The organism is Ruegeria sp. HKCCD6157, assembly GCF_013110685.1.
GTDB lineage: Bacteria > Pseudomonadota > Alphaproteobacteria > Rhodobacterales > Rhodobacteraceae > Ruegeria.
In genome coordinates this window covers 1,477,283-1,701,006 of sequence record NZ_WVRB01000001.1, presented here as the reverse complement: position 1 = coordinate 1,701,006, position 223,724 = coordinate 1,477,283, and the positions used below count along the sequence as shown (strand labels likewise).

The 223,724-nt window shown below is 57.7% G+C and carries 226 protein-coding genes, 5 tRNA genes and 1 other RNA gene (2 of these 232 running past the window's edge); 133 read left to right on the top strand and 99 right to left on the bottom strand.

The genetic code is table 11. The features are described from left to right. Positions 1-699: the 3' portion of an MBL fold metallo-hydrolase gene (locus GS612_RS08180; protein ID WP_171639630.1), read on the top strand. Its footprint begins 288 nt before the window's first position; the window shows 699 of its 987 coding nt (coding positions 289-987); the start codon falls outside the window, past its left edge; its stop codon occupies positions 697-699. A 120-nt stretch (positions 700-819) separates the two neighbouring features. On the opposite strand, the gene GS612_RS08175 is transcribed toward GS612_RS08180, so the two are convergent. The 5 genes from GS612_RS08175 to miaA all read right to left on the bottom strand — a co-directional run bounded on the left by GS612_RS08175 (position 820) and on the right by miaA (position 8,582). Continuing rightward, entirely contained in the window at positions 820-2,907 is a 2,088-nt protein-coding gene (locus GS612_RS08175; RefSeq protein ID WP_152457768.1) for an ABC transporter ATP-binding protein, read from the bottom strand. A 93-nt stretch (positions 2,908-3,000) separates the two neighbouring features. Next, complete coding sequence (locus tag GS612_RS08170; protein ID WP_171639629.1) at positions 3,001-4,464, bottom strand: ABC transporter permease; 1,464 nt, start codon at positions 4,462-4,464, stop codon at positions 3,001-3,003. A 13-nt stretch (positions 4,465-4,477) separates the two neighbouring features. Further along, a complete protein-coding gene (locus tag GS612_RS08165; RefSeq protein WP_152457770.1) occupies positions 4,478-5,524 on the bottom strand; it encodes an ABC transporter permease in 1,047 nt (348 codons plus the stop codon). Positions 5,525-5,660: 136 nt separating this feature from the next. Continuing rightward, positions 5,661-7,325 carry an ABC transporter substrate-binding protein gene (locus tag GS612_RS08160; RefSeq protein ID WP_171639628.1) on the bottom strand — a complete coding sequence of 555 codons (1,665 nt, stop codon included), beginning with the start codon at positions 7,323-7,325 and terminating at the stop codon, positions 5,661-5,663. A gap of 363 nt (positions 7,326-7,688) precedes the next feature. Further along, on the bottom strand, positions 7,689-8,582 hold the full coding sequence (gene miaA, locus GS612_RS08155; RefSeq protein ID WP_171639627.1) for a tRNA (adenosine(37)-N6)-dimethylallyltransferase MiaA: 894 nt from the start codon (positions 8,580-8,582) through the stop codon (positions 7,689-7,691). Between the two features lie 97 nt (positions 8,583-8,679). Between miaA and pyrH the strand changes: the two genes are divergently transcribed. The 9 genes from pyrH (at position 8,680) to GS612_RS08110 (ending at position 19,028) form a co-directional block, all read left to right on the top strand. Next, on the top strand, positions 8,680-9,432 hold the full coding sequence (gene pyrH, locus GS612_RS08150) for a UMP kinase (protein ID WP_152457773.1): 753 nt from the start codon (positions 8,680-8,682) through the stop codon (positions 9,430-9,432). 264 nt (positions 9,433-9,696) lie between these two features. Next, positions 9,697-10,923, top strand: a complete 1,227-nt coding sequence (locus tag GS612_RS08145; RefSeq protein WP_171639626.1) for an aminotransferase class V-fold PLP-dependent enzyme — start codon at positions 9,697-9,699, stop codon at positions 10,921-10,923. A 50-nt stretch (positions 10,924-10,973) separates the two neighbouring features. After that, a complete protein-coding gene (locus tag GS612_RS08140; RefSeq protein WP_171639625.1) occupies positions 10,974-12,398 on the top strand; it encodes a deoxyribodipyrimidine photo-lyase in 1,425 nt (474 codons plus the stop codon). Between the two features lie 69 nt (positions 12,399-12,467). Then, positions 12,468-13,676: a cyclopropane-fatty-acyl-phospholipid synthase family protein gene (locus GS612_RS08135; protein ID WP_171639624.1), complete on the top strand. Its 1,209-nt coding sequence runs from the start codon at positions 12,468-12,470 to the stop codon at positions 13,674-13,676. A 15-nt stretch (positions 13,677-13,691) separates the two neighbouring features. Next, on the top strand, positions 13,692-14,132 hold the full coding sequence (locus GS612_RS08130; RefSeq protein WP_171639623.1) for a TrgA family protein: 441 nt from the start codon (positions 13,692-13,694) through the stop codon (positions 14,130-14,132). Positions 14,133-14,159: 27 nt separating this feature from the next. Continuing rightward, positions 14,160-15,275, top strand: coding sequence for an NUDIX domain-containing protein (locus GS612_RS08125; protein ID WP_152457778.1), 1,116 nt, complete (start codon positions 14,160-14,162; stop codon positions 15,273-15,275). 68 nt (positions 15,276-15,343) lie between these two features. After that, on the top strand, positions 15,344-16,378 hold the full coding sequence (locus GS612_RS08120; protein WP_171639622.1) for a cysteine synthase A: 1,035 nt from the start codon (positions 15,344-15,346) through the stop codon (positions 16,376-16,378). Continuing rightward, positions 16,378-18,804 (top strand): DUF3772 domain-containing protein, encoded by a 2,427-nt coding sequence (locus tag GS612_RS08115; protein WP_171639621.1) that lies wholly within the window; start codon positions 16,378-16,380, stop codon positions 18,802-18,804. Before GS612_RS08120 ends, GS612_RS08115 begins: the two co-directional genes overlap by 1 nt. Before the next feature lie 134 nt (positions 18,805-18,938). Beyond that, positions 18,939-19,028: transfer RNA gene (locus GS612_RS08110), tRNA-Ser, on the top strand. A 52-nt stretch (positions 19,029-19,080) separates the two neighbouring features. Here the strand turns inward: GS612_RS08110 and GS612_RS08105 are convergent. Continuing rightward, a complete protein-coding gene (locus tag GS612_RS08105; RefSeq protein ID WP_171639620.1) occupies positions 19,081-20,010 on the bottom strand; it encodes a LysR family transcriptional regulator in 930 nt (309 codons plus the stop codon). A 111-nt stretch (positions 20,011-20,121) separates the two neighbouring features. On the opposite strand from GS612_RS08105, the gene GS612_RS08100 reads away from it, so the two are divergent. From GS612_RS08100 to GS612_RS08080, 5 genes are read left to right on the top strand one after another with little or no spacing between them, the layout of a single operon-like run. Then, complete coding sequence (locus GS612_RS08100) at positions 20,122-20,829, top strand: NAD(P)H-dependent oxidoreductase (protein ID WP_171639619.1); 708 nt, start codon at positions 20,122-20,124, stop codon at positions 20,827-20,829. Positions 20,830-20,847: 18 nt separating this feature from the next. After that, on the top strand, positions 20,848-21,150 hold the full coding sequence (locus GS612_RS08095; RefSeq protein WP_171639618.1) for a DUF1330 domain-containing protein: 303 nt from the start codon (positions 20,848-20,850) through the stop codon (positions 21,148-21,150). Positions 21,151-21,199: 49 nt separating this feature from the next. Beyond that, positions 21,200-21,976: a CmcJ/NvfI family oxidoreductase gene (locus tag GS612_RS08090; protein ID WP_171639617.1), complete on the top strand. Its 777-nt coding sequence runs from the start codon at positions 21,200-21,202 to the stop codon at positions 21,974-21,976. A 12-nt stretch (positions 21,977-21,988) separates the two neighbouring features. Further along, positions 21,989-22,957 carry an LLM class oxidoreductase gene (locus tag GS612_RS08085; protein WP_171639616.1) on the top strand — a complete coding sequence of 323 codons (969 nt, stop codon included), beginning with the start codon at positions 21,989-21,991 and terminating at the stop codon, positions 22,955-22,957. 22 nt (positions 22,958-22,979) lie between these two features. Beyond that, the gene (locus GS612_RS08080; RefSeq protein ID WP_171639615.1) at positions 22,980-23,768 is read left to right on the top strand and encodes an SDR family NAD(P)-dependent oxidoreductase; all 789 of its coding nucleotides are present in this window, start codon (positions 22,980-22,982) and stop codon (positions 23,766-23,768) included. Between the two features lie 424 nt (positions 23,769-24,192). On the opposite strand, the gene GS612_RS08075 is transcribed toward GS612_RS08080, so the two are convergent. Genes GS612_RS08075 through GS612_RS08055 form a run of 5 tightly spaced genes read right to left on the bottom strand, consistent with a single transcriptional unit; the run spans position 24,193 to position 28,992 of the window. Then, a complete protein-coding gene (locus GS612_RS08075; protein WP_171639614.1) occupies positions 24,193-25,671 on the bottom strand; it encodes an aldehyde dehydrogenase in 1,479 nt (492 codons plus the stop codon). Between the two features lie 9 nt (positions 25,672-25,680). Beyond that, entirely contained in the window at positions 25,681-26,715 is a 1,035-nt protein-coding gene (locus tag GS612_RS08070; protein ID WP_171639613.1) for an LLM class flavin-dependent oxidoreductase, read from the bottom strand. A gap of 3 nt (positions 26,716-26,718) precedes the next feature. Further along, positions 26,719-27,636, bottom strand: coding sequence for a flavin reductase family protein (locus GS612_RS08065; RefSeq protein WP_171639612.1), 918 nt, complete (start codon positions 27,634-27,636; stop codon positions 26,719-26,721). Next, positions 27,633-28,421, bottom strand: coding sequence for an alpha/beta fold hydrolase (locus GS612_RS08060; RefSeq protein ID WP_171639611.1), 789 nt, complete (start codon positions 28,419-28,421; stop codon positions 27,633-27,635). The genes GS612_RS08065 and GS612_RS08060 overlap by 4 nt, the downstream gene beginning before the upstream one ends. Next, positions 28,393-28,992: an amino acid synthesis family protein gene (locus GS612_RS08055; protein WP_171639610.1), complete on the bottom strand. Its 600-nt coding sequence runs from the start codon at positions 28,990-28,992 to the stop codon at positions 28,393-28,395. The genes GS612_RS08060 and GS612_RS08055 overlap by 29 nt, the downstream gene beginning before the upstream one ends. A gap of 106 nt (positions 28,993-29,098) precedes the next feature. Here GS612_RS08055 and GS612_RS08050 point away from each other — a divergent pair, with 106 nt between their 5' ends. Continuing rightward, positions 29,099-29,941, top strand: coding sequence for a LysR family transcriptional regulator (locus GS612_RS08050; RefSeq protein WP_171639609.1), 843 nt, complete (start codon positions 29,099-29,101; stop codon positions 29,939-29,941). A 33-nt stretch (positions 29,942-29,974) separates the two neighbouring features. Here GS612_RS08050 and GS612_RS08045 read toward each other — a convergent pair whose 3' ends face one another. After that, a complete protein-coding gene (locus GS612_RS08045) occupies positions 29,975-31,159 on the bottom strand; it encodes a M24 family metallopeptidase (RefSeq protein ID WP_171639608.1) in 1,185 nt (394 codons plus the stop codon). 195 nt (positions 31,160-31,354) lie between these two features. Here GS612_RS08045 and GS612_RS08040 point away from each other — a divergent pair, with 195 nt between their 5' ends. The 7 genes from GS612_RS08040 (at position 31,355) to GS612_RS08010 (ending at position 39,587) form a co-directional block, all read left to right on the top strand. Next, positions 31,355-32,500 carry a Xaa-Pro peptidase family protein gene (locus GS612_RS08040; RefSeq protein WP_171639607.1) on the top strand — a complete coding sequence of 382 codons (1,146 nt, stop codon included), beginning with the start codon at positions 31,355-31,357 and terminating at the stop codon, positions 32,498-32,500. Beyond that, positions 32,497-33,207, top strand: coding sequence for an aspartate/glutamate racemase family protein (locus GS612_RS08035; protein ID WP_171639606.1), 711 nt, complete (start codon positions 32,497-32,499; stop codon positions 33,205-33,207). The genes GS612_RS08040 and GS612_RS08035 overlap by 4 nt, the downstream gene beginning before the upstream one ends. Positions 33,208-33,344: 137 nt before the next feature. Further along, entirely contained in the window at positions 33,345-34,445 is a 1,101-nt protein-coding gene (locus GS612_RS08030) for an ABC transporter ATP-binding protein (protein ID WP_152457796.1), read from the top strand. 103 nt (positions 34,446-34,548) lie between these two features. Further along, the gene (locus tag GS612_RS08025; RefSeq protein WP_152457797.1) at positions 34,549-35,640 is read left to right on the top strand and encodes an extracellular solute-binding protein; all 1,092 of its coding nucleotides are present in this window, start codon (positions 34,549-34,551) and stop codon (positions 35,638-35,640) included. A 72-nt stretch (positions 35,641-35,712) separates the two neighbouring features. Continuing rightward, on the top strand, positions 35,713-36,987 hold the full coding sequence (locus GS612_RS08020) for an ABC transporter permease (RefSeq protein ID WP_171639605.1): 1,275 nt from the start codon (positions 35,713-35,715) through the stop codon (positions 36,985-36,987). Between the two features lie 5 nt (positions 36,988-36,992). Beyond that, a complete protein-coding gene (locus GS612_RS08015; protein WP_171639604.1) occupies positions 36,993-38,204 on the top strand; it encodes an ABC transporter permease in 1,212 nt (403 codons plus the stop codon). A gap of 162 nt (positions 38,205-38,366) precedes the next feature. Next, positions 38,367-39,587: an aminopeptidase P family protein gene (locus GS612_RS08010; RefSeq protein ID WP_171639603.1), complete on the top strand. Its 1,221-nt coding sequence runs from the start codon at positions 38,367-38,369 to the stop codon at positions 39,585-39,587. 33 nt (positions 39,588-39,620) lie between these two features. Here the strand turns inward: GS612_RS08010 and speB are convergent, their stop codons facing one another. After that, positions 39,621-40,595, bottom strand: a complete 975-nt coding sequence (speB, locus tag GS612_RS08005) for an agmatinase (protein ID WP_171639602.1) — start codon at positions 40,593-40,595, stop codon at positions 39,621-39,623. 398 nt (positions 40,596-40,993) lie between these two features. On the opposite strand from speB, the gene GS612_RS08000 reads away from it, so the two are divergent. After that, entirely contained in the window at positions 40,994-41,362 is a 369-nt protein-coding gene (locus tag GS612_RS08000) for a group 1 truncated hemoglobin (RefSeq protein ID WP_152457802.1), read from the top strand. Beyond that, the gene (locus tag GS612_RS07995; protein ID WP_171116220.1) at positions 41,359-42,417 is read left to right on the top strand and encodes an adenylate/guanylate cyclase domain-containing protein; all 1,059 of its coding nucleotides are present in this window, start codon (positions 41,359-41,361) and stop codon (positions 42,415-42,417) included. Before GS612_RS08000 ends, GS612_RS07995 begins: the two co-directional genes overlap by 4 nt. A 5-nt stretch (positions 42,418-42,422) precedes the next feature. Here the strand turns inward: GS612_RS07995 and GS612_RS07990 are convergent, their stop codons facing one another. From GS612_RS07990 to guaA, 9 genes are all read right to left on the bottom strand, one after another. Then, a complete protein-coding gene (locus tag GS612_RS07990) occupies positions 42,423-43,037 on the bottom strand; it encodes a TetR/AcrR family transcriptional regulator (RefSeq protein WP_171640000.1) in 615 nt (204 codons plus the stop codon). Between the two features lie 113 nt (positions 43,038-43,150). Continuing rightward, the gene (ppk2, locus tag GS612_RS07985) at positions 43,151-44,020 is read right to left on the bottom strand and encodes a polyphosphate kinase 2 (protein WP_171639601.1); all 870 of its coding nucleotides are present in this window, start codon (positions 44,018-44,020) and stop codon (positions 43,151-43,153) included. A gap of 49 nt (positions 44,021-44,069) precedes the next feature. Next, positions 44,070-45,023, bottom strand: coding sequence for an alpha/beta fold hydrolase (locus GS612_RS07980; protein ID WP_171639600.1), 954 nt, complete (start codon positions 45,021-45,023; stop codon positions 44,070-44,072). Further along, on the bottom strand, positions 45,013-45,930 hold the full coding sequence (gene metA / locus GS612_RS07975; protein ID WP_171639599.1) for a homoserine O-succinyltransferase: 918 nt from the start codon (positions 45,928-45,930) through the stop codon (positions 45,013-45,015). Before metA ends, GS612_RS07980 begins: the two co-directional genes overlap by 11 nt. Before the next feature lie 36 nt (positions 45,931-45,966). Then, on the bottom strand, positions 45,967-46,839 hold the full coding sequence (locus tag GS612_RS07970) for an ATPase (RefSeq protein WP_171613846.1): 873 nt from the start codon (positions 46,837-46,839) through the stop codon (positions 45,967-45,969). A 48-nt stretch (positions 46,840-46,887) separates the two neighbouring features. Further along, complete coding sequence (locus tag GS612_RS07965; RefSeq protein WP_171639598.1) at positions 46,888-47,784, bottom strand: DMT family transporter; 897 nt, start codon at positions 47,782-47,784, stop codon at positions 46,888-46,890. A 101-nt stretch (positions 47,785-47,885) separates the two neighbouring features. Next, on the bottom strand, positions 47,886-49,046 hold the full coding sequence (locus tag GS612_RS07960; RefSeq protein ID WP_152457810.1) for an OmpP1/FadL family transporter: 1,161 nt from the start codon (positions 49,044-49,046) through the stop codon (positions 47,886-47,888). Positions 49,047-49,172: 126 nt separating this feature from the next. After that, positions 49,173-50,072: a DMT family transporter gene (locus tag GS612_RS07955; protein WP_256367758.1), complete on the bottom strand. Its 900-nt coding sequence runs from the start codon at positions 50,070-50,072 to the stop codon at positions 49,173-49,175. 210 nt (positions 50,073-50,282) lie between these two features. Continuing rightward, positions 50,283-51,842, bottom strand: coding sequence for a glutamine-hydrolyzing GMP synthase (guaA, locus tag GS612_RS07950; protein ID WP_171639596.1), 1,560 nt, complete (start codon positions 51,840-51,842; stop codon positions 50,283-50,285). 93 nt (positions 51,843-51,935) lie between these two features. Here guaA and GS612_RS07945 point away from each other — a divergent pair, with 93 nt between their 5' ends. Both GS612_RS07945 and GS612_RS07940 read left to right on the top strand, forming a co-directional pair. Next, positions 51,936-52,385: a GNAT family N-acetyltransferase gene (locus GS612_RS07945; RefSeq protein WP_171231733.1), complete on the top strand. Its 450-nt coding sequence runs from the start codon at positions 51,936-51,938 to the stop codon at positions 52,383-52,385. Between the two features lie 123 nt (positions 52,386-52,508). Beyond that, positions 52,509-54,053, top strand: coding sequence for a trimethylamine methyltransferase family protein (locus GS612_RS07940; protein WP_171328606.1), 1,545 nt, complete (start codon positions 52,509-52,511; stop codon positions 54,051-54,053). Here the strand turns inward: GS612_RS07940 and GS612_RS07935 are convergent, their stop codons facing one another. Next, on the bottom strand, positions 54,054-54,353 hold the full coding sequence (locus GS612_RS07935; RefSeq protein WP_171639595.1) for a DUF6477 family protein: 300 nt from the start codon (positions 54,351-54,353) through the stop codon (positions 54,054-54,056). Between the two features lie 241 nt (positions 54,354-54,594). On the opposite strand from GS612_RS07935, the gene GS612_RS07930 reads away from it, so the two are divergent. Further along, positions 54,595-55,674, top strand: coding sequence for a DUF6456 domain-containing protein (locus tag GS612_RS07930; protein WP_171639594.1), 1,080 nt, complete (start codon positions 54,595-54,597; stop codon positions 55,672-55,674). Positions 55,675-55,723: 49 nt separating this feature from the next. Here GS612_RS07930 and GS612_RS07925 read toward each other — a convergent pair whose 3' ends face one another. After that, a complete protein-coding gene (locus tag GS612_RS07925) occupies positions 55,724-56,272 on the bottom strand; it encodes a peroxiredoxin (RefSeq protein WP_171639593.1) in 549 nt (182 codons plus the stop codon). A gap of 263 nt (positions 56,273-56,535) precedes the next feature. Here GS612_RS07925 and lipA point away from each other — a divergent pair, with 263 nt between their 5' ends. Next, on the top strand, positions 56,536-57,486 hold the full coding sequence (lipA, locus tag GS612_RS07920; RefSeq protein ID WP_171228645.1) for a lipoyl synthase: 951 nt from the start codon (positions 56,536-56,538) through the stop codon (positions 57,484-57,486). Beyond that, positions 57,483-58,634: an amidohydrolase gene (locus tag GS612_RS07915; protein WP_171639592.1), complete on the top strand. Its 1,152-nt coding sequence runs from the start codon at positions 57,483-57,485 to the stop codon at positions 58,632-58,634. The genes lipA and GS612_RS07915 overlap by 4 nt, the downstream gene beginning before the upstream one ends. Before the next feature lie 11 nt (positions 58,635-58,645). On the opposite strand, the gene GS612_RS07910 is transcribed toward GS612_RS07915, so the two are convergent. Both GS612_RS07910 and hpt read right to left on the bottom strand, forming a co-directional pair. Next, positions 58,646-59,002, bottom strand: a complete 357-nt coding sequence (locus GS612_RS07910; RefSeq protein ID WP_171639591.1) for a hypothetical protein — start codon at positions 59,000-59,002, stop codon at positions 58,646-58,648. Positions 59,003-59,122: 120 nt separating this feature from the next. Beyond that, positions 59,123-59,665 carry a hypoxanthine phosphoribosyltransferase gene (hpt, locus tag GS612_RS07905; protein ID WP_152457820.1) on the bottom strand — a complete coding sequence of 181 codons (543 nt, stop codon included), beginning with the start codon at positions 59,663-59,665 and terminating at the stop codon, positions 59,123-59,125. Between the two features lie 72 nt (positions 59,666-59,737). On the opposite strand from hpt, the gene GS612_RS07900 reads away from it, so the two are divergent. Beyond that, positions 59,738-60,184: a type II toxin-antitoxin system RatA family toxin gene (locus GS612_RS07900; RefSeq protein WP_171639590.1), complete on the top strand. Its 447-nt coding sequence runs from the start codon at positions 59,738-59,740 to the stop codon at positions 60,182-60,184. A 37-nt stretch (positions 60,185-60,221) separates the two neighbouring features. Beyond that, positions 60,222-61,514 (top strand): MmgE/PrpD family protein, encoded by a 1,293-nt coding sequence (locus GS612_RS07895; RefSeq protein WP_171639589.1) that lies wholly within the window; start codon positions 60,222-60,224, stop codon positions 61,512-61,514. Here GS612_RS07895 and pyrC read toward each other — a convergent pair. Then, on the bottom strand, positions 61,511-62,548 hold the full coding sequence (gene pyrC / locus GS612_RS07890) for a dihydroorotase (RefSeq protein WP_171639588.1): 1,038 nt from the start codon (positions 62,546-62,548) through the stop codon (positions 61,511-61,513). The two genes, GS612_RS07895 and pyrC, sit on opposite strands and share 4 nt — an antisense overlap. Before the next feature lie 162 nt (positions 62,549-62,710). On the opposite strand from pyrC, the gene GS612_RS07885 reads away from it, so the two are divergent. Beyond that, entirely contained in the window at positions 62,711-63,619 is a 909-nt protein-coding gene (locus GS612_RS07885; protein ID WP_152457823.1) for a MoxR family ATPase, read from the top strand. A gap of 6 nt (positions 63,620-63,625) precedes the next feature. Next, positions 63,626-64,885 carry a VWA domain-containing protein gene (locus GS612_RS07880; RefSeq protein WP_171639587.1) on the top strand — a complete coding sequence of 420 codons (1,260 nt, stop codon included), beginning with the start codon at positions 63,626-63,628 and terminating at the stop codon, positions 64,883-64,885. A gap of 4 nt (positions 64,886-64,889) precedes the next feature. Here GS612_RS07880 and GS612_RS07875 read toward each other — a convergent pair whose 3' ends face one another. Then, entirely contained in the window at positions 64,890-65,390 is a 501-nt protein-coding gene (locus tag GS612_RS07875; protein WP_152457825.1) for a hypothetical protein, read from the bottom strand. A 228-nt stretch (positions 65,391-65,618) separates the two neighbouring features. On the opposite strand from GS612_RS07875, the gene GS612_RS07870 reads away from it, so the two are divergent. Beyond that, positions 65,619-66,587 (top strand): XdhC family protein, encoded by a 969-nt coding sequence (locus tag GS612_RS07870; protein WP_152457826.1) that lies wholly within the window; start codon positions 65,619-65,621, stop codon positions 66,585-66,587. Beyond that, positions 66,584-67,585, top strand: coding sequence for a molybdopterin-binding protein (locus tag GS612_RS07865; protein ID WP_171639586.1), 1,002 nt, complete (start codon positions 66,584-66,586; stop codon positions 67,583-67,585). The genes GS612_RS07870 and GS612_RS07865 overlap by 4 nt, the downstream gene beginning before the upstream one ends. A gap of 65 nt (positions 67,586-67,650) precedes the next feature. Here the strand turns inward: GS612_RS07865 and GS612_RS07860 are convergent, their stop codons facing one another. Then, positions 67,651-68,550: a MurR/RpiR family transcriptional regulator gene (locus GS612_RS07860; protein WP_171639585.1), complete on the bottom strand. Its 900-nt coding sequence runs from the start codon at positions 68,548-68,550 to the stop codon at positions 67,651-67,653. An 88-nt stretch (positions 68,551-68,638) separates the two neighbouring features. Here GS612_RS07860 and GS612_RS07855 point away from each other — a divergent pair, with 88 nt between their 5' ends. Genes GS612_RS07855 through GS612_RS07845 form a run of 3 tightly spaced genes read left to right on the top strand, consistent with a single transcriptional unit; the run spans position 68,639 to position 71,193 of the window. Continuing rightward, positions 68,639-69,412 carry a 3-keto-5-aminohexanoate cleavage protein gene (locus GS612_RS07855; RefSeq protein WP_171639584.1) on the top strand — a complete coding sequence of 258 codons (774 nt, stop codon included), beginning with the start codon at positions 68,639-68,641 and terminating at the stop codon, positions 69,410-69,412. Beyond that, on the top strand, positions 69,409-70,725 hold the full coding sequence (locus GS612_RS07850; RefSeq protein WP_171639583.1) for an aspartate aminotransferase family protein: 1,317 nt from the start codon (positions 69,409-69,411) through the stop codon (positions 70,723-70,725). Before GS612_RS07855 ends, GS612_RS07850 begins: the two co-directional genes overlap by 4 nt. 54 nt (positions 70,726-70,779) lie before the next feature. Further along, positions 70,780-71,193, top strand: a complete 414-nt coding sequence (locus GS612_RS07845; RefSeq protein ID WP_171639582.1) for a hypothetical protein — start codon at positions 70,780-70,782, stop codon at positions 71,191-71,193. Positions 71,194-71,247: 54 nt separating this feature from the next. On the opposite strand, the gene infC is transcribed toward GS612_RS07845, so the two are convergent. From infC to cobA, 7 genes are all read right to left on the bottom strand, one after another. Next, complete coding sequence (infC, locus tag GS612_RS07840) at positions 71,248-71,796, bottom strand: translation initiation factor IF-3 (RefSeq protein WP_170344745.1); 549 nt, start codon at positions 71,794-71,796, stop codon at positions 71,248-71,250. A 158-nt stretch (positions 71,797-71,954) separates the two neighbouring features. Continuing rightward, positions 71,955-72,788, bottom strand: a complete 834-nt coding sequence (locus GS612_RS07835; protein WP_171639581.1) for a ferredoxin--NADP reductase — start codon at positions 72,786-72,788, stop codon at positions 71,955-71,957. A 109-nt stretch (positions 72,789-72,897) separates the two neighbouring features. Next, positions 72,898-73,305 (bottom strand): DUF934 domain-containing protein, encoded by a 408-nt coding sequence (locus GS612_RS07830; RefSeq protein ID WP_171639580.1) that lies wholly within the window; start codon positions 73,303-73,305, stop codon positions 72,898-72,900. After that, a complete protein-coding gene (locus GS612_RS07825) occupies positions 73,302-74,063 on the bottom strand; it encodes a phosphoadenylyl-sulfate reductase (protein ID WP_171116163.1) in 762 nt (253 codons plus the stop codon). The genes GS612_RS07830 and GS612_RS07825 overlap by 4 nt, the downstream gene beginning before the upstream one ends. Next, entirely contained in the window at positions 74,053-75,717 is a 1,665-nt protein-coding gene (locus tag GS612_RS07820) for a nitrite/sulfite reductase (RefSeq protein ID WP_171362938.1), read from the bottom strand. Before GS612_RS07820 ends, GS612_RS07825 begins: the two co-directional genes overlap by 11 nt. 65 nt (positions 75,718-75,782) lie before the next feature. After that, positions 75,783-76,097 carry a DUF2849 domain-containing protein gene (locus GS612_RS07815; RefSeq protein ID WP_152457837.1) on the bottom strand — a complete coding sequence of 105 codons (315 nt, stop codon included), beginning with the start codon at positions 76,095-76,097 and terminating at the stop codon, positions 75,783-75,785. After that, on the bottom strand, positions 76,097-76,873 hold the full coding sequence (gene cobA, locus GS612_RS07810) for a uroporphyrinogen-III C-methyltransferase (protein ID WP_152457838.1): 777 nt from the start codon (positions 76,871-76,873) through the stop codon (positions 76,097-76,099). Before cobA ends, GS612_RS07815 begins: the two co-directional genes overlap by 1 nt. Positions 76,874-77,017: 144 nt before the next feature. Here cobA and GS612_RS07805 point away from each other — a divergent pair, with 144 nt between their 5' ends. Next, positions 77,018-77,500, top strand: coding sequence for an Lrp/AsnC family transcriptional regulator (locus tag GS612_RS07805; protein ID WP_171639579.1), 483 nt, complete (start codon positions 77,018-77,020; stop codon positions 77,498-77,500). 127 nt (positions 77,501-77,627) lie between these two features. On the opposite strand, the gene GS612_RS07800 is transcribed toward GS612_RS07805, so the two are convergent. After that, positions 77,628-78,809, bottom strand: a complete 1,182-nt coding sequence (locus GS612_RS07800) for a cytochrome P450 (RefSeq protein WP_171639578.1) — start codon at positions 78,807-78,809, stop codon at positions 77,628-77,630. Here GS612_RS07800 and GS612_RS07795 point away from each other — a divergent pair. The 7 genes from GS612_RS07795 (at position 78,808) to GS612_RS07765 (ending at position 86,261) form a co-directional block, all read left to right on the top strand. Then, a complete protein-coding gene (locus tag GS612_RS07795) occupies positions 78,808-80,589 on the top strand; it encodes an ATP-binding protein (protein ID WP_171639577.1) in 1,782 nt (593 codons plus the stop codon). The genes GS612_RS07800 and GS612_RS07795 overlap by 2 nt on opposite strands. Further along, positions 80,586-81,815, top strand: a complete 1,230-nt coding sequence (locus GS612_RS07790; RefSeq protein ID WP_171116154.1) for a sigma-54 dependent transcriptional regulator — start codon at positions 80,586-80,588, stop codon at positions 81,813-81,815. Before GS612_RS07795 ends, GS612_RS07790 begins: the two co-directional genes overlap by 4 nt. A gap of 362 nt (positions 81,816-82,177) precedes the next feature. After that, positions 82,178-83,179 carry a DctP family TRAP transporter solute-binding subunit gene (locus tag GS612_RS07785; protein WP_171228666.1) on the top strand — a complete coding sequence of 334 codons (1,002 nt, stop codon included), beginning with the start codon at positions 82,178-82,180 and terminating at the stop codon, positions 83,177-83,179. 113 nt (positions 83,180-83,292) lie between these two features. Then, entirely contained in the window at positions 83,293-83,970 is a 678-nt protein-coding gene (locus tag GS612_RS07780) for a TRAP transporter small permease (RefSeq protein ID WP_152457843.1), read from the top strand. Then, positions 83,970-85,346, top strand: a complete 1,377-nt coding sequence (locus GS612_RS07775) for a TRAP transporter large permease (RefSeq protein WP_171228667.1) — start codon at positions 83,970-83,972, stop codon at positions 85,344-85,346. Before GS612_RS07780 ends, GS612_RS07775 begins: the two co-directional genes overlap by 1 nt. A 154-nt stretch (positions 85,347-85,500) precedes the next feature. Then, positions 85,501-85,812 (top strand): multidrug efflux SMR transporter, encoded by a 312-nt coding sequence (locus GS612_RS07770; protein ID WP_171639576.1) that lies wholly within the window; start codon positions 85,501-85,503, stop codon positions 85,810-85,812. Positions 85,813-85,904: 92 nt separating this feature from the next. Continuing rightward, complete coding sequence (locus GS612_RS07765; RefSeq protein ID WP_253286108.1) at positions 85,905-86,261, top strand: nucleoside deaminase; 357 nt, start codon at positions 85,905-85,907, stop codon at positions 86,259-86,261. Positions 86,262-86,302: 41 nt separating this feature from the next. Here the strand turns inward: GS612_RS07765 and tpiA are convergent, their stop codons facing one another. Both tpiA and GS612_RS07755 read right to left on the bottom strand, forming a co-directional pair. Then, on the bottom strand, positions 86,303-87,052 hold the full coding sequence (tpiA, locus tag GS612_RS07760) for a triose-phosphate isomerase (protein ID WP_171639575.1): 750 nt from the start codon (positions 87,050-87,052) through the stop codon (positions 86,303-86,305). A 148-nt stretch (positions 87,053-87,200) separates the two neighbouring features. Then, a complete protein-coding gene (locus tag GS612_RS07755; protein ID WP_152457847.1) occupies positions 87,201-87,566 on the bottom strand; it encodes an iron-sulfur cluster assembly accessory protein in 366 nt (121 codons plus the stop codon). Positions 87,567-87,855: 289 nt separating this feature from the next. On the opposite strand from GS612_RS07755, the gene GS612_RS07750 reads away from it, so the two are divergent. Beyond that, the gene (locus tag GS612_RS07750) at positions 87,856-88,125 is read left to right on the top strand and encodes a hypothetical protein (RefSeq protein ID WP_171639574.1); all 270 of its coding nucleotides are present in this window, start codon (positions 87,856-87,858) and stop codon (positions 88,123-88,125) included. A 221-nt stretch (positions 88,126-88,346) separates the two neighbouring features. On the opposite strand, the gene GS612_RS07745 is transcribed toward GS612_RS07750, so the two are convergent. The 3 genes from GS612_RS07745 to GS612_RS07735 form a co-directional block, all read right to left on the bottom strand. Further along, positions 88,347-88,709: an SUF system Fe-S cluster assembly protein gene (locus tag GS612_RS07745; protein ID WP_152457849.1), complete on the bottom strand. Its 363-nt coding sequence runs from the start codon at positions 88,707-88,709 to the stop codon at positions 88,347-88,349. Positions 88,710-88,803: 94 nt separating this feature from the next. Further along, positions 88,804-89,082: an NfeD family protein gene (locus GS612_RS07740; protein ID WP_171639573.1), complete on the bottom strand. Its 279-nt coding sequence runs from the start codon at positions 89,080-89,082 to the stop codon at positions 88,804-88,806. Beyond that, complete coding sequence (locus GS612_RS07735) at positions 89,082-89,972, bottom strand: SPFH domain-containing protein (RefSeq protein ID WP_171168338.1); 891 nt, start codon at positions 89,970-89,972, stop codon at positions 89,082-89,084. The genes GS612_RS07740 and GS612_RS07735 overlap by 1 nt, the downstream gene beginning before the upstream one ends. 175 nt (positions 89,973-90,147) lie before the next feature. On the opposite strand from GS612_RS07735, the gene GS612_RS07730 reads away from it, so the two are divergent. The 4 genes from GS612_RS07730 (at position 90,148) to lon (ending at position 95,384) form a co-directional block, all read left to right on the top strand. Then, the gene (locus tag GS612_RS07730; protein WP_171639572.1) at positions 90,148-91,059 is read left to right on the top strand and encodes a nucleoside hydrolase; all 912 of its coding nucleotides are present in this window, start codon (positions 90,148-90,150) and stop codon (positions 91,057-91,059) included. A 63-nt stretch (positions 91,060-91,122) separates the two neighbouring features. After that, positions 91,123-92,253, top strand: coding sequence for a tRNA guanosine(34) transglycosylase Tgt (gene tgt / locus GS612_RS07725; RefSeq protein ID WP_171639571.1), 1,131 nt, complete (start codon positions 91,123-91,125; stop codon positions 92,251-92,253). Positions 92,254-92,344: 91 nt separating this feature from the next. Next, positions 92,345-92,752, top strand: a complete 408-nt coding sequence (locus GS612_RS07720) for a DUF6636 domain-containing protein (protein WP_171639570.1) — start codon at positions 92,345-92,347, stop codon at positions 92,750-92,752. A gap of 223 nt (positions 92,753-92,975) precedes the next feature. Next, a complete protein-coding gene (gene lon / locus GS612_RS07715; RefSeq protein WP_171639569.1) occupies positions 92,976-95,384 on the top strand; it encodes an endopeptidase La in 2,409 nt (802 codons plus the stop codon). A gap of 45 nt (positions 95,385-95,429) precedes the next feature. On the opposite strand, the gene GS612_RS07710 is transcribed toward lon, so the two are convergent. Both GS612_RS07710 and GS612_RS07705 read right to left on the bottom strand, forming a co-directional pair. Beyond that, complete coding sequence (locus GS612_RS07710; RefSeq protein ID WP_171639568.1) at positions 95,430-97,016, bottom strand: APC family permease; 1,587 nt, start codon at positions 97,014-97,016, stop codon at positions 95,430-95,432. Between the two features lie 112 nt (positions 97,017-97,128). Next, a tRNA-Val gene (locus GS612_RS07705) sits at positions 97,129-97,203 on the bottom strand. Positions 97,204-97,383: 180 nt separating this feature from the next. Between GS612_RS07705 and GS612_RS07700 the strand changes: the two genes are divergently transcribed. The 3 genes from GS612_RS07700 to uvrA all read left to right on the top strand — a co-directional run bounded on the left by GS612_RS07700 (position 97,384) and on the right by uvrA (position 100,617). Continuing rightward, positions 97,384-97,460 (top strand) — tRNA-Asp (locus tag GS612_RS07700). 44 nt (positions 97,461-97,504) lie between these two features. Further along, a tRNA-Asp gene (locus GS612_RS07695) sits at positions 97,505-97,581 on the top strand. Between the two features lie 177 nt (positions 97,582-97,758). Beyond that, the gene (gene uvrA / locus GS612_RS07690; RefSeq protein ID WP_152457857.1) at positions 97,759-100,617 is read left to right on the top strand and encodes an excinuclease ABC subunit UvrA; all 2,859 of its coding nucleotides are present in this window, start codon (positions 97,759-97,761) and stop codon (positions 100,615-100,617) included. A 37-nt stretch (positions 100,618-100,654) separates the two neighbouring features. Here uvrA and GS612_RS07685 read toward each other — a convergent pair whose 3' ends face one another. The 5 genes from GS612_RS07685 to GS612_RS07665 all read right to left on the bottom strand — a co-directional run bounded on the left by GS612_RS07685 (position 100,655) and on the right by GS612_RS07665 (position 105,213). Then, positions 100,655-100,846, bottom strand: coding sequence for a DUF2892 domain-containing protein (locus tag GS612_RS07685; protein WP_152457858.1), 192 nt, complete (start codon positions 100,844-100,846; stop codon positions 100,655-100,657). Positions 100,847-100,918: 72 nt separating this feature from the next. Next, a complete protein-coding gene (gene mmsB / locus GS612_RS07680) occupies positions 100,919-101,791 on the bottom strand; it encodes a 3-hydroxyisobutyrate dehydrogenase (protein WP_171639567.1) in 873 nt (290 codons plus the stop codon). Between the two features lie 3 nt (positions 101,792-101,794). Then, positions 101,795-102,835 carry an enoyl-CoA hydratase/isomerase family protein gene (locus tag GS612_RS07675; protein ID WP_171639566.1) on the bottom strand — a complete coding sequence of 347 codons (1,041 nt, stop codon included), beginning with the start codon at positions 102,833-102,835 and terminating at the stop codon, positions 101,795-101,797. A gap of 7 nt (positions 102,836-102,842) precedes the next feature. Further along, positions 102,843-103,985, bottom strand: coding sequence for an acyl-CoA dehydrogenase family protein (locus tag GS612_RS07670; RefSeq protein WP_171639565.1), 1,143 nt, complete (start codon positions 103,983-103,985; stop codon positions 102,843-102,845). A 112-nt stretch (positions 103,986-104,097) separates the two neighbouring features. Continuing rightward, a complete protein-coding gene (locus GS612_RS07665; RefSeq protein ID WP_152457862.1) occupies positions 104,098-105,213 on the bottom strand; it encodes a carboxylate-amine ligase in 1,116 nt (371 codons plus the stop codon). A 137-nt stretch (positions 105,214-105,350) separates the two neighbouring features. Between GS612_RS07665 and GS612_RS07660 the strand changes: the two genes are divergently transcribed. Both GS612_RS07660 and GS612_RS07655 read left to right on the top strand, forming a co-directional pair. Then, complete coding sequence (locus tag GS612_RS07660; protein WP_171639564.1) at positions 105,351-106,202, top strand: class I SAM-dependent methyltransferase; 852 nt, start codon at positions 105,351-105,353, stop codon at positions 106,200-106,202. A 71-nt stretch (positions 106,203-106,273) separates the two neighbouring features. Further along, positions 106,274-106,750, top strand: a complete 477-nt coding sequence (locus GS612_RS07655; protein ID WP_170344465.1) for a fasciclin domain-containing protein — start codon at positions 106,274-106,276, stop codon at positions 106,748-106,750. Positions 106,751-106,818: 68 nt separating this feature from the next. Here GS612_RS07655 and GS612_RS07650 read toward each other — a convergent pair whose 3' ends face one another. Further along, the gene (locus GS612_RS07650; RefSeq protein ID WP_171639997.1) at positions 106,819-107,403 is read right to left on the bottom strand and encodes a L,D-transpeptidase; all 585 of its coding nucleotides are present in this window, start codon (positions 107,401-107,403) and stop codon (positions 106,819-106,821) included. 203 nt (positions 107,404-107,606) lie between these two features. Then, a complete protein-coding gene (locus GS612_RS07645) occupies positions 107,607-109,106 on the bottom strand; it encodes a CoA-acylating methylmalonate-semialdehyde dehydrogenase (protein WP_152457866.1) in 1,500 nt (499 codons plus the stop codon). Positions 109,107-109,210: 104 nt separating this feature from the next. Here GS612_RS07645 and GS612_RS07640 point away from each other — a divergent pair, with 104 nt between their 5' ends. The 3 genes from GS612_RS07640 (at position 109,211) to coaD (ending at position 111,188) form a co-directional block, all read left to right on the top strand. Then, entirely contained in the window at positions 109,211-110,113 is a 903-nt protein-coding gene (locus GS612_RS07640; protein WP_171168314.1) for a LysR family transcriptional regulator, read from the top strand. A gap of 60 nt (positions 110,114-110,173) precedes the next feature. Then, entirely contained in the window at positions 110,174-110,611 is a 438-nt protein-coding gene (locus GS612_RS07635) for a CBS domain-containing protein (RefSeq protein WP_171168312.1), read from the top strand. Positions 110,612-110,696: 85 nt separating this feature from the next. Beyond that, positions 110,697-111,188 carry a pantetheine-phosphate adenylyltransferase gene (gene coaD, locus GS612_RS07630; protein WP_171116110.1) on the top strand — a complete coding sequence of 164 codons (492 nt, stop codon included), beginning with the start codon at positions 110,697-110,699 and terminating at the stop codon, positions 111,186-111,188. Here the strand turns inward: coaD and gap (GS612_RS07625) are convergent. The 3 genes from gap (GS612_RS07625) to gap (GS612_RS07615) all read right to left on the bottom strand — a co-directional run bounded on the left by gap (GS612_RS07625) (position 111,180) and on the right by gap (GS612_RS07615) (position 113,484). Next, entirely contained in the window at positions 111,180-112,184 is a 1,005-nt protein-coding gene (gene gap / locus GS612_RS07625; RefSeq protein WP_171639563.1) for a type I glyceraldehyde-3-phosphate dehydrogenase, read from the bottom strand. The two genes, coaD and gap (GS612_RS07625), sit on opposite strands and share 9 nt — an antisense overlap. Positions 112,185-112,266: 82 nt before the next feature. Further along, positions 112,267-112,410, bottom strand: coding sequence for a hypothetical protein (locus tag GS612_RS07620; RefSeq protein ID WP_171116107.1), 144 nt, complete (start codon positions 112,408-112,410; stop codon positions 112,267-112,269). A gap of 72 nt (positions 112,411-112,482) precedes the next feature. Further along, positions 112,483-113,484, bottom strand: coding sequence for a type I glyceraldehyde-3-phosphate dehydrogenase (gene gap / locus GS612_RS07615; protein ID WP_171639562.1), 1,002 nt, complete (start codon positions 113,482-113,484; stop codon positions 112,483-112,485). 181 nt (positions 113,485-113,665) lie between these two features. Between gap (GS612_RS07615) and GS612_RS07610 the strand changes: the two genes are divergently transcribed. Beyond that, positions 113,666-114,625, top strand: coding sequence for a DUF808 domain-containing protein (locus tag GS612_RS07610; RefSeq protein ID WP_171228683.1), 960 nt, complete (start codon positions 113,666-113,668; stop codon positions 114,623-114,625). A gap of 56 nt (positions 114,626-114,681) precedes the next feature. Here GS612_RS07610 and tkt read toward each other — a convergent pair whose 3' ends face one another. Next, positions 114,682-116,706 carry a transketolase gene (gene tkt / locus GS612_RS07605; RefSeq protein ID WP_171639561.1) on the bottom strand — a complete coding sequence of 675 codons (2,025 nt, stop codon included), beginning with the start codon at positions 116,704-116,706 and terminating at the stop codon, positions 114,682-114,684. A gap of 236 nt (positions 116,707-116,942) precedes the next feature. Here tkt and GS612_RS07600 point away from each other — a divergent pair, with 236 nt between their 5' ends. The 3 genes from GS612_RS07600 to GS612_RS07590 are packed head-to-tail and all read left to right on the top strand — an operon-like array spanning position 116,943 to position 118,536. After that, positions 116,943-117,797 carry a hypothetical protein gene (locus tag GS612_RS07600; protein WP_171204700.1) on the top strand — a complete coding sequence of 285 codons (855 nt, stop codon included), beginning with the start codon at positions 116,943-116,945 and terminating at the stop codon, positions 117,795-117,797. Continuing rightward, on the top strand, positions 117,797-118,192 hold the full coding sequence (locus GS612_RS07595; RefSeq protein ID WP_171116096.1) for a cell division protein ZapA: 396 nt from the start codon (positions 117,797-117,799) through the stop codon (positions 118,190-118,192). The genes GS612_RS07600 and GS612_RS07595 overlap by 1 nt, the downstream gene beginning before the upstream one ends. Beyond that, positions 118,189-118,536, top strand: coding sequence for an MliC family protein (locus tag GS612_RS07590; RefSeq protein ID WP_171639560.1), 348 nt, complete (start codon positions 118,189-118,191; stop codon positions 118,534-118,536). The genes GS612_RS07595 and GS612_RS07590 overlap by 4 nt, the downstream gene beginning before the upstream one ends. A gap of 6 nt (positions 118,537-118,542) precedes the next feature. Here the strand turns inward: GS612_RS07590 and grxD are convergent, their stop codons facing one another. The 5 genes from grxD to GS612_RS07565 all read right to left on the bottom strand — a co-directional run bounded on the left by grxD (position 118,543) and on the right by GS612_RS07565 (position 125,110). Beyond that, positions 118,543-118,905 carry a Grx4 family monothiol glutaredoxin gene (gene grxD, locus GS612_RS07585; protein WP_171639559.1) on the bottom strand — a complete coding sequence of 121 codons (363 nt, stop codon included), beginning with the start codon at positions 118,903-118,905 and terminating at the stop codon, positions 118,543-118,545. Between the two features lie 66 nt (positions 118,906-118,971). Beyond that, positions 118,972-119,208, bottom strand: coding sequence for a BolA/IbaG family iron-sulfur metabolism protein (locus GS612_RS07580; RefSeq protein WP_152457878.1), 237 nt, complete (start codon positions 119,206-119,208; stop codon positions 118,972-118,974). A 135-nt stretch (positions 119,209-119,343) separates the two neighbouring features. After that, positions 119,344-121,503, bottom strand: coding sequence for a phosphoribosylformylglycinamidine synthase subunit PurL (purL, locus tag GS612_RS07575; protein ID WP_171639558.1), 2,160 nt, complete (start codon positions 121,501-121,503; stop codon positions 119,344-119,346). Positions 121,504-121,683: 180 nt separating this feature from the next. Beyond that, positions 121,684-123,930: a mechanosensitive ion channel domain-containing protein gene (locus GS612_RS07570; RefSeq protein WP_171362914.1), complete on the bottom strand. Its 2,247-nt coding sequence runs from the start codon at positions 123,928-123,930 to the stop codon at positions 121,684-121,686. Between the two features lie 271 nt (positions 123,931-124,201). Continuing rightward, complete coding sequence (locus tag GS612_RS07565) at positions 124,202-125,110, bottom strand: LysR family transcriptional regulator (RefSeq protein ID WP_171639557.1); 909 nt, start codon at positions 125,108-125,110, stop codon at positions 124,202-124,204. 169 nt (positions 125,111-125,279) lie between these two features. On the opposite strand from GS612_RS07565, the gene GS612_RS07560 reads away from it, so the two are divergent. The 10 genes from GS612_RS07560 to GS612_RS07515 all read left to right on the top strand — a co-directional run bounded on the left by GS612_RS07560 (position 125,280) and on the right by GS612_RS07515 (position 136,694). Further along, positions 125,280-128,699, top strand: a complete 3,420-nt coding sequence (locus GS612_RS07560; protein ID WP_171639556.1) for an indolepyruvate ferredoxin oxidoreductase family protein — start codon at positions 125,280-125,282, stop codon at positions 128,697-128,699. Between the two features lie 78 nt (positions 128,700-128,777). Continuing rightward, the gene (locus GS612_RS07555) at positions 128,778-129,656 is read left to right on the top strand and encodes a lysophospholipid acyltransferase family protein (protein ID WP_171639555.1); all 879 of its coding nucleotides are present in this window, start codon (positions 128,778-128,780) and stop codon (positions 129,654-129,656) included. A gap of 8 nt (positions 129,657-129,664) precedes the next feature. Then, positions 129,665-130,474: a glutamate racemase gene (locus GS612_RS07550; RefSeq protein ID WP_171168294.1), complete on the top strand. Its 810-nt coding sequence runs from the start codon at positions 129,665-129,667 to the stop codon at positions 130,472-130,474. 94 nt (positions 130,475-130,568) lie between these two features. Further along, a complete protein-coding gene (gene argC, locus GS612_RS07545; RefSeq protein WP_171639554.1) occupies positions 130,569-131,597 on the top strand; it encodes an N-acetyl-gamma-glutamyl-phosphate reductase in 1,029 nt (342 codons plus the stop codon). A 7-nt stretch (positions 131,598-131,604) separates the two neighbouring features. Further along, on the top strand, positions 131,605-132,051 hold the full coding sequence (gene ccmE / locus GS612_RS07540) for a cytochrome c maturation protein CcmE (RefSeq protein WP_152457886.1): 447 nt from the start codon (positions 131,605-131,607) through the stop codon (positions 132,049-132,051). Positions 132,052-132,169: 118 nt separating this feature from the next. Further along, positions 132,170-132,781, top strand: a complete 612-nt coding sequence (locus tag GS612_RS07535) for a holin-associated N-acetylmuramidase (protein ID WP_171362911.1) — start codon at positions 132,170-132,172, stop codon at positions 132,779-132,781. Further along, entirely contained in the window at positions 132,772-133,350 is a 579-nt protein-coding gene (locus GS612_RS07530; protein ID WP_171639553.1) for a holin family protein, read from the top strand. The genes GS612_RS07535 and GS612_RS07530 overlap by 10 nt, the downstream gene beginning before the upstream one ends. A gap of 75 nt (positions 133,351-133,425) precedes the next feature. Further along, on the top strand, positions 133,426-135,390 hold the full coding sequence (locus GS612_RS07525; RefSeq protein WP_171639552.1) for a heme lyase CcmF/NrfE family subunit: 1,965 nt from the start codon (positions 133,426-133,428) through the stop codon (positions 135,388-135,390). Continuing rightward, complete coding sequence (locus GS612_RS07520) at positions 135,387-135,842, top strand: cytochrome c-type biogenesis protein (RefSeq protein ID WP_171639551.1); 456 nt, start codon at positions 135,387-135,389, stop codon at positions 135,840-135,842. Before GS612_RS07525 ends, GS612_RS07520 begins: the two co-directional genes overlap by 4 nt. 75 nt (positions 135,843-135,917) lie before the next feature. Continuing rightward, complete coding sequence (locus GS612_RS07515; RefSeq protein WP_171639550.1) at positions 135,918-136,694, top strand: enoyl-CoA hydratase-related protein; 777 nt, start codon at positions 135,918-135,920, stop codon at positions 136,692-136,694. 11 nt (positions 136,695-136,705) lie between these two features. Here the strand turns inward: GS612_RS07515 and bmt are convergent, their stop codons facing one another. After that, positions 136,706-137,719, bottom strand: coding sequence for a betaine--homocysteine S-methyltransferase (bmt, locus tag GS612_RS07510; protein ID WP_171639549.1), 1,014 nt, complete (start codon positions 137,717-137,719; stop codon positions 136,706-136,708). A 121-nt stretch (positions 137,720-137,840) separates the two neighbouring features. Then, positions 137,841-138,158 carry a DUF1476 domain-containing protein gene (locus GS612_RS07505; protein WP_152457893.1) on the bottom strand — a complete coding sequence of 106 codons (318 nt, stop codon included), beginning with the start codon at positions 138,156-138,158 and terminating at the stop codon, positions 137,841-137,843. 187 nt (positions 138,159-138,345) lie between these two features. Between GS612_RS07505 and purC the strand changes: the two genes are divergently transcribed. The 8 genes from purC (at position 138,346) to GS612_RS07465 (ending at position 148,521) form a co-directional block, all read left to right on the top strand. After that, complete coding sequence (gene purC, locus GS612_RS07500; RefSeq protein ID WP_117869044.1) at positions 138,346-139,101, top strand: phosphoribosylaminoimidazolesuccinocarboxamide synthase; 756 nt, start codon at positions 138,346-138,348, stop codon at positions 139,099-139,101. 139 nt (positions 139,102-139,240) lie between these two features. Then, positions 139,241-139,906 carry a MarC family protein gene (locus GS612_RS07495; RefSeq protein ID WP_171639548.1) on the top strand — a complete coding sequence of 222 codons (666 nt, stop codon included), beginning with the start codon at positions 139,241-139,243 and terminating at the stop codon, positions 139,904-139,906. 115 nt (positions 139,907-140,021) lie between these two features. Continuing rightward, positions 140,022-140,252, top strand: coding sequence for a phosphoribosylformylglycinamidine synthase subunit PurS (gene purS, locus GS612_RS07490; protein WP_117872765.1), 231 nt, complete (start codon positions 140,022-140,024; stop codon positions 140,250-140,252). A gap of 4 nt (positions 140,253-140,256) precedes the next feature. Further along, positions 140,257-141,300 (top strand): zinc-dependent alcohol dehydrogenase family protein, encoded by a 1,044-nt coding sequence (locus GS612_RS07485; RefSeq protein WP_171639547.1) that lies wholly within the window; start codon positions 140,257-140,259, stop codon positions 141,298-141,300. An 11-nt stretch (positions 141,301-141,311) separates the two neighbouring features. After that, positions 141,312-141,980, top strand: coding sequence for a phosphoribosylformylglycinamidine synthase subunit PurQ (gene purQ / locus GS612_RS07480; protein ID WP_171639546.1), 669 nt, complete (start codon positions 141,312-141,314; stop codon positions 141,978-141,980). A 132-nt stretch (positions 141,981-142,112) separates the two neighbouring features. Continuing rightward, positions 142,113-143,795, top strand: a complete 1,683-nt coding sequence (locus GS612_RS07475; RefSeq protein ID WP_371809329.1) for an ATP-binding protein — start codon at positions 142,113-142,115, stop codon at positions 143,793-143,795. Positions 143,796-143,807: 12 nt separating this feature from the next. After that, positions 143,808-145,142: a sigma-54 dependent transcriptional regulator gene (locus GS612_RS07470; protein WP_050603452.1), complete on the top strand. Its 1,335-nt coding sequence runs from the start codon at positions 143,808-143,810 to the stop codon at positions 145,140-145,142. Between the two features lie 508 nt (positions 145,143-145,650). Beyond that, positions 145,651-148,521 (top strand): ribonuclease E/G, encoded by a 2,871-nt coding sequence (locus GS612_RS07465; RefSeq protein ID WP_171639545.1) that lies wholly within the window; start codon positions 145,651-145,653, stop codon positions 148,519-148,521. Positions 148,522-148,570: 49 nt separating this feature from the next. On the opposite strand, the gene GS612_RS07460 is transcribed toward GS612_RS07465, so the two are convergent. Then, positions 148,571-148,804, bottom strand: a complete 234-nt coding sequence (locus GS612_RS07460; protein WP_171228703.1) for a sulfurtransferase TusA family protein — start codon at positions 148,802-148,804, stop codon at positions 148,571-148,573. Between the two features lie 106 nt (positions 148,805-148,910). Here GS612_RS07460 and GS612_RS07455 point away from each other — a divergent pair, with 106 nt between their 5' ends. The 4 genes from GS612_RS07455 to GS612_RS07440 all read left to right on the top strand — a co-directional run bounded on the left by GS612_RS07455 (position 148,911) and on the right by GS612_RS07440 (position 153,235). Next, positions 148,911-149,663, top strand: a complete 753-nt coding sequence (locus GS612_RS07455) for a cytochrome c biogenesis CcdA family protein (protein WP_171639544.1) — start codon at positions 148,911-148,913, stop codon at positions 149,661-149,663. Between the two features lie 62 nt (positions 149,664-149,725). Beyond that, positions 149,726-150,928, top strand: coding sequence for a hypothetical protein (locus GS612_RS07450; protein WP_171639543.1), 1,203 nt, complete (start codon positions 149,726-149,728; stop codon positions 150,926-150,928). A 2-nt stretch (positions 150,929-150,930) separates the two neighbouring features. Beyond that, on the top strand, positions 150,931-152,280 hold the full coding sequence (locus GS612_RS07445) for a cytochrome P450 (protein WP_171639995.1): 1,350 nt from the start codon (positions 150,931-150,933) through the stop codon (positions 152,278-152,280). A gap of 73 nt (positions 152,281-152,353) precedes the next feature. After that, positions 152,354-153,235, top strand: coding sequence for a fructose bisphosphate aldolase (locus GS612_RS07440; protein WP_171639542.1), 882 nt, complete (start codon positions 152,354-152,356; stop codon positions 153,233-153,235). A gap of 4 nt (positions 153,236-153,239) precedes the next feature. Here GS612_RS07440 and GS612_RS07435 read toward each other — a convergent pair whose 3' ends face one another. The 4 genes from GS612_RS07435 to fumC are packed head-to-tail and all read right to left on the bottom strand — an operon-like array spanning position 153,240 to position 155,689. Continuing rightward, positions 153,240-153,842, bottom strand: coding sequence for a DNA-3-methyladenine glycosylase I (locus GS612_RS07435; protein WP_171639541.1), 603 nt, complete (start codon positions 153,840-153,842; stop codon positions 153,240-153,242). 58 nt (positions 153,843-153,900) lie between these two features. Further along, complete coding sequence (locus tag GS612_RS07430; RefSeq protein ID WP_152457905.1) at positions 153,901-154,122, bottom strand: ribbon-helix-helix domain-containing protein; 222 nt, start codon at positions 154,120-154,122, stop codon at positions 153,901-153,903. Beyond that, entirely contained in the window at positions 154,119-154,295 is a 177-nt protein-coding gene (locus GS612_RS07425) for a DUF4169 family protein (RefSeq protein WP_171639540.1), read from the bottom strand. Before GS612_RS07425 ends, GS612_RS07430 begins: the two co-directional genes overlap by 4 nt. Continuing rightward, positions 154,295-155,689, bottom strand: coding sequence for a class II fumarate hydratase (fumC, locus tag GS612_RS07420; RefSeq protein WP_171228710.1), 1,395 nt, complete (start codon positions 155,687-155,689; stop codon positions 154,295-154,297). Before fumC ends, GS612_RS07425 begins: the two co-directional genes overlap by 1 nt. A 205-nt stretch (positions 155,690-155,894) precedes the next feature. Here fumC and GS612_RS07415 point away from each other — a divergent pair, with 205 nt between their 5' ends. Beyond that, entirely contained in the window at positions 155,895-156,458 is a 564-nt protein-coding gene (locus GS612_RS07415; protein WP_171168264.1) for a hypothetical protein, read from the top strand. A gap of 27 nt (positions 156,459-156,485) precedes the next feature. Here GS612_RS07415 and GS612_RS07410 read toward each other — a convergent pair whose 3' ends face one another. From GS612_RS07410 to GS612_RS07365, 10 genes are all read right to left on the bottom strand, one after another. After that, positions 156,486-156,944 carry an SspB family protein gene (locus GS612_RS07410; protein ID WP_171168262.1) on the bottom strand — a complete coding sequence of 153 codons (459 nt, stop codon included), beginning with the start codon at positions 156,942-156,944 and terminating at the stop codon, positions 156,486-156,488. Between the two features lie 76 nt (positions 156,945-157,020). After that, on the bottom strand, positions 157,021-158,274 hold the full coding sequence (gene chrA, locus GS612_RS07405; protein WP_171639539.1) for a chromate efflux transporter: 1,254 nt from the start codon (positions 158,272-158,274) through the stop codon (positions 157,021-157,023). Then, positions 158,271-159,086: a sulfurtransferase/chromate resistance protein gene (locus GS612_RS07400; protein ID WP_171639538.1), complete on the bottom strand. Its 816-nt coding sequence runs from the start codon at positions 159,084-159,086 to the stop codon at positions 158,271-158,273. Before GS612_RS07400 ends, chrA begins: the two co-directional genes overlap by 4 nt. A 125-nt stretch (positions 159,087-159,211) precedes the next feature. Then, positions 159,212-159,643: an ester cyclase gene (locus GS612_RS07395; RefSeq protein WP_171639537.1), complete on the bottom strand. Its 432-nt coding sequence runs from the start codon at positions 159,641-159,643 to the stop codon at positions 159,212-159,214. 101 nt (positions 159,644-159,744) lie between these two features. Continuing rightward, positions 159,745-160,092: a transfer-messenger RNA gene (gene ssrA, locus GS612_RS07390) on the bottom strand. A 36-nt stretch (positions 160,093-160,128) separates the two neighbouring features. Continuing rightward, a complete protein-coding gene (locus GS612_RS07385) occupies positions 160,129-160,491 on the bottom strand; it encodes a DUF4345 family protein (protein WP_171228716.1) in 363 nt (120 codons plus the stop codon). A 17-nt stretch (positions 160,492-160,508) separates the two neighbouring features. Beyond that, positions 160,509-161,159 (bottom strand): TenA family protein, encoded by a 651-nt coding sequence (locus GS612_RS07380; RefSeq protein WP_171639536.1) that lies wholly within the window; start codon positions 161,157-161,159, stop codon positions 160,509-160,511. A gap of 58 nt (positions 161,160-161,217) precedes the next feature. Beyond that, positions 161,218-161,871, bottom strand: coding sequence for a hypothetical protein (locus GS612_RS07375; RefSeq protein WP_171639535.1), 654 nt, complete (start codon positions 161,869-161,871; stop codon positions 161,218-161,220). 13 nt (positions 161,872-161,884) lie between these two features. Then, positions 161,885-163,285 (bottom strand): selenium-binding protein SBP56-related protein, encoded by a 1,401-nt coding sequence (locus GS612_RS07370; protein ID WP_152457916.1) that lies wholly within the window; start codon positions 163,283-163,285, stop codon positions 161,885-161,887. A 117-nt stretch (positions 163,286-163,402) separates the two neighbouring features. Then, positions 163,403-164,134: a FadR/GntR family transcriptional regulator gene (locus GS612_RS07365; protein WP_171231673.1), complete on the bottom strand. Its 732-nt coding sequence runs from the start codon at positions 164,132-164,134 to the stop codon at positions 163,403-163,405. 115 nt (positions 164,135-164,249) lie between these two features. Here GS612_RS07365 and GS612_RS07360 point away from each other — a divergent pair, with 115 nt between their 5' ends. The 19 genes from GS612_RS07360 (at position 164,250) to GS612_RS07275 (ending at position 181,021) form a co-directional block, all read left to right on the top strand. Further along, positions 164,250-165,014, top strand: a complete 765-nt coding sequence (locus GS612_RS07360; protein ID WP_171639993.1) for a DUF2182 domain-containing protein — start codon at positions 164,250-164,252, stop codon at positions 165,012-165,014. Between the two features lie 4 nt (positions 165,015-165,018). After that, complete coding sequence (locus GS612_RS07355; RefSeq protein WP_152457918.1) at positions 165,019-165,723, top strand: DUF1326 domain-containing protein; 705 nt, start codon at positions 165,019-165,021, stop codon at positions 165,721-165,723. Further along, the gene (locus tag GS612_RS07350) at positions 165,720-166,250 is read left to right on the top strand and encodes a DinB family protein (protein WP_371419736.1); all 531 of its coding nucleotides are present in this window, start codon (positions 165,720-165,722) and stop codon (positions 166,248-166,250) included. The genes GS612_RS07355 and GS612_RS07350 overlap by 4 nt, the downstream gene beginning before the upstream one ends. Further along, positions 166,251-167,354, top strand: coding sequence for a dimethylsulfoniopropionate demethylase (locus GS612_RS07345; RefSeq protein ID WP_171639534.1), 1,104 nt, complete (start codon positions 166,251-166,253; stop codon positions 167,352-167,354). It begins immediately after the preceding gene. 89 nt (positions 167,355-167,443) lie between these two features. Then, positions 167,444-168,439 carry an acryloyl-CoA reductase gene (gene acuI, locus GS612_RS07340; protein ID WP_171639533.1) on the top strand — a complete coding sequence of 332 codons (996 nt, stop codon included), beginning with the start codon at positions 167,444-167,446 and terminating at the stop codon, positions 168,437-168,439. Positions 168,440-168,621: 182 nt separating this feature from the next. Further along, positions 168,622-169,185, top strand: a complete 564-nt coding sequence (gene frr / locus GS612_RS07335) for a ribosome recycling factor (protein WP_152457921.1) — start codon at positions 168,622-168,624, stop codon at positions 169,183-169,185. 9 nt (positions 169,186-169,194) lie between these two features. Beyond that, on the top strand, positions 169,195-169,926 hold the full coding sequence (locus GS612_RS07330; RefSeq protein ID WP_171116012.1) for an isoprenyl transferase: 732 nt from the start codon (positions 169,195-169,197) through the stop codon (positions 169,924-169,926). Continuing rightward, complete coding sequence (locus GS612_RS07325; RefSeq protein WP_171639532.1) at positions 169,923-170,705, top strand: phosphatidate cytidylyltransferase; 783 nt, start codon at positions 169,923-169,925, stop codon at positions 170,703-170,705. Before GS612_RS07330 ends, GS612_RS07325 begins: the two co-directional genes overlap by 4 nt. Next, complete coding sequence (gene dxr, locus GS612_RS07320) at positions 170,705-171,877, top strand: 1-deoxy-D-xylulose-5-phosphate reductoisomerase (protein ID WP_171639531.1); 1,173 nt, start codon at positions 170,705-170,707, stop codon at positions 171,875-171,877. Before GS612_RS07325 ends, dxr begins: the two co-directional genes overlap by 1 nt. Positions 171,878-171,881: 4 nt before the next feature. Next, a complete protein-coding gene (gene rseP, locus GS612_RS07315; RefSeq protein WP_171639530.1) occupies positions 171,882-173,234 on the top strand; it encodes an RIP metalloprotease RseP in 1,353 nt (450 codons plus the stop codon). Between the two features lie 78 nt (positions 173,235-173,312). Then, positions 173,313-173,441: a hypothetical protein gene (locus GS612_RS20635; RefSeq protein ID WP_256367745.1), complete on the top strand. Its 129-nt coding sequence runs from the start codon at positions 173,313-173,315 to the stop codon at positions 173,439-173,441. A 235-nt stretch (positions 173,442-173,676) separates the two neighbouring features. Then, positions 173,677-175,929, top strand: a complete 2,253-nt coding sequence (gene bamA, locus GS612_RS07310) for an outer membrane protein assembly factor BamA (RefSeq protein WP_371809316.1) — start codon at positions 173,677-173,679, stop codon at positions 175,927-175,929. Positions 175,930-175,935: 6 nt separating this feature from the next. Continuing rightward, entirely contained in the window at positions 175,936-176,514 is a 579-nt protein-coding gene (locus GS612_RS07305) for an OmpH family outer membrane protein (protein WP_171639528.1), read from the top strand. A 73-nt stretch (positions 176,515-176,587) separates the two neighbouring features. Next, positions 176,588-177,061, top strand: coding sequence for a 3-hydroxyacyl-ACP dehydratase FabZ (gene fabZ / locus GS612_RS07300; RefSeq protein WP_117869011.1), 474 nt, complete (start codon positions 176,588-176,590; stop codon positions 177,059-177,061). Next, entirely contained in the window at positions 177,058-177,843 is a 786-nt protein-coding gene (gene lpxA / locus GS612_RS07295; protein ID WP_171168239.1) for an acyl-ACP--UDP-N-acetylglucosamine O-acyltransferase, read from the top strand. Before fabZ ends, lpxA begins: the two co-directional genes overlap by 4 nt. Before the next feature lie 4 nt (positions 177,844-177,847). Continuing rightward, complete coding sequence (locus tag GS612_RS07290) at positions 177,848-178,642, top strand: LpxI family protein (protein ID WP_171639527.1); 795 nt, start codon at positions 177,848-177,850, stop codon at positions 178,640-178,642. Then, on the top strand, positions 178,642-179,808 hold the full coding sequence (gene lpxB, locus GS612_RS07285) for a lipid-A-disaccharide synthase (protein ID WP_171639526.1): 1,167 nt from the start codon (positions 178,642-178,644) through the stop codon (positions 179,806-179,808). Before GS612_RS07290 ends, lpxB begins: the two co-directional genes overlap by 1 nt. Beyond that, positions 179,801-180,376, top strand: coding sequence for a hypothetical protein (locus GS612_RS07280; RefSeq protein WP_171639525.1), 576 nt, complete (start codon positions 179,801-179,803; stop codon positions 180,374-180,376). The genes lpxB and GS612_RS07280 overlap by 8 nt, the downstream gene beginning before the upstream one ends. Positions 180,377-180,475: 99 nt before the next feature. After that, positions 180,476-181,021 (top strand): carboxymuconolactone decarboxylase family protein, encoded by a 546-nt coding sequence (locus tag GS612_RS07275; RefSeq protein ID WP_171639524.1) that lies wholly within the window; start codon positions 180,476-180,478, stop codon positions 181,019-181,021. On the opposite strand, the gene mnmA is transcribed toward GS612_RS07275, so the two are convergent. Beyond that, the gene (mnmA, locus tag GS612_RS07270; protein ID WP_152457934.1) at positions 181,018-182,163 is read right to left on the bottom strand and encodes a tRNA 2-thiouridine(34) synthase MnmA; all 1,146 of its coding nucleotides are present in this window, start codon (positions 182,161-182,163) and stop codon (positions 181,018-181,020) included. The genes GS612_RS07275 and mnmA overlap by 4 nt on opposite strands. A 128-nt stretch (positions 182,164-182,291) precedes the next feature. Here mnmA and GS612_RS07265 point away from each other — a divergent pair, with 128 nt between their 5' ends. The 5 genes from GS612_RS07265 to GS612_RS20630 all read left to right on the top strand — a co-directional run bounded on the left by GS612_RS07265 (position 182,292) and on the right by GS612_RS20630 (position 188,086). After that, entirely contained in the window at positions 182,292-182,585 is a 294-nt protein-coding gene (locus GS612_RS07265) for a DUF1153 domain-containing protein (RefSeq protein ID WP_171168228.1), read from the top strand. An 86-nt stretch (positions 182,586-182,671) separates the two neighbouring features. After that, the gene (ctrA, locus tag GS612_RS07260; protein ID WP_152457936.1) at positions 182,672-183,388 is read left to right on the top strand and encodes a response regulator transcription factor CtrA; all 717 of its coding nucleotides are present in this window, start codon (positions 182,672-182,674) and stop codon (positions 183,386-183,388) included. Positions 183,389-183,511: 123 nt separating this feature from the next. Beyond that, a complete protein-coding gene (gene ligA / locus GS612_RS07255) occupies positions 183,512-185,764 on the top strand; it encodes an NAD-dependent DNA ligase LigA (protein WP_171639523.1) in 2,253 nt (750 codons plus the stop codon). Next, complete coding sequence (recG, locus tag GS612_RS07250; protein ID WP_171639522.1) at positions 185,761-187,851, top strand: ATP-dependent DNA helicase RecG; 2,091 nt, start codon at positions 185,761-185,763, stop codon at positions 187,849-187,851. Before ligA ends, recG begins: the two co-directional genes overlap by 4 nt. Positions 187,852-187,963: 112 nt before the next feature. Then, positions 187,964-188,086 carry a hypothetical protein gene (locus tag GS612_RS20630; protein WP_256367744.1) on the top strand — a complete coding sequence of 41 codons (123 nt, stop codon included), beginning with the start codon at positions 187,964-187,966 and terminating at the stop codon, positions 188,084-188,086. A 183-nt stretch (positions 188,087-188,269) separates the two neighbouring features. Here GS612_RS20630 and GS612_RS07245 read toward each other — a convergent pair whose 3' ends face one another. Continuing rightward, entirely contained in the window at positions 188,270-188,908 is a 639-nt protein-coding gene (locus GS612_RS07245) for a MarC family protein (protein WP_152457939.1), read from the bottom strand. A gap of 59 nt (positions 188,909-188,967) precedes the next feature. Then, positions 188,968-189,420 (bottom strand): iron-sulfur cluster assembly scaffold protein, encoded by a 453-nt coding sequence (locus GS612_RS07240; RefSeq protein WP_171639521.1) that lies wholly within the window; start codon positions 189,418-189,420, stop codon positions 188,968-188,970. 48 nt (positions 189,421-189,468) lie between these two features. Between GS612_RS07240 and hisI the strand changes: the two genes are divergently transcribed. Then, positions 189,469-189,858 carry a phosphoribosyl-AMP cyclohydrolase gene (gene hisI, locus GS612_RS07235; protein WP_171639520.1) on the top strand — a complete coding sequence of 130 codons (390 nt, stop codon included), beginning with the start codon at positions 189,469-189,471 and terminating at the stop codon, positions 189,856-189,858. Positions 189,859-189,868: 10 nt separating this feature from the next. Here hisI and gluQRS read toward each other — a convergent pair whose 3' ends face one another. From gluQRS to GS612_RS07215, 4 genes are all read right to left on the bottom strand, one after another. Then, the gene (gene gluQRS / locus GS612_RS07230; protein ID WP_171639519.1) at positions 189,869-190,750 is read right to left on the bottom strand and encodes a tRNA glutamyl-Q(34) synthetase GluQRS; all 882 of its coding nucleotides are present in this window, start codon (positions 190,748-190,750) and stop codon (positions 189,869-189,871) included. Continuing rightward, entirely contained in the window at positions 190,747-191,361 is a 615-nt protein-coding gene (locus tag GS612_RS07225; protein WP_171639518.1) for a class I SAM-dependent methyltransferase, read from the bottom strand. The genes gluQRS and GS612_RS07225 overlap by 4 nt, the downstream gene beginning before the upstream one ends. Positions 191,362-191,398: 37 nt before the next feature. Then, a complete protein-coding gene (trmFO, locus tag GS612_RS07220) occupies positions 191,399-192,739 on the bottom strand; it encodes a methylenetetrahydrofolate--tRNA-(uracil(54)-C(5))-methyltransferase (FADH(2)-oxidizing) TrmFO (protein WP_171639517.1) in 1,341 nt (446 codons plus the stop codon). A 253-nt stretch (positions 192,740-192,992) separates the two neighbouring features. After that, the gene (locus GS612_RS07215; protein ID WP_171639516.1) at positions 192,993-193,778 is read right to left on the bottom strand and encodes an enoyl-CoA hydratase; all 786 of its coding nucleotides are present in this window, start codon (positions 193,776-193,778) and stop codon (positions 192,993-192,995) included. 58 nt (positions 193,779-193,836) lie between these two features. Between GS612_RS07215 and GS612_RS07210 the strand changes: the two genes are divergently transcribed. Further along, complete coding sequence (locus tag GS612_RS07210) at positions 193,837-194,280, top strand: PaaI family thioesterase (protein ID WP_171228740.1); 444 nt, start codon at positions 193,837-193,839, stop codon at positions 194,278-194,280. A gap of 61 nt (positions 194,281-194,341) precedes the next feature. Here the strand turns inward: GS612_RS07210 and GS612_RS07205 are convergent, their stop codons facing one another. Beyond that, positions 194,342-194,569 (bottom strand): DUF1127 domain-containing protein, encoded by a 228-nt coding sequence (locus tag GS612_RS07205; RefSeq protein ID WP_117868993.1) that lies wholly within the window; start codon positions 194,567-194,569, stop codon positions 194,342-194,344. A gap of 99 nt (positions 194,570-194,668) precedes the next feature. Here GS612_RS07205 and GS612_RS07200 point away from each other — a divergent pair, with 99 nt between their 5' ends. Further along, on the top strand, positions 194,669-196,072 hold the full coding sequence (locus tag GS612_RS07200; protein ID WP_171639515.1) for a PLP-dependent aminotransferase family protein: 1,404 nt from the start codon (positions 194,669-194,671) through the stop codon (positions 196,070-196,072). A 3-nt stretch (positions 196,073-196,075) separates the two neighbouring features. On the opposite strand, the gene GS612_RS07195 is transcribed toward GS612_RS07200, so the two are convergent. After that, a complete protein-coding gene (locus GS612_RS07195) occupies positions 196,076-196,441 on the bottom strand; it encodes a nuclear transport factor 2 family protein (protein ID WP_171639514.1) in 366 nt (121 codons plus the stop codon). Positions 196,442-196,684: 243 nt separating this feature from the next. Between GS612_RS07195 and rplM the strand changes: the two genes are divergently transcribed. Next, complete coding sequence (gene rplM / locus GS612_RS07190; RefSeq protein ID WP_171328443.1) at positions 196,685-197,143, top strand: 50S ribosomal protein L13; 459 nt, start codon at positions 196,685-196,687, stop codon at positions 197,141-197,143. Between the two features lie 6 nt (positions 197,144-197,149). Then, positions 197,150-197,635 (top strand): 30S ribosomal protein S9, encoded by a 486-nt coding sequence (gene rpsI / locus GS612_RS07185; RefSeq protein WP_152457951.1) that lies wholly within the window; start codon positions 197,150-197,152, stop codon positions 197,633-197,635. Between the two features lie 70 nt (positions 197,636-197,705). Here the strand turns inward: rpsI and GS612_RS07180 are convergent, their stop codons facing one another. The 9 genes from GS612_RS07180 to GS612_RS07140 all read right to left on the bottom strand — a co-directional run bounded on the left by GS612_RS07180 (position 197,706) and on the right by GS612_RS07140 (position 206,503). Beyond that, positions 197,706-198,866, bottom strand: coding sequence for an ABC transporter substrate-binding protein (locus GS612_RS07180; protein WP_171639513.1), 1,161 nt, complete (start codon positions 198,864-198,866; stop codon positions 197,706-197,708). Between the two features lie 25 nt (positions 198,867-198,891). After that, positions 198,892-200,778 (bottom strand): long-chain fatty acid--CoA ligase, encoded by a 1,887-nt coding sequence (locus GS612_RS07175; protein ID WP_171639512.1) that lies wholly within the window; start codon positions 200,776-200,778, stop codon positions 198,892-198,894. A gap of 5 nt (positions 200,779-200,783) precedes the next feature. After that, the gene (locus tag GS612_RS07170) at positions 200,784-201,557 is read right to left on the bottom strand and encodes an ABC transporter ATP-binding protein (protein ID WP_171639511.1); all 774 of its coding nucleotides are present in this window, start codon (positions 201,555-201,557) and stop codon (positions 200,784-200,786) included. Beyond that, entirely contained in the window at positions 201,554-202,318 is a 765-nt protein-coding gene (locus tag GS612_RS07165; protein ID WP_171639510.1) for an ABC transporter ATP-binding protein, read from the bottom strand. The genes GS612_RS07170 and GS612_RS07165 overlap by 4 nt, the downstream gene beginning before the upstream one ends. Beyond that, entirely contained in the window at positions 202,315-203,412 is a 1,098-nt protein-coding gene (locus GS612_RS07160; RefSeq protein ID WP_152457956.1) for a branched-chain amino acid ABC transporter permease, read from the bottom strand. Before GS612_RS07160 ends, GS612_RS07165 begins: the two co-directional genes overlap by 4 nt. Before the next feature lie 3 nt (positions 203,413-203,415). Further along, complete coding sequence (locus GS612_RS07155) at positions 203,416-204,291, bottom strand: branched-chain amino acid ABC transporter permease (RefSeq protein WP_171168199.1); 876 nt, start codon at positions 204,289-204,291, stop codon at positions 203,416-203,418. A gap of 75 nt (positions 204,292-204,366) precedes the next feature. Then, positions 204,367-205,395 carry an alcohol dehydrogenase catalytic domain-containing protein gene (locus GS612_RS07150; protein ID WP_171639509.1) on the bottom strand — a complete coding sequence of 343 codons (1,029 nt, stop codon included), beginning with the start codon at positions 205,393-205,395 and terminating at the stop codon, positions 204,367-204,369. Between the two features lie 200 nt (positions 205,396-205,595). Further along, positions 205,596-206,153, bottom strand: a complete 558-nt coding sequence (locus tag GS612_RS07145) for a hypothetical protein (protein WP_171639508.1) — start codon at positions 206,151-206,153, stop codon at positions 205,596-205,598. A gap of 260 nt (positions 206,154-206,413) precedes the next feature. Then, a tRNA-Ser gene (locus GS612_RS07140) sits at positions 206,414-206,503 on the bottom strand. 123 nt (positions 206,504-206,626) lie between these two features. On the opposite strand from GS612_RS07140, the gene GS612_RS07135 reads away from it, so the two are divergent. From GS612_RS07135 to GS612_RS07095, 9 genes are all read left to right on the top strand, one after another. Next, a complete protein-coding gene (locus tag GS612_RS07135; RefSeq protein WP_171639507.1) occupies positions 206,627-207,469 on the top strand; it encodes a DUF2059 domain-containing protein in 843 nt (280 codons plus the stop codon). Beyond that, on the top strand, positions 207,469-208,269 hold the full coding sequence (locus GS612_RS07130; RefSeq protein ID WP_171639506.1) for a DUF2059 domain-containing protein: 801 nt from the start codon (positions 207,469-207,471) through the stop codon (positions 208,267-208,269). Before GS612_RS07135 ends, GS612_RS07130 begins: the two co-directional genes overlap by 1 nt. A 219-nt stretch (positions 208,270-208,488) precedes the next feature. Beyond that, positions 208,489-209,100 (top strand): 50S ribosomal protein L21, encoded by a 612-nt coding sequence (locus GS612_RS07125; RefSeq protein WP_152457962.1) that lies wholly within the window; start codon positions 208,489-208,491, stop codon positions 209,098-209,100. An 11-nt stretch (positions 209,101-209,111) separates the two neighbouring features. Beyond that, entirely contained in the window at positions 209,112-209,381 is a 270-nt protein-coding gene (rpmA, locus tag GS612_RS07120; protein ID WP_039535512.1) for a 50S ribosomal protein L27, read from the top strand. A gap of 95 nt (positions 209,382-209,476) precedes the next feature. Continuing rightward, a complete protein-coding gene (locus GS612_RS07115; RefSeq protein ID WP_152457963.1) occupies positions 209,477-210,085 on the top strand; it encodes a LysE family translocator in 609 nt (202 codons plus the stop codon). Then, positions 210,082-210,618: a GNAT family N-acetyltransferase gene (locus tag GS612_RS07110; RefSeq protein ID WP_152457964.1), complete on the top strand. Its 537-nt coding sequence runs from the start codon at positions 210,082-210,084 to the stop codon at positions 210,616-210,618. Before GS612_RS07115 ends, GS612_RS07110 begins: the two co-directional genes overlap by 4 nt. Positions 210,619-210,656: 38 nt before the next feature. Continuing rightward, the gene (obgE, locus tag GS612_RS07105; protein ID WP_171228752.1) at positions 210,657-211,691 is read left to right on the top strand and encodes a GTPase ObgE; all 1,035 of its coding nucleotides are present in this window, start codon (positions 210,657-210,659) and stop codon (positions 211,689-211,691) included. Further along, positions 211,679-212,785: a glutamate 5-kinase gene (gene proB / locus GS612_RS07100; RefSeq protein WP_171639505.1), complete on the top strand. Its 1,107-nt coding sequence runs from the start codon at positions 211,679-211,681 to the stop codon at positions 212,783-212,785. The genes obgE and proB overlap by 13 nt, the downstream gene beginning before the upstream one ends. Before the next feature lie 33 nt (positions 212,786-212,818). Then, the gene (locus tag GS612_RS07095; protein ID WP_171639504.1) at positions 212,819-214,081 is read left to right on the top strand and encodes a glutamate-5-semialdehyde dehydrogenase; all 1,263 of its coding nucleotides are present in this window, start codon (positions 212,819-212,821) and stop codon (positions 214,079-214,081) included. Here GS612_RS07095 and GS612_RS07090 read toward each other — a convergent pair. After that, positions 214,078-214,674 carry a histidine phosphotransferase family protein gene (locus tag GS612_RS07090; protein WP_171639503.1) on the bottom strand — a complete coding sequence of 199 codons (597 nt, stop codon included), beginning with the start codon at positions 214,672-214,674 and terminating at the stop codon, positions 214,078-214,080. The two genes, GS612_RS07095 and GS612_RS07090, sit on opposite strands and share 4 nt — an antisense overlap. A gap of 43 nt (positions 214,675-214,717) precedes the next feature. On the opposite strand from GS612_RS07090, the gene GS612_RS07085 reads away from it, so the two are divergent. The 5 genes from GS612_RS07085 to tsf all read left to right on the top strand — a co-directional run bounded on the left by GS612_RS07085 (position 214,718) and on the right by tsf (position 218,524). Beyond that, positions 214,718-214,900, top strand: coding sequence for a DUF3553 domain-containing protein (locus GS612_RS07085; RefSeq protein WP_050602459.1), 183 nt, complete (start codon positions 214,718-214,720; stop codon positions 214,898-214,900). Between the two features lie 108 nt (positions 214,901-215,008). Beyond that, positions 215,009-215,764, top strand: a complete 756-nt coding sequence (locus tag GS612_RS07080; protein ID WP_171639502.1) for a GNAT family N-acetyltransferase — start codon at positions 215,009-215,011, stop codon at positions 215,762-215,764. Beyond that, entirely contained in the window at positions 215,751-216,605 is an 855-nt protein-coding gene (locus GS612_RS07075; protein WP_171639501.1) for a 1-acyl-sn-glycerol-3-phosphate acyltransferase, read from the top strand. The genes GS612_RS07080 and GS612_RS07075 overlap by 14 nt, the downstream gene beginning before the upstream one ends. Before the next feature lie 166 nt (positions 216,606-216,771). Continuing rightward, a complete protein-coding gene (gene rpsB, locus GS612_RS07070) occupies positions 216,772-217,572 on the top strand; it encodes a 30S ribosomal protein S2 (RefSeq protein WP_152457971.1) in 801 nt (266 codons plus the stop codon). 76 nt (positions 217,573-217,648) lie between these two features. Beyond that, positions 217,649-218,524, top strand: coding sequence for a translation elongation factor Ts (tsf, locus tag GS612_RS07065; RefSeq protein WP_152457972.1), 876 nt, complete (start codon positions 217,649-217,651; stop codon positions 218,522-218,524). A gap of 366 nt (positions 218,525-218,890) precedes the next feature. Here the strand turns inward: tsf and GS612_RS07060 are convergent, their stop codons facing one another. Together GS612_RS07060 and aroQ are read right to left on the bottom strand one after the other, a co-directional pair. Beyond that, positions 218,891-219,646 (bottom strand): autoinducer binding domain-containing protein, encoded by a 756-nt coding sequence (locus GS612_RS07060; RefSeq protein ID WP_152457973.1) that lies wholly within the window; start codon positions 219,644-219,646, stop codon positions 218,891-218,893. Beyond that, positions 219,643-220,092, bottom strand: a complete 450-nt coding sequence (gene aroQ, locus GS612_RS07055; RefSeq protein WP_152457974.1) for a type II 3-dehydroquinate dehydratase — start codon at positions 220,090-220,092, stop codon at positions 219,643-219,645. The genes GS612_RS07060 and aroQ overlap by 4 nt, the downstream gene beginning before the upstream one ends. Before the next feature lie 456 nt (positions 220,093-220,548). On the opposite strand from aroQ, the gene GS612_RS07050 reads away from it, so the two are divergent. Beyond that, a complete protein-coding gene (locus tag GS612_RS07050; protein WP_152459854.1) occupies positions 220,549-221,367 on the top strand; it encodes an SDR family oxidoreductase in 819 nt (272 codons plus the stop codon). Positions 221,368-221,395: 28 nt separating this feature from the next. Here GS612_RS07050 and GS612_RS07045 read toward each other — a convergent pair whose 3' ends face one another. Beyond that, on the bottom strand, positions 221,396-222,025 hold the full coding sequence (locus GS612_RS07045; RefSeq protein ID WP_171639500.1) for a 2-hydroxychromene-2-carboxylate isomerase: 630 nt from the start codon (positions 222,023-222,025) through the stop codon (positions 221,396-221,398). Between the two features lie 197 nt (positions 222,026-222,222). Between GS612_RS07045 and GS612_RS07040 the strand changes: the two genes are divergently transcribed. Together GS612_RS07040 and GS612_RS07035 are read left to right on the top strand one after the other, a co-directional pair. Further along, positions 222,223-223,455 carry a serine hydrolase gene (locus tag GS612_RS07040; RefSeq protein WP_171639499.1) on the top strand — a complete coding sequence of 411 codons (1,233 nt, stop codon included), beginning with the start codon at positions 222,223-222,225 and terminating at the stop codon, positions 223,453-223,455. Positions 223,456-223,506: 51 nt separating this feature from the next. Beyond that, on the top strand, positions 223,507-223,724 hold the start of the coding sequence (locus GS612_RS07035; RefSeq protein ID WP_171639498.1) for an acyl-CoA thioesterase II. Its footprint extends 652 nt past the window's final position; the window shows 218 of its 870 coding nt (coding positions 1-218); it begins with the start codon at positions 223,507-223,509; the stop codon falls past the right edge of the window.

Here is a 223,724-nt window from a genome sequence, read left to right as displayed (position 1 = left end):
GCAACAGTGCTGTTTGATCCCTGGCGCGATGATCCGTCGGGCGCATGGGGGCTTTGGTTCCGCAACGAATTCCCGCAAGTCCCGGTGGATATCACCCTGTCGACCCATGCCCATTTTGATCACGATGCGATTGAACGCCCAAGTTCGACCATGGTGCTGGACCGCATGGTGGGCAATTTCGAGTTTGCAGACATCAAGATCACCGGTTTTGCCGACAAGCACGCCTGCGTCGCGCCGGGATGGTATGATTGGACCAATGCGCTGGCCGAGTTCGGCGTGGAAGCCTGCCCGCCGAACAACGTGGGCCACATGGATATGGTCGTCTATCTGGTCGAGACCGGCGGCATTCGAACGCTGATCTGGGGCGACAACCGCCACAACCCGCCACAGGAGTTCTGGGACGCGATCGGACGGGTGGATGTTCTGACGCTGCCGGTCGATGGCTCGGAACATATCCTCAGCTTCGATCAGGGCAACGACATCGTATCCAAGCTCAAGCCCAAGGTGATCATCCCCACACATTACCTGAATGAGGTCACATCCTATACGTTGACCACTCTGCAATCTGCCGACGACTGGGTGAAGGGGCAGCAGAGCTACAAGATGCTTGACAGTGCCAGCCTTCAGCTTGAAGCCGGTGACATTGCCGGAATGAACCAGGAATTCATGCATTTTGGCAACAACGTCATGACCGGCTGACGAATTACCGGGGTCGCCACTCACGCCACTCCCAAGCGCCGCCTGTCTCCCCAAGAAACCACGGCGCCAAAAGAAAGGGCCGGTCCCTGACCGGCCCTTTTTCAAGGTTCAGAAACGGGTTTACTCCGCTGCGACTTTGATCACCGGCTCCATCCGGGCCAGAATATCTTCGGCCAGGTGGCATTTGATCTGGTGCCCATCAGCCAGCGTCTGCACCGGCGGCACATGGGATTCGCACCGACCGTCAGGCACCTCGGATTTCCATCGGCAACGCGTCTGGAACGGACAGCCTGGTGGCGGGTTCATGGCCGAAGGAATATCGCCTTCCAGAACGATATGCTGCTTTTCGATCGAGGTATCCGCAATCGGAACCGCGCTCAGCAGCGCCTCGGTATAGGGGTGATAGGGCGGGGCAAAGACCTGATCCGTGGTGCCCAATTCCACGACATGGCCCAGATACATCACCATAACCCGGTCACTGAGGTAACGCACGATGGACAAATCGTGGCTGATGAACAACAGAGTGGTCTTGTGCTGTCGCTGTATCTCCATCAAAAGATCCGTCACGGCAGCTTGAACCGACACATCCAGCGCCGAGACGGGTTCGTCCGCCACAACGATACGCGCATCGCCGGCAAAGGCGCGCGCGATACCCACGCGCTGTTTCTGCCCGCCGGACAGCTGTCGCGGCATCCTGTCTGCAAAGGCGCGCGGCAGCTTCACCAGATCAAGCAGTTCCAGCATCCGCTTCTTTCGCTCGGCTTCAGAGTTTCCGACACCGAAGATTTCAAGCGCCCGGATGATCTGACGGCCAACGGTCATCGATGGATTCAGCGTGTCGAACGGGTTCTGGAAAACCATCTGAACTTCGCCGATCGTCTTGGCATCGCGTTCTTCGATGGGCACCTGTTCGATGTTGCGGTTGTCCAGCAGGATCTGCCCGTCTGTAGCCGTCTCCAATCCCATAAGGACCTTGGCGAAGGTGGACTTGCCGCAGCCGGATTCCCCCACGATGGCCAGTGTCTCGGATTCGTGCGCCTCGAAGCTTAGCGTTTCGTTGGCCTTCACAACCTTCTTCTCACCGCCGCCAAACAAGGCATTTGCCGCAACCTCGTAATATTTCTTGAGGTTGTCCATTTTCAGAACCGTTCGGCCAATCTCACCCTTTTCTTTCTGATCGGCCAGCGCAAGTGGGGCGTTCCAGTCGATTTCCTGGAATTTAAGGCAGCGGGTGTGGTGCCGGTCATTTCCCGGAACGGCCTCCATCAGGATTTCCTTCGCGTCACAGCGCCCCTCTTCGAAATAGTCGCACCGCGGTCCAAAGTTGCAACCCGGAGGCCGCTCGTGGGGCAATGGGAAGTTCCCCGGAATAGCCACCAGCGGACGCGTGTTCTTGTCAGCCCCCGGCAGCGGGATCGAACGGAACAGCGCCTGTGTATAAGGGTGCTGCATCTCGTCGAACACATCCTTGATCGAGCCACGCTCGACCGCTTCACCCGAATACATGACGCAAAGACGGTCGCAGGTTTCCAGAACCAGCCCGAGGTTGTGCGAGATAAACAACATCGAGGTGCCGTATTTCTTGCCCAGATCCTTGACCAGTTCGACCACGGCGGCCTCGACGGTCACGTCCAAAGCCGTTGTCGGCTCGTCCAGGATCAACAGCGCCGGTTTCGACATCAGCGCCATTGCAATCACGATCCGCTGTTGCTGACCACCCGACAGTTGGTGCGGAAACGAATTCAACATCCGCTCGGGGTCTGGCAGGCGAACATCCGTCACCACTTCCAGCGCACGGGAATAAGCCTCTTCCTGACTTACCCCCTCGTGGATCATCGGCACTTCCATTAATTGTTTGCCGATCTTCATCGCCGGATTCAGCGATGCCATCGGTTCCTGATAGATCATCGCGATTTCATTGCCGCGAATGTCGCGCAACTCTTCGGCCGACATCTCTGCCAGATCGCGCCCCTTGAATTTTATCGTGCCTCCGACGATGCGACCGTTCTTGCCAAGATCCTGCATCACGCCCAGTGCCACGGTCGATTTGCCACAACCGGATTCACCAACCAGCCCCACGGCTTCGCCGGGCTCTACGCTGACCGAGAAATCCATCACGGCGGGGATTTCCCGCAGGCGGGTAAAGAATGAGATGGACAGCTTGTCGATCTCCAGGATCGGGCCGTCATAATCCGCCATTTTGCTCATTTTGCTTACTCCTCACCAAATGCGGGGATCCCCTTCATCTGGCCAAAAATATCCCGGGGGGTCCGGGGGGCTGGCCCCCCGGCCTCGATCACATCAGTCCTTCAGGCTTTCCTCGCGAAGACCGTCAGCCAGCAGGTTCAGACCAAGAACCAGCGACAGCAGGGCAAAGGCAGGAGGAAGGGCAGGGTGCAGGTAGATCGACAGCAGCTTGCGCCCCTCGTTGATCGTGGATCCCCAGTCCGGGCTTTCCGGCGGAAGGCCCAGTCCGAAGAAGCCCAAAGTCCCCAGAAGAATGGTGGTGTACCCGATGCGCAGACAGAAATCGACGATCAGAGGGCCACGGGCGTTGGGCAGGATTTCCCAAAGCATGATGTACCACGGCCCTTCGCCGCGTGTCTGGGCCGCAGCCACGTAATCGCGGGTTTTGATGTCCAGCGCCAAGCCGCGCACGATACGGAAGACCGTGGGCGAGTTGACGAACACCACCGAGACGAACACCACCAGAATACCGCCGGGGATATCGAACAGGTCCAGATAGGTCGGCAGACCCCAGATCCGGTAGGCCTCGGTATTGATGATGTAGCCACCGGTCGAAATCAGCGACAGATACAGCCAGATCGCAACACCCAGAACACCGATAAGCAATGGCGTGCGGAAATTCGGGCGCGTGTAATAGCGCGAATTCAGCAATACGCCGATGAACAGGATCGGGAACACGAACAACACGGCCGCCATGTAGTTCGGCACCCCGGTTGCCACGATTTCCGGCGTCACCAGCAGGTAGAACAGCAGGATCACCGGGAAGGCGAGGATCAGGTTGGCGAGGAAGGACAGGAACGTATCAAAACGGCCCCCATAGTAACCGGCGGGAAGCCCCAGCGTAATGCCGACCATAAAGGCGAACATCGTTGCCAGCGGTGCAATCTGCACCACAACCCAGGCCCCCTTGACCATCCGGCTGAATACGTCTCGCGCCAGATTGTCACCGCCCAGAAGATACCAAGCATACTCGCCGTCCTCCAGATTAGGCAGAGGCGTTCCCGGCACTTTGTTCTTCATGCCAGATATCTGTGTCAGCGGGTCATGGGTTACGATCAGATCAAGCGCGCCGAAGATGCCGGTAAAAACCCAGAACATCACAAGGCCAAAGCCGATCATTCCGATGGGACTGTCATACAGTTTGCCGTACAACCCCAACCGTCGTTTGAAGGCGATGGACATGGCGAACATGATGATCAGCGCGACCCATACAGGCAGGAATTGCTGGGAAATGGCGCCGATGATCCCTGCGCCAGTGCCCATCAGGATGCCCAGCACCAGATAAGCCACGGCCAATCCCACGCTGGCAAGGAAACTGTAATGCAGCACAAGCTGGATCAATCCACGGACACCGCCGCCAGAACTGACGGATCCATCCGGATTCACGACAATCTGCTGTTCAGGCAAAAAAATACTGGCGATGATCCAGACCAGGATCGACAGCAAAAGTACTGCCAGTGCAATCATCAGCAGCGGGTTCAGGAAGGCGATAGAGCCGGTCCAGGTTAGTGGTTCCATAATCTCACCCTCCTTATGAAATGCGAATGCGCGGGTTGAGGTAAACGTAGCCGATATCCGAGATCAGCTGCGTTATCAGAACCACGAAGACCGACACGACCGAGATCGCCAGCAGAAGCTGGATGTCGTTGTTGCCAGCGGCCTGAACTAGCGCCCAGCCGAAACCCTTGTAGTTGAACAGGGTTTCAACAATCACCACGCCGTTCAGCAGCCATGGGAACTGCAGCATGATAACCGTGAACGGCGCGATCAACGCGTTGCGCAAGGCGTGTTTCATGACGATGTTCGGGAACGAGACACCCTTCAGCCGTGCGGTCCGAATGTATTGCGCCGTCATCACTTCGGTCATCGAAGCGCGGGTCATCCGGGCGATATAGCCCATACCGTACAGCGCAATGGTGAGAACCGGCAGGAAGAAGTTCTCGAATGTCGGGTTCTCCATCGCTTGCGTCGCGGTTCCCTTGAACCATTTCAGCCCCACGGTGGACGAGGTGAAGATCGCGATGAAGATAACGCCCGATACGTATTCCGGTGTCGCTGTCGTGATGATTGAGAAGGTCGACAATGATCGATCGAGGGCTGATCCCTCTCGCATCCCGGCCAGTACACCAACGATCAGGGCGGAAGGCACCATCAGGACCAAAACCCAGAACATCAGGTAACCTGTGTTGCCCAAGCGCTTGCCAACGATGGTTCCGACTTCTTCCTTGAAAACGGTTGAGTATCCCCAATCGCCCTGAAGAACACCACAATATCTTGCCGTGTCCTCTGCCGTCGAACCGGGTCTTGTGCAGGTTCCCACGAACTGGCCATCTTCCAGTGTATTCTGGAACCCGGGCATCACGCCCAACCATTGGCCGTACTTCACGAGTGTCGGCTGCAAGTAGCCGCGGTTTTCCAACCAGGCTTCGACCTGCTCATCCGACATACGCTGGTTGCCCTGCGTTTTCGCCAGCTTTTCAAGGTTCGGGTATAGGTTGGTCAGGAAAAAGACGACGAATGTCAGACATAATGCCGTAAGCAGCATCACTCCGAACCGTCGTAGGATAAATAGTCCCATGGTGGCCCCTGTTGTTCAGGTATTCCGCAGATCATTGGACCATTTTCTGGCCTCGGACGTCCGACCCCGCGTCGGCAAGTCTGCGGCTGGAAAGGGGCGCCCGTGTCAGGCGCCCCTCGTGTGTGGATTGCAGTGCTTAGGCAGCCCAGCCCCACTTGTAGTGATGGTGTTCGAAGGTCACATGCATATCGGTTCCAACAAGACCCTCTTTCATGTGGCGATAGAGCGAGCGCCAATAGGGCTGAATAGTAACCCCATCTTCCTGAAGCAGTGCTTCGCCACGCGCCATGACTTCGCGACGCTTGTCCGCGTCGGCAATGGCCAGCGCCTCTTCCAGAATGGCGTCAAACTCGGGGCTCGCATAGCCGAACTCGTTCCAGGCTTCGCCCGTACGATAAGCAAGCGCCCAAATCTGAACACCCAACGGACGCGGGTTCCAGTTGGTCGAGCTGAACGGGTACTTGGCCCAGTCGTTCCAGAAGGTATTGCCCGGCAGAACGGTCCGCTTGACCTTGATCCCGGCATCGCGCAGTTGCGCGGCAACGGCATCTGTAGTGTTGCGACGCCAGTCATCGTCGATCGAGATGATCTCGTGCTCGAAATCACCGAAACCGGCTTCGTCCATCAACGCCTTGGCCGCTGCGGGATCAACCTTTTGCGGCGGAAGCTCGGCATATTCCGGATGCAGCGGCGCCACGTGATGGTTTTCCGCCGGCGCTCCGCGACCGCCATAGCCCAGTTCCAGACAAACTGAATTGTCTACGGCCATCTGAAGGGCCTGCCGGACACGTTTGTCCGCATAAGGCTTTTGCCCGTCGATCTCGGCCAGTTGGTTGGGACGAATAACGATGGTCGCGGCGGTCACCACTTCTGACTTCACATAGCCAAGCCCGTCCATCACGTCGATGAATTCACCCACCGATTCATACAGCATGTCGACTTCGTCGGATTCCAGCGCCGCCAACCAGGCAGAAGGGTCGGTTCCGTAGTCGATGTACTCGATACGATCCAGGGCAGGGCGGCCATACACTTCTTCACCCCACCAGTTGTGATCCGGGTTGCGAACCAGAACGGCTTTAACGCCAACCTCAAGTTCGTCCATCAGATAGGGGCCGGTTCCCACATTGTTCAGCAGGTCAGTCTCGCTGAACGAGCTGTGAACAATCGCGCCGGGATAGTCGGCCATGCCCGGAATAAGAGTGATATCCGGCTTTGGCAGGTTCAGTTTGACCGTGGTTGCGTCGACGACTTCGATGACACCCTCACCGGCCTGACCGGTATCCGCGTCGATCAAGGTTGCAAAGCGGCCCGCCATCGAGTTGGTTTCCGAGCTCTTGTCACACCAGCGCGCGATGTTGCGGGCAACGTCGTCAGCCGTGAAATCGTCGCCATTGTTCCACTTGACGCCCGGACGGACATTCAGAGTGTAAACGGTCGCGTCGTCGTTGACTTCCCAGCTTTCCAGCAGCATGCCACGGAACGATCCGTCCGAGTTGTACTCGACCAGATATTCCAGCGTGCCGCGCGTCACGTTTGCGATCTGCGACCAGTCATAGGTTCTGGGATCTTTGAGGGCGCGGACTTCTTGCTGCACACGCAGCGTGCCGCCTTCCTGCTTTGCTGTTTCGGCCAAAGCAGGTGTCGGCAATCCGATCATGCCATAGGCCGCTGCGGCAGTAACCCCAAGACTGGTTGCGCGTGTCATGAATTCCCTTCGGCTTAGCTTGCCGTCGCGGTATTCCTGAGCGTGCATCGCTGCCGCCCAGTGCACCTTGTCTTCGGTGGATACGGTATTCGTCATGGATGTCTCCCTGTGACACTGATTTTGTTGATTGATTATGGCTCTACGCGACCCGGTTTCTTTCGGTCGCCAGAGTGAAGGATTTTGTTTTTTGGACTCTGTTCATCCCCATGTCGTTATTCGGCACCAGATTTCAGATAAGGTCAATGTTCGAAATCGTCATAAGTAGTACAAAAACGACATTCGCGATCAGTTGAAGTCGTGGAGAAGCATTTCTTCTGGCAGCCCAAAGCGATGCCGGTTTCCCCATTGTTTTCTTAGTTTGTTAAGGGAAATCGCAGCAAATCATTAAGTTCTCTTAAGCTTTGAGACTTGGCGGCGCCTTGCTTTTGCTAAGACAAAAGAGCCGATTACTAACGGGTACTAACAAGAGGGATCGACGTGATTCCAGGCCTTCATTCGGGCGCGAAACCAGGTACGCTGACGCTTGGCGAATTGACGCGTCGCTATGGTTGCGCGCTCTCGCGCCTGATCCAAAGTCATCGCGCCGTCCAAATATGCCCTGAGTTCCGGCACGCCTATGGCCTTGCAGGCCGGAAGGGTGGGGTCGAACCGGTCCTGCATGGCACGCACTTCCTCGATCGCGCCCTGTTCCAGCATCTGGTCAAAGCGGCGTTCTATCCTGTTCAGCAGCCATGCTTTGTCAACGTCAAAAACGATCGGCAGGGTCTCGTTCAGCGGAAGTGCCGGTGGGGGCGTTTCGGCCTGCCAGGACAACAGGCTGCGACCTGTGACGCGCTGCACCTCCCATGCGCGTTGCACGCGGGCACGGTTGTGTATGTCCAGCTTTGCAAGCGTGTCTGCATCGACCCCCTCCAGAAGGTCTGCCATGGGCATCTGATCGGCCTCGGCCCGAACTTCGGGTGGCGTCGCAGGGATTTGAGCCATGCCTTCGGTCAGGGCCGAGAAATACAATCCCGTCCCACCGACGATGATCGGGCGTTGATGCCCCGTTAGCAGGGGCAGGACCTCGCGCAGCCAATGGCCGGTAGAATAATCCTGATCATAGGCGACGTGCCCGTACAACAGATGCGGCGCGCGGGCTTCTTCCTGGGCGGATGGCCGGGCCGAGATGACGCGCCAGCAGTCATAAACCTGGCTTGCATCCGCATTGACGATAACCCCGCCATGCCGTTCGGCGATCTCCAGCGCCAGCGCTGATTTCCCGGATGCCGTAGGCCCCGCGATCAGAACCGGCTTGTCGTCCGGAACAGGCGGCAGTTGCCGAAAAAGCAGGTCTGTTGATCGCCGGGTCATGCGCGGTTGCCTCTATCCTCACCAACCGCATTGAACCTGCGGAGCTTTTGCTTCATTTTGCGCCGGAAATTAACCCCGTGCCAGCCCGGAGCGCAACATGAGCCTTTCCCCTTCTTCTGAAACAGCCGAGACCCCGAAAACAAAGTACAATCGGGTCATGTTGAAAATCTCAGGCGAGGCGTTGATGGGGGATCAGGGATTCGGCTTGCACCCGCCAACCGTTCAACGCATCGCGCAAGAAGTGAAATCGGTTCACGATCTGGGCGTTGAGATATGCATGGTCATCGGTGGCGGAAACATTTTTCGCGGCCTGAGCGGTTCAGCCCAGGGCATGGAGCGGACTACGGCGGATTACATGGGCATGTTGGCCACGGTGATGAACGCGCTGGGGATGCAATCCGCACTGGAAGAGATAGGAGTGTTCACCCGCGTGATCTCGGCCATTCGCATGGACGAGGTGTGCGAACCCTATATCCGCCGCCGGGCTGTTCGGCACCTCGAGAAAAAGCGGGTCTGTATTTTCGCCGCCGGTACTGGCAACCCGTATTTCACGACAGACACCGCAGCCACCCTGCGCGCCAACGAAATGGCGTGCGAGGCGATCTTCATGGGCAAGAACGGAGTGGATGGGGTGTATGACAAAGACCCTGCGGAACATGCTGACGCCGTACGCTATGATACCGTGACCTATGATGACGTGCTGGCCAAACGTTTGCGGGTCATGGATGCTTCGGCCATTGCCTTGGCACGCGACAACAATCTGCCCCTGATCGTCTTCGGACTTGATGAGCCCGGCGGCTTCCGAGGAATTCTCGCGGGCGAAGGGACCTATACCAAGGTTCAGGGTTGAGGCGAGAGGAATCGCCGGACAATTCCGCAAGCTTTCAAAGCCCCGGCGTCGAGCCGGGGCTTTTGCGTTTTGCTTTCGCTTGACGGTTGTGGGCGGCCCTGTCTAAGTATCGGTGTCCTTCCAAGGCGAAGGGCTGCCCCGTGTTTCGTCGGCCAAAGGCCCAAGCACAGGCTGGGCTGGAAGACCTGCCATGATTTCTGAGATGTCCGGAAACATGCGCGGGCATCTCATTGATCTGACTGCACAACTAAGGAGCAATGAGGCATGAGCTCTCTGGATATCGATTTCGTTCGGGCGCAGTTCCCGGCCTTTTCAGAACCCAGCCTGCAAGGGCAGGCGTTCTTCGAAAATGCAGGTGGGTCTTACACCTGCAAACCAGTGATCGACCGGCTGACGCGGTTCTACACGCAGCGCAAGGTTCAGCCTTACGCCCCATATGAGGCCAGCCGCCTTGCGGGCGCCGAAATGGACGAGGCGCGTGCGCGTATGGCTGCCATTCTGGGCGTCGACACGGATGAACTGAGTTTTGGTCCTTCAACCACCCAGAACACCTATGTTCTGGCGCAGGCGTTCCGGCAATGGATGAAGCCCGGCGAGGCAATCGTCGTGACCAATCAGGATCACGAAGCCAACTCTGGCCCGTGGCGTCGTCTGGTCGAGGCCGGGATAGAGGTGAGGGAATGGCAAATCGACCCCGAAACCGGGTCGCTGAACCCTCAGGATCTGGAAAACATGCTGGACGAAAAAGTGCGTCTGGTCTGTTTCCCGCATTGCTCAAATGTCGTTGGCGAGATCAATCCGGTCACCGAGATCACTGCCATTGCGCATGCGGCGGGTGCGTTTGTCTGCGTTGATGGCGTATCCTACGCCCCGCACGGATTTCCGAATGTTGGCGATCTGGGGCCGGATATCTATTTGTTTTCTGCGTACAAGACCTATGGCCCGCACCAGGGGTGCATGGTTATCCGCCGCACGTTGGGTGAGCTGTTGCCCAACCAGGCCCATTATTTCAACGGCGACGTCCTGTACAAGCGGTTCACCCCGGCGGGACCCGATCACGCGCAGATTTCGGCCAGTGCAGGTATGGCGGATTATGTTGAGCTGCTTTGCGCCCACCATGGCGGGCCTGAGGCGGGCGCGGCGGAGCAGGGCGTATTTGTCCACGATCTGATGCGATCACACGAAGAGTCGTTGCTGCAACCGGTTCTGGATGCGGTAAAGGATCGAAACGCTGTGCGCCTGATCGGTCCTTCCGATGCCAGCCGGCGCGCGCCCACCGTCGCCCTTTCGTTGAACCGCCCGGCTGAACCGGTTGCGGCGGAACTGGCGCAATACGGTGTCATGGCGGGTGGCGGAGACTTCTATGCGGTGCGTCCCTTGCAGGCGATGGGCGTCGACCCGGCGCAGGGTGTTTTGAGGGTCAGCTTCACCCACTACACCACGAAGCAGGAAATTGATCAGCTTTTAGAGGCTCTTGAGCGCGTTTTGTGATCCACTACTCTTGAGGGCGCGTAGAAATCAAAAAACCTCAAGGGCGTATTGTGAAGCAACAGCAAGCTCCGATCATTTTGTGGTTTCGACGGGACTTGCGTCTGTCGGACCACCCCGCGTTGACTGCAGCGGCCGAAAGTGGCCGTCCGGTCATACCTTTGTTTATTCATGACAACCTCGTCGAACAGATGGGGGCCGCGCCGAAGTGGCGTTTGGGCTTGGGGCTGGAAGCTTTCACAGCGTCACTGGCCAATATGGGCAGCCGACTGATTTTCCGACGCGGCGACGCACTTGAACAGGTGCAGCAGGTCATGGCCGAGACCGGCGCAACCTCCGTCTTCTGGTCTCGCGCTTACGATCCGGCCTCAATCGAACGCGACAAGACGATCAAGTCTGTGCTTACAAAAGTAGGAGTGACGGCAAAGTCATTTGCGGGGCATCTTCTTTTTGAGCCCTGGACTGTCGCTACAAAAACAGGAAATCCGTTTCGGGTCTACACGCCCATGTGGCGTGCGGTTCAGGGGCGGGATGTACAATTTCCCGATGCGCGGGTTGCCGATTTGCAGGCCCCGATGTCGTGGCCCGCTTCTGACAAATTGAGCGATTGGCAGATGGGGGATGCCATGAACAGGGGCGCGGCTGTCGTTCGTCCTCATGTAAAACCCGGCGAACAGGCCGCCTTGGATCACCTCGAGGCGTTTCTTGGGCGACTTTCCCACTATTCCAGTAACCGGGACAGGTTGGATCAGGACGGAACGTCTAACCTGTCGGAATACCTGTCTTTGGGTGAAATCGGGCCGCGTACAGTCTGGCATATGGTCCAAAGGGCTGCGTTGACCGGTACACCCGGTGCCGATGCCTATCTACGTCAACTCGTCTGGCGCGAGTTTGCCTATCACCTGATGTATCACACGCCCCAACTGGTGGCTTCCAACTGGAAGCCGGAATGGGACAGCTTTCCCTGGAATACCGATCCGGACCATCCCGAAGTCACTGCATGGCAGCAGGCCAGAACTGGAATACCTGTCGTCGATGCTGGGCTGCGGCAAATGTATGTCACGGGTCGAATGCACAACCGGGCTCGGATGATTGTCGCAAGCTATCTGACCAAGCATCTTATGACCCACTGGAAAATAGGGATGAAATGGTTTGAGGATTGCCTGATCGACTGGGATCCGGCCTGCAATGCCATGGGTTGGCAATGGGTTGCTGGATCTGGGCCCGATGCATCCCCGTTTTTCCGGATTTTCAACCCCCAGACGCAAGCTGAGAAATTCGATCCCGACGGGAACTATACGCATCGCTGGATTGCCGAAGGTTATTCCGAACCCAGCAAGACCGCCCTGTCGTATTTTGATGCCGTCCCGCGTTCATGGGGGCTGCGTCCGGATGCGGAATACCCCAAACCCATAGTCGAATTGCCCGAAGGGCGGACCCGCGCCTTGCGCGCATATGAAAGCCGAAAATCCCACTAAGGAACTGAAAACTTGCCAGAAACAATTTCGCCGCCTAGCTTTGTACGCGTACCGCAGAGGGGAGAGCGGATGATCCTGACGACGACCGAAGGGCAAAAAGACCTGCCCAGATATTTCGCCCAAGTCTTTAAAATGTTGAACCGGATGGAAACCGGGCGTCTTGATATCAGACTACCCGACGGTCGCACGTTTCGCGCAGAAGGCGCAAAGCCCGGGCCGGTGGCGCAGGTCGATATTCACGACGACGATGTCTTTGCGCGCCTGATCCGCGAAGGTGAACTGGGTTTCTCCGATGCGTATCTGGACGGACATTGGAGCACACCCGATCTGCGGTCTTTCATGGATCTTGTGCATCTTGGAACCGAGACCGTTTATGACGGGTTTACGGGCCAGTTTCTTGTTCAGGCCTATGAACGGCTGCGGTTCTGGCTGCACAGAAACAACAGGGCGCAAGCCAAAAAGAACATCTCGTATCACTACGATCTGGGTAACGAATTTTACAGTTCTTGGCTGGATGACACGATGACCTATTCCAGCGCGATTTTTGAGTCTGGGCAGGAAAGCCTCGAGAAGGCCCAGATCGCCAAATACGCAAGTCTTGTGGATGAGATGGGTGCCAAACCGGGTGACCATGTACTGGAGATCGGATGTGGCTGGGGCGGCTTCGCGGAATATGCCGCAAAGGAACGAGGTTTGCGTGTCACCGGCCTGACCATCAGTGAGGAGCAATTCAAGTACGCCAAGGAACGTATTGAAAAAGCTGGTCTATCAGATCGGGTTGAATTCAAGCTTCAAGACTATCGGGATGAACGCGGGGTCTATGACGGCATCGCATCCATCGAAATGTTTGAGGCCGTGGGTCAGAAATACTGGCCGGTCTATTTCGAAACAGTTCGTGAGCGGTTGAAGCCCGGCGCTCAGGCAACCTTGCAAATCATCACGGTGGGTGATCACCGCTGGGATTTTTACAAGAACGGCGTTGATTTCATTCAGAAATATATCTTTCCCGGCGGGATGCTTCCGTCGCCGACCATCCTGCGTCAGCAGATCGATCAGGCCGGGTTGAAAGTCGTGCGTTCGAAGGAATTCGGGAAAAGCTATGATCTGACTCTGCGTCGCTGGTATGAAACGTTCAACGACAAATGGGATCAGATCTCGGACATGGGGTTTGATGAGCGTTTCCGCCGCATGTGGAATTATTATTTGACTGCGTGCGGTGCGGCCTTTGACACGGGCAATTGCGATGTGACACAGATCACAATAGCAAAACCAAGTTAACTCACGGACCGTCACATGCCCACTGCCTCGCGTCTCGTCGCCGCTGTTTGTCTCGTCGTGCTGGCCTTTCTTGTTTCAGGCATGGTTATCGATAACGGTGAAGAGGGTAAGGACTATGGCTACTTCACCTATGTGAACATGGCTCTTGGTGCGATCTGTGGTTGGAAAATCATGGGCAAGCGCGCTGGGCGTGGTTGGACAGCGGGTATTAATAACGGCCTGACCGGCGTTGCTTCGCTGGTTTTCTGGGCGCTGTTTGTGCAGGGATGCTACCGCATGTTCGACCTTGCGATGCGCAATCGATATGGCGGCCCGTTCGAAGCTGTGATGGCCATTTTTTCGATTGGTATCGATTATGGTAAGCAGCTTATCTATCCCGAAATTCTGGTTGCACTCGCAATTGGCGCCGTTGTCGCCGGTCTGGCCACGGAACAGGCCAGCCGCAAATGGCGCTGAATCGTTTCGTCACAAGAGAGATTAAATTTGTCTGATTTGTTCTTCTATGGAACGTTGCGGTATCTGCCGCTGTTGCAGCGTGTCCTGGGCCGTCCGCTGAGCGAAATAACGTTTCACGCTGCCAAGCTGTGCGATCACGCGGTTCACGCGGTCCAGGGGCAGGATTTCCCGATGATACTTCCCGCCAAGGGTGCCGCTGCCGAAGGTCTGCTGGTGCAGGGCCTGTCCTCCGATGATCTGGCCAGACTGGCTTATTACGAAGGATCCTTCGACTATGACCTGAAATCGTTGAAGGTCATTCTGGAGGACGGGGGCGAAGCACAGGCACAGGTCTTTTTCCCGACCCCGGGCGCGTGGCAACCCGGTGAGTTGTGGTCGTTGCAGGGCTGGGCAGACAAATTGGGCGAGGTTACAGCGCTCGCAGCCGAAGAAGAAATGGCCTATTTCGGCAGAGTCGACCCCAAAACCATGGCGCGCAGCGTCCGCGCCATTCAAACCCGAGCCTGGGCAAAGATCATGGCCAGGCAGCGGCGAACCGGCGATCCGCGGAACATAGCCGAAGACGTAATCGTCCACCGTCATGAACGCGTTTACGTCGACTATTTCGGGATGGAGGAAATAGACCTTCAGCACCGGCAACATGACGGCAGCATGGGCCCCGTGCTGCACCGGGGCGGCTTGATGCAGGGCAGCGCCGTGTCCGTTCTGCCTTATGACCCGATCCGCGACACCGTGCTTTTGGTTGAGCAGTTCAGACCGCCGGTGTTTTTGATCGATGATCCAGAGCCCTGGCTTTGGGAAGCGGTTGCCGGGATGATCGACCCCGGCGAAACGCCGGAACAGACGGCACATCGCGAAGCCATGGAGGAAGCCGGAGTTCAATTTGACAGGCTGGAATATGCGGGCGGGGCGTATTCCTCCAGCGGGTCGTCGACGGGTTTCATGTATCTCTATGTCGGGCTTGGCAACTTGACCCAGACAACCATCACCGGTGGCCTGGACACAGAAGGCGAAGATATTCGCAGTCGGATTCTGCCGTTCGACGAATTCATCGATATGACAGACCGTCATCTTTTCAAGGATTTGCAGCTGGTGTCTCTGGCTTACTGGCTGGCCCGCCATCGGGATCGTTTGCGCGCGTGACTATCGCGCTTGTGGTCCCGGCAGTGCGCCTGTAAATCTTCGAAGATACCAAATGACAAGAGGCGACCATGCGCATTGCACGAGATCTTGCTGACGCAGTAGGAAAAACACCGTTGATCCGGCTGCGCCGCATCAGCGAAGAGACCGGATGCGAGATTCTTGGCAAAGCCGAGTTCATGAACCCGGGACAGTCGGTAAAGGATCGTGCTGCTCTTTTTATCATCAAAGATGCCATCGCACGCGGGGATCTGAAACCGGGCGGCACCATCGTGGAAGGCACCGCCGGCAACACCGGTATTGGTCTGGCTTTGGTAGGTGCGTCGATGGGGTTCAAAACGGTTATCGTTATCCCCGAGACCCAATCGGAAGAAAAGAAGGATATGCTGCGTCTGGCGGGCGCACAGTTGGTTCAGGTACCCGCGGCCCCGTATCGCAACCCCAACAATTTCGTGCACTATTCCCGCCGTCTGGCCGAGGAATTGGCGCAGACAGAACCCAATGGCGCAATCTGGGCCAACCAGTTCGACAATGTGGCGAATCGTCAGGCACATGTGGAAACCACGGGCCCCGAGATCTGGGACCAGACAGACGGCAAAGTTGACGGGTTCGTCAGCGCGGTCGGGTCGGGTGGGACATTGGCAGGCGTTGCAGAAGTTTTGCAACCCAAGGGCGTCAAGATCGGTCTTGCAGATCCTATGGGGGCTGGCCTGTATTCGTATTACACAACAGGCGAGATCGCGATGGAAGGTGGGTCAATCGCCGAAGGTATCGGGCAGGTGCGTATCACCAAAAACCTTGAGGGGTTCACGCCGGATTTTTCTTATCAGATCACCGACAACGAAGCGCTGCCCTACATCTTTGATCTTCTGCGTGACGAAGGCCTGGTCATGGGCGGCTCGACCGCGATCAACATGGCAGGGGCGGTGCGCCTGGCCAAGGAAATGGGGCCCGGCCATACCATTGTGACCATCCTGTGCGATTATGGCACACGCTATCAATCAAAGCTGTTCAACCCCGAGTTCCTGCGTGAAAAAGAGCTTCCGGTTCCGGATTGGATGACCGAGGCACCGCGCAGCATTCCCGGCGTTTTCGAGGACGTGTGATGCTTGGACAGGTCCGCCTGTTTCTGACCCTGCTATTCCTGTGCTTTGTCGGGTTTTCGAATAGCGCTGTTGCACAGCTGACGGATCGTCAAAGTGAGTATTACCAAGGCTGGGTCAAAACCGCGAGCCGGGCCGAAGCCGTCATCGAGGCGAACCGGGCGTCTGACGCTGCGCTGGAGAATTTACGCTCTGAAATAAATGGTTACAGGGACGACTTTAATCGAGCTCGTGGTGCGAATACCGACCGTATAACGACGCTGGAAAGCCAGATAAAAGCGTTGGGGCCCAAACCCGAAGGGGACACGACTGAACCTGAAGACATAGCAAATCTTCGCGTGCACCTTGAGGAACAGCTCAACAGCCTGCGTGTTCCGCGCATTATATCCGAAGAGGCGTATAGCCGTGCGAACGGGCTGATCAGCGAAATTGATCAGATCCTTCGCGCGCGCCAGAAAAAAGAGTTCTTTGAACAGGGCCCTTCGCCGATCAACCCGGCATATTGGGGTCCGGCATGGGTGGATGTCAAAGAGGCCGTTCAAGGCCTGGTAAACGAAACGATAACGAATTTGCGTTCAGATGTCGTGCGCGAGCAAATTCGCGCTCGTGGGCTCGCAATCTTCATACTTCTGGTCATTTCAGCCGTGCTGCTGATCTTTGGCAAACGGTGGTCTGAACTTGGAGGCGACTACCTGAGGTTACTCGGCGGGGCCGGGACAGGGGTTTGGTCGTTCGTAATCTCACTATTGCGAATTCTGTTGCCATGGATCGGTGTGGTGGCTGTGGTCACGGCGATCAGTCTCACAGGCGTTCCGGGTCTGCGGGGCAGCCTTTTGCTTCAGAATGTTCCGTATTGGGCAGCGATCGTGTTTTTCTATGACTGGATTGGTCGCCAGGTATACGTTATCGGCGCGTCGCAAGGGTTCAAACGTCTGTCCGCTGCGCGCATCACTGAACTGCGCGTGTATATCGATCTGCTTGCCCTGATGCTGGTTTTGCACGAATTGGCGTTTTTGTTCGAACGGATCGAAAACATTTCCGACGCGACTCGCGCCGTAGTCAGTTTCCCGGTCATTGTCGCGACGGCTTTGTTGTTGTTGCGAGTACGTCAGATTCGAACAACCGACGGGCCTCCGGATCAAGCTGCCTCGACCCGTTCCGCGGGTTTTAGCCAACTGGTCGAGTTCCTTCGCCGGGCTTTGTTCCTTTTGGGGATCATGTCTCCCTTACTGGCTATTTTCGGATACACCAATGCGGCCGAAGCAATCGTGTTTCCCGCCGTCAAGACATTGGTGCTGATCGGGGCCTTGGTCATCCTGCAACGGTTCATCAGTCAGATTTACGGTTGGGTCACCGGGCAGGGCGAAGCCGCAGGGGATTCGCTTTTTTCCGTACTGGTCGGGTTTGCATTGGCCATCTTGGCGCTTCCCATTCTGGCGATCTATTGGGGCGCGCGGGAAACCGATCTGCTGGAAGCATGGTCGCGCCTGCTGCTTGGTTTTGATATCGGTGGCGTCACAGTTTCGCCCAGCAACTTTCTGACCTTTGTCGCCGTGTTTGCAATCGGTTATACGCTGACGCGTCTGTTGCAAAGCGGGCTGCGCAATTCGCTTTTGCCGAAAACCAACATAGATCCGGGTGGCCAAAACGCGATTGTCGCTGGTTCGGGATACGTTGGCATATTCCTTGCCGCGTTGGTGGCAATCATGGTGGCCGGTTTTGATCTGTCATCGCTGGCGATCGTCGCTGGCGCGCTGTCTGTTGGCATCGGCTTTGGTTTGCAGACAATCGTGTCGAACTTCGTTTCTGGCATCATCCTTTTGGTCGAGCGCCCGATTTCCAAGGGGGATTGGATCGATGTGAATGGCATGATGGGATATGTTAAGGACATTTCCGTTCGTTCGACCCGGGTCGAGACGTTCGACAGAACGGATGTCATCGTTCCTAACTCTGACCTGATCAGCGGTGTTGTAACGAACTATACCCGCGGCAACACGATCGGGCGGGTAATCGTTCCGGTGGGTGTCGCATACGGAACTGATACGCGCCTGGTCGAAACCATTCTGGGCGAAATCGCCAACAGCCATCCGATGGTTTTGGCCAACCCGGCGCCAAGCGTCGTGTTCCAGGGGTTCGGAGCAGATTCCTTGGATTTTGAAATACGGGCGATCCTGCGGGATGTGAATTGGGTTCTGTCGGTGAAATCCGACATGAACCATGAAATCAACCGCAGATTCTCGGAAGCAGGGATCGAGATCCCGTTCGCACAACGTGATGTCTGGTTGCGAAATCCCGAAACCCTGCGGGCATCTGACCCGAGCAAGCAGGAGCCTTCCGCATCTGTGCAGGATGAGCCACGCAAAGTTGCAGAAGCTCCGGCGGATTTGACCGAGGCGGATATGGACCCGGATGCCGGTGATGAGATCTGAGGGGCCAGATCGCGGCACGTGTTGACCTGTGATCACCCCTCGGTGGGTGCATTGATTAAATTGCGCTATTCCCCTGAATTCGTCGAATTGGGGCCTTGCAAATCCGACGGCATTCGTCCAAATATCGCCGGCACGGAGAGGTGGCCGAGTGGTCGAAGGCGCACGCCTGGAAAGTGTGTAGGCGGGAAACCGTCTCCAGGGTTCGAATCCCTGTCTCTCCGCCACCATCACCATTGCGAAACTTGAACTGCACCTGTCCGCGAAGGCGATGCACGATTACAGGCTGTCCTGCTGCGCTTCGACCCAGCCGGTGCCAGACCTGCCGCCGAGTTTTTCGACGAGAAAATCCATGAAGATTCGTGTCTTGGGCGTCAGCACGTTCGAGCGCGGATAGATCAGCCACAGCCCTGCATGATCATTCAGCCGCCAGTCAGGCAATACCTGCCTGAGCCGCCCGGAGCGCAGTTCATGGGCCACGCTCCAGAGTGAGTTGATCGAAAGCCCCGCTCCGGCAAGCGTTGCCTCGCGTTGCGCGGTGCCGTCATCGACGATGGTTCGGCTGATTATCGCGCGCGGGTTCAGGACCGCCTTCTGACCAGCAGGATCAACCAGTTCGCGCCGGTCGAGATTGGCCCACGCGATGAAACGATGCCCCGTCAGATCCTCGGGTGTCGAAGGCACTCCGTGCTGCTTGAGATATTCCGGCGCAGCGCAGAGCAGGCGGATGTCATCTGAAAGTTTGCGCCCCTTGAGGCTGCTATCTGCCAGCGGCGCGTTGCGCAGGGCTAGGTCGAAACTGCCCTCGATGGCGTCGAAGGGCTTGTCCGACAGTCGCAGGTCCAGCGTCAGGTCGGGATAGCGTTGATGAAACTCGGGCAAGAGCGGCATGATGTGCAACTGGGCAAAACTGCTGGGGGCCGCGAAACGCAAGGTGCCTGTGGGGCCGGTATCCGTGCCTCCGAGGGCAGCGCGCGCTGCATCCGTCTGGGCGAGAATTTCACGCGCATAAGGCAGAAACTCCGACCCTTCCAATGACAACGACACCTTGCGCGTGGTGCGGTGCAAAAGCTCGACGCCAAGTTCGTTCTCAAGCTTGGCCAGCCTGGCACTCGAGACCGCCGGTGCAAGACCAAGCTCGCGCCCGGCGGCGCTGATATTGAGCCGTTCGGCCGCCATGACGAACAGGCGCAGGCTGTCGGTATCCATATAGATTATATCCAAAATACGAAAACTGAACTTATTTTTCACCACCTTTTTCTTGTTCTTGCAAGTGATAAGTCAGGTGCACACCGACACACACCCCAAGGGAGACATAAAATGAACGCGATCACCGAGGTGAAGACCGATATCAACGCGCAGATCATTGAGGCCTTCAATTCTCGCCATGCCACCAAGATCTTCGACCCTGAACGCAAGGTGAGCGACGCTGACTTCGAGACGATCCTCGAGGCTGCACGCCTTTCGCCCACTTCGTTCGGGCACGAGCCCTTCCGCATCCTGATGATCCAGTCGCCCGACAAGCGCGAGCTGTTCCGCGAGTTTTCATGGGGTGCCAACGGGATGATGAACGGGTCGACCGGCCAGCTTGGCACCGCCAGCCATTTCGGCATCATCCTTGCGGCGACGGGCGAACTGATGCGCGCCGAATCGGATTATCTGCAAGACCACTACCGGCAAGTGAAGCAGCTGCCCGAGGAAGTGATCGAGATCTTCAACGGCGCATACGGCAAGTTCCAGGCCGAGGATCACAAGATCACCTCTGACCGCGAGATCACCGACTGGTCGGGCAAGCAGGCCTATATCGTGCTGGCCAACATGATGACCGCCGGTGCGCTGATGGGGATCGACAGCTGCCCGATCGAGGGCTTCGACATGGAGCGAACGACGCAGACGGTGGCCGAACATTTCGGCGTCGATACCGCGAAATGGAAACCGGCGGTGATGTTCGCCTTTGGTCATCGCGCGAAAGATCCTGAATTCCCCAAGACCCGCCGCACGATGCAAGACACCGTCGCTTGGTTCTGACCCCGACGGAGATACACGATGACCTATTATTCCGTTCTGGACGTCACCCCCACCGCCGAGGACTGGATCCCCGGCTACCTGCCCACCGCCAACGAACGCGTGGCGGCCCATGGCGGCAAGTATCTTGCGCGTACCGCGACCCACGCGCAGATGGAAGGCGAGGATCAGCCCGCCGGGCTGAGGATCATCATCGAGTGGCCTTCGGAAGAGGCGGCCCGCGCCTTCATGGCGGACTCGGCCTATGCACCGCACCTGGCCGCCCGCACCAAGGGCTCGGTCAGCCGTCACTACCTGATCGCGGGGCAGGACGACCTCGCCTGAATGCAGCACTGGCCCGGTATGCCGGGCCGGCACCCCCAAGGAGGCTTTCATGACCCGGACCGGAACCGTCAATTATCATGTTCACAAGCCCGCGCCGCAGGCATTCGTGCTGGACGCGGACAGCATCGCTGGCAATCTGGTCTCGCCCGAACTGGCCGCGACCGAGGTGGCGCTGACCGATCTGCGTGCCGGGCGGGCAGGGGCCAGCTTTGTCTCTGACGGGTTCGAATTTGGTGTGGCACCGACGCGGGTGACCAGTTTCGAATCCCCCGGCTGGCAGAAGGTCTACGACCGCGAACTGGCCGAGCTGCTGTGCGACCGGATCGGCGCGCGCGAGGTGCTGTTCTTCGACCACACGTTGCGCATTGACGACCCGGCAGCCAACCGCCGCCCCGCGCGCAACGTGCACAGCGACCTGAGCCCGCAAGGTGCGCACCAGCGGCTGGTGGACATCCTCGGGCCCGAGCGGGCGCGCGATTGGGCGGCGGGGCATTACGCCTTCGTTAACCTGTGGCGGCCGGTGGAAAACCCGATCAACACCGCCCCGCTGGGTTTCGTCCGCCCCGCAACCGTGGACGACGCGGACTGGATCGACATCGACTTGATCTATCCCGACCGGCGCGGTCGTATCCTCGGTCTGGCGGCCAATCCGCGTCATGATTGGGTGTATCTGTCGCGCATGACGCCGGACGAGATCGTCTGGTTCAACATCTACGACAATCGCGGCCGTCCAACGGTGGGCCACAGCGCGATTGATCTTGCCGAAGATCCCGATCTGCAAACCATCCGCAAAAGCCTGGAAAGCCGGGCGCTGGTGCGGTTCTGAGAAAGGCAGAAAATGCTGGACAAATCCAACACGCCAAACTTCGCGCCACTCAACCGCGCGTTCAACGCGGTGTTCCGCCCTGGTAGGCTGAGCATTGGGCTTGTGGTCCCGCTCGAGGCAAACCGCAACGATCCGGTACCTACTATGACGCGCCATCTGGAGCGTGCCGTGCTGGCCGACGAACTGGGCTTTGCCGCGCTTTGGCTGCGAGACGTGCCCTTCAACGTGCCCTCGTTCGGCGATGCGGGACAGATGTTCGATCCTTTCGTCTATCTCGGCGCGCTGGGTGTTGCGACGCGCGACATCGCGCTTGGCGTGGCTTCGATCGTGCTGCCATTACGGCACCCGGCCCATGTGGCCAAGGCGGCAGCCTCGGCCGACCAGCTGTCGGGCGGGCGGCTGCTTCTGGGTGTGGCCTCGGGGGATCGTCCCGAGGAATACCCGGCGCTGAACAAGGATTTCTCTGATCGCGGGGCGCGCTTCCGTGACAGCCTCGCCTATATCCGCGCCATGGCGCAGGATTACCCGCGACTGGATAACCCGCAGGGCGACCTCTCTGGCGGTATCGACATGTTGCCTAAGCCTGCTGCCGGGCGCTTGCCGCTGCTCATCACCGGTGGCAGCCAGCAGACGCCAGAGTGGGTGGCGCGCCACGGTGACGGCTGGATGACCTATCCGCGTGGTGCGGCGGCGCAGTCCCGCGTTGTGGCCGACTATCGAGCGCGTGTGGCACAGGCCGGCTTGCCCGACAAACCGGTGATGCAGTCGCTCTATGTTGATCTGGTGGACCAAGCCGACGCTCCGCCGCGCCCGATCCATCTTGGGTTCAGTGCCGGCACCGATTACCTGCGTCGCTACCTGCACGAGATCCGCGATTTGGGCATCAACCACGTGGCACTGAACCTGCGCTTTAACGTGGCCGGGATCGAACCCACCCTGCACCGGCTGGCCGACGAGGTTCTGCCCGAGTTTCACGACTGATTTCATCCCCAAGGAGGCCGCAATGCCCAAGACTATCCTGATCACCGGCGCGACCGACGGCATCGGCCTGTTGACCGCCAAGACACTGGCGGCCGAAGGCCACCGCGTGCTGCTGCACGGACGCAGCTCTGACAAACTGCAGGCCGCCGCGCAGACGGTTGGCGGCAACCCCGAGACCTTCCGCGCCGATCTTTCCGATCTGGACGAAGCCGCCACGCTTGCAGACGCCGTGCGCGCCCGGCACGACCGGCTGGACGTTCTGATCAACAATGCCGGTGTCTACAAGACTCCGCACCCACGCCGGGCCGACGGGATGGATGTTCGGTTCGTGGTAAACGCGCTGACGCCCCATGTGCTGACCCGACGGCTGTTGCCGATCATCCCCGCTGAAGGGCGCGTGGTGAACCTTTCATCGGCCGCGCAGGCGCCGGTGGATGTAGAAGCGATGCGCGGTAAGCGGCAATTAAGTGACATGGAGGCCTATGCGCAAAGCAAGCTGGCGATCACGATCTGGTCACGGGAAATGGCGCGCGCGTACCCAACGGGCCCAGTCTTTGTCGCGGTCAACCCTGGCTCGCTTCTGGCCTCAAAGATGGTCCGAGAGGGTTTTGGAATGGCCGGCAATGACTTGGCGATCGGCGCTGATATCCTGCGACGGGCCGCGCTGTCGGACGAATTTGCTGATGCCTCGGGGCTGTATTTCGACAATGACAGCGGGCATTTTGCTGATCCACACTCGGCGGCGGCCGACCGCGATCACGCGGCGCGGGTCAAGGATGCTATCGCGGCGTTGACCGGCGGCGGAGTTTAGACCTGCGATATGCCCGTTGCTCTTGCGCCGGCTTTGAGGTGGTCGGTCCCGCTTGGGCCAGGCACAGTGCTTCGACCTCAGTGGCCATGCCTCCGGCAAGCCAAAGCGGCAGGTGGGCGTCTGGGACCTGCGATGCGCGCAGTTGGGACTACCGGAACAGGTTTTCGACACCAGACCCACCGCCTTCGTCACTACATCTGATGGGCACCAGATATTATTATCTCTTTGCAGATATTCCCTCGTGCGACCGCAAAACTCTGAGGACGAGATTGGTGAAAAGATGCTGGCTCAAAACTCGGACTTTATTGCGTGTAAGAGATTTGAAGACGCAGCTATTTGGCTGGAACAGTTGCAAGAAGGTTTTGTAGGTGACCCTAAACGCTAAAGTCCGACAGCTTTGACAAAACAATGCAGCAGGATCTTGTTACCGCATGATGAATGGGTTCGACATTGGCTGTTCCGACGTATTCAACCATACGGTTTTGGTCCTTGTGTAATCGTGAATTGCCTCGATCCCGGCTTCTCTGCCATAGCCGGATTGATTGTAGCCACCAAACGGAGCAATCGGGGACACGGCGCGATACGTGTTGATCCAACAAATTCCCGATTTCAGACGGGATGAAACCCGATGGGCGCGGGCGACATTTTCAGTGAAAACGCCGGAGCCAAGCCCGAACAGCGAGTCGTTGGCCAATGCGATCGCTTCTTCTTCCGTATCGAATGGCAGCAGAGACATCACGGGGCCGAACATTTCGACCTTCAGCGTCTCGGTCTCTGGGTTCGAACATTCCACCAGCGTAGGGGCCATGAAGTTGCCCGGCCGGTCCAGAGGTTTCCCCCCGAAGCGGATGCGTGCGCCTTGTTCTGTGGCTTTCGCCAAAGTCGCCTGAATTCTGTCCACCTGAGCTGCGGTGCAGAGCGGGCCAATATGGGTGGCCGTTTCCAACGGGTCGCCGATTGCGACGCCCTTCATCTTCTCTTCGATCTTGTCAACAAGCGCTGCCAGTACCGGGCGATGTATCAACCCGCGCGAACCGGCCACGCAACTTTGACCCGAGGCACCGAAGTTTCCCGCAATCAAACCATTGGCGGCGCCATCCAGATTGGCATCCTCAAAGACGATGATCGGGGATTTCCCGCCCAGTTCCAAAGTGGTCACCGCAAAGTTCTCAGCCGAATTGCGCACGACATGGCGCGCTGTTTCCGGGCCGCCGGTGAATGCGATCCGGTCCACGTCCGGGTGCCGGGTAAGCGGGATGGCGCAGTTTTCGGCATCCCCCGTAATGACAGAGACGACACCGGGCGGAAAACCAGCTTCATCGATCAGCCGCGCGAACTCCAGCATCGGAGCGGGCGCAATTTCAGAGGCCTTCAGCACGACCGAACAGCCTGCTGCTATCGCGGGGCCAAGCTTGGTCGCGGTCAGGAACATCTGTGCGTTCCAGGGGACGATTGCGACCACCACGCCAATCGGTTCGCGTTTGGTGAAGACGTGCATGTCCGGTTTGTCGATCGGCAGAACCGCCCCTTCGATCTTGTCCGCAAGCCCTGCATAATATCGATAATAGTCACCGACATAGGCTGTTTGGCTTGCGGTTTCGGCAAGTAGCTTGCCGCTGTCTGTGGTCTCAAGTTGGCCCAGGTGTCCGGCGTTTTCCTCGATCAGCTGGGCAAGTTTGAACAACAGTTTGCCGCGTGCGGTTTGCGTCATGTCGCGCCACGCGGGATCATCAAGTGACCGACGCGCCGCGGACACGGCGCGGTCAACGTCTTCGGGTGCGGCGCAGGCGAAACTGGACCAGTCCTGGCCCGTCGCCGGGTTTTGCGAATGCATCACTTGCCCGCGTGCCCCTTCGGTCCGCGTGCCGTCGATATAAAGCTGGAAATGTGGTTTCTGATGCATCATCGATCCTCACTGAAACTTCGGCATGACGTCGTCGATGAAACGGGCCAGCGATGCGCGTTTGCGTTCGAAACTCATGCCGCTGTCTATCCAGAACGAATACTCATCATAGCCCAGATCTTCGTATCGCTTCAGACGTTCCGTGACCCCATCCGGGGTTCCGACAGTCAGATCGCGCGCCAGGTTTTCCGGTGCCATCATCGCGTTGGCCGCAATCTCTTCATCCGTCAACGTCTGGATCAAGCCCTGCCGGACCGGCCGCTTGTTTTGAAACCAGGCCCCGAAATAGTTGTAGAAGCGCGACAATTCCCGAGCGGCCTGACCCAGATCATCATCGTCGCTGCCAACGTAAGTGTGATGCAGCAGCATGATCTTGGGGCGCGGCCCCTCATGGTTTGCGCACGCATCTTCAAAGCGGCCCATCAGCGTTTCGATCTCATGCATGCCCTGCCAGAGTGGTGTGACCTGAATGTTGAAGCCGTTCTGCACACCGAATTCATGACTGTTCGGATCCCGCGCTGCGATCCAGATAGGCGGCCCGCCGGGTTGCACCGGTTTGGGGGCCGAGGTGGTGGCAGGGAATTTGAAATATTCTCCATGATGGGCGCAGTCACCCTCCCACAACCGGGGCAAAAGCGGCGCGATTTCCCGCATGCGCTGGCCAGCGTCCCAGGCATCCATTCCCGGCATCATCCGTTCATATTCATACGAATAGGCGCCGCGGGCGATGCCCAGCTCGATACGGCCGCCTGTCATCAGGTCCGCCGCAGCCGTTTCGCCCGCCAGTTTGATCGGATGCCAGAACGGTGCAACAACTGTACCCGTGCCAAGCCGCACGTTCTTGGTGTGATGTGCGATATCGACTAAAGACATCAAAGGGTTGGGCGCGATCGTAAAGTCCATCCCGTGGTGCTCGCCGGTCCAGACGGCGCGCATTCCCGCCTCATCGGCCATTTTACACAGCGCGATGAATTCTTCATACAGCTTCTCATGGGGTTGATTGGGGCTCAGCCGTTCCATGTGTGCGAAAAGGGAAAACTCCATCCATCAGGTCCTTTCAGAAAAGCTGTGCACGTCGCCTTGCTGCGCACTGCCCAGATACAGTGAGAAGTCGCGGGTTCGGCTTTCCAGCGCGAAACGAGAAATCATGGTGGTGATTGGCGTCGTCGAGTAGGCAAGGGTTGCCAGGTCTTCAATCGCGACGGCCTCAAGCTTGCCGTGTTTGGGAGGTTCCGGCGCATTGCCCAATATGTAGACATTATGCGCTGTGGCATCGTCATAGACCGAGTAGACGACGCCAAGACGTGCGTCGATGCCACGATCATGCAGATCCTGCCGAAGGCTGTCGCGCACCTGTCGCGGGTCGGACAATGTGACCTGCGGCGGTCTGAAACCGGCTTCCGTTTTCTCAAGCAGCACGCGGCCTTTGTGTTCGATGATTGCGCCACAGACAATCCTGCGCCCCGTCGGTTCAAGCGCCCCCCGTTCCAGCCCAAGGCTGAAATACTGCCCGTTCGCGTAGCCCAGCGCCGGGCGGTCGTTGTGGGAATAGGTTTCGACCTGTCCGATCAGAACGCAATGGTCTCCTGCCTCGATCACTTGGTGGGTCCGGCAGGAGAATGTCGCGACCGCGCCGTTGATCAAAGGGATCTCTCGCGCGTCGAGGTCATGGTCGATTTTGGCGAACCGGTCACCTTTGAAGCCGGCGAAAGTGTTGGACACATCCTCTTGCCCCTCGGCCAGAACACTCACCGTGAAATGGGTGCAGGTCGAGAATTCGCCGTATGAAGACAAGTTCTTGCCGGGGCAGACGATCAACAGCGGCGGGTCGAGCGAGACCGAAGTGAAGGAATTTGCCGTGAAGCCCAAGGCCGTGCCAGAGGCGCTGCGTGTGGTAACGACGGTCACGCCGGTCATGAATTTGCCGAATGCCCGCCGGAGGTCGCGGGGGTCGAGTTCGGTCATGATTGCACCTCGCTTTGAAAGCTGGAAATGGCGGCGTCGATCTGACTTGCATGTGTCATCGGCATCATATGGGCCGCCCCATCGATGATCAGCGCGCGGCCGTTCGGGGTGACTTCGGCCATTTTACGCGACATGTCTGGGGTGGAGTTCGGCTCCTGACTGCCGGTTATGAACAGCGCGGGGCAGGCGAGTTTCTCCAGCGCTTCGCGCCGCGGATTTTGGCCTTGGGCAAAAACCGTATAGGCCAGCTTGTAAGCAGCCGGATCCATGGCCGTCAGCCATTCGCAGCAGGCATCACGTTCAGGTGAACCGATGTCACCAAACCACCGGCGCAGCGTGCTGGTTGGGTCAACCGGTGTTTCTCCATCCAGTCCCGCCGCACGTTCCTGAACCGCCAGCGCGGCCTTTGCACTGCGTTCAAAAACGGCATTCATTGCCACGACACCGCAAATCCGGTCGGGCGCCTTGGCGGCAAGGTCCAACGCCATCATCGCGCCCATCGAGTGGCCGACAACAAGGACCGGACCGTTCAGATTGCCCAGCACGTTGTGTGCAGCTTCGCTGTATTCCGACAGTTCCGTACCGAAAAACCTCAGCGGGCTTTCGCCGTGACCGGGCATGTCCGGTGCCGTCAGGCGCGCTTCAGACGCCAACCCGTCCAACTGCGCGCCCCAGGCTTCGGCCCGCAGGCCAACCCCGTGAAGCAACAGGATGTCCGGACCTGCGCCTGTCTGGATGGCGGCCAGCCCGCCGATTTCAGACCGCGGCCGGGTTGTCCACGTCATGGCCCAAATCCTTGAGATCCTGATACCGGTCGCCGATCCGGTGATGCGGTCTGCCCGAGGTTGCCGCCCCCAGCACGACGACAATTTCGTCTTCGCGCGGTGCGTCCGGGATCGAGAATTGAACGGTCAGGTAGTGAGACCGCCGCCCGGCATCGTTTTTGTCCATCAATGGCACCATGATCGGCGCATTTGCGGGGCCGCGCGTGTTCGTGAAAGCCAGATAGGATTTCGCGCTGACAGCCTGCCGGTAGTGATTGCCGAACCGAAGGGTATGAATAATGCCCGAGGCGTGCTCGACCTCGCCATTCAATCCGACGACGGCTGCCTTGCCATAGGCTTCGATTGCGTCGCCACTGCCGGCCAACGCGATCATGCGGTCCGTCATCATCTTTCCTAATACGGGGCCATATGCTTGGATTTCCGGTTTGAGGTCTTCGACATATCGACCCGCCCAGGGATTGGTAATCACTGCGGCCACGGCAAACATGCGCCATGGCATTTCCGCAGGGCGAAATCCCTCGACAAGAACCTCCTCGTCGTAGGTAACAATCTTGCGTATTTCCGGCTTCATCACACCTCTCCTGTCGCGCTGGGAAAAGGTAGAAACGGGTGTGATTTTTGACAAACGATTGAATTATGTGCTTTCGCATTAAAAAGATTAATGGCTAACTTGATCAATGGCAAAATCACTTCCCCCCCTGACCTGGTTCCGATCCTTCGAGGCGGCGGCCCGGACCCTGAGTTTTACCGCGGCGGCCGAGGAAATCGGCCTGACCCAATCGGCCGTCAGTCAGCAGGTGAAATCCCTTGAGATCCGTCTGGGGACAGCGCTTTTCATAAGGCATCCGCGCAGTCTGGCCCTGACGGATGCAGGGCGGAAACTGTTGCCCGAAGTCGGCAGAGCGCTTGAGGCGCTTGCCGCCGCCGCCGGAAGGGCCGACGCAAGCGCACCAGGAGATGTCCTGACAGTGGCCACATCTGTCAGCGTCGCGCAATGGGTCATCGCCCCAAACCTCGCGGACTTCACCACCCGCAATCCAGAGATCAGCGTGCGGCTGCTCAGCGCAATCTGGCCTGACGATTTTCACGCGTCGCAAGCTGACGTTCAGGTCAGGTTCGGATCGGAAAAACAAGTGGGCAGGGGGGCCGAACGTTTGTGGCCGGACAGGCTTGTCGCTCTCAAGGCGCCGACGCTTGCAGGGGATCCGTTTGACCTTCCCCTGATAGAGGCAGTCGGCACTTCAAGCGGATGGAAGACGTGGTTCGACAAGCAGGACGTGCAGCGGCAGCCTGCCGTTTTCGTCGATACGTTCGGCATGGCGCTTCAATTGGCGGTTCATGGCAGCGGGGTTGCCCTGATCAGCGAGTTTCTGGCGAAACATGCGATGATAACCGGTCTTGTCGAAAGCGCACATGACAGCACCGTCGACTGCAACGAAGGGTATTATCTTTCCGCCGATGCCAGCAATCCGGCGGCCGCATTGTTTCGGGACTGGTTGCTTGAACAGATACGTGTTTGATCAGGCGCGGGCCTAGGATCGTTCGTGCACCACTCAGGGCTTGACGAATACTTTGCGTGGTCGTTTGCACAGACACTCTGCAGGACCGTTTTCCTTGATCAGGATGGTTTCGGTGATCGCAAGCCCCCAATCATCCATCCAGAGCCCGGGCATGAAGTGAAATGTCATGCCAGCTTCAAGGATCGTATTGTCTTCGTCCCGCAGCGAGATCGTGCGTTCGCCCCAGTCCGGAGGATAGCTGAGGCCGACAGGATAGCCACAGCGAGCACCGCGTTCGATCCCCGCACGTTCGAGAGGCGCCGCCAGCGCTTTGGCGATATCTTTTGCGCGATTGCCGGGGCGCGCAGCCTCCAGACCCGCTTCCAACCCCTCGACCAAGGCCGCCTCGGCCCTTCTAAGATGATCAGGCGGTTGACCCAGAAATACCGACCGGCAGAACGGAGCATGATATCGGCGATAGCAGCCGGACAACTCAAAGAAGGTGCATTCGCCCGATTTGAACACATCTCCATTCCAGGTCAGATGCGGCGCGGCGGCGTCTGAGCCAGACGGCAAAAGTGGTACGATGGCCGCGTAATCCCCCCAGTCATCCCCGACGCCCGTTATCGCGTCATGGTATATCTGTGCGACCAGCTCGTTCTTGCGCAGGCCGGGTTCAACGCGTTCAAGCACGCCGTCAGTCACAAACTCTGAAATTCGGGCCGCCTTGCGCATCAGGGCGATTTCTTCGTCGGATTTCACGACCCGTTGCCAGTTGACCAAGGCCGTTGCATCCATCAGCGTCGCCTCGGGCAGTTCCGTTGTCAGTGTAATATGGGCTTTGGCCGAGTAGTAATAATTGTCCAGCTCCACCCCAATTCGGCTGCGGCCGTGTCCGCAGTCTGCAATAAGCTGGGCCAGATCCTGCATAGGATGCCGCGTGGTCGACTGCACAAAGTGATCGGCGTATCCGAAAACCCGATCGTCCCCCATCCACACCGTGCGCAGCGCGCCGTTTGCATCCTGCCGGCGCCCCCACCAGATCGGGTCCGCGTCAAGAAAGATCAAGACACCCTGGTGAACGTAAAAAGACCAGCCCTCATACCCGGTGAGCCATCCGATGTTCGAAGGGTCTTCGACAAAAAGGCAGTCAATTCCTTTTGCGGCCATCGCCTTTCGGGTCTTGGCAAGACGACGATCATATTCCGCCCGGCTGAAGGCTGGATCAGAGTGGGTCATTGGCGCCTCCGGTCAACAAAAGACTTTGGTTGACAGAACCCTACCGATCCGCTCACGTCAACGAACAAAAATTCAGGAGGGCTGCATGACAGCCGATATCAATCCGCACCGAACGGGCCATGGCACCGGGCCATTCAAGCGGTGTCGTTTCAACGGTTCAGGCTGCATGCGGCGCATAACTTCTGAGGTCGCCGGATGAGAGGGTTCGAGCCAGCAGAATTCGCGGCGCGTACCGAACGCGCACAGGTGATGATGAATACCGCTGGCCTGTCGGCGCTGCTGCTGACCACGGAAACCGACGTGCGTTACTTTACCGGATACCTGACCAGATTCTGGGAAAGCCCGACCCGCCCGTGGTTCATGATCCTGCCTGCGGTTGGTAAACCGGTTGCGGTCATCCCCTCGATCGGCGCGTCGTTGATGGGACAAACCTGGATCGACGACATCCGAACATGGAGCTCACCCGACCTTCAGGATGACGGCGTCTCGCTTTTGACGGATGCCCTGACGGAATTGACACCCCCCAAAGGCCGTATCGGAATGCCCGATGGTCACGAGACGCACGCGCGTATGCCCATGTCGGATATTGAACGCCTGCGAAACAGGCTCGGTTCGCGCCACATCACCGGAGATCGCGGTATTTTGCGCCAACTTCGCATGGTCAAATCCGAGGCGGAAATCGCCAAAATCGAAACCGCATGCGCCATAGCCGGTCGGGCCTTCGCCCGAGTTCCCGAGATTGCTCGGGCCGGCGTGCCTTTGGATGAAGTATTTCGCGGTTTCCAGATACTCTGTCTGGAAGAGGGTGCCGACTGGGTGCCGTACCTCGCAGGTGGGGCAGAGCAGGGCGGTTACTCTGACGTAATATCGCCGGCGTCTTCGTCCCCCTTGAAGGATGGCGACGTACTGATGCTTGATACCGGCTTGGTTTGGGATGGTTATTTCAGTGACTTCGACCGCAACTGGTCTGTCGGCCCGGCAAGTCCCGACGTGAAATCTGCTTACGCCAGGCTGATCGAGGCGTCGGATGCCGCATTCGAAATCGCCCGCCCCGGCGCCACCGCAGCAGAGCTGTTTCATGCCATGAACACGGTGCTGACCAAGGCATCCGAAGGCACAGATGCCGGTCGATTGGGGCACGGGTTGGGAATGTCGCTGACCGAATGGCCGTCGCTCATCCCGACGGACCAGACCGTTCTTGAGCCCGGCATGGTGCTGACCTTGGAGCCGGGCATTGCCGTTGGTGGCAAGATCTTGGTTCACGAAGAAAACATCGTCGTAACAGACGATGTTCCGCTCTTTGTCAGTCCGCGTATCGGGCCGGAGATGATCCAGATATGACCTACGTGCCTTACACGCTTGACGAGGACGACCCGCAAGCCCCGCCGCTTGGATTGATTGTTCTTCAGGTCGACGAGACGATCGAGCCGGAATTCAGCACGTATTTCTCGGACCGGAAAAACCCGCTGTACGTAACACGGATACCCAGCGGCATTGAAGTGACACCGGAAAGTCTGGCCGAGATGGAAAAGGCCCTGCCGGCGGCGGCGGGATTGCTGCCCAGCGCGCGTCCTTTCCGGGTGGTGGGTTATGGCTGCACGTCCGCAAGTTCCGTCATTGGTTCAGAACGTGTGGAGGAACTTGTCAAACAGTCGTGCAATACAAAAGAGGTTACGAACCCTTTGCGCGCGGCCACGGCCTGCGCCGCGGATCTTGGAGCGTCGAAGTTTGCGCTGCTGTCGCCTTATGTCGAAGAGGTCAACGCACCGCTGCGTGCTGCTTTTTCGGAAAACGGGATAACCATGGATGTTTTCGGGACATTCGGGCAGGCCGAAGAGGCAAAGGTTGCTCGGATTTCGGTGCAGTCCGTGATCGAGGCCGCGACGAAACTGGGATCTGATCCATCGGTCGAGGCCGTTTTCCTCAGCTGTACCAATCTGCGCACGATGGAAGCCATCCCCGAGATTCGCAAGCGGATCGGCAAGCCTGTTCTTTCAAGTAATCAAAGCCTTGCATGGCATATGTGCCGCCTCAATCTTGCGGATTGAAACAGCAAAAATGACATGAAAATTCGCAAATGCGTCATCTATTGTTGCCAAGTGCCTACTGCATGGTCTTAACTGCTGACTACAGATCAATGAAATCCGCAACTCTCGGATAATCATTTGACGCAACAGGGGGTCTTGTGACCGACACAAATACCGATGCCGCGTTTGTTGAATTTCAACGCGTACAAAAATCTTATGATGGCGAGAATCTCGTCGTCAAAGATCTCAACCTAGCAATGCCAAAAGGCGAATTCCTGACCATGCTCGGGCCGTCCGGGTCTGGAAAGACAACCTGCCTTATGATGCTTGCCGGATTCGAAACCGCCACACATGGCGAAATCCTTCTTGACGGGAAGCCCATCAACAATATTCCACCGCACAAGCGTGGGATTGGCATGGTCTTCCAGAACTACGCCCTGTTTCCGCATATGACGGTGGCCGAAAACCTTTCATTCCCCTTGGAAGTCCGCAAATTGGGCAAATCTGAACGGGATGAAAAGGTTCAGCGCGCCCTGGACATGGTTCAGATGGGTGCGTTTGGTGGGCGACGCCCGGCTCAGTTGTCTGGCGGTCAACAACAACGAATAGCCTTGGCGCGCGCCTTGGTTTTTGAACCCGAACTGGTGTTGATGGATGAACCCCTTGGCGCACTGGACAAACAGCTGCGCGAGCATATGCAGTTTGAAATCACGCGTCTTGCGCATGAGCTTGGAATTACCACGGTCTATGTGACGCATGACCAGACCGAAGCGTTGACTATGTCGGATCGTGTCGCTGTGTTCGATGATGGCCGTATTCAGCAGCTTGCACCGCCTGATCAACTTTATGAAGAACCAGAAAACAGCTTTGTTGCCCAATTCATCGGGGAAAACAACACCTTGGAAGGTGTCATTAAATCAATTGATGGCGACACATGCCTTGTCCAACTTGATGATGGCTCTGAAATTGACGCGGTTCCGATAAATGTTCGCAATCCGGGCGAAAGGACAAAGGTGTCAATCCGGCCTGAGCGGGTGGAATTCAACAAGGATCGCTTGCACGCCGATGCTCATACGCTGAAAGCGACTGTCAAAGAGTTCATCTACATGGGTGACGTATTCCGTTTCCGCATGTCCGTTGCAGGAAATGATGAATTCATCGTCAAAACACGGAACGCGCCAGACGCAATCCGCCTGACCCCCGGTCAGGAGATCGAGATCGGCTGGCTGGCTCAGGATTGTCGTGCGCTCGACGCATAGGCCAAGTCGCGCGGAACAAGCGCGACCTCACTGAGGGACCGGCTGGTGAAAACCCGTGCATCAGTCGACCACACACATAAACGGGAAGAACTGGGAGTAATTCATGAAGAAAACCAAAACATTGTTGACAGCAGCTGCAGTTGGGGCGGTTGCCGGCGGTGCGTTCGCCGAGGAGATGACGATCGTTTCCTGGGGCGGCGCTTATTCCAAATCGCAGCTGAAGGCGTATCACGAGCCCTATTCTGAAAAGACAGGTGTCACCATCCTGAATGATGACAGCTCGGCCGAAGCGGTTGCAAAACTGCGCGCGATGAATGAAGCCGGCAATATCACCTGGGACGTGGTCGATGTTGTGGCCGCAGACGCAATTCGTCTGTGTGACGAAGGGCTTGCGCTGGAAATCGACTTTGACACCCAGCTTGCCCCCGCGCCGGATGGCACACCTGCCTCCGAAGATTTCGGCGACCTGTTGGTCAGCGACTGCTTTATTCCGCAGATCGTGTACTCAACCACCTTCGGTTACCGTACTGACCTGGTCGGCGATACACCCCCAACCGATATCTGCGCTGTGTTTGATCTGGAAGCTTACCCCGGCAAGCGCTCGTTGGAAAAACGCCCGATCAACAATATGGAATGGGCCCTTTTGTGCGATGGCGTCGCGAAGGAAGATGTCTATGACGTTCTGGCCACTCCGGAAGGTCAGGATCAGGCGCTGGCCAAGCTAGACACCATCAAAGACAGCGTTGTCTGGTGGTCTGCGGGTGCCGACACGCCGCAGCTGCTGGCCGATGGAGAGGTTGTCATGGGTTCTACCTATAACGGCCGTTTGTTCAGCGTAATCGAAGAGCAGAAGCAGCCGGTCGCCATGCTTTGGGACGCTCAGGTGTTCGATCTGGATGGTTGGATCATTCCCGCCGGTCTGAGCGAAGAGCGTCAGAAGCGCGCGCTGGACTACATCATGTTCGCGACCGATACCCAGCGTCTGGCGGATCAGGCCAAGTACATCTCGTACGGCCCGGCCCGTGCATCGTCGGCTCCGCTGGTGGGTAAGCATGCCGAACTGGGTATCGATATGGCACCCCATATGCCAACCGATCCGGAAAACGCCAAGAACACGTTCCTGTACAACTATGAGTTCTGGGCGGACTACCGTGACGACATCGACGCCAAATTCCAGGCGTGGCTGGCGCAATAATCCAGTTTTGAATTGGTGACACTGTCAGGGGCGGGAAACTGCCCCTGACCCCAAAAAAGCCAAGGGGCAACAATGACCGACGCCACCCAAAACGCGGGCCCTATGCTGGCCGCTGATGGAACACCGCTCAAGCAGTCGCTGGCGCGGTCGCTACGCAGGCAAAAGCTCCGGGCGTTGCTGTTGGTTGCTCCGCTTCTCCTCTTTGTCCTGTTTTCATTCATCGTTCCCATTGCATCGATGCTGTTCAGGTCCGTTGAAAACAGTATCGTGTCCGACACGCTTCCCTTGACCGTAGAAGCCCTGAACAACTGGGACGAGCAGTCAGGTGAGTTGCCGGGTGAGGATGTATACGAGGCCTTTGTCCGCGACATGATTGTTGCGATTGACAACAAAGAGCACACAAGGCTCGGTTCGCGTTTGAACTACGAAGAGACTGGCATGTCTTCGATGTTCCGCAGGTCCGGGCGCCAGATCAAAAAACTGGACCCTGAAACGGATGGGCCGTTCAAGGAAAAATTGATCGAGATTCATGACGGATGGGGCGATCCGCAAACCTGGCGGGTGATCAAGACCCACTCGCCAGTGATTACCAATGGCTACTTCCTGAATGCCGTCGACATGCGCAGAACCCCGGAAGGCGCACAGGCCCAACCCGAAGACAAGCAGATCCTGATCAAGCTTTTTGGACGTACTCTGTTCATGTCGCTCGTGATAACGGGCGCTTGTATCCTGCTTGCTTACCCTGTCAGTTATCTGTTGGCGACACTTCCGATGCGGGTGTCGAACCTGTTGATGATACTGGTCCTTTTGCCCTTCTGGACGTCCCTTCTGGTGCGAACATCCGCCTGGAAGGTCATGTTGCAGCAACAGGGGGTAATTAATGATACCCTCGTTTGGTTGGGGCTGGTCGCTGATGACGCCCGGCTGATCATAATCAACAACCAGATCGGCACTATCGTCGCGATGACACACATCCTTTTGCCGTTCATGATCCTGCCAATGTATTCGGTGATGCAGACCATTCCGCCGTCTTACACGCGTGCGGCCAAATCCATGGGTGCAACGAACTGGACGACGTTCTGGCGCATCTACTTCCCGCAATCCGTGCCCGGAATCGGTGCCGGTTCGATCCTCGTGTTCATTCTGGCGATCGGGTACTACATCACGCCCGAGATCGTGGGCGGCACCAAGGGTGTATTCATCTCGAACCGGATCGCCTATCACATCTCGTCCTCACTGAACTGGGGGCTGGCCGCGGCCTTGGGTACGATCCTTCTGGCGGTCGTGCTGTTGCTCTACTGGGTCTACGACAAGATCGTGGGCATCGATAACGTGAAGTTGGGATAATCAAGATGGCTGCACTGACACCGATATCCCGCAAACCCATGTCCATGGTTTTGCCCAGTGTCGCACTTGCCGGGGCGTTTGCCGGCATTTTTGTCGGGGCCGGAAATGGCTCGGTCCTTCTTGGCATACTGGGCGGGGCCGTCCTGATCGCGGGGCTGGCCTGGGTTTACATAAACATCGTGAAGAACGAAAACCTCGCACGCTTGATCAATATCATCGGATTCGGTGTCGTGGGTTTTTTAGTGGCCGGGTTGATGGGCGGTGTATTGGGGCTGCTCGGCGGCTGGTTTTTCGCCTGGTTTATCTATTGGTTGTACGAGGGGCGGTATCGACGCAAGCTGCTGCCGTATCTCACGGCACAGCAGGTTTTCTATCACTACCTGTTTCGCGTGATCTGTGGTGCGATCTTCGTCTTTCTGATCACGCCGATTCTCGTGGTGTTGCCGTTGTCTTTCAACGCGCAAGATTTCTTTACCTTCACGCCCGAGATGCTGCGGCTTGATCCGGAAGGCTATTCGCTGAAGCATTACCGAGATTTCTTCACCAACAACGAATGGCAACGCAGCTTCAAGAATTCGCTGATCATCGCGCCGATTGCGACGATTATCTCGGTAACGTTGGGAACGCTGGCCGCGATCGGGCTCAGCCAGTCTCACGTTCCCGGGCGCCGTGCGATCATGGGGATCCTGATATCGCCGATGATTGTTCCGCTGATCATCTCGGCGACGGGCATGTTCTTTTTCTACAGTGATATCGGGCGCTTCCTCGAAGGTACGCTGGGCATGAACAAGAACTTCGTAGGCTATCTGAAAGTCATCCTGGCCCACGCGGTTCTGGGTATTCCCTTTGTGATCATTACCGTGACGGCGACCCTGGTGGGCTTTGATCGATCTCTGACACGGGCGGCGGCCAATATGGGCGCGGGACCGGTGCGAACCTTCTTCAAGATTCAGATGCCGTTGATCCTGCCGGGTGTGATATCTGGCGGTCTCTTTGCCTTTATCACATCATTCGACGAAGTGGTCGTGGTGCTGTTTGTAGGCTCTGCCAGCCAAAAGACGTTGCCGTGGCAGATGTTCACCGGCCTGCGGGAGCAGATCAGTCCAACCATTCTTGCGGTTGCGACAATCCTTGTGGTCCTGTCCATTGCTCTGCTGACGACGGTCGAACTGTTGCGGCGTCGATCCGAACGTCTGCGGGGTCTTTCGCCTGCTTGACGCAGCAAACCGTCTGATCTAACGATTCACCTGTTCATCTCCGCTGCGATGGCGTCGCGGCGACTACGGAGGTGATCGGCTCTCGGACCCCGAGACCGCCTGTCCTGAACGCCGGGACATGTGGCCGGGAAATGCACGCCCGGCATAGATGAGAGACCAAGGATGACTGACATTTCTAACCGCCCTCAGTTCTTCACCTGCCACAATGGTGAAAAGGCCCCGTTGCCGTTCAGCAAATCCGAGTATGACCGCCGTCTTGGCAAGCTGCGCGCCATCATGGCCCAGCGGGATATCCCGGTGGTACTGCTGACATCGATGCAGAATATCGCCTATTATTCAGGCTTTCTGTACTGTGCGTTCGGGCGCCCTTATGGCTGTGTTGTGACCCAGGACAATTGCACCACCGTTTCCGCCAATATTGATGCCGGACAACCCTGGCGCCGGTCGGTTGAAGACAATGTGATCTATACGGATTGGAAACGCGACAACTACTGGCGGGCAGTTGCAAGCCTGACCGGGAATGCAAAGCGGATCGGCATCGAAGGCGACCACATGACGCTTGCGGCGCGTGACACGGCGCTGAACATGCTGGGCGAGCCAGAGTTGGTTGACATCGCGGCCGACACCATGGCCGCGCGGATGATCAAATCCGCTGAAGAGATCGAATTGATCAAGGGTGGAGCGCGCACGGCCGATGTGGGTGGTGCTGCGATCCATGCCGCAATCCGCGAAGGCGCAACCGAAATCGAAATTGCGATGGCTGGTCGAGACGCGATGGAAGTGGAAATCGCGCGGGCCTATCCGGATGCCGAATACCGCGACACATGGGTTTGGTTTCAGTCGGGTTTGAACACCGACGGCGCGCATAACCCGGTCACCAAACGCACGTTGCAAAAAGGCGATATCCTTTCGCTGAATACCTTTCCAATGATCTCGGGCTATTACACCGCCCTGGAACGGACCCTGTTTCTGGGCGAGCCGGATGCCGACAGCCTGCGCCTGTGGAAGGCCAATGTGGCCGCGCATGAACTTGGACTAAGCCTGATCAAACCCGGGGCCACCTGTTCCGGTATCACCGCCGAGATCAACCGGTTTTTTGCCGACGAAGGCCTGCTTCAATATCGTTCCTTCGGCTATGGGCACTCGTTTGGCGTTCTGAGCCACTACTATGGTCGCGAAGCCGGCCTGGAGCTCCGCGAAGACATCGACACAGTGCTGGAACCCGGCATGGTAGTGTCGATCGAGCCGATGCTGTGGATCCCCGAAGGCCAGCCCGGTGCTGGCGGTTACAGGGAACACGATATTCTGGTGGTGGGCGAAGACGGAGCCGAAAACATCACAGGCTTCCCCTACGGGCCGGGGCACAACATTATCGACGCCTGAGGATTGGGGTGGAGCCTCGGCTCCACCCGCTTTTCACGCGCGTCGGGCACGTTCGTGAAAAATGAAACCCAGAAAATTCAACAGAAGCTGCGCCGCCAGAATCTGAGTGCTTTCAGTGGGGTCGTAGGCGGGGGCCACCTCGACGAGATCGATGCCGACCACGTCACCCCTTTTTGCCAGCCCCTGAAGGATTTCCAGAACGTCGTAGTACAAGAACCCTCCGTGGCTTGGAGTGCCGGTTCCTGGCGCGATCGAGGGACAGAACGCATCGATATCGATCGTAACATAGTACCGTTTGCCGTCGGGAATGCGGTCAAGAACGGCGTCTGTTCCCAATCTGCGAACCTGCCGCACGGACAGGATGTCCGATCCGCGCGCGCGCGCGTCGTCATACCCTTCCTTGGCGGTGGACGATACGTTTCGAATGCCCAACTGGGTCATCCCTGAAACATAGTCTTTCTCGATCGCGCGGCGCATGGGGTTTCCGTGCCCGTTGGTGACGCCATGACGTTCATCTACAAAGTCCAAATGCGCATCGATTTGAACAACATGGATCGGGCCGTTTTCGGCGCAGTCGCTTTCAAATGCGGAAATGCAGGGGATGTTGACCGAGTGATCACCGCCAATCACCAGCGGAAGTGCCCCGGCTTCGAGAATTTTCTGCACGCCAATGGCTATGTTCTTGTGGCTGGTCTCGGTCTTGGTGTGGACGATATCCGCATCTCCCAGGTCGACGATCCGAACCGAGCTGTCCAGATAGGTCGCGTCATCCTCATGATCATAGGCGCCGGCATGGCCAAAACTGAAAAGTGTCGATGCCTCTCGCACGGCCCGAGGGCCAAAACGCGCGCCGGGGCGCCATTGGGTTCCAAAGTCGAACGGCGCGCCTAGCACGCAAACATCCGCCTCGATTCCGTCCCAGTTCTCGACATATGGAGATTTTGCGAAGGTCGATATTCCGACAAAAGGAAGGTTCAGTCGCCCGGACGCATATCCATGTTCCTGCACTTCTGGTCCTTTCGATTGTTGTGCCGTTTTCCTGCATGTGAACATGAGGACACGCAGTATTGAAACCAAATTCTCTTTGAACGGCGGGTTTTGGAGGATCAGACGAAGTTTTCTGTCAGAAGGGCGGGCTTGCGTTCAAAGCTGACCCGGCCCAGCCCATCAGAACGCTTCAAGATCAGTCAAGAGATAATCCCGCTGATGGTGTTGCCTTTCCTTCGTTTCCCATTCCCAAAGAACGTGTGAAGGGTCCGCTTCGACCTCAGCGATGCTCTGGCAGGTTTTCCAGTGCTGAAAGACGGTTTTTGATCCTTCCGGGCCAGAAAATCATAAGCGTTAACAAAAATATCGATTTGATATAAAGTTGTGGGGTTATTGATTGGTAACGCGCGGGTATTCGTGTGGCACAGACACTTTATGAAAAATATGGCGGTTTCAAAACGATCAGCCGGGTCGTGATGACCTTCTATGAAATGGCGTTGGATTCGGATGAGATCGGCCATCATTTCGAAGACATTGATATGCCGCGCCTGATCGACCATCAAACCAAGTTCGTCTCGTCCTTGATTGGCGGGCCTGCATCCTTCAGTGATGACAGGATCGAAGCAGTGCATCGCCATCTGAACATTTCGCACAACGAGTTCGACGTCATGGCCGAGCTGTTCGGCGACGCGCTGAGTCAGCATGGCATGTCCGACGGAGACATCAAAACTGCGCTGACCGCAATCGAAGGAAAACGTTCGATCATAGTCACCCGGAACGCGGCATGAGCATTCTGGCGATAAACGAGCAATTGCTGCGTGCGATCGGAGTCGGCGTCGCCGTGGTGCGCGCATCCGACCTGCAATTCGTGTTTCACAACGGGCCTTTTACGGAGTGGTTCGGCACTCCTGAAAAGGGCAGCACCCTAAGCGACGTTCTGTCGGATCTCGACCCCAAGGAACTTGAGGATGTAAAGCAGTCAGGCCTTCGGTACTCGGTCGAATTGCAGATAAAGCCGAAACGCAGGACCTTGATCTTTGCTGTCACGGTCTCATTGGCCAATGGCTTGTCCGAGCAGGTGCTGATCGTGGAATGTCAGAACATCACCCGCATTCGCGAACTGGAAAGCATGATCGACAGCTATTCGACCATGGTCGAGCGCAACACCCGAGAGCTTGAGCGCGAAAAGGAAAGAGTGGAACGGCTGTTGCTGAACCTGATGCCCCGAGCCGTGTATGAAGAGTTCAAGACGTTCGGCGTTGTCACACCGCAGCTGTATCAGCAGGTTTCAGTGGTGATGCTGGATTTTGTCGGGTTCACGGATTTTGCGGCCAAGACCGACCCGACGGTGACTTTGAGCGAACTGAACGACATCTTCACGGCCTTTGACCGGATCGTGGAACAATTCGGGTGTGAGCGGATCAAAACGATCGGAGATGCTTATCTGGCCGTGTCAGGTATGCCAGATCCAACACCGGATCATGCGACCGCCGTGGCGCATTGTGCGGTAAGGTTCCTGCGCTATCTCGAACGCCGCAACGAAAGCCATCCGCATAAGTGGCAGGCCCGGATCGGATTGGGGATGGGTGCGGCAGTTGGATCGGTCGTGGGCATTCAGAAATATGTCTATGACGTGTTTGGCCCTGCCGTAAACATCGCATCCCGGTTGCAGGTCTTTGCCAACCCCATGAACATCGTGGCCCCGGAAGAGATGAAATATGCCCTGATTGACGAGTTTCAGGTCTCGGAACTTGGGTGCGTTGATATCAAGGGGATGGGTGAGATGGATCTGATCAATGTGACATCGGGCTTGAGTATGCCTCAGGGCAGTCGTTCGTTCTGACCGCGTCACTCGTCCTGAGGGATCAGGCCCAAACCGCGCAGGTAGATGCCGATACCGCTTTCCAGCAAGTCTTCGGGAGGAAAAGGCGAAGTCGCGCCGGTATTTCGGGCATACAGTTCGACGACTCCGTGGCTCATCGCCCAGATGTGGGCGCTGAACATCGACGCGGGCGGGCGCTTGTCAGGCGGAATATGCTGGGACAGGTCCGCGGCCGCTTTTTCAAGAACAGCCTTCGCCCGGTTGGCTGCCAAGGACAGTTCGGGTGTCCGGTTCGGGGAAATCCCGCTTTCGAACATGGCGATGTAATGCCCGGGATTTTTGCGCGCAAAGGCCAGATACGTACGCCCCGTTGCTTCAAAGGCGGCAAGGGCTGAAGGCTGCCCCTCGTCATAGGCGTATTGCATCAGGTCTGCGAACATCTCAAACCCCTGCCGTGCGGCTTCGGCAATCAGGTCCTCGCGCCCTTGAAAATGACGGTAGACGGCGGCAGGCGTGACACCGGCCGTTTTGGCCGCCTCGGACAGCGTGAAACCGGTCGGGCCCTTGTCTTCGATCAGGGACAAGGCAGCCTCGATCAAGGCTTGCTTCAGGTTTCCGTGGTGATAACCGCGTTTTGTCATCCCGGCCTCAGTTGCATTGATTGCGTGTTGGAAGACGAGGACATAGACCACCGACGCATTGTCGTCCAATACATGATCGTGAAGGCATCGACGGGTCAGGGCAGAGAGACAATTTACGCCTCCCACATATCCGGGCCACCGCAGATACGGGCATCAATCTCGCCGATACTCTTCTTGTCCTTCTCATCATAGTCCAAGGCATGCAGAACCGTTCGGATGGCCGCAAGCCGCGCGCGTTTCTTGTCGTCAGAACGCACAATCGTCCACGGGCAGGCATCAGAATGCGACCGGGTCAGGGTTTCCGAGATTGACTGCGTGTATTCATCCCATTTGTTCAGCCCTGCGACGTCGATCGCGCTGAGCTTCCAATGCTTCAAAGGGTCGTTTTCGCGCGCCAGAAAACGGTTCAGTTGTTCTGCGCGCCCGACATTGAGCCAGAACTTGAATAAATGGATGCCGTCATTCACCAGGCCCGTTTCAAGCGGCAGGACTTGACGGAAGAACCTCTCACGCTGTTCCTGGGTGCAGAAGCCAAAGACATTCTCGACGACACCTCGATTGTACCAGCTGCGATCAAAGAACACGATCTCTCCTGCGGCGGGAAGATGCGGGATGTAGCGCTGAAAATACCATTGGCTGCGTTCGGCGTCTGATGGTTTGGCCAGCGCAACGTTGCGCGCGCCGCGCGGGTTCAGATTTTCGCGAAACCGTTTGATGGTGCCACCTTTGCCGGCGGCATCGCGACCTTCGAATATGATGGCAACCCGCTGGTCGGTTTCCTTGACCCAGGATTGCATTTTGACCAATTCAATCTGAAGCAGGTCCATCTGCTCATCATAATCTTTGGTCTTCATTTTTTCGGAATACGGGTAGGTCGGGTTCAGAATATCGCCCTTTTTCACATTTTGAATCTCTTCCCGTACAGATTTGGGCGCGTCTTTCTGAAAATACTTCTCGATAGAGCCTTTTCCTGACCGGGCCATATGTCACCTCGCGATAAAATCCATATCTGACTATGGATTAGAGCGTGGGTTAACGCAAACCCGCGCGCTGCGCCGCGCGATCTATCGCGGCGGCAACCTCGGGCGCTGCGACCACCTGTGGCATATGGCCGACACCCGGTAGCTCGATCAACTCGGCCCCGGGGATCTGTTCGATCAGGCGTTCAGAATGCCATTCAAGACCAACTGTGTCGTCGGCCGTTCCGTGGATGATTTCCGTCGGAACGGAGATCTCGCCATATCTGGGTTGCAGTCGGGTAATTTCGTCCAGCAGGTTGGCGCGCTGCTTGGCGTTTGCATGCATCGAGCCACGCCGGATCGTCAGCCCGGGCCCGAAATGTTCCGCATAACCTTCGGGCGCCGTTTGCGGTGCAAAAACTTTGTCCAACGCCTGTGTGACGTACCATTCGGGCACGAAAGAGCTGATCAAGGGCAAGGCCAGCAGATTGCCCGCCGTGGTTGACGCAAGCCGGTTGAACCCATCCAAAGGCGTTTCCCATGGGATGGCGGCCGGGGCGATCAGAACCAGAGCCGAGATATTCTGGGGTCGGGTCACGGCCCAGGCCAGCGAGACCGATCCGCCATAGCTCTGCCCGGCCACGATGGGTTTTTCCGCACCAAGCTGAGCCGCCGCCCGTTGCAGGATATCCGCCTGTTCAATGATGGTTTCGCCATCCGGATTGAAGCTTTCGGAATAGCCTAGGCCCGGTCGGTCAAAAACGATCACGCGGTATGACCTGGCCAGAATGGGGGCCAGCGCGAAGGTCATGTCGCGCGTGTTCCCGCTGGAACCGTGGATCAGAACGACATCAGGGCCGTCCCCCATGACCACGGCGTGCACGGCGATGCCGCCCACATCCAGAATCCGACCCTCGGGGGGGAAAGCCGCCTCGGCCAGTGCTTCGTTCCGGGCGCTGCGCCAGGTTGTCAGTATGACAAGGCCCAGAACGGCCAAGCCAAGGGATATCAGGACTTTAGTGGCCAATTTTCGTTATGTCGAATGGCGTGGTCTGATAGATTTCGTTGATCCAGTTGCCGTACAGCAGATGTGCATGACTGCGCCACCGGTTCTGCGGCGTTTTGGATGGATCATCATCTGGGTAGTAGTTTATCGGCACGTTGATAGGCGTGCCGTTGCTGACGTCCCGATCATATTCCTGTTTCAGCGTATCACTGTCGTATTCGAAGTGATTGAAGATATACAGCGCGCGATGGCCGGGATCTTCGACCAGACAGGGGCCGACATCGTCGCTGCCCAACAGGGTCCTCAGCCCGGGTGCGCGATCGATTTCATCCTGTTTCATTTCCGTCCATCGGCTGACCGGAATGACGCAGTCATCCGAGAAACCGCGCAGGAACGGAGACGCCGGGTCCAGGTTGCGATGCCGGAAACACCCAAAGGCTTTTGCGTCCAGCATGTGCTTTTTGACACCGTGAAAATGGTTGATCATCGCCATCCCGCCCCAGCACACACCAAAGGTGGAATGTACGTTGGTTTGGGTCCAGTCGAAAATCTCGCTGAGTTCGTCCCAATAGGTGACGTCATGAAATTCCAGATGTTCGATCGGGGCGCCGGTGATGATCAGGCCGTCGAATTTCTGATCCTTGATCTCCTGAAACGGGCGATAGAACTCGGACATATGCTCGGCGGCGGTGTTCTTGGTCCGGTGTTCGGTCATGCGGATCAAAGACAGATCGATCTGCAACGGGGTTGCCCCGATCAGGCGCGCGAACTGGTTTTCGGTCTGGATTTTCTTGGGCATCAGGTTCAGCAATCCGATGCGCAGCGGGCGGATGTCCTGACGCATTGCCTGATCTTCGTCCATGACCATGACGCCCTCTTTGGTCAGGACGTCAAAAGCAGGCAATTCCGATGGGATTTTGATGGGCATGTGTCAGGCTTCTAAGAGATCAGTGAAAACTGATAGTTAGGCGTTATTGCGCGTGGTCTCAAGTGTGTGCTCGATCAACTCATCGAAATCAGCGGCATCGCGGATTTTTCCGATGTCGTTGGCGGCAATCGTCACGCCCCAGTTGTTCGCCATGGCCTCGTAACGCGGCTGGCGGTGCGCCAAGGCCTGTGCATAGGTCCAACGGACGAAATCATCGGGATCAACATCCGCTTCTGAACAGCCTTGCAGGTCCAGATAATCTGTCCAGGCCTTGGTCAGGAATTCCGCCTGATAGGACATCGGCTTTGGGGCTTTGTCAAAACGGCGTACTAGCTCTGCCGTGTGTTCCTCATCCCCCTTCAGCCAGATCATCAGGGTGTGTTGCGAAAGCTCGGACAGTACCCGATCGTTCGGATCTTCGGGGTCTACCCATTCGCAGATCGACCCACCGGTGTCGCAGATGAAATGGGGGTACTTGTACAAACGCTCGGCCCGGTCGATGAAATACTCAGTATCCAGCAGGGCGTGTATTTCGGCCAGCCGAAACTGTTCCTGCCTGCGACGGTATTCCGGCATTTCTAATCCGCCTAGGGCAGGGTTGCCCGGTTTGCCCAGATAGGCTGCGACCGGAGTCAGGTTCGCGAACGAGATATTCGAGCCGATGTAAATGGAATCCGACAGGAGCAGGTCACGCAAGAACGGGACTTTCATCGCCTCGGCCTTCGCATTGTCGGTGATGTACTCGCCCATGTACCGGGTGCCGATGCGATAGTCGATCGAGTAGTGAAACCAGTTCCCTGAGTCCCGAAGAATGTTCGAGACATATGTCTTGCCCAGACCGGACATGCCAAAGAACAGCACCTTCTTGCGGCTTGCCGTGCGCCAGTCTTCGGCTGAGTTGTAGATCATCTTGTGCTGTCCCTTTTTTGCCTTTGCTAAATCGGGCAGCGCACGGCGTCAATCACGGCGGCCAGCTCGGTTCAATACCAAAAGACCCATGGCAAGGATGACAAAGCCAAAATAGGCATTCGACGGCAACGCTTCGTTCCGCAGAATTGCGCCAAGCACGATGGCAACAGGAGGGATTACAAGCGTGACTAGCATCAGGTTGCCGCTGCCCGCCATCGCCAGGACTCGATAATACAAAAGATATGCCCCCGCTGTTGCCACAATGGCGTAATAGCCAATCGCAGCCCAGGTGATCGCGGGCAGTGCAAGCGTTGGCACCCCGTCCGTCATCAGCGCCAGCGGCAGGATCAGCACAGTCGAACCGGTCAGCATTCCCGCTGCCGCGACCACGGGGTGAAGGTCAGACAGATGATACCGCGCCCAAGCCGCCGCAAAAGCATACGAGAGCGTTCCGGCCAACACCGCAAGCTGCGCTGTGTTTTGCAGGCTGAAAGACGTGAAGGTCTGTATTCCAATGGTGATCGAGACACCGAGAAAACCCAAAACGACTCCGATAACCCGGGCTTGTGTCAAACGCTCATCTTTGAAAAACAGCGCCGCAACCAGAACGCCAAAGATGGCTGTGGTCGCGTTCAGAATGGCCGTAAGACCAGAATCGATGTAAAGCTGACCCCATGCCATCAAGCTGAACGGGATGACATTGTTCAGCAATCCCATGATCAAAAATGCACCCCAGATGCGCAGAGAGCGGGGCAGTGAAAGCCCCTTGCCCCAAGCCACCAGCCACAGCACCAGCATCGCCCAGAACGTGCGGTGCAGAACCGATGTCATAACGGGAATGGAGTCCAGAGCGATCCGGATGGCTACAAAGGATGCGCCCCAGATGACGGCCAGAAGAAGAAGCTCGACCCAGGCGCGCCGAGAAAGGTGTTTTTGCGTGTTCATGGCCGCACAATTTCATTCATTCGACAGATATACGACCCGAAACCTGCGCATAAAAAAGGCCCCGCTGAAACAGCGGAGCCTAAGATGAAAACACCTTGGATTTAGTTCAGAGCGTAAGTGATCTGAAACCCAACACTCCAGGCGCTGTTGCCGCTGAAGGTGGCTGTTTGCCCAAAGGCGCCATCTGCCGTTGCATCACCGATATCAGTGTAGCGTACGCCACCGGAAATTTTGGCATTCTCCAACGAATATGTTCCGCCCAGACCAATGCTCCAGAACCCGTCAGTCGGGCCGAGGTTGGATACAGGAGTACCCTGAGAAGACTCATAGCCTAGTGTTACAGCACCGCTGAACTCTTCCGAGAATTGATACCCCAAGCCCAACGAATAGGTGAAGGTCGCATCGTCGTAGTCAACAAGGTTGCTGGTCGGCGGGTAGTTTGGCGGGTTGTACACCAGCTGTGGCCAGTCGACCCAACGAACAGAACCAAACAACAGCGTTTTAGGCGCGACGCCCGTCTGAAAGTCCAGGTTGATCGACTGGGGCGTCTCAATTTCGCTGTTTGTGTTGAAGGTGGCCACGGTCCCGGGTGGAATCGGAGGGAACGGTGGTGGGTTCAGAGATTCTGTTTGCGATAGATCGTGGCTGATCTTGGAGTTATATGTCAGTGACACACGTGCTGCGATTTCCGGTTTCTCCCATGCAACCCCGATAACGTAGCCGAATGCAGTGTCGGCATCGGTGTCAACCTGGTACCCTGCTGCAAGCGGGACGGTGACAGAAGCCTTCACACGCTGTGCTCGAATACCGCCGATTGCGCTGAACCCGCCATCGAATTTGTAACGCAGCAATGCCGTAATGGCGTCAGTGTCTGCCGTTGCCCTCAAAACATCGGTACGACCACCCGGGATAGGGTTGATCGAAAGAGGGTAGGTGTTTGCGTATTCAATGTCGGCCCCAAAAGGCTGGTCATACATGATCGCGAAATCGAGCTTTTCGGTCAGTGACGTTTTATAACCCAGATGCGGTGTGAAAAAGTCGTTCGCAACCTCTCCGGAATCGACCGGCTGCCCGATATTTGGTCCAGCCAAAGCAGGCATGGTGCCCGTTACGCTGGGGTTGGTGTATCCCAACCGGAACTGAACTGCTGACCCTTCCTCGAAAATCAGGTTGATGCCCTGACCGCTTCGATCAAGGCCGCCTGCGTATCCTGCCGTCGCTCCAACGCACAAAGCGCAGGTCGCGAGTAGTGTTTTTTTCATTCTGTCCTCCCTAACAATCTCAGGCGGGTTTCAATGGCGTTTGGCTGAGTGTTACGAACGCCTATCCCGTGTATGATGAGCGATACTCTCTTTTTGGTTACTTTAAGGTCAACTGGTGACGGTGCGTTACGTATTGCGACTACTGTTTTCAACTGTTGCTAAACTGTTACGGCTTTCAGACCAGATATTCAGGAATATTCCTGAAAAGATGATCGCCGCACCGATCAGAACCCAATGGTCAATGGGTTCGTGGTATAGGATCATTCCGACCACAGCGATGGTGGGAAGCCTCGCAAAATCAAATGGGATCACAACTGTCGCCGGGGCGATCGCCAGCGCGTTGGTAATGCAGAAATGTGCCAGCAGTCCCGCCAGACCGACCAGAACCAAAAACGGAGCGGTTTGCGCCGTGGGCAATGCAATCTGCCCATCAAAACCGGCTGCGATGGCCCCAAGCACCGCCTGCATGGAAGTAAGCCAGAAAACGATGCACCCGATGCTGGCAAAACGAGTGAGTTTTTTTGTTGTAATCGTTGTAAATGCGAAGAAAATCGCAGACGCGGCTGCGGTAGCAAGGCCAGGGCTTAAAGGCGCACTGCCTGGGCGGGTGACAATAAGAACGCCAGCAAAACCGATAAGTGCTGCCGTTATTTTGAGGGGCGTCAGACGTTCGTTCAGCAGCAGCGGCGACAGCAGGATCACCCAAAGCGGCTGTGTGAATTCCAGCGCGAATACCTGCGCCAAAGGCGCAACAGCGACCGCATAGAACCAAAGATTCTGCCCTGTGAAATGCAGGGTGTTTCGCAGGGCGTGCAACCCCAGGCGTTGCGTGGAAACCTGAATCCAACCGCCTGTGGCCGTGAGTACGAGGGCGACAACAAGAAACCCGACGAGGCTTCGATACATCATGATCTCGAAGGTGTCGTGCACGAGGCTCAATTCGCGACCGGCAACCGCCATCGAGGAGAAGGACGCGATGGCTCCGGTCATCCACAAAGCGGCCTTGAATGTGTTTTTTTGTGTCAGATTCACGTACCGCACCCCGGCCTGGCCGCGCGGTCACGGCCTCGATATCGGGGCTTTCGCTACGCGATCAAAAAGATTGAATTCGTTGAATCATTGAAACGCTTATGAAGCGTCAGGTTCAAGGCCGTGCCCGACTTTTTCAGGCACGGCTAGGGAAGATTTCCCGGGATCGGGTCGTTTTGGCGTCGAACGCGATTGCGTTTTACCGGATCACTCCCACTCGATGGTTCCGGGGGGTTTCGAGGTGATGTCATATGTGCATCGGTTGATGCCTTTGACCTCGTTGATGATCCGGGTTGCCGTTTCGCCAAGGAACTCATGGCTAAACGGATAGTAATCCGCCGTCATCCCATCGACCGAGGTGACGGCCCGCAACGCACAGGCATAGTCATAGGTGCGCCCGTCACCCATCACGCCGACGGTGCGGACGGGAAGGATGGCGACGAAAGCCTGCCAGATGTCATCATAAAGCCCGTGTTTGCGGATCTGATCGATGTAGATCGCGTCGGCCTCGCGCAGAATCTCCAGCTTTTCGCGGGTGATCTCGCCGGGGCAGCGAATGGCCAGACCCGGACCGGGGAAGGGGTGGCGCCCGATGAAGCTCTGCGGCAGACCAAGCTCGCGACCCAAGGCACGGACTTCGTCTTTGAACAATTCGCGCAGCGGTTCGACCAGTTTCAAGCCCATCTTTTCCGGCAGGCCACCCACGTTATGGTGGGACTTGATCGTTACAGAAGGCCCGCCCGAGAACGACACCGATTCGATCACATCGGGATAGAGAGTGCCCTGAGCCAGGAATTCGGCGCCGTCGATGGTATCGGCGTGTTTCTGGAACACATCGATGAACAGTTTTCCGATGATTTTGCGTTTGGTCTCGGGGTCGCTCTGACCTTCCAGTTCGCCAAGGAACAACTCGGATTCGTCGGCGTGGATCAACTGAATGTTGTAGTTGTCCCGGAACATGCCAACGACTTCTTCGGCTTCATTCTTGCGCAGCAGCCCATGGTCGACAAAGACGCAAGTCAGCTGATCCCCGATTGCTTCGTGAATAAGGATCGCGGCAACCGAGCTGTCAACGCCACCGGACAATCCGCAAATGACCTTTTTGTCTCCGACTTGTTCGCGGATCTTGCGGATCATCTCTTCGCGATAGGCGCCCATGGTCCAGTCGCCTTTGAACCCGGCCAGCTTAACGAAGTTTTCATACAGTTTCGCGCCCTTTGGCGTATGGTGCACCTCGGGGTGAAACTGCACGGCGTAGAAGTGCCGCGATGGATCGGCCGTGATCGCATAAGGTGCGTTGGGTGAGGTTCCGAATACCTCGAACCCCGGTGCGATTTCACTGACATGGTCGCCATGGCTCATCCAGACTTGTTCATCGCCGTCCGCGAACCAGCCTTCCAGGATATCCAATTTGTCTTTGGGTGTAACAAATGCCCGACCAAACTCGGCTGTGCCATGGCCGCTTTCGACCTTGCCGCCAAGCTGATGCATCATCACCTGCTGACCATAGCAGATGCCCAGAATCGGAACGCCGTAATCAAAAATCTCTTGCGGGGCGCGGGGCGAGCCCTCGCGCGTTACGCTGTCCGGACCGCCCGAGAAAATCACGGCGCGCGGCGCCATTTCCCGCACGAAATCCATCGTGACATTCTGGTAAGGGTGAATTTCACAATAGACATTCAGCTCGCGCAGGCGGCGGGCGATAAGCTGCGTAACCTGGCTGCCGAAGTCGATGATCAGAAGGCGGTCGTGGGATGTCTGGGTCATAACCGGCTCATAAGTTGCAAGCCTTGCATGTGCAAGCGGTATGGCGTCATTTGGTACAAAAGCTGAGTCAAACCGGTGGAAAGATCAGGTGCCATGTCAAAGATCGAGTTCAGAACGGCTGATGTGGCGGATGCGGATAAGGTAACGCGGTGCCTGGAAAGTGCTTATGCAGATGCAATGAGCCGGATCGAAGATCTGCCGGACGTGACTGTCGGAATCGCGGATGACATCAAGACACACCGCGTCGTGCTTGCGATATCCGGCGGTATCGTCGGGGTCATCGTTTTTGACCAGGTTGACGACGCAATCATGGTTTTCAACCTTGCGGTTGCGCCCGAAGCCCAAGGGCAGGGGGTTGCGCGGCAATTGATGCAGTTCGCCGAAGAAGAAGCACAGGCGCGGAATCTGTCCAAGTTGAAGTTGCGAACTCATAAAATGATGAAAGACACGATTGCGATGTATCGGCACATGGGCTGGAAAGTGTCGGATCAGGCGGGCAGCGGCCTTACCATGGAGAAAGCGTTGGCGGCTGATCCTGACTGACCGGTAGCTTCTTGGTGGGGCGGCGATGTCGCTTTTCCCCCCAGAGCGCCGCAATCCCTATGCTTGAGTTCCGGCAAACCTGTATCAAAACGCTCAATCTAACCAATCAGACGGGATTTTCTCATGGCAGAGGCAAACACCCGGCGCAGGGCGAGAGGTGGCGGTGGCGCTGCCCGCCGTGCCGAGCGTACCGCAGTTCGTATCGAGACTGCGAAATACATCGAACGCAACATTCCGAATTTCGAGATTCTCAACGAAGAGGCGCTTGAGATTATCGAAAACAACGCTGAAACCGTGTTGGAAGAAATCGGCGTCAACTTTGTCGACAATCCAGCAGCTTTGGAGCGGTGGCGTGACGCGGGCGCAGATATCGACGGCGAGCGTGTGCGCATCCCGCGCGGTCTGGCGCGTGAACTGATCAAAACAGCCCCCAGCCATTTTACCCAGCACGCCCGCAACCCCGAAAAATCGGTTGTGATCGGTGGCCGCAACATGGTTCTGGCCCCGGTTTACGGTCCTCCGTTCGTGCGTGATGCACAGGGTGGTCGACGCTATGCAACCATGGACGATTTCAACAAGTTCGTGAAACTTGCCTACATGTCCAAGTGGTTGCACCACTCGGGCGGTACGGTGTGCGAGCCGACCGACATTCCGGTGAACAAGCGCCATCTGGACATGCTGAAGGCGCATATGACCCTGTCGGACAAGCCTTTCATGGGCTCGGTAACCGATCCCAGCCGGGCACAGGATTCGGTTGAAATGTGCGAAATCCTGTTCGGCAAGGAATTCGTGCAGGAAAACACCGTGATGACCTCGCTGACCAACATCAACTCGCCGATGACATTCGACGATGTGATGATGGGCTCGTTGGAGGTTTATGCGCGCAACAATCAGGCCTGCATCATCTCGCCCTTTATTGTGGGCGGAGCGATGGCGCCGGTCTCGGTGGCCGGTACTTTGACCCAGGTTCTGGCCGAGGTCATGGCCGGTGTTGCCTACAGCCAGATCATCCGCCCGGGTGCCCCCGCGATTTTCGGCGCGTTCGTGACGTCGATCGATATGAACTCGGGCGCACCCACCTTCGGCACACCAGAAGCCGCGCATATCACGTATGGTGCAGGCCAGCTGGCGCGTCGTCTGAACCTGCCATACCGCTCGGCAGGGTCGTTCTGCGGCTCGAAACTGCCGGACGCGCAGGCGGCCTACGAAACTGCGAATTCGCTGAACATGGGTCTGCTTTCGGGCGTGAATTTCATGCTGCATTCCTGCGGCTGGCTGGAAGGCGGTCTGGTCGCCGATTTCGAGAAGTTCGTCATGGATGCGGATCAGTTGGGCGTGCTGCATTCACTGGCCAAGGGCGTGGCCTATGATGAAAACGCGCAGGCCATGGACGCAATCCGCGAAGTAGGGCCGGGTGGTCACTATCTCGGCTGTGCCCATACGCAGGCCAACTTCAAGGAATCCTTCTGGAAATCCGAAGTGCTGGACTACAAGCCATATGAAACCTGGCAGGAAGAGGGTGCGCGTGACACGCGGGCTTTGGCCACGGCGCGAGTAGAACATTTGCTGGCCAATTATCAGCAACCACAGATGGACCCGGATACCGCGGCGGCGCTGGAAGCCTATATCGCCGAGAAAAAGGCCTCCATGCCGGATGCTTTCGCCTGATTATTTAAGAACCGAGGCGCGGCTGGCCTGATACAGCTGCGCCTCACCCAACAGCGCAATAAGCAGATCCAGATGCCGCACCAATGAGTAGGCGGCATCATCTTCTTTTCGCAGTTCATTTACCTCTTTCTCCATCTCAAGCAAACGCAGCAGCGCCTGACCTGAACCGGGCAGCGACCCGTATCCCAGAATACGTTGCAGATGCCTGTCCCGATTGTAATCCCGCGCCCCGAATCTGGCAGCACGCGCCAACATGCGTGGGCGGCGGAGGGTTGCGATCATTGTCATCAGGTCCTGCATGTTATGTGTCCTTTTTTCGGAAATTGATGGATCCTGTTTTTGCACAACTTAAGCGGGTGTTGCCTTGGTCAGAGTCTCCCCGAACGATGGTTTCACGACTGTTTATCTTTTTGAATCAAATCTGGTTCTTGCCTTGTGTGGTTAACGAACGAGTAACGAATGGACCTCTAGTTAGATTTGGTTAACCCACATTCCGAGGGCGAAAAGTGGCAGTTTGTTTTGTCGACGAGGGCAAATAATTATGGAAAACAACATGGCTTTCACCATTCCGGCATGGGTTCCAGAAGGGGCGCAAAGATACCTTGCTCATACCGAGACCGGTCGCTCGATCCGCGATATCGCGCGATCAGCCGGGTGCCATGCGTCAACTATCCTCAGGCAAATTCGACGCATCGAAATGCGCCGCGACGATCCACTGGTGGATGCGGCCTTGCAATCGCTCGCAGAGACACATTTTTCAGCTTCGGAGTGCGCAGACGGCCCGGCAAGCGGGTCAGAAAACGCGGCTGAAGAAGAATTTGAAAATGAGGCACTGCGTGTGTTGCGCCGCCTGAGCGAGACGGGTTCGGTCCTTGCCGTGGCCGAGGAAATGGACAAGGCGGTCGTCGTACGCGACACCGGCAATGCCGGGGCTACAAGAACCGCAGTCGTAGAGTGCAGGATCGCGCAGGCCCTGGCTTTGAAGGACTGGATCACCTGCGACAATCCCGGACGCATTTCGCGATATCGGATTTCCGCAGCGGGACGAACGGCGCTAAGTCATTTGATCGCCAAGGTAGAAAACAAGGCGCGTGCCGGGACTGACTTTGGTTTTGCCGAAGCTCAGAGTAGCTTTCAGGGCAAGCCTTCGGGCGGGTCCGCCGAGCGGGTCAAACGCATTCGGTACAGTGCTGCGGAAAGTCCGTTAATTGCATTGTCGCGCAGACGGGATCGTGACGGAAAACCGTTTCTGGATGACTCCCTCGTCAGCGCCGGCGAGCGCTTGCGCGAAGATTTTGAGCTGGCACAGATCGGCCCTCAGGTTTCGCAGAACTGGGATCGTTTTCTGACGACAGGTGGTCGAAGCAGTTTTGACAGTGAAAGCCATGGGGGAAAGGGGGCTTCTGATGCGAAGGACCGCGTTGCACGTGCCTTATCCGACCTGGGGCCAGGTCTGAGTGATGTTGCGTTGCGATGCTGTTGCTATCTGGAAGGGTTAGAGCTGGCGGAAAAGCGAATGGGTTGGTCAGCGCGGTCCGGCAAAATCGTCCTGCGTATCGCCCTGCAACGGCTGAAACGGCATTATCAGGAACAGGCGGAACGAGATCGGATGATCGGCTGATCAGAAAAAAAGGCCCGGTGTATACGGGCCTTTTCTTTGGATTTGCGGCTTAGGCCATTTCAGGTTCTGCTGACGCCTTCAGGTGTTTCATCAGGTTGTCCGGCGAGGACACGCCATAGGGATCTTCCGGGCAATTGTCCATCAGGCCGGGCTCTTCGAACCACGCCTCGACAACGCCATCATTGACGATGGCCGCATAGCGCCACGAGCGCATTCCGAAACCCAGATTGTCCTTGTCGACCAACATGCCCATTTTCCGGGTGAACTCCCCCGATCCGTCGGGGATGACTTTTACATTCTTCAGCTCCTGATCCTGGGCCCATTTGTTCATCACGAAACTGTCGTTTACGGACATGCAGTAAATTTCGTCGATTCCCATGGCTTTGAAATCGGCATAGCCGTTCTCAAACCCAGGCAGCTGATAAGTCGAACAGGTCGGGGTGAACGCACCCGGCAATGAGAACAGGATCACGCGCTTACCGGCGAAATAGTCAGCTGTCGTCTTGTCTTCCCAGCGGAATGGGTTTGGTCCTTCGATTGAATCGTCACGGACGCGGGTGTGAAAGGTCACGTCGGGCAGTTTTGCGCCGGTTTTCATAGTCAAACTCCTGTGATTCACATGTGATTTAGGTGTGAATTAAAACAGTTCTAAACCGCATTCAATCGCGTAAACGCTGCGATTGCGAATAAGGCCAACGTCTTGCTAGATATTGAAATTAAATTGCAAATACGAATACGCGCATGATGTATTTCTGCGCTTGCGAGGGTACAACGCATAGCGGCTATGCGCCGCTGGTCTAACACCGCGCTTCTGACTATGTTATGAGCAACAAGAGTTGACCCAAAGTCAGGAAAACGACCGTGCGAGATCTGAAGATCCCCGAAGAGCGCCATCCGGAAAAAGCCCATCGTCCGGACAATGCACAGCCCAAAAAGCCAAATTGGATCAGGGTCAAGGCACCTGGTGGCAAAGGCTATGCGGATACGCGGCGGATCATGCGCGACAACAATCTGGTGACGGTCTGCGAAGAAGCAGGGTGCCCCAACGTAGGAGAATGCTGGAGCCAGGGTCATGCCACCATGATGATCATGGGCGAGATTTGTACGCGCGGCTGCACCTTCTGCAACATTGCAACCGGTCGCCCCGACGATCTTGACGCGTTTGAACCCGGTCGCGTGGCCCATGCGGTCGAAAAACTTGGCCTGAACCACGTGGTGATCACCTCGGTGGACCGTGACGACCTGCAAGACGGAGGGGCCGAGCACTTTGCGCAGACAATCCGCGCGGTACGTCATCGTTCTCCGAAAACCACGATCGAGATTCTGACGCCGGATTTCCTGAAATGCGACAACACTGTCCTTGAGATTGTGGTCGAAGCGAAACCGGATGTGTTCAACCACAATCTGGAAACGGTGCCGGGTCTCTACCCCGAAGTGCGCCCGGGTGCGCGGTACTTTCATTCCCTGCGCCTGCTACAGCGGGTGAAAGAGCTTGATCCGTCGATCTTCACCAAATCGGGCATCATGGTCGGGTTGGGCGAAAACGAACAGCAAGTGCGCCAGGTCATGGATGACATGCGCGCGGCGGATATCGATTTCCTGACCATCGGCCAGTATCTGCAACCGACTCCGAAACATCACGGAGTGGATCGGTTCGTAACCCCGGAAGAATTCGCATCTTACGAAAAAGCGGCCTATGGCAAGGGGTTCCTGATGGTATCCGCAACGCCTCTGACCCGGTCTTCGTACCACGCGGGTGACGATTTCGCTCGGCTTCGCGCGGCCCGGCAAGCAAAGCTACAGCAAGCGTGACACCCGAGCGGATCGCGCAGCTCATCCGCCTGCGCCACGAGTTTCACCAACAGCCGGAGCTTTCGGGGCAAGAGGAGCATACCGCAACGCGGGTTGCGGATCTTTTGCGCCAAGCGGGTGCGGACAGGGTTCTGTGCGGCATCGGCGGGCACGGTGTTGCGGCCGTTTACGAAAGCGGTGTTCCCGGCCCCACGGTTGGAATTCGATGCGAGCTGGATGGGCTGCCAATTCAGGAACTCGCGGATCTGGAATATGCGTCTCAGATTGCAGGCAAGGGGCATCTGTGCGGCCATGATGGCCACATGGTGATGGTTCTCGGGGTGGCGGAGGCGTTGAAGGAACAGCGCCCGAAATCTGGCCGCGTGGTTCTGATTTTCCAACCCGCCGAGGAAACAGGACATGGTGCGATTGCTTATCGGGCCGATCCTCAGTTCGCTGAGGTTTCCCCTGACATCGTGCTGTCTCTGCATAATTTGCCGGGGCTGGAACTGGGGGCGGTGGAACTGTGTGAAGGTCCCGCGAATTGTGCTTCGCGCGGGATGCAAATCGTTCTGACAGGCAAAACCTCACACGCAGCCGCCCCTCAGGACGGCGTGTCACCGGCAGGTGCTTTGTCCACGTTGATTCCGGCATTGGCCAACTTGGGGGCGGGTGGCGACTTGGATGACACCTACGCTTTGACCACGGTCACCCACGCCACACTGGGCGAGCGCACAGTCGGTGTCGCACCGGGGCAAGCCGAACTGTGGGTAACCCTGCGCACGGTTTCGGACGCGCGGATGGAAAGCCTGATGGCAGAGGCCGAAACTCTGGTCAAAAACACGGCGGAGGCCGAAGGTCTGGCGTTCGAAATCAGCTATGACGAGGTGTTCGAAGCCTGCGTCAATGACCTTGAAACCGTTTCGGTTTTGGCCAAAGCCTGTGCCGATCGGGGCGTCGCGTGCAGGCTGGTCGATCAGCCACAGCGTTTTTCCGAAGACTTCGGCCAATTTGGCAAAGGCGCGCAGGCGGCCATGTTCTGGTTGGGGGCGGGGCAGGACCATCCGCAACTGCACAACCCGGATTACGATTTCCCGGATGCGCTTATTCCGATTGGAACCGGGGTTTTCCTGAGCGCGATTGATGTCGCACTTAGCAACACCTACTAGACGCCATCCACTTATTTGACCAGATCACCAACGATTCCAACGGCTTCTATAACTGTCTTTGTATCATCAGATATTGAGAGTATTTCATCATTCACCCGGATATAGCGCTGGCCGGGCCCCAAAGGCTTGAGCTTCCAGTTGTCGAGATCGTCGATATAGTCAAAACTCAGATCACCCGGCAGCTTCTGCCCGCGCGTGTATCTTTTGATTTGACCGGGCGGTACGGCTTTGCCGTTTGACTTGATGGATTTCTCTACCTTGTTTTTATTGGCACCTTGCCCTTTGCCCTTGTTGTCTTTTGCAGCACCCGAACTTGCAAGTGCCACGATCGCTATAACGACGCCGGCTGTCGCAACTACACGCTTCATCCATAATCCTCCCGAGCTGATAGGAAGAGTAAGGGCGCGCAAATAAGTTTGTCTATTATTATTCGGGTTTTTGAATTTGAGGCGCTGGGTAGCCACTCAAATTGCCCGGGTAAAGTGCGGCTAGTCCTCGGTGAACCGGACTTTGCCGATAAACGGCAGGTTGCGGTTGCGCTGAGCGTAATCGATCCCGTAACCCACGACGAATTCATCGGGAATTTCAAAGCCTATCCAGTCTGACCGGAAATCAACTTCGCGACGGCTGGGTTTGTCGAGCAGGGCAATCGACTTGAGCCGTTTCGGCTTGCGGCTGCGCAGCAGGTTGGTGACGTGGTTCAGTGTGTGCCCGGTGTCAACGATATCTTCGACCACCAGCACGTCGCGGCCTTCGATCGCGCCGCGCAAGTCCTTGAGAATGCGCACTTCCCGGCTGCTCTCCATCGAATCGCCATACGAGGACGCCTCAAGGAAATCCACTTCGATCGGCAGGTCCAGTTCCCGCACCAGATCGGCGATGAAAACGAAACTGCCGCGCAGCAATCCCACGACGACAAGCTTGTCGGTATCGCCGAACTCATCCGTAATTTCGCGGCATAACTCTTCGATCCGCGCCGCGATGGCCTTGGCCGAGATCATCTCATCTATCACATATGCGCGGTTAGTCATCGCAGCCCCCTTGATCTTTGGCGCGCAACATACGACATGACGCGCCATTGTCACCTGCAAATACCGGACATCATGCCAATCCATTCGGAAACCCGCCACCTGCCATACACAGCCCAGCAGATGTATGATCTTGTTGCGGATGTGGGCAGCTACCCAAAGTTTCTGCCCTGGTGCGCCGCGGCCCGGATCCGCAAGACCTATGCGGTTGGTGAGGCCGAGGTGATGGAGGCGGATCTGGTCATCTCGTTCAAGGTGTTCCGCGAACGGTTCGGCAGCCGGGTGACCCTGTTTCCAGATCAGAAGAAGATCGATACCGAGTATCTGGACGGGCCTTTCAAATACATGAAATCCGACTGGCAGTTCGAGGACGCGCCCGACGGGGGCTGCAACATCTCGTTCCATGTGGATTTCGAGTTCAAGAACGCGATCCTTCAAGGGATCATCGGCGTTGTGTTCAACGAAGCCATGCAGCGGATCGTCCGCGCCTTCGAGGCGCGTGCGAAAGAACTCTACGGCTAGGTCTTTACGCGGCAAAGGCGCACGCTAGACTGCGCTCATGACGGATTTCACAGCAGCATTGGCCACCTTCGCGGCGGGCCCGGTTTCAACGACGGCTCAGGCGCGGATTGTCACGTCGCTGTCCGTTCTGGATTGGATTGCAGTTGGTCGTGCAGGGGCGTCTGAGCCGGTGTCCTGCATAGTTCGCGATATGGTTCTGGCCGAGGGCGGGAACGCTCAGGCCCATCTGTTCGGAGGGGGCGCGGCCCCATTGCGCGGCGCAGCTTTGGTGAATGGAACCATATCCCACGCGCTGGATTACGATGACACGCATTTCGCGCATATCGGGCATCCGTCAGTCGCCATCCTGCCTGCGACCCTTGCCGTTGCCGAGTGGGATGACCGCATTCTGGTTGATCTGCTCGAAGCCGCGCTGGTCGGTATGGAAACGTCAATCCGTGTCGGCCTGTGGCTGGGCAGGGGGCATTATCAGGCCGGGTTTCACCAGACAGCGACATCCGGTGCATTCGGGGCCGCTGTCGCCGCGGGGCGGTTGCTTGGATTCGACAAGATCCAGATGCGGTCCGTATTGGGTTTGACGGCAACGCGCGCGGCCGGGCTGAAGGCCCAGTTCGGAACAATGGGCAAGCCTTACAATGCCGGGTTTGCCGCTTCGGCAGGGGTCGAGGCGGCTGTGCTTGTTCAGCGTGGATTTCAACCCAACGCCGACGCGCTGGAAGGCACGTATGGATTTGGCGCGACCCATCAGGGTGCAGCGGATCAAAGCGCGCTGGATGGTTTGGGTGATGAATGGTTGTTCGAAACAGTCAGCCACAAATTCCACGCCTGTTGTCACGGCCTGCACGCGGCGTTGGAGGCGGCGCGCGCGCTGGACATCGCGGAACCCGAAGTGGCCGAGATCAAAATCAAAACCCATCCCCGTTGGATGAGTGTGTGCAATCAGCTGTCGCCCACAACCGGGCTTGGAGCCAAGTTCTCTTACCGGACGGTCATCGCAATGCAGGCGCTGGGATACGATACGGCTTTACCGGGCAGCTACACCGACAAGGTCTGCGCGGACCCGCGCATTACGTCTCTGCAAGATCGCATCACGGTCGAAGCGGATGAAAACCTGTCGGAAACGCAGGCGCATCTGGCCTTGTTGCGTCGCGACGGAATCCGCCGCGACGCGACGCATGACCTCATGACCCCAATGTCGCTGTCTGACCGCGAGGATCGTGTGCGCGTCAAAGCGTCGAAGCTGATTGGAACGGATGAGGCGGACGCGATCTGGTCGATGCTGCGCACCGGCGGTCGCGCCCGTGATCTGGCCGAACGTATGGCGGGTTAAGCCACGCTCCAGTGCAGCGGAAAGCCCGGGTCGAACACCGTGACAGGTCCTTCGCCGGTGTCGATCTTTGACGGGTATGCAACCGGCTCGCCTTTGGTCAGGGTAATCGTCTCTTGGTTCACAGGCAGGCGGTAAAAGCCCGGCCCGTTGAGCGAGACGAACGCCTCGAGCTGGTCCAGCGCACCTTTGCGGTCGAACATCTCGGCCACCAGAGACACGGTATTCGTCGCGGTGAAACACCCCGCGCAGCCGCAGGCCATTTCCTTGTTTGCATCCGTGTGCGGAGCGCTGTCCGTGCCTAGGAAGAACCTCGGGTCGCCCGAGGTGGCGGCAGCCAGCAGGGCCAGGCGATGTTCCTCGCGCTTGGCGACCGGCAGGCAATAGTAATGCGGTTTGATCCCGCCCACCAGAATATGGTTGCGGTTGATGATCAGGTGGTGCGCGGTGATCGTCGCACCCAGATCCGCATCGTTGGCTTCGACATAGTCCACGCCATTGGACGTGGTGATATGTTCCATCACCACGCGCAGACCCGGCGTCGATTCTCGGATCGGGTCCAGAACGCGGTCGATGAACACGGCCTCGCGGTCAAAGATGTCGATCTCGGCGTCGGTCACTTCGCCATGGACACACATGGGCAGGCCGATCTCGGCCATTTTTTCCAGAACCGGGCGCACTTTGTCAAAGTCGCGCACGCCCGAGGCCGAATTGGTCGTGGCCCCTGCGGGGTACAGCTTGACCGCTTTTATCAGCCCGCTGGCATGGGCGGCCGCGACGTCCTGCGCATCTGTATCCTCGGTCAGGTACAGGGTCATCAGTGGCTCGAACGTCATACCGTCGGGCAACGCAGCCATGATACGGTCACGGTAAGCGGCGGCCTGATCGCCGCGTACAACCGGTGGCACGAGGTTCGGCATTATGATTGCACGGGCGAAATGACGTGCAGTTTCGGGCAGAACGGCCTGCAACATGGCGCCATCGCGCAGATGCAGATGCCAATCGTCGGGGCGGCGGATCGTGAGGGTATCAGTCATGGCCTTCCGCTAGCATAGCTGCCCCGAAAGACCAACCAGCCCGGTACGAGTTGCCGAAAAAACTTGTCAACCAACCGGAACGTCGTAGCTCTGACAGGGGCTGGGGCCTTGACGCAAAGGCGCTTGCGTGACCTGTTTGTCCGCGAAGTAGAGAGGATTTCCATGACGCAGCCAAATTCCATCGATGCCGTGCAGCAGATGCTGGGACGTCAGGGCTATGTCTGCGGGCGGGCCCTTGCCACGGTTGTGTTCCTGTCGCTCAAGCTTGGACGCCCGTTGTTTCTGGAAGGTGAAGCCGGAGTTGGAAAGACGGAAATCGCCAAGGCGCTGGCATCCGGTCTGAACCGCCGTTTGATCCGGTTGCAGTGCTACGAAGGTCTGGACGCGTCCTCGGCCGTTTACGAATGGAACTTTCCGGCGCAGATGGTCGCGATCCGAACGGCCGAAGCTTCGGGCGGGGCCGACAGGGGCGCGTTGCAGGCGGAACTGTTTTCGGATGAATACCTGATCGAACGCCCCTTGCTGCAAGCAATGCGCCCCGACGAAAACGGAGCACCGGTTCTTCTGATCGACGAACTGGACCGAACCGATGAACCGTTCGAAGCCTTTCTGCTGGAAGCTCTGAGTGATTTTCAGGTCACGATCCCTGAACTGGGCACTGTTGCAGCACCCCAACCACCCATTGTGATTGTCACGTCGAACCGGACTCGCGAAGTGCACGATGCCCTCAAGCGTCGCTGCCTGTATCACTGGGTCGATTATCCCGATTTCGAACGCGAGATCGAAATTCTGCACGCGCGCGCGCCCGAGGCCGCCGATGCGCTCAGCCGCGAAGTCGTGGCTTTCGTTCAGCGTCTGCGCACCGAGGATCTGTTCAAGAAACCCGGCGTGGCCGAAACCATTGACTGGGCCAAATGTCTGCTGGCGCTGGACGTGATGAACCTTAGTCCCGAGGTGATCGGTGACACGCTGGGGGCGATCCTGAAATATCAGGACGACATCCAGAAGCTGCAAGGGTCTGAGGCCAAGCGCATTCTGGATGAGGCCAAAGCGACCCTTGAGCCGGCCTGACGCGCTATGGCCGAGCAAATCCCGCTGGAGATTCCCGACAACCCGAAGCTGGCGCAGAACATCACCCATTTTGCCCGCGCGCTGCGGAAGGTGGGGCTGCCGATTGGTCCAGGGCGGGTGATCGATGCAATTCGTGCGGTACAAGCCGCGGGTTTTACCCAGAAACGGGATTTCTACTGGACGCTGCACGCCTGTTTCGTGAACCGCCCCGAACATCGCACGGTGTTTGCGCAGGTTTTCCGAATGTACTGGCGCGACCCGCGATACATGGAACACATGATGGCCATGATGCTTCCTGCCATTCGGGGTGTGCAAGAGGAACGCAAAGCGGATGCCGGTGAAAAGCGCGCAGCCGAGGCCCTGCTGGAGGGTGTCGAACGTGACACGCCCCAGCCGGCTGCGCAAGACGAGGGCGAAACCGAAATCGAGATTGACGCCGCGCAAACGGCATCGTCCGAAGAGCGTCTTCGCAACCTGGACTTCGAACAGATGAGCACCGCAGAAATCGCGCAAGCCAAGCGCGTATTGGCGCGGATGACCCTGCCGGTCAAACCCATTGAATCGCGCCGCGGACAGGCCAGCCATCTGGGGCACCGTATCGATCGTGCCCGCACCTTGCGCGCAGCCATGCGGCAAGGGGGCGAATTGCGTGATATCGCCCGGCTGCAACCCAAACCGCGATGGCCAAATCTAGTTGCGCTTTGCGATATCTCGGGCTCGATGAGCCAGTACAGCCGAGTCATTCTGCATTTCCTGCACACGGTCTCGAACGCCAAGGGGGCGGGTTGGGCCAAGGTTCATGCCTTCACGTTCGGCACGCGCCTCACCAACATAACCCGCCACTTGCATCATCGGGATGTCGACGCAGCGCTCGCCGCTGCCGGGGCCGAGGCACAGGACTGGGAAGGGGGCACACGCATCGGCGACTGTCTGCATCAGTTCAACAGAGATTGGTCAAGACGTGTCATGGGGCAAGGTGCAGTTGTTCTTTTGATCACCGACGGTTTGGAACGGGGTGACCCGGAGTGCCTTGAGAAAGAGATCGAGCGGCTGCACCTGTCTTCCAAACGCCTGATCTGGCTGAACCCTCTGCTGCGCTGGGACGGGTTTACCCCCAAGGCGCAGGGTGTGGCGGCCATGCTGCCCCATGTCGACAGTTTCAGGGCAGGGCACTCGATTGCCTCGCTCGAGGATCTGGCCGCCGTGATTTCACAACCTGACGACCAGGGGCAGAAAGCACGGCTGATGGCCGCGCTTTCCGATTAGACCGTTACGACAACTGTTCTTCGTTGCACTTCCGGGCCATTTCCATGGCCTTGTAGGTGCCGGTCAGATCGACGGTAAAGGCATAGGATGTCTCGGGGAACACGATCATGACCTTTTTCTTGGCCAGATCATCCGCGAATTGCGGGTTGTCTGACAGAACATAGCCCCCGGAATAGCCCTTGGTGATGTTGCCTTTCATACCTGTGGCTTCACCCAGATAGATGTTGTCGCCGATCAGGATGGCCACTTCTTGTGTTTCGCCACGTTTGATGTCGGTATCGGCTTTGGTGAATACCCCCACATACCCCACGCCGCGATCTTCGGTCAGGCCCATCTGAACGACGTTTTCCGCGTCGTCCACGGCCTCGATCAGGCAGGATTTCTTTTCGTTGTCGATGAAGACTTTCCAGCCCTCGACCTCTCCATAACGTTCGAATGTGTCAGCCCACGCTGCGGTCGAAGTCAAAAGGCCAACCACTGCGCCCAGTGCAAGATAATGTTTCAACTGCTTGTCTCCGAAAAAATGTGTTTGGTATGCAGCTTGGGCAACTGGCCCGCTGCCCGCACAAGCTAAAACCCGGGCCCATAACAATCAATACTATGATTTATTGAATATTGTTCAGGCTTTAGCATCGGCTTGCAAGGTTCAACATAGACGTTTTGACAGGGGCGTTGCGCTTTTCATCCCGCCAATCCTGCCTATGTTGGAGACAGACGACGTCTGGAGGTCCTGATGGAACGATTCGACAACAGCCCGGAAACGGCATTGAAGTGGCACCGCAATGGCAGCGGCGCCGCGCTTGCCACGGTTGTCGAAACCTGGGGCAGCGCGCCACGCCGGGTGGGTTCTCAGCTGGTGATCGGCGGCGATGGCCGGATCGAAGGTTCTGTGTCTGGCGGCTGTGTCGAAGGCGCGGTGATCGTCGAAGCGCTTGAGGCCATTGATGAAGGCGAAGCCCGCTTGCTGGAATTCGGGGTGAGCGACGAAGATGCCTTTGCGGTCGGGCTGGCCTGTGGCGGGACCATTCGCGTTCTTGTCGAACCCGTTGGAAAGGTACTGCCCGAACCGATGCTTGCGGAACTGGTTGCAGCCCGGGCAGCGCGTGAACCCATCGCTTACGAAGTCAATATCGATACCGGGCACAGAGCCTTGCGTCGTAACGCCTATGCGGAACGGCTGCGCATGGATCGGTCTGGTTTTGAAGAAGATGGTCAGACCTTTGTGGCTGTTCACAACCCGCCGCTGCGATTGATCGTTGTTGGTGCGGTGCATATCGCACAGGCATTGGTGCCGATGGCGCGAATTGCCGGGTATGATCCCGCCATAATTGACCCGCGCGACGCGTTTGCATCCAGCGCCCGTTTTCCGGGGGAAACGATCCTTACGGATTGGCCGGATGAGGCCGTTGCAAAACTCGGGTTGGATGCGCGCACCGCAATTGTCCTGCTGACACATGATCCAAAGCTGGATGATCCGGCGTTGCAAGCTGCACTGGATGCGGGCGTGTTTTACATTGGTGCATTGGGATCGACACGTACCCACGCCAAACGCGTCGAGCGTATGAAAGCAGCCGGTTTCAGCCAACAGCAAATCTCGAGGATTCATGGGCCAATCGGGTTGGATATCGGGGCTGCCGGCCCATCCGAGATTGCCGTTGCAATTCTGGCGCAGATGACGGCCGTTCTGCGAGGCAAGGCATGAGGTTTGGTCCGGTACCCGTCTCCGAAGCAAAAGGCGCCATTCTGGCCCATTCGGTGACAGCTGACGGTCAAAAGCTGCGCAAGGGGCTGTCACTGCAAGCAGAGCATATGGCGCAGTTGACGCAGGCGGACATCCGCGAAGTGATCGTTGCGCGCCTTGAACCCGGCGATTGTCACGAAGACGAGGCCGCACGTCGTTTGGCCGCGGCTCTTGCACCAGATGCGGCGTCGGCCAATCTGCGCGTGACAGACGCGTTCACCGGCCGGGTCAACCTTTTGGCGGACGGGCCGGGCGTGGCGGTTCTGGATGTGGATGCGCTGGAAATGTTCAATCAGGTCAACCCGATGATCACGGTTGCGACGGTTCCGCAATACCAGCAGATGGGCCCGAATGGCATGGTCGCCACCATCAAGGTCATCTCATATGCCGTGCCAGAGGCTGATGTTCGGCGGGCCGCCAATTTGGCGCAAGGGGCCGTGCGCCTGGCAAGACCCGTTCACAAGACGGCAGGTTTGATCGTCACGGATATCCCCGGCGGCCCGCCCAACGACAAGGGGATCGCCGCCATTCGCGGACGGACCGAAGCACTGGGTCTGGATTTGTGTGATGTGCAGATCGTGCCGCATCGCGTGGATGCGCTGGCCAAGGCGGTTTCCAGAACGACCGGTGATCTGCTCATGATCCTGACCGGATCCGCGACCTCGGACCCGGACGATGTTGCCCCGTCTGCTGTTCGGTTTGCCGGCGGGCGGGTGGATCGGTTCGGGATGCCGGTTGATCCGGGAAACCTGCTGTTTCTGGGTGCGATGCAGGATCGACCGGTGATCGGGTTGCCCGGATGCGCGCGATCTCCGGCGTTGAACGGGGCGGATTGGGTTCTGTCACGGGTTGCCTGCGGGATCGAAACGACCGGATCGGATATTGCCGGAATGGGTGTCGGAGGATTGCTGAAGGAAATCCCGACCAGACCGCAGCCGCGCGCCAAACGAAAAGAATGATCCGCCGCTGATCCTGAGCGGGGCTGAATTCTGAGGTTGACCCCAGAGGCTTTGACCGAACCGGCTTATGGTTTTCTGAGCTTTGGCAATACGCCGGGTCGCCAATACGCACCGGTATCTTCCCGCGCTTTCTGATAGGCATCCACTCTTTCTCTGGCGGTCTCTCCGCCGGCGTCAAACAAATGGCCCAGCAGGCATTCAAGAACGGCCATTGCCCCCGAAAAACTGGAAAACGGGTGCAAGGTTCGCGTGCTGACAGGCAGGACGACATCCGGTTCAACCCCCGGGGCGATGACCTCGCTATCCGACAACAGGACGATGCGCATCGACCGGTCCAGAGCATACCGCATCGCCTGAATCGTGTCGGCGGAATAGGGGTGAACCGTGATGGCAAACAGACAATCCTCGGCGGCGGCTTCGACCAGATCGTCGATGGCCGAACCCATGTGGCGGGGCACCAGTTGAAGCCCGGGATGGGCCATACGGGCGGCGTAGTGAAAGTAATAGGCCAGCGCGTGGCTGGATCGTGTGGCCGTCACATAACAGCGACGCGCCGATCTGATGTGCGCGACGGCCTGTTCCGTCAAATGGGGAGCCATGAGACGCAGCGATCTGGCCACGACATTTATTTCGTTCTGCGCAAATCGTTCCTGCGCCGCACCAAACTGTCCTTGTTCCTTTAGGTGTTCCAGCCAATCCTGCCCAAACCTGTCCTCACCATCGGTTGTCAGAGCGTTTCGAAATGGGCGCCGAAAAGCGTCAAAGCTGTCATACCCCATGCGTTGCGCCAGCCGGATCAGAACGTTCGAGCTGATGCCGATGCGATCGGTGGTGGTTCGGATCGAATTCAACGCGAACTCGGCGGGATGATCGATGATGTACTTTACGGCGACCTGCATTTGCGCAGGCATTTCATCGATCTCGCGGCGCATTTGCGTAACGATGGCGGTAAGAGTGCGGGTCATGCGGCAAACAAAACATATGTTTTCCATTTGGTAAATTGAAAACGAATCTTGAGCTCATTAGCTGAGGACAGAGGAACACGAGGGCGCAATGACCGAGAGCACAGTGAAAACCATCGGAAAACCATATATACTGGTTGCTCCGAACGGGGCCCGGCGGGGCCGCGCGGATCACCCGGCCTTGCCAGTCACGACGGATCAGATCGTCACAACGGCGCGGGGCTGCCACGAGGCTGGGGCGGATGGCATACACCTGCATGTACGGGATGCCGACGGACACCACACGTTGGATGCCGGATTGTATCGCGAAACAATCGCGGAACTGAAAAGGGTGGTGCCGGGCATGGATGTTCAGATCACCACCGAGGCAGCAGGCGTGTTCGACGTATCGTCGCAGTTTGAATGTCTGCAACGGGTCCGGCCTGAATGGGCCTCGATTTCAGTCCGGGAAATCGCCCGGGCCCTTGATCTTGCGCCTCGGGTCTATGCGCTATGTGCGGCTCAGGGCACGCGGGTTCAGCATATTCTCTACGACTTGGAAGATGTGAAGCTGCTGGAAGACTGGCAGTCAAAAGGTATCGTCCAGCCGGACCAGACAGACCGGTTGCTTGTGTTGGGGCGCTACAGTCAGAATCAGCAATCCGTGCCAGCGGATCTGGATGCGTTTCCGTCCAGCCCGGCCAATTGGATGGTGTGCGCCTTTGGGACGCAGGAACATGATTGTCTTATCGAAACCGCGCGGCGCGGCGGTAACTTGCGTGTTGGATTCGAAAACAGCCTGACGGCACCGGATGGCACGCTCTGGACGGACAACGCGGCCTCGGTCGCGGCTTTGGTTGAAACACTTGGAAGGACCGGAACATGAGTCATGTTTTCCCACGCCACACCAAATCTGAACTTCCCGTCGCGGCGGGTGGCGACGGCGCTTACCTGATCGATGCCGACGGCAAGCGATATCTGGATTGCGGCGATGCGGCCGTGTCTTGTTTGGGGCATTCCAACCCGGCAGTGATCCGGGCCGTGCAACAGCAGGTGGAACAGATCGCATTTGTCCATACCGGGTTCATGACCTCGGAACCGGCCGAGGCATTGGCCGATCTGCTGATCCACCACGCGCCGGGGGATCTGGACCGGGTGTATTTCGTATCGGGCGGGTCCGAGGCGACCGAAGCGGCCATCAAATTGGCGCGCCAGTATTTTCTGGAAATCGGGCAGCCCGAGCGCCGCCACGTGATCGCGCGCAAGCAAAGCTATCATGGCAACACTCTGGGGGCCTTGTCTGCCGGGGGAAACGCCTGGAGACGGGCTCAATTCGCGCCGATGCTGATCGAAATGACCCATATCTCGGCCTGTTATGAATATGCCGAAAAGCCCGAGGGTGAGAGCAGCTTTGACTACGGTCAGCGCGTCGCCAACGAGCTGGAGGCGGAAATTCTGCGCCTTGGTCCCGAAACGGTTATGGCTTTCATGGCCGAGCCGGTTGTCGGTGCTACGCTTGGCGCAGTGCCGGCGGTTGAGGGGTATTTCAAACGCATCCGGCAAATCTGCGACCAATATGGCGTGCTGCTGATTCTGGATGAGGTGATGTGCGGCATGGGGCGCACCGGTCATCTGTTCGCCTGTGATCACGACGGTGTTGCACCGGATATTCTTTGCATCGCCAAAGGGTTGGGCGCAGGATATCAACCGATCGGGGCGATGCTGTGCACCGATGAAATCTATGGCGCAATTCGCGATGGGTCAGGGTTTTTCCAACATGGGCATACCTATGTCGGCCATCCTGTCGCCACGGCAGCCGCCCTTGCAGTGGTCCGTGAACTGACAGAGCGTGATTTACCGGCGCGCGCCGGACGCATGGGCAGCAAACTGCAATCCGCACTGGAAGCCGCGTTTGGACAGCACCCGAATGTGGGCGATTTGCGTGGCCGTGGCCTGTTCCGGGGTGTGGAACTGGTGGCGGATCGCGAGACGAAGACCCCCTTTGATCCATCCCTGGGCATTGCCGGAAAGATAAAGAAGGCAGCACTTGCCGAAGGGTTGATCTGTTATCCCATGGCGGGCACCCGGGATGGCCGGAACGGAGACCATATCCTGCTCGCGCCGCCTTTCATCATAGAAGAGGACCAGGTAGGCGAACTTGTCAGCAAACTGGAACGCTCTTTTTCAGCCGTTCTCTGACAATACCGTGAGCACCCTGTTTGCCTGCGACACGTTTGCTATGTGTCGTGGGCAATGGATCTGGAAAAGGCGACGTCCATGGTGCTGGATATCTGGCGCAGTTTCCGAGCGCTCGCTTCCTGGGTGCAGATCTGGGTGGCCGTTGTTTTGGTGCCGGTAAACCTGCTTCCGCTGGCTTTTCTGGATCAGCCACAGGGGTACCTGATTGCATTGCTTGCAGTTTCAGGCATGGCGCTGAACGTACCGATCATGGTGGCTGCCCGCGGGATGAGCGGTGCGATGGCCTTGCCGCACATTCTGTGCTGGGTGCCACTGGTCATCATCGTGACGCTTCTGTTGTTTTCCGAAGACCCCCTGAGCCCAGCCTTTGCCGGCTTTCTCCGGGTGCTTCTGATCGTCGATATCACTTCGCTGGTGTTCGATTTCCGGGACGCGGCCCGTTGGTTGAAAAGCAGGAAGGCGACTTAAAAAAAGCCCCTTCAAAGGCGAAGGGGCTTTGTTCGTTTCGGTATTTGGGCAGGGTTATTTCTGCGGAAGGGGGCCGATCATCATGATCATCTGACGGCCTTCCATTTTCGGCATGTTTTCGATCTTACCCAGTTCTTTGACGTCCTCAGCGACACGCTCCAGCAATTCGCGGCCCAGGTTCTGGTGTGCCATTTCGCGGCCACGAAAACGCAGGGTGACTTTCACTTTGTCGCCGTTTTCCAGAAACTTGAAGACGTTGCGCATCTTCACGTCATAGTCATGCGTGTCGGTGTTGGGTCGGAACTTGACCTCTTTCACCTCGATGATCTTTTGCTTCTTGCGGGCTTCGGCTTCGCGTTTCTGCGTTTCGTATTTGAATTTGCCGAAGTCCATGATCTTGCAGACCGGTGGGTTCGCATTGGGCGAAATTTCGACCAGATCAAGACCGGCATCGGCGGCCATCTGCATGGCTTTGGCGGGATGAACCACCCCGACATTTTCACCTTCGGCACCAATCAGGCGGATTTCGGGGGCACGGATCTTGTCATTGACGCGCGGGCCGGTGTCACGTTGTGGCGGCGCGTTGTGAGGTCTGCGGGCTATGGGTTCATTCCTTTGATAATTGCAGAATTTCGAGCCCGGAATTTAAACCGGGCCGAGCCGCACTTCAAGCGTCATAAACACCGGCAGTTGCGAAAAAACAGTGTTTTGTCCGGTGTTTTTTGCGTTCGGGGCCACAAAGCTCTGAACGCAGCCTGCCTTTAGCCGACAAAGGCTTTTTCAATCACGAACTCCTTGGGTTCGGAATTCGCGCCTTCGCGCAGACCGAAACCCTCAAGGATTTCCTTGATGTCCAGATTGAATGCCAGCGAACCGCAGACCATGGCGCGGTCGGTTTCGGGCTTGATTCCGCCTTCGATGCCCAGATCCCTGAACACGGTACCATCCTTCAGCAGGTCGGTGATCCGACCCATCTTGGGGCTCTCTTCGCGCGTGGTCGTCGGGTAATAGCGGATCTTGTCAGCGAAGCCTTCGCCAATCAGTTCGGCCAGCATTTCATCCTGACGGATGCTGTCGATCAATTGGCGGCCATATTCCAGTTCAGCCACTTCGCGGCAGGTGTGGGTGATGATGACCTCGTCATAATCTTCATATGTTTGCGGTTCACGCAGCAGCGAAGCAAACGGGGCAAAGCCGGTGCCGGTTGCAAAGAACCACAAACGCTTGCCCGGCAGCAGGGCGTCATGCACCAATGTGCCAACCGGCTTGGGGCGCAGGATGATCTGGTCACCGGGCTTGATATGCTGAAGCTTCGACGTCAGCGGGCCGTTCTGAACCTTGATCGAATAGAACTCCAGCTCATCGTCCCACGAAGGCGAGGCGATTGAATAGGCGCGCAGCAATGGCTTGCCATTGTCGCCCAGCAGACCAATCATCACGAACTCGCCCGAGCGAAAACGCAGCGAGGCGGGGCGCGTCACCTTGAAAGAGAACAGGCTGTCGGTCCAATGCTTGACCTCGGTTACGGTTTGCGCGTCCGGCAGGACGGGGGCCTTCACGGCAGTTGCTTCGCTCACGGGCTTCATCTCTGTCATCGTTTACCTGCCGGTCTGCTAAACCGACATCTCCGTTTAATCATTGATCCAGGTCAGGAAAAGGGGACAGATTGCCCCCTATGTGTCACAAGCCGGCGATGTGCGGCTTTTAACCGCGCAAACGGGCCTGATAGTTGTTCTCTTTCCAGTTGGCCCGGGAAAGCCACTGATCTTCGGGCTGGCGGTCTGCCAGGTCTCCGTTAATCTCAACTTCGTCAAAGCCGCTGCGACGCGCCATGGCGTATTGGTCTGCCAGAACATGACCCTTGGCGCGCAAGCGTCCCGTATAGCCCTTCAGGCGCAGGGTGCGGGCGATGGTAAAGCCGCGACCGTCGGCAAAGGATGGAAAATCCACCCGGACCAGCTTGGCACTGCCCAAGCGGTCAAAAAGCTCATCCGGGTCCGTGTCCGAGCTGACGTCCAGCGCAACCACGTCATTTGCGGCATCATCCAGAGTGACAAAGCCGTCGGTCCAGTCATCGGGCGAAAAGCCCTCATCCGTTACGATTACGTTCATGTTTTCTCTCCGATGCGCACCATCTTGCCATCGACAAAATGAATGCCGCATTCTTCCTTGTTCTGATCGCGCCAGCGCCCGGCGCGAGGGTCTTCGCCTTCCTTCACCGGTGAAGTGCAGGGCGCACAGCCGATCGAAGGGTATCCTTTGGCCACCAGCGGATGCCGGGGCAGGTTGTTTTCTTCCATATAGGCGCGCACATCGTCCGGCGCCCAATGGGCCAGCGGATTGACCTTGATCCGGCCCGTGCCGTCTTCGACCTCGAAAAACTCGAGCGCGGCGCGCGTGCCGGACTGAAACCGTTTTCGGCCGGTAATCCAACCGCAATACCCGGTCAGGGCTTGCTGCAAGGGAAAGGTCTTGCGCAAGTTGCAGCACGCATCCGTATCCCGCAGGCGCAGCGCGCCATAGGGGTCTTCGCGTTGCAGTTCTTCGTCATCCGCCCGGATGATCCGGATGTTCCTGAGACCCAGACGCTCGCTGACTTCCTGCTGGTATTCCAGCGTTTCGGTGAACAGCAATTGGGTATCCACGAACAACACCGGCGTCATCTTGTCGATCACCGCAGCCATGTGCAGCAGCACCACCGATTCCGCACCAAAGCTTGAGACCAGAGCAAGCGCATCGATCTCTTCAAGGGCGCCATGCATCACGTCATGGGCGCTGTGGTGACGGAACCGGGCATTCAATGCGTTGACCTTCTCGGTCAGGTCGCTGCGGTCTTTGCCCAGTTCCGTTTGGATCAGATCAAGCGGCATTCGCCCGAGCCTCGGGGTAGAGGGCGGCCTTGAACGGCTCCATGCCGACACGGCGATAGGTCATCAGAAAGGTTTCTTCAGCACTCTCGCGCAGATCCAGGTAGGTGTCGACGATGCGTTCCACGGCCGGCACGATCTCGTCATAGGCAAAGCCCGGACCGGTGCGGTCGCCGATCGCTGCCGTCTCGGTGGCGTCGCCACCCAGTGTGATCTGGTAGTTTTCGACGCCTGCACGATCCAGGCCCAGGATGCCGATATGGCCCACATGGTGGTGGCCGCAGGCGTTGATGCAGCCCGAGATCTTGATCTTCAGGTGCCCGATGTCATGCTCAAGCTTCAACTCTTCAAAGCGGGTCGCGATTTCCTGAGCAACCGGGATCGAGCGGGCCGTCGCCAGCGCGCAGTAATCCATGCCGGGGCAGGCGATGATATCGCTGATCAGGCCGATATTGGCGGTGGCCAGTTCGTGCTGTTTCAGCTTGGCGTGGATCGCGGGCAGGTCCGATTTGTGGACATGCGGCAGGATCACGTTCTGCTCGTGGCTGATACGCAGCTCATCATAGGCGAATTCTTCGGCCAGATCGGCCATCACGCGCATCTGCTCGGCGGTCGCATCACCCGGCGTCTGGCCGTGTTTCTTGATCGAGATCGTAACTATCGCGTGGTCCGCGTTCTTGTGCGGCGCGATGTTGGTATCGACCCACGACCGGAAAACCGGATCGTTGGAATAGGCGCTTTCAAACGACGCAACCGAACCTTCGCGGAAGGCCGGAGGCGCAAAATGGCCCTTGATCTCATCCAGCAGCGCCATGTCGGCGCCCTTGAACTGTGGGCGAACCTGCAAGAAACGTTCATTCACCTTGGCGCGGATGGCGTCGATGCCGTGTTCATGCACGGTGATCTTGATGCGCGCCTTGTACTTGTTGTCGCGGCGACCGATCTGGTTCCAGACCGACACGGTGGCTTCCAGATAGGCCAGCAGATCATCGAATGCGACGAACTCGGACAGTTCCTTGCCGATCATGGGCGTACGGCCCAGGCCCCCACCGACGATGACGCGCGCACCCAGAACGCCGTCACGTTCGACCAGTTGCAGGCCGATGTCATGCGCTTTGATCACGGCGCGGTCGTTTTCCGAACCGGTGATGGCGATCTTGAACTTGCGCGGCATGAACTGGAACTCCGGGTGGTCGGTCGACCACTGGCGCAACAGTTCGGCATAGGGGCGCGGGTCGGCGACCTCATCCGCGGCGGCACCGGCGAAATGGTCGGCGGTCACGTTGCGGATGGTGTTGCCCGAGGTCTGGATGGCGTGCATGCCGACCTCGGCCAGCGCGTCCAGCATGTCTGGCACATCTTTCAGTTTCGGCCAGTTGTACTGGATGTTCTGACGGGTGGTGAAATGACCATAACCTTTGTCCCACTTTTCAGCCAGCAGGGCCAGTTGACGCATTTGCGCGCTGTTCAGCGTGCCGTAGGGAATGGCGACTCGCAGCATGTATGCGTGCAATTGCAGATACAGGCCGTTCATCAGGCGCAAAGGCTTGAATTCATCTTCGGTCAGCGAACCGTCGATGCGGCGCTCGACCTGAGCGCGGAACTGCGCGTTACGCTCTGCCAGAAAATCTTTGTCAAACTCGGAGTAGCGATACATGTCTAGCTGTCCTTGGTTGCAGCCCCGAACCTGGGGCCTTGAAGGGGAGAGAGAAGGGCCAGAGGTCAGGCCCGGGGCTGCGGGGAAGTTTCCTGTTTGCCGTGGGCATAGTTGGACGGACCAGTGCGGCGGAAGTCTTCCCGGAAATGGGTGGGCTCGGGGCCGTTTTCGCCAGCGACGGCATCGGCCAGATAAGCGCCCACGATTTTGTTTGCCTGACGCGCGGCATCCAGCAGGCGAACCTGCGCATGCGCCTCGTCGGTGATCAGTTCTGCCTCGCTCAGGTCACGGGACCAGCGGTCATCTTCGGTCAGGTAAATCACGTCACCTTCGAGCAAGTCATTTGCAGTTACGACTTTGGGAGTAAAAGCGCGGGCCATCAGGCAAGCTCCTTGTTGAATTCGGTTACGGCCTGCGCCGCTTCGCGCGGGGCAAGGCCATAGAAGGTCAGGGCCGGTCCATCCATTTCGGCGGCGGCCAGATCGGTGGGCAACTGGTCCAAGGTGGTGGCCAAAATCCGTTGGTCGGGACGCGAGGCATTCTCGACCAGGGTAATGGGGGTGGTGCGATCGGCGCCGTGCATGATCAGACGGCCCTGAATGAACCGAGCGGATTTCTTGCCCATGTAGATTGCCGCCACGGAACCGGCCTGAGCCAGAGCGTTCCAATCGTGATCCGCGAATCCTTGCATGTCGTGCCCGGTCAAAAAACGCACCGATGAGTTGCGTCCACGGCGGGTCAGGCTTTGACCGATGCCAGCCACTGCGGCAGAGGCCGCCGTGATGCCGGGAATGATCTGCCAGGATATGCCGGCCGCGTCGACGGCCTCGATTTCTTCGTCCAGGCGGCCAAAGATTGTGGGATCCCCCGATTTGAGACGCACCACACGGTTGCCATTCAGGGCGTGTTCAACCAGAAGCGCGTCGATATCGCTTTGCTTCCACGAGGGGCCGAACCCGGCCTTGCCGACATCGACCAAAGCGGCGTTCTGGGCGGCAATGTCTAGCACAGGCTTGCTGATCAGGCGATCATGCAGCACCACATCCGCGCGCTCGAATGCGGCCAACGCCTTGAGCGTCAGCAATTCGGGGTCACCGGGCCCGGCGCCGACAAAGTCGACATGACCTTTGGGCTTGGTTGTGTGAAAATCCTGCATCGGATTGTCTCGGACATTGTTTGACTTGACCCTCAATATAGGAAATATTCCCACCAAAGCGCCATATCGCCGCTGAAATAAGGACGTATGTTCCGATTTTCGGGAAAACCGGAACAGGGGTGTCGAAACAGAAGGAAAATTGGAATGTCGGTGCGGATAGATGACACGGATCGAAAAATTCTGGTCGAGCTGCAACGGGACGCAGGCCAATCATTGGACGAAATTGCGGCTCGGGTCGGCAGTTCAAAGACGCCTGTCTGGAATCGCATTCGCAAGCTCAAGGGGGCGGGAATCATCGGCCAGCAAACGGTGCTGCTGGATGCCGAGGCACTTGGGTTCGAAGCCACCTTTTTTGTTTTGATCCGCACCTCGGAACATGAGGCGGACTGGCAACGTAAATTCCTGAAAGCATTGAAGGATCACCCCGAAGTGCAAGAGGCGCACCGATTGGCGGGTGATATCGACTATATCCTGAAAGTCCGGGTCAAGAACGCACGTGCCTATGATCAGTTCTATCAGTCGCTCATCTCGGAGGTGCGTGTGCACAATGTCACGGCGTTGTTGTCCATGGAAGAGATCAAGTCCACGACGATGCTGCCGCTGAATGCGTTGGCAGAGAGGGCTTAGAACCCACGGCCATACCCTTCTGCCTGTGTCTTTCATGGGGCTTTGAGCCAGATGAACTGATGGGTGTTTTCATCCGGCCGGAAGCAAAATCGCCGGAAGCGTCGTGTAGATATGCGAAATGTGATGGCTAACGTCTGACCAGCAGCTGATTCAGCCCGTGAAAGTGATAGCTGTCCGAGTAAAGCGGCGGCGCAGCCAGTTTCAGGTTTGGACAGCTTTCGAACAGGATCGGCAAAGCAATCCGCATTTCAAGACGCGCCAGAGGTGCGCCGACGCAGAAATGAATTCCGCCCCCAAAGCTTGTGTTGACTTCAATCGGACGGCTCGGCTGAAACGTGTTCGGTTCAGCCCAGACAGCGGGGTCGCGGTTGGCCGCGCCAAGCAACAGTGCCACTTGATCGCCACGTTTGAATGAATGGCCGAACAGATCCACGTCCTCATACGCGTAACGTGTGAACATGTGCAGAGGCGGGTCATAGCGCAGGATTTCTTCGATGGTTGCGTCGAGTCCATCCGGTGCCAGGGCGTCGGGGGCGGTACGGGTCTGCAACAGGGTTTTCACCCCGTTCCCCAGTGAATGCACGGTAGCCTCATGGCCTGCGTTGAGCAGCAGGATGCAGGTGGCAACCAGCTCGTCCAGTGACAGTTTCTGGCCTTCTTCCTCGGCGCTTATCAACCGGGTTATCAGGTCGTCCCGTGGATCATTGCGCCGCAGCTCTATGTATTCCTTCAGGAATTCGGTGAATTCCCGAGATGATTTGGCGGCCCTGTCTTCGGTGTCCTGCGTGCGATTGGCCTGATACATGGCAACCATATCGTGAGACCACCGTAGCAGATCGGGCGCCATGGCTTCGGGGACGCCCAGAAGCCGGCAGATCGTGACCACCGGAACCTGAGTGCAATAGGCTTCCAACAGGTCGAACGTGTTCCGAGGGAATTCCTTGATCAGGCCGTGGCACAGATCTTCGATGGAAGGTTGCAGCGCAGAAATCGCCCGTGACGTGAAGGCGCGCATCACCAATGACCGAAGGCGTGTGTGCCTTGGCGGTTCTGCCTCAAGCAGTGAATGGGCCTCGATGGCCAGCCAGGGCGCCAGATGGGCGGGACCTTGCTCTGCCAGTTCGGGCGGTACCTCGCGGCCAAACCTGCGGTCCCGAAACAGGGCGCGAACCGCGCGGTATGAAACCGCGGCGACCATATCGTAGTCCTGCCAATAGAACAGATCGCCCGAGCCTCGCGCCTTGTCGTAGAACGGGTAGGGGTTTTGGACGAAACCCGGGTCTGTCGGTGATTGCGAAAAAGACTTCATGCGCCGCACACTTGCCATGCGGCGCTTTGAATGCAAGACCCTGTCTATGCACAGGGTTTGGTTCATTTCCGGTTTTTTGCTCGCCGTTGGGCTATTGTCGGGGTTTGTCTGGTCTTATGGCTATCGACAGGCCCTGTCTCAGCTGAGCGAGAAGGCAGAGGCAGATCTTGAGCTGGCGGCTGACCGGCTGAGCACGCAGATGCAAGTGTACCAGGAACTTGCCGTGCTGATGGCAACTCATCCCGTCTTGCGCGAACTGGATACGCAGGCCGGTCTTCGCCAAGCCCGGTCAACGCTGCTGGACGTCGCTGACAAAACGGCCGCCGTAAACATGATGTACCTGGATACGAAGGGGCAGGTGCTGGTATCGGCGCAGCCTGTGTCCCAGCGCAACATGGCCCATCATCCGGCTTTCCGCCGTGCGATGCAGGGCGCCTTGGGCAGTGCGCATGAGGTCGTGCCGTCGGGCGAAGACCGGATCTATTCCTATGCCGCCCCCGCTTTTGGCCCGTCTGGCCAGATCGAAGGCGCGTTGATGGTCGTTGCTGATGTTCAGGACGTTGAACAGACGTGGCGCGGCAGTACCGAGGCGGTTTTCTTTGTCGATTCAGATGGTGTCGTTTTCATTTCCAACAGATCCGACCTGCTGTTCTGGCGCCGGGCGGACGGTGAGGCGGGATTGACGCCGCCAGATGGTGCGGCCGTCGATTTTACTTCGAAACAGGTCGGCAGGCACGAGTTGTGGCATTTGAACTGGGGGCGTTACCTGCCGCGTGATGCGCTGCATCTGACCCTTGATTTGCCGGTTATCGATATGACTGCCGAAGTTCTGGTGGACGTGGCACCGGCCCTTCAGCTTGCCAGGCTACAGGCGGCGGCCGTCGCGGCGATCTGTCTGGCCTTCGGGGCGATGCTCTTTCTTGCCATGGAGCGGCGGCGGGCACTGGCTGAAGCGAATGCCGTTCTGGAAAGCCGTGTGGCCAAACGTACCCATGACCTGACAGTGGCAAATGCCAGTTTGCGCAAGGAAGTGGCGGAACGGGAAGAAGCCGAGGCGGCGCTGCGGCGGGCCCAGGCAGACCTGGTGCAGGCAGGAAAGCTCAGCGCTTTGGGGCAAATGTCGGCGGGCATCAGCCACGAACTGAACCAGCCGCTTATGGCCATACGACAATTTGCGGATAACGGTTCAGCGTTCATGACGCGGGGAAAACCTGAAATGGCTGCCGAGAATCTGGGCCGGATCTCGGAAATGGCGGCGCGGATGGCGCGGATCATCAAGAACCTTCGCGCCTTTGCTCGCAACGAAAGCGAACCGATGGGGCGGGTTGACCTGATTCAGGTTCTCAACACCGCTGTTGAACTGACCGAGGCCCGCCTGCGAGACGACGATGTAACCCTGAACTGGACCCCCCCGAATGGCGCTGTGTATGTTTGGGGGGGTGAAGTACGTTTGGTGCAGGTGTTCGTGAATCTGATCAACAATGCGGCGGATGCAATGCTGGGGCGACCAAAACGGATTATTACGATAACGCTGCGAAAAGGCGCACGATTGAGCGTTTCCTTGCAGGATACTGGCCCGGGCATTGAAGACCCCGACCGGATGTTCGAGCCCTTCTATTCCACGAAAAGCGTTGGATCGTCAGAAGGTTTGGGGCTGGGGCTTTCCATTTCCTACGGGCTGGTTCAAAGCTTTGGTGGGGATATACGGGGCGCGAACACGGCGGATGGGGCTATGTTTACCGTCGAACTGGAACCCTGCGACAAGGAAGAGGCCGCATGATGCGCAGGGTTTTGTTGGTCGATGATGATGCCGCCGTACGCGAGGCCCTGTCTCAAACTCTGGAATTGGCGGACTATCAGCCAACGACCGCTGGATCCTTTGTGGCGGCCAAGGATCACATCAGCCGCGAGTTTCCCGGTGTCATCATCTCGGATATCCGCATGCCGGGGCGGGACGGGTTCCACCTTTTGTCGTATGCCCGAGAGGTCGATCCGGATCTTCCCGTGGTTCTTCTGACGGGTGAGGGCGATATTCCCATGGCCGTCGACGCCATGGGAAAGGGTGCGTTCGATTTTCTGGAAAAGCCGTGCGCCGCGTCCGATCTTCTGGAGGTGCTTGAACGCGCCTTTGCAGCCCGTTCGCAGGTGTTGGAGCAAAGAGCGGCGAAATCCGAGTTGGAACGAGGAGACCCCGCCGCGCGTTTGCTGTTCGGCCTGTCGCCCCAGGCCGAGGCCCTGCGCGAGCGGGTTCGGACCGTTGCGCCAACAGGTGCCGAAGTTCTTGTGACAGGACCGCCAGGCAGCGGCATCTCGAAGGTCGCCGAGGTCGTGCATCTGATGTCGCCAGCAGGGCAGGGACCATTTGTCAAACGCACGGCCTCAAGCCTCAGCCCCGACGACTTGGCCGAGAGCTGTGAAGATGCGGCAGGTGGGTCATTGTTTCTGGACGAAGTCTCGGCCATGCCCCATGCCACGCAATTTGCGGCGTTGGAGATCATCGAGCATGGACCAGGCGGGCGTATCATTGCGGGAACGACCGCTGATCTTTCAGCGCTGAGTTCTGAAGGCCGGTTCAATGCAGACCTGTTTTACAGGCTGGATGTCATGCGGGTGCGTATTCCATCGCTGGCAGAACGCCCCGACGACATTCCGGTGATCTTCCGCCATTACGTTGCACAGGCCGCAGAACAGGCGGGGATCGTGGCGCCGGAAATCTCGTCCGAGCATCTGGCGTCGCTCATGGCCAGCGACTGGCCGGGGAATGCGCGATCCCTGATGTCAGCCGCGATGCGCTTCGTGCTGGGAATGCCGGAAGAAGTCGCGCAGGCAACTGATCTGGGGCTCAGCGAACAGATGGCGCGGGTGGAGCGGTCGCTGCTCATCGCGGCGCTGGGTCGTCACAACGGTAAGGCATCAGATGCGGCGAAGGCATTGAAACTGCCGCGCAAGACATTTTACGACAAGCTGGCACGGTACCAGATTCGGGCCGAGGATTACCGGCGGTAACGGTCGGGCTCCCGCCACCTTTTTCCGTTTTAACATGCGTCTAAAGCTGTTGGGCCGGGCAGCCCGCTGTCGCGGGCTGCGGTTTCGCGCCAGTTGATTCGGGTGTTTTGATTCGCAGGGTGTGCGGATTTCCGCACAAACTGGAAGATTGCTGTGCGGAATTTCGCACTCGGGGTTTCGAGTGCGTCAAGTATCCATTGCAGAACGGTTCATAACCTTAGGAAATAAAATCACTAAATAGAAACTCGAGGAGCAAAAAACAAATCGTTGAGTGGATCGTGCCGATTCGTTTCACTTCGCTGCATCTGATACCGAATTGGTGTCGAAGGACAGTTTCAAGGAAGTCTGGGAGGAAAAGACAGATGAAATTCCTGACAACGGCAGCAACCGCTCTGGCGCTGACAGTCACAGCCACCGCAGGGATGGCAGCCTGTGACGATGGTGAAATCGTCGTCAAGTTCGCGCATGTGACCAACACTGACAAACACCCCAAGGGCATTGCCGCATCGCTGCTGGAACAGCGCGTCAATGACGAGATGAACGGCGTGATGTGCATGGAGGTCTATCCGAACTCGACCCTGTACAACGACGACAAGGTGCTGGAAGCGATGTTGCAGGGCGACGTTCAGCTGGCCGCACCGTCGCTGTCAAAGTTCGAGAAGTTCACCAAGCAGTTCCGCCTGTTTGACCTGCCTTTCATGTTCAAGAACATCGATGCTGTGGATGCATTCCAAGCTTCGGCCGATGGGCAGGCGATGAAGGACAGCATGCAGCGCCGTGGCCTTCAGGGGCTGGCCTTCTGGCACAACGGCATGAAGCAGATGTCGGCCAACAAGCCGCTGGTCGATCCGTCGGATGCAAACGGTCTGAAATTCCGCGTGCAGTCTTCGGACGTTCTGGTGGCACAGATGGAGGCCATTGGTGGCAGCCCGCAAAAAATGGCGTTCTCGGAAGTTTACGGCGCGCTGCAACAGGGGGTTGTGGATGGTCAGGAAAACACCTGGTCGAACATCTATGGCAAGAAGTTCTTCGAAGTGCAGGACGGCATCACCGAGACCAACCACGGCATCATCGACTATCTGGTCGTGACCTCTGTGGATTGGCTAGACAGCCTGGATCCGGACGTGCGTGACCAGTTCCTGACCATTCTGGCTGAAGTCACGGAAACACGGAACAAAGAAGCCTTTGCCGTGAACGAAGCAGCCAAAGCCTCGATCGTTGAAGCAGGTGGTGTCATCCGCGAGTTGACCCCGGAACAGCGTCAGGCCTGGGTTGATGCGATGAAGCCCGTTTGGGACCAGTTCGCAGGTGACGTGGGTCAGGACAAGATCGACGCGGCTCAGGCCATCAACGCCGGCTTCTGAATCTGGCTAAAGGCCGCGCGTCCGGGGACTGGGGAGTATTCGACGCGCTGGCCGGGCGGGCTGAACAAGCCCGCCCAACACTCTCTCATCACAAAAAATGCGGGGACAGAAAGATGTCTGGTGCGAATTCCGGCCAAGGCGGGCTGGTCGACCATATCGAAGAAACCCTGATCGCGTGTCTGTTGGGCCTGATGACGGTCGTTACATTTGCCAACGTGATCGCGCGGTTTGTTTTCAATTCCAATATCCTGTGGGCGCTTGAACTGACGGTGTTCACTTTTGGCTGGCTGGTGCTGCTTGGTGCCTCTTACGCGGTCAAGAAACACTCTCATCTGGGTGTTGATGCGATCCTGAACATGCTGGCCCCGGCGCCGCGTCGCATTCTGGCGCTCATCGCCGTCGGGTGCTGTCTGGTGTTTTCGCTACTGTTGCTGAAAGGCGCCTATGACTATTGGGCGGTTTTCGCGGATCTGCCGCCGACATCCGGACGCTGGTTCCCGACCGGGTTCAACTTCGACGCCCGCAGCCAGAGTTTCTATGAGGTAGACGATATCCCGATGGTCGCTCCGCTGCGGTTTCTGGAAGACCTGATCAACTATGGCGAAGGGTACGAAAAGCTTCCCAAAGTGGTGCCTTATCTGGTGCTGCCGGTATCGATGCTGCTGCTGGTGATCCGGTTCGCCCAGGTTGCCGTTCAGATCTGGCGTGGCGAAACGGATCGCCTTGTCGCCAGCCACGAAGTCGAGGACGAGATCGAAGAAGTCCGCGCTCAGCAAGGAGAGCACAACTAATGGACGTCGTACTTCTTTTCTCGATGGTCGTCGGCCTGCTGCTGATCGGTGTGCCGATTGCGGTTGCGCTTGGCCTCAGCTCGACCTTGTTTCTGCTGATCTACTCGGACAGTTCACTCGCTTCTGTCGCGGGCACTCTGTTCGAGGCTTTTGAGGGGCATTTTACCCTGCTGGCGATCCCGTTCTTCATCCTGGCGTCTTCCTTCATGACAACAGGTGGTGTCGCACGACGGATCATCCGGTTCTCGATCGCCTGTGTCGGGCATTTGCCCGGCGGGCTGGCAATTGCGGGCGTCTTTGCCTGTATGCTGTTCGCCGCCCTGTCCGGGTCGTCTCCGGCGACCGTGGTCGCCATCGGCTCGATCGTCATCGCGGGGATGCGTCAGGTGGGCTATTCCAAGGAATTTGCCGCCGGTGTGATCTGCAACGCGGGGACACTGGGTATTCTGATCCCTCCGTCCATCGTCATGGTCGTATATGCCGCCGCTGTTGAAGTCTCGGTTGGGCGCATGTTCCTTGCAGGTGTTATTCCCGGTCTGATGGCCGGTTTGATGCTGATGATCACCATCTATGTCATGGCCAAGGTCAAGAACCTGCCCAAGGGCGAATGGAAAGGCTGGGGAGAGATCTTTACCTCGGCCCGTGAGGCCGGTTGGGGTCTTTTCCTGATCGTCATCATTCTGGGTGGTATCTATGGTGGCATCTTCACGCCGACCGAAGCCGCCGCAGTCGCCGCAGTCTACGCGTTCTTCATTGCCAGCTTTGTGTACAAGGACATGGGCCCGCTGAGCACGGAAGAAGGCACCCAGAACCTGCCGCTGCTGAAAAAACCCCATGCGCTGATCACGGCTTTCTTTCACCCGGACACCAAGCATACGCTGTTCGAGGCTGGCAAGCTGACGGTCACGCTGCTGTTCGTGATCGCCAACGCGCTGATCCTCAAGCATGTTCTGACCGACGAACAGGTGCCGCAGCATATCGCCGAAGCGATGCTGTCGGCGGGCCTTGGCCCGGTGGCTTTCCTGATCGTGGTAAACGTGATCCTGCTGATCGGCGGTCAGTTCATGGAACCGTCTGGCCTGCTGGTCATCGTGGCGCCCCTGGTGTTCCCGATCGCTATCGAGCTGGGCATCGACCCGATCCATCTGGGTATCATCATGGTGGTCAACATGGAGATCGGGATGATCACGCCTCCGGTCGGTCTGAACCTGTTCGTGACTTCGGGTGTTGCGGGTATGCCGATGATGAGCGTTGTGAAGGCGGCGCTGCCCTTCCTTGCGGTGCTGTTCGTCTTCCTGATCATGGTGACGTATATTCCGTGGATATCGACCTTCCTGCCCAACACCTTCATGGGGCCGGAAATAATAACCAACTAGACTGCCTGAAAACTGAACAAAGCCGGGTGGTGTCAACTGCCCGGCTTTTTCGTGTCTTGAAACCGCGCGATGGGTTCTTATCTGAGGCACAGAGGACGACCTCTGCTTTCTGGGACATCATTCGGGACGACCCGTACGGATACGAGGTTGTCTTATGCCCTGGATCTTTCTTCTGTTTGCTGGCCTTTTGGAAATTGTCTGGGCGGTTGCCATGAAGCAGTCGGCCGGTTTTTCCCGATTGTGGCCGACGGCCGTGATGAGCGTTTCGATGTTGGGCTCATTTGGTCTGCTGGCGCTTGCAATGCGCGACTTACCGTTGGGGACCGCATACACGATCTGGACTGGGATCGGTGCGGTGGGGGCGTTCAGTGTCGGTATTCTGTTTCTTGGCGAAGCCCTGACACCTGCGCGGATCGCAGCTGCGGTTCTGATCGTGACAGGCCTTGTGGTGATGAAGCTTTCCTGAAGCCCTTGACTGGCCAAGCCAAAGTACTTCGGCAGTTTGTAGCACACACACGCGGCTCGGAATTTTGACCGGCTCTGACAGACGCATTTTGCGTGGCTCCTGAAAAGGCGGAGGCCGGATTTGACGACGGCGGATGTCGCATCGGATCGGTTCTGGCGCGGGATGGCGGAGTTGTCTCACAAGGTCGCAATCATCCTGTACAGGGCGGCAACCCGACCGTGCTGGAAGAGCTGGATGCCCTGCGCAAGGCGGGGCGTCAGAAAACGTATCGCGCCATTACCCAGTTTAATTTTGTTCGCTTCCCATCGCTCAGTTCGGAATCCCGCGTATCTTCGTCAACTCACGGAGTTTCGTGCGCAAGGCAGGATTTTTGTACGATCAAAGGGGACGGGCCTGTTGTAGTGAACAACCCTGACTGCAACGCGTTGAAGCGACGATCTATTGAATAACCGATCCTTGGGCCGAAGAAACTGCGGGATGAAGTCTGGAATTAGGCGCCTTCCAGCGCTTGAATGATTCCCGAGAAATCAGACGCTTTCAAGCTGGCCCCGCCCACAAGTGCGCCATCGACGTTGGAAACTGAAAATATGTCCGCCGCATTTCCGGGTTTCACCGAACCGCCATAAAGCAGGCGGACGGAACGGCCCACGCCTTCGCCAAAGCGGCGCTCCAGCCGGGCGCGCATGAAGTCGTGAACTTCCCCGATTTCTTCCAGGGTGGGAACTTTGCCGGTGCCAATTGCCCAGATCGGTTCATATGCGACGATCAGGTTCTCGCCGGTTGACTGATCCGGGATCGACCCGGACATCTGGCCGCCGATGATGTCGAGCGTATTGGCCGCTTCGCGCTGCTCAAGGCTTTCGCCGACGCAAATGATCGCCTTCAGACCTGCATCCATTGCTGCGCGCGCCTTGGCCCGCACATCTTCGTCATGTTCACCGTGGTCCACGCGGCGCTCGGAATGGCCCAGGATGACCGACGTTGCACCGGCATCCACCAGCATATCCGCACTGATATCTCCGGTATGCGCGCCTGATTTTGCGGCATGACAGTCCTGACCACCGACAGAGATGGCAGTGCCCTGAACGGCAATTGATGCGCGGCTGAGCAGTGTTGCCGGTGGGCAAATCAGGATTTCCACCGATGCCGCCGGGTGGATCTGAGACAGCGCCTTCAACTCGGTCAGCTCAGCGCCGGTCCCATTCATTTTCCAGTTTCCAGCCGCCAGCTTCTGCCGCATTTCGGTATCTCCCTGATCATCCGATGATTTTAGCATGCGGATAGCATTGTCGGCATCATCTTACAATTCTGCTCGCATGCTGATCCCGGACGGAAACATCGAAGATCGGTCCGCATGGGACGTTCAAATGAAAAGTGATGAGGCGGGCTTAGCCTTGTTGGCCGATGCTTTCGTCAAATTTGATCGACTCACCGCAGCCGCAGGCGTCGACGACGTTCGGGTTCTTGAATTTGAATCCGGATTCCAACAACGACACTTCGTAATCGATTTCGGTTCCAAACAGAAACATCTGGGCCATTGGCGCAATCATGATGCGCGCGCCATCCTGTTCGACGACTTCGTCATGGGGATCTGCCTGATCGACGTATTCCATGGTGTATTCCATGCCTGCACAGCCGCCTTTTTTGACGCCGATGCGCAAACCAGCGTGACCGCCCGAGTCCATCAGGCGGGTAATCTGCTCTGCGGCTTTGGGCGTCATGGTCACAGCCTGTTTGCCGGGGATGCCGAACATGTAAGTCTCCGTTGTCGCGCGTTACACCCAATCTAGGGGCCAAGGCTCGTTTGCTCAAGGCAATGTCGTGTAAAGAAATTGAATTCGCTGGAAAGCTTAGTGTTTCTGCGTCGCCGCTCCGCAAACTTGCTTTGATACGTGAGGCGGGGTTAGCATCGGTCTTATGAAGTTTTGGAACCCTGCCCGAATAGATGGCATGACATGAAGTGGTATAAATATGAATAATTTAGAGTCGAAAGTTAAAGTATCTTTACTTGCGCCCGCACTTTTTTTCGTAAGCGTGTGTGCGATGTCCGACGAAGCTTGGGCGGCCACGGGAACCGAACGGCACCCGGTGAATTGTGCAACGGCGGAAGGGGATCTGCGCGCAATTGCATCGGAAAAGAAACATGCGGAAGACAAACAACTGGAAAGCATTGCTGCCATAACACCTGCCGGGGCTCTGTTGGGGCTGGTCACGGGAACCGAGCAAAAAAGACTGCAAATGCTGTCAGGTGACTACGTCAAGCAATTGGACGCCAGAGCGGCAGAGATCAAGGAAACCTGCAATCTGAATTGATCGTCGTTGTCGGAACAAAAAAAGGACCGTTCTCGGGCAAGAACGGCCCCTATTCTTGAGCTGGGAAGCGGGGGGCGGTCATGGCATACCCAGCCGAAGGCACCGCATACGCGAATGCCACCTTCGGGTGTTATCCGTCAGGAGTGTGACAGGGACTGCACGATAGGATGACAAAAACACCAAAGTTTCGTGACAGTCGGCTGGGGGCAAGTGCCTGATGGCTACATAAAGCCCAATTCCAGGCGCGCCTCATCTGACATCATCTCCATGCCCCAAGGCGGTTCCCAGGTCAGTTCGACATCGACTTCCTTGACGCCCGCAACAGGCTCTATGGCCTCGACAATCCAGCCGGGCATGTCGCCCGCGACCGGACATCCGGGTGCCGTCAGGGTCATGATTACCTTCACGGCGTTGTCCGGAGAAATGTCGATCGTATAAATCAGGCCCAGGTCATAGATGTTGACCGGAATCTCCGGGTCGTAAACCGTGCGGCACGCTTCGACGACTGCCTCGTACAGCGGGTGTTCAATCGTTGACGGCGCAATCAACGGGGTGCCTTCAAACTGTTCGCTCGGGTGGGTCATCTTTGCCTCGGGTCAGTTGCCTGAGTGATTATATAGGGAATACCTGCAACAGCGTCCAGTAGGGGCGTGACGCTCGGGTGAGCGTCACAGTGTCTTAGTCATTGATGTCATGCGTGAAGGTTTTGACCTGACCATGCGGCAAGGCAAAAAGCTTGCGCAGGATAAGCCATGCGATCAACGAAAGAACTGCGAAGATCAGCGCGAGCACATGCAATGACAGTGTCAGGCCGGGGATGACGAGGATAAGGCCGGTGATCGCGGCCCCGATCGCAAAGCCCAAAAAGATGAAACCGGGCAGAACGATTTCCAGGATCCCCAGAGCCAGAGCGGCGGCCAGCCAGATCCACCAGGTCAGCCAAAAGGGATCAGCCATCATCTACCTCCTTTGAGCATTTTGAACGCGTCACCAAAGGCTTCGAGCGCATTGGCAGGCACGACTATGGTCTGCTTGCCGGAACCGTTGCCCAAAGCATTAAGGGCTTCAACCTGTTTCAGTGCAACCTGATACTGCGCAGCCTCGATGCCATTGTCCTGAATGGCCTTGGCGACGACGCCTGTCGCGTATGCCTCAGCCTCGGCCTGAATGCGTCGCGCCTTGGCGGTTTGCTCCGCTGCGTACAGCTCGGCATCGGCGTGCAGTTCGACGGCGCGTTTTTGGCCTTCGGCTTCGGTCACCTGCGCACGGCGGGCGCGTTCTGCGTTCAGCTGTTGCAGCATGGCATCGCGGGTGGCCTGATCCAGATTCACATCCAGTATCTCGGCCCGGGTCACTTCGATTCCCCAATCATCCACTGCGGTTTCAACGCTTTCCTGAATGCGTGTGATCAACTGTGCACGGTTCGACTGCACTTCGTCCAGATCCATCTTGCCGATCTCGGCACGAACGATACCGGCAACCGTGGTGGCAATCGCTCCATCAACGTCGCGGATACGATAGACCGTCTTTTCCGGTTCGAGAATGCGGTAGAAGACAGAGGTGTCGATTTGCACCAGCACGTTGTCCTTGGTGATCGCGTCCTGTGTCGCGTTCGGCAACTGGCGTTCAAGGATCGAGATCTTGTGGCGGGCAACGTCCAGTAACGGAACGATGAAATTGATGCCGGGGCCCAGCACCGAATGCAGTCTTCCAAACCGTTCAACCACGTATTTTTCGGATTGCGGAACGATCTTGATGCCCTTGAAAATAACGATGACCACCAGCACGGCGGCCAGCAGGTAAATGATGTTTGATGAAAGCAGTCCGATGATCTGATCTTCGGTCATTCTGTCCTCTTTTTATTGTGTACTATGGTATACATATGGGGATCGAGTCGCTCGATTTCAACTCTGGTATGGAGGGAAAACCGGCAGATGCAAACGCCTCAATACGGGAATTCAGCATTGAGCGGAACTGCTGTGACTGCTTTGCATCCCGGCTTGTTTGCGGTATCGGGCGGGGATGAAATTGATAATCGATACAGACCCCGGCATCGACGATGCCATGGCGATTGCCTATGCCGCCGCCGCGCCTGAATTTGACCTGATCGGCCTGACCACGGTTTTCGGCAATACGCACGTTCATCAGTCCAGCCGCAATGCCCGTTTCCTGCTGGACAAGCTGGGCCTGGACCTTCCGGTGGCGGAAGGCGCGCCTTTCCCTCTGGGGGCTGACATGCACGTCCCATCGGACCATGTCCATGGTCCCGAAGGGTTTGGCGATCTGACCGAGATTCCCGAGATCGGACGGAACCATGATCTTCCCGCCGCAGAGTTTCTGGCCGAGATGGCCCGGATGCACAAAAACGAGTTGGTGGTATGTGCGGTCGGACCGCTGACCAACATTGCCAACGCCATGCGATTGGACCCGGAATTTGCCGGCAATCTCGGCCGGTTGGTGATCATGGGCGGTGCCGTCTACTGCAAGGGCAACGTTACCGACCATGCAGAAGCCAACATCTATCACGATGCGGTTGCCGCAGATGCGGTCTTTTCCGCACCGCCCGAGACCGTGCTGGTTGGATTGGACGTCACCCTGAAAACACTTTACGAGACCGCGGATTTCGAGGCGCTGGCGCAAAAATCGCCCGGCATGGGATCTTTTCTGCGTGATATCTCTGGATTTTATCTGAATTTTTATAAAGAAATCGGCGGATTGGAAGGGTGCGGCCTGCATGATTCTACCGCCGTGATCGCCTGTTCGCATGGGGCCATGTTCGACATGGTCGAAACCGGGCTGCGTGTTGTGAAGGAAGGCGACCGGATAGGTGCGACGCAACCTGACCGGGATCGTCCCGCAGTTCATGTTTGTCGTGATGTGGATGGGGCGGGTGTCGTGCGTCTGTTTACTGACCGCGTTGCATCCTTGCCCTGACGGGTTGCAAAGACCGATCGGATCGGGCAAATCCTGCCCGGTTCGGCGATCCGAGGCGATGACATGACCCAGCAATTCTCTTTCAAGCTCAAGGCCACAGACGGCAAGGCGCGCACCGGTGTTATCAGCACTCCGCGGGGCGAGGTGCGGACACCTGCCTTCATGCCGGTTGGTACCGCCGCGACGGTCAAGGCGATGATGCCGGAAAGCGTCCGGGCCACCGGGGCCGACATCCTGCTAGGCAACACCTATCACCTGATGCTGCGCCCCACGGCCGAGCGGATTGATCGCCTGGGCGGGTTGCACAAGTTCATGAACTGGGACCGACCGATCCTGACGGACTCGGGGGGGTTTCAGGTCATGTCGCTGGCCGGTTTGCGGAAGCTGACCGAAAAGGGTGTGACCTTCAAATCCCATATTGATGGATCGAAGCACGAGCTGACGCCAGAAAGATCAATGGAAATTCAGCGCCTTCTGGGTTCCGACATCGTGATGTGCTTTGACGAATGCCCTGCATTGCCTGCAAATCGCGACCGGATCGCCGAGTCCATGCGTTTGTCGATGCGTTGGGCCGAGAGGTCCCGTGACGCATTCGGGGATCGTCCGGGGCATGCTCTGTTCGGAATCATGCAGGGCGGTCTGGAGCGGGATCTGCGGGAAGAAAGCGCCGAGGCGTTGAAGAAGATTGGTTTCGAAGGCTACGCCGTTGGCGGTCTGGCAGTGGGCGAGGGGCAGGAGGCCATGTTCGACTGTCTCGATTATGCGCCTGATTTCCTGCCCATGGACAAGCCGCGTTACCTGATGGGCGTTGGCAAGCCGGATGACATAGTCGGAGCAGTGGCGCGCGGGATCGACATGATGGATTGCGTTCTGCCCTCGCGCTCGGGCCGTACCGGTCAGGTGTTCACGCGCTACGGCGTGGTGAACATCAAGAACGCGCGTCATGCGGATGATCCACGCCCGCTGGATGAAAACTGTTCTTGCCCGGCCTGTTCGAACTATTCACGTGCCTACCTGCACCATGTGTTCCGCGCCAACGAAATGATCTCGGGCATGTTGCTGACCTGGCACAACCTGCATTACTTTCAGGAAATCATGCAGGGAATGCGGGACGCGATCGCTGAAGGCTCATTCGAAGCGTGGCAGGCCGCGTTCAACGCGCAACGCGCGCAGGGCGATATCGAGCCCTTGTAACCTGTCCGTCCAGATGACAAATGCGGGGTTTTCCGGTATTCTGAAACCACTTTGTTCAAAGTTGTTTTGTTTGTGACCCGGAGAATTTTTGATGTTCCGCTTTTTCCTCGGCGCAGTCATTTTTTGCGCATCCCCTGCCGTTGCTGACGTCTGGACTTTTGAAACCCCATCCGAAAACATTCAGTGTTCAGTGGGAGAAAGCGCGGATTCATCGGACATCCAGTGCACGATTATTGAAAAATACGGCCCGCCTGCGATGCCGCGCCCCGCGAATTGTCAAACTGACTGGGGGCATGATTTCCTGATGTTCGATACCGGCCCAGTGGAATTGCTGTGCCAGCCACTGAACCGGAGCCGGGACGGATTTGACCGTGCGGAATACGGTGTCACCGGTCGGTTCGGAGGATTTACCTGCACCTCCTCCACGAAAGGTCTGGAATGTCGCAACCTGGATGGCCACGGGTTTTTTCTGTCCCGGGCGGTGCAGCAGGTGTTCTGACCCCGAAATTGCGCATTGCATATGCATGCTACACTAATTTCGGTGGATATGTTCCCGGGACATCTTGCAGTCCCGAAAACCTCGGTTCATGCTGCGAAACGATACATGGCGATAAGGTTGAAAAAGGGCGATGAGGCCCCACCTTTATCGTCCAAGACAGGAGATGGCCGGATGTTGCCTCGATGAGGGACAAGCGCCATCTTGCCAACGATAAGGATAGAGCATGCAAGAGCCTCTGAATTCCTCATACCCCGTCCTGCCGCTGCGCGATATCGTGGTGTTCCCACATATGATCGTGCCGCTTTTCGTGGGCCGAGACAAATCGGTCCGCGCGCTGGAAGAGGTGATGCAGGATGACAAACAAATTCTGCTGTCCAGCCAGATTGACCCCAGCGTCGACGACCCGGATGAGAACGGTATTTACCAGTCCGGTGTTCTGGCCAATGTGTTGCAGCTGCTGAAACTGCCCGACGGCACCGTCAAAGTGCTCGTCGAAGGGCAGGCGCGCGTGCAGATCACCGAGTTTCTTGAAAACGAAGAGTTTTTCGAGGCGCGGGCGGAATATCTGACAGAAATCCCGGGTGACGTCACCACGACCGAAGCCCTGTTGCGCACCGTCGCGGACGAGTTCGAGCGCTATGCCAAGGTGCGCAAGAACATCCCCGAAGAAGCGCTGACGGCCGTGGGTGAAACCACCGAGCCGGCAAAGCTGGCCGACCTTGTGTCGGGCCATCTGGGCATCGAGGTCGAACAAAAGCAGGACCTGCTGGAAACACTCAGCGTCAGCGAGCGGCTTGAAAAAGTCTATGGCCTGATGCAGGGCGAAATGTCGGTTCTGCAAGTCGAGAAAAAGATCAAGACCCGCGTCAAATCCCAGATGGAGAAGACCCAGCGCGAGTATTATCTGAATGAGCAGATGAAGGCCATTCAGAAAGAGCTTGGCGATGGCGAGGACGGCGCGAACGAGATCGCCGAACTGGAAGCCAAGATCGCCGAGACCAAGCTGTCGAAGGAAGCGCGCGAGAAGGCGGAAGGCGAGCTGAAGAAGCTCAAGAACATGTCGCCCATGTCAGCCGAAGCAACCGTGGTGCGCAATTATCTGGACTGGATTCTGTCTTTGCCGTGGGGCACCAAATCCCGCGTCAAAAAGGATCTGGGTCGTGCGCAGGATATACTGGACGCCGATCACTATGGCCTTGAAAAGGTCAAGGAGCGGATCGTCGAATATCTCGCCGTTCAGCAGCGTTCGAAAAAGCTGAAAGGCCCGATCTTGTGCCTTGTTGGCCCTCCGGGCGTGGGTAAGACATCGTTGGGTAAGTCCGTCGCCAAAGCCACGGGGCGTGAATTCATTCGCATCTCGCTGGGTGGTGTACGCGACGAATCCGAGATCCGCGGCCACCGTCGGACCTATATCGGGTCGATGCCCGGTAAGATCATCCAGGCGCTGAAAAAGGCGAAAACCACGAATCCGCTGATCCTGTTGGATGAAATCGACAAGATGGGGCAGGACTTCCGTGGCGACCCGGCCTCGGCCATGCTGGAAGTGCTGGACCCGGAACAGAACAATACGTTCATGGATCACTATCTTGAGGTCGAATATGACCTGTCCAACGTGATGTTCCTGACCACGTCCAACAGCTATAACATGCCCGGGCCGTTGCTGGACCGGATGGAGATCATCCCACTGGCCGGCTATACCGAGGATGAAAAGCGCGAGATCGCCAAGCAGCACCTGATCGCCAAGCAGGTCAAAAACCATGGTCTGAAAACCAAGGAATTTGAGCTGACCGATGAGGCGCTGCAAAAGATAATCCGCACCTATACCCGGGAGGCCGGTGTGCGGAACCTCGAGCGCGAAATCGCCAAGGTGGCACGGAAAGCGCTGACCAAGATCATCAAGAAAGAGGCGGAAACCGTTACGGTCACGCCAGAAAACCTGGATGAGTTCCTGGGCGTACCAAAGTTCCGCTACGGTCTGGCCGAGCAGGACGATCAGGTCGGTGTCGTGACCGGTTTGGCCTGGACCTCGGTCGGGGGCGATCTGCTGCATATCGAGGCGCTGAAGCTTCCCGGCAAAGGTCGGATGAAGACGACAGGCAAGCTGGGCGATGTGATGAAAGAATCCATCGATGCGGCGTCGTCATATGTGCGGTCGATTTCTCCCAAGATCGGAGTGAAGCCGCCTCAGTTCGACAAGATCGACATCCATGTGCACGTGCCGGATGGCGCAACGCCCAAGGATGGTCCGTCGGCTGGTCTGGCGATGGTGACTTCGATTGTCTCGGTTCTGACAGGTATTCCTGTTCGTAAGGACATCGCCATGACGGGCGAGGTTTCGTTGCGCGGGAACGCGATGCCAATTGGCGGCTTGAAAGAGAAACTGCTGGCTGCGTTGCGCGGTGGTATCAAGACGGTCCTGATTCCGGAAGAAAACGAAAAGGACCTGGCGGATATTCCGGACAATGTGAAGGAAGGCTTGAAGATCATCCCGGTCAAGCACGTCTCGGAGGTTCTTGAGCATTCTCTGGTTCGTACACCGGAGCCGGTTGAATGGGACGAAGCCGCCGAGGAGGCCGCCGCTGCCGCAGCAGCCTCGTCAGGGGCGACGGGGCCATCGGCCACGGCACACTAAGTAGATTGAGCGAATGAAAAAGGCGGGGCGAATGCCCTGCCTTTTTTACAATCCAATGACGGGTTGCTTTGGATCAAGTATTTCTTCTTCGGCTCTGTATTCATTGAATTTTTTTTCTGGCAGCGCTGAGCGGACGGCAAGAACGAAAATGATCGACGAAAACAGGAAGCAAAGCAGAAGGTCCCAGCCAAACGGGATCTGCTTCAACGATCCGGCTCCGAATTGCCCAAGGAATGAGATCAGCCCAAGACCTGAGAAATAAGGCACAAGCCACAGGGCCTCGGTAACGTCCATTTCGTCCAAACGTCCCCGGAACCGGATCAGCAACAGAATTTTCCCGACAATCAGCGCGATGCCAAGCCGCCAGACCGTGTCCCATCCGCTCCAATAGACGATCATCGTGGCGATGGCGAAGGCCGTCAGCGCGACAAGTCGCACGGCCGGTATTCGGATCGATCTGGGATGATCTGGCATAAGGTTTCGCAGGCAAACCACGGCTATGGGCCCGACGGCAAATGACAAGACGATGGCCGCACCGTTCAGGGCAATGACGGTGGTAAAGGGTACTGTCAGCAGGAAAACCGTTCCGATCAGAAAGTTCAGCCCCAGCGCCCACAGCGGAACCCCGAATGACGACAAAACCTGCAACCGTTTGGGCAGGAAACTGTTTTTTGAAAGGGCGAGAGCGATACGGGCGTTCGACCCGGTTGCGACCAGCCCGTTTCCAAAGGGGCCTATCACGGATCCGACATTCAGAAGGCTCAGAAACCAGACCAGCCCGACAGACATGATGATAGCGTCCAGTGGTCCTTCGCCACCAAAGCTCAACTGTGCCCATCCTTTGGACAGCATGGATGGGTCCAGCGCACCGATGAAGGCCACTTGCAAGCCAAGGTAGATGACGGCGCAAAGAACAATCGACAACACCAATGCGGCCGGAATTGCAAATTTTGGATTTCGAACTTCGCCAGCCATATCAACCACATGGCGAAAGCCGATGAATGAAAAAATAACGCCCCCGGTGGAAACGGCGGCCATGATACCCTGCGCGCCGTAGGGCGCAAAACCATCCGGTTGGGTGAAGTTCTCGAAGTTGAACCGGCTTGCGACAAGCAGAATGGACAGGACGACTGGTATGGCGATCTTGGCCCAGGTCAGCGCAGCATTGACGCGCGTGAAGAACTTGACCCCAAGCGCATTCACCGCGACGAACAGCAGCATGAAAACCAGCGCAACGAAAATACCCGCCCCGGTCAAATCACCTGTCTCGGCCGTATGCAACCAAGGCGCATACGGCGCCAGGTATTTCAGCATGGCCTCGACTTCGATGGGCGCCGTGGTGTTGTAGCCGATCCAGGCGGTCCATCCCATGGCCATCGAAACGATATTGCCATGCGAAAACTGAGGCACGCGCGCGATCCCTCCGGGAATGGGCAGCATGGCGGAAATCTCTGCGAAGGTGATGGCCAAAATGAACATGGCAACCGCGCCGATTATCCACGAGATCGTGGCCGCGGGCCCTGCATGCTGAACGGCCAGAAGGGGGCCGAATAACCAGCCCGAACCGATGATTCCTCCGACTGAAATGAAGGTCAGTCCCAGCAGGCCGATGTCGCGCTTTAACCCCGTCATGGTGACCTCAGCCTTTGTGTGTGGCCTTTGATCGGGCCAAATAGGGCAAGATAGCCGCCGAACGCGCGACATGGCAAGCCCGCTGGTTTCAAGCGAAAATCCGAAAAAGGGATGGTGGGTGATAAGAGATTTGAACTCCTGACATCTTCGATGTGAACGAAGCGCTCTACCACTGAGCTAATCACCCATGACATGCGGTCATATCTTCCGCGGGGGTGCGCTGCAAGGGAAATTGAACAATTCGCGCGGGCAAAAAACAGCGGGCAAACAAAAAACTGGATTCTGACAAAAAACTGCAAAACGCCGCTTGACGCTGCCCGACCGTGGCCATAATACACCCAAACGTTCAGCAATGAACATGCAGCGGGCGGTTGTAGCTCAGTTGGTTAGAGTACCGGCCTGTCACGCCGGGGGTCGCGGGTTCGAGCCCCGTCAACCGCGCCATCGCTGCCAACCTTGGTCCAGGATAAAGGCCATGAAATAGATGCGCGGTTGTAGCTCAGTTGGTTAGAGTACCGGCCTGTCACGCCGGGGGTCGCGGGTTCGAGCCCCGTCAACCGCGCCATTTTCTCCTCAAAATTATGAATCCGCCAGACAGCCATGCATTGAGCTGTTCGATTCCATGCACATCGTTTGATTTGGTCGGCGAAAACCTGTACGTTCACTAAATGTTCTAACTTTTCTGTTGGAGACTCGGGCAAGCTCGCCTATCTCTAAACCACTTGTTTGTTGGGGGCCGGAAATGGCTGAGCTGAAGAATATAGAGGTGCGCGGCGCGCGCGAGCATAACCTCAAAGGCATCGATGTCGACATCCCTCGGGATCAGTTGGTGGTGATCACCGGGCTGTCCGGTTCGGGCAAGTCGTCGCTGGCGTTCGACACGATTTATGCCGAAGGTCAGCGCCGTTATGTCGAAAGCCTGTCCGCCTATGCGCGGCAGTTTCTCGACATGATGGAAAAGCCCGATGTTGACCATATCAGTGGACTGTCTCCGGCGATCTCCATTGAACAGAAAACGACCTCGAAGAACCCGCGCTCGACTGTGGGGACCGTCACCGAGATCTATGACTATCTGCGTCTGTTGTTCGCGCGCGCAGGCACGCCGTACAGCCCGGCCACCGGCCAGCCGATCGAGGCGCAACAGGTGCAGGACATGGTCGACCGCATCATGGCGATGGAGGAGGGCACGCGGGGTTATCTGCTGGCTCCGATCGTGCGCGACCGCAAAGGTGAGTACCGGAAGGAATTTCTGGAACTGCGCAAGCAGGGGTTCCAGCGCGTAAAGGTGGATGGTGAGTTCCATGAGCTGGATCAGCCCCCGACATTGGACAAGAAGTTCCGTCACGATATTGACGTTGTGGTCGACCGCCTGGTTGTTCGTGAAGGCATGGAAACGCGTTTGGCCGATAGCCTGCGCACCGCTCTGGATCTAGCGGACGGAATCGCGATTCTGGAAACCGCCCCACGAGAAGGAGAGCCGGAACGGATTACCTTCAGCGAGAATTTTGCCTGCCCGGTCAGCGGTTTCACAATCCCGGAGATTGAACCGCGCCTGTTTTCGTTCAATGCGCCATTCGGAGCTTGCCCGGATTGTGACGGCTTGGGGGTCGAGCTGTTCTTTGACGAGCGTCTCGTGGTGCCGGATCAGACGCTGAAACTGTATGACGGGGCCCTGGCACCATGGAGGAAAGGCAAGTCGCCGTATTTCCTTCAGACCATTGAGGCCATCGCGCGTCATTATGAGTTTGACAAGAACACGCCTTGGAAAGACCTGCCCAGCAAAGTGCAGCAGGTGTTCCTGCGGGGCTCGGGCGATGAGGAGATCCAGTTCCGCTATGACGAGGGCGGACGGGTGTACCAGGTGACACGCAGCTTCGAAGGCGTGATTCCGAATATGGAACGGCGTTATCGCGAAACGGATAGCGCGTGGATACGCGAGGAATTCGAACGGTACCAAAACAACCGCCCGTGCGGCACCTGCGAAGGGTATCGTCTGCGCGCCGAAGCCTTGGCCGTGAAGATCGCGGGGCTGCATGTCGGTCAGGTGGTACAAATGTCCATCCGCGAAGCGCTTGCCTGGATCGAGGATGCTCCGAACCATCTGAGCGCTCAGAAGAATGAGATCGCCCGGGCCATTCTGAAGGAAATCCGCGAGCGGTTGGGTTTCCTGAATAATGTTGGTTTGGAATACCTTACGCTATCTCGTTCAAGTGGAACCCTGTCAGGCGGCGAAAGTCAGCGTATCCGTTTGGCAAGCCAGATCGGATCGGGCCTGACCGGGGTTCTTTATGTGTTGGACGAGCCCTCGATCGGCTTGCACCAGCGTGACAATGACCGGTTGCTTGGTACGCTCAAGAATCTGCGGGATCAGGGCAACACCGTGATTGTTGTCGAACATGACGAGGAAGCCATCCGCGAAGCCGATTATGTGTTCGACATTGGCCCCGGCGCCGGCGTTCATGGCGGGCAGGTGGTCAGCCACGGCACGCCCGAGCAGATCGCAGCGGATGCGGCCTCGATCACGGGGCAGTACCTGTCGGGCGTTCGCGAGATTCCGGTGCCCGCCGAGCGGCGCAAGGGGAACAAGAAAAAGGTAACGGTGGTAAAGGCTTCGGGCAACAACCTCAAAAACGTGACGGCCGAATTTCCTTTGGGCAAGTTTGTTTGTGTCACGGGTGTATCTGGCGGCGGTAAGTCGACCCTGACGATTGAGACGTTGTTCAAGACCGCCTCGATGCGCCTGAATGGCGCGCGGCAGACGCCTGCGCCTTGTGAGACAATCAAGGGTTTGGAGCATCTGGACAAGGTCATCGATATCGACCAACGCCCGATTGGGCGGACTCCGCGGTCGAATCCGGCAACCTATACCGGGGCCTTCACCCCGATCCGTGACTGGTTCGCCGGGCTGCCCGAGGCGAAAGCGCGGGGATACAAGCCGGGCCGTTTCAGCTTTAACGTGAAGGGCGGCCGCTGTGAGGCCTGTCAGGGGGACGGCGTCATCAAGATCGAGATGCACTTCCTTCCCGACGTCTATGTCACCTGCGAAACCTGCAAGGGCGCGCGGTACAATCGCGAGACGCTCGAGATCAAGTTCAAGGGCAAGTCCATTGCGGATGTGCTTGATATGACGGTGGAAGACGCGCAGGAGTTCTTCAAGGCGGTGCCATCGATCCGCGACAAGATGGATGCGCTGGCCCGCGTTGGTCTTGGCTATATCAAGGTGGGTCAACAGGCGACCACGCTGTCGGGTGGTGAGGCGCAGCGCGTAAAACTGTCCAAGGAACTGTCGAAACGATCAACCGGGCGGACGCTCTATATTCTGGACGAACCGACCACGGGTCTGCATTTCGAAGATGTACGCAAGCTGTTGGAAGTGCTGCATGAATTGGTCGATCAGGGCAATACCGTCGTGGTGATCGAACACAATCTGGACGTGGTGAAAACCGCCGACCACATCATCGACATCGGGCCTGAAGGCGGCGACGGCGGTGGTGAGATCGTAGCCGTCGGAGCACCCGAAGAGATCGCTCAAGTCGAACGCAGCCATACCGGTAGGTATCTGAAAACCATGCTCAACCCGGATCGGGTGGCGGCGGAGTAGGCGGCTTCAGGCTGCCTTCACTCCACCGCCTTCCCAGTCAATTTTTCTTGGTTGGGCAGGTGCTGATGCCCAACACCGAGTATATCGGGCATGAATTCAGCAGACCGGTGACCAACGGCACGATGCCGATCCACATCCAGGTTCCGTATCCCAACAGAGCCCCCAGAATAAGCGCGGCGCCTAATGCGATCCGAAGCGTTTTGTCGAGCCCACCCATGTTTTTGGTCATCACGTAAGAGTCCTTTCCAAAAGGTTGCACCCTTTGGGTATCAAACATTCCGCGGGTGGAATATGACTTGGATCAACTTCGCCCACGCTTTTCAAACCGAGGCAGCATGGCGCTGAAATCGCGGCCCAGACCGTCCTCGTTTTCGACGAATTGCTCGTAAAGAGCAGTCGCGGCCTGTCCCATCGGTGTATCCGCATCCGCACTGGATGCGGCCTGTTGGCTGAGGCGCAAGTCCTTCAGCATCAACTCGGCTGCAAATCCAGGAGTATAGTCATTATCGGCTGGGCTTTGCGGGCCAACGCCAGGGGCAGGGCAATAGGCGTTCATCGTCCAGCTGTACCCCGATGAGGTGCTGACCACATCGAACATCTTTTGGCGGTCCAGACCCAGTTTGTCGGCCAGGGCAAAGGCCTCGCACGTGGCGATCATGGTCACGCCGAGGATCATGTTGTTGCAGATCTTGGCGGCTTGGCCGGCTCCGGCTTCGCCGCAGTGAACCGCTTTCTGCCCCATGATGTCGAACAGAGGAGCCGCCTTTGCAAAGGCGTCGTCTGACCCGCCGGCCATGAATGTCAGGGTGCCACCTGCCGCGCCGCCGACCCCCCCCGAAACCGGAGCGTCCACGAACAGCAGACCGGCGCCGCTGGCCCGTTCCGCGACTGCGCGTGCGCTGTCCACGTCAACTGTCGAGCAATCGATCAGCACGGCACCCTTCGCCATGGCGGGAATGATCTGATCTGCAACGGCCCGCAGGATGGCGCCATTCGGCAGCATGGTTATGACTGCATCGGCAGAGGCGACGGCTTCGGTCGCGGTACCGGCTTGAGTCACCCCGTCAACGGCAACACCGGCCGTGTCGAATCCGAGAACCTGATGGCCGGCCTTGGCCAGATTGGCCGCCATGGGCGCCCCCATGTTTCCCAGCCCTATGAACCCGATCTGCATCTCTCAGTCCTCCTCGAATGTCAGGGTGTCCGCACCCAATGGCTGCAACATTTTCGAGACGGCCACCAGGGGGACGTCCATATCGGAAAACTGCCAGTTCGGGTTGCGGTCTTTGTCTATGATCTGCGCGCGGATACCTTCCAGAAAGTCACCATGCTCCATCGCTCGGTGGGTAAAGCGGTATTCCATCTCCAACGCGCGCCGCATGGTAAGCGAGGGGCCACGCAGACGGTGCAGCATCTCGATCGTGCAGGCCACGGAAAGCGGTGCGTTTTTCGTTATTTTTTCCAGAGTTTTGTCTGCAAATTCCTGACCGTCATTGCGCAGGCTGATCAGGATGTCGCCCAGAGTTTCACCGGAAAAATGATTGTCGATATCCGTCAGCGCCACTGCCAATTCACCATTGGGTGGCGTTTCGGAATGTTCGGCCACCAGTTCGGCATTTCCAGACGCTTCGAGAATTTCGATCAGGTCAGACCATTGCGACTGGGGGATGAAATGGTCGGCAAACCCCGCAAAGATCGCGTCCGCAGGCCCCATCCTGAAGCCCGTGGTCCCAAGGAATTCACCCAGTCGCCCCGGTGCAAGGGCCAGCATCAATGACCCGCCGACATCCGGAATCAAGCCAATCGAGCATTCGGGCATGGCAATCCTGGAGCTTTCTCCGACGACACGGTGGCTGCCATGGCAGCCGATGCCGACACCCCCGCCCATTGTAAACCCCTGAAGAAAACTGATGACTGGTTTGGGATATTCGAAGATCAGGGCATTCAGACGATATTCGTCCCGCCAGAACTTCTGGCCATACGCATAATTGCCTTTTGTGCCCGTTTCATAAAGTTCGGCAATGTCACCCCCTGCACAAAAGGCTTTTTCCCCCTCGGCGTCCAGAACTATCAGGTCAACGGCATCGTCTTCCCGCCAGTTGCGCATCGCCGTGTCGATGGCCATGCACATGTCATAGCTCAATGCGTTCAGCGCATGGGGACGGGTCAGGGTGATGCGACCGGCACGGCCTGTGGTGCGGATTTCAATGTCTGACATCGGGGCCTCAGCGATTGGCGAGCAGTTGGCGCGCGACGATCACGCGCATAATCTCGTTCGTGCCTTCCAAAATCTGATGCACGCGAAGATCGCGCACAAGCTTTTCGATGCCGTAATCCGCAAGATATCCGTACCCGCCATGCAGTTGCAGGCACTGATCCACCACCTGCGACCCGGTTTCGGTTACGAATTTCTTCGCCATCGCACAGAATTTCGTGGCATCGGGCGCGCCGTTGTCCAGTTTCCATGCCGCCTGACGCAGGAAGGTGCGTGCCGCCTGTAATTCGATCTCCATATCCGCCAGACGGAACTGAAGGGCCTGGAACTGATCGATGGATTGACCGAACGCCTTGCGCTCGGACATATATTGCAAGGTCATATCCAGCCCGGCTTGAGCAGCCCCAAGTGAACAGGCCGCGATATTGAGCCGCCCGCCATCCAGGCCCATCATCGCGTATTTGAAGCCGTCGCCTTCGGTACCCACAAGGTTGCCAGCGGGAATTTTGCAATCGTCGAACTGAACCTGCGCAGTGGGCTGGCTTTTCCAGCCCATTTTCTGCTCCAGCGCCCCAAAGCTGAGCCCCGGTGTGCCGTCCTCGACATAGACGGTCGAGATCCCCTTGGGCCCGTCCTGACCGGTGCGTACCATGCAAACATAGGCATCTGAATAGCCACCGCCCGAGATGAACGCCTTGGTACCGTTCAACGTATATCCTTCATTGGTGCGTTCGGCGCGGGTTTTCAGCGCCGCCGCGTCAGAGCCGGAACCGGGTTCCGTCAGGCAATAGCTCAGAACCGTATTCAGGCTCAGAACATCCGGCATGATGCGCGCCTTTAGGTCTTCATCCGCGAAATTGTCCAACATCTTGGCGCACATGTTGTGGATCGACAGGAAGGCGGCGACCGAGGGGCAGGCCATCGACAGCGCCTCGAAAACCAGCGTGGCATCCAGGCGGGTCAGATTTGACCCTCCGCTTTCCTCTGAGACGTAAAGCGCGCCGAAACCAAGCTCGCCTATCTGGGGCCACAGGGTTTTGGGAATGGTTCCGTCCGCTTCCCACCGGCGCGCAAAGGGGGCGATGTTTTCCTGCCCGAACGCGTGCGCCATGTCGAATATGGCCGTTTGCTCCTCGCTGAGTGCGAAATCCATGACGCTCCCTCCCGTCGGCAATGAATTGAACGGTTGTTTATTTCTGAATTCTTACAGAAATTTTGCAGGCGCAACAATGAGTCGGTTGAAACGGGTCACAAGCCGGAAACGTTCAGAGATCGGCGTGAAATTCCTCGATCAGGTGGCGCACCACGGCTTGCCCCGGATCGTCACCGCGCGCTGATGCCTCGGCATGAATACGGCGTTGGCGCGTGGCGGATGTTCCGTTTTCAGCAATCTGCCTGAGCCGTGCAAGCTCGGTCATCGTTCCAAGTGCTTCGGTGTCTTCTGCCAACAACCCCATGAGGTCGCCGATCAGTTCGGACATGGGCTTGACCGAACGGTCGCCGAAATCGATCAGCCCTTCACCCACTCCGTAGCGCTGTGCGCGCCAGCGGTTTTCACCAATCAGGAAACGATCATATTGCCGCCAGCGCAGGTTGCGATCTTTCAGACGGCACAGCATCCGGGTCAGTGCCTGAACCAGTGCCGCCAACGACAAAGTGTGTTCCAGACGGGGTTGAACATCCATGATCCGCGTTTCCAAAGTTGGGAAACGATGTGAGGGGCGCAGATCCCACCAGATCTTGGTGGTGTCTTCGATGACCCCAAGCTCGACCAGAATGCCTGTGTTGCGTTCATATTCGCCCCAGCTGGCGAACACGGGCGGCAGCCCGGTGCGGGGCAGGTTGTCGAACACCGTCAGCCGGTATGAAGACAGGCCGGTATCCTCGCCGTTCCAATAGGGCGAAGATGTGGACAACGCCAGAAGATGAGGAAGAAAGTATGACAGTTGCGGCATCAGATCGGCACGCAAGGCAGGGTCCTCGACCCCGACATGTACATGCATCCCGCAGATCAGCATCCGCCGGGCAACGCCGCCCAATGCATGTTGCAGCGCGTCATAGCGTTCTTTCCGCGTGTGGTGTTGATCCTTCCAGTTGGCAAAAGGGTGGCACGAGACGGCGATAGGGGACAGGTTGTATTCAGCAGCCCGTTTCGACACGCATGACCGCAGCCGCTTCAGGTCTTCGCGCGCCGAAGCGACCGTGGCGTGCGGTCTGGTTCCAACCTCGATTTGACATTGCAGGAACTCGGGGCTGACCTGACCTTCGAAATCGCTTTGGCAGGCCGCCATCAGAGCTTCGGGGGCTTCGGACAATTGCAGGCTGTCACGATCCACCAACAGGTATTCTTCTTCGATCCCGAGTGTAAATTCCTGCTGCATGGGGCCCCTCGCAGTTGTCAGTCCCATCAGTGAATACGGAAATTTACGTTTTGCCAAGGGTTTGACAGGCTTGCCCTTGCAGAGAAACGGTTCGCAACGGTAAGGAACATTGCATCACAGATCGCGGAGCCAGCGCCTTGAAACCCAGAAAATTCCCGAAGATCAACGCCGCCCTTGAAGAATTGGGGGTGAAACTGGTCGACAGAGTTGCGGAACAGGATGAACGGGCGCGGCTGGAAGCCTTCGAAGCGGCGGGAGGGTTGACGCGCCCCGCTTATGCGTTGTCGCCAGGGATGGAAGGGTTCGACATCTCTCAACTTGTGGCAGAATACGAGCGTCACAAAGCCGCCCTGGAGGCGCTGAAAGATCCCGCACGCAACCAGACCGGTTATCGTACGGGCAATGGTTACTATGACAGCCCGGATGCGGATGCGTTGTATCTGATGATCCGCCGTTTTCAGCCCAAACGCGTGATCGAGGTCGGATGCGGCAATTCCACCCGTGTGACCCGTCAGGCAATCATCGATGGTAATCTGGATACCACCATTACCGCGGTTGATCCGTACCCACGCGCCGATATCGCCCATGTGGTCGACCGGTTCGAGCAGAAACGTCTTGAAGAAACAGACCCGGCCCTGTTCGCAGAGCTGGAGGCCGGAGACATTCTGTTCATCGATTCCAGCCATGTTGTGCGGATGAGCAACGATGTCGCCCATCTGTTCTGTCGCATCATACCTTCGCTTAATCCCGGCGTGGTGATCCACGTTCACGACGTGTTTTTGCCCTACGAATACCCCAAGCGCTTCTTCTATGACTGCCCAGGTTGGGGAGAGCAGTACGTGTTGCACAGCTTGCTTCAATCTGGCGCGTATTCAATGCTTTGGCCGGGATATTACCTGCAACAGGATCGGCCCGATGCGGTTGCCGCCTTGCCGTTCCTGGCCGAGGGGCGGGCGCAAAGCATCTGGGTGCAGCTCAAAGAAAACTGAAACCAAAGTGATCCATTGCGGCAAAAGGTCCGTACCCCTTTCCATAACACGCTGGAGAGGAGAAGACAGCTATGTTCCGTCGTACATTCATGGGCGCAGCCGCCGCACTTGCATTTGCTATGCCGCTCAAGGCTCAGGCCGCTGATATCGTCGACACCGCCGTTGCCGCCGGGTCGTTCAACACTCTGGTCGCCGCCGTTCAGGCCGCAGGTTTGGTTGATACGCTGAAAGGGGAAGGTCCGTTCACCGTATTTGCGCCCACGGACGAAGCCTTTGCTGCGCTTCCTGAAGGCACTGTCGAGACGCTTTTGAAACCCGAAAACAAGGATCAACTGGTCGCGATTCTGACCTATCACGTGGTGCCGGCCAAGGTTATGTCTGGTGATATCGCGGGCAAACGCGCCAAGGTTCTGACCGTTCAGGGTGATCGATTGAGCGTCAACGCCAAAAACGGTGTGAAAGTGAACGACGCCAAAGTCGTGCAGGCAGACATCGAAGCCAGCAATGGCGTCATCCACGTCGTCGACGCGGTAATCCTGCCGGAATAAACGCTGTCTTCCGAAGACAAGAAAGCCCCGGCGATTGACCGGGGCTTTTGCTTTTCAGAGAGGGTGGATCAGACCAATCGGACCTGTGTGCCAACTTTTACCAGCGGATACAGCTCTTCGACATGCTGGTTGTACAGGCCAATGCAACCTGACGAGCTCTGACGACCGATCTTGCGGGTGTCGTGCGTGCCATGGACAAGATAGGCAGGCCAACCCAGATACATGGCGCGGGTTCCCAGTGGGTTGCCGGGATCGCCACCTTCCATCCGAAGCGGCAGCGAAGGATCACGTTCGCGCATTGATGCCGTAGGTGTCCAGCTTGGGAATTCCGTCTTACGCACAACTTTCGTGTATCCGCGTTTGGTAAGCTCTTCGCTCATGGGTACGGAACTTGGGTACAGTTTGTATGTGCCGTCAGGCCCCCAGTAGTGGACTGCGCGGCTGGTGATATCGGCCAACAGGCAACCAACGCCCAATTCATCGAAATGGTCCTGCCAGTTCTGCTGCGAGAAGGACGATATATTGCGTCGGACTGGCAATTGCGTACTGATCGCGTCTTCCGTTTCAGGGAAAGCATCCGTGCTTTGTGCCCGAACAAGGGCAGGTGTTGCCACCAAAGAGGCCGCGCCCAGCAAGGCAGAGCGACGGGTCATACGGGATTGGGACAAGGTTGCCTCCGATAAGTTCACTGCTCAGTACATCGTTCACGCCAAAATATGGGTGTTGGTTGAATTTTTCCAGAGTGAACCACTTGAATTTCCTGTGACCGAGCGGACGAAAGCAGGTTTTCGGCGGAAAGATGCAAAAAGCCCGGCCATTTAACGGGCCGGGCTTCAAGCGTCAGGAAACTGTGGGATCAGTCCATTGCTTTGAAGTTGAACTCGCCACCTTCCTTGATGCCCGACGGCCAGCGTGCGGTCACGGTTTTGGTGCGGGTGTAGAACTTGAAGCTGTCCGGGCCGTGCTGGTTCAGATCGCCGAACATGGATTTCTTCCAACCGCCGAAGGTGTGATAGGCCAGCGGAACCGGAATCGGAACATTGATGCCGACCATTCCGATGTTCACACGGCTGGCAAAGTCACGTGCGGTATCGCCATCGCGGGTAAAGATCGCGGTGCCGTTTCCGTATTCGTGATCCATCGCCAGTTTAAGGGCCTCTTCATACGAACCCGCGCGCACGGTGGACAGAACCGGGCCAAAGATTTCCTGTTTGTAGATGTCCATCTCGGGCGTCACGTGGTCGAACAGGTGCGGGCCAACAAAGAAGCCGTCCTCATAGCCTTGCAGGCTGAAGTCGCGGTTGTCGACAACCAGTTTCGCACCCTGTTCGACGCCTGAATTGATCAGGCCCAGAATGCGCTGTTTGGCGGCGGCGGTCACAACCGGGCCCATGTCGACATCATCGCCGGCAGTGTAGGGGCCAACCTTCAGCTTTTCGATGCGCGGCACCAGTTTTTCGATCAGTGCGTCCGCGGTCTCTTCACCCACGGGAACAGCAACCGAAACGGCCATGCAACGTTCGCCAGCCGCACCGAAACCGGCGCCAACCAGCGCGTCCGCCGCCTGATCCAGATCGGCGTCGGGCATGACGATCATGTGGTTCTTGGCACCGCCGAAGCACTGTGCTCGTTTCCCATTCGCGGTTGCGCGGCTGTAGATATACTGTGCGATCGGGGTTGAACCCACAAAGCTGACGCCCTGGATGATCTCGCTGTCGAGGATGGTGTCGACCGCTTCCTTGTCGCCGTTCACGACCTGGAAAACGCCTTTGGGCAGGCCTGCTTCGACGAACAGTTCAGCCAGCATCAGGGGCACGGACGGGTCGCGTTCGGACGGTTTCAGAACAACGGCGTTACCGCAGGCCAGGGCAGGGCCAACGTGCCAGAGCGGCATCATGGCCGGAAAGTTGAACGGCATGATCGAGCCGACAACACCCAAAGGCTGGCGCATGGAATACATGTCAATGCCGGGGCCCGCGCTGTCGGTGAACTCACCCTTCAGCATCTGAGGTGCGCCAATGCAGTATTCGATCACTTCCAGACCACGCTGCAAATCACCCTTGGCGTCGGGGATGGTTTTGCCGTGCTCGCGGCTCAGCGCTTCGGCCAGTTTGTCCATGTCGCGGTTCATCAGGCCGACCATGGCCATCATGACGCGCGCGCGCTTCTGCGGGTTGGTTGCGCCCCATGCGGGCTGGGCCGCGGCGGCGGCCTCGATCGCGGCGGTGGTTTCCGCTGCACTGGCCATCGGGCACTTGTATTGAACTTCGCCAGTTGCCGGGTTGTAGACGTCGTCGAAACGACCGGACGTTCCGGCGACCATTTCGCCGTTCAGGAAATGGGTCAGGTCTTGCATCAATAGCTCCTCCGATAGATTTGCGCGCAGAATAGGCTTGCAGAAATCCCGCGAACAGAGGCAATGTCTCAAAAGAGTTTTGCAAAAATGCAAAAGGGATCAAAATGACCCCAAATTGGGATGATATGCGGATTTTCCTGGCTGTTGCGCGCGAGGAAAGCCTGTCTTCCGCTGGTCGTATCCTGAAGATCGACCCTGCCACCGTCGGTCGACGCATTGCGCGCCTGGAGGCAACGCTGGATTCCACATTGTTCACCAAGTCGCAGCAAGGCTATGTTCTGACCCCGGCGGGCCAGCGGTTGTTGGAACACGGGCTGCACGCAGAAGAGGCGATGCGCGCGGCGGCCGGGGCGGTAACCGGACCAACGAAAACGCTTAGCGGGCAAATCCGGATTGGTGCGCCGGACGGCAGTGCCAACTACCTGCTGCCGCAGGTGTGTGCCAAAATCAGCGACGCAAACCCTGATCTGGACATTCAGATCCTTGCGCTTCCGCGTGTGATCAACCTGTCCCGTCGCGAGGCGGATATGGCGGTTACGGTCAGTGCGCCGACCGCCGGTCAGCTGTTGGTGAAGAAGGTCAGCGACTACAAGCTGCACATGGTCGCGACCGAAGAGTATCTGAAGCGACATGATCCGATCCGGAGCATAGCTGACCTGAAGGGCCACAGGTTGATCGGCTATATCCCTGACATGATCTTTGACCGGGAACTCGATTACCTGAATGACATTGGCGTTGACCGTGTCGCTCTTGCATCGAATTCGGTATCGGTTCAGCTGCGGCAGGTCTGCCTGGGAACAGGGGTTTGCGTGGCGCATGATTTCACGTTGCCGTTCCACCCGGGGCTTCGGAAAATCCTGACGGATCAAGTGAGTTTGACGCGCAGCTTCTATCTGGTCAGGCATCAAGGTGACCAGCGCAACGAGCGGTTGAACCGCTTTGCGGATGCCCTGACACGCGGTATTCGCGATGAAGTGCTTCGTTTGGAAGCAGGTCCCGACGCTTGACAGGTCGCGGCAATCGCGCAACGCTTTGGAATAAGTGTTATTATTCCGGAGGTATTCTTCATGCTAGTCCAGGCCATCCTGAAGTCCAAAGCGACAGATGGTGTCGTGACCGTGGCGTCAACGGCGACAATCTCAGAGGCCTCGAAGATTCTTGCGGACAAGCGGATCGGAACGGTCGTTGTTTCCGACGACGGTGGCGAAACCGCGGCCGGCATCCTGTCGGAACGAGACATCGTCCGGGAACTGGCGGCCAGCGGCAGTGGTTGTCTGAACCAACCGGTAAAGTCTTATATGACCCAAGACCTCGTCACGGCGACGCGCCAGACCACCGTGGAAGACATTATGTCCCGTATGACAGAGGGGCGCTTTCGCCACATGCCGGTGGTTGAAGATGGAAAACTTGTAGGCATTGTCACTTTGGGTGATGTGGTGAAGGCTCAGCTTTCCGAACTTGCGATGGAAAAAGATGCCCTTGAAGGCATGATAATGGGGCACTGACGACAAGGGTTGCCCAAGCAATCACTTGCACCTGCAGCAAAGTTATGTTTGCTTGCGCAGAAATTTTGTTGCGCAGGAGGGCGCGATGCGGGTTGGATTGTATCCTGGAACCTTTGATCCCATCACCATGGGGCACATCGATATCATCCGTCGAGCGGCAGCTTTGGTGGACAAACTGGTTATCGGTGTGGCCATCAACCGGGACAAGGGCCCTCTGTTCTCGCTGGAAGAGCGTGTGGCCATGATCGAAGCGGAATGCGCCAGGCTGTCCGAGCAGACCGGAACCGAAATCATCGCGCATCCCTTCGAAAACCTGCTGATTGATTGTGCGCGGGATGTAGGCGCGCAAATCATCGTGCGCGGCCTGCGTGCGGTTGCCGATTTCGAATACGAATTTCAGATGGTCGGCATGAACCGGGCTCTGGACGATTCGATCGAGACCGTGTTCCTGATGGCCGAAGCGCGCCATCAAGCGATCGCGTCCAAGCTGGTGAAGGAAATCGCCCGGCTGAACGGGGACGTGTCGAAATTCGTCACGCCCCGTGTCAATGATGCGTTGAAAGAAAGGTTAGGCTAGGGCACCCATTGCGGCCGCTGTATCCAGCATCCGATTTGAAAAACCCCATTCATTGTCATACCACGCCAGCACACGAACCAGCGTGCCATCAGTGACTTTGGTTTCAGCCAATGACACGGTCGAGCTGTGCGGGTCGTGATTGAAGTCGATGGAAACCAGAGGACGGCTTTCCGCGGCAAGAACGCCGGGGATTTTGGCAGCCGCATCGACGAACAGTTGGTTGACCTCTTCTTCGGTCGTCGGGCGTGAAACCTCGGCCACAAGATCAACGACCGAGACATTGGGGGTTGGAACACGGATGGCCTGACCGGTCAGTTTTCCTTTGAGTTGCGGCAGCACTAGCCCCACGGCAGCGGCCGCACCGGTTGTCGTAGGGATCATCGACAGCGCCGCCGCTCGGGACAGGTAGGGATCTTTTCCCACTGTATCATGCACCGGCTGGCTGGCAGTGTAAGCGTGAACAGTGGTCATATTGCCGTGCTTGATACCAAGGCCGGCATCCAGAGCCGCAGCAACAGGAGACAGGCAGTTGGTGGTGCAGGATGCGTTTGAGACCACCAGATCATCGGCGGTCAGCTCGCCATCGTTGACGCCAAAGACGATGGTTTTCACACCGCCGTCACCTCTGGCCGGGGCAGAGATCAGAACTTTCCTGGATCCGTTCTTGAAGTGACGTTCCGCCGCTTCGCGCGTACGGAACACACCCGTACATTCCAGAACGACGTCAATGTCAGACCAGGGCAGATCCTCGGGGTTGCGCTCGCTGCTCAGCCGAATTGGACCACCGCCCACGTCCAGACCTGCATCGCTGAGCGTAACCGGGTTGGGGTAGCGGCCGTGAACGCTGTCAAATTCAAACAGGTGCGCGTTCATTTCGGGTTTGCCAAGATCGTTGATCGCGACGATCTCGACGTCCGTACGTCCGCTTTCCATCACCGCGCGCAGAACTCCGCGCCCGATCCGTCCAAATCCGTTGATCGCCAGTTTCAAGGTCATGGTCTGCTCCGTCCAAATGTCTCAGCAAGATGAGTTAGCGCTAACAATGACAGATCAAGCGAAATGTCAAGGAAAACCTCAGTCACCGCCAGAAAGCGAGCCAGTCCAGAAAGTCGTAAAGCTTCTTTCCGAGGAAAAGCAGATGTTCGGTGCCGTACAGCGCCACATCCAGCATGATACCGCCGAGCAGAAGAAGGCCGAGCCAGATAGCGATTTGGTTGGTCATGGCTGTCCCGAACGTAAAATGCCCGCTCAGATAACCTGAGCGGGCATCAAGGTACAAGCGAAGTCCGAAGGGTCAGTTAAGGCGGCCCATCGCAACAGCTACGTCGGCCATACGGACCGAGAAGCCCCATTCATTGTCGTACCAGGCCAGAACGCGGACCATGCGGTCATCGACGACGCGGGTCTGATCCGGTGCAAAGATCGAGCTTTCCTCGGTGTGGTTGAAGTCGGTCGACACCAGCGGAGCGGGCTCAAATCCCAGAACGCGCTGCATCGGGCCCTTGGCGGCCTCTTCGACGATCGCGTTGATTTCCGCCGTGCTTGTGTCGCGCGAGGCACGGAACGTCAGGTCCACAGCCGAAACATTCGGGGTAGGGACGCGAATGGCGGACCCGTCCAGACGGCCTTTCAGGTTTGGCAGAACTTCACCCAGCGCCTTGGCGGCGCCGGTCGAGGTCGGGATCATCGACATTGCAGCAGCGCGGGCGCGGTAGAGGTCGCTGTGGCGACGGTCCAGTGTCGGCTGGTCGCCTGTGTAGGCGTGGATGGTCGTCATGATACCGTGTTCGATACCGACGCCCTCGTCCAGCACCTTGGCCAGCGGGGCGAGGCAGTTGGTCGTGCACGAACCGTTCGAAATCATGTTGTCATTGGCGGCCAGCGTGTTGTGATTGACGCCGAAAACAATGGTCTTGTCCACGTTCTTGCCCGGAGCCGACAGCAGAACCTTGCCGGCGCCGCGTTCCAGATGCGTTTTGGCCTTCAGGCCATCGTTGAACTTGCCGGTGCATTCGAGGACGACGTCACAGCCTTCCCAGTCCAACTCGGTCATGTCGTAGGTCGAGAACATCTGCATCGGGCCGCGACCCAGATCCATGGTATTGCCGTCAATGGTGATGTCGCGCGGAAAACGCCCGTGAACACTGTCATATTTCAGCAGATGCGCCGAGGTTTCCAACGGGCCAGTTGCGTTGACTTTGATCACTTCGATGTCGTTGCGCCCGGACGCGGCGATGTGCGACAGGGTGCAGCGGCCAATACGGCCAAAACCATTGATACCGACCTTGATGGTCATATGACGTCTCCAGATGCGCTTGCTTTGAGGGCCATATAACGGCGAAAAGGGAATCTCAAAAGGGCAAAAACGGCATATTTTTAAGGTGTTAGCGCAAACCTGCGCCGGTTGCGCTAACGCTTGCGCTAGCCGTTGGATCAGGTAGGGTCCGGTTGGCGACAGCAAATTGAAGGGAAACGCGATGAGTGGTCTTTTGGCCCTGTTGGATGATGTGGCGGGCATTGCCAAAGTTGCGGCGGCATCAGTGGATGATGTGGTCGCGGCGGCAGGCAAAGCGGGGGCCAAAACCGCCGGTGTGATCATTGATGACGCAGCAGTGACGCCGAAATACGTGCAAGGTTTCGCCCCGGCGCGTGAACTGCCGATCATCTGGCGCATTGCGCGCGGGTCGATCTTCAACAAGATCATACTCTTGCTGCCCGTCGCCTTGTTGCTGGCCAATTTTGCGCCGTGGCTGATCACGCCCTTGTTGATGCTTGGCGGGTCATATTTATGTTTTGAAGGGGCCGAGAAGATTTTTCATGTGCTGTTTCCTCATGGCAGCCACGTGATTGAGGACGATATGAAAAACCGCGATCCGGGCCACCTGGAAGAGCAAAAGGTCAAGGGCGCCATCAAGACCGATTTCATTCTGTCTGCCGAGATCATGACCATTGCATTGGCGGCGATCGAAGCCCCGAACCTGTGGATGCAGGCCGCGACGCTGGCCGTTGTCGGGATCGGCGTGACGGTGGCCGTCTATGGGTCCGTCGCGTTGATCGTGAAAATGGATGATGTGGGGCTTTATTTGGCGCAGAACGCGCCAACACCTATCGGTCGCGGTCTGGGCCGTGGGTTGGTCAAGGCAATGCCCGGAGTGATGAAAACACTGTCCATTGTCGGAACTGCGGCGATGCTGTGGGTGGGGGGCTCGATCGTCATCCACGGGATGGAGGTTCTGGGCTTTGGCTGGCTGGGCCATCATATCCATGATTGGGCCTATGCCATTGGGCATTCCGTCTCTGAACAATGGGTTGGTGCGGTTGAGTGGGTATCCAAGGCCACGATGGATGGCGTATTTGGTTTGGCGTGGGGATTGGTTTTGATCCCGGTGGCGACCAAGATAATCATGCCGCTGTTCAGCAAATCCGAAACGCATTGAAACCGAAATGAAAAGGGCGGCCAAGGCCGCCCTTTGCTCGATCAGAAGGGACTGTCTTACAGTCCCAACAATTCCTTGACCTTGGCCACGGTTGCTTCGGCCGTGATGCCGAAATGCTTGTACAGCTCACCGGCAGGGGCCGAGGCACCAAAGCTGGACATGCCGACGAAGCCTGCCTTGGCTTCGCGGCCACGCTCGCCCAGCAGCCAGCGATCCCAGCCACCGGCGCGCACGGCGGCCTCGATGCCGACGCGGACCGGACCGGCAGGCAGTACCCGCTTGCGATAGGCTTCGTCCTGCTGTGCGAACAGCTCCATGCAGGGCATCGAGACGACGCGGGTGCCGATGCCTTCGGCTTCGAGCATCGCTTTGGCTTCCATGGCCAGCGAAACCTCTGACCCGGTGGCAATCAGGATCGCCTGACGCTTGCCCTCGGCCTCGGCCAGAACATAGGCGCCTTGTGCGGTCAGGTTCTTGGTCTTGTGATCCTTGCGCACGGTCGGCACGCCCTGGCGGGTCAGCGACAGGACCGAGGGGCTGTCCTTGAAGGTCAGCGCCAGTTCCCAGGCTTCGGCGGTTTCGATCGTATCGGCGGGGCGGAACACATAGGTGTTCGGCGTCGCGCGCGAGATGGCCAGATGTTCCACCGGCTGGTGGGTCGGACCGTCCTCGCCCAGACCGATCGAGTCATGGGTCATTACGAAAACCGACGGGATCTTCATCAGTGCCGCCAGCCGCATGGATGGGCGGGCATAATCGGTGAAGGCCATGAAGGTACCGCCATAGGGGCGGATACCGCCGTGCAGCGCCATACCGTTCATCGCTGCGGCCATGCCGTGTTCGCGAATGCCGTAGTGGATATAGCGGCCCTTGCGGTTTTCCGGCAGGAACACGCCCATATCAGCCGATTTTGTGTTGTTCGATCCGGTCAGGTCGGCTGAGCCGCCAACAGTCTCGGTCATGATCGGGTTCACGACGTTCAGAACTTTTTCGGACGAGGCGCGGGTGGCCAGTTTCGGCTGCTCTTCAGACATCTGCTTTTTGAACGCACGAATGGCGCCAGCCAGCCGCTTGGGGGCCTCAAACGCATAGGCGCGTTTGAATTCGGCCTGTTTCCTCTCGGAAAGCTGCGCGAAACGTTCTTCCCAAGCCGCACGTTCGTCTGCACCGCGTGCACCAATGGCTTCCCAGGCGGTTTTGACGTTGGCTGGAACTTCGAATGTGTCGTGCGGCCAGCCATAGGCCTCTTTCGCGGCTTTCAGCTGATCCTGATCTGTCAGCGCCCCATGACCTTTCGAGGTGTCCTGCGCAGCATGACCCAGAGCGATATGGGTTTCACAGGCGATCATGGTTGGTTTCTTGGACTTTTTCGCCTGAACAATGGCCGCATCGATGGCTTTGGGGTCATGACCGTCGATCTCAATCACGTGCCAGCCAGAGGCCGCAAACCGGCGGACCTGATCGGTGCGATCGGCGATATCGACAGTGCCGTCGATGGTGATGTTGTTGTTGTCCCAGAAGACGATCAGTTTGCTCAGCTCATGACGGCCGGCCAATGTGATCGCTTCCTGACTGACACCTTCCATCAGACAGCCGTCGCCCGCGATCACGTAAGTATAGTGATCCACGACCTTCTTGCCGTAATGCGCGCGCTGGATTTCCTCGGCCATGGCAAAACCCACGGCGTTCGAGATACCCTGACCAAGCGGGCCGGTCGTGGTTTCAACACCGTCGATCAGAAAGTTTTCAGGGTGGCCCGCGGTCTTGGCGCCCAACTGGCGGAAATTCTTGATGTCTTCCAGCGTCACGTCGGCATGACCGGTGAGATAGAGAAGTGAATAGACCAGCATCGAACCGTGACCAGCCGACAGGATGAACCGATCGCGGTCCGGCCAGTTCGGGGCCGAGGCGTCGAATTTCAGGTGCTTTTCGAACAGAACGGTCGCAACATCGGCCATGCCCATCGGCATACCGGAATGGCCGGAATTTGCGGCGGCGACGGCGTCAAGGGTCAGGGTGCGGATGGCCGCAGCTTTGTCCCAGTGTTCGGGGTTGGCTTTGCGCAGCGCAGTCAGGTCCACGGGCGTTGTTCCTTTGGATAAAAAGCAGATTGCGCGCTCAATACCATTCAACACCCAAAGTGCAAGCGGAACCGGGCTTTGGCAACGCCCGATAGGTGAAGAGCGCGGCCCAAGTGATTGAAACCAAACAGTGGGTATTTTCTGTCGCATTCCGTTAGACTGTCGGTAAGCGGGATTCGGTATTGATTCGGATCACTTCGCGACAGAATGAACCTTGATAAAGAGGTGACAGGGGCATGAGCCAGTTAGAGGAACTACAGCACCGTATTATTGCTGCGATGGACCGTATCAGTGCGGGCGTCGAAGGGTTGGGCGGTGCGTCCCGGAACGCTGAAGTAAATGAGGGGCTTCAGGCCGAACTTGAAGACGAAAGAGTTGCCAATGCGCAGCTTCAGGAACGACTGAAGACCCTGAAAGAGCAGCACGAAAAACAAGTGGACGCGTTGCGTGCTGATCTGGAAGAGTTGCGCACGGAACCAGCGGATGCCCCAGACGCGGATGCGCTGCGCGCAGAGCTGGAGGAAGCCCGGGCGAAAATCGCGTCTGTCGAAGCGGCCCGCGCCGAGCTGGCCGAGGCCAAGGCGGCCTTGGACAACAGTGCCGAACTGGACGCGTTGAAGGCCGAGAACGAAAGGCTGCGCGCCGAACTTGACGGCATCGAAGATCCTTCGGCGGTGAAAGCCGAGCTTGAGCAATTGCGTGAATTGCTTGCTCAGGCAAAAGAAGTCGAGGCGGAAAACAGCCGCCTCAAGGCAGAGCTTGAAGATACGGTACGGGTCGATGATCTGAGCGCCGAGCTTGAGATGCTGCGGGCCGAACGGGCCAGCCATGGCGCTGCGATGTCCCGCCTGGATGACGATCTGCAACGTATGCGCAAGGCGAACGAGCAGTTGCGGAATTCGGTCGAAGAGTTGCGTTCCGCGGCCGCAGAAGGGCTGACGGACGCTGAATTGCTGAACCGCGCCACCGTTGCCGAGCTTGAGGCGACGCGCGCGGCGCAGGCTTCGGACGCCGCCGAAGCGCAGGCCGTGTTGGCACGGTTGGAACCTCTGCTGTCGCAGGCAAAACTTGTAGAAGGTGAGGTAGAGTAATGCCCGAAGTAACCATTCATATTGGCGGGCGGGGTTTTGATGTGTCTTGCCGGGACGGGGAAGAACCCTTTCTGCACGCGGCCGCCAAAATGCTGGATGACGAAGCGCAGGTTCTGTCAGATCAGATTGGGCGGATGCCCGAAGCGCGGATGTTGCTGATGGCCGGTCTGCTGCTGGCCGACAAGACGGCGGCAACGGAAGACAAGGTCAAGTCGCTGGAGGCCAGGCTGGCCGAGGCCGAGGCCGAGCTTCAATCACTGAGAAACGCGCCCGCGCCGGAACCTGAACGTATTGAAGTCGCGGTGGTGCCGCCATCCGTCACTGATACGCTGGCCGAGCTGGCAGCTCGTGCGGAAGCGCTGGCTTCGGTCGTTGAGGAGAAGAAGGCACAATGACCTATCTGCGCAATTTCTTCTTCGGTGCTTTGCTTGTTTTCCCGGCAACAGCGGCACTCGCCGAAATCGACATTCTGTCTGTCACCTTTACCTGCGAGAACGGCGTGCCGTTGCCGGTGACCTATTTCAATGCGCCCGACGGTTCAGGCGCGGCGGCGACGATGGTGGACAATACTCTGGTCGCGATGCGTCAGGTCGAAAGCGGATCGGGCATCCGCTATGAATCTCTCGGAGCCGAAGGAACCTATATCCTGCGCTCAAAAGGCTGGAACGCGTCGATCAGCTATTTGGCGGCGGGTGCCGCCAATGAGCAGGCGATTTATCGGGACTGTTCCAGCCGATAGGCAGGATTACGCGTTTGCTTCGCGGATTTTGTCGGCTGCTTCCTTGTTGTAGCCGACACCGTTTTCATCAAAAAGCGCGTCCAGCTCACCCGAAAGGGTCATCTCGGTGATGATGTCGCAACCGCCTACGAATTCGCCTTTTACATACAGCTGCGGCACGGTCGGCCAGTCGGAATAATCCTTGATGCCCTGACGCACGTCTTCGTCGGCCAGCACGTTCACGTCGGTGTATTCGACGCCCATATAGTTCAGAACGCCGGCCACGCGGGACGAGAAACCACATTGTGGCATCTCCTTGGTGCCTTTCATGTACAGCACCACGTCATTGGCTTTGACGGTTTCGTCGATCTGGGTTTTCACATCGGTCATTTTGCGTTTCCTGTTCGTTTCTCCAGCGGGAGAGTCATATGTTCGCCTCGAAAGAAGCCGAGAAGCTTATTCCGGCACTTTGGTGGTGAGCGCCAGCGCGTGCAACTCTCCATCCGGGCCATCCATCTTGCCTTTCAGAGCCGCATAAACGGCGCGTTGCTGTTGGACCCGGTTTTTTCCGCGAAAGCTCTCGTCCACCACCATGGCAGACATATGAACACCGTCATTTCCGCCGACCTGAATCTCGGCGTCGGGAAAGGCTTCGCGCAGCAGGTGTTCGATTTCGTGGGCGCTCATCGGCATGTAGGTAACTCCAGAAGGTCTTTCCCAAGATGTAGAGCGCATGAACCGGGCGTGCAAGAGCACTGGCACATGCGAAAACAACCAATCCCGCACCGGCTCACAGCGCGGGTTTCGATTGGCATTCGTGTGGCGTTGTCAGGCGACGGCTTCGGCAAAGCTGTTGCGGTAAATCGCGGCAAGTTCATCAAGCGAGGCTTCCGAGCTACCGATCTTCACCGTATCGCCGGTGAAACGACCAACCGCATTCAGTGGAACGCCGGCCTGACCGGCCGCAATCATCAATGCCTCGGCCTGATCGAAATTGCACGCAACAAGATAGCGGGCCTGATCTTCACCGAACAGGAATTCAGTCGGGGCGTCGTCGAGACATACGCCAACGCCTGCGGCTTCTGCCAGTTCGAAGGCAGCCAGAGCGATACCACCATCGCTGAGGTCGGTGCAGGCCTTGATCATCTCGCGGTTAGCGCGGATGAAATCACCGTTGCGCTTTTCGGCATCCAGATCGACATGCGGGGCGTCGCCGTCTTCGCGGTTGAACACCTCGGCCAGAAGGGCGGATTGACCCAGATGCCCCTTGGTTTCACCGATCACCAGCACAACGTGGCCTTCGCGCACTTCGTTGCCGATGACCTCGTCCGAATGCTGCAACAGGCCGACTGCGCCAATGGTGGGGGTCGGCAGAATGGCTTGTCCGTCGGTCTCATTGTACAGAGAGACGTTGCCCGACACGATCGGCATATCCAACGCGCCGACTGCGGCGCCGATGCCCTGTATGGCACCGACAAACTGGCCCATGATCTCGGGCTTTTCAGGATTGCCGAAGTTCAGGTTGTCCGTGGTGGCCAGCGGCTTGGCTCCGACGGCGGTCAGGTTCCGATAGGCTTCGGCCACGGCTTGTTTGCCGCCCTCGAAAGGGTTTGCGCGCACATAGCGCGGGGTCACGTCGGATGTGAAGGCAAGCACCTTGTCGGTCCCGTGGACGCGGACCATGCCCGCACCCAGACCCGGCGTGCGGACGGAATCCGCCATCACCATGGTGTCGTATTGTTCATAGACCCACTGCTTGCCGGCGTAGTTGGGCGATGCGAGCAGGGCGCGCAGCCCGTCAATCGGGTCGATCTGGGGCACTTCGGCCAGTTCCTCGGCCTGTGGCGTAGGCTCCCATGGGCGGTCGTATTCCGGCGCGGTGGAAGACAGTTTGGACAGAACCAGATCGGCTTTGACTTCGCCGTTATGCATGATCAGAAAGCGGTCTTCGGCAATGGTTTCGCCAACGATTGCGAAATCAAGATCCCATTTTTCGAACACGGCGCGGGCCTCGGCCTCAAGCTCGGGGTTGAGGACCATCAGCATACGCTCCTGAGACTCGGACAGCATCATTTCATAGGCTGTCATGTTTTCTTCGCGCTGAGGAACGTTCTCCAGATCAAGACGCACGCCAAGGCCACCCTTGTCACCCATTTCAACGGCCGAGCAGGTCAGGCCTGCCGCGCCCATGTCCTGGATCGAGATCACCGCACCGGTCCGCATCAGTTCCAGCGTCGCCTCCATCAGGCGTTTTTCGGTGAAAGGGTCGCCGACCTGAACGGTGGGGCGCTTTTCTTCGATTGTGTCGTCGAATTCGGCGGATGCCATGGTTGCACCACCCACACCATCACGACCGGTTTTTGCGCCCAGATAGACGACAGGCATACCCACGCCCGACGCGGCCGAATAGAAAATCTTGTCACTGTCAGCCAGACCGGCCGCAAAGGCGTTCACAAGGCAGTTGCCATTGTATGCGGGGTGAAAGCGCACTTCGCCACCGACGCAAGGCACGCCGAAGCAGTTGCCATAGCCACCGATGCCCTCGACCACGCCGTTGACCAGTTGACGGGTCTTGTGATGGCCGGGTTCGCCAAAGGACAATGCGTTCATGGACGCAATGGGACGCGCGCCCATGGTAAAGACGTCGCGCAGGATGCCCCCCACGCCGGTCGCCGCACCCTGATAGGGTTCGATATAAGACGGGTGGTTGTGGCTTTCCATCTTGAAAACCACGGCCTGACCGTCGCCAATGTCCACCACGCCTGCGTTTTCACCGGGTCCGCAGATCACCTGGGGCCCAGAGGTGGGCAGGGTGCGCAGCCATTTCTTCGAAGATTTGTAGGAACAGTGCTCGTTCCACATGGCCGAGAAAATGCCGAGCTCGGTGAAAGTAGGTTCACGCCCGATGATCTCGAGGATCATGTCATATTCCTCGGGCTTGAGCCCGTGTGCGGCAATCAAATCGGGTGTGATGGCGGGCTCTTGCATCTTCTGTCCTGTGTCCAAGTGGGCCGAGATTGCGCGCCTTGTAGGGCAAGCGCGCGCGTGTGGAAAGGGTCAAGACGGCGCAGGTTGCGTCTTTCAAAGAAAAACGGAACCGGCATCACTGCCGGTTCCGGATGAATGCGCCCCGAAATGGGTGCATGCAGCTGGCGTGGGCCGCGAGGGTTACGCCGATCCCTGATCCTTGTTGAGCTGCGCTGCGGCTGCGGCACCAACGGCCGTCTTTTGTTCCGGGGTCAGGTTTTCATTGTCGTCCAAACCCGGAATTGCAACGCGCACTTCGCGGCGGGCAAAGTCGATGCCGTTTTCCTTGAAGGCCGCCTTGACCCGGTTGAAGATCTCCTTGCGCAGTGTGAACTGCTTGCCGGGCTTGGCCATGAACTTGCCGCGGATGATCATGCCGACATCGTCAAAATCGAACACACCTTGCGATTTGAACGGTTGCAGGAAGCCATCCTTGTGGGTCTCGTCCTCCATCATTTCAGCGCCGATCTTCTTGAAGATCTTCTTGACCTTGTTGGGATCGGTGTCGAACGGCACGGTGAATTTCAGCTTCATGATCACCCAGTCGCGGCTGAAATTTGTCAGCTTCTGAATCTCACCGTAGGGAATCGTGTGTACGGGGCCGCGATGGTGACGCAACTGCATCGAGCGAACCGAGATTTTCTCGACAGTTCCCATCGTGCCACCGACATCGACATATTCTCCGACGCGGAAGGCATCGTCGATCAGGAAGAAAACCCCGCCCACGATGTCAGCAACCAGCTTCTGCGCACCAAAGCCGATCGCCAGTCCCAGAACACCGGCGCCGGCCAAAAGCGGCGTGATATTGATGCCCAATGCGCCCAGCGCCAGCAGGCCAAAAATCACGGCAATCGTAATCTGGGCCGTGATCCGCATCAGAGGCAGAACCGTCGCCAGACGAGAGCCACCGGCACCGCCGCCTTCACCGCCTGCCTCTTCGTCCAGGGCTTCGGCCGCAGTCTGTTCCCTGGCCAGTCGGCGGTTGATCCAGAGCGAGACGACCTCGTTCAGGATATAGCCAACGGCGATGATCAGCAGGAATTCGATCACAGCCCCGCCGACTTCGGCACCGACACCGGCCGAAGCGACATTGCGCAGGTCAAGATGCCATGCGCGTGCAATCATGAAAACAACGACCAAGCCGGCGATAACGCGACCAATCCGGATATAGCTGCGTTTCGCGGAACGGTAGGCGCGTTCGGCAAGAGGACCTTCGCCCGACATTGGCGGTTGCAAATGCCGCACGAGACCGCGGATCAGCGTATCTAGCGCAGGTGCAATCAACAACCAGAACATCGTCGTGAAATGCGCACCGCTGGTCAGCAATCTCAATGTTGCCGGGTCACGCTGCGCGACCAGGAACTCGACCAGCAGCCAGATTGCCACCGAAACGCCGATGGCAAAATAGGGGTAATAATGCGCAACTTCCTCATCGAATTTCGTGTGATCCGGGTCTGTCCCAAGCATCATCTGCGACAGTCCTTCGCGCGCGGTCCAGGCGATTACGGCGATATAGACGTGAATTGCAGCGTTCAGCCAGAAGCCAATGCGGGTATCGTCACCCGTGACGCCATTGAGCGCGTTGAACCGTACGACGAACAGCGTGAACCCGATCAGGATCAACAGGCCGATCAGGTTGCGGTGCAGGTACTTTGCCCAGTGGTCGTCGATATTGACCAGCCGAAACTGCGGCTTTTCCGGTGCCAGAACAAACCGGGACGCTGCTGCACCCAATCGCGGCACCCAGATAAGATAGAATACAAACGGTGCAGCATAGGTGATCTGTTCCGTCGTCAGAAGACCGCGGCCAACCGCGCGGATCACGACATAGAAAATGATCAGCCCGGCGATTTCGCGGCAGAACCGACGAAACAGGTATCTGACGGCGCCCCAAAGGTCGGCCTCGTCCGCCGCTTCGGTCGCTTCATGCCAGCGACGTGTCAGGAAGATGAACAGCTTTTCCGCAATGAACCCGACAACAAGCACAGAAAGGACAAGCCCCATAAGTGTAAAGACACCGGTCGTTCCGAATGTATCGCTAAAATTGCTGAACGCGGTAATCTGCGCGGTGATTATGTTGGGAGCGGTGGTCAGAACATGTGTCCAGGATGCGACCATGGCTGCCCAAATCTCGCTTATCTCGGTCAACGGGTCTTCTACGTCCGCCTTTTCGGCGGCTTGTTTTTCCGCCACGGCATCAAGGCGTTCCAATAGAATTGCGCGAACCTGATCATCGGACATGCGTGCAACAAGATCGTCGACCTGTTCGGGTGTCAGGTCTTCCGGAATGGCCACTGTAGAAGTTGAGCCGGCGTCCTGTGCATACAGTGGCACTGCCATGAACAATGCGGAGACGAGCGCCAAAACCAGGCGGAGTGGGTGGAACATGTATTTTCCCTCAAACACGAAATTGTATCGTTTTTTTAGGGATCATATGCCTATGCGTGTATTTTTCCCAGAGCTTTCGCTGACTTAATGCAGGGTCCAGCCAAAAAAAAAGGCCGAGCTATGAGCTCGGCCGTAGTCCAACAGGGAGGTATGAAGATGATGAGCGTTTCAGCATCACCGCCTTCGAGTGCTCATTTAGGGGTCAGTTTGTGAACGTTCAAGGCAATTAACCCTGTGAACACTTCATGTCCGTTATGCTATTTACGCATAGCTACAGTTTTCCCATCTGTTTCAGTTGTTTACGCTGTTCGATGATTTCGTCCTGCACGAAGTCGCGAAACGCGCCAACGCGTTTTGAATGCCGTAATTCTTCCGGGTAGGCCAGATAAACCGGAACATCTGCGGTTTCGATGTCTGACAGGATGGGCACGAGGTGCGGAAAATCCTGAGTGACATAATCGGGCAGAACACCGATGCCCAGATTGTGCAAAACGCCCTGAAGCACACCAAAATAGTTGTTCACAGTCAGCAAGGACCCGGGATTATAGGTCATCAGGTGGCGCACCATGGCGGCACTGGCCCCAACCTGCGGCGCCGCAGGGGTCTGACAAATCAGACGGTGGTCCTTGATCTCTTCCAGAGACTGCAACATGCCGCCGTGGTTTTCGATATACTCCTGGGTTGCATACAACATCATCTGAACGGTCATAAGGCGCTTGCGCACCAGATCAGCCTGGCTGGGCTCTTTCATGCGGATGGCGACGTCCGCTTCGCGCATCGGAAGATCCAGAACGCGTTCTTCAAGCATCAGGTCGATGTTAAGGTCCGGGTATTGCTCATAAAGTTTCGGCAAGCGCGGTGCCAGCCAGAGCGTTCCAAAGCCGAAGGTCGTCGTGACACGCAAAACACCAAAGACTTCTTCCTCGCTGTCCCGAATACGCGCGGCTGCGGCATCCAGCCGTTTCGACATGGCGGATGTGGCGTCAAACAACAACTCGCCCTGTTCGGTGAGAATCAGTCCCCGCGCGTGACGGTGGAACAGGGTGGCATCCAGAGACTCTTCCAATGCGCGGATCTGTCGGCTTACGGCGGATTGAGACAGGTTCAGCTTGTCTCCGGCGTGCGTAAGGCTGCCCGCATCGGCCACCGCGTGAAATATTCTAAGCTTGTCCCAATCCATCACCGCAACTTTCGTTATCTTTCAGAAGCCCTATATGAAATAGGTAACAAGTTCTACATTCAAAGGACGAAATCGTTACATATCAGTGGATAAATTCTATACAGGTCAGAAATTATGACCTAAAATGAATCCAAGTAAAGCACACTGATCTGACGAGGGGAGACGTCTGATGAGCCAGCCACAGATAACGCTGAACGACCGGTTCGATCTTGAGAAAAACCCGGTTCTTCTGAATGGAACGCAGGCGCTTGTGCGCTTGATGCTGATGCAAAAGGCCAGAGACCGGCAAGCGGGCCTTAACACCGCGGGATTGGTCACCGGATACCGCGGGTCTCCTTTGGGGGCAGTAGATCAGCAAATGATGCGGGCCCAAAAGCCACTGGCCGAAAGCGATATCACGTTTCAGTTCGGTTTGAACGAAGACCTGGCAGCCACCGCGCTTTGGGGCAGCCAGCAGGCGGGTCTGCGCGGCGACGGCAAATTCGATGGCGTCTTCGGGCTTTGGTATGGCAAGGGGCCGGGCGTTGACCGGTCCGGTGACGTCATGCGCCACGCAAACATGGCAGGGACAGCTAAACATGGCGGTGTGCTCATGGCGATGGGCGATGACCATACCGGCGAAAGCTCGACGGTGTTGCATCAGTCGGAATGGTCGCTGGTCGACATGTACATGCCGATCGTCAGCCCGGCTGGCGTTCAGGAAATCCTTGATTATGGAATTTATGGATTTGCACTCAGCCGTTTCGCGGGGGTCTGGGTAGGCCTGAAGACGATGAAAGACACGATCGAAGTCACCTCGGTCGTGGATGGAAGTCCGGACCGGATGCAAATGGTCATCCCAGAATTCGATATGCCGGAAGGGGGGTTGAACATCCGGTTGGGCGACACGCCGCATCTACAGGAAACGCGTGTCATCGATTACAAAAGGTTCGCGGCCGAAACGTTTTCACACGCCAACAAGCTGGACAAACGGATGTGGGGCAAACCCGGCGCCAAGATCGGCTTTGTCGCGGCGGGCAAGAACTGGTTGGACCTGACACATGCGCTTTCGCTTCTGAATATCGACGAAGCCGAGGCCGAGCGTCTGGGGATTACCACGTACAAGGTGGGGCAGACTTTCCCGCTGGATATGGCCGGATTCCACGACTGGGCCGAGGGGCTGGACCTGATCGTGATCGTCGAGGAAAAGCGCAAGCTGATCGAGGTTCAGGTCAAAGAGGCCATCTTTGACGATCGGCGCGGACGCCGGGTCTATGGCTGGTACAAAGGCGGTGCCGGGACATTGCACCGCGAAGAACTGTTCCCGACGCGCGGTGCGCTTGACCCGATCATGATCGCTGAAAAGCTGGGCGAGATTCTAATTGAAGAGGGGCGCGAGACCGATGGTATCCGGGCCGGGCTGGCGTCTTTGTCAGAAGCGCGCCGGGCCGACAACGCACAGGAAATAGCAACGCGGCTTCCGTATTTCTGTTCCGGCTGCCCGCATAACAGCTCGACCAGGGTGCCGGAAGGCAGCCGCGCCTATGCCGGCATCGGCTGCCACTACATGGTTCAATGGATGGATCGCGAGACGACCGGTTTCACTCAGATGGGTGGGGAAGGCGCCAACTGGATCGGCGAGGCGCCGTTTTCGACGACCAAGCACGTGTTCCAGAACCTTGGGGATGGCACGTACAACCATTCGGGCGTTCAGGCGATCCGGGCTGCGTTGTCCGCAGGCACGAACATCACCTTCAAGATATTGTTCAACGACGCGGTTGCCATGACCGGCGGGCAGGACAATGAAGGCGACCTGACCGCCGAACGGATCGTTGCCGAGGTCAAGGCAATGGGTGTCCGAGAGGTGGCCCTGGTTTACGATGAAAAAGAGGACGTCAACTTCAAGGCTCTGCCCGCCAGCGTTCAGACATACGAGCGTGCCGATCTCATGCAGGTGCAGGAGAAGTTTCGCGAGATCGAGGGCGTATCGGTCATCGTCTATGTACAAACCTGCGCTGCCGAAAAGCGCCGCCGCCGCAAGCGCGGGACATTCCCCGATCCCGACAAGCGTGTGTTCATCAACACCGATGTCTGCGAAGGCTGCGGCGATTGCGGTGTACAGTCAAACTGCGTGTCGATCGTTCCCAAACAGACCGAGTTGGGCCGCAAGCGGGCCATAGATCAATCGAGCTGCAACAAGGATTACTCGTGCTTGAACGGTTTCTGCCCGTCTTTCGTGACGCTTGAGGGCGCGAAAATTCGCAAAGAGGCGACGACCGAAATTGATCTGCCAGATTTGCCAACACCAGATCTGCCGAAGATCACCGGCACGCACAACGTCGTGATTACCGGCGTCGGCGGTACGGGTGTCGTCACCATTGGCGCCATCCTTGCGCAGGCGGCGCAGATTGACGGAAAAGGCGCGGGCATGATGGAAATGGCGGGGCTGGCGCAGAAAGGCGGCGCAGTCCACATACACTGTAGATTGGCCAACCGCCCCGAGGATATCAGCGCGATTCGCGTCGCCACTGGCGAGGCCCACGCGCTGATCGGCGGCGATCTGGTGGTCTCGGCAGGCGCAAAGACGTTGGGCCTGACGCGCACTGGACGTACGGGGGCCGTCGTGAACAGCCATGAAACGGTGACGGGCGACTTCACGCGTGATACCGAGTTTCGCATTCCGGCGGATCAGCTGGAACTGGCCCTGCAAGCGCGGCTGAAAGAAGATGTCTCGCTGTTTGATGCGACCGAGCTGGCGCGCGCGGTGATGGGGGATTCAATCTATTCCAACATGATGATCTTCGGCGCGACCTGGCAGCGCGGGCTGTTGCCGGTCAGCCATCAGGCGATCTTTGAGGCCATCGAATTGAACGGCACGGCGGTCGAACGCAACAAACGTGCGTTTGATATTGGACGTTGGGCGGTTCTGCACCCGGAAGACGTGCAATCCATCCTTGCGCCGACCGTGGCTGAGATGCCTAAGACACTGGATCAGATCATCGCGTTTCGCGCGCAGCACCTGACGGAATATCAAAGCGCCCGGCTGGCCAAGCGGTACCGCAAGCTGGTGGACAGTGTCGAGGACGCGGATGTGTGCGAAGCGGTGGCAAAAGGGTATCACAAGCTGTTGTCGTACAAGGACGAATACGAGGTTGCGCGCCTTCTGCTGACCAGTCGGGAAAAAGCGGCGGCCGAGTTTGATGGTGATTTCAAGATGACCTTTCACCTTGCCCCGCCGATATTCGGCGGATCAGGCAGCAATGGCAGGCCGAAAAAGCGTGCCTTCAGCGAATCCATCCTGACTGCATTGAAGCTGTTGACCAAACTCAAGGCATTGCGCGGCACACCACTGGACATTTTTGGGTATTCATCCGAACGCAAGATGGAGCGCGCCCTGATCCGACAGTATGAAAAGGACATGCGCGAGGTTCTGCCCCTGGTGTCGCAGGACACCCGTGATGCGATTGCCGCCCTGGCCCGTTTGCCGCTGGATATCCGCGGATTTGGGCCGGTACTGCGGGAAAATGAGGCCAAGGCTGCGAAACGGCGAGAAGAGCTGCTGGCCGTCATCCGCAGCGGTGGGCCTGAATTGCAAGCTGCGGCAGAGTAATTCGTCACAAGGGTGTCACGATAGCTGGTCAAACCTGTTGCTTGTACTTATTTTGCGGGCAGCAAAACGGAGCCCTTCATGTCTTCTCGTCGTCATGTCGTTCGTGACATCTCGTATGCGCATTCCGCCGAAACCAAGGGGGGGCGGTTGGTCATCAGGCTGATGGAGAACACCACGGGACGGTTGCGTCTGATCAAACGGGCCGACGGATACGAACAAGAAGTCGCAAAGGGTCGGGATTTCTGGTCGGTCATGGTCGATCGCTATGGATTGACCTTGGATGTCGTTGGTGGCGCACTAGCGAATATCCCCAAGGAAGGTCCGCTTATCCTGATTGCAAACCATCCATATGGAATTCTGGATGGGCTGATGATGGGGCATATATTGTCTCAGACCCGTGGTGATTTCCGAATTCTCGCAAATCGCGTTTTCCGCAAGGCCGAAGACCTGAACCGTATCGTTTTGCCTGTTTCGTTTGATGAAACCAAAGAAGCGGTGAAACTGAATCTGGATACGCGGAAGACCGCATTGAATTACCTTGGCGATGGCGGCGCGATCGGGATTTTCCCCGGGGGTACGGTCAGCACCGGCGTTAATCCGTTCGCGCATCCCATGGATCCGGGTTGGCGCGGTTTCACGGCCCGAATGGTGGCCAAGTCCAATGCCACCGTCGTTCCGGTGTTCTTCGATGGGCACACGTCACGTCTGTTTCAGATTGCTAGCCATATGCACAACACCCTTCGCATGGGGTTGCTGATCAAGGAATTCAAAAAACGTGTCGATAATCCGGTCAAAGTGGTGATTGGCACGCCTATCGGGCGCGACATTCTGGATCCGCTGGGCAAGGATACGCGCAAGATGATGGATTTCCTGCGCAAAGCGACGTATGAGCTGTCTCCGACACCGCTGAAGTCTTATGACTATGGCTATGAATTTGAGGAACGGCATCGCGCCTGAAGGGGCTAATGGCAGTAGGTATCTTTGATTCCGGATTGGGCGGTCTTACCGTCCTGAGCGCCGCGCAGACACGTCTGCCTGACGTTGATTTCCTGTATTACGCGGACAGCGCGCATGCCCCTTACGGTGTGCGCGATGCCGAGGACATCTATCAGCTGACCCGAAAGGCCGTGCAGGACCTTTGGGATCGCGGCTGCAACTTGGTGATTCTGGCCTGCAACACCGCCAGCGCGGCGGCGCTGCGTCGGATGCAGGAAGAGGGCGTGCCCGAAGGCAAACGTGTGCTTGGTGTCTTTGTTCCCTTGATCGAGGCCCTGACCGAACGGCAATGGGGCGACAATTCCCCACCACGCGAAGTGGCGGTCAAGCATGTCGCCTTGTTCGCCACGCCCGCCACTGTATCCAGCCGGGCCTTTCAGCGCGAGCTGGCGTTCCGGGCAATTGGCGTGGATGTCGAGGCGCAGGCATGTGGTGGCGTCGTGGATGCCATTGAAGACGGTGACATGATCCTGGCCGAGGCGCTGGTGCGCAGCCATGTGGAAGCGCTCAAGCGCAAGATGCCTGAACCGCAGGCCGCCATACTGGGCTGTACGCATTACCCGCTTATGGCTGACGTGTTTCAGGCGGCCTTGGGACCTGATGTTCAGGTCTACAGCCAGGGGGAGCTGGTTGCCGAAAGCCTTGCGGATTATCTGCATCGCCACCCCAACATGCTGGGTAACGGCCCGGGAGGGTTCCTGACGACGGGGAAACCCAATGTGGTGAGCGATCGGGCGACACAGTTCCTCCGACGACAAATCACATTCGAGGCCGCCTGACTTCGGTCAAGGACGCGGCAGCTCTGCTTTCATTATTTCAAGACCGTCGCATCGGCGGTCGTAACATGTGACACACGTTGAGAAGAGGTCTGACATGACCCATAAAATCGCAATTCTTGGCGCCTCGGGCTATACCGGTGCGGAACTGGTGCGGCTGATCGCCGAACACCCCAACATGGAAATCGTCGCGCTGGCCGCCGAACGTAAGGCGGGGATGACCATGGCGCAGGTTTTCCCGCATCTGCGCCACATGGACCTGCCGGATCTTTGCAAGATTTCCGAGATCGATTTTTCCCGGATCGATCTGTGCTTTTGTGCCCTTCCGCACAAGACCAGCCAGGAAGTGATCAGTGCGCTGCCCAAGGATCTGAAGATCATCGATCTGTCTGCTGACTTCCGGCTGACTGACCCGGATGAATATGAAAAGTGGTACGGAAACCCGCATACCGCGCTCGAGCAGCAGGAAGAGGCCGTTTATGGCCTGACCGAGTTCTATCGCGACGAAATCCGGGGCGCGCGGCTGGTGGCGGGCACAGGGTGCAACGCGGCAACCGGTCAATACGTTCTGAGGCCGCTTGTTTCTGCCGGGGTGATTGATCTGGACGATATCGTGCTGGATCTGAAATGTGCTGTATCCGGGGCAGGGCGGTCGCTGAAGGAAAACCTGCTGCACGCCGAACTGAGCGAGGGCACCAACGCCTATGCCGTCGGCGGGACCCACAGGCATCTGGGCGAGTTCGATCAGGAGTTTTCCAAGCTGGCCGGTCGTTCGGTTCATGTGCAGTTCACTCCGCACCTGATCCCTGCAAACCGGGGCATTCTGGCCACGACCTACGTGAAAGGTGACCCGAATAGCATCTATGAAACGCTTGCAAAGGCCTACGCGGATGAGCCTTTCATTCAGATGCTGCGGATGGGCGAGACACCGTCGACTCACCACGTGCGCGGGTCCAACTTCTGTCATATCGGAGTTGTGGCAGATCGGATCGAACGGCGCGCGATCGTGATCGCGGCGCTGGATAACCTGACAAAAGGTAGCAGTGGCCAAGCCTTGCAGAACGCCAATCTGATGTTAGGTGAGACTGAAACCCGGGGCCTGATGATGGCACCGTTATTTCCGTGAGGACGGTATGAAAACGCTCAAGAAACGTCGCCGAGTACAAGTCATTCTGGTAGCTGTCGTTGCCTTGGTGGCATCGACGGCGTTGATTGGCTATGCCATGCGCGACGGGATCAACTTTTTCCGCTCGCCAAGCCAGGTGATTGCCGAACCACCCAAGCCGACCGAGGTCTTTCGGATTGGCGGCCTGGTCGAAGAAGGTTCAATCATCCGTGGGCAGGGCGAAACCGTACATTTTGTCGTCACCGACGGCGGCGAAAGCGTCAAGGTTTCTTTCACCGGGGTTCTGCCTGATCTGTTTTCGGAAAATCAGGGCATGGTCGGCACCGGACGTTACGTGAACGGTGTGTTCGAAGCCACTGAAATTCTTGCCAAACATGACGAAACCTATATGCCAAAAGAAGTCATGGACGCGTTGAAAGAGCAGGGCGTGTATAAAGGGGCTGAAGAAAGCTGATCTGACCGATATTCGTGTTGAGGGCGTTGCGCGCGGGATGCGGGCAGCGCCCTTGGTCGTTCAGGCTTGTTAATTCTTTTTCGGGATCGTCAGCGCCATTCAACGAAATGAGGGCGCTATGCAAACGGTTCGGCAGATTGCCAGTGAAATTGTGCGCCGGGAAGGCGGGTACGTGAATGACCCGGACGATCCGGGCGGGGCAACCAAGTTCGGTGTCACGATCCACACGATGCGCCGGCTTGGATTGGACCTGACCGGGGATGGGCTGGTTGACGTGGCGGATGTCCGGGCGCTTACTCAGCGCGAGGCGGTCGATATCTTTGTTCAGCACTACTTTGAAAAGCCACGCATCGCGCTGTTGCCGGATGTTCTGCATGCCCCTGTCTTCGACATGTACGTCAATGCCGGTGCGCAAGCAGTAATAATCCTGCAACGGCTTTTGCGTGATATGGGGTTTGACGTGGTGGCAGATGGCGTGATCGGCGCGCAAACGGCGCAGGCGTGCGAAGACGCGGCCCAACCAGATCCCAACGCGTTGCGCGATGCGTATGGCGTGGCGCGGCGGAACTATTACTTTCGGCTGGCCGACAAACGCCCGGCATCCAGAAAATACGCGCGCACCCGGTCCGGTGGCAAAGGAGGCTGGATCAAACGGGCCGAAGAGTTTCTGTCGCCACGCTATCGTCTGACGGAAAGTGAATTCAAGGAAAGGGTTGCGGCATGGGGTTGATCTCGGGGGTATTGGCGCTGTTGTTCGGGGGCGGTCGCAACGCTGTGCGTGAGACGGTTGAAATATACCGGGAAAACGCCGAGTCCCGTGCCGAGCGCGCGACAGAGTTGCAAAGTCAGGCAATGACGCAGTTCGGCCGAGAGTTCGTGGTTCCTCAAAAAGGCCTGTTCGACCGCGTCATGGATGGCGTGAACCGGTTGCCGCGCCCGGCGTTGGCACTAGGAACGCTGGGATTGTTTGTTGCCGCGATGGTGGATCCGCTGTGGTTCGCTGAACGCATGCAGGGCATTGCGTTGGTGCCGGAACCTCTTTGGTGGTTGCTGGGCGTGATTGTCTCTTTTTATTTTGGCGCGCGCCATCAGAGCAAAATGCAGGATTTTCAGCGGGATATAGGCGCAGCCATGCAGCGCCTGCCGACGGTCATGGGGAACATAGAAACGGTGCGGGCCATGCGCAGCGACAGCCCGGGCGTCGCCGACCCAGGCCCTGATGCCAACCTGATACAGAACGCCTCGCGTCCTGATGCGAATCCAGCATTGACCGATTGGCGCAAGCTTCGGGGGCTTTGACCCGCGACACTATGTGCCCCCGGATCATGCGAAAGTTAATGGCTCCCGGTTCGGCCTCGCAGTATATTCCGGGGCATGATTACAGAGCTTGGCCACTTCGCCCTCATTCTCGCCTTTTTCGTCGCCATCGTGCAAAGCGTGGTGCCTCTGATCGGTGCGTCAAAAAACTGGACCGGCTGGATGGCTTTTGCCGAGCCTGCTGCCATCGTCCAGTTTCTGCTGACTGCATTTTCCTTCGGTGCGCTGATCTGGGCATTCATCGTGTCGGACTTTTCGCTGCGGATCGTGGTCGAAAACAGTCATTCGGCCAAGCCGATGATCTACAAGATCAGCGGGACGTGGGGAAACCACGAAGGATCGATGCTGCTCTGGGTGCTGATTGTCACGCTGTTCGGAGCGATGGCGGCGTTCTTTGGGGGCGGGTTGCCCCCAAGCCTGAAGGCGCGTGTGCTTGCGGTACAATCTGCCATTGCCGTGGCGTTTTTTGCTTTCATTCTGTTTACCTCGAACCCGTTTGACCGGCTGGCAATTGCGCCGTTTGACGGGCGGGATCTGAACCCGCTGTTGCAGGATCCCGGTTTGGCCTTCCATCCGCCATTTCTGTATCTTGGCTATGTGGGGCTGAGCATGGCGTTCAGTTTTGCCATCGCCGCGCTGATCGAAGGGCGTATCGATGCGGCGTGGGGCCGCTGGGTTCGCCCATGGACGCTGGCGGCCTGGGTGTTTTTGACAATCGGCATCGCGCTGGGGTCCTGGTGGGCCTATTACGAGCTGGGCTGGGGCGGTTTCTGGTTCTGGGATCCGGTTGAGAACGCTTCATTCATGCCGTGGCTCCTGGCGGCAGCGCTGCTGCATTCGGCAATCGTTGTTGAAAAGCGCGAGGCGCTGAAAAGCTGGACCATCCTGCTGGCAATCATTGCCTTCGGGTTTTCGCTGATCGGAACATTCATCGTACGTTCGGGGTTGCTGACCTCGGTTCACGCCTTTGCCAATGACCCGGAACGCGGGGTGTTCATCCTGTTCATTCTGGTGGTTTTCATCGGCGGGGCGCTGACTTTGTTTGCCGCGCGGGCGCAGGCGATGGAGGCCAAGGGTGTTTTCGGCATGGTCAGCCGCGAAAGCGCGCTGATCGTAAACAACGTCCTGCTGGCGGTCAGTTGTTTCGTGGTCTTTGTCGGAACCATGTGGCCGATGGTGGCCGAGATGATGTTTGATCGCAAACTCTCGGTCGGGGCGCCGTTTTTCAACGCTGCATTCTCCCCATTCATGGTTTTGCTGGGATTGATCCTTCCCATCGGGGCCATGTTGCCGTGGAAACGCGGGCGGATTGGAAAAACGGCCTGGTCGCTGCGCTATGCCTTTGGTCTGGCCCTGGCGATTGCCCTGCTGGTTTGGGCGATGCAGACCGGCCGCAGCGCTTTGGGGCCGGTGGGTCTGTTCCTTGGGGCTTGGATTACATTTGGCGCCATCGTTGATTTGTGGAGCCGTACGGGGCGCAAGGGCAGCCTGAAACGCTTGTTCCGCCTGCCCGGTGCGGATTGGGGTAAAGCCGTCGCTCATACCGGGCTGGGTGTTACCATCTTTGCCATTGCAGGCCTGACTGCATGGGAGGACGAGGATATTCGCGTCGCCCAACCCAACCAACCTTTCGAAGTGGGACAGTTCACGCTGACGCTGCAAGATGTCCGTCGGGTCGAGGGGCCGAACTATTTTTCGACCACGGCGGATGTTCTGGTTGAAAAGAATGGTCGTCCGATCGGGACATTGCACCCGGAAAAACGGGACTACCCCGTTGCGCGGATGCCCACGACCGAAGCGGCGATCGATTATCGTTTCCTCGGGGACCTTTACGTCGTGATCGGCGATCAACAGGCAGATGGTGGCTGGGTGATGCGAACCTATATCAAGCCGCTTGCAAACTGGATCTGGGGCGGCTGTATCCTGATGGCGCTTGGCGGTGTTCTGAGCCTGTGTGACAGGCGCTTCCGTGTGGCCGCAGGCGCAAGAAAAACCCCGGTCGGCGGAGTACCTGCGGAATGAAACGCCTTGTTCTGATTGTGATGATGCTCGCAACACCCGTCTTTGCGGTGCAGCCTGACGAGGTTCTGGATGACCCGGTACTGGAACAGCGGGCGCGGGATCTCAGCGCCGGACTGCGTTGTCTTGTATGCCGCAATGAGAGCATCGACGAAAGCAACGCGGATCTCGCGCGCGATCTGCGCGTGTTGTTGCGGGAACGGTTGGTGGCTGGGGATACGGACGAACAGGCGATCGCGTTTATCGTTGATCGGTATGGCGAATACGTACTTCTGAAACCGACTGCCAGCGGCTCGAACCTGTTGTTGTGGCTGGCCGGGCCAATCATGCTGTTGATCGCTGCCGCGGTTGGGTGGAACTTTCTCCGTACCCGGGCCAAGGCCCGTGCTTCGGTGGACTCTGCCGCGTTGAGTGAGGACGAAAAAGAACGTCTGCGTCAAATTCTTGAAGACTGACGCGTGGTTCTGCTTTTCCCGTGCCGTCCGGGCCAGTAAGTGTGCAAAAACACATGGCGCGACGGGAGGGTTTTCATGAATTACGAAACGGTTGCTCTGGAGATTGCAGACGGTCTGGCGGTTCTGACGCTGAACAGACCGGACAAGATGAACGCGCTGACCACCCAGATGCGGGCAGAGATTACGCACGCCATGAAGGATGCAGCGGTCAAAGCGCGCTGTGTCGTCATCACCGGTTCGGGCCCTGCGTTTTGTTCCGGGCAGGATCTGGGCGATGCGTCTTCGACCGGCAAGATCGATCTGGAACGGTCGCTGCGCGATGAATACGAACCGATGCTGGAGACGATCCACAATTGCCCGGTGCCCACGATTGCCGCGGTGAACGGACCGGCGGCCGGGGCAGGCGCGAACCTTGCCCTTTGTGCAGATGTGGTGATTGCCGCCGAAAGCGCCTATTTCCTACAGGCATTTGCCCGTATCGGTCTGCTTCCCGATGCTGGGGGAACATGGTTCATGCCCCGTCAGATGGGGTTGGCCAAAGCAATGGGCGCGGCCTTGTTTGCCGACAAGATCACGGCAAAGCAGGCGGATGAATGGGGCATGATCTGGGAAGCCGTGCCGGATGACGCTTTCGCCGATCATTGGCGCAAGAGGGCAGAGTATCTGGCAAAGGGCCCCACGGCCGCCTATGGCGCGATCAAGCAAGCCATTCGCGGAACGTATGAAAACACTCTGCAACAGCAGCTTGCGACCGAGGCGCACCTGCAAGGCGAATGTGGCCGCTCGAGGGATTTTGCCGAAGGTGTCGTGGCCTTCATGGAAAAACGCCCTCCGAAATTCGAAGGGCGCTGATCAGGCTGGCATCATGCGCGGCGGCGGCGGCGTGTGCGGCGTTCCGGCGCCGCATCGTCATCCGTCCCGTCCGAGGCGGATGTGAACGGACCCAGCGCATCAGTGATCTGATCGAGTGTCGGGCGTTCGCCACGAGGCGTGGTATCCAGCGCCTCACGCATCTTGCGCAGGTGGTCGGGCATGGTTCCGCAGCACCCGCCAATGATGGTCGCGCCCGCATCCCGCGCCATGCCGGCATACTGCCCCATCAGTTCGGGCGTGCCGTCATAATGGATGTGACCATCCACGTATTTCGGAATGCCTGCATTGCCCTTCGAAATCAGCGGGCGCTCAGTCCCTTGCGCTGCAAAGCCAAGCACCGTGCGCAGAATGTCGGACGCGCCGGTGCCGCAATTGGCACCGAAAGCGATGGGGGGATTCGGCAGAGTTTCGACCAGCTGGGCCAGATCGGCCGAGGTGACACCCATCATCGTGCGTCCGGCCGTGTCAAAGCTCATTGTGCCGCACCAGGGCATGTCGGTCAGGGCAAAGGCTTCGGCGGCGGCGCGAAACTCTTCGGGGGCGCTGATGGTTTCCACCCACAGAACATCCACCCCACCTTCCTTCAGCGCTTCCGCCTGTTCGTGGAACATTTCCACGGCTTCCGCGTGCGACAGGCTGCCGACCGGCTCCATGATTTCACCAGTCGGGCCGACCGATCCTGCAACGACGACAGGTCGTCCGGCCTTGTCGGCGATTTCGCGCCCCAGCTCGGCGCCGATGCGGTTCAGCTCGGCCACGCGGTTGTGCGCGTCATGCAGTTTCAGCCGTGCCGCTGTGCCGCCGAACGTGTTGGTCAGGAACAGGTCGCTGCCTGCATCAACCGACCCCTGATACAGAGCCCGGATCTTGTCCGGGGCATCCACGTTCCAGAGCTCGGGAGCGTCACCAGATTGCAGGCCCATGTTGAACAGATTCGTTCCCGTGGCACCATCGGCCAGAATGGCGTCATTGGATTCCAGAAGCTTGCTCAGCGTGTTTGTCATAGGGTTGTTCCAGGAAAAGGCGCAAAACGCCGTTAAAAAAAGAGACGCCCCGTGTCTCATGACCAAGGCGTCAAATCAAATTCATAAAACTCATGAAGATCATGAGTCGGACGCAGAAGGCTCAGTTGGTCTCGCTCAGGACCTGTGCCTTGGCTTCCGGCAGAAGCTCGGCCATTTTTGCGCGGATTTCCTCGTCCGAGGACAGGTTGCCCAGATCGCCTGACACCTTGCGAACGACATCTTCGTGCCCGGCTTCCTCGAAGTCGGAAATCACGACCGTCTTTGCATATTCTTCGGCGTCGGCACCGGATTTACCCAGTTTTTCAGCAGCCCACAGACCCAAAAGCTTGTTGCAGCGGGCTTGTGCTTTGAATTGCATCTCTTCATCATGGGCAAACTTGGCTTCAAAGGCGTTTTCGCGTTCGTCGAACGTCGTCATAGGGCAAGGACCTCTTGGGTTATGTCTTCTTTCCTGATGATATGACTATACGACGTCCCATGCGCAAGGGATTTGCGCTGCGTCAAAGCCTCTCGGGTACATGAACTTGCGGGAAATGGGTGCTTGGACTATGAGGACGCCAACGTGAGGGGACTCAATCCCTCTGTGCAGAGTGGAAAGGTCGCTTATGGCGCGTCGCAAGAAAATCTATGAAGGCAAGGCCAAGATTCTGTACGAAGGCCCCGAACCGGGCACCATCGTCCAGTATTTCAAGGATGACGCCACCGCCTTCAACGCGGAAAAGAAGGACGTGATCGACGGCAAGGGTGTGCTCAACAACCGTCTGTCGGAATTCTTCATGACCGGCCTGACCCAGATCGGCATTCCGAACCACTTCATTCGCCGCCTGAACATGCGTGAACAGCTGGTTCGCAACTGCGAAATCGTTCCGCTGGAAGTGATCGTGCGCAACTATGCCGCCGGATCGATGTCCAAGCGCCTGGGCATTGCAGAGGGCACGCAACTGCCGCGCCCGATCGTCGAGTACTGCTACAAGGACGATTCGCTGGGTGATCCGCTGGTCACCGAAGAACATATCGCCGCGTTCGGCTGGGCCAGCCAGCAGGACATGGACGATATCCTCAGCCTTGCCTTGCGCGTGAACGATTTCATGAGCGGTGTGATGCTGGCGGTGGGCATTCGTCTGGTCGACTTCAAGATCGAGATCGGCCGCGTGTTTGAAGGCGATTATCAGCGCCTGATCGTTGCTGACGAGATCAGCCCGGACAGCTGCCGCCTGTGGGATATCGAAACCGGTCAGAAACTGGACAAGGACGTGTTCCGCCGTGATTTGGGCAGTTTGACCGACGCCTATTCCGAAGTTGCACGCCGACTGGGTGTCCTGCCCAGCAACAATGTCACCAAACCGACGTTGATCAACTAGCAACGGCCGGATCAGAAACTAGCCAAAGCGCCGCAACCGTGTTTGCGGCGCTTTTTCGTTGGCGGTTGAAATTGACAGTTTCTCGTTTCCCCAGCATGTTTGCCTCGGACAGGCACAAGAGGGTCAGGGTGGGTGTCAAATGGCGGAACTGTTTGATCAGACAGTATTTCTGAAGTTTCTGGCCGCCGTGCTTGCAATCTTCAATCCGCTTTACAACATCCCGATTTTTCTGAGCATGACCAAGAATTGCACTGCGGCAGAACGGCGGCATGTTGCGGTTGTTGTCATGATCTCGGTTACCGTCATTGCGCTGACTGCTGTCGTGATCGGGGAAGAGGTGCTTGGGGTTTTTGGCATTGATGTGCCGGCTTTCCGGATTGCCGGAGGGATCATCATCTTCGGAATCGGGATGTCGATGTTGAACGCCGAGGGCCGGCCGCCGGGCGATCAGGCCGCGATGGACGACGGGCACGAGCGGAAACTGAATTTTGCCGTCGTACCGCTGGCCATACCTTTGACCATAGGGCCGGGCACGATTGCCATCACGATCGTTTTTTCGCACCAACTGTCGAACGGCGCCGAAATCGTGACGCTGGGTTCGGCGATCCTGATTGCCTGCGCGATCGTGGGGCTGGGATTGTTGTTCGCGGATCAGATCTCGCGCCTGCTGGGTGAGACAATGATCAACGTCCTGACCCGGATCATGGCCATCCTGCTGGTCGCCGTCGCGGTCGAGATGGTTCTGACTGGCACGTTCCATGCGATTGACGCGCATTATCCGGGATTGGCCAAAGAAGTCGGATAGTTGGATTGCTGCGGCAAACTGCTTTGCAAACAGGGTTGTCGAAAGCCATTTGGCGCGCTATCCCCCGCGCAACGAAATGGGCCTCGGATTGCGGCCCGCAGGTGGAGTTGCCAAAATGAAAGCACGGGTTCATGTGATGCTCAAGAACGGGGTGCTGGACCCGCAGGGCGAAGCGGTTCGGCACGCATTGGGCGCAATGGGCTTTGATCAGGTCGAAGGTGTGCGTCAGGGCAAGGTGATCGACCTTGAACTGGCCGACGGCGCGACCGAAGCAGATGTGACCGAGATGTGCGAAAAGCTTTTGGCCAACACTGTTATCGAACGCTACGAGATCGAACTGGTTTGATGGAATGCGGGCCGCGCGTCTGATCACCTACCGTCAGCCGCTTGAGGTAACGACGATCCCGGATCCCGCACCCGCGGAAGACGGCGTGGTCGTGCGGGTGCTGGCCTGCGGCGTGTGCCGGTCTGACTGGCACGCGTGGTCTGGTTCGGACCCGGACGTCATCCTGCCCATGACGCCAGGGCACGAGTATTGCGGCGAGGTGGTTTCCGTCGGCGCGCGCGTCACCCGGTGGCGTGTCGGGGATCGGGTGATTGCGCCTTTCATTCTGGCCTGTGGCCGGTGTCCGGATTGTGCGCAGGGTCATCAGACGATCTGCGCGGATCAGGTTGTGCCGGGGTTCACCTGTGACGGCGCTTTTGCGGAATATGTCGCGGTGGCCCATGCTGACGCGAACCTGACATCCTTGCCGGACAGCATCGCGCCGGACATCGCGGCCGCTTTGGGATGCCGCGTGACGACGTCGTGGCAGGCATTGGTCGGTCGGGCACAGGTTCAGGGTGGTGATTGGATTGCCGTCTTCGGCGGCGGCGGTGTCGGAATATCCACTTTGCTGCTGGGCAAGGCGCTTGGCGCACGTGTGGTAATTGTCGACATCACGGATGACAAACTGAACTATGCCAAGGCTCTGGGCGCTGACGCGGTGGTCAATGCGGCAACCTGCGATGCGCCCCAGGCGGTGAAGTATATCACCGGTGGCGGTGCCCACGTCGCGATCGAGGCTCTTGGCGTCGAAGCTACGACCGTTTCCGCGATGCGTTCCCTGCGCAAAATGGGGCGCATGGTGCAGATCGGGATGCCTGCTGGAGATCACACCCAGATGGCGTTGCCGATGGATGTGCTTTACTCTGGCCAGCTTTCCGTCTTTGGCACACGCGGAATGCCAAGCTGGCGCTATCCGTCTTTGTTGTCGCTGATCGCGGGCGGTGGAATTGACCTGAGCCCGTTGGTCACGCGAAAAATATCTCTCAACCAGGTGAGCGCCGAGCTTGCCGCCTTTGACGATCCAACCCCTCCGGGTGTTGCGGTCGTCACCGATTTTGTCTCGTAGGAGGGCCCGCCATGCGCGCAGCCGTAATCGTTTTCCCCGGATCAAACTGTGACCGAGACCTCGCGGTCGCCTTTGAGCAGGCCGGTTTTCAGGTCGACATGGTTTGGCACAAAGATGCGGCGCTGCCGGAAGGTGTCGATATCGTGGGCGTTCCGGGCGGGTTTTCTTACGGTGACTATCTGCGGTGCGGTGCAATCGCTGCGCAGTCGCCGATTTGCAAGGCCGTGGTCAACCACACCGAACGCGGCGGCTATGCGGTCGGGATCTGCAACGGATTTCAGGTTCTAACGGAAACAGGTATCCTGCCGGGGGCGCTGCTGCGCAATGCCGGGCTGAAATACATCTGCAAGACTGTGGGCCTGAAAGTTGAAACCAGCGATAGCGTCTTTACCGGTGGCTACAACGCAGGCGACGTGATCGGTATTCCGATCGCGCATCACGACGGCAACTATTTCGCGGATGACGCAACGCTGGCGGCGTTGAGAGATCAGGACAGGATCGCATTCACCTATACCGAGAACCCCAACGGCTCGGTCGGTGATATCGCGGGGATCCTTTCCGAAAACCGTCGTGTTCTGGGTATGATGCCGCATCCCGAGCGTGCGGCCGATCAAGGGCATGGCGGTACCGACGGGGCGGCGCTGTTCCGCGCATTGTCAGGTGTGTTTGAAGCGGCGTGACTTGAGGTCACGCGCGCCCGCGCGTAACGTCTGATCATGAACTCGGACGTGCGATCAGGCTGGTCAAAGCTGCTGAAACCGTTTCGCGGCGCCCCGTTGGGGTGGCGGCTGCGGCTGGCTGTACTTGTTCTGATGGTGGCAACAATCGCAACGGTTTGGACCACCAATCGCTTGTTGACCGACAGGTTCACCGAATCCACCCGCAACCGGGCCGAGCTGCGCCTTGCGCTGTATTCCGGCAATTTGCTGAGCGAACTGCGCCGCAACTCGATTGTGCCCCAGTTGCTGGCGCGGGACCCGACACTGATTTCGGCGCTGCAATCCAGGGACTATTCGTTATCGACGCAGCGTTTGATTTCGTTCGTGGAGGAGATCGGTGCGGCGTCGTTGATGCTGTTGGATGGTGACGGGCGCACGGTTGCGGCGACGGATCGGAACAGGCTGGGCGAGGCGCACAGGAATATTCCGTATTTTGTGGACGCGATCCGGTCAAATGCGACGATCTTTTCCGTTATTCCCAAGGAATCCGGCGGATACAGCTTTGTCTATTCCCGCCGGCTTGAAAACAGCGCGGAAATACTGGGCGTTATCGTTGTCGAAGTTGATCTGCAAAAGTTTGAACAGGCATGGGCCGGCATTTCGGATGCGGTGATGGTCACTGACAGCACCGGAACCATCATTCTGTCCACCGAACCGCGCTGGCGGGGTCTGGATGAGGGGGCGGCCCTGCTGCGTCAACCGCCGCAAGGGGCGATCCAGCGGGCCATTCGGGCGACGACCGATTGGACCGCTTTGCCACCTGACGCCTACCTGCAAGGCGAGGCCGTGATGCGTCTGGAAACGCGCATCCCGTTCCGCGGCTGGCAAATGACATCATTCACGACCTATGCCTCGATCCGCGAGAAAGTGAACAGCGTTCTGGCGCTCGAGATCATGGGCTTTGCGATTCTTCTGGCGCTGGCGTTCTACGCGCTGAGCCGACGCGCGACGCTGCGCATGACCCTGTTTCAGCGCGAGTCGGCAGAGCTTCGCGCATTGAACGCCAGGCTACAGCGGGAAATCGCTGAACGCGAACGGGTTGAAAAGACGTTGGATTTGGCCGAACAGACCCTTGCTCAAAGCTCGAAACTTGCAGCTCTGGGTGAGATGTCAGCGGCGGTCAGTCACGAGCTGAATCAACCACTGGCTGCAATGAAAACCTATCTGGCCGGCGCCCGTCTGCTGTTGCGTCGAAACCGACCGGAAGAAGCGCTGGCAAGTTTCGGTCGCATCGATGGCCTGATCGAGCGGATGGGCGCGATTACGCGGCAGCTCAAATCCTATGCACGCAAGGGGGCGGATGCGTTTTCACCTGTAAATCTTGGCGAAGCGCTGGCCTCGGCCTTGTCGATGATGGAACCGCAGTTGCGTCAGCGCCATGTAAAGATCACCCAAATCCTGCCGGAAGAACCGGTGGTGGTGATGGGGGATCGGATGCGGATCGAGCAGGTGATGGTCAACCTCTTGCGCAATGCGCTGGACGCCACCAAATCAGTGGCAGAGCCGGATGTGGAAATAATCTTGGCGGCGGGTGACACGGCTGTACTGACGGTACGCGACAACGGGCATGGGATCGAGGATATCGAGAACCTGTTCGAGCCGTTCTACACCACCAAACAGCCCGGAGACGGGGTGGGCTTGGGGCTTGCCATCTCGTCGGGGATCGTGAACGACCATGGGGGACGGCTGACTGCGCGCAACGGCCAATACGGTGGCGCGGTGTTTGAAATGCAGTTGCCAGCACTGGGAAGCGACGGCCTTGAGGCCGCGGAATAACGAGGAATGACTATGGCACAGGCCATGAAAATCGCCATTGTGGATGACGAACAGGACATGCGCCAATCGATCAGCCAATGGCTTGCTTTGTCCGGATATGACACGGAAACCTTTGCCAGCGCCGAGGACGCGCTCAAGGTTCTGGGGCCGGATTATCCGGGAATCGTGATCTCGGACATCAAGATGCCCGGAATGGATGGCATTCAGCTTCTGAAAAAGCTGATGGGGGCCGACAGTACCCTGCCGGTGATCATGATCACCGGGCACGGCGACGTGCCGATGGCGGTTGAAGCGATGCGCGTTGGCGCGTTCGACTTCCTTGAAAAACCGTTCAACCCCGATCGGATGTCCGAACTGGCCAAACGCGCCAGCAATGCGCGCCGTCTGACTCTGGACAACCGCGCCTTGCGGCGCGAGCTGTCCGGCGGCACCCAGATCATGAACAAGCTGATCGGCGCCAGCCCGGTCATGGAGCGGCTGCGTGAGGATATTCTGGATCTCGGCCAGGCTGACGGCCATGTGTTGATCGACGGTGAAACCGGTACCGGGAAAACGCTTGTGGCTCACGCGCTTCATGCCGTTGGCAGCCGTGCAGGCAAGAAGTTTGTTCTGGTGTCCTGTGCCGCACTTGAAGAGGATGCACTGGCCAAGCGTCTGTTTGGCCCCATGATGCCCGAAGATGCGCAACTGCCCGCCATAGAAGAGGCGCGTGGCGGCACGCTGGTTCTGGAAGATGTGGAAGCGTTGAGCGATACGTTGCAGGCCAAGCTGCTGAGCGTGATGAACGAGCAGGGCACACCTGCGGAGACCCGGATCGTTGCCATCTCGAACTTGCAGGAGGCGGGAAAGACGTCGGAAGACGTGCTGCGCCCGGACCTGTTCTATCGCCTGGCCGCGCTGCGCATCACCATGCCGCCGTTGCGGCAGCGGGGCGAAGATATCCTGACCCTGTTCACCCGTCTCAGCGAGCAGTTTGCCGAAGAATACGGTTGCGACGCACCCCAGGTGAGCGCACAAGAAGCTGCGCAACTGTTGCAGGCCCCTTGGCCCGGCAATGTGCGCCAGTTGATCAATATTGCCGAACGGGCGGTGCTGCAATCGCGCCGTGGTTCGGGCACCATCGCGTCTTTGTTGATGTCCGATCACGAAGAGATGCAGCCGGTGATGACCACCGAGGGCAAGCCGCTGAAGGAATATGTCGAAGCTTTCGAACGAATGCTGATTGATAATACGATGCGCAGGCACAAAGGCTCTATCGCGTCAGTCATGGACGAGCTTTGCCTTCCTCGCCGGACGCTGAACGAGAAGATGGCCAAATACGGCCTTCAGCGTTCGGACTATCTGTAAGCGATGCGATTTGGGGGCTCTGCCCCCGTCGCCTATGGCGCCTCCCCCGGGATATTTTTGGCCAGATGAAGGGGATCCGTTGCGCTGGTTGGTGGCGGAGTGCAGTTTGCCCATTGTCTTTTCCACAGGGTTGCTTTTATTGTGTCGGGACGGGCCGGGCGATTTTGACGCCTGAAAGTCCCGAATCTTTGAGTTTCGCTGCTGATCCGTTGGTGAGGGTCAAGACCTCGCGGTTCAGCAGACCGATTATGCCCCTCAAGGGGCAGTGGAGTACCTGAGCCCGGGATCACTGGGCGAAAGGAATAAATGGGCAGGCTGCGTTCAGACGCGCCTGTCGGAGAAGAACCGCGATGACGCGCGCGCAACGATTGAGAGAACGGGCAGGGGGCCACAGCGCCAGACCCTGCCGCGCGCCGTCTGATATCGCCCTGACAAGACACCTCCCCAAAAGCGCCTGTCCGCCTGGACAGGTCAGGACAACGCGTTTGGCGCGGTGCACCAAGGACAAATGGCTAAGAAAATGCTTATCGATGCCACCCACGCGGAGGAAACCCGCGTCGTGGTGGTTGACGGAAACAAGGTCGAGGAGTTCGATTTTGAATCCGAAAACAAACGCCAGCTTGCCGGCAACATCTATCTTGCAAAAGTAACGCGGGTTGAGCCGTCGCTTCAGGCGGCCTTTGTGGATTATGGCGGGAACCGGCATGGCTTCCTGGCATTCTCTGAAATTCACCCGGATTATTACCAGATCCCCGTCGCCGACCGTGAGGCGTTGATGGAGGAAGAGCGCGCCTATGCCGAGGCCATGAAGGCGCGGGATGAGGCTGAGGAGGCCAAATCCAAGAAGCGGCGGACCCGGTCTCGCGCGAAGGCTGCTGACGTGAAATCGGATGATCCGGTTGAAACGATGGAGGTTTCGACCGAACCAACCGGCATGGAAACCATCGATCTGGACGAGGGTGAAGAAGCAGATGTTGATGTTCCGGAAGGAACGTCGCCGATGGAAGTCGTCGCTGAAACTCCGGTAGAGGAGCCGGTTGACGATGACGCGCCGGCCACTGAAGAAGCAACCGAAACCGCATCGGATGAGGCAGCACTAGACGACGTTGCCGAGGAAGCCACTGAACAGGCTGTCGATGTGTCGGACGACGACGCGGAGGATCAGGCCGAAGAGCCACTGGAAGCCGTTGAAGACGTTCAAACGGAGGGGGATGAAGCCCAATCCGAGCCGGAGCAAGCAGAAGAACCTGTTGAAGCTGCGGATGATGAACAAGACCCTGATGAGGACGTTGACGAAACCAAAAGCACAGACGCTGCATCAAAAGACGCATCGATTGAATCGGTTGCTGATGATGATGACAGCGAAGACATTCGTCCGCCGCGCAAACCGCGCCCGCGTCGCTACAAGATACAGGAAGTCATCAAAGTACGTCAGGTCCTTCTGGTGCAGGTTGTCAAGGAAGAGCGCGGAAACAAGGGTGCTGCGCTGACCACCTATCTTTCGCTGGCAGGACGGTATTGTGTTCTGATGCCCAATACCGCACGTGGTGGTGGCATCAGCCGCAAGATTACCAACGCGGCGGACAGGAAAAAGCTGAAAGAGATCGCAACGGATATCGATGTTCCGACCGGGGCGGGTTTGATCATTCGAACTGCCGGGGCCAAGCGAACCAAATCCGAGATCAAACGCGACTATGAGTACCTCCAGCGTTTGTGGGAGCAGATCCGGGCGCTGACACTGGAATCCATCGCGCCGGCAAAGATCTATGAAGAAGGTGATCTGATCAAACGGTCGATCCGAGATCTTTACAACCGTGATATCGACGAAGTCTTGGTCGAAGGCGAGGGCGGGTACCGCATCGCCAAGGACTTCATGAAGATGATCATGCCGTCACACGCCAAGAACGTGAAACGGTACGAAGATGCGCTGCCTCTGTTCGCGCGCTATCAGGTGGAAAGTTATCTGGCCGGGATGTTCAATCCTACCGTACAGCTGAAATCCGGTGGCTATATCGTAATCGGCGTGACGGAAGCACTGGTGGCGATCGACGTGAACTCGGGCCGTGCCACCAAGGAAGGTTCGATCGAGGAAACCGCACTCAAGACCAACCTCGAGGCCGCTGAAGAGGTTGCACGTCAGCTGCGCCTGCGCGATCTCGCCGGTCTGATCGTCATCGACTTTATCGACATGGACGAGCGCAAGAACAACTCGGCTGTCGAAAAGCGTTTGAAAGACAAACTGAAAACGGACCGCGCCCGCATCCAGGTTGGTCGTATTTCGGGTTTTGGTCTGCTGGAGATGAGCCGTCAGCGTCTGCGCCCCGGCATGATCGAGGCAACGACACAGCCGTGCCCGGCCTGTCACGGCACCGGTCTGATCCGCTCGGACGACAACATGGCCTTGTCGATCCTGCGTCAGATCGAAGAAGAAGGTACCCGCCGCCGTTCGCGCGAAGTCCTGGTGCGCTGCCCTGTCAGCATCGCCAACTTCCTGATGAACCAGAAGCGAGAGCATATTGCGCAGATCGAGGCGCGTTATGGGCTTTCAGTGAGGATCGAAGGGGATATCCATTTAGTCAGCCCGGACTTCTCGATGGAGAAGTTCAAGACGGCCAGCCGGATTGTTCCCGAGGCCACGGCGCCTGTTGTTTCTGTCGATGCGTCGCTGATGGATCTTGTCGATTCATCGGACGCGGAAGAGACCGAAGAGGAAATCGCTCAGACCGAAGAAGAGGCAAAGCCCAAGCGCAAGCGCCGTCGTCGTCGTCGCAAGAAAGGTTCGGGCAATGGCGATGCGCCGGAGCAGGCCGCGGAAGAGGGTGACGCGCCAGCACAAGAAGACGCAGAGAGCGATACGCCTGACGTCGAAAGTGCTGAGCCGGCTGAAGCTGAGGCTTCGGAGGAAGAAAAACCGGCAAAGCCCAAGCGCAAACGCGCCCCGCGCCGTCGCAAGAAAGATGCGGTTGCCGAAGAAGTTGCGGATCAGCCTGAAGAGCGATCTTCCACGACGGCCGACGCTGCAACGGAAGAGCCGGCAGCCGAGGAAACCGGCGAGAGCATCGCGGGCGGAAGCGCCGAGGTAGCGGCAGAGCCGGTTGAGGACGCCGCTGAACCAGCCGAAGCCCAGGCTGACGCTCCTCCGTCGGAAGAGCAACCTGCAAACGGTGTGGATGCGGCACAAGCGGTTGAAGGAGCGGATGAGGCGGAAAAGCAATCTGCGGAAGCCTTAGAAGCCGCTGACGTTGCAGAAACCGAAGATCCTGCCGAAGCCGGGCCAGCGGAAGCAACGCCCGAGCCGGTGCTTGAAAGCGTGGCGGAAGAGCCTGAACCCGTACCCGCCAAGCCCAAACGACGCGGTTGGTGGTCGCTGGGAAGTTAATGAAAAAGGCGGGCTGATCGGCCCGCCTTTTTTTGACCTGCAACGAAGGTCAGCTGGATTTTTGGATCAGATAGATCTGATGTGCGCCGTCAGTGTCCTGCGAAAGCAGTGTATGCCCGGCCTCAGCACAAAAGTGCGGAACATCCACGATAGCCGCAGGATCATCGGCCAGCACCCGCAGAACGGCACCCTCCGGCATGGATTTCAGTCGTTTGCGGGCTTTCAGGACGGGCAAGGGGCACAACAGGCCCAAAGCGTCCAGGGTATCTGTATTCTCTGACATGATTTTCGGGATAGGGTGAAGTTGTAATATTGTCCAGATTTCGAGCACGAGGATGTGACTGTTTGGCCCCGTGACGGATCGCTCTTCATCACATATGTGCAGAAACATGTTCGGAATCGAAATCATAGACGCGGGACTGCTGCCCGCCATGTTCGTCGCGCTGCTGGGTGGCCTGATCAGCTTTCTGTCGCCTTGCGTATTGCCAATCGTACCGCCTTATCTGGCGTATATGAGTGGCGTTACCATACATGAGATGCAGGACGAGGCCCGCGCGCGGCGCAAGGCGACCATGTCGGCGCTGTTCTTTGTCATGGGCCTGTCGACCGTGTTTCTGCTGCTTGGCTTTACCGCATCGGCCTTTGGCGCGTTTGTGCTGCAAAATCAGGTGCTGTTCGCCAAGTTGTCCGGTGCCGTTGTCATCGTCTTTGGCCTTCACTTTCTGAATGTCTTCCGGATTCCTTTTCTGGATCGCGAAGCACGGATTGAAACCGGTGATTCCGGTGGGTCGGTCTTCGGCGCTTACATCCTTGGCCTGGCTTTTGCATTCGGCTGGACCCCGTGCATTGGGCCTCAACTGGGAGCGATCCTGTCACTGGCGGCGAACGAAGCGTCGGTCGCGCGCGGCACGTTTCTGCTGGGGGTTTACGCTGCGGGTTTGGGTATTCCGTTCCTGTTGGCGGCCATGTTCCTGAATCGCTCCATGACCGTGATGAACCGGATCAAACCGTATATGGGCACGATCGAAAAGATCATGGGCGGGCTGTTGCTGTTTGTGGGCATCATGCTGATAACCGGGCTTTTCACCCGTTTCAGCTGGTGGTTGCTGGAGAGTTTTCCGGCGCTGGCAAATTTCGGGTGATCAACTGACCCTCTTACCTTGGCTTCAAGCCTGCGTTAACCTGCGCATCAGAAGGTAAGGGCATGAGCAGTCACACAAATCAGCCGCAGGTGCGCAGACGTCGGGTGTTCTATATACCCGGCTATGATCCGATGCCGCCCCGGCGATATCGCGAGCTGTATCGCATTGAATCGCAGAAGCAGGCCCGGATCTCGGGGTACGAGATCGCCATATCCCAAAAGACAACGGACGGGCGTTTTGGGTGGCGTGTGAACTCGGAACAAGATGGGCTGACTGTTGAAACGGAATTCGAGGTTCTGGTGTGGTCCGACATCGTGCGCGACAGCATGTCGGTCTCGATCCCGGCGACCTATTGGCAATTGGCCCGCACGGCGTGGATTTACACATCAACCGGTACGTTGTGGCGTCTGATGCGATTGCGCAAGGGCCCGGTGATCGCTGCGTTGTATCCAGTGGCGATGTTGGTGTCTCAGCTGCTGATCGCGCTTGCGTTGGCATGGGCGTGCATAGCCATGGCTGGTTGGTGGGGGGTATTCCCCGGAGCGGCCATCGCCGTCGCGTTACTGCTGTGGTTTCGCAAGGTCGATAACCGGTTGTTTGCGTATTACCTGATGCATGATTACGCCTATTCAGCGCAGTTGAGCGGGCAAATGCCGGTCGAGCTACGGGAAAGGTTGTCTTCGTTTCGTGAAGCGATCCAAGACGCGTTGAATTCCGATGTGGATGAGGTGCTGGTCGTTGGCCACAGCTCGGGCGCGCATCTGGGGGTGTCTGTTCTGGCCGAGCTGGTCCGAAATTCGAAAGTGCACGAGCAAGGCGCGGTGCTGTCGTTTCTCAGTTTGGGACAGGTGGTTCCCATGGTCTCGTTTCTGCCCCAGGCACACGATTTGCGGTCCGATCTGCATTTCCTGTCCACACGGTCCGAGCTCCGCTGGATCGATGTCTCGGCCCCCGGTGATGGCTGCGCCTTTGCGCTTTGCGATCCGGTTGCGGTCACGGGGGTGGCCGATGCTGATAAACGCTGGCCGCTGGTCCTGTCAGCGGCTTTTTCGCAAACCTTGTTTCCGGAACGCTGGAAAGCTTTGCGATGGCGGTTTTTTCGCCTTCATTTTCAGTATCTTTGCGCCTTCGACAAGCCGGAAAGCTATGATTATTTCCGGATAACGGCTGGCCCGTTGACGCTGGGGCAAAGGTTTGCGGATCGTGAGGCTTCGCGCAGCCGCATCGAGACGCCTGTTTCCAAGTTCACCTCGGTACAGCCATGACCATGACCCCGCCCAAGCCAGACCCGCGCCCCGAGAAGGTTTCGTTGCTGCGCTATGTGAAACTGTTCAGACAAGACCTGCTGTCGGCGCAGCCAGCCCGGCTGTATCGCGCGTGGATGGCAGAATTCAAAACTCCGTTCTTCCGGTCGTTCCTGATCAATCAACCGGATCTGGTTCAAACCGTCCTCAAGAAACGGCCTGACGATTTTCCCAAATCCGGCAGGATCAGCGAAGGCCTGCGACCGTTGCTTGGCAATTCGGTATTTCTGACCAATGGCGAGACCTGGAAACGACAGCGGCGGATTATCGATCCCGCGTTCGAAGGGGGGCGTCTGAAGGATACATTCCCGGCCATGCTGGCCGCCGCCGAGGCGTGTGTGGAACGGCTGCGGCCTCATGTCGGAGGGGAACTCGAATTCGAAGAACAGACAAGCCATGCAGCGGCGGACGTGATATTTCGCACCCTGTTTTCCGTTCCTATCGACAACGCTATCGCCAGCCAGGTGTTCGAAAAGTTCCGGGCCTATCAACGCGCGCAACCTTTGCTGAATCTGGCGGCTTTTGTTCCTTTGCCAAAGTGGCTGCCCCGGTTTCATTCCGGGGTGACCAAACAAAACGCGCGGGATATTAGGGCGCTGATTGCCGAACTGACCAGAACACGCGCAAAGGCCATCAAGGACGGAACGGCACCTGATGATCTTGCGACCAAGATCATGACGACGGCTGATCCCGAAACCGGGCAGTTCTTCGACCCCGAGGAAATGGTTGATCAGGTGGCGATCTTTTTTCTTGCCGGGCATGAGACCAGCGCGTCAGCCTTGGCCTGGACGCTGTACCTGATGGCCCTTTACCCGGAATGGCAGCAGAAGGTTGCAGAGGAGGCCGCTGCTCTGGATGATCCTTCATTTGCCTCTGTTTCAAAACTTCGGATCAGCCGGGATGTGTTCCGCGAAGCGCTGCGCCTTTATCCTCCGGTGCCCATGATGGTCCGCGAGACCACGTGCCCCGAACGGTTCCGTAACCGGGATGTACCGGTTGGCGCGCAGATCGTGATCAGCCCGTGGCATTTGCACCGTCAGGCGCGTTTGTGGGACGATCCGGACGGTTTTGATCCCAACCGTTGGGGCACGGAAAACGGCAAGCGGTGCCAGCGCGACGCTTACATCCCGTTCTCAGCAGGCCCCCGAGTGTGCACCGGGGCCGGGTTTGCAATGGTCGAAGGGCCGCTGATCCTGTCGATGCTTTTGCGCCGCTACCGGTTCGAAACAATCCCGGGAAAAACACCTCTTCCGGTCGCTCACCTGACGGTTCGATCCAAAGATGGCATATGGTTACGCCTGTTTGAGCGCTAACAACCTACCATCGGTTCACGCCCTGTTGTATGCGGGGAAGAACATCGGAATCATCATTGAACGGGAAAACAATATGTCCAAAGCAGAACAGCGCGCGCAGATGATCAACGGCACGGGCTTTATCGCGGCACTGGATCAAAGCGGCGGATCAACCCCGAAAGCGCTTGCGTTGTATGGTGTCGAGGCATCCGACTACAGCTCGGAGGAAGAGATGTTCGGTGAAATCCAGAAGATGCGTGCCCGCATCATTCTGGCCGACGATTTCACAAAGGACAAAGTGATTGGCGCAATCCTGTTCGAACGTACCCTGGGCGAAGAGATCGAAGGCCGCAAGGTTGCCGATTATCTGTGGACGGTCAAAGGTATCGTTCCTTTCCTGAAGATCGACAAAGGCTTGGAAGAACAGGCAAATGGCGTTCAGATGATGAAACCGATCCCCGGTCTGGCCGAGACCCTGGCCAAGGCCGATGGTGTGTTCGGAACCAAGGAGCGCTCGGTCATTCACGAAGCGAATGCCGATGGCATCGCGGCGGTGGTTGCCCAACAGTTCGACGTCGCCCGCGAAGTCACAGATGCCGGTATGGTTCCGATCGTGGAGCCCGAAGTGAACATCCATTCGGAAACCAAGGCCGAGGCGGAAGACATCCTGAAGGCTGAAATTCTCAAGAACCTCGATCAACTGGCCGAAGGCCAGGAAGTGATGCTGAAGCTGACGATCCCGACAAAGGCAAACTTGTATGACGCGCTGGCTGACCACCCGCGGCTCTTGCGCGTTGTGGCCCTGTCGGGCGGTTATTCGACGGAAGAAGCCTGTGATCTGCTGGGCCGGAACGGCAAGATGATTGCATCCTTCTCGCGGGCCTTGACCGAAGGTCTGTCAAAACAGCAGTCAGATGCCGAATTCAACGCGGCCCTGGGTGCCAACATCGATAAGATATTCAAAGCCTCCGTCTAACCTTTCAGGCAGGTTTGTTGAAAGAGCGGCGCATCTGTGCCGCTTTTTTTCTGCCGATGCAGGTCTCGGCATGATCATTGACCAGCCCCATGGCCTGCATGAACGCAAACACGGTTGTAGGGCCAACAAACTTCCATCCCCGTTTCTTGAGATCTTTCGACATGGCCACCGACTCGGGCGATGTGGACGCTGTTTGCGGAGACGGAGGCGTTTCAGCCTCGTAACGCCAGACATAGGCCGCCAGAGATCCTTCGGCCGCCACAAGGTCCTGCGCGCAACGCGCATTGTTGATCACCGCTTCAATTTTTCCGCGATGACGGATGATCCCGGAATCCTGTAGCAGGCGTTCCACATCTGCATCAGAAAACGTGGCCATCCTGTTGAAATCAAACCCGCAAAACGCCTTCCTAAAGTTTTCGCGCTTGTTCAGGATCGTTCGCCAGCTAAGACCTGACTGAAAGCTCTCGAGGCATAGTTTTTCAAACAGCCGTTGGTCGTCGCCGACAGGGTAACCCCATTCATTGTCGTGATATTCAAAAAATTCGGGCGCGGCCTGACACCATGCGCATCTTTGCTGCCCATCCGGCCCGGTAATGGTGTCGCTCATGGTTGTACCCTTTTTGTTCCCGCTCACGTTACACGTCGAGGCGAGGGCGTGACAAGTCTCAATCAGGGTTTCGGAACCAGTTCAGCACAAAGACGCGTATGGCCGATGCAAGACCCGTTTCCGGGTCGCGAGCCACATCTATTTCAGCCGCCAAGACATTGATTGGCTTACCTTGTTCCTGAGCGATCTCGCGAAAAGCACGCCAGAATTCATCCTCGAGTGATACCGAGGTTCGGTGTCCTTTCAGGGTCAAAGAGCGTTTGACAGGACGGCCGCTCATTCGTCCAGCTCATGATCGACTAGGTCGCGCTTTTGTTTTTTCTGTTGAAGTTTCACGACTTCTTTTTCAGCTTTTGTACGCCCAAACGCGACGGCGTTCCGGTCGGCGCGGGCCTTTCTTTCGGCCCGCGCTTTTTCCTTTCGATACCGGTTCAGATTGACCGGCTTGCCCATCAGTCTTTTGGGCCGATCATCTGTTCGGGGCGGACGACGGCATCAAAGGTCGCTTCGTCCACAAAGCCCAGCGCGATGGCTTCTTCCTTGAGCGTGGTACCGTTCTTGTGGGCGGTTTTCGCAACTGTGGTCGCATTGTCATAACCGATGGTGGGGGCAAGCGCCGTGACCAGCATCAGCGATTCCTTCATCAGCTTGTCGATGCGCGGCTCGTTCGCTTTGATGCCAATCAGCATCCGCTCGGTAAAGCTGTCGGCGGCATCCCCCAACAGCTGGATCGATTGCAGCAGGTTGTAGGACATCATCGGATTGTAGACGTTCAATTCGAAATGCCCTTGTGACCCGGCGAAATTCATCGCCGCGTTGTTGCCCATCACATGCGCGGCGACCTGCGTCAGCGCTTCGGCCTGCGTCGGGTTTACCTTGCCGGGCATGATCGACGAGCCGGGCTCATTTTCCGGCAGAATCAGCTCACCCAGGCCGGAACGAGGCCCGGAGCCCAGGAAACGAATGTCGTTTGCAATCTTGTAGCAGCTGCCGGCAATCGTCGCCAAAGCGCCCGAAAGGAAGACCATGGCATCATGGGCGGCCAGCGCCTCGAACTTGTTCGGCGCCGTCACGAAGGGCAGGTCGGTGATCTGGGCCATATGGCCTGCGACGGCTTTGTCCCAGCCGTGCTGGGTGTTCAGGCCGGTGCCAACGGCCGTTCCGCCCTGGGCTAGTTCATAAATCCCCGGCATCGCCGCATGTACGCGTGCGATCCCCTGACGAATCTGGTGTGCATAGCCACTGAACTCCTGACCCAGTGTCAGCGGTGTCGCGTCCTGTGTATGGGTTCGGCCGATCTTGATGATGTCCTTGAATTCCTCGGCCTTCTGCTCGAGCCCGGACGCCAGTTTTTCAAGACCGGGAAGCAGGACGTCGCGTACGCTCATCGCTGTTGCGATATGCATGGCGGTTGGGAAAGTATCGTTCGACGATTGCCCCATGTTGCAGTGGTCATTCGGGTGTACCGGGTCTTTGGATCCGATCTTGCCGCCCAGAATCTCGATGGCTCGGTTGGCGATGACCTCGTTCGCATTCATGTTCGACTGGGTGCCCGAACCCGTCTGCCACACGACCAACGGAAAGTTGTCGTCGAACTTGCCCTCGATCACCTCGCCTGCGGCCTGAATGATCGCATCGGCTATCTTTGCGTCCAGCTTGCCCGTTGCCTTGTTTTCCATGGCGCAGGCTTTCTTGATTACGCCCAGCGCGCGCACGATGGCGACCGGCTGTTTTTCCCAGCCGATGGGAAAATTCATGATCGAGCGCTGCGTTTGGGCGCCCCAATACTTGTCGGCAGGAACCTCGAGCGGGCCAAAGCTGTCGGATTCTGTGCGGGTTTGAGACATCGGTCACTCCGTTTGGTATGCAGTTGTATGCCGTTTAGCCGCAGCCACGCCGTGACGCAATCGGCCAGTTGCGCGCACCTTAAACTTAAGGGCTTCAAAGGTATAGGCGCGGGGTGCGTCACTTTAATCGTTGTTGGCGGGGAATGTGCATTGTTTGCGGACACCTCTGGGCTACAATGGAGCAATAGACGCCATGGAGGACAAAATGCCAAATTTCCATCGCTTTACGCTTGAAAAAGCAGTCGCGATACTTGCAGTTTGCGCTTTGTGGCTGTCGGTTCTGAGCGCAGCGGCCCGCGCGGCAGACATCACACCTTTCATAGGAGATTATATCGGTTCAGCCGAAGTCGTGGACGCGGATGGCACGACAACGCCCCGCGACATGAGCGTTTCCATCGTCGAGACCAAGAACGGTTTCAACGTCAGTTGGCGGACGACGACATACAAGCTGGATGGACGCGTAAAGGAACAGAAGTTCTCGATTGATTTTGTTCCGTCAGACCGCCCGGATGTGTTTTCGGCGGCGATGAAGCGCAATGTTTTTGGTCACGAAGTCCCGCTGGACCCGATGAAGGGCGAGCCATTTGTATGGGGCCGCATCGTCGGCGAAACACTGACCGTGTTTTCTTTGTTCATTGACGAGGACGGAGGATATGAGTTGCAGCAATTCGACCGCACGCTTGCCCAAGGCGGGCTGAACCTCGCGTTTTCCCGATTCATAGATGGTCAAAAATCACGATCGGTCGAGACTTTTCTGATGAAACGATAAACCCCGCGCCGGGCGGGGTTTGAACGTTCATTTCCGAAAGCTGTCCAGCGATACGATATCCGCATCGTGATGTATTTCTTCTTCTTCGACTTCGATATCGTCTTCGATGATTTGATCTTCTTCGATTTCGTCCTCCGGGCTTTCGAAGCGAAGGCCGAATTCAACGGAAGGATCGACGAAAGTCTTGATTGCGGAATAGGGGACGTACAGCGGTTCCGGGGCATCGCCAAAGTTCAAAGTGATGCCAAAGCCGAGGTCACCAACTTCGAGGTTCTCGAACCAGTGCTGCATGACGATGGTCATTTCTTCGGGATAGCGTTCACGCAGCCAGTCGGCGATTTCCACACCATCTTCACGTGTGTCGAAAGTGATGAAAAAGTGATGCGCCCCGGGTAGACCGGTTTCAGAAACGTCCTTCAGCACTGTTTTGATCAGGCCGCGCATGGCGGTGTGCATCAGGTTTCCATAATCGATGCCTTGCGACATGTGTGATCCTCAAAAGTGGTTATGCTCAGCATAGGGGTTTTGTTCGGAAACGAAAGGGCGGGTACGACCGGATTGATCAGATATTGTGTGCAGCCAGGCCGGCAATCGACATCAGGGCAAGCACGGTTCCCATCCCTAATTTCAGTCGAAAAATCAAGGCCCCAGCAAGGATAGTTAGACCGAATGCGGTAAAATTCAACGCGGAAATCTGCGGCATGGGGATTGCCAGAGGACCCCATGATTTTTCAGACACCGATTCGAAAAGAACATTCAGGGCGAACCACACGGAAAGGTTGAGAATCACTCCGACGACGGACGCGGTGATTCCATGCAGGGCCGCAGACAGGCGGGGACGCGCGGCCAGACGGTCGAGATATGGGGCCGCAAGAAAAATCCAAAGAAAGCACGGAACGAACGTCGCCCACAATGCAACCGCACCGGCTGCAAGCGCCAGCGTGAACCCACCGGTCAGTTGCCCGGTCAGCATGGCGACAAACTGGGTGACAAGTATGAGCGGCCCCGGAGTCGTTTCCGCCAGCCCCAGCCCATCGATCATCTGATCCGTGCTGATCCAGTGGTACTGGTCGACAACCGTTTGGGTCATATAGGCCAATACGGCATATGCGCCGCCAAAGGTCACAACGGCGAGTCGGGCAAAAAACCACCCCAGATCGCTCAGCAGTTGATGGCCTGTGACGCTCAGAGCGACGAGCGGGCCCAACCAAAGGGGCAGCCAAACAGCAATCGTTCGCAGAGACCGCGCCAGATGTGGTGTTCCTTCTCGCGTGGGAGTTTCTACGGGTCCTTTGAAGGTCACGTAGCCCCAGGCTGCGGCAACGAATATGATCGTCGGAAAAGGAAGGTTCAGCAGAAAAATGGCCAGGAACGACAGAATTGCGATTGTTCGATGCTCGCGATCATTCAATGCCTTGCGCGAAAGATTGCGGAGCGCCTGCAAAACGATGACGATGACGGTTGCCTTGATGCCCGTGAAGGCCGACTGCACCAAGGGAACATCGCCAAATGCTGAATAGAGCGCGACCAGAACCGCAATCACCAACGCGCCGGGTAAAACGAACAAGCTGCCGGCAATCAGCCCGCCAGCAACGCCGCGCAGACGCCACCCCGCATAGGTTGCCAGCTGCATCGCCTCGGGGCCCGGCAGCAACATGCACAGAGACAGGGCGCGCAGGTAAGTCTGTTCATCCAGCCAGGGTCGGCGTTCGACCAATTCCTGATGCATCAAGGAGATCTGAGCCGCAGGACCGCCGAAAGACAGCAGACCGATCCTGCCAAAAACCTTGAAAATCTCGGCCAGTGTCGGTGTCATGACGTTCGCCCGGTGGGCCAGTCATGGCTTTCGTCAAATCCATCGCGCGCCCAGCGATACATCGCGTCGTAAAGATTCATCCCGGCTTTCAGGTTTTCATGGTCATCGCGATACTGCCTTGAAAGCCCGACGGACACCGCCAACAATCCGGCCGCTTCAGGCGCAAGCGCGTGCCGGTTCGTGTCTGCTGCCCGGATGACCGTCGCCAACCGGTCCAGCGCAGGGGAGTGAAGCCCGAATTCATCCAGCATGGTGTCAAACGTGCAATTGTCGCCTCGGTGGCTCCAGAACGTGTTCTCGATATCAAAAGGTGACGCCCCGAAAGCAGTCGCAACGCTTTCGACTTCGCCGGGTGCCACAAACAGGAACTTGGCGTCGGGGTCAACAAACCTGCGTATCAGCCAGGGACATGCGATTCTGTCGATCTTGGGTCGGTGACGCGTGACCCACAGCGTATGGCCACCAATTCGATCAGGAATGCGTGCCGCGAGCAAACGTGGTGCATCGGCCATGTCGCGCCACGCCTGCATTCCACCTTCCAGATATTCGGCTTGATGCCCTTCGCTGCGCAACCAGGAGACAACGCCCTGGCTCAGCTTTTTGCCTTTCTGACAGATAATCACGGTTGAACGGCCGGAGATCTTGCACGAAAGCTCCCGAAGATCCGTGGCCGGGTGCCGGATTGATGCGGGGATCAGATAGGGATCTTCTTCAAAATCGTCATTCAGGCAAACGTCGAATAGAACGGGCGCATTCGGAGTGCCGATCAGACGCAGGAGTTGTTTGGAAGAAATAGAGTGGGGCGATGCCATGGCATGTTTCCTTGTGACCGCGGATACATGCGAAACTTGGGCTGTCGCCTCACGGGGCGTTCGCAATCTTACCCCACGGCACTTGCTAGCGCGCAAGGGTCATGGGGGTCAAGATTGCTTTGGGTTCACGCCCAGTCCAAGCGTTGCCCGGTCATGCATACGGGCAGGGTGTCCGATGGAAACTGGCCCAGTTCTTCAAATAACGAGATGAAGTCAAAATGGTTGTAGGCTTCAACCATCTTTTCGTCCTTGAACCGCGCCATGACCTGGCCGGTGACTTCCAGCGGCGCGCCATTGTCAGCCCGAAAAGTACGCACATGCAGAATGGCGGACACCCAGTCGCCGTTCTCGATGATCTTGGGCAGTTCGACCTTGATGTCCCCCAGAATATGGCGGAACGCCATGACCAGATCCCGGAAATCGTCAGCACCGACCTGCATTTCCGGAATCAGACCCTCGGCCATCGTTTCGGGTGCGAAGAACTGATCAATTGCTTCGGTGTTTCCATTTTCCCAAACCTCGGAGTACCACTTTCTGAGTATCTCTGAATTCGTCATCCCAGTTCTCCTGTCCAAGTGCTGGCAAGATGGCAAAAAGGAATGAATAAACTCTGAATCCGCGTAGGGCCGGATGAATAAATTCAGACATGTGGGGGATTAATGCAGGTTTCTGTTGCCAGGTACCTGCGAACCCCGCCTTACGCGGCTAGGCGCAAGGGCTTAAGTTTCGGTCTTGCTACTGCTTACGCAGCAACTGCAACCGGAGCACGATTGTCGTTTGCAATTGTACTGTTTTCGCCGGTAACGGTGGCAGACAGCCGAGACAAAGCTAACCCCTTTAGACGTTCGTCGATCCTGTTTCGGCCCCAAAATCCCCAAACGAAGGATGGTTGGTGGAGCCGCCGGGTACCGCCCCCGGGTCCGATCCGCTTATTACGAGCGCGTTTATGTCCATAGTCCCGAAGGACGACTCTTATATAGGTGAGGTGATGGGGGGATGCAAACTCAGAATGAACGCAGCCGTGTTTAACATTTCCAATCTGTTAGGTGGTTTTGTTGAAGTTTGCAGCTATCAACCAGACGGCCAGAACCAGTTCGATTCCCCCAAAGATCAACGCCTTGGCCAAGGGGGGATTGTCCAGCGCGACCGACACAAACCGGCCTAGCGCCGCACCGGAATAGACAATGCCCAGCATGACATAGGCCATTGGGTTGTTCAGCCAGATAACGGCGATCCCCGTCACAACAAACAAACCACCGACCGAGGCGCGCATCTCGGACAACCCCATCGTGCTGTTGGTCGGGGCCAGATCCAGGGCCGACGCGGTGTGGGCCGGCGCCAGAAACCCGAATGCGCCGAACCCGATGGTCAGCAATGCCGCGATGACGTTCAGAGTTGCGACCATTCCGGCCCCCTTATGGTTCAGGCCGCGTAGGCGGCGTCAAAGAATTCACGTTCCAGCTCGACAGCGCGATGGAACAGTCGCGTGACCTCGGCCTGTTCGGCCGCATCCAGCGTCGGCCAGACGTTGTCCAGCTGACTGCGCAGATATTCCACGACGCTTTCGAACCCTTCGCCCGCATGTAGCGTGATCCATTCCGCAAACCAGAACGGCAAGCCTTCTTTGGGCGGGTTTTCCGGGCTGGCCCAGCTCAGGTAAACCCATTCCGCCACGACGAGTACCGCCAGCATGTTCTGATAACGGCCAGAGGCTGCGGCTTCGGCCATCAGATCCTGAAACGCGCGTGTGGCGGGCGCGGGCTCGGTGCTGGGCTCAGTGCCCAAAGCGTCCATCGCGCGCAGGAAATAGGTGTTCTCGGGGCCTGTGATCACCGCGAGAAACTGCGCGGCCGGTACGCTGTCAGCAAGGGTCGGCGCATGCGCGATGGCGCTGGCCAAAAGACGCACGAAACCGTCGACGAACTGATAGTCCTGTTGCAGATACCAGCGCATCTTGTTCTCGGGCAGGGTGCCGTCAGACAGTTCGCGGGTGAAAGCATGGGTTGTGGCGGCCGTCCAGTCGTCGATTTTGCCCTGACGCAGCACTTCGGTTGGGCGGGTTTGGTCCTGCATTCGGAAGCTCCAGTTTTTTTCGATGCAGATAAATCGCGTTTCAAAACAAAGTACAAGGTCAGCCAAGGGCGGACCAAAGACCCAGACCACCGACCAGAATGAGGCTCAGGGCCCAGATGAACTCGAGGTTGAACCAGCTGCGCGACAGGAATTGCAGTCCGAGCCAACGATAGACCGCAAAGGCCAAAAACCCGCCCCCCAGAACCATGGCGGCCGTATGCAGCGCGGCGACGCCCAGAACCAAAAGGGTGTTCGTGGTCATGATCTGAGAAATCGCTTGATGGCCCGCGTCCAGTTCATCCACGGCACACAGGCCCAGATAGATTGGAACCAGCATCAGGGCAGCCCCGTGGGCAAGCGCCACAAGAAAAGACCACAGCGCGAGCCTGCTTGGCGGGATCCGCGAAAGAAAGCGGGGGTGACGGCGGGTTATCGCGATGTACAGGCCCATGCCAATCACGACCAGAGCCGCGCCGATGCGGATTTCATTTTGATAATCGACCAGTACGACCATCAGGGCAAAAGGAAGAAGTACGCCGAGCATGGCTACGAAATGCCCGCCAGCCAAAGCCGCGAGTGCACCCCAAAGCGCGGATTGGCGTTGTTCCATCAAAGCCGAAGACACCGCCAGTGGCCAGCCCATGCCGGGGTTCAGGCCGTGATAGGCGCCGCTCAGAACAACGGCCAGCCACAGGCCAGCCGTTGATGACATCAAAAATTCCAACTCAGACCGACGGATAGCAGAAGCTGTCGGTTGAACAGTCTCCGCCCTCCAACCGGATCTGGTGGCTGCGATAGCCCTTGGGAAACTCTACCCAGAACTTCGGATCCAGTGTCAGACCACCATTTTCACCGACATCGGCCTTGACCATGGCCGCACCACCTTCCTCGGGGTAGAACTGATCGTCCCACGTGGAATAGAGCGAATTGGTCCAATAGACGCGTTTGCCGTCGCGGCTGATTTCGACCATCTGTGGACCATAGCCAAAGGTTTGACCATTTGGATGCTTTGTCTTTTTGACGATTCCGCCGATCTCGACCTTGCCTGCCAGGGTTGGGTTCATCGGGTCGGATACATCGTATTGATGCATCTCGCCGGTTCCCCAGCACGCGACATAGAGGTACTTGTCGTCCAGGCTCAGGTCGATATCAGTAACCAGCGGCGGAACGGCAGAAAAGCCCTTCAGAAGGTCAGGAAGATCATCAGGATCAGCGGGTTGCGGATCGATTGTTATGGTCTTCTTGGCTTCGAACGTGCCGTCATCATTGCGCCACCAGGTGAAGATCGCCCCTTGCAGGTTGGTCGTATCGACGACAACGCCGCAGAACCCGTATTGTTTTACGGGATCATGCGCGGGTCGGATTTCCAGGGCCATCTGATGGTTTTCGCCCAGATCGATGGTTTGAATATTCGTCCGGTTCCGAAGGTTCCAGAAATGGATCCGGTGGCCGTACTTGTTGGACAGCAGATCCTCGGCCACCAGCCCGTTTTCGAATTGCGGCGGCAGCCCCCATTCGGAACTGACCATGTAGTCACGCGGCAGGTTCCACCAGAAATCATAATGCTTGTCCTGCACGCCGCGCTCGATCTCATAGCGCCCGATGATATCGAAGGTCTCGCAATCCATGATGAATATGCCCGGAGGGCCATCTGTGCCGTCGGGGCCGCCGCCGCCAAGGGTGCTGACATAGATGCCCTCAGGCCCGCAATGGATCGTGTGCGGACGGGAATACCCTGTCTTTGCAAAGACTTCTTCGGGTTCGATGATCTTGTGAATCTTGGCCTCAAGCGGGTTTTTCACGTCAATGACATAAATCCGGCTGGACCGGATGCCCGGAATGATCAGATAGCGCCGCTCCAGAAACGCGTGACCGCTCAGCGGCGACAGGGAAGAAGAACAGGCGTTCCAGCCGAAATGGTGAAATTCGTCGCCCTTTTCGGGCATTATCACCTGATGCACGATCTTTCCGAAATCGTCCGAGCTTGGATCGACATTCACAACCGCTAGCCCGTCGGGTTGAGAAAAGTCAGGGCTGAGCATCAGCGTGAATGCAAGCGTCTCAGCGGGGCCCTCCATCGCAAGTTTCGCGGATGGATAAAAACTTGGGTCCGGTCTTTGGTTCATAACGTCCTCCCGTAAGTCATTGAACTTCAATTCATATTGAAAGTTCCGATCTTGGCGCCGGATGACAATCTGCCCGCTTTTTTGCCCCTTGTTCTGATCTTGTTTCGAATGCGGCCCTCAGGTCGGTTTACGTTTGCTTTCGACCACGTCGTGGGCCAGCCGTCGTGTGTAATGTTCCAGATCAATAAGTGCGGTGTCTACGGTGTCGGCGTCTTTTGCCTCAAGCGCGTCCACTATTCTGCTGTGCAGTCCGATGATCTCTTCGCGGGATCGCGCCGTGAACGTGATCATGTTCATCAGCGGTTGCATCGCTTCTACGGCGCCCGCCAGCTGATAGGACAGGACCGGGTTGCCAGCCCCATCCACCAGCGCGCGATGAAAAGTGACGTCCGAGGCGCAAAAGGCTTCGTCCGTCAGGCCCGGTTGGGACTGGCGGAATATTTCTGCCCGCATGGTCGCCAGGTGATCTGCCGTGCGCCGCTGCGCTGACAAAGGCGCACAGGCCCTTTCCAGGGCATATCGCGCCTCGCATGCGGTATCGAAGCTGACCGCATTCATCGACAGCAGCAATGTCGAAGTCGTGACTTGCTGAGAATAGGCATCCTCAAAGCTCAGGCGATTCACGAACGCTCCGCCAGAAGCGCCGCGTTGCGTGCGGATCAATGATTGCGCCGCCAGCCGTTTCAATGCCTCACGCACGGTCGGGCGAGAGACCTGGAACTGATCCGACAGCTCGGCTTCGGATGGCAGGCGCGCGTCCACGATCAGTTCACCCGATACGATCGCATCCCGAATGGCCTGGGCGATCTGGGCAGACAAGTCTGCGGTTTTCCGGGGCGCGGTTTTCATCTTCAGACGACCTTGGGCAAATTTTTATTTGTCTGACATTTAAAAGTCTGACATTTGAAAAGCAAGGGAGTTGAGTCGGGAGGCCGAAGTGAGTCGTACGTGGCTGCGCAGCGGAATGTGGCTGGGCTTTTATGTTCTGATCTTGTGGGCGTGGTGGGTCATGTTCTCGATGAGCCGGGACATGGACCTTGATCTGATCGGCCGTCCGGGGCCGATGGGGCAGGCGATGGCCGCGATGGATCCGCGCATGGACATGTACATGCCCATGGCCGAGTTCGGGCCGCTGTTTTCAATGTGGGCGATCATGATGGCGGCCATGATGCTGCCGACCCTGATCCCGACCCTGCGCAGTTACGATGACCTGATCCGCAGCGCAAATGGCAGCCGCGCCGGCTGGCTGGGGGTTCTGGCCGGATATTCCATCGTCTGGGTCGGGTTTGCGGCCGTCATCGCAGGAATTCAGCTGGTTCTGCTGTTTGGCGGCGTTGTCGACATGCTGGGAATTGCCAAATCCGGATGGGTCGCGGGCGGCTTGATGATTGCCGTGGGCGCCTTTCAGTTTTCCCGCGCCAAAGAGGTGTGCCACGGTGTCTGCCATGCCCCGATGACCTATTTCCTAGGACATTGGAGAACAGGTTTTGCAGGTGGCGTGCGCATGGGCCTGGGTCTTGGCGCGTTTTGCGTCGGCTGTTGCTGGGGCTTTATGGCACTTGGCTTTGTCGGCGGTGTGATGAACCTGTTGTGGATGGGGCTCGCGACCCTGTTCATGGTTTTGGAGAAACTTCCTCAGATCGGGCACGCCGTGACCCGTCCAATGGGGTTTGTGTTGATTGCGGGCGGTCTTGTCCTGCTCGTGTATCCAATTAGCTACGGAGGATAAGCCAATGGCTAAAAACAGAAAACCAGACGCCGATCGGCTGCCCGTCAGCCAGCGCATCGACAGCCGCATGCCCAATCCCAAGCGGCGAGAGATGAGCCCGACGGAATGGGCCATCAAGGGCGAGTTGATCCTGAACTGTTCATGTGACGTGTTTTGCCCCTGCGTGGTGTCGCTGGGCGCACATCCCCCGACGGAAGGTCACTGCCATGCTTGGATGGGCATCATCGTTGATGAAGGCCACTATGAAGGCGAGGATCTGTCGGGTCTGAATGTCGGGTTGCTGGTCGATATTCCGGGCCGGATGGGGGAAGGCCAGTGGAAAGTCGCCGCTTATGTCGACGAGCGCGCAAGCGGCAAGGCTTACAACGGTTTGTTACAAATCTTCAGCGGTCAGGCGGGCGGCACGACCGGTCTGTTTACCATGCTGGTCAGCGAGATCATCGGTGCGGAACGGGCACCTGTCCAGATCGAGCGCGACGGAAACAAGCGTCGGATCGCGATTGGTCGCAAAATCCAGGGAGAGATCGAGATGCTTGCGGGCAAGGACCCGGAGCATCCGGTGATGGTCTCAAATTCCAAATACTGGATGGGACCTGACATCATCGTGGCGCGTGGCACCAAATCGAAGGTGCGCGACTATGGCCGGGTCTGGGACTTTGGCGGCAAGTCCGCTGAAATCTGCCCGATCGACTGGCACGGGCCCAAATGATGATCACGGGTGGGTATGCGCAGGAAATGGCGCGTTACAATCACTGGCAGAACAAACAGTTGGCAGAGTTTTTGCAATCTCTGACACCGAAGGAGCTGACCCTTGAACGCGGGGCGTTCTTTGGCTCGATTTTGGGCACGGTGAACCATCTGCTGTGGGGCGATTGGATGTGGATGTCGCGTTTCGAAAAGCGCGACGGGCCAGATGGCAATATTCACAAGGCAGGCGGAGGTATCCATGAAAGCGTATACCTGTGCCCGGATCTGCCAAGCTGGTTGGCGTTACGCGAAAAGATCGATGCGCGTATCCTGAACTGGGCAGAAGGGCTGGGGGATGATCCGCTGACCGGCTCGTTCACGTGGTATTCCGCCGCAAAAGAGGCTGATGTCACAATGCCTTACGCGCTGTGCGTGATCCATTTCTTCAATCATCAGACCCATCACAGGGGACAAGTGCACAAAATGCTGACCGAGACGGGCTCGGAAGCGCCTGTCAGTGATATCGTCTTTATGCCGCAGGAGGTATGAATGCCGCAGATTTCCGCCTCACGCCGCTTGCGGCGCACTCCGTTCTCTGAAGGAGTCGAAGCTGCCGGGGTCAAGGGCTATACGGTCTACAACCGTATGTTGTTGCCGACCTTTTTTGAAAGTGTTGAAGCCGATTACCGGCATCTGAAGACCCATGTGCAGGTCTGGGATGTGTCGTGCGAGCGGCAGGTTGAATTGCGTGGCCCTGATGCTGCGCGTCTCATGCAGATGCTGACCCCGCGCGATCTGCGCGGTATGCTGCCGGGGCAATGTTTCTATGTGCCGATCGTTGACGAAACCGGCGGCATGCTGAACGACCCGGTGGCGGTGAAGTTGTCCGAAGACCGATGGTGGATCTCGATTGCCGACAGTGATCTGTTGCTGTGGGTCAAGGGTATCGCCGTTGGGTACCGTCTGGATGTGCTGGTGGATGAACCGGACGTGTCGCCGCTTGCCGTTCAGGGCCCGAAGGCGGACGAGCTGATGGCCCGTGTCTTCGGGGACCGAGTGCGCGATATCCGTTTCTTCAAATTCGACATGTTCGAGTTCGAGGGCCGCGATCTGGCCGTCGCGCGATCCGGTTATTCGAAACAGGGTGGTTTCGAGATATACGTGGAAGGTGGCGATATCGGCATGCCTTTGTGGAACACCCTGTTCGCCGCCGGCGAAGACCTGCAGGTGCGCGCGGGCTGCCCGAACCTGATCGAACGCATTGAGGGCGGGCTGTTGTCCTATGGGAACGACATGACCGACGACAACACTCCGCATGAATGCGGTCTAGGAAAGTTCTGCAACACGCATACTGCGATTGGCTGTATCGGTCGGGATGCCCTGTTGCGTGTCGCCAAGGAAGGGCCGGTGCAGCAAATCCGGCCAATCGCCATCGCTGGTGATCCGGTTCCGGGCTGCGATCGTCCCTGGGACCTGTTTGCAAGCGGCAAGCGCGTGGGGCAGGTGACATCGGCGGCTTGGTCTCCGGATTTTGAAACCAATGTGGCGATCGGTATGGTGCGCCTGAGCCATTGGGATGCCGGGACGGAACTGGAAGTGGAAACACCGGCTGGGATGCGCCGCGCGACCGTGCAATCGCATTTCTGGATCTAGCAGAATCAAGGACGCTGCCGCGTCGACCTCGGGATATTTTGAACCAGCTGACGACATGGGCTGGTCGCTGAACACGAAAGGAATGACAAATGTTCAATGCACTTGTGATGGACAAGGATGAAGAGAGCGGACTTGCCACCGGCTCGATCAAACAATTGTCGGTGGATGATCTGCCGCATGGTGATGTCACGATTGCGGTCGAATATTCCACGGTGAACTACAAGGACGGCCTGTGTCTGTCTCCGAAAGGGGGCGGGCTGGTGCGGGCCTATCCGCATGTCCCGGGCATTGACTACGCCGGCACGGTCGAGGCCTCATCGGATGACCGCTACAAACCCGGTGACAAGGTTGTTCTGACCGGATGGCGCGTTGGTGAGGCACACTGGGGCGGCTATTCGCAAAAAGCCAACGCGCGGGCCGATTGGCTGGTGCCGCTGCCCGATGGGCTGACAACGCGTCAGGCAATGGCTGTGGGCACTGCCGGGTTTACTGCGATGCTGGCGGTCATGGCGCTGGAGGATCATGGGCTGACCCCGGATCGTGGACCGGTATTGGTGACCGGGGCAGCGGGCGGCGTCGGGTCGGTGGCCACGGCCATTCTTGGCAATTTGGGCTATGAGGTCGCCGCGGTCACCGGACGGCCCGAAACTGGTGACTATCTGAAATCACTTGGAGCGACGACCATCGTGCCGCGCGACGACCTGAACGAGACCACAAAACGCCCTCTGGAAAGCGAAACATGGGCGGGCTGCGTTGATGCTGTGGGCGGCGCCATGCTGGCGCGTGTTCTGGGCCAGATGAAATACGGATGTTCAGTTGCTGCGGTTGGTTTGGCAGGGGGCGCTGCTTTGCCAGCGACGGTGATTCCGTTCCTGCTGCGCGGCGTGAACCTTTTGGGCATCGACAGCGTGATGCAGCCCTATGACAACAGGGTGCGCGCGTGGAAACGGATCGCCACGGATCTGCCGATGGACAAGCTTGAGGCGATGGTTCAACCGGCCGGTCTGTCCGATCTGCCGCAACTGGGCGCCGACATTCTGAAAGGTCAGGTCAAGGGCCGCGTCGTGGTGGATGTGAACGCCTGAGGCTGACCCATGAGCTCAACCTGGCCGGAGAAACTCGGCCAGGTTCCGGAAAACGATGTTTGTCCAAAATGGTCGCAACACCTCTGGCCATTGATACAATTCCCGATCATGATTGCTATACATCCCAATTGCGATGGCGTAAGACCCATCCAAAGATTACCTGAAGACGGGGAGTGAGCAGAATGTCTGACGACTTCGAACTGGACACCGATGATCTGCAGCGCCGCATGGATGGCGCAATGGCCAATTTGAAAACCGAATTTGCATCATTGCGAACAGGGCGTGCTTCGGCCTCGATGCTGGAACCTGTCATGGTTGACGCTTACGGTTCGATGACACCGATCAACCAGGTGGGTACCGTGAACGTGCCCGAACCGCGAATGGTCACTGTAAACGTCTGGGACAAGTCACTGGTGGGTAAGGTGGAAAAGGCCATCCGCGAAAGCGGCCTTGGGATCAATCCGCAATTGAACGGCACCATCATAATGCTGCCGATACCCGAGTTGAACGAAGAACGTCGCCGCGAGTTGAGCAAGGTCGCCGGTCAGTACGCGGAAAACGCACGCATTGCGATCCGGAACGTGCGTCGCGATGGTATGGATCAGATCAAGAAGGCCAAGGCGGACGGCATGTCGGAAGATGACCAGAAGCTTTGGGAAAGCGAAGTTCAGGACATGACGGATGAGATGATAAAGGCCGTGGATGCTGCGCTCGAAACCAAGCAAGCCGAAATCATGCAGGTCTGAGCCGAACTGATGCCAAAAGACCCGCAAACCGAGCTGGAGTCTGGCCCGCGCCATGTGGCCATCATCATGGATGGCAATGGTCGTTGGGCGCAGGCGCGCGGCCGTCCCCGGCTGTTCGGCCACCATGCCGGTGCGCGGCGCGTGCGCGAGGTTGTCGAGGCCTGCCCAGGTTTGGGGATCAAGTACCTGACAGTGTTCGCTTTTTCGACCGAAAACTGGAAGCGGACCCAGGTCGAGGTGGCCGGCCTGATGAACCTGTTCCGCCGCTATATCATCAAGGAAACCCGGACACTTGCGGATAATGGCATCCGCGTTCGGTTCATCGGAGATCGAGTCCGGCTGGATTCCAAGTTGATCGAGTTGATGGACTCGCTGGAAGAAGAAACCAAGAACAACGATCTGGTTCATTTGACCGTCGCGCTGAATTACGGTGGGCGCGACGAAGTAGCACGCGCTACCAAGCGTCTGGCGCGGGATGTGGCTGAAGGGCGGTTGAAACCCGAAGAGGTGGATGAAGAAACTCTTCCTAAGTATCTGGATACGCGAGTTCTTCCTGATCCCGACCTTGTTATTCGAACCAGCGGTGAAGCGCGAATTTCAAACTTTCTTCTTTGGCAATCGGCTTACTCGGAATATGAATTCATCGACACCCTCTGGCCGGACTTCACTGCTGCTGAACTGGCCCGTCTGTGCCAGAATTACGGCACCAGAGATCGGCGGTTTGGAGCGGTTCTGGCATGAGAGACGGCCGATGGTCTGACCTTACAACACGGGTTCTTTCTGCTGCGGTTCTGGTCGTGATCGGATCAATCGAAGTCTGGCTTGGCGGGTGGTGGTTCGAAACCTTCATTGCCGCAGCCTGTGGTCTGATGACGTGGGAATTGGTTCGAATGATCGACCCGCAAGCCCGCGGCGTGGCCGTTCAATTGGGGATTCTGACAAGTATCACCGTGGTTCTCAGCTATCATCTCCCGCCAATTTACACTTTGCCGGTCGTGCTTGCGCCAGCGCTTGTGGGAGTGGGGCAGATCAGTCGTTCGAAGGTTCTGTTCGGGATGTTCGTGGTCTGGATCGTCGGGGCCGGGCTGGGTTTCATTTCGATCCGCGAAAATTCCGGTTTTGGCTGGATGGTTTGGCTGATTGCTGTCGTGGTCGCCACGGACGTCGCGGGCTATTTCGTGGGCAAGGCGGTCGGCGGCCCGAAATTCTGGCCCAAAGTCAGCCCGAAGAAGACGTGGTCGGGAACCGCCGGCGGGTGGGCCGCCGCGGCATTTGTCGGCGCGGTTTTTGCAAGCCTGGCCGGCTTTGGATTCGCTTTTGTCGTTGTTTCCGTTTTGGCTTCAATGGCAAGTCAGGCCGGTGATATTGTCGAAAGCGCGGTCAAGCGCAAGTTCGGTGTCAAAGACAGTTCGAACCTGATACCGGGCCATGGCGGCTTTCTGGATCGGTTCGATGGCATGATGGGGGCCGCGCTGTTCGTTCTGATCGCGGGGCTGATCTATTCGCCGGGTGAAATGTAATGCGAAAGGTATCTGTTTTTGGAGCCACCGGGTCGATCGGGCAGAACACGATTGATCTGATTTCGCGCGCACCGTCCGAGTATGACGTCGTGGCCTTGACCGGTGGTGCCAATATTCAAAGGCTTGCGGATGACGCTCGTCGGCTCGGTGCCGATATTGCCGTCACCGCTCATGAAGACCGGCTTGATGACCTGCGTTCCGCTTTGGCCGGCAGTGACGTCGAGGCGGCTGCGGGCCCGCGCGCCATCGTCGAGGCTGCGGCACGTCCGGCGGATTGGATCATGTCGGCCATTGTCGGCTCGGCCGGGTTGGCGCCGGGCATCGAGGCGTTGAAACAGGGCACAACCCTTGCACTGGCAAACAAAGAGACATTGGTCTGCGCAGGATCATTGGTTCTGGAAACGGCCAAACAGCATGGCGCGCGATTGCTGCCGGTCGACAGCGAACACTCGGCGGTGTTTCAGGCTTTGGTCGGTGAAGACGTCGAAACAGTCGAGCGTGTGATCATCACCGCCAGCGGCGGGGCGTTCCGAGATTGGCCCCTGAGAGAACTGGTGAACGCGACTGTTGAACAAGCCTCCAGCCATCCGAATTGGGATATGGGGCAGCGTATCACCATCGACAGCGCATCGATGTTCAACAAAGCGTTGGAAGTCATCGAAACAAAAGAATATTTCGGTGTCGAACCGGATCAGATCGAAGTGCTGGTGCATCCGGAATCCATAGTACACGCCCTGGTTGGCTATCGTGATGGTGCGATGATGGCCCATATGGGGGCACCCGATATGCGCCACGCCATCGGTTACGCGCTGCATTGGCCCGAAAGACGGGAATTGCCGATACAGCGCCTTGATTTGGCCAAGCTGGGGCAGTTGCGTTTCAACGCGCCGGATCTGGCACGTTATCCGGCATTGAAACTGGCCCGGGACGTGATGGCGCGTGGCGGCCTGGCGGGCGCTGTTTTCAACGCCGCGAAGGAACGTGCGCTGGATCATTTCATCGCACGCCGGACCGGATTTCTGGATATGGCTGATGCCGTCGCCGCGGTTCTCGACAGGTTCGACGCGTCAGACAGCCTTATTGATGCCCCGATGACCCTTGATAACGTACAGCAAACAGACCATCTGGCACGTCAGTGGGTCGATGACGCTGTGGTGGAACGAGCAGGATAGAATTTTGGACGTACTTTCCCTAATCCCGCAATTTGGCAATCTTCTCTGGACGATTGTCGCGTTTGTCATCGCATTGTCGGTCATCGTCGCGGTGCACGAATACGGCCACTACATTGTGGGGCGTTGGTCCGGTATCCATGCCGAGGTCTTCTCGATCGGGTTTGGCCCGGTTCTCTGGAGCCGTGTCGACAAACGGGGGACCAGATGGCAGATCGCGTTGCTGCCTTTTGGGGGGTATGTGAAGTTCCTGGGCGATGCCAATGCAGCATCGGGCAAGGATGAAAAGGCGATGGAAGGCATCGCTACCCAAAGCCCGGAAGAGCTGCGCCGCACCATGCACGGTGCCCCTTTGTGGGCACGGGCCGCAACGGTCGCGGCCGGACCTGTCTTCAACTTCGTCATGTCCATTCTGGTGTTTGGCCTGATTTTCTGGTCACAGGGCGTATCAAAAGAGCCGCTTACAGTCGGATCGTTGCAACCCTTGCCGGGCACTGTGCAGGAACTGAGAGAAGGTGATGTGATCACGGCCATCGCTGGTATCCCGACACCTGACTATGATGAAGAGGGCGCCTGGCAGGACTTTATCGAGGCGCTGCCTGTGGAACCGGTTCTGGACTACACGGTGATCCGGGACGGTGAAACCCTGGATGTACAAGCTCCATGGATGTTTCCACCCCTGATCCGCCAAGTGGCCCCACGCAGCGCGGCGATGGATATTCAGCTGAAACAAGGCGATGTCATCACGGCGGTGAACGGGGAACCGATCTTTGCCTTCGAGCAGCTGAAGGATTTTGTCGAAGGGTCCGATGGCCGGGTTCTGCTGTTGGACGTCTGGCGGGATGGGTCCGAGCTGGAATTCGCATTGGCCCCGCGACGCACGGATGAACCTCAGCCGGATGGCGGTTTCGTCACCCATTGGCGGATTGGGATCATCGGGGGCATGATGCTGGAGCCGGCAACTGAACCGGCTGGTATTCTGGATTCACTGACCGGCGGTGTCAGACAGACGGGCCGCATTATCGAAGGGTCGCTGTCGGGTATTTGGCACATGGTGACAGGGGCAATCAGCACCTGCAACATCTCGGGGCCGATCGGAATCGCCGAAACCTCGGGGGCAATGGCCAGTCAGGGGGCGCAGAACTTCATTTTCTTCATCGCGGTTCTGTCGACGGCGGTCGGATTGCTGAACCTGTTTCCGATCCCGGCATTGGATGGTGGGCATCTCGTGTTCTACGCCTATGAAGCCATTGCAGGGAAACCACCCAGTGATGGGGCCTTGCGGGTGCTCATGGGGGTAGGGATCACCTTAATTCTCACCCTCATGCTGTTTTCAGTGAGCAACGATTTGTTCTGCTAATTGTGGCGCGTGGCGCAAGATTGGGCCGCAATATTGCCTCATTTTGACGTTATGGTTTTTGCGTCTGAGGGAAAAGCCATGACCAAAACGCTGAAAAAATCGTATCAGAGCTTTAGCTTCCTGTTCGTGCTGAATTGGGATATTCTGCTGAGCTTTGCGGTTACGGCGTTGGCCATGGCAGGTGCCGCTTATCTGGCGGCCATGTGATTCTTACCGAAATTAACGTCGTCAATTTGAATGGCAGTCTTCGCGGCTGCTTCTATTTCGCCTTTTGACAAGCTCATTCAATCCCGCTACTCAGCATTAAAGTCTTAAATTCTGGGTAGAGCATAAAATGACTGACAGGCGAGGGGCGGGCACATCCTGCGGGCAGCAAATGCCAACAAACAATATTTTGTGGCAGGCGCTAGCGGTTCTTTTCCTTTTTGTTGCTGCAAGCTTAATGACTTTTCCGCATGCAGCACTGGCGCAAAATTTCACGATCAATTCGTTTGACGTTGAGGGCAATCGCCGGATTGAAACCGGTACGATCATCGCCCGAACGGGAATCGAACCTGGCCAGACCGTAACTGCCGGCCAGCTCAATGATGCCTATCAGCGTTTGCTTGACAGTGGTGTATTTGAAACAGTTGAGCTGACGCCGCGGGGGTCTACGCTGGTCATCACGGTTCAGGAATATCCGACGATCAATCAGATCAGCATCGAGGGTAACGCCCGTGTCAAAGACGACGTGTTGTTGGACGTTATCGAATCTCAGCCGCGCCGCGTCTTTACCCCGCAGTTGGCCGAGTCTGACGCCGACATGATTGCTGAAGTGTATTCAGCCCAAGGCCGAGTTGCCGCGACCGTAATCCCTCGGATTATCCGCCGTAGCGACAACCGAGTTGATCTGGTTTTTGAAGTGGCAGAAGGCACGACCATTGAAGTGGAACGTGTCAGCTTTGTTGGCAACCGTGCCTTTTCGGACCGTCGTTTGCGCCGTGTTCTGGAAACCAAGCAGGCAACCTTCCTGCGGACGTTCTTCCGGAACGACACTTTCATCGGCGATCGTATCGAGTTCGACAAGCAAGTCATTCGGGATTTCTACCTTTCACGAGGCTATGTCGACTTCCGCGTGAACAGCGCCAACGTCGAGTTTACCCGTGAAAGGGATGCTTTTTTCCTGGTGATGAATGTAACCGAGGGTCAAAAATTCTCGTTCGGTAAAATCACGACCGTCAGCGAAATTCCGGGCGTCGATCCGGCACCTTATCAGGACGCGCTGAAGATCAAACCCGGCGTGACATATACGCCGACGCTTGTTGAAAACTCGATTACAAGACAAGAGCGACTGGGCCTGAAGCAAGGCGTGGATTTCCTTCGGGTGGAACCACGTGTTACGCGCAATGACCGCGATCTGACTTTGGATGTCGAATTTGTTCTGACAAAAGGTCCTCGGATCTTTGTCGAGCGGATCGATATTGAAGGCAACACAACCACCCTGGACCGAGTGATCCGCCGGCAGTTTGACACTGTCGAAGGCGACCCGTTCAATCCACGCGAAATCCGTCAGGCTGCGGAGCGTATCAATGCCTTGGGCTTCTTTGCTGTCGCCGAAGTCGAACCACGCGAGGGATCGTCGCCTAGCCAGGTCATTCTGGATGTAGACGTTGAAGAACAACCCACCGGCTCGCTGAGCCTTGGAGGCAGCTACTCGGTTACGGACGGTTTCGGGATTGCAATTGGTCTAAACGAATCCAACTTCCTGGGCCGTGGCCAGAACCTTGGTGTCTCGATCTCCACCGCGCAGGACTCGGAACAATATACGCTCAGCTTTACAGAGCCCTATCTGCTGGGCCGCAAGCTGCGCTTTGATCTTGGTCTGGGGCTGTCGGCTACCAATTCCGGGTTTGCAAGCTACGACACAAGCAGTCTTTTCTTTGCACCTCAACTGACCTACGCGATTGGTGAATTGTCGGCTCTGCGGGTTCGCTATGGCTGGGACCGCAGCGAGATGACGCAGCAGGACAACGAAGTTAACGGTGCGGTGATTTCTTCTGAAATTGCGCAGGGCAAACGGACGTCCAGTTCCTTGGGACTGTCCTACATTTATGACAGCCGTCTCGGCGGTCTGGACCCCAATACCGGCGTTCTGTTCGAGGTTGGCGTTGATGCTGCTGGGCTTGGTGGGGACAACAAATACTTCAAGACCACGGCGCGTGGTATCGCGCAAACCCGGGTTTGGAACGAAGAGGTGGTGCTTCGGGCAACGATGGAACTGGGCGCTCTGCACTGGCGCGGAAACGATTTCAGCCGTACCGTTGACCGGTTTGTGCTGGGCCCCAATACTTTCCGGGGTTTCGAACCTGCGGGTATCGGACCGCGTGACCTGTCCAACGGTCAGGATGACGCGATCGGGGGCAACTACTACTGGGTTGCCCGTTTCGAAACTGACTTCCCGCTGGGTCTTCCCGAGGAACTCGGTCTGCGCGGTGGCTTGTTCTATGATGTTGGCAACCTCTACAACATCGACAACGTCAATACGGCAGGCGCAACTATTGTCGGTGCAAACGGATCGATCCGGCACGTGATCGGGATTTCGGTGCTCTGGGAAACTCCATTCGGGCCTTTGCAGTTCAACTTTTCGCAGCCTCTCAAGAAAGAATCTTTCGACAAGGAGCAGAACTTTGACTTCACGATCCAGGCCCGGTTCTGATCCGCGATGCTGAACAGATTGCTTGGCAGAGCACGGGGCCCGCTTTGGGCCCTGTGTGCATTTGTGACGATGGTCTCGGCGCCTTTGGCAAATGCACAGCAGCTTGGTGTGCCACAAGCCAGTGTTGTCACCCTGTCCAGTGAAGAGCTGTTTGCCAAGTCTGCCTTTGGACAGCGCGTTTTTCGCGAAATTGAAAAGGAAAGCGCCCTACTGGCCGAAGAAAACCAACGGATTGTCGCGGAACTGAGCCGCGAAGAAAAAGAACTCACCAAGCAGCGCGCCACCATGTCGGCCGACGAGTTCCGCCCCCTGGCCGAGGCGTTTGATCTCAAGGTTCAGTCCCATCGCGAGGGGCAAAGGGCAAAGCTGGACGTTCTGGCCCGTCGCAGCGAAGAAGCCCAGCAGACCTTTTCCGAGATTGTGCGCCCGGTGCTTGTCGATCTGTTGCGCGAAATTGGGGCCAGCGTGATGATCGAGCGATCCAATGTCGTCGTCAGCACGTCCGACATCACCGAAGCCGCAATCATCCGAATAAACGCTGCGATAGGTGACGGAAGCGATTTGCAAGAGGGGCAGGGCGAATAGGTTCGCTTGCCCTTGCATTGCTGTATTGCTAACCACGCAAAAAAAGAAACATCCAAAACGGGATATCTGCATCATGAGCACTGAAACCAAAAGCGCAGACATTCAGCTGATCCAGAGGATCCTGCCGCACCGCTATCCGTTTTTGCTGGTCGACAAGGTGGTAGATATCTCGGGCTATCAGTCGGCGCGTGGAATCAAAAACGTCACCATGAACGAACCGCATTTTCAGGGGCATTTCCCCGGTACGCCTATCATGCCGGGTGTCACGATTGTCGAGGCAATGGCGCAGACCGCCGGTGTGATGCTGGGTGTGGGAATGGACGTCATCGACACCGAACTGTTGATTTACTTCATGAGCATCGACAAGTGCAAATTCCGCCGCAAGGTCGTGCCCGGTGATGTGCTGGAAATGCATGTGGAAACCGTGCGTGGGAAAAAAGGCGGAAAGCTGTTCAAATTCAGCGGCCGCGCAACTGTCGAAGGCGACGTTGCCGCCGAGGCGGAATTCTCGGCCTATGTCGACTGGGATATGGAAAAAACAACATGAACGGAGTCCATCCCAGCGCAATTATTGAAGATGGTGCGCAGATTGGACAGGATTGTATCATCGGTCCCTTCTGCCACGTGGGCCCACAGGTGAAACTGGGCGATAGGGTCGAGTTGAAATCGCATGTGGTCGTGACGGGCGACACCTCTATCGGCGACGATACCGTTGTGTTCAATTTCTCGGTGATTGGTGAGATCCCTCAGGATCTGAAATTCAGCGGTGAAAACACCCGGCTTGAGATTGGCAAACGCAACCGCATTCGCGAGCATGTTACAATCAATACCGGTACGGAAGGTGGCGGAGGGGTCACGCGGATCGGTGACGACTGCTTGTTGATGGCGGGTGTTCACGTGGCCCATGACGTTCAGATCGGCAACCGTGTGATCATGGTGAACCATGCCGGCGCGGCGGGGCATTGCATCGTCGAAGACGACGTGATCGTCGGTGGCATTTCGGGGTTGCATCAATGGGTGCGCGTTGGACGCGGGGCCATTATTGGCGCGCTGACCATGGTGCCGAAAGATGTTATTCCTTACGGTCTGGTACAGGCGTCGAGGGGTGAGCTGGATGGCCTAAACCTCGTCGGTCTCAAGCGCAAGGGTGTATCGCGTGAAGATATCTCGGCGCTGCGCGCGGCCTTCAAGGAATTGTCCGACGGCGAAGGCACCTTTATGGATCGCGCCAGCCGGATCGGTGAAGGCAACGAAAGCGACTATGTGCAGCAGATCGTGGATTTCGTCACCGGCCACAGTGACCGATCCTTCCTGACCCCGAGGAAATAGGGTCATGCTTGCGTTGATTGCGGGAACCGGGGCGCTGCCGACCGAAGTTGTTGCGCAGTTGACAGAACGCCCTTTGATCTGCGCGATGGAGGGGTTTCTGCCGGACACCCTGAGCGCGGATGTCGTATTTCCTCTGGAACAGCTGGGCAGTTTCATTGCTGACCTGAAGGCGCAGGGCGTGACCGATATCTGTCTGGCCGGCGCTGTTCGGCGCCCGCCAATCGACCCCTCGCGGATCGACGCCGCGACGCTGCCATTGGTTCCGATCATCCAAAAGGCCATCCTGTCCGGGGATGACGGAGCTTTGCGCGCCGTGATCGGAATTCTTGAAGGGGCCGGTCTCACCCTCAGGGCCGCGCATGAGATCGCGCCCGGTTTGTTGCCGCCTGTGGGATGTCTGACCGAGGCCCAGCCCTCGGACGCCGACATGGCAGACGCTGACCGCGCCGCCGGGATTCTTCGGGCAATGGGGGCGGCGGATACCGGGCAGGCCTGTGCCGTGTCAAAAGGGCAGGCGCTGGCCATCGAGGGGGTGTTCGGCACCGCGTGGATGCTGCAATCTCTGACCCAACGCCCCGACGCTGGCGGCGGCATTCTATTCAAAGGTCCCAAACCCGATCAGGATCGGCGCGCCGATTTGCCCGCCATCGGGCCGGAAACCGTTACCGACACGGTTGCGGCAGGTTTGTCCGGGATCGTTTTGGAAAAAGACGGTGTGCTGGTTCTGGAAAAAGAGCGCGTCATCGCTGAATGCAACCGTCTGGGTCTGTTTCTCTATATCCGCGAGCGGTCGGTCTGATGCGTGTCTTTCTGGTCGCCGGTGAACCTTCGGGCGACCGGTTGGGCGGCGCGCTGATGGAGGGGTTGAAAACCCTGGTGCCCGAGGTTGAATTCGACGGTGTGGGAGGCCAGCTGATGCAAGCGCAGGGTCTGCGCAGCCGGTTCCCGATGTCCGAACTTTCGGTCATGGGGCTTGTCGAAGTGCTGCCGAAGTTTTTCCACCTGAAACGGCGGATATCCGAGACGGCACAGGCGGTGCTGGACACGAAACCGGATGTTCTAATCACCATAGACAGCCCGGATTTCAGCTTGCGCGTCGCCAAAATCGTAAAAGCCAACAGCAACATCCGAACCGTGCATTATGTTGCCCCCAGCGTCTGGGCCTGGCGCCCCGGGCGTGCAGACAAGATGGCAAAGGTCATCGACCATGTGCTGGCGCTTCTTCCTTTTGAACCTCCGTACATGGAGCGGGCAGGGATGGAATGCGACTTTGTCGGCCATCCTGTGGTTGGCGAACCGATTGCCACGCCTGACGAGATCGCCGCCTTCCGCCACCGCTTTGATCTGGGCAATGCGCCGATCCTGTTGGCCTTGCCAGGGTCTCGGCGGGGTGAGATTGAACGTCTGGCAGAGTCTTTCGGCGGCGCGTTGCGGTTGTTTGTCGATGACCACCCGAATTACCGCGTGGTGATCCCGACCGTAGGTGCGACAACCGATCTGATAAACGACCTGGTGCCAGAATGGCCTGGCGCGCCCGTGGTGCTGGACCCGCGCCAGGTGGGGGCAGAGCAAGCCATGGCCGACAAACGAGCGGCTTTTGGCGCCGCAGATCTTGCGCTTGCTGCTTCGGGAACGGTTTCGCTGGAACTTGCGGCGCAGAATACGCCGATGGTCATTGCATACAAACTCAACTGGCTGACGCAGAAAATGGCGGAACGGATGGTCAAGCTGGACACCGTTACACTGGTCAATCTGGTTTCGGAAACACGCGCCGTGCCGGAATGCCTGCTGGATGACTGTCAGCCTCAAAAAATCGCCGAAGCCTTGCGAAAGGTCGCCGACGCACCCGATGCGCAACAGCATGCCATGAACCTAACCATGGACAGGTTGGGGCGTGGGGGCGAAGCACCCGGCTTGCGCGCGGCGCGGGCGGTTTTGAACAGAATGCAGCCAAGCAATGCTTGATCACGCGCTGTTTGCAGTCTCTGCGGGGATCGCGATGATCTCTACCAATCTGGACAATCTGGCTGTTTTGTTGGGCTTGATTCTGGTGATGGAACAGCGCCGTGCGATCGTGGGCTTTGCCGTCGCTCAGACGATCGTACTTTCCCTGGCCATGACCGTGGCCGTGGGCCTGAACCAGAGCGGCCTTCCGTTTTGGATCGGCTATCTTGGCCTTGTCCCACTGGTGTTTGGCTTGCGCGGAATCTGGCATCAGTTTCGTGAGGCGGACACCGAAGGTACTGTGTCAAAAGGGGCGGTGACTTCGGTGGTGACGCTTTTCCTGAGCCTCTCGATAGACAGTTTTGCGGTAATGACCCCTCTGCTTGCGGATTCGGCGCCGTCCTATCGGGTTGTTGCGTTGATCGGTGCCGCCAGCGCGGCCGCCTTGCTGGTTGTTGTTGCGGCATGGGGGGCACCCCACGCCAGAAGCCTTGGCCCACGCGTTGCCCGGCTAGATCGGATTGCGCCCTATATCATGGTCTGCGTCGGGCTTTATATTCTCTTCAATTCTCCAACCGATATGTTGTGACCCGGCGAAGAGAGCGCTTCGTCTCGCATATGTGACCTGCAAGGTCTGTTGCTGGGGCGCAGGTCCAAGGTATCGTGACCCAGAAAAGGAGCTTTCGACATGACCCGCATCCCCCCTTTGTCGGATCAGGAAATGACGGCCGACGCGCGCGCGTCCCACGCTGCATTGGGCGCCTATGGACCATTTGACAACTGGGCCCGCGTCGCAGCGTATTGCCCTCCGGTTCTGAACCACGTCACGGGAATGCTGACGACCCTGCGAGAGCAGGAGAACCTGCCGCGCCGTGCGTTGGAGCTGGCGATGGTGACGGTTTCAAAACTGAATGCCTGCGATTATTGCGTCTCGCATCACACACCGCTGCTGACCGTGGCGGGGCTGAGCCCCGAAGGGGCGGCGCGTCTGCCGGACGTCGAGGATCATCCGGAACTGGATGCCTGTGACAAAGCGGTCGTGCGCTATGCCGAAGCCGTGACGATCCGGTCGGGCCGTATGAGGGATGCCGAAGTGGCGGATCTGAGGGAATGGTTCACCGATGCCCAGATCGTCGAGCTGACCTGGCGCATCGCCTTGTGCAGTGCGTTCAATCGGTTCAACGATGCATTGCAGATTCAGATCGAACCCGAGGTCGAGCCGGTTTCAGCCTAATACCCACGCCAGATCCAGCCGCCGCCGAACACGCGGCTGCCTTCGTTTGCGTAAAATACGCAGGCCTGCCCGGGCGAGATGCCTTCCTCGGGGGTCAGCAGTTCGACCTCGGCCGTGGTGTCCGACAGCGGCCGAATGATTGCCTCGCGCGGCGGGCGGGTCGAGCGGACTTTGACGGAAAGATGCCATTCATCGCGTGACGAAAAGGGTTCATCGCCCAGCCAGTTGATCTCGCGCACCGGAACGACGCGCGTTGCCAGCATCTCTTTCGGGCCGACAACGACCTGCTTTTTGTCGACGTCCAGTTTGACGACGTAAAGCGGCTCGCTAAGGCCGCCGATGCCAAGACCGCGACGTTGCCCGATCGTATAGTGGATCACGCCGTTGTGCTGCGCCAGTACGCGGCCATCGGCGTGAACGATCTCGCCGGGTTCCGCGGCTCCGGGGCGCAGCTTTTCGATGACGCTGGCATAGTTGCCGTCGGGCACGAAGCAGATATCCTGACTGTCGGGCTTGTCCGCCACCGACAGCCCATACTGCGCCGCCATCTCACGGGTTGCGTCTTTTGACGGCAGGTGGCCCAGCGGGAAGCGCAGAAAATTCAGTTGCTCTGGCGTGGTCGAGAACAGGAAATAGGACTGATCGCGATTGGCGTCTTCGGCGCTGTGCAGTTCCGGTCCGTTGGCGCCCATCTTGCGCTGAATGTAATGGCCGGTGGCCATGCAGTCTGCCTCGAGATCCTTGGCGGTTTCCAGAAGGTCCTTGAATTTCACGCGCTCGTTGCAGCGGATGCAGGGAACCGGCGTCGCGCCTGCCAGATAGCTGTCGGCAAACTCGTCGATCACGGCATCCTTGAAGATGTTCTCGTAATCCAGAACGTAATGTGGAAATCCCCGCTCTTCCGCCACGCGTCGCGCATCATGAATATCGATTCCAGCGCAACAGGCACCTTTCTTGGCCAATGCCGCGCCGTGGTCATATAGCTGCAAAGTCACACCGACCACATCATAGCCCTGATCGGCCAGATAGGCCGCGACAACGGAACTGTCGACGCCCCCCGACATCGCCACAACGACCCGCGTTTCCGAGGGTGGTTTGGCAAAGCCAAGCGAGTTCAGCGGGGTCTCGGTATCGAGGGCCATTGCAGATTCCAGTCCGGGTTAAGAAAGACCGGCAGAATATAGGAAAATTCTACACACTCTCAAGGGGCGGTTTCACGCGACTTTAAGTAGGCTGAGGGCAGCTTTGGTGCAGCAAGAAGGGTAAAGCGATGTATTTGCACAAAGTTGAAGGGCCAAGGTCTGTTGCTCTGCCGGATGGATCCATTTTGACGCATGCGGATTTGCCGCCCGCGAACACCAGGCGATGGGTGGCGTCACGCAAGATTCTTGTCGTGCGTGGGGTGCTTTACGGGCTGATCAGCCTGTCTGACGCAAAAAAGAAATACGGCCTGAGCGACGAAGAATTCAACGGTTGGGTTTCTTTGGTCGCGGAACACGGCGCCGAGGCGTTGAAGGCGACGGCGCTAAAAAAGTATCGACAACCTAAAGGAGAGCGTGAATAAATGATTCAACGGTAACGTCAGATTAACCATTCTTGGTCAGGTTTAATTTTAATTGGAATTATTGACCCGAATTGGAGCAGTGAAAAATGCGCATACTTCTAGTCGAGGATGATCCGACCACGTCCAAAAGCATCGAACTGATGCTGACGCATGCGAACCTGAACGTCTATGCGACGGATCTTGGCGAAGAAGGAATCGATCTGGCGAAACTCTATGACTACGACCTGATCTTGCTGGATTTGAACCTGCCGGACATGAACGGGCACGAGGTTCTGCGCCAGTTGCGGATCGCCAGGGTGGAAACGCCGATTCTGATTTTGTCCGGTGCTGATGATACCGAAAGCAAGATCAAGGGATTCGGCTTTGGTGCCGATGATTATCTGACCAAGCCCTTCCATCGCGAAGAACTGGTGGCACGCATCCATGCCATCATCCGCCGTTCCAAAGGGCATTCGCAATCGATCATTCATACAGGGCGAATTGCGGTGAACCTTGATGCAAAAACCGTGGAAGTGGATGGCAAGACGGTTCATTTGACCGGCAAAGAATACCAGATGCTCGAGCTGCTCAGCCTGCGCAAGGGGACGACTTTGACCAAGGAAATGTTTCTGAACCACCTGTATGGCGGCATGGATGAACCTGAACTGAAAATCATCGATGTGTTCATCTGCAAACTACGCAAAAAGCTCAGCAACGCGACCGGCGGAGAGAACTATATCGAAACCGTCTGGGGCCGTGGCTATGTGCTGCGAGATCCGCAAAGCAACACGCTGGACGAAACACGGATGGCAGTCGGGCTTTGAATTGAACCACCCGTGCCGCCGGTGGTCCAGGGCGGCACATTGCACTCACGGCTCAGCACGTCTGGACCTGGCCATGGCCTCGCCCTATCACTGAGGTCCAAGTACGCGTGACAGGGCGAGGCCATGAGCAACTTAATTTCCATATCCGAGCTGACGGAAGATGAGGCGCGTGCCGAGCTTGCACGTCTGGCCGAACTATTGTTGAAAGCAAACACGCTGTATCATACGGCTGATGCGCCTGACATGTCGGATGCCGACTATGACGCTCTCAAACGGCGCAATGCCGAGATAGAAGCGCGCTTCCCTCATCTCAAGCGTCCCGACAGCCCGACGGATCAAGTGGGTGCAAAGCCTGCTGATGGTTTTTCGAAAGTCACGCACGCCGTGCGCATGATGTCGCTGGGCAACGCTTTCGATGATGACGACGTGGCCGATTTCGATAGGTCGATCCGGAAATACCTGGGCCTTGGGGCTGGTGAAAGTCTGACCTACACCGCCGAACCCAAGATTGATGGCCTGTCGCTGTCATTGCGGTATGAAAACGGACAGCTTGCTCAGGCTGCCACGCGAGGAGATGGTGAAGTCGGTGAAAACGTAACGGCCAATGCCCGCACGGTATCCGATATCCCGCAGCACCTGAAAAACGCGCCAGAGGTTCTGGAAGTCAGGGGTGAGGTTTACATGTCTCACGCGGATTTCGAGGCGTTGAACGCGCGGCAGGCAGAGCGCGGCGGCAAACCCTTTGCCAATCCAAGAAACGCGGCGGCGGGGTCTTTGCGGCAACTGGATCCGGAAATCACGCGCTCGCGCCCGTTGCGTTTCTTTGCTTACGCCTGGGGAGAGGTTTCAGAGCCATTGTCCGACTCGCAGATGGGGGCGATCGAGCGGTTGAAATCACTTGGATTTTCGACGAACCCCCTGACCCGCCTGTGCAAAACGACGCCAGAGATGCTGGAGCATTACCGGGATATCGAAGCGCAACGTTCCACCTTGGGCTATGACATCGACGGGGTTGTATACAAGGTGAATGATCTGTCGCTTCAGGCGCGTTTGGGGTTCCGCTCAACCACGCCGCGATGGGCGATTGCTCACAAGTTCCCGGCCGAACTGGCCTGGACGAGGCTGGAGGCGATCGACATTCAGGTCGGTCGTACAGGCGCGCTTAGCCCGGTTGCCCGGTTGCATCCGGTGACGGTGGGCGGTGTTGTTGTGTCCAACGCCACATTGCACAACGAAGATTATATCGCGGGGCGCGATGCCAAGGGCGGCACGATCCGCGATGGCAAGGATATTCGTGTCGGCGATTGGGTTCAGGTATACCGCGCCGGGGATGTGATTCCGAAACTGTCAGATGTTGATCTGTCCAAGCGCCCGGCCGGTTCGCAACCCTTTGTCTTTCCGACGCGCTGTCCGGAATGTCAAAGCGAGGCGATCCGTGAAGAAGGTGATGCGGTCCGTCGCTGCACCGGTGGCTTGATCTGCCCCGCGCAGGCCGTTGAAAAGCTGAAACATTTCGTCTCGCGCAAGGCGTTTGACATAGAAGGCCTTGGCGCAAAACAGATCGAGATGTTCTATGATGATCCGATCCTTCCGATAAAGACTCCGGCGGATATCTTTACATTGGAGCAGCGTGACAGGGCCAATCTGGCACGGCTGAAAAACCGGGATGGGTGGGGGGAAACCTCGGCCAGAAACCTGTTTGCCGCGATCGACGAAAAGCGGACCATTCCGTTTGCGCGCCTGTTGTTCGCATTGGGCATTCGACATGTCGGCGAGGTCGGAGCGCGCGATCTGGCGCTGTTTTACCGCGATTGGGAGACCATGACGCAGGCCCTGGACACCGCCCGCCCTGCGGCTTTGGCGCAGCGGCAAGCGGATGAGGCCGAGGATGCCGAACGGGCGGCCGCGCTGGCAGAAGGTCGTCGGGCACGTGTCAAGGAAGTGCGGGATGCGGCCATAACCGCGGCGCGCGTTCCGCCGGATGCCAATGCCGCTTGGGCTGAGTTGATCGGAATAGACGGGATCGGCGCAACGCTGGGTCTGTCCCTGTCCGATGCGTTTTCGAACGTGGAAGAGAGGCGCGCGTTCGATACGTTGCGCAAGGAACTGACAATCGTCGCACCTGATGCGCCCGCCTCAGACAGCCCGGTGGCTGGCAAGACGGTTGTGTTCACTGGTACTTTGGAAAAGATGACCCGCGCCGAGGCAAAGGCACGGGCCGAAGCGTTGGGAGCGAAGGTTTCCGGTTCCGTCAGCAAGAAAACCGATATTCTGGTCGCCGGGCCCGGAGCGGGTTCGAAAGCCAGGAAAGCGGCAGAGCTGGGTATCGAAACCCTGGATGAGGATGGCTGGTTGCAGCTGATCGAAGGCGCATGAGCGGGAGGCCGGAACAGTTGTTCCCGCTGTTTGCGGGGCTTGAGACGCTCGAGGGCGTCGGCCCCAAGACCGCGCAGGTCTTGCAACAGGCCGGCATCGAGAGCCCACGCGACGTTCTGTTCGGCCTGCCTTATGCGGTCGTCGACCGACGACGGCGAGAGACGATTCAGGGCGTCGATCTGCCCGCGACATTGACGGTCGAAGTGACGGTCGGCCCGCACAGGCCGCCTCGAAACAAGGGTGGCGCATACCGCGTGCAAGTCGAAGACAGCCAGGCCGATTTTCAGTTGGTTTTCTTTCACGCGCGCGGGGACTATCTGAAAAAAGTGCTGCCTCAGGGCGCGCGCCGTTTGATCTCGGGCAAGCTGGAGCTGTTCGACGGCATGGCTCAGATGGTGCATCCGGATCATATGTTGCCGGTCGAGCAAGCCAGTGAAATTCCGGAGTTTGAACCGGTATACCATCTGACACAGGGGTTGACTCAAAAGACGGCGTTCAAGGCCACCCGCAGCGCATTGGCGCGGGCGCCAGAGCTGGCGGAATGGATCGACCCGGCGCAGATGGCACAGCAAAACTGGCCGGATTGGATCTCGGCAATTCGTGCCGGCCACAATCCTCAGGGGGCTGACGATGTCTCACCATTTGCGCCCGCGCGTCAGCGTCTGGCCTATGACGAACTGTTCGCCCATCAGATGACGCTGGCTCTGGCGCGTCAGCGAGAGCGGAAATCCCGTGGTGTCGTCAGCGTAGGGACGGGCGCGTTGCAATCCAGGGTGTTGGCCAGCCTTCCTTATCGTCCGACCAGCGCACAAAGCCGCGCGATCGAGGAAATCGCGGCCGATATGGCATCGGATTCCCGCATGAACCGATTGTTGCAGGGTGACGTGGGGGCCGGCAAGACATTGGTGGCCTTCATGGCCCTTCTGATTGCAGTCGAGGCCAAAGGGCAGGGCGTGATGATGGCCCCGACCGAGATACTCGCCCGCCAGCACCTGCAAGGGTTGCGACCGCTGGCGGAAGAGGCCGGAGTGGTGCTGGAGCTGCTCACCGGGCGCGACAAGGGCGCAGAGCGGCGCGCCAAGCTTGAGGCTTTGAAAAATGGCAATATCCAAATTCTGGTCGGCACCCATGCCGTGTTTCAGAGTGATGTTGAATTCAAAGCGCTGCGCTTGGCCATAGTTGATGAACAGCACCGGTTTGGCGTGCGCCAGAGGATGGAGTTGTCGGAAAAAGGGCAGGGTGCGGATGTTTTGGTGATGACCGCCACCCCGATTCCTCGCAGTCTGGCGCTGGCGCAATATGGCGACATGGATGTGTCGGTGCTGGACGAAAAGCCTCCGGGGCGCAAACCGATCAAGACAGCGATTGTCAGTACGCAGCGCATGGACGAGGTCGTGTCACATCTGCGTCGGGCGATTGATGAGGGGCGGCAATGCTATTGGGTCTGCCCCTTGGTCGATGAATCAGAGGTTTCAGACCTGACGGCAGCTGAAGAGCGGTTCAAACGCTTGCGTGCCATATTGGGCGAAGGTGTGGTCGGGCTGGTTCACGGGCAAATGCCGCCGTCGGAAAAAGACGCGGCAATGTCCGCATTCCAGAACGGGGACACCAAGGTTCTTGTGGCCACGACCGTCATAGAAGTGGGGGTCAATGTGCCCAATGCCACGATCATGGTCATCGAACGGGCCGAAATCTTTGGTCTGGCCCAACTGCATCAATTGCGCGGTCGTGTGGGCCGGGGTGACGCGGAATCGACATGTTTGTTGATGTATCAACCGCCACTCAGCGAGGGGGGGCGCAAAAGGCTGGAGGTCCTGCGTGAAACCGAAGACGGGTTCCGTATTTCGGAAACCGATCTTGAGATGCGCGGTGCCGGGGATCTGATCGGAACTGCACAGTCCGGTCTGCCAAAGTTTCGCATTGCGGATCTGGAGCGTCAGGCCGGTTTGATGGCCGTTGCCCAATCCGATGCCCGGGCATTGCTGAATGCGGATCCCAAGCTGACCTCGGACCGGGGGCGCGCGGCGCGCGTACTTTTGTGGCTGATGAAGCAGGATCAGGCAATCCGTTTGATTTCAGTGGGTTAGGCAAAAAGTTCCAGAAAGTTCACAAATGTTCTCAAAAAGTTCTTTACCGACTCGCGCAAATATGAGAACAAAAGGTCAACAAAGGATTAAAGCTCTGACCGGAGGTGACCCTATGCTGACCCAGATCAAGACCGTACTCAGCCGCTCGCAATCGACGATCCTGCAAGATGCAGTGGGCGTGATGTCTCTGGTCGTGATCCTGATGGTCGCCTTGCACCTGCCGGTTGGCTTCTGAACCTTTCTGCCTGCGATCTCGTGCCGAAAAAACCGCGCTGTCATCCCCATTTCAGTCAAGGGTGACCTGCCTGTCCCAAACCCCTTGAGGGGCCTTGCCTCGGCCCCGTGCGGTAATCCGGACCCCACGCGAGACACGCAATGCCTGCCGCCGCCCTTTCGCCCGGAAGGTGCGGCGGTTTTTTTATAACTGGCCGGTTTTGAAAATCTCAAGCAATGCGGACAGGACCGAATTGACCGCGACCGAGGCTAGGATCATCCCCATGATACGGCTGATGATCGCCGCTCCTGAATGGCCAATCAGGCGGATGATCGGTTCGGCCAGAAGCATGAGAACAAAGGCTACTACCAAAACCGACAGCATGACCAATGCGGTAATCCCCTGGTCGGCTGCACTGTATCGATGGTTGTCCGTCAGGATCACCACTGCAAGCATCGCGCCGGGCGAGGCCAGAGATGGAACAGCAAGAGGAAATATCGCGGGATTCTGCTTGTGATACTTATCTTCCTGATCCTCTTCGGCCTGACGCTGTTCTATGTCTTGTTTGCTTTCGCCAAAGATCATGGTCAGAGCGAACAGAAACAGGATGATTCCACCTGCGACCTGAAATGAATTCAGTCCAATATCCAGCGCTTCGATCAGCAATTGCCCAAACACGAGAAAGAACAAAAGGACACCGGCGCTTATTATCGATGCCAACAAAGCTGTTTTGCGACGCGCGGCGGCCTCTAGCCCCGCAGTGACGGCAATGAAAACGGGAATAGTTCCAATCGGGTCAATCACGACCCAAAGAGTTACAAAATGCTCGAGTAGATTTTCCAAAACCCATCCCTCCTTAAATTTAAGCGGAAGGTAAACGGGTTTACATCAAATAGCTATGATCAGGCGCAATCTGCCTGTTCGGCCTGCGCCATGGCTTCGGCGGCGGCATCCAGCGCCAGCAGAATTGACGCGTGGCGGTTCTTGTAGTCCCGCGCCGGCATCAGGACCTCAAGACCGTCAAACGGCGCATCCGGGGCGGCGCCGTCCTTTTTCAACATGGCCGCAAGCTGATCGCGCGCTGCTTCGACCTGCGCGCGCGTGGCACCAATGATCGCGTCGCCAATCACCGAAGCAGAGGCCTGTCCCAGCGCGCAGGCTTTGACATCCTGCCCGAAGGCGCTGACACGTCCATCCTGAACCTTCAAATCAACCGTCACGGTAGAGCCGCAAAGAGGCGAGCGTTTCTTGACCGTTGCATCCGGGTTTTCCAACCGATCCAGATGCGGGATGTCAGCCGCCAACGCCAGAATGCGTCCGGAATACAGCTTGATCAGGTCGTTCTCGCCGCTCATGGCTTTCCCTCGTCGTTTGTTCCTCATACATAGTGGCCAGCCCAACGGATGCAAAAGGTTTTTGTCATGTCTCACCCCGTCGCGTTTGATCCATCAACTCTGAAATATAACGATGCAGGACTGATTCCGGCAATTGCGCAGGATGAGGTGTCGGGCGAAGTTCTGATGATGGCATGGATGAACGCGCAGGCAATTGAAAAGACGCTGGAAACGGGCAGGGTGACCTATTGGTCGCGCTCGCGTCAGTCTTTCTGGATCAAGGGCGAAACTTCGGGCCATGTGCAGGAACTGGTGGATTTCCGCATCGACTGTGACCGCGATTGCCTGTTGGTTCTGGTGCGTCAAACCGGTGCTGCCTGTCATACCAACCGCCGGACGTGCTTTTATACTGCGGTGCGGGACGGGGCCGAGACCGAACTGATGGCCCCGATGGCGTAACCGAGCCAGATCAAAGTCCCACCATATGCCGGATGTCTGCCGGGCTGGCACCATCGGCCCGGTATTTCGCGATGGCACGCGCATCGTCGCGTTTCGCCAGCCGTTTGCCGGCGTCATCGCGGATCAGATCGTGATGATAATACGCAGGCGTCGGCAAATCCAACAGCACCTGAAGCAGCACATGGATGCGGGTGGCTTCGAACAGATCCTGACCTCGGACTACATGGGTGATCCCCTGGGCAGCGTCGTCAAGAACGACGGACAAATGGTAGGACGTGCCCATGTCGCGGCGAGCCAGAACGATATCGCCGACACTGGTTTCCAACTCTTCCGGGGTGAAAGCAATTGTTCCTGTTTCGCCACCGGGGCCGGAGCCCAGCTCCAAGAATTGGAATCTGGCCGGATCGTGGATTGTTCGACAGGCCTTGGCAACATCCAGTCGCAACACCTGGTCCCTTGGATGAGGATTTTGACTTAAGTCTATGCCCTGGTGAACTTTTCGACACGTTCCGGGATAGATAATTCCGTCTGGCCCAAGCAAGGGCGCGCCCTCCTGGGGCGCGCTTGCGGCGGCGGCAATATCTTTGCGATTGCACAGGCAAGGATACAGAAGACCCTTCATCCACAACCGCTCCAACGCGCGATCATAGATACTCAGCCGATCTGATTGACGCAGCACCGGTTCCGGCCATGTCAGCCCCAACCAATTGAGGTCATCATAGATTTGATCCTCCCAATGCGGTCGCGAGCGGGACCGATCGATATCTTCGATGCGCAGCAAGAACCGGCCGTGTTCGGATCTGGCCATGTCGCTGGCGATCATCGCAGAATACGCGTGACCAAGGTGAAGCGGGCCAGTCGGGGATGGCGCGAAACGCGTTACGAAAGTCACGCTTTTTCTATAACATACACGTCAGAGTTAAGGTTGATGCCGGGCAAGTGCGGCCCGTGTTCACGAAATAGCAAACGTGCGGCACCCATGTCGACCCAATCCGTCAGTCGGCAGGTGAATTTGTGATCTTTCAGCGCATGATCGTTCAGGGAAAACGCCAGTAACCCACCTTTGGGCAAGGCGTGCATCAACTGGTCGAATGTCTCGGGCGGGGCCGCGCCCTGACCGATGACACCGATGGAGGTGATCACCGAATACGCGCCGCGCCTGAGCGGGGCCGGTTTGGTGATGTCAAACCCGGTCAGGGTTCGGTAAACACCCTTGGTCTCTGCCTCTTCCAGCATTTTGGGGGTGGGATCGATACCATCGATGACCTCAAATCCCGCCGCCCGCAAGGCGAGACCGGAAAGCCCCGTTCCGCAGCCGAAGTCCAGAATCGGCGTTTGGGGGTGAGGGTGGAATTGCCACAAAGCCGCGGCCACCCGTCCCGGGGTTGCATATCCCTGTTCCGCGACCTCTTCTTCATAGGTCGCGGCCCAGTTCTGGTAATGCGTTTCAGTGTCTTCAGGCGTGTCGAGATCGTAGGTGCTGTCCAGGAACTTGTCGCTCATCCCGTCATGCTAGGCCGAGATCACGCCGCGCGTCCAGTCAGCATTGATCCAACCAGGTTTGCCATTCTGTCTTGGCACGATCGGTATAGGCCTTGTACCGGTCCTTCCGGCCGCGCCGCCCGCCTTTCAGGCCGTCCACGGGGCGGAACAGGCCAAAGTTTACGTTCATCGGCTGAAACGTCTTGGCTTCGGCCCCGCCGGTAATGTGATGGATCAACGCACCCATTGCACTGTCTTTGGGTACTTCAGGCAAATCACGACCCTGTATTTCCGCGGCGGCCATGCGACCGGCAAGCAATCCCATCGCGGCGCTTTCAACATAGCCTTCGACGCCCGTAATCTGGCCGGCAAAGCGGATGTTGGGCTTGGATTTCAAGCGCATCTGTGCATCGAGCAGGGTAGGAGAGTTGATGAACGTGTTGCGGTGGATGCCGCCCAGCCGGGCAAAGCTGGCGTTTTCCAGGCCGGGGATCATGCGGAACACGTCGGTCTGGGCGCCGTGTTTCATCTTGGTCTGAAACCCCACGATGTTGAACAATGTGCCCAACGCGTTATCGCGCCGCAACTGAACCACGGCATGGGGTTTGACGTCAGGCGCATGAGGGTTTGTCAGCCCAACAGGCTTCATCGGACCATGGCGCAGTGTCTCGCGCCCGCGTTCGGCCATGACTTCAATGGGAAGGCAGCCATCAAAATAGCCTGCGGTCTCACCTTCGTGAAACTCGGTTTTTTCCGCTGCCAGAAGGGCGTCGATGAAAGCCTCGTATTGATCACGGTCCATCGGGCAGTTCAGGTAAGCCGTGCGTTCTTCCTCGGTCTCGCCTTTGTCATACCGGGATTGCATCCACGCTTTGCTCATGTCGATGCTGTCGGCATAGACAATGGGCGCGATTGCATCGAAGAACGCCAGCGCGTCCGATCCCGTTTCCGCCCGGATGGCTTCCCCCAATGCGGGTGAGGTCAACGGGCCGGTCGCAAATATCCAATGGCCGTCATCAGGCAGCGAGGTGACTTCCTGATCGGTGACGCTCACGCGTGGGTGGGCGCGCAGTTTTGCGGTGACCGTTTCGGCAAACGGGTCGCGATCCACGGCCAGAGCCCCCCCTGCAGGAAGCCTGTGCGCGTCGGCGGTTGTCATGATCAACCCATTGGCTACTCGCATTTCCCAGTGCAGCAGACCGACGGCATTCTGTTCATCATCATCCGATCGGAACGAGTTTGAACACACCATTTCCGCCAGGTTTCCTGTCTGATGTGCGAAGGTGCCAACGGTGGGGCGCATTTCATGAATGATCACGTCAACGCCCATTTCAGCGGCTTGCCAGGCCGCTTCGGATCCGGCCATTCCACCGCCGACGATATGCAAAACTTGTGTCATGTGCAGCCACATAGGGCACCGCACACACAGGCGCAACTGCCGTATTTTTTGTGACCGATCTGGTGGAGGGGTCTTGGGGTCGCCGCTGCGGGAATGTCAGCGCTGGTGAGAGAGACCAGCTGGAGGGACCTTCCGCCCACGGCGACCCAAAAGTGTCTTGAGGCCTTGGCCTCGACCCAGCTTTGCCACAGAGTTGCCCTTTTGAAAAGTGCAAAAATGAAGACAGTGGCAAAAAATGTTCAAAACAATTGCGTCATTGGGTCCAATTCGGGGGGCGCTTTTCAATAAAGGCGGAAATGCCTTCTTCTGTATCGCGGTACAACATATTCTGCGCCATTGCGTCTCCGGTATAGGCATAAGCCTGGTCCAAGGGCATTTGCAGCTGTTGATAGAACGCTTCCTTGCCGATCTTCACGGCGACGCCAAGTTTGGATGCGACCAGTTCCGCAAGCGCGTTGGCTTCTTGTTCCAGTGCCTCTTCAGGAACGACGCGATTTACCAGCCCCAATTCGGCGGCGCGCTCTGCTGAAATGAATTCGCCGGTGGTCAGCATCTCAAATGCCTGTTTTCTGGGGATGTTGCGGCTGAGAGCCACCATCGGCGTGGAACAGAACAGGCCGATATTGACCCCGTTGACGCCAAACCGTGTTCCTTCCGCCGCCACTGCCATGTCGCAGGTTGCAACCAGTTGACACCCGGCCGCGGTCGCAATGCCATGGACTTGCGCGATAACGGGTTGCGGCAGGGACTGGATCGACATCATCATCCGGGCGCAACGGGAAAAGAGATCCTGAAAGTAGGCCTTGCCACCATCTTCGGATTGGCGTCCGGCCGTCATCTGCTTCAGGTCATGCCCGGCGCAAAACGCCTTTCCTGCCCCCGACAGGACCACGGCCCGAATCGAGCCGTCGTCGCGCAGCGCATCAAGTTCGGCTTGCAGCGCAGCCAGCATCTCATCACTCAATGCGTTCAGCCGGTCCGGGGCGTTCAGTGTCAGCCGTGCCACCGCGCCCATGTCGTAACGTTCCAGAATTGCCATCTTGCCCTCCGTTCCCAAGTTGGGCCAACTCTAGGTCGGCAAGAGCAGGAGGGGAAGTATGGCTTTGGCAATGAATCGGGACGAACTGTCACAATACCTCAAAGAGGTGTTCCCGCAGGTGCACAAGGATTTCGTCGTTGAAGACTTGACCGAAGACACGATCACCATGCGCCTTGTGGTTCAGGATCAACATCTGCGCCCCGGAGGCACGGTATCCGGCCCGTCGATGTTCGGGCTTGCCGATGTCAGTGTCTATGCGATGGTTTTGGCACGAAAAGGGCGCCAGTCACTGGCCGTTACCACCAACAGTTCTTTTGATTTCCTGCGCAAACCGGAAGGCGGCGCCGATATGATTGCGGCCTGTCGTTTGTTGAAGCTGGGAAAAACACTGGCCGTCGGGGATGTGCTTTTATACTCGGAAGGCAGTGATCTTCCGGTTGCACGGGCAACGATGACCTATTCCCTGCCGCCAGCAGGGTCTGCTGCCGCGAATTTCGGATAAAAAAGGCCGGGGACAGGCCCCGGCCCAGGAAGAGGTCCCAATAATTGGGACTGGGGATCAGTCAGGGCTGCCAGAAAAAGCGCTTTGTTTCCCGGCCAGCCTGATGGCGGGTCAGCCCGACGTCCTGAAGCAGACGGTCATCCAGATAGCCCAGATTGACGCGACTGCGGCGACGGCGTTCCCATTGAGTGACCGCCGCCGCAAACCGCACGGCCAGAGCCGCGAGCAGAGGCAGCCGTGGGCTGTCGTTCAGCAGCAGAAGGGCGGGGGTGTGCATTGTGCGTGTCATCTCGGAATTCCTTTCAAATTGTATTGACACAAAACAGTATTGCTTGGTACATAAGCTTGATACATTCGAAATTGTATCAAAGGCAAAGGAAGAATTGTAATGGATACAATTTGGCCGGACGCTCTGCCAAAATCCAAGGGTCCGAAATACACATTGGTTGCTGACGCAATAAGAAAAGCCATTAGTGACAAGAAATTAGATGTTGGCGCCAAGCTTCCGCCGGTTCGTGAACTGGCGTATCGCCTGCAAATCACACCTGGTACGGTCGCACGTGCCTATACGATCCTGACCGACGAGGGCTTGCTCCACGCCGAAGTTGGACGTGGTACATTTGTGGCCCCGCCGAAATCACCGATTCTGGATGATGTCTGGGCCAGGCAACTGCATCTGAGGGAAGACAAGTACAACGCCAATGTCAGCCTGTTCAGCCCGCGTTTGCCAGATGCGGGGCAGGTCGCGCTTATCCGGGAATGCCTGCAAAAGGTTTCGCAAGCTGATCCTGGGCTGTTTCTGAATTACCCCACGCGGGACGCGTATATACCCATGAGGCAATCGGTCGTGGATTGGCTGTCGGATTTGCCGCTGGGCCCGCTGACCCATGACGACATCGTCTTGACCCATGGCGGGCAGAACGGATTGTGTCTGGTGTTCCAGACCATCCTGCGCGGACCCAAGCCGATCGTGTTGGTTGAAGACCTCTCTTACGCCGGGTTTCGTCGGGCCGGAGAGTTGATGCGCGCCGAAGTCATTGGCGTCAAGATGGACAAATGGGGCATCGATCCGGCGTCGATGGAGCATGTTTTGCGGCAAACCAATGCTCAGGCCGTTTGCGTCTCGCCAGAAGTTCAGAACCCCACCGGCATCCACACGCCGCTGGAACGCAGGAAAGAGGTCGTGGATGTCGCCCGGCGCTTCGAGCTTCAGATCGTAGAAGATGATTGCTATCGCATGGGAGAGGCGCGTGAACCCAGTTATCGCGCGCTTGCCCCCGAGCGGGGCTGGCACGTGTCGTCCATTTCAAAGATACTCACACCGGCTTTGCGCGTTGGCTTTGCCATTGCCCCAAAGGATCGCAGCGTCGATCTGCGCCGATCGGCCGAATATGGGTATTTTGGCCTGGCTCAACCCTTGGCCGAACTGACCCGGCTGCTGCTGTCGGATCCGCGTACCCGCCAGATTGCCCAGGATGTGCGCAAACGGATGGGCGATTATGTTCGGATCACCGTCAATGCGCTGGGTGGGTTCGATCTGAACTGGGCACCGGATGTGCCGTTTGTCTGGCTGAATCTGCCATCGGGGTGGCGCTCTGCCGCGTTCAGCCGCGCGGCAGAGCGGGAAGGCATTCAACTCAGATCAGCGGATGAGTTCGCCCTGCGCGACGGGCGCGCGCCAAACGCCGTACGCATCGCAATGAATGGCCACGTTTCGTTGGAACGGTTCGAGGACGCAATGCTGAGGTTGCGCGCTTTGCTGGACAATCCGCCTGAACAGATCAGCGTCTAGCATTCAACTCAGCAGCGGCGGGTCGCCAAAGAATCCGGCCAGATGGGCAATTTTTCCGTCCTCGTCCAATCGAATGAAATCGTGCCCGGCCACCATGATTTCGCCATCGGGGGCCATCATATGCCACGTGAAGTGGATGACATCATGGTGCGACACAGGACTGCTGGTGATTTCGACACGCCCATTCGAAGTCAAAAGGACTTCGCCGATATGTGCACTCAACTGCTCTCGGCCTGAAACATCGGCTGTCGGATCCACGTACCGACCGTTTTCCGCAAAGCACCGGGTCAGAAGCGCAAGCCGTTTATCGGCGGACTCTTCCTGCCAGGCTGCGCCATAGTTTTCAATCGTGCGCATCAAATCCTTCATGCGACCCTCCGTGGTTGGGCATGATCAATTCCAACCGAGTGTATCAGAGTGTCGAAATTGGGACGATCTCCGTGCTGAAAATATGGGGTAAAATGGTACCTATTTAACAACTCATTGTTTTTAAACATTTTAAATGGCGTTAGGTTGCTTGACGTGGCGGTCGTGGGTGTCTAGATACGCATCCATCGAATTCGGGCCGCCTCGCTTGGGGCGGTCTTTCACATCAAACAGGACTATCCTGCCATGAAAACCTTTTCTGCAACACCTGCAGACATCGACAAGAAATGGATCCTGATCGACGCCGAGGGCGTTGTTCTGGGCCGTCTTGCGTCGATCGTCGCCATGCGTCTGCGTGGCAAGCACAAAGCGTCGTTCACCCCGAACATGGACATGGGCGACAACGTCATCGTAATCAACGCTGACAAGATCCAGATGACCGGCAAGAAGCGCGACGAAAACTTCTACTGGCACACTGGCCACCCGGGCGGCATCAAGTCGCGCACCAAACAGCAGATCCTGGAAGGTGCTCACCCCGAGCGCGTCGTGACCCAGGCGGTCAAGCGCATGCTGCCGGGCAACCGCCTGGCGCGCAAGCAGATGACCAACCTGCGCGTTTATGCCGGTGCCGAGCATCCCCACGAGGCGCAAGCGCCCGAAGTTCTGGACGTCAAGTCCATGAACAAGAAAAACACCCGGAGCTAATGACCGATGGCTGATCAGATCAATACTCTCGAAGAGCTGAGCGCCGTCGCAGGCGTTGAAACCGTGGCCGAAGAAGTCATCGTGCGTGAACCCGTACGTGACGAGCTGGGCCGTTCCTATGCCACCGGCAAGCGTAAAGACGCTGTTGCCCGCGTTTGGATCAAGCCGGGTTCCGGCAAGGTCACCGTGAACGGCAAGGATCAGGACGTCTATTTTGCACGCCCCGTTCTGCAACTGATCCTGCGCCAGCCGTTTCAGGTTGCTGGTGTCGAAGGCGAGTTCGACGTTGTCGCCACGGTCAAAGGCGGTGGCCTGACCGGTCAGGCCGGTGCGGTCAAGCACGGCATCTCGAAGGCGCTGCAACTGTACGATCCCAACCTGCGCGGCGCTCTGAAAGCTGCTGGCTTCCTGACCCGCGACAGCCGCGTTGTGGAACGTAAGAAATTCGGTAAGCGCAAGGCTCGCCGTTCGTTCCAGTTCTCCAAGCGTTAATTCGCCGGGAAAACCCAACAAAGAAAGGGCTCGCAATTGCGAGCCCTTTTGCATTGTTTTGCGGGAAATCTTATTCTTCATAAACCAGTTTCCACGCGCCGCTTTCAACGACATTGACGAACACCGTATCCGCGCCCTGATGGTCGTCAGGACCATAGGTGATGTGATTGCCGACCAGGTCATCCTGATAGTCCAGTGACTCCATCGCTTCGATAAAGCTGTCATGGGTCAGGTCAGGGCCCGCGGCCTCAAGCGCCTTGACCATCATTTCGGCAGCGGAATAGCCCAGCATGGCAAACCCAACCGGATCTTCGCCGGTCGCGGCCTTGTATTCTTCGATAAACGCCGCCGGGGCAGGTTGGTCCGCACGCGCCCAAAGATCCTGCCACGAGGCTGCTGCATAGAACCCGTCAGTCACCCCACCGGGAACCTGCGCCACGACAGTCAGGAAACTGGCCGAAGTGCCGAGGAACTTCATGTCCGTCAGGCCCATCTTCTTGGCGGTGCCAACTACGGTGATCGCCTGCCGCACCCCAAGCGCCATGGTGACGATATCGCAGCCTTCTTCCTTGAGCTTGCTGAGCGACCCGACAAAATCCGTCTCATCCGGCTTGTGGGTCGTTTCAGATCCAAAAGCGATCCCGGCTTCTTCGGCGCCGGCCTTGCTGCCTTCAAGAATTTCCTCGCCGAAATCTGTCGGCAGATACATGGTGCAGACCGTCTTTGACCCAAATTCGCCGGCCAGATATTTCACACCGACACGCGCCTGATCATAGTAGGTCGAGAAAGACGTGAACTTGTTTCGCATCGGCTCTTGCAACATCTGACGCGCAGCGGTCAGAGGTGCCACGTTGGGAATGCCCTTGGGATCCAACAGCTTGAACCCAGCCATGTTCATCGGCGTGCCAAGCGATTGCAGCATGGCGAACACCTTGTCGCGGTTCAGCAATTTGTTGTAGCCCTGCATCGCACGCGGCATCTGGTATCCGTTGTCCTCGACCACATAGCGGATTTTGCGCCCGTGTATACCACCGGCTTCGTTCACCCGGTCGAATACCACGTTGGCACCTTTGGTCGCCGGGACACCCACCGCGGCAAAGATGCCGCTCAGGTCGTTGACGGACCCGATGACAATCTCATCATCCGTCACGCCCTGCGTCTGAGCCCAACCGATGCTTGCCGAGGCGGTCAACGCCGTGGCGGCGGCCAGCCATTTGAATGACTTCTTCATCTTTCTCCTCCCGAAAACTCTTTGGCTAAGTGTACATGTCTTCAATCAGATGTCCGTGTTTCTTTTCGACCAGGCCGCGTTTCAGCTTCATCGTGGCGGTAAGCTCGTCATCCTCGGCGGTCAGCAGTACGTCGATCAGGCGAAAATCCTTGATCTGTTCGACCCGTGCAAAATCCTTGTTCAACGCGGCCACTTCGGCGCCGATCAGTTCCTTGACTTCGGCCGCGGCGCAAAGCGAGGCAAAGTTCGAAAACGGGATTTTCTGGTCCTGCGCATATTTTTCGACATTTTCCTGATCGATCATGATCAGCGCCGTGAGGTATTTGCGCCGATCGCCGATGATCACCGCGTCCGAGATGTAATGGCTGAACTTCAGCCGGCTTTCGATTTCGGCCGGGGTGATGTTCTTGCCGCCGGCGGTGATGATGATGTCTTTCAACCTGCCGGTGATGGTAACGTACCCGTCCTTGTCGATACGCCCCATATCGCCGGTGCGCAGCCAGCCATCGGCGGTAAAGCTTTCCGCCGTCTTTGCGTTGTTGCGCCAATAGCCCTGAAAGATGTTCATGCCTTTGAGTTGAATTTCACCTTCATCCGAGATGCGGATATCGCACCCCGGGACGACCTTGCCGATGGTTCCGATCTTGTTGCTTTCCACAGTGTTGAGTGTGGCAAGGCCGGATGTTTCGGTCATGCCGAAGCCCTCGACGATCGGCACACCGATGGCCCAGTACCACTTCAACAAATCCGCCGAGATAGGGGCAGCACCAGTGCCACCCCGGCGCAGCTTGTCCAAGCCCAGCATCCGGCGCAGATTCTTCAGAACCAACTGATCCCAAAACCAGAACCGGGCCGCGATGGCGGCGGGAACGGGTTTTCCCGAACTCACGTAATCGGCCCGCCGTGCACCGGCCTTCAGGGCAAGACCGTATGCCATTCGACCCAACGGCGTTGCATCCTGCGCCAGGATTTGCACATGCGCATAGATCTTTTCCCAAACTCTCGGCACCGCCGTGAAGGTCGAAGGCGAGACCTCTTGCAGATTTGCAAAGACCGTCTCGGGGTTTTCCGCGAAATTCACGGTGCAGCGGGCGGCCAGTGGGAAATAGACGGATACGTCGCGTTCCAGAATATGGCAGAGGGGCAGGAAGCACAGTTGTTCGTCACTGGACTGCGTCGGCAATGTCCAGGCACCGGCCTCAATGCCGGCCAGGATGTTTTCATGGCTCAACATCGCACCCTTGGGCTGGCCGGTGGTGCCGGATGTATAAACCAGCAAGGCTGTATCCTGGGGTTTGGCCAATGCGATTTCGGCTTCGAACCGTCCCGGATCTTCCTGTTCGGCCTGCTGGCCCAAAGCGTAAAGATCGTCGATCATCATGCAGCGCGGATGGGTCAGGTCGTGCAAGCCTTCGTCTTCCAGAATGATCACCTTGATCAGATCCGGAACTTGATTTTCGACTTCCAAAAACTTGTCCAGATGCTCTTCGTCCTCGACGATGAGGAACTTGCTGCCGCTGTCGTTGACCAGATATTGCAGTTGATTGGCGGAATCCGTGGTGTAGACGCCAGAAGAAATGCCCCCGACGCACTGAATGCCCATATCGAACCACAACCATTCCTTGCGGTCCTCGGACAGGATCGAAACAACGTCACCGCGTTCCAGGCCCAGCTTGCGCAGGGCAAGCCCGATCCACTTGGCGTGCTGCCAGTAGTCGGCCCAGGAATATGACTTCCAGATGCCCAAATCCTTTTCGCGATGGGCTGTACGATCGCCCAGTTCCGCGCAACGGTGTTGAAACAGCATGCTGATGGTGGTGCACCCATCCACGCGCAACGGGCGTTGTCCGGGGGTTGCATTCAGTTCAACGCCGTTGATCTTGACCTGCGAGGCGAGGGGCGCGGCATCCATCTTGCTTACCTCCACGTCTTCTTGCGTTTCCAACGGCGGCTTTCGCGTGCGCCTTCTTCCTGAACGCCAAGATAGAAGTTCTGGATGTCTTCGGATTTCAGCAACGTAGCCGCAGCACCGTCCATGACGATGCGGCCTACCTCCATCACGTATCCATGATGCGCCAGCTGCAACGCTGCATTGGCGTTCTGTTCGACCAGCAGCATCGTCACATGCTGTTCTTCGTTCAGACGTTTCAGAATGGCGAATATTTCCTGCACCAAAAGCGGTGACAGACCCAGCGACGGCTCATCCAGCAGCATGATACGGGGACGGGCCATCAGCCCCCGTCCGATTGCCAGCATCTGTTGCTGCCCGCCCGAAAGGGTGCCGGCCTCTTGCGTGCGACGATCTTTCAGAACGGGAAAGTAACTGAAAACAAGCTCGCGATCCTGGTCGATCTGCACTTTGTCCGTTCGGGTATACGCGCCGAGGCTCAGGTTTTCATCGACGGTGAGCAGAGGAAACACCTCGCGCCCTTCGGGCACATGGACGATTCCGCGCTGGACGACGGTATGTGGCTCGGCCCCCTGAATGTCGTCTCCATCAAAGGTGATCGTGCCTTTTTCCGGGTCCATCACCCCCGAGACGGTTTTCATCAACGTCGTCTTGCCGGCACCGTTTGCGCCAAGGATCGAGACAATCGTGCCTTCGTGAACGTCCAGCGAAACACCGCGAATGGCCATTATCGGGCCATAAAAGCTTTCGACATTTCGGATTTTCAGGATTGGTGCGCTCATGAAGCTTTCCCAAGATAGGCTTCGATCACTGCCGGATGCGATTGAACTTCGGCCGGGGTCCCAAGCGCCAGTTTTGCGCCGTCTGCCATGGCCAGAACCCGGTCTGACACGCCCGAGACCAGGCCCATGTCATGTTCCACCATCAAAACGGTGATGCCCATCTGCCGTCGGATATCATCGATCCACCAACGCATGTCCGTTGTTTCTTCCACGGACAACCCCGAGGCCGGTTCATCCAGCAGCAAGAGTTTTGGGTCAGTTGCCAAAGCCCGTGCAACTTCGACCACTTTGCGTACGCCGTAGGGCAGCCCCGATATCATCTTGTCGCGATAGGCTTGCAGGTCGAGAAAGTCGATGATCCGTTCGACCTTCTCGCGGTTTTCCAGCTCCTGTCGCTTTGCCGACGGGGTGAACAGTATCTCGGGAATCAGGTTTGTCCTGCGGTGGCGGTGGCGTCCGACCAGCAGGTTTTGCAGAACGGTTGCGTGTTCGAACAGCTCGATGTTCTGAAATGTCCGTGCCACGCCATAAGCGGCGACACCGGACGGTTTGACCCGAAGCAAATCATGACCGTCATACCGGATCGCCCCGTCAACGGGATCGTAGAACCGGGAAATCAGGTTGAAAACAGTGGACTTGCCCGCTCCGTTTGGACCGACGATGGCAAAGACTTCACCTTCCCGAACGTCGAATGACAGGTCATCCACCGCCGTCAGGCCGCCGAACTTGAGGGTGACATTTTCGAACTCCAGCAAACTCATCTAAGACGCTCCGTCTTGAGATAGGATTTCTGCCGTTTGAACATGTCTTTTCGATAGAAGGGGAACAGCTCGAACCACGTGCGGATTTTCAGCCAGCGGCCATAGATGCCCATGGGTTCGAACAGGATGAAGGCGATCAGGATCATGCCGAAGATGCCGAACTCCAATCCCGGAATGGCGACTGTATTGCCGCCGAACAGGGCACCGGCATATTCTTTTGAGATCGACAGAAACTGCGGCAGGAACCCGATCACGATCGCGCCCAGAAACGCGCCGTGGATCGACCCAAGCCCGCCGATGACGATCATCATAAGCAGTTGGATCGAGATCAGAACACTGAAGGTTTCGTTGTTGAACGCTCCGGCGAACAACCCCATCAGCGCCCCGGCCCAGCCGGTTACTGCGCAGGATAACGCGAACGAGATCATCTTTGTCCGCGCGATGTCGATGCCCATCGCCTGGGCCGAAACCTCAGAGTCGCGCACCGCGATGAAGCTGCGCCCCAAAGGCGCGCGCAGCAGGTTGATATATCCCAGTGTGACCAGCACGGCGACGGTCAGGACCAGCCAGAAAAACTGATCGGGCGTTCCCCAGCGGTCCACCAAATGGCCGAAGATTTCGACCCCGCCGACATATTTGCCTGCAACGCCGCCGGTGATGGGTTCGGACAGAACGATGATGTCGTCCATCAGGATCGAAAGAGCCATGGTGAAGATGGCCAGGTAGATGCCATGCAGGCGCAGGGCAGGGATCGCAACGGTCACGCCCGCGATCCCCGTCAGGATGCCGGCCAGCGGAAAAGCGAGAAGAAAGGGCACCCCGGCTTCAATCAGGGCAACGTTGGCATAGCAGCCAAAAGCCAGAAAGGCCGCGTGGCCCAGACTGACTTGCCCTGTATGCCCGGTCAGGACCATCAGACCCAATCCGGCAATGGCCCAGATCAGGACGTTCGTCAGCTCGCCCAGATAGAACTCATCCAGCCACCAGGGGGCTGCGGCAACCACCGTCAGAAGGATCAGATACAGGACAAGCTGGTAACGGTCTTTCCACGGGCGGATGTCCTGCATGTAATCAGTTTTGAAGATGATCCGCATGGCTCAGACCTTTTTGACCCGAACCTGACTGAACAACCCGTTGGGGCGAAAGATCAGCACGGCCAGCAGCAGGGCGTATGGCGCGATCTGGCTGTAACCCGCCGCGATATAGCGGCTGGCGAAAGGCTCGATCACCCCGACGACAAGACCACCGGCCAGCGCCCCGGGCAGGCTTCCGAACCCGCCGATGACGGCGGCGGCAAATGCCTTGATGCCCAGCAATCCCGTTGTCGGATCCACGGCGCCCTTGGCGGCGAACAGAATGCCCGCAATCCCCGCAACGATCCCGGCCAGCGCCCAGATGAACCCCTGAACCCGCTTGACAGGCACGCCCATGTAATACGCCGCCAGCTGGTTTTGCGACGCCCCCTGCATCGCCAGCCCGAGTTTGGAACGGTTGAAGAAAACGTAAAGGCCCCATGTCAGCAGGATGGTGACGACGATCACGGCGACATCCTCCAGCCCCAGCACAAGGCCGCCAAAGCGCAGCTCTTTCCCCGCAAGCGGGTTTTGCAGCGTTTGCGGTTCGTGCCCCCAGATCAATCCGGCCACGAAACGGATCACGAAGCCCAGGGCGATGGTCAGGATAACGACGGCGGTCTGACTTTCGCCAAACAGGCGACGGATGATCAGGCGATCCAGAAGATATCCCAATGCCCCCATGATCCCCAGCGAGATCGGCAGGGCCAGCCAGAATGGCAGGCCCATGTACTCGGTATTGGTCAGGCCGATGGTGACAAAGGCCCCCAGCATCATGAAATCGCCCTGCGCGAAATTCACCGCTTCGGTCGCCTTGTAGATCAGAACAAAGCCAAGCGCGATCAGGCCATAGACACACCCGTTTGCCAGTCCGCTGATCAGCAGCTGCGCGTTATCCAAACTGTCCTCCCTCGACCGGTTTGCCGGTGTCGCGTTCCGCCCGCGCGCATCCTCCGGTGACGCGGGTTTGTTCTACTATGGCGTTATAATCACCTTGCCGTCACTCTTTTTCAGCGCATCAGCCAGGTTTGGCACAAGATTTCTGAGTGTAAGGTGTTCAGAAACATCCGTTTTCCAGCGCCCGTCTGCAAAGCGGGCCTGAACCTCGGCCACGACACGCATCTGATCGGCGGGCGGGGTCGACATCATCCAGCTTGTCAGCCAGAACCCTTCGATCCGCTTTCCCATGAAAATCAACTGCCCTGTCTGAGTCAGCGTCGGCGCTTCGGTAGACAGCTTGCCATAACTGACCCAGCGCGCCCGGTTGGGCATGGCGCAGAACAATTGTTCGGACAATTGGTCCGTCACGGCATCCAGAAACACGCGCGGTTTCAGCTGCGCGCTCAGATCCGCAAACTTTGCGACAATGTCTTCGTCGGTTGTCATAAGCACTTCGGCCGCGCCAAGGTCTTTCAACATCCCTGCCGTCTCGGCCCGACGCACCAAAGCGATCGGCTTCAAACCCAGATCCCGACCAAGGCTGCACATCAGCTTGCCCAACTGGCTGGTCGCGGCTGATACGACAAAGGCATCGCCGTCGGCCTTGGCCATATCCACCATGGCCATCGCCGTCATTGGATTGACGATCTGGGCGGCCCCGTCATCGTCCGAGATATCAGGGCGCAGAGGGATGCACATCTGCATCTGTGTCACGACATATTCCGCCCAGGCCCCCGATCCGGCGGCGACGAACGCGACGCGTTGCCCTTGCAAGGCCTCGGCGCCCTTGCCGGCGGCCACGACGTCTCCGCATCCTTCAAAGCCGGCGGGGGATCCTTTGACCCTTGGCTGCCCGTATTCACCTTTGATGAAATGCAGATCGGATGGATTGACCGAAGCCGCGCGCAACCGGATCAGCACCTGACCGGGGCCGGGTTCCGGCGTGGGAACTTCGGCTTCTTCCAACCAGTCGGCGGCGTTTTCAATGGCTGGTCCGGTGGCCGTACCGGAATACCCGTCATGCTTAAGGATTGCGGCGAACATAGTCTGGGGCAAGTCGGTCATCGGTTGATCCTCGAATTTGGCTGAATCAAAGCGCGCCCCTTGTCCGAAAAGCGTCAGACCAGTCGGGCAGGGCGCGGGCTTTTTGTCAGGCACAGCCAATCAAAAGCCGCGCAGGAGGTCAATTCAACGACACCGTAACGTAGGGGCAGCGCAGATGCGCCCCGGGGCAAAGGCCGACCCGTGGATCGGCCTTCAACACGTTACTGTTGGGTCAGCAGGTTGGTCAGTTCCTGAATTTTCTGAACAATCATTTCAGGCGAGTCCTTGATATCATTCACAATCTTGATCGCCTGATCCTTCAGGTCGGTGGCCAGATTGCTGTCCTGAAGGGATGTCATAATGCCATCATAGTCGAAGTTGGTCGGGTCCAGCTTGCCTTCCTGAATCCATGAGTTCAGCAACTCCTGCCCCTGACCGGCCAGCGCGGCCACCTGATCGCTGGCCTCCTGAGCAGCGTCAGAGGCCTGATCCGCCACCGATGACGCGGCTTCGCTTGCCTGATCTGCAACCGATGACGCCGCTTCTGTCGCTTGGTCCGTCAGCGACGACGCTGCTTCGGCGGCTTGTTCGGTCGCGGCATCGACAGCGTCAGAGGCAGCGTCCTGTACAGATGAAGCTGCGTCTGTCACCGCTTCGGCGGCTTCTTCTGCCGCGGTTTCCAAACGCTCGGCGGGTGTGGGTTCGGGTTGATTCAGGTAATAGTATCCGCCAGCGCCAATTGCGGCGATGACGATGGCAAGAATAAGAGTACGCGACATGTGTGTCTCCTTTGGAAATTGTGTCGCCGGAATGCGCTAAAAATAACTCAGGTACAAAGGGGAATTCCCGATAATTCTCAGCAGAATAGAGTATAAGCCGGGCTATGCTCATTGTCCTTCGAAACGCGGCAAGAACACGCCTGCACAAAGATGTCGTGCCCTGTTTTGGCGGCGATCCGCCGGGAATGGCCCGCAGACGCAACCAATTTTCGGGCGCTTCTTGTGGGCCAAAAGGCAGCATTGAGCCTGCGTTGGGATAGTGGCGGAGAGACAGGGATTCGAACCCTGGGTGGGCTTGCACCCACAACGGTTTTCGAGACCGCCCCGTTCGACCACTCCGGCACCTCTCCGCGGGGGTCTGTGAGGGGGGGATTTAGTGAGGAACGGGCAGGGGTGCAAGCAGAAAATTCGGGAATTGAAGAAACCCGGGATTTTCCGTTGCCTGCCAGCGCAAAACTCCTAGTCTGATATTCATGATACAGTTTGTACGCCGCTCCGCCTTTTGGTTTCTGGCCCCGCTCTTTGCGCTTGTTCTGATCCCCTTGGAACTTTCCGCCGCCAGCCGTGATCGGATAGAGGCCTTTCTGACCACGACCGGGTTTGACGTTGCCCTGGAAAGCATCGCGCTGAGCTCGATGTCTGCCCCTCAGATGCTGGGGATTGATCCCGATGGCTTCGGTTCGGACTGGACGCGTCTGGCAGACGAAGTCTTCGAAGTCGGCGCCATGCACGAAACCGCGGTTTCCATCCTCGAACAAACCTTGAGTGATGAGGCCCTGACACACGCGGTTGACTTTTATGCATCGGATCTGGGTCAGCGCTTGGTTGAGGCGGAAAACGCCTCGCATATGCTTGAGGACGATGAGGCCAAGCAGCTGGAAGGCCAAAAAATCATCGCAGACTTGATCAAGGACGGATCGCAACGGGTCGAAAGTTTCAAACGAATGAACAAGGCGATCGATTCGACCGGTACCGCAGTGCGGGCCCTGCAAGAAATTCAGGTGCGTTTTCTTCTGGCAGCCAGCGCATCAGGTGTCATTGACCTGCAACTGGATGCGGATGAATTGCGTGCGCTGATGAAGCGGAACGAAGCCGGTATGCGCCAGTCACTGCAACTGTCCAGCCTTGCGGGGGCAGCATATACCTATCAGGACTTTTCCGATGCGGATGTCGACTCGTATGTCGAGGCGCTGGAACAACCCCTGATGCAGGAAGTGTATGAACTGCTGAACGCGATCCAATACGAAATCATGGCCATGCGGTTCGAAGTACTTGCGGCCCGAATGGCCGAACTGCATCCCGCGCAGGATATTTGATGCACCGCGTTTTTCTGGCGATTGCGTTTGTTCTGTGGGGCGCTCAATTGCTGGCCGATCAAAGGGTCGACCGGCTGGCGCAGGCCATGCACTTGTCGCATGTGATGGAAATTCTCGTACAGGAAGGTCAAGGGCACCGCGAGGAACTTGACGAAACGCTGTTGGACAATACCGGCGGCGCGTTTTTTGAAGCGCAGGTCAAAGACATTTACGACCCGGTCTGGATGCAGAAATTCCTGACGGATGCCTTTGAGGCGGGTCTGTCCGTTGCGCAGCTTGATCAGGCGATCCTGTTTTTCGAAAGCGATCTTGGTCAGACGATCGTGTCGCTGGAAAACTCGGCCCGGCAGGCGATGTCGGACCAGGCCATTGAGGACATGGCCCGCGAAGCTTATGAGTCCGTTGAGCGCGACTCGACTCGTTTCGAGTTGGTCGATGAATACATCCAGGCAAATGACCTTGTCGAAAAGAACGTTCATGGGGCGCTGAGTTCCGACTACAGCTTCTTTCAGGGCCTTGATGTCGACGCGCAAGGCGACGATCAGGAATTGCTGGCCGAACTTCTGTCACAGAAAGAAAGCCGCTCAGCAGAAACCGAGGCGTGGCTTTATTCCTTTCTTCTGATGGCCTATCGGCCGTTGGACGAGACCCAGATGCGTGAGAATATTGCGTTCTCCAGAACCGAAACCGGGCGCGCCCTGAATGAGGCGCTTTTCGACGGCTTTGACCGGATGTTCAACGATATCTCTTTCCGGTTGGGGCGGGCGGTCGCACAGACACTCAGGGCGTCTGATCTCTGACGACGCTTTGGTGTTGACTTTTCCCGGCGATCTATGGATAAGCGCGCATCCCGGCCGGTTTTCCGTGCCGGGTATCGTTATTATTTGACCCTTGGGATGTCCTGATGGTCATTCACACAGCCCGAAAAGGGCGCGCCGTTCGAGGTGGCTTTCAAGTGTCTTGGAGCCGGAAACTCCCGGAAGGGGACCACAGAACGCGGTTAGACAAAGGAAAGACGCATGTTTGCGGTCCTCAAGACTGGCGGCAAGCAGTACAAGGTTCAGGCGGGTGATATCCTCCGCGTTGAAAAGCTGGCTGCCGACGCAGGTGAAAAAGTTCAATTCAACGATGTTCTGATGCTGGGTGGCGACGCTCCGGTCGTTGGCGCACCGTTCATCGAAGGCGCGGGCGTTCAGGCCGAAGTTATCGAACAGATCAAAGGTGACAAGGTCATCAAGTTCGTAAAGCGTCGTCGTAAGCACAGCTCGAAGCGTACCGTTGGCCACCGTCAGAAGCTGACACTGGTCAAGATCACCGACATCCTGTCGTCGGGCGCTGACAAGTCGGGCATCAAGGCTGCAACCGGTTCGGCTCCGGCTGGCGAAGCGGCACCTGCTGCAAAGCCTGCCAAGAAAGCCGAAGCCAAGGCAGAGGCACCTGCCGCTGCTGCTGCGGACGATCTGACCAAGCTGAACGGCGTCGGCCCTGCCGCTGCCAAGAAGCTTGCCGAAGCCGGTATCGAGAGCTTTGCCGCTCTGGCCGCCTTGTCGGACGAGCAGATTGCTGCTATCGAAACGGTCAAAGTGAAACCCGAATGGGTTGAGCAGGCCAAAGAGCTGGCCAAAGGCTAAGGAGAGAGAGAATGGCACATAAAAAAGCTGGCGGTTCCTCCCGTAACGGCCGCGACTCAGCGGGTCGTCGCCTTGGCGTGAAACTGTATGGTGGCCAGGCTGCCATCGCAGGCAACATCATCGTGCGTCAGCGCGGCACCAAGTTCTGGCCGGGCGAAGGCGTCGGTATGGGCAAGGATCACACCATCTTTGCAACCACTGATGGCGCCGTGAAGTTCCACAAGGGGCTCAAAAACCGCACCTTCATTTCGGTCCTGCCAGTGGCGGAGGCCGCAGAGTAAGCCGAAACCCAGAAGGTTTAAGAAAAATTCATGGGGGACCGGCACAAAGTGCCGGTCCCTTTTTCGTTTTAACGCAGTCGTGATCAAACAAACCGATGACAGTTGCAACCACCAGTTTCCTGATCTTTGCCGCCAGCCAGGTCGGCACGCCAGGACCGGCCAACATGGTCCTGCTGGGTACTGGTGCGCGTTTTGGATTTCGCGCCGCGTTGCCTTTTGTCGGGGGTGTTATCCTTGGGAAGCAGTTGATCATTTGGCCGGTCGGCTTTGGATTGCTGCATCTCGCGGATCAGGCACCCGCGGTGTTTACGGTGCTTAAATACGCGTCAGCGGCCTATATTTTTTGGCTGGCGTGGAAGATCGCCAACACGCGTTTGTCGCGACAACAGGCTGAAGGGAACGCCCCCGGCTTTCTGGCCGGGCTGATTGTTCATCCGCTCAACCCCAAGGCCTGGGCCATGATCATTGCCGGGTTCACCGGGTTCGTGGCTGCGGGCACCCCCAGTTTCGAAGCGACGGTTACGATTGCTCTGTGTTTGTTGTTTTGCCAGGTGATCCTTCATCCGATCTGGACTTTTGCGGGCGATAGAATTGCCCATGCGGTTGAAGGACGACCCGTTGAAAAATATCTGATGTGGACGTTGGCAGGCCTTACGGTTGCGTCCGTACTTTTCGTGTTGTTCGGAGGAGGAACACACCCATGAAACTTGAAACAATAATAAATCAGCCGGTCATAGAAACCGAGCGGTTCGATCTGCGCCCTCTGCGTCGTTCGGATATGGGGCTGATCGAGCACTATGCCGGTGATGAGCGTGTGGCGCGCATGACGACGAGTATCGCGCATCCTTTGGCCCCCGGCTCGACCGAGGCCTTTGTGACGCGCTCAATGGCCGAGGACCGGGACGAGGACGTCTGGGTCATGGATGCCACCAAGGACGGCGGTCCGGAACTGATTGGTCTGATCACGCTGAAGCGGCTGGATCGGAACCAGTCCGAAGTCGGCTATTGGGTGGCGCCGATCTACTGGAACACTGGCATTGCGTCGATGGCTGTTGAAGCACTGGTAAATGCCAACCCGCTGAAAAACGCGACGATGTTTGCCAGCGTGTTTCAGGACAATCCGGCCTCGGCCCGGGTCCTGACCCATTGCGGGTTCCAGTATCTTGGCGATGCAGAAAGCTATTCGGTGGCGCGTGATGCGAATGTGCCCACCTGGACATACAGTAAAAAACTCTGACTTGTGGCCGATGGGGCCTTTGCAGTAGGGGACAGACCATGAAATTTCTCGATCTTGCAAAGGTCTACATCCGGTCCGGGGCCGGCGGTAGCGGCTGCGTCAGCTTCCGACGCGAAAAATACATCGAATACGGCGGCCCTGATGGCGGGGACGGCGGTAAGGGCGGGTCTGTCTGGGCCGAAGTCGTGGACGGGCTGAACACCCTGATCGACTTCCGGTATCAGCAGCATTTCTTTGCCAAGAACGGCCAGCCGGGCAGGGGCCAGCAACGTACCGGCAAGGATGGCGATGACATTGTCCTGCGCGTGCCTGTCGGCACCGAGATCCTGGATGAGGATGAAGAAACCGTTATCTGCGATCTGACCGAGGTGGGTCAGCGCGTTCTGCTGGCAAAAGGGGGCAATGGCGGCTTCGGCAATCTGCACTTCAAGTCAGCCACCAACCAGGCCCCCCGGCGTGCAAATCCGGGGCAGGCGGGCATTGACCGCACGATCTGGCTGCGTCTGAAGCTGATCGCCGATGTGGGTCTGCTGGGCATGCCAAATGCAGGCAAATCGACCTTTCTTGCAGCCACGTCAAACGCGCGACCCAAGATCGCGGATTATCCGTTTACCACGCTGCACCCAAATCTGGGTGTCGTGGGGGTCGACAACGTGGAATTCGTGGTGGCCGACATCCCCGGCCTGATCGAAGGCGCGCATGAGGGCCGTGGGATCGGAGACCGCTTTCTTGGTCATGTTGAGCGCTGCGCCGTGCTGCTGCATCTTGTCGATGGTACCTCGGAAACGGTTGCCGATGACTACCGCACGATTATCCACGAGCTTGAGGCCTATGGCGGCGAACTGGCCCAGAAACCCCGGATCACCGTCCTGAACAAGGTCGATGCACTGGATGACGAAGAACGTGATTTGGCCAAAGCCGAGCTTGAAGAGGCCGTTGGCGGCCCGGTGATGATGATGTCCGGTGTTGCTCATCAAGGTGTAACCGAGGTTTTGCGCGCGTTGCGCGGCCAGATCGATGACAATCGTGTGCGTCAGAAACCCGCTGAGGAGGCGCAGCCTTGGCAACCCTGACTTCAGCGCGCCGATTGGTTGTCAAAATCGGGTCGGCTTTGCTGGTTGATCGCGAAACCGGCCTGTTGCGCAAGGAATGGTTGTTTTCGTTGGCGCAGGACGTCGCATGGCTCAAGGGGCAGGGGACAGATGCAATCCTCGTCTCGTCCGGGTCGATTGCACTGGGCCGCGGCGTTTTGGGTCTGCCCATGGCGACATTGCCGTTGGAAAAGTCGCAAGCTGCGGCCGCCGTCGGGCAAATTCGTCTGGCGCGCGCATATGAAGAGGCGTTGACACCTCATGGGATCACCACGGCGCAGGTTTTGGTGACATTGGAGGACAGCGAGGATCGCCGCCGCTATCTGAATTCACGCGCGACCCTGGAAACTCTGCTGGGTTTGGGTGTCGTGCCGATCGTCAACGAAAACGATACCGTGGCAACGGATGAGATCCGGTATGGCGACAATGATCGTCTGGCCGCGCAAATTGCCGTGACCGTGGGGGCGGATCAGTTGATCCTGCTGTCGGATGTCGATGGCTTCTATTCGGGCAACCCCAACGAGGACGCCTCGGCCACGCGTTTCGAAACGATCGACAAGATCACGCCCGAGATCGAAGCCATGGCGGGCGATGCGGGCTCTGGCCTGTCAAAGGGCGGAATGAAGACAAAGCTGCTGGCCGCCAAGATGGCCACCGCGGGCGGATGTGCGATGGCGATCACGGAAGGATCGGTTCTGAACCCTCTGAAAACGCTGGAAAATGGCGCGAACTCGACATGGTTCACCGCAACGCTGGACCCGCATGCTGCGCGCAAACGTTGGATTTCTGCCATGAAGCCGCGTGGCGAAATCACCATCGATGAAGGGGCTGCCAATGCGTTGGCAAATGGTAAAAGCCTGTTGCCCGCGGGTATTGTTGAAGTGACCGGCGATTTCGGGCGCGGCGACCCCGTTGCGATCCTTGACCCCAAGGCCCGCCGGCTGGCGCAGGGGATCAGCCGTTACACCGCGCAGGAGGCTGACGCGATCAAGGGGCGCAAGTCGTCCGAGATCGAGGCGACACTTGGATATCCCGGCCGTGCGGCCTTGATTCACCGGGATGATCTGGCCCTGTAAATACTGAAAAAGATGACCTGAAAGGCACGCGACATGAAAGATTTCGACAGCATTCCCGCTCTGATGGCTGATCTTGGGAAACGTGCCAAAGCGGCATCGCGCGATCTGGCTTTTGCAAACCCAGAACGCAAACATGCCGCCCTGATTGCAGCGGCCGACGCGGTTTGGGCCAATCGGGCGAAGATCATCGAGGCCAACCGGAAGGATCTGGAGTTCGGCCGCGAGAAAGGTCTGAGCCCGGCGATGATGGATCGGCTGATGCTGGATGAGGCGCGTGTTCAGGGCATGGTCGATGGTCTGCGCGCGGTGGCTGATCAGACCGATCCGGTGGGCGAAGTGCTGGCCGAATGGGACCGCCCGACCGGATTGAAAATCCAACGCGTACGCACCCCGCTGGGTGTGATCGGCGTGATCTATGAAAGCCGCCCCAATGTCACGGCCGACGCAGGTGCGCTGTGTCTGAAATCCGGAAATGCCGTCATTCTGCGCGGCGGCTCCGAGAGCTTTCATTCTTCGACGGCGATTCATGCCTGCCTGGTCGAGGGGCTGAAGGCCGCCGATCTGCCGGAAGATGCGATTCAACTGGTGCCGACACGTGACCGTGCGGCGGTTCAGGAATTGCTGACCATGACCGACTATGTCGACGTCATCGTTCCGCGCGGCGGCAAGGGGTTGGTCGGGCTGGTCCAGCGTGAGGCACGTGTGCCTGTTTTTGCCCATCTTGAAGGCATCGTGCACATCTATGTCGACAAGGCCGCAGATCCGCAGAAAACGCTGGACGTGGTGTTGAACGCCAAAACGCGCCGTACCGGGATCTGCGGCGCTGCCGAATGCCTGCTGATCCATCAGGACATCGCCGAAACGCTGGGGCGTGACGTGATCGTCGCGCTGCTGAAAGCGGGGGTCGAGGTTCACGCCGAAGGCGCTCTTGCGGTCGAGGGTACAATTTCCGCAACGGCGGAGGATTGGGGAAAAGAGTTTCTGGACAGCGTGATCGCGGCCAAGCCCGTCGCCGATATCGATGCTGCCATTGCGCATATCCAGCATTACGGGTCGAACCATACCGATTGCATCATGACCGAGGATGACACGGCCGTGGCCCGTTTCTTTGAGCGTTTGGATAGCGCGATCCTTATGCACAACGCTTCGACTCAGTTCGCCGATGGTGGTGAATTCGGGATGGGAGCCGAGATCGGTATCGCCACGGGTAAAATGCATGCCCGCGGCCCAGTGGGGGCCGCCCAGTTGACCAGTTTCAAATATCTGGTGCGCGGGAACGGAACAATTCGGAATTAAAAACGCAGCACAAGGCGGGTCGCGGCGGTTTCCACGGAAACGCGTCGACCCATCGCATGTGCCGTTTCCGGCAGCAGAGCGAACTGGACCTGCGCGGGGGTAATCTTGTTGGGGAACCGGCCGGTTGCAACGTGTTTCCATAAGGTATTGTCTACGTTCAACTTGTCGGCAGTTCCGGTCACTGTCCAATTGGTGCCTTGGTTCTCGATCTCAACCTCTCCGCCCATCGGCATGGCACTTTCGCAGCACATGAGCGCAAGAAACGCCAGCTTGATTTGGTTGCGCGGCATGGGCTCGGTCATATACCAGTTTACCCGCACCCGTCCGGTGCGTTCGATGTCCTTGAGCAGTTCGGCCACTTCGGCCCGGCCCAGCGGCTGTTCTCCTGCTGATCCGAAGGCAACCCGAAAAAACCGGATACGCGCGCCCGCACTGCCGACGCTGCCCGAGATCAACTCCATCTCGGGGCCCTGAACAGCACCAACCATGTCCAACAGTTCCAGCCCGTTGGTGATTGCCCCGATCGGGCTGATCAAATCGTGGCAGATCCGTGAGCCGATCAATTCAGCCAGGTTGACGTTCGTGTTGCCCATGCGTACCTCCTGCGGTATCTGCCGCAGGAACCGGAAGCCCCAAATGACAGACATGAATGCTATTCTTGCACCGGGCATGTTTGTTCGCCACCCGGATTTCCCCGAATGGGGTGTCGGACAGGTTCAATCCAACATCGCAGGCAAGATCACCGTAAACTTTCGCGAGCAGGGGAAAGTGGTAATCGACGGAACACGCATCGCCCTGATGCCGGTCTTTGATCCGTGAAACTGGTTTAAGAAGAGTTAACGGAAAAGACCAGATCTCCACTTGTTGCCTTCCCCCGAAGAACTGAGGTATCAGCCGCGTTGATATAACAGGATTGATAAGTCTGACATGCCGGACGCTGGCCCCTCGTTCACGATCAAACTGGCGGAAACCCAGGACGAACTGCGCGCAGCGCAGCGGTTGCGTTATGACGTATTTGTGCGCGAACTCGGCGGCGGAGGGGCTCTGGTCGATCATGTGGCCGGGCTGGAACGGGACCGGTTTGATCCCTATTTCGATCACATGCTGGCCATTGATGATGCGACCGGAGAAGTAGTCGGCGTTTACAGGCTGTTACCGGGGGATCGCGCTGCTGAATTGGGGCAGTTTTATTCCGAAGACGAATACGATCTGAGCGTTCTCAAGCAAAGTGGCCGCAAGTTGCTGGAACTGGGCCGGTCGTGCCTGCACAGGGACTATCGGGGCGGTACGGCCATGTATCATCTCTGGAATGGTCTCTCTCGCTATGTGGCCGAACGCCAGATCGAAGTTCTGTTCGGCGTCGCCAGCTTTCACGGCACGGATGTTCAGGAACTGGCCCAGCCGCTGTCGATGCTGCACCACAATCATCTGGCGCCGCCAGACCTGCGGGTGCGCGCCCAGCCGAGCGTGTTTCAGACCATGGATCTTGTCGCACCGGACGCGCTGGATCGTCGCCGTGCCATGGTGCAGGTTCCGGCCCTGATCAAAGCCTATCTGAGGCTTGGCGGGTTTGTGGGTGAGGGGGCGTTCATCGATCATTCCTTCAACACAACCGATGTGTGCCTGATCCTGGATACGACCCGTATGAACGAGCGGCAGAAGCGCATCTATGGCGGAGCTTGATCCGGTGAATGATCCGCTTTGGAACAGTGAGGATGCGCCGGATCCGATCGAACTGGGTTTTGTCGGCTGGATTCTGGTGATCCTGAGGGGCTTGCCCTTGGCCATCCTTGTGTTCGGTGGGCTGCTTGTTCTGTTGGCCATTCGACTGATCGAGTTGCCACTTTGTGGTGTTCGTCGCCCCGTTACACCGTTCATCAGCCAGTTCGTTTGCCGAAACGCGTTCCGAATCCTGGGAATCGGATTTCGCTGCTCGGGCGCGTTGATGAAGGAACACGGTGCCGTTGTCGCCAATCACACATCCTGGCTGGATATCTTTGCCCTGAACGCCCGCAAAAGGGTCTACTTCGTGTCCAAGGCAGAAGTTGCGAACTGGCCGGGTATCGGGTGGTTGGCACGGGCCACCGGGACCGTATTCATCGAAAGGGATCGCAAAAAGGCACGCGAGCAGACGGCGATCTTCGAAGAACGCCTGAAGGCCGGACATAAGCTGTTGTTTTTCCCCGAGGGCACCTCGACCGACGGATTGCGTGTTTTGCCATTTAAAACAACGCTCTTTGCCGCTTTCTTCGCGGACGAGTTGCGGGATTTCATGTATGTTCAACCGGTCTCGGTGGTGTTTCACGCCCCGAAAGGTCAGCCTGACCGGTTCTATGGCTGGTGGGGCGATATGGATTTCGCGCCCCATCTGCTCAAGACATTGGGCGCGCGCAGGCAGGGGTCCGTTGAACTGATCTATCACTCTCCCGCCCGGGTCAGGGATTTCGCCAACCGCAAGGAACTGGCGGCCCATTGCGAGGCGGCAGTGCGCCACGCGCATGCATTGGCGCGGCTTGAAAAATAAGGCTTTGACCCTTGCACTGCCTTTAAACCTGCCGTATACGCGCGCCATTCAAACCCGCAGGCGGGGTTTGGGCCTTGTAGGGGAGACATCCCTATCTGGCCCGCCGGTTGGAGCATTCGCTTCTTTCACCCCCGCCGAGGCGTAAACCGGAAAAGGAAAACATAGCATGGCTCTTCCCGAGTTCACCATGCGTCAGCTGCTGGAAGCTGGCGTTCACTTCGGCCACCAGACACAGCGTTGGAATCCCCGCATGGGCCCGTTCATCTACGGCTCGCGCAATGGCATCCACATCATGGACCTGACCCAGACCGTTCCGATGCTGGACCAGGCTTTGCAGGCCGTTCGTGACACCGTTGCCAAAGGTGGCCGCGTTTTGTTCGTTGGTACCAAGCGTCAGGCTGCTGGCCCGATCGCAGAAGCGGCTGAAAAGTCGGCTCAGTACTACATGAACCACCGCTGGCTGGGCGGCACGCTGACCAACTGGAAAACCGTTTCCCAGTCGATCAACCGTCTGAACCAGATCGACGAAGCGATGGAATCGGGCGCCGAAGGCCTGACCAAGAAAGAGCGTCTGGGCATGGAGCGTGACCAGGCCAAGCTGCAGGCTTCGCTGGGCGGTATCCGCGAGATGGGCGGCGTACCTGATCTGCTGTTCGTCATCGACGTCAAGAAAGAAGCACTGGCCATCGCCGAAGCCAACAAGCTGGGTATCCCGGTTGTGGCTGTTGTCGACACCAACTGCTCGCCCGACGGTGTTGATTACATCATCCCTGGCAACGATGACGCAGCCCGCGCGATCTCGCTGTACTGCGATCTGGCCGCACGTGCCGCTCTGGACGGCATGACCGCTCAGCTGGGTGCCGCTGGCGTTGATTTGGGTGAATTCGAAGAAGCGCCGGTTGAAGAAGCCGTTGCGGAAGAAGCACCCGCTGAAGAAGCTGCTCCGGAAGCCAAAGCCGAAGCGTAAGCTGCCCGTCACGTAAATGACATATGGGGCAGGGTAGACCTGCCCCAATTCCATTTGAATTGAGGAGAGCCTAAAGATGGCAATCACAGCAGCAATGGTTAAAGAACTGCGCGACTCGACCGGCGCAGGCATGATGGACGCGAAAAAAGCGCTGACCGAAACCGGCGGCAACATGGATGAAGCCGTTGACTGGCTGCGCACCAAAGGTCTGGCTAAGGCGGCCAAGAAATCGGGCCGTACCGCAGCTGAAGGTCTGGTTGCAGTTCATGTCGATGGCGGCAACGGTGTTGCTGTTGAAGTGAACTCGGAAACCGACTTTGTCGCGAAAAACGCCGAGTTCCAGGAAATGGTCGGCAAGATTGCATATGCGGCTGAAGGCGTCGACAATGTAGAGGAACTGCTGGCAGCAGATCTGGGCGGTAAGTCCGTCGCGGACACCCTGACTGACAAAATCGCCACCATCGGTGAAAACATGTCGGTGCGTCGCATGGCGAAACTGTCGGGCGACACCGTTGTGTCCTATGTCCACAATGCGGCCACCAACGGCATGGGCAAAATCGGCGTTCTGGTTGCTTTGACCGGTGGCGACGAAGCGATTGGCAAGCAGGTTGCAATGCACATCGCGGCTGTGAACCCGGCGGCCCTGTCCGAAGCAGACATGGACCCGGCAGTTGTCGAGAAAGAAAAGCAGGTCCAGATGGACATCGCCCGCGAATCCGGCAAGCCGGAGCAGGTGATCGAAAAGATGATCGAAGGCCGCATGAAGAAATTCGTCGCGGAATCGACTCTGCTGAACCAGCAATTTGTCGTGAACCCTGACCTGACCGTCGAAGCAGCGGCCAAGGAAGCAGGCGCGACCATCACCGGCTTCATCCGTCTGGAAGTTGGCGAAGGCATCGTGGTTGAAAAAGAAGATTTCGCCGCCGAAGTCGCCAAAGCCGCGCAAGGCTAAAAGGGCACAGGGAAAGTACCAGCAACGGCCTTTCCCAACAAATCTAAAGGGTTACGCACTGCGTAACCCTTTTTTCTGCCATCGGCGGATTTCAAAATTCTGAAATGAAGAGAAGAATTGGAGGGCCCCGCATGATGGGGATGGTCGAGGCCCCCCAAAATTCCGACACCGGTACGCGGACAAATAGGCGCCCCCTTGTCAGAGTGATCGGAGAGCTTTGTTATTGCAAAGATCCAATCCAATGTTCCCTGGCTAAAGCCACCACTCACGGAACACTCTCACTTTGCAACTTTTCCGATTGGTTTGAAAAGTAGTGATTTCCTTACCTAGGGTAAACTGACGCGGGATAGCGTCAAAATATTGCGGTTATGCTTCCATAATGAACATCTGGTTGTGCAGTGACGCCTTGAGAACCGCTTGCGCCGTCGTTTCGACCGAAAGCGCCTCGCGCGCGAGTCGCAGGTGCTTTTCCACCGTTGCAGATGTCAGACCCATCAGCAGCGCGATGTCCTGAGTGGTTTTCCCGTCACCAACCCACTGCAAAGCTTCGCGTTGGCGTTTGGTAAGTGCCCGGTTCGGCGGATGGAACGGCAATGTCAGGATTTTCAGGTGGGCGACATTGTTCATAAGTAGAATGTCGTCGCCGTGCTCTTCCCAGACCGCATCCACATCCTCCTGGCTCAACCCATTATTGGCCGACAGGGAAATCGCCCCTTTCGAGCGCATGGAAACCGAGTTGAAGCTGACGGTATAACCGGAAACCACGCCCATGGATTTGTTGAACTCGAAAACTTCGCGTTCCTTCGCGGTCATCGTCCCGCCCGAGTTCATGTCCTGCAACATTTTCCAGCTGGCGGCGCCTTCGTTGTCCAAGGCCCACTTCAACATAGGAGCGTGAAAATACAGACCATCCTTGATGAACCCGTCCACATAGGCCCGTTTGTGGTTCGTCAGGATTACGAAATCTTCTGGATCACCCAGAGACGTGGCCGTCCGGAATTGCGTGTACCCATAGATCAGGCGGGTAAAACCAAATTCGGCCATTTGGCGGCAATGTGCATCCCACAGGTCTTCCAGGGTTTTGGCGTAGCTGACAAACCGAAGATATTCCTTGAGCTTCATGTCGTGCTGCCTGCTTTCAGATGAGCCGCGAGCGCATCCAGCGCGAGGATATAGCTGTGGGCACCGAATCCGCAGATCTGACCCAGTGCGACAGGGGCTATGTAGGACCTGTGCCGAAACGTTTCCCGGGCATGAATGTTGGAAAGATGCACTTCGACAACCGGCAGTTCCACCGATGCAATCGCATCCATAAGGGCAATCGACGTATGCGTGAACGCGCCTGCGTTCAGTATCAGCCCGCTTTGTACACCGCGGGCCGCGTGAATGGCGTCAAGCAGCACACCTTCGTGATTGGATTGCAGGTGGGTGACGTCCAGCCCAATGGAGGCGCCATGCTGAACGCAACGATCCTCGATCATATGTAGTGTCGTACTGCCGTAAACCTCGGGCTGCCGTGTTCCAAGCAGGTTGAGGTTTGGGCCATTCAATACCAAAACGTTATGCATGTTTTCACGATCCCCATACTTGGTTCATAGACGCGATAAGGCCGGGTTGTCTACCTGACTTTGGTGGATTGAATACAGAGAGTTGCCCTGAAAACAGACCTTGAGATGGAAGAGGAAACCAAGTTCAGTCATTCGACATGACGACACCACGCGTCCGTTTGGACTTGGGCCGTGCATTTACGTCCGTTTTTCGATTGCCAGAAAACAGGTTTTCGGGCGCATCGTCGTCGGTATCAGTATCGGAACATTGGAACTATCCGGGCTTACCAGCCGGCGCTTTGCGACGCTGAGTAATCCTTGCAAACTGTCTCTGATGCGATTGAAGATTGTCATGTGGAGTTTTGGTGCAACCCGGTTTCGTGCCAACGCAGCGGGCGGCTAATTGCCGTAAAGACAACGAGGCTTTGAACCGGGTCGGAATGCAACCGAAATCAGATTTAGCAGAGGAACACGACAATGACCCCCGATACCCTTTTCTCGCTGCCCGGCAAAACCGCATTGGTCACCGGAGGCGCCACGGGTATCGGTCGGATGGCCGCAGAGGCGTTGGTCAGGGCCGGCGCGCGCGTGTTGATTGCTTCTCGAAACGGGGACGCCTGTGTCGCGGCCGCCGCTGAGCTGAATGCACTGGAGGCACCGGGAAGTGCCGAAGGGTTTGCCGGAGACATCAGCAGCGAGGCAAGTATCGCTAAACTGGTTTCGGACATTCAGGAACGGACGGAAGGGATTGATATTCTTATGAATAACTCTGGCGTGACCTGGGGGGCACCCTTGGGCCAGTTTCCGTATGACGCGTGGGACAAGGTGATGTCGGTCAACGTGGCCGGGGTATTCGAGCTTACTCAGAGGCTGCTGCCGATGTTGATGCAATCCGGAACCGCAGACGATCCGGCCAGGGTCGTGAATGTTGGATCCGTGATGGGAGAGGTTCCCATGGGGGATGGCGCCTATAGCTATTCAGCCTCGAAAGCTGCGGTTCTGCATTTGACAAAAATCATGGCCAAGGAACTGTCGCCTTACCACGTGACGGTCAACGCGCTGGCTCCGGGGCCGTTCGTATCGCGGATGACAGCCTTTGCTACGGCGGATGAGGACAAGCGTGAAAAGGTCGGCAAGTCAGTGCCTCTTGGGCGCGTCGGCCGTGATGAAGATATAGCGGGGTGCGTGCTGTTTCTGTGTGGACGCGGCGGCAGTTATGTAACCGGTTCGATCATCCCGGTTTCTGGTGGGATCAACGTTGTAACGTCGGGCAATATCTTTGCCGAAGCGTTCTGAGACGCGCTGCGATCAAAACCGATCCTGTTCACAACGTGTTGGATTTGTGTCGTTTCTTGTTTTTCGACAGTTCAATTTCCAGGTTCGGCAAGCTGTTCTTGCCAAAGAACATTTCAGATCCGTAAAACAGGCTGGGAACGCCAAAAACGCCGCGGCGCACGAACGATTTGGTCTGATCCTTCAGGTCCTGTTTGATTTCAGGGCTTGTCATGGCCTCGCGCAGCTTGCGAACCGGCAGTTCATTTTCCTGTAGAATGTCAATCAGAACGGCCAGTTCATCCGCCTTTTGGCCATGCACCCATATGGCATCAAAGATGGCGTTTATGTATTTGATTTCCCATGATTTACCACTAGCGAACCGGGCGCCGCGCATCGCAAATTTCGTATTGATCGGAAAATGCGGGCTCATGTGAAAGCTCAGCCCGCGACGCCGCGCGAACCGATGCAAGTCATGAGTAAGATAGGCGGTTTTCTGGCGGTTTTCGGAAAACGCGTGAAACGGGCTCTGGTTGTGCGTTGCCTTGAAAACAACAGGCAGAAGGACAGGGGAATACGTGATCTTGGCACTATGCCGCGCGGCCAGCTCTGGCAGCATCTTGTGGGCCAGAAAGGCATTTGGGCTGCAAAAATCGTAAACGAAATCTATGCTTTGCGTCATGCTATTCCTCCAGGCCAATCCGGCACGTCGCCGTCCAACAATTTACAAGCGAATCTGTGACGGTTTCACTGTATCACTTGGATTTAAGGCGTGCCTCTTGGCTCTGCTTGTATAACCATTCATTTCAGCCCGGGTTTTGCTGTTGTTTCAGGCCCTACGCGTACACGATATTAGTCAACTTCTGGTGGAACTCAAAAATGCTTCGAAAACAAGTCATGTTCGATGAAACGCGCCTGAACCGGATTCGCATCTGGATGGACAGCTATGTTGAGCAGCGCAAGTACGCGGGTTCGACCTTTTTGCTGAAGCACGAGGGGGATGAGGTCTTTTTCCACTCCGGCGGCCTGCGAAATCTTGAAGAGGACTTGCCATTCCAACGCGATACGCTGGTGCGCATCTACTCGATGACCAAACCCGTCACGTCTGTTGCCTTGATGATGCTGGCGGAACGTGGGCTGTTTCACCTCGACGCACCGCTTTCGGATTTCCTTCCCGAGTTCAAACAGATGCAGGCTCTGGTACCCGGCGCGGACAAGCTGGATCAAACCGAGGACGCGGCAAGCCCGACCCTTCATCAGTTGCTGACCCATACCGGCGGTTTCAGCTATCCGTTCAACCCTGGGATTCTACCGGAGGCGATGGATGAAAAGGACCTTATATTCAAACCAAATCAGGGTCTTCTGAAAGATCGCGTACGTGAACTGGCAGAGTTACCCTTGGCTTTCCAGCCCGGAACACGGTGGGAATATTCGGTTGGAACCGATGTGCTTGGGCGCGTTGTCGAGGTCGTCTCGAGACAGACCCTGGAACAATTCTTCCGGCAGGAAATCTTGGCGCCCCTCGAGATGCGCGAAACCGGGTTTTCCGTGCCCGACGGGGCAGGGGACCGGTTCGCCTCGCTTTATACGCCGCTGGCCGGCGATGCGATGGCGTTGAATTCCGCGGAACAGGGAGGCGATACCTTGCGTCTGGTGGATGCCCACGAAGCTTCTCCATTTGTGAATGCGACAACGTTCTCGGGCGGCGGCGGGCTGGTTTCCACAATCGATGACTATGTCAAATTCGTCGACATGCTTAGCAATCGCGGGTCCGGCAACGGGCATCAACTGCTTGGCCCGAAAACGGTGGACTTCATGATGCGCAACCACTTGCCGGGCGATATCGCTTCGATGGGACCAAAGAGCTTTGCGGAACAGCCCATGGAAGGCATGGGATTTGGCCTTGCAGGATCTATTGTCCTGAATCCGGGTCGGGTGCGCGTGCCCGGATCCGTTGGTGATTTCAGCTGGGGTGGCATGGCCTCGACCTATTTCTGGATCGACTGGCAGAACGATCTGACGGCTGTGTTCTTCACGCAATTGTCGCCGTCCAGTTCCTATCCATCCCGGGCTGAACTCAAGGCCTTGGTGCACGCCGCCATGATTGAATGATTTTGCCTAGGCTGATACCCGGGTTTCGATCAATTAGCCCATGAGCAGACAATGACCGAAGCGGAACGCATCTTACTGGACCTTCTGGATATCGAACGGCTTGAAGTCGATCTTTTCCGCGGCACAGGATCGGGTGGAGAAACACCAACCCGAATTTTCGGCGGTCAGGTCATTGCGCAGGCCTTGGCCGCGGCATACAGAACCGTGGAAGACCGGTTGTGCCATTCCCTGCACGCCTATTTCATCCGACCCGGGGATCCAGATAAACC

Excerpts from the sequence above, each read along its gene's own strand:
- GS612_RS08175 (WP_152457768.1), bottom strand. The coding sequence starts at position 2,907 with ATGAGCAAAATGGCGGATTATGACGGCCCGATCCTGGAGATCGACAAG.
- GS612_RS08170 (WP_171639629.1), bottom strand. The coding sequence starts at position 4,464 with ATGGAACCACTAACCTGGACCGGCTCTATCGCCTTCCTGAACCCGCTG.
- GS612_RS08165 (WP_152457770.1), bottom strand. The coding sequence starts at position 5,524 with ATGGGACTATTTATCCTACGACGGTTCGGAGTGATGCTGCTTACGGCA.
- GS612_RS08160 (WP_171639628.1), bottom strand. The coding sequence starts at position 7,325 with ATGACGAATACCGTATCCACCGAAGACAAGGTGCACTGGGCGGCAGCG.
- miaA (WP_171639627.1), bottom strand. The coding sequence starts at position 8,582 with ATGACCCGGCGATCAACAGACCTGCTTTTTCGGCAACTGCCGCCTGTT.
- pyrH (WP_152457773.1), top strand. The coding sequence starts at position 8,680 with ATGAGCCTTTCCCCTTCTTCTGAAACAGCCGAGACCCCGAAAACAAAG.
- GS612_RS08145 (WP_171639626.1), top strand. The coding sequence starts at position 9,697 with ATGAGCTCTCTGGATATCGATTTCGTTCGGGCGCAGTTCCCGGCCTTT.
- GS612_RS08135 (WP_171639624.1), top strand. The coding sequence starts at position 12,468 with ATGATCCTGACGACGACCGAAGGGCAAAAAGACCTGCCCAGATATTTC.
- GS612_RS08130 (WP_171639623.1), top strand. The coding sequence starts at position 13,692 with ATGCCCACTGCCTCGCGTCTCGTCGCCGCTGTTTGTCTCGTCGTGCTG.
- GS612_RS08120 (WP_171639622.1), top strand. The coding sequence starts at position 15,344 with ATGCGCATTGCACGAGATCTTGCTGACGCAGTAGGAAAAACACCGTTG.
- GS612_RS08115 (WP_171639621.1), top strand. The coding sequence starts at position 16,378 with ATGCTTGGACAGGTCCGCCTGTTTCTGACCCTGCTATTCCTGTGCTTT.
- GS612_RS08105 (WP_171639620.1), bottom strand. The coding sequence starts at position 20,010 with ATGGATACCGACAGCCTGCGCCTGTTCGTCATGGCGGCCGAACGGCTC.
- GS612_RS08100 (WP_171639619.1), top strand. The coding sequence starts at position 20,122 with ATGAACGCGATCACCGAGGTGAAGACCGATATCAACGCGCAGATCATT.
- GS612_RS08095 (WP_171639618.1), top strand. The coding sequence starts at position 20,848 with ATGACCTATTATTCCGTTCTGGACGTCACCCCCACCGCCGAGGACTGG.
- GS612_RS08090 (WP_171639617.1), top strand. The coding sequence starts at position 21,200 with ATGACCCGGACCGGAACCGTCAATTATCATGTTCACAAGCCCGCGCCG.
- GS612_RS08085 (WP_171639616.1), top strand. The coding sequence starts at position 21,989 with ATGCTGGACAAATCCAACACGCCAAACTTCGCGCCACTCAACCGCGCG.
- GS612_RS08080 (WP_171639615.1), top strand. The coding sequence starts at position 22,980 with ATGCCCAAGACTATCCTGATCACCGGCGCGACCGACGGCATCGGCCTG.
- GS612_RS08075 (WP_171639614.1), bottom strand. The coding sequence starts at position 25,671 with ATGCATCAGAAACCACATTTCCAGCTTTATATCGACGGCACGCGGACC.
- GS612_RS08070 (WP_171639613.1), bottom strand. The coding sequence starts at position 26,715 with ATGGAGTTTTCCCTTTTCGCACACATGGAACGGCTGAGCCCCAATCAA.
- GS612_RS08065 (WP_171639612.1), bottom strand. The coding sequence starts at position 27,636 with ATGACCGAACTCGACCCCCGCGACCTCCGGCGGGCATTCGGCAAATTC.
- GS612_RS08060 (WP_171639611.1), bottom strand. The coding sequence starts at position 28,421 with ATGACGTGGACAACCCGGCCGCGGTCTGAAATCGGCGGGCTGGCCGCC.
- GS612_RS08055 (WP_171639610.1), bottom strand. The coding sequence starts at position 28,992 with ATGAAGCCGGAAATACGCAAGATTGTTACCTACGACGAGGAGGTTCTT.
- GS612_RS08050 (WP_171639609.1), top strand. The coding sequence starts at position 29,099 with ATGGCAAAATCACTTCCCCCCCTGACCTGGTTCCGATCCTTCGAGGCG.
- GS612_RS08045 (WP_171639608.1), bottom strand. The coding sequence starts at position 31,159 with ATGACCCACTCTGATCCAGCCTTCAGCCGGGCGGAATATGATCGTCGT.
- GS612_RS08040 (WP_171639607.1), top strand. The coding sequence starts at position 31,355 with ATGAGAGGGTTCGAGCCAGCAGAATTCGCGGCGCGTACCGAACGCGCA.
- GS612_RS08035 (WP_171639606.1), top strand. The coding sequence starts at position 32,497 with ATGACCTACGTGCCTTACACGCTTGACGAGGACGACCCGCAAGCCCCG.
- GS612_RS08025 (WP_152457797.1), top strand. The coding sequence starts at position 34,549 with ATGAAGAAAACCAAAACATTGTTGACAGCAGCTGCAGTTGGGGCGGTT.
- GS612_RS08020 (WP_171639605.1), top strand. The coding sequence starts at position 35,713 with ATGACCGACGCCACCCAAAACGCGGGCCCTATGCTGGCCGCTGATGGA.
- GS612_RS08015 (WP_171639604.1), top strand. The coding sequence starts at position 36,993 with ATGGCTGCACTGACACCGATATCCCGCAAACCCATGTCCATGGTTTTG.
- GS612_RS08010 (WP_171639603.1), top strand. The coding sequence starts at position 38,367 with ATGACTGACATTTCTAACCGCCCTCAGTTCTTCACCTGCCACAATGGT.
- GS612_RS07995 (WP_171116220.1), top strand. The coding sequence starts at position 41,359 with ATGAGCATTCTGGCGATAAACGAGCAATTGCTGCGTGCGATCGGAGTC.
- GS612_RS07990 (WP_171640000.1), bottom strand. The coding sequence starts at position 43,037 with ATGACAAAACGCGGTTATCACCACGGAAACCTGAAGCAAGCCTTGATC.
- ppk2 (WP_171639601.1), bottom strand. The coding sequence starts at position 44,020 with ATGGCCCGGTCAGGAAAAGGCTCTATCGAGAAGTATTTTCAGAAAGAC.
- metA (WP_171639599.1), bottom strand. The coding sequence starts at position 45,930 with ATGCCCATCAAAATCCCATCGGAATTGCCTGCTTTTGACGTCCTGACC.
- GS612_RS07970 (WP_171613846.1), bottom strand. The coding sequence starts at position 46,839 with ATGATCTACAACTCAGCCGAAGACTGGCGCACGGCAAGCCGCAAGAAG.
- GS612_RS07965 (WP_171639598.1), bottom strand. The coding sequence starts at position 47,784 with ATGAACACGCAAAAACACCTTTCTCGGCGCGCCTGGGTCGAGCTTCTT.
- GS612_RS07960 (WP_152457810.1), bottom strand. The coding sequence starts at position 49,046 with ATGAAAAAAACACTACTCGCGACCTGCGCTTTGTGCGTTGGAGCGACG.
- guaA (WP_171639596.1), bottom strand. The coding sequence starts at position 51,842 with ATGACCCAGACATCCCACGACCGCCTTCTGATCATCGACTTCGGCAGC.
- GS612_RS07945 (WP_171231733.1), top strand. The coding sequence starts at position 51,936 with ATGTCAAAGATCGAGTTCAGAACGGCTGATGTGGCGGATGCGGATAAG.
- GS612_RS07940 (WP_171328606.1), top strand. The coding sequence starts at position 52,509 with ATGGCAGAGGCAAACACCCGGCGCAGGGCGAGAGGTGGCGGTGGCGCT.
- GS612_RS07935 (WP_171639595.1), bottom strand. The coding sequence starts at position 54,353 with ATGCAGGACCTGATGACAATGATCGCAACCCTCCGCCGCCCACGCATG.
- GS612_RS07930 (WP_171639594.1), top strand. The coding sequence starts at position 54,595 with ATGGAAAACAACATGGCTTTCACCATTCCGGCATGGGTTCCAGAAGGG.
- GS612_RS07925 (WP_171639593.1), bottom strand. The coding sequence starts at position 56,272 with ATGAAAACCGGCGCAAAACTGCCCGACGTGACCTTTCACACCCGCGTC.
- GS612_RS07910 (WP_171639591.1), bottom strand. The coding sequence starts at position 59,002 with ATGAAGCGTGTAGTTGCGACAGCCGGCGTCGTTATAGCGATCGTGGCA.
- hpt (WP_152457820.1), bottom strand. The coding sequence starts at position 59,665 with ATGACTAACCGCGCATATGTGATAGATGAGATGATCTCGGCCAAGGCC.
- GS612_RS07900 (WP_171639590.1), top strand. The coding sequence starts at position 59,738 with ATGCCAATCCATTCGGAAACCCGCCACCTGCCATACACAGCCCAGCAG.
- GS612_RS07895 (WP_171639589.1), top strand. The coding sequence starts at position 60,222 with ATGACGGATTTCACAGCAGCATTGGCCACCTTCGCGGCGGGCCCGGTT.
- pyrC (WP_171639588.1), bottom strand. The coding sequence starts at position 62,548 with ATGACTGATACCCTCACGATCCGCCGCCCCGACGATTGGCATCTGCAT.
- GS612_RS07885 (WP_152457823.1), top strand. The coding sequence starts at position 62,711 with ATGACGCAGCCAAATTCCATCGATGCCGTGCAGCAGATGCTGGGACGT.
- GS612_RS07880 (WP_171639587.1), top strand. The coding sequence starts at position 63,626 with ATGGCCGAGCAAATCCCGCTGGAGATTCCCGACAACCCGAAGCTGGCG.
- GS612_RS07870 (WP_152457826.1), top strand. The coding sequence starts at position 65,619 with ATGGAACGATTCGACAACAGCCCGGAAACGGCATTGAAGTGGCACCGC.
- GS612_RS07865 (WP_171639586.1), top strand. The coding sequence starts at position 66,584 with ATGAGGTTTGGTCCGGTACCCGTCTCCGAAGCAAAAGGCGCCATTCTG.
- GS612_RS07860 (WP_171639585.1), bottom strand. The coding sequence starts at position 68,550 with ATGACCCGCACTCTTACCGCCATCGTTACGCAAATGCGCCGCGAGATC.
- GS612_RS07855 (WP_171639584.1), top strand. The coding sequence starts at position 68,639 with ATGACCGAGAGCACAGTGAAAACCATCGGAAAACCATATATACTGGTT.
- GS612_RS07850 (WP_171639583.1), top strand. The coding sequence starts at position 69,409 with ATGAGTCATGTTTTCCCACGCCACACCAAATCTGAACTTCCCGTCGCG.
- GS612_RS07845 (WP_171639582.1), top strand. The coding sequence starts at position 70,780 with ATGGATCTGGAAAAGGCGACGTCCATGGTGCTGGATATCTGGCGCAGT.
- GS612_RS07835 (WP_171639581.1), bottom strand. The coding sequence starts at position 72,788 with ATGACAGAGATGAAGCCCGTGAGCGAAGCAACTGCCGTGAAGGCCCCC.
- GS612_RS07830 (WP_171639580.1), bottom strand. The coding sequence starts at position 73,305 with ATGAACGTAATCGTAACGGATGAGGGCTTTTCGCCCGATGACTGGACC.
- GS612_RS07825 (WP_171116163.1), bottom strand. The coding sequence starts at position 74,063 with ATGCCGCTTGATCTGATCCAAACGGAACTGGGCAAAGACCGCAGCGAC.
- GS612_RS07820 (WP_171362938.1), bottom strand. The coding sequence starts at position 75,717 with ATGTATCGCTACTCCGAGTTTGACAAAGATTTTCTGGCAGAGCGTAAC.
- GS612_RS07815 (WP_152457837.1), bottom strand. The coding sequence starts at position 76,097 with ATGGCCCGCGCTTTTACTCCCAAAGTCGTAACTGCAAATGACTTGCTC.
- cobA (WP_152457838.1), bottom strand. The coding sequence starts at position 76,873 with ATGCAGGATTTTCACACAACCAAGCCCAAAGGTCATGTCGACTTTGTC.
- GS612_RS07805 (WP_171639579.1), top strand. The coding sequence starts at position 77,018 with ATGTCGGTGCGGATAGATGACACGGATCGAAAAATTCTGGTCGAGCTG.
- GS612_RS07795 (WP_171639577.1), top strand. The coding sequence starts at position 78,808 with ATGCGCCGCACACTTGCCATGCGGCGCTTTGAATGCAAGACCCTGTCT.
- GS612_RS07800 (WP_171639578.1), bottom strand. The coding sequence starts at position 78,809 with ATGAAGTCTTTTTCGCAATCACCGACAGACCCGGGTTTCGTCCAAAAC.
- GS612_RS07790 (WP_171116154.1), top strand. The coding sequence starts at position 80,586 with ATGATGCGCAGGGTTTTGTTGGTCGATGATGATGCCGCCGTACGCGAG.
- GS612_RS07785 (WP_171228666.1), top strand. The coding sequence starts at position 82,178 with ATGAAATTCCTGACAACGGCAGCAACCGCTCTGGCGCTGACAGTCACA.
- GS612_RS07780 (WP_152457843.1), top strand. The coding sequence starts at position 83,293 with ATGTCTGGTGCGAATTCCGGCCAAGGCGGGCTGGTCGACCATATCGAA.
- GS612_RS07775 (WP_171228667.1), top strand. The coding sequence starts at position 83,970 with ATGGACGTCGTACTTCTTTTCTCGATGGTCGTCGGCCTGCTGCTGATC.
- GS612_RS07770 (WP_171639576.1), top strand. The coding sequence starts at position 85,501 with ATGCCCTGGATCTTTCTTCTGTTTGCTGGCCTTTTGGAAATTGTCTGG.
- tpiA (WP_171639575.1), bottom strand. The coding sequence starts at position 87,052 with ATGCGGCAGAAGCTGGCGGCTGGAAACTGGAAAATGAATGGGACCGGC.
- GS612_RS07755 (WP_152457847.1), bottom strand. The coding sequence starts at position 87,566 with ATGTTCGGCATCCCCGGCAAACAGGCTGTGACCATGACGCCCAAAGCC.
- GS612_RS07750 (WP_171639574.1), top strand. The coding sequence starts at position 87,856 with ATGTCCGACGAAGCTTGGGCGGCCACGGGAACCGAACGGCACCCGGTG.
- GS612_RS07745 (WP_152457849.1), bottom strand. The coding sequence starts at position 88,709 with ATGACCCACCCGAGCGAACAGTTTGAAGGCACCCCGTTGATTGCGCCG.
- GS612_RS07740 (WP_171639573.1), bottom strand. The coding sequence starts at position 89,082 with ATGGCTGATCCCTTTTGGCTGACCTGGTGGATCTGGCTGGCCGCCGCT.
- GS612_RS07735 (WP_171168338.1), bottom strand. The coding sequence starts at position 89,972 with ATGACCGAAGATCAGATCATCGGACTGCTTTCATCAAACATCATTTAC.
- GS612_RS07730 (WP_171639572.1), top strand. The coding sequence starts at position 90,148 with ATGAAATTGATAATCGATACAGACCCCGGCATCGACGATGCCATGGCG.
- tgt (WP_171639571.1), top strand. The coding sequence starts at position 91,123 with ATGACCCAGCAATTCTCTTTCAAGCTCAAGGCCACAGACGGCAAGGCG.
- GS612_RS07720 (WP_171639570.1), top strand. The coding sequence starts at position 92,345 with ATGTTCCGCTTTTTCCTCGGCGCAGTCATTTTTTGCGCATCCCCTGCC.
- lon (WP_171639569.1), top strand. The coding sequence starts at position 92,976 with ATGCAAGAGCCTCTGAATTCCTCATACCCCGTCCTGCCGCTGCGCGAT.
- GS612_RS07710 (WP_171639568.1), bottom strand. The coding sequence starts at position 97,016 with ATGACGGGGTTAAAGCGCGACATCGGCCTGCTGGGACTGACCTTCATT.
- uvrA (WP_152457857.1), top strand. The coding sequence starts at position 97,759 with ATGGCTGAGCTGAAGAATATAGAGGTGCGCGGCGCGCGCGAGCATAAC.
- GS612_RS07685 (WP_152457858.1), bottom strand. The coding sequence starts at position 100,846 with ATGACCAAAAACATGGGTGGGCTCGACAAAACGCTTCGGATCGCATTA.
- mmsB (WP_171639567.1), bottom strand. The coding sequence starts at position 101,791 with ATGCAGATCGGGTTCATAGGGCTGGGAAACATGGGGGCGCCCATGGCG.
- GS612_RS07675 (WP_171639566.1), bottom strand. The coding sequence starts at position 102,835 with ATGTCAGACATTGAAATCCGCACCACAGGCCGTGCCGGTCGCATCACC.
- GS612_RS07670 (WP_171639565.1), bottom strand. The coding sequence starts at position 103,985 with ATGGATTTCGCACTCAGCGAGGAGCAAACGGCCATATTCGACATGGCG.
- GS612_RS07665 (WP_152457862.1), bottom strand. The coding sequence starts at position 105,213 with ATGCAGCAGGAATTTACACTCGGGATCGAAGAAGAATACCTGTTGGTG.
- GS612_RS07655 (WP_170344465.1), top strand. The coding sequence starts at position 106,274 with ATGTTCCGTCGTACATTCATGGGCGCAGCCGCCGCACTTGCATTTGCT.
- GS612_RS07650 (WP_171639997.1), bottom strand. The coding sequence starts at position 107,403 with ATGACCCGTCGCTCTGCCTTGCTGGGCGCGGCCTCTTTGGTGGCAACA.
- GS612_RS07645 (WP_152457866.1), bottom strand. The coding sequence starts at position 109,106 with ATGCAAGACCTGACCCATTTCCTGAACGGCGAAATGGTCGCCGGAACG.
- GS612_RS07640 (WP_171168314.1), top strand. The coding sequence starts at position 109,211 with ATGACCCCAAATTGGGATGATATGCGGATTTTCCTGGCTGTTGCGCGC.
- GS612_RS07635 (WP_171168312.1), top strand. The coding sequence starts at position 110,174 with ATGCTAGTCCAGGCCATCCTGAAGTCCAAAGCGACAGATGGTGTCGTG.
- coaD (WP_171116110.1), top strand. The coding sequence starts at position 110,697 with ATGCGGGTTGGATTGTATCCTGGAACCTTTGATCCCATCACCATGGGG.
- gap (WP_171639563.1), bottom strand. The coding sequence starts at position 112,184 with ATGACCTTGAAACTGGCGATCAACGGATTTGGACGGATCGGGCGCGGA.
- GS612_RS07620 (WP_171116107.1), bottom strand. The coding sequence starts at position 112,410 with ATGACCAACCAAATCGCTATCTGGCTCGGCCTTCTTCTGCTCGGCGGT.
- gap (WP_171639562.1), bottom strand. The coding sequence starts at position 113,484 with ATGACCATCAAGGTCGGTATCAATGGTTTTGGCCGTATTGGCCGCTGC.
- GS612_RS07610 (WP_171228683.1), top strand. The coding sequence starts at position 113,666 with ATGAGTGGTCTTTTGGCCCTGTTGGATGATGTGGCGGGCATTGCCAAA.
- GS612_RS07600 (WP_171204700.1), top strand. The coding sequence starts at position 116,943 with ATGAGCCAGTTAGAGGAACTACAGCACCGTATTATTGCTGCGATGGAC.
- GS612_RS07595 (WP_171116096.1), top strand. The coding sequence starts at position 117,797 with ATGCCCGAAGTAACCATTCATATTGGCGGGCGGGGTTTTGATGTGTCT.
- GS612_RS07590 (WP_171639560.1), top strand. The coding sequence starts at position 118,189 with ATGACCTATCTGCGCAATTTCTTCTTCGGTGCTTTGCTTGTTTTCCCG.
- grxD (WP_171639559.1), bottom strand. The coding sequence starts at position 118,905 with ATGACCGATGTGAAAACCCAGATCGACGAAACCGTCAAAGCCAATGAC.
- GS612_RS07580 (WP_152457878.1), bottom strand. The coding sequence starts at position 119,208 with ATGCCGATGAGCGCCCACGAAATCGAACACCTGCTGCGCGAAGCCTTT.
- purL (WP_171639558.1), bottom strand. The coding sequence starts at position 121,503 with ATGCAAGAGCCCGCCATCACACCCGATTTGATTGCCGCACACGGGCTC.
- GS612_RS07570 (WP_171362914.1), bottom strand. The coding sequence starts at position 123,930 with ATGTTCCACCCACTCCGCCTGGTTTTGGCGCTCGTCTCCGCATTGTTC.
- GS612_RS07565 (WP_171639557.1), bottom strand. The coding sequence starts at position 125,110 with ATGGATTGGGACAAGCTTAGAATATTTCACGCGGTGGCCGATGCGGGC.
- GS612_RS07560 (WP_171639556.1), top strand. The coding sequence starts at position 125,280 with ATGAGCCAGCCACAGATAACGCTGAACGACCGGTTCGATCTTGAGAAA.
- GS612_RS07555 (WP_171639555.1), top strand. The coding sequence starts at position 128,778 with ATGTCTTCTCGTCGTCATGTCGTTCGTGACATCTCGTATGCGCATTCC.
- GS612_RS07550 (WP_171168294.1), top strand. The coding sequence starts at position 129,665 with ATGGCAGTAGGTATCTTTGATTCCGGATTGGGCGGTCTTACCGTCCTG.
- argC (WP_171639554.1), top strand. The coding sequence starts at position 130,569 with ATGACCCATAAAATCGCAATTCTTGGCGCCTCGGGCTATACCGGTGCG.
- ccmE (WP_152457886.1), top strand. The coding sequence starts at position 131,605 with ATGAAAACGCTCAAGAAACGTCGCCGAGTACAAGTCATTCTGGTAGCT.
- GS612_RS07535 (WP_171362911.1), top strand. The coding sequence starts at position 132,170 with ATGCAAACGGTTCGGCAGATTGCCAGTGAAATTGTGCGCCGGGAAGGC.
- GS612_RS07530 (WP_171639553.1), top strand. The coding sequence starts at position 132,772 with ATGGGGTTGATCTCGGGGGTATTGGCGCTGTTGTTCGGGGGCGGTCGC.
- GS612_RS07525 (WP_171639552.1), top strand. The coding sequence starts at position 133,426 with ATGATTACAGAGCTTGGCCACTTCGCCCTCATTCTCGCCTTTTTCGTC.
- GS612_RS07520 (WP_171639551.1), top strand. The coding sequence starts at position 135,387 with ATGAAACGCCTTGTTCTGATTGTGATGATGCTCGCAACACCCGTCTTT.
- GS612_RS07515 (WP_171639550.1), top strand. The coding sequence starts at position 135,918 with ATGAATTACGAAACGGTTGCTCTGGAGATTGCAGACGGTCTGGCGGTT.
- bmt (WP_171639549.1), bottom strand. The coding sequence starts at position 137,719 with ATGACAAACACGCTGAGCAAGCTTCTGGAATCCAATGACGCCATTCTG.
- GS612_RS07505 (WP_152457893.1), bottom strand. The coding sequence starts at position 138,158 with ATGACGACGTTCGACGAACGCGAAAACGCCTTTGAAGCCAAGTTTGCC.
- purC (WP_117869044.1), top strand. The coding sequence starts at position 138,346 with ATGGCGCGTCGCAAGAAAATCTATGAAGGCAAGGCCAAGATTCTGTAC.
- GS612_RS07495 (WP_171639548.1), top strand. The coding sequence starts at position 139,241 with ATGGCGGAACTGTTTGATCAGACAGTATTTCTGAAGTTTCTGGCCGCC.
- purS (WP_117872765.1), top strand. The coding sequence starts at position 140,022 with ATGAAAGCACGGGTTCATGTGATGCTCAAGAACGGGGTGCTGGACCCG.
- GS612_RS07485 (WP_171639547.1), top strand. The coding sequence starts at position 140,257 with ATGCGGGCCGCGCGTCTGATCACCTACCGTCAGCCGCTTGAGGTAACG.
- purQ (WP_171639546.1), top strand. The coding sequence starts at position 141,312 with ATGCGCGCAGCCGTAATCGTTTTCCCCGGATCAAACTGTGACCGAGAC.
- GS612_RS07475 (WP_371809329.1), top strand. The coding sequence starts at position 142,113 with ATGGTGGCAACAATCGCAACGGTTTGGACCACCAATCGCTTGTTGACC.
- GS612_RS07470 (WP_050603452.1), top strand. The coding sequence starts at position 143,808 with ATGGCACAGGCCATGAAAATCGCCATTGTGGATGACGAACAGGACATG.
- GS612_RS07465 (WP_171639545.1), top strand. The coding sequence starts at position 145,651 with ATGGCTAAGAAAATGCTTATCGATGCCACCCACGCGGAGGAAACCCGC.
- GS612_RS07460 (WP_171228703.1), bottom strand. The coding sequence starts at position 148,804 with ATGTCAGAGAATACAGATACCCTGGACGCTTTGGGCCTGTTGTGCCCC.
- GS612_RS07455 (WP_171639544.1), top strand. The coding sequence starts at position 148,911 with ATGTTCGGAATCGAAATCATAGACGCGGGACTGCTGCCCGCCATGTTC.
- GS612_RS07450 (WP_171639543.1), top strand. The coding sequence starts at position 149,726 with ATGAGCAGTCACACAAATCAGCCGCAGGTGCGCAGACGTCGGGTGTTC.
- GS612_RS07445 (WP_171639995.1), top strand. The coding sequence starts at position 150,931 with ATGACCCCGCCCAAGCCAGACCCGCGCCCCGAGAAGGTTTCGTTGCTG.
- GS612_RS07440 (WP_171639542.1), top strand. The coding sequence starts at position 152,354 with ATGTCCAAAGCAGAACAGCGCGCGCAGATGATCAACGGCACGGGCTTT.
- GS612_RS07435 (WP_171639541.1), bottom strand. The coding sequence starts at position 153,842 with ATGAGCGACACCATTACCGGGCCGGATGGGCAGCAAAGATGCGCATGG.
- GS612_RS07430 (WP_152457905.1), bottom strand. The coding sequence starts at position 154,122 with ATGAGCGGCCGTCCTGTCAAACGCTCTTTGACCCTGAAAGGACACCGA.
- GS612_RS07425 (WP_171639540.1), bottom strand. The coding sequence starts at position 154,295 with ATGGGCAAGCCGGTCAATCTGAACCGGTATCGAAAGGAAAAAGCGCGG.
- fumC (WP_171228710.1), bottom strand. The coding sequence starts at position 155,689 with ATGTCTCAAACCCGCACAGAATCCGACAGCTTTGGCCCGCTCGAGGTT.
- GS612_RS07415 (WP_171168264.1), top strand. The coding sequence starts at position 155,895 with ATGCCAAATTTCCATCGCTTTACGCTTGAAAAAGCAGTCGCGATACTT.
- GS612_RS07410 (WP_171168262.1), bottom strand. The coding sequence starts at position 156,944 with ATGTCGCAAGGCATCGATTATGGAAACCTGATGCACACCGCCATGCGC.
- chrA (WP_171639539.1), bottom strand. The coding sequence starts at position 158,274 with ATGACACCGACACTGGCCGAGATTTTCAAGGTTTTTGGCAGGATCGGT.
- GS612_RS07400 (WP_171639538.1), bottom strand. The coding sequence starts at position 159,086 with ATGGCATCGCCCCACTCTATTTCTTCCAAACAACTCCTGCGTCTGATC.
- GS612_RS07395 (WP_171639537.1), bottom strand. The coding sequence starts at position 159,643 with ATGACGAATTCAGAGATACTCAGAAAGTGGTACTCCGAGGTTTGGGAA.
- GS612_RS07385 (WP_171228716.1), bottom strand. The coding sequence starts at position 160,491 with ATGGTCGCAACTCTGAACGTCATCGCGGCATTGCTGACCATCGGGTTC.
- GS612_RS07380 (WP_171639536.1), bottom strand. The coding sequence starts at position 161,159 with ATGCAGGACCAAACCCGCCCAACCGAAGTGCTGCGTCAGGGCAAAATC.
- GS612_RS07375 (WP_171639535.1), bottom strand. The coding sequence starts at position 161,871 with ATGTCATCAACGGCTGGCCTGTGGCTGGCCGTTGTTCTGAGCGGCGCC.
- GS612_RS07370 (WP_152457916.1), bottom strand. The coding sequence starts at position 163,285 with ATGAACCAAAGACCGGACCCAAGTTTTTATCCATCCGCGAAACTTGCG.
- GS612_RS07365 (WP_171231673.1), bottom strand. The coding sequence starts at position 164,134 with ATGAAAACCGCGCCCCGGAAAACCGCAGACTTGTCTGCCCAGATCGCC.
- GS612_RS07360 (WP_171639993.1), top strand. The coding sequence starts at position 164,250 with ATGTGGCTGGGCTTTTATGTTCTGATCTTGTGGGCGTGGTGGGTCATG.
- GS612_RS07355 (WP_152457918.1), top strand. The coding sequence starts at position 165,019 with ATGGCTAAAAACAGAAAACCAGACGCCGATCGGCTGCCCGTCAGCCAG.
- GS612_RS07350 (WP_371419736.1), top strand. The coding sequence starts at position 165,720 with ATGATGATCACGGGTGGGTATGCGCAGGAAATGGCGCGTTACAATCAC.
- GS612_RS07345 (WP_171639534.1), top strand. The coding sequence starts at position 166,251 with ATGCCGCAGATTTCCGCCTCACGCCGCTTGCGGCGCACTCCGTTCTCT.
- acuI (WP_171639533.1), top strand. The coding sequence starts at position 167,444 with ATGTTCAATGCACTTGTGATGGACAAGGATGAAGAGAGCGGACTTGCC.
- frr (WP_152457921.1), top strand. The coding sequence starts at position 168,622 with ATGTCTGACGACTTCGAACTGGACACCGATGATCTGCAGCGCCGCATG.
- GS612_RS07330 (WP_171116012.1), top strand. The coding sequence starts at position 169,195 with ATGCCAAAAGACCCGCAAACCGAGCTGGAGTCTGGCCCGCGCCATGTG.
- GS612_RS07325 (WP_171639532.1), top strand. The coding sequence starts at position 169,923 with ATGAGAGACGGCCGATGGTCTGACCTTACAACACGGGTTCTTTCTGCT.
- dxr (WP_171639531.1), top strand. The coding sequence starts at position 170,705 with ATGCGAAAGGTATCTGTTTTTGGAGCCACCGGGTCGATCGGGCAGAAC.
- GS612_RS20635 (WP_256367745.1), top strand. The coding sequence starts at position 173,313 with ATGACCAAAACGCTGAAAAAATCGTATCAGAGCTTTAGCTTCCTGTTC.
- bamA (WP_371809316.1), top strand. The coding sequence starts at position 173,677 with ATGACTTTTCCGCATGCAGCACTGGCGCAAAATTTCACGATCAATTCG.
- GS612_RS07305 (WP_171639528.1), top strand. The coding sequence starts at position 175,936 with ATGCTGAACAGATTGCTTGGCAGAGCACGGGGCCCGCTTTGGGCCCTG.
- fabZ (WP_117869011.1), top strand. The coding sequence starts at position 176,588 with ATGAGCACTGAAACCAAAAGCGCAGACATTCAGCTGATCCAGAGGATC.
- lpxA (WP_171168239.1), top strand. The coding sequence starts at position 177,058 with ATGAACGGAGTCCATCCCAGCGCAATTATTGAAGATGGTGCGCAGATT.
- GS612_RS07290 (WP_171639527.1), top strand. The coding sequence starts at position 177,848 with ATGCTTGCGTTGATTGCGGGAACCGGGGCGCTGCCGACCGAAGTTGTT.
- lpxB (WP_171639526.1), top strand. The coding sequence starts at position 178,642 with ATGCGTGTCTTTCTGGTCGCCGGTGAACCTTCGGGCGACCGGTTGGGC.
- GS612_RS07280 (WP_171639525.1), top strand. The coding sequence starts at position 179,801 with ATGCTTGATCACGCGCTGTTTGCAGTCTCTGCGGGGATCGCGATGATC.
- GS612_RS07275 (WP_171639524.1), top strand. The coding sequence starts at position 180,476 with ATGACCCGCATCCCCCCTTTGTCGGATCAGGAAATGACGGCCGACGCG.
- mnmA (WP_152457934.1), bottom strand. The coding sequence starts at position 182,163 with ATGGCCCTCGATACCGAGACCCCGCTGAACTCGCTTGGCTTTGCCAAA.
- GS612_RS07265 (WP_171168228.1), top strand. The coding sequence starts at position 182,292 with ATGTATTTGCACAAAGTTGAAGGGCCAAGGTCTGTTGCTCTGCCGGAT.
- ctrA (WP_152457936.1), top strand. The coding sequence starts at position 182,672 with ATGCGCATACTTCTAGTCGAGGATGATCCGACCACGTCCAAAAGCATC.
- ligA (WP_171639523.1), top strand. The coding sequence starts at position 183,512 with ATGAGCAACTTAATTTCCATATCCGAGCTGACGGAAGATGAGGCGCGT.
- recG (WP_171639522.1), top strand. The coding sequence starts at position 185,761 with ATGAGCGGGAGGCCGGAACAGTTGTTCCCGCTGTTTGCGGGGCTTGAG.
- GS612_RS20630 (WP_256367744.1), top strand. The coding sequence starts at position 187,964 with ATGCTGACCCAGATCAAGACCGTACTCAGCCGCTCGCAATCGACGATC.
- GS612_RS07240 (WP_171639521.1), bottom strand. The coding sequence starts at position 189,420 with ATGAGCGGCGAGAACGACCTGATCAAGCTGTATTCCGGACGCATTCTG.
- hisI (WP_171639520.1), top strand. The coding sequence starts at position 189,469 with ATGCAAAAGGTTTTTGTCATGTCTCACCCCGTCGCGTTTGATCCATCA.
- GS612_RS07225 (WP_171639518.1), bottom strand. The coding sequence starts at position 191,361 with ATGAGCGACAAGTTCCTGGACAGCACCTACGATCTCGACACGCCTGAA.
- trmFO (WP_171639517.1), bottom strand. The coding sequence starts at position 192,739 with ATGACACAAGTTTTGCATATCGTCGGCGGTGGAATGGCCGGATCCGAA.
- GS612_RS07215 (WP_171639516.1), bottom strand. The coding sequence starts at position 193,778 with ATGGCAATTCTGGAACGTTACGACATGGGCGCGGTGGCACGGCTGACA.
- GS612_RS07210 (WP_171228740.1), top strand. The coding sequence starts at position 193,837 with ATGGCTTTGGCAATGAATCGGGACGAACTGTCACAATACCTCAAAGAG.
- GS612_RS07205 (WP_117868993.1), bottom strand. The coding sequence starts at position 194,569 with ATGACACGCACAATGCACACCCCCGCCCTTCTGCTGCTGAACGACAGC.
- GS612_RS07200 (WP_171639515.1), top strand. The coding sequence starts at position 194,669 with ATGGATACAATTTGGCCGGACGCTCTGCCAAAATCCAAGGGTCCGAAA.
- GS612_RS07195 (WP_171639514.1), bottom strand. The coding sequence starts at position 196,441 with ATGAAGGATTTGATGCGCACGATTGAAAACTATGGCGCAGCCTGGCAG.
- rplM (WP_171328443.1), top strand. The coding sequence starts at position 196,685 with ATGAAAACCTTTTCTGCAACACCTGCAGACATCGACAAGAAATGGATC.
- rpsI (WP_152457951.1), top strand. The coding sequence starts at position 197,150 with ATGGCTGATCAGATCAATACTCTCGAAGAGCTGAGCGCCGTCGCAGGC.
- GS612_RS07180 (WP_171639513.1), bottom strand. The coding sequence starts at position 198,866 with ATGAAGAAGTCATTCAAATGGCTGGCCGCCGCCACGGCGTTGACCGCC.
- GS612_RS07175 (WP_171639512.1), bottom strand. The coding sequence starts at position 200,778 with ATGGATGCCGCGCCCCTCGCCTCGCAGGTCAAGATCAACGGCGTTGAA.
- GS612_RS07170 (WP_171639511.1), bottom strand. The coding sequence starts at position 201,557 with ATGAGCGCACCAATCCTGAAAATCCGAAATGTCGAAAGCTTTTATGGC.
- GS612_RS07165 (WP_171639510.1), bottom strand. The coding sequence starts at position 202,318 with ATGAGTTTGCTGGAGTTCGAAAATGTCACCCTCAAGTTCGGCGGCCTG.
- GS612_RS07160 (WP_152457956.1), bottom strand. The coding sequence starts at position 203,412 with ATGCGGATCATCTTCAAAACTGATTACATGCAGGACATCCGCCCGTGG.
- GS612_RS07150 (WP_171639509.1), bottom strand. The coding sequence starts at position 205,395 with ATGACCGACTTGCCCCAGACTATGTTCGCCGCAATCCTTAAGCATGAC.
- GS612_RS07145 (WP_171639508.1), bottom strand. The coding sequence starts at position 206,153 with ATGTCGCGTACTCTTATTCTTGCCATCGTCATCGCCGCAATTGGCGCT.
- GS612_RS07135 (WP_171639507.1), top strand. The coding sequence starts at position 206,627 with ATGATACAGTTTGTACGCCGCTCCGCCTTTTGGTTTCTGGCCCCGCTC.
- GS612_RS07130 (WP_171639506.1), top strand. The coding sequence starts at position 207,469 with ATGCACCGCGTTTTTCTGGCGATTGCGTTTGTTCTGTGGGGCGCTCAA.
- GS612_RS07125 (WP_152457962.1), top strand. The coding sequence starts at position 208,489 with ATGTTTGCGGTCCTCAAGACTGGCGGCAAGCAGTACAAGGTTCAGGCG.
- rpmA (WP_039535512.1), top strand. The coding sequence starts at position 209,112 with ATGGCACATAAAAAAGCTGGCGGTTCCTCCCGTAACGGCCGCGACTCA.
- GS612_RS07115 (WP_152457963.1), top strand. The coding sequence starts at position 209,477 with ATGACAGTTGCAACCACCAGTTTCCTGATCTTTGCCGCCAGCCAGGTC.
- GS612_RS07110 (WP_152457964.1), top strand. The coding sequence starts at position 210,082 with ATGAAACTTGAAACAATAATAAATCAGCCGGTCATAGAAACCGAGCGG.
- obgE (WP_171228752.1), top strand. The coding sequence starts at position 210,657 with ATGAAATTTCTCGATCTTGCAAAGGTCTACATCCGGTCCGGGGCCGGC.
- GS612_RS07095 (WP_171639504.1), top strand. The coding sequence starts at position 212,819 with ATGAAAGATTTCGACAGCATTCCCGCTCTGATGGCTGATCTTGGGAAA.
- GS612_RS07090 (WP_171639503.1), bottom strand. The coding sequence starts at position 214,674 with ATGGGCAACACGAACGTCAACCTGGCTGAATTGATCGGCTCACGGATC.
- GS612_RS07085 (WP_050602459.1), top strand. The coding sequence starts at position 214,718 with ATGACAGACATGAATGCTATTCTTGCACCGGGCATGTTTGTTCGCCAC.
- GS612_RS07080 (WP_171639502.1), top strand. The coding sequence starts at position 215,009 with ATGCCGGACGCTGGCCCCTCGTTCACGATCAAACTGGCGGAAACCCAG.
- GS612_RS07075 (WP_171639501.1), top strand. The coding sequence starts at position 215,751 with ATGGCGGAGCTTGATCCGGTGAATGATCCGCTTTGGAACAGTGAGGAT.
- rpsB (WP_152457971.1), top strand. The coding sequence starts at position 216,772 with ATGGCTCTTCCCGAGTTCACCATGCGTCAGCTGCTGGAAGCTGGCGTT.
- tsf (WP_152457972.1), top strand. The coding sequence starts at position 217,649 with ATGGCAATCACAGCAGCAATGGTTAAAGAACTGCGCGACTCGACCGGC.
- GS612_RS07060 (WP_152457973.1), bottom strand. The coding sequence starts at position 219,646 with ATGAAGCTCAAGGAATATCTTCGGTTTGTCAGCTACGCCAAAACCCTG.
- aroQ (WP_152457974.1), bottom strand. The coding sequence starts at position 220,092 with ATGCATAACGTTTTGGTATTGAATGGCCCAAACCTCAACCTGCTTGGA.
- GS612_RS07050 (WP_152459854.1), top strand. The coding sequence starts at position 220,549 with ATGACCCCCGATACCCTTTTCTCGCTGCCCGGCAAAACCGCATTGGTC.
- GS612_RS07045 (WP_171639500.1), bottom strand. The coding sequence starts at position 222,025 with ATGACGCAAAGCATAGATTTCGTTTACGATTTTTGCAGCCCAAATGCC.
- GS612_RS07040 (WP_171639499.1), top strand. The coding sequence starts at position 222,223 with ATGCTTCGAAAACAAGTCATGTTCGATGAAACGCGCCTGAACCGGATT.